This window comes from Curtobacterium sp. MCBD17_035, from assembly GCF_003234815.2.
GTDB lineage: Bacteria > Actinomycetota > Actinomycetes > Actinomycetales > Microbacteriaceae > Curtobacterium.
The window spans coordinates 341,013-568,587 of the sequence record NZ_CP126279.1; the positions used below are offsets into that span (position 1 = coordinate 341,013).

The 227,575-nt window shown below is 71.8% G+C and carries 217 protein-coding genes, 1 tRNA gene and 2 pseudogenes (2 of these 220 only partly in view); 143 read left to right on the forward strand and 77 right to left on the reverse strand.

Annotated elements, in window-relative coordinates; genetic code table 11:
• Positions 1–209, forward strand: the 3' end of a protein-coding gene (locus DEI93_RS01660) for an alpha/beta fold hydrolase (protein ID WP_146244439.1). 883 nt of this gene lie to the left of the window's left edge; the window shows 209 of its 1,092 coding nt (coding positions 884–1,092); its start codon lies off the left edge, out of view; the stop codon is at positions 207–209.
• Positions 210–237: 28 nt separating this feature from the next.
• Here the strand turns inward: DEI93_RS01660 and DEI93_RS01665 are convergent, their stop codons facing one another.
• The 4 genes from DEI93_RS01665 to DEI93_RS01680 form a co-directional block, all read right to left on the reverse strand.
• Positions 238–1,431, reverse strand: a complete 1,194-nt coding sequence (locus tag DEI93_RS01665; RefSeq protein WP_111120104.1) for an NAD(P)/FAD-dependent oxidoreductase — start codon at positions 1,429–1,431, stop codon at positions 238–240.
• 14 nt (positions 1,432–1,445) lie between these two features.
• Positions 1,446–2,246: an SDR family NAD(P)-dependent oxidoreductase gene (locus tag DEI93_RS01670; protein ID WP_111009788.1), complete on the reverse strand. Its 801-nt coding sequence runs from the start codon at positions 2,244–2,246 to the stop codon at positions 1,446–1,448.
• A 159-nt stretch (positions 2,247–2,405) separates the two neighbouring features.
• Entirely contained in the window at positions 2,406–2,930 is a 525-nt protein-coding gene (locus tag DEI93_RS01675; protein ID WP_111009787.1) for a Dps family protein, read from the reverse strand.
• A gap of 110 nt (positions 2,931–3,040) precedes the next feature.
• Positions 3,041–3,550, reverse strand: coding sequence for a MarR family winged helix-turn-helix transcriptional regulator (locus DEI93_RS01680; RefSeq protein ID WP_111009786.1), 510 nt, complete (start codon positions 3,548–3,550; stop codon positions 3,041–3,043).
• 211 nt (positions 3,551–3,761) lie between these two features.
• Here DEI93_RS01680 and DEI93_RS01685 point away from each other — a divergent pair, with 211 nt between their 5' ends.
• The 5 genes from DEI93_RS01685 (at position 3,762) to DEI93_RS01705 (ending at position 10,036) form a co-directional block, all read left to right on the forward strand.
• Complete coding sequence (locus DEI93_RS01685) at positions 3,762–5,414, forward strand: glycoside hydrolase family 13 protein (RefSeq protein ID WP_111120105.1); 1,653 nt, start codon at positions 3,762–3,764, stop codon at positions 5,412–5,414.
• Positions 5,415–5,567: 153 nt separating this feature from the next.
• Positions 5,568–7,511 carry an L-type lectin family protein gene (locus DEI93_RS01690; protein ID WP_146244440.1) on the forward strand — a complete coding sequence of 648 codons (1,944 nt, stop codon included), beginning with the start codon at positions 5,568–5,570 and terminating at the stop codon, positions 7,509–7,511.
• Positions 7,512–7,663: 152 nt separating this feature from the next.
• A complete protein-coding gene (locus DEI93_RS01695) occupies positions 7,664–8,305 on the forward strand; it encodes a DUF308 domain-containing protein (RefSeq protein WP_258372278.1) in 642 nt (213 codons plus the stop codon).
• Positions 8,302–8,556 (forward strand): ABC transporter permease, encoded by a 255-nt coding sequence (locus DEI93_RS01700; RefSeq protein ID WP_111009783.1) that lies wholly within the window; start codon positions 8,302–8,304, stop codon positions 8,554–8,556. The genes DEI93_RS01695 and DEI93_RS01700 overlap by 4 nt, the downstream gene beginning before the upstream one ends.
• 82 nt (positions 8,557–8,638) lie before the next feature.
• Entirely contained in the window at positions 8,639–10,036 is a 1,398-nt protein-coding gene (locus tag DEI93_RS01705; protein WP_146244441.1) for an MFS transporter, read from the forward strand.
• Here the strand turns inward: DEI93_RS01705 and DEI93_RS01710 are convergent.
• Entirely contained in the window at positions 10,006–10,953 is a 948-nt protein-coding gene (locus DEI93_RS01710; protein WP_111120107.1) for a LysR family transcriptional regulator, read from the reverse strand. The genes DEI93_RS01705 and DEI93_RS01710 overlap by 31 nt on opposite strands.
• Positions 10,954–11,034: 81 nt before the next feature.
• Between DEI93_RS01710 and DEI93_RS01715 the strand changes: the two genes are divergently transcribed.
• Entirely contained in the window at positions 11,035–12,312 is a 1,278-nt protein-coding gene (locus DEI93_RS01715; protein ID WP_111120136.1) for an MFS transporter, read from the forward strand.
• A 15-nt stretch (positions 12,313–12,327) separates the two neighbouring features.
• Here the strand turns inward: DEI93_RS01715 and DEI93_RS01720 are convergent, their stop codons facing one another.
• A complete protein-coding gene (locus tag DEI93_RS01720) occupies positions 12,328–13,242 on the reverse strand; it encodes a cation diffusion facilitator family transporter (RefSeq protein ID WP_111012167.1) in 915 nt (304 codons plus the stop codon).
• 57 nt (positions 13,243–13,299) lie between these two features.
• Between DEI93_RS01720 and DEI93_RS01725 the strand changes: the two genes are divergently transcribed.
• Positions 13,300–13,974, forward strand: a complete 675-nt coding sequence (locus tag DEI93_RS01725; RefSeq protein WP_111036873.1) for a DUF4166 domain-containing protein — start codon at positions 13,300–13,302, stop codon at positions 13,972–13,974.
• A 74-nt stretch (positions 13,975–14,048) separates the two neighbouring features.
• Positions 14,049–15,059: an epimerase gene (locus tag DEI93_RS01730; protein WP_111120137.1), complete on the forward strand. Its 1,011-nt coding sequence runs from the start codon at positions 14,049–14,051 to the stop codon at positions 15,057–15,059.
• Here DEI93_RS01730 and purB read toward each other — a convergent pair.
• The gene (gene purB / locus DEI93_RS01735) at positions 15,014–16,399 is read right to left on the reverse strand and encodes an adenylosuccinate lyase (protein WP_111026984.1); all 1,386 of its coding nucleotides are present in this window, start codon (positions 16,397–16,399) and stop codon (positions 15,014–15,016) included. The two genes, DEI93_RS01730 and purB, sit on opposite strands and share 46 nt — an antisense overlap.
• The gene (locus DEI93_RS01740) at positions 16,396–16,920 is read right to left on the reverse strand and encodes a low molecular weight protein-tyrosine-phosphatase (RefSeq protein WP_111009897.1); all 525 of its coding nucleotides are present in this window, start codon (positions 16,918–16,920) and stop codon (positions 16,396–16,398) included. Before DEI93_RS01740 ends, purB begins: the two co-directional genes overlap by 4 nt.
• Positions 16,921–17,217: 297 nt before the next feature.
• Here DEI93_RS01740 and DEI93_RS01745 point away from each other — a divergent pair, with 297 nt between their 5' ends.
• The gene (locus DEI93_RS01745) at positions 17,218–19,896 is read left to right on the forward strand and encodes a LuxR C-terminal-related transcriptional regulator (protein ID WP_146244442.1); all 2,679 of its coding nucleotides are present in this window, start codon (positions 17,218–17,220) and stop codon (positions 19,894–19,896) included.
• A gap of 118 nt (positions 19,897–20,014) precedes the next feature.
• Here DEI93_RS01745 and guaB read toward each other — a convergent pair whose 3' ends face one another.
• Positions 20,015–21,517, reverse strand: a complete 1,503-nt coding sequence (gene guaB, locus DEI93_RS01750; RefSeq protein ID WP_111009777.1) for an IMP dehydrogenase — start codon at positions 21,515–21,517, stop codon at positions 20,015–20,017.
• Positions 21,518–21,949: 432 nt separating this feature from the next.
• On the opposite strand from guaB, the gene DEI93_RS01755 reads away from it, so the two are divergent.
• The 12 genes from DEI93_RS01755 (at position 21,950) to guaA (ending at position 34,460) form a co-directional block, all read left to right on the forward strand.
• On the forward strand, positions 21,950–23,260 hold the full coding sequence (locus DEI93_RS01755) for a branched-chain amino acid ABC transporter permease (protein WP_181435199.1): 1,311 nt from the start codon (positions 21,950–21,952) through the stop codon (positions 23,258–23,260).
• 10 nt (positions 23,261–23,270) lie between these two features.
• Positions 23,271–24,257, forward strand: coding sequence for a branched-chain amino acid ABC transporter permease (locus DEI93_RS01760; protein ID WP_111009776.1), 987 nt, complete (start codon positions 23,271–23,273; stop codon positions 24,255–24,257).
• On the forward strand, positions 24,250–25,257 hold the full coding sequence (locus DEI93_RS01765) for an ABC transporter ATP-binding protein (RefSeq protein WP_111009775.1): 1,008 nt from the start codon (positions 24,250–24,252) through the stop codon (positions 25,255–25,257). The genes DEI93_RS01760 and DEI93_RS01765 overlap by 8 nt, the downstream gene beginning before the upstream one ends.
• Positions 25,254–26,006: an ABC transporter ATP-binding protein gene (locus DEI93_RS01770; RefSeq protein ID WP_111120110.1), complete on the forward strand. Its 753-nt coding sequence runs from the start codon at positions 25,254–25,256 to the stop codon at positions 26,004–26,006. The genes DEI93_RS01765 and DEI93_RS01770 overlap by 4 nt, the downstream gene beginning before the upstream one ends.
• Positions 26,007–26,151: 145 nt before the next feature.
• Complete coding sequence (locus tag DEI93_RS01775; RefSeq protein ID WP_111012172.1) at positions 26,152–26,346, forward strand: hypothetical protein; 195 nt, start codon at positions 26,152–26,154, stop codon at positions 26,344–26,346.
• A 116-nt stretch (positions 26,347–26,462) separates the two neighbouring features.
• The gene (locus tag DEI93_RS01780) at positions 26,463–27,581 is read left to right on the forward strand and encodes a GuaB3 family IMP dehydrogenase-related protein (protein WP_111009773.1); all 1,119 of its coding nucleotides are present in this window, start codon (positions 26,463–26,465) and stop codon (positions 27,579–27,581) included.
• A gap of 82 nt (positions 27,582–27,663) precedes the next feature.
• Positions 27,664–29,487, forward strand: a complete 1,824-nt coding sequence (locus tag DEI93_RS01785; protein WP_111120111.1) for a glycerol-3-phosphate dehydrogenase/oxidase — start codon at positions 27,664–27,666, stop codon at positions 29,485–29,487.
• Between the two features lie 131 nt (positions 29,488–29,618).
• Positions 29,619–30,149, forward strand: coding sequence for a cation:proton antiporter regulatory subunit (locus DEI93_RS01790; RefSeq protein ID WP_111009771.1), 531 nt, complete (start codon positions 29,619–29,621; stop codon positions 30,147–30,149).
• A 4-nt stretch (positions 30,150–30,153) separates the two neighbouring features.
• Positions 30,154–31,569: a cation:proton antiporter gene (locus tag DEI93_RS01795; RefSeq protein WP_111120112.1), complete on the forward strand. Its 1,416-nt coding sequence runs from the start codon at positions 30,154–30,156 to the stop codon at positions 31,567–31,569.
• A 12-nt stretch (positions 31,570–31,581) separates the two neighbouring features.
• On the forward strand, positions 31,582–32,421 hold the full coding sequence (locus tag DEI93_RS01800; protein ID WP_181436077.1) for an SURF1 family cytochrome oxidase biogenesis protein: 840 nt from the start codon (positions 31,582–31,584) through the stop codon (positions 32,419–32,421).
• 9 nt (positions 32,422–32,430) lie between these two features.
• Positions 32,431–32,883 (forward strand): DUF3817 domain-containing protein, encoded by a 453-nt coding sequence (locus tag DEI93_RS01805; protein WP_111009768.1) that lies wholly within the window; start codon positions 32,431–32,433, stop codon positions 32,881–32,883.
• Positions 32,880–34,460, forward strand: a complete 1,581-nt coding sequence (guaA, locus tag DEI93_RS01810) for a glutamine-hydrolyzing GMP synthase (protein ID WP_111009767.1) — start codon at positions 32,880–32,882, stop codon at positions 34,458–34,460. Before DEI93_RS01805 ends, guaA begins: the two co-directional genes overlap by 4 nt.
• Before the next feature lie 198 nt (positions 34,461–34,658).
• Here guaA and DEI93_RS01815 read toward each other — a convergent pair whose 3' ends face one another.
• Entirely contained in the window at positions 34,659–35,531 is an 873-nt protein-coding gene (locus DEI93_RS01815) for a Bax inhibitor-1/YccA family protein (RefSeq protein ID WP_111120114.1), read from the reverse strand.
• A 235-nt stretch (positions 35,532–35,766) separates the two neighbouring features.
• On the opposite strand from DEI93_RS01815, the gene DEI93_RS01820 reads away from it, so the two are divergent.
• Positions 35,767–36,801, forward strand: a complete 1,035-nt coding sequence (locus DEI93_RS01820) for a glycerophosphodiester phosphodiesterase family protein (protein WP_111120138.1) — start codon at positions 35,767–35,769, stop codon at positions 36,799–36,801.
• Between the two features lie 10 nt (positions 36,802–36,811).
• On the opposite strand, the gene DEI93_RS01825 is transcribed toward DEI93_RS01820, so the two are convergent.
• On the reverse strand, positions 36,812–38,278 hold the full coding sequence (locus tag DEI93_RS01825; protein WP_111120139.1) for an MFS transporter: 1,467 nt from the start codon (positions 38,276–38,278) through the stop codon (positions 36,812–36,814).
• 51 nt (positions 38,279–38,329) lie between these two features.
• On the opposite strand from DEI93_RS01825, the gene DEI93_RS01830 reads away from it, so the two are divergent.
• Both DEI93_RS01830 and DEI93_RS01835 read left to right on the forward strand, forming a co-directional pair.
• Positions 38,330–38,938: a TetR/AcrR family transcriptional regulator gene (locus tag DEI93_RS01830; protein WP_111009764.1), complete on the forward strand. Its 609-nt coding sequence runs from the start codon at positions 38,330–38,332 to the stop codon at positions 38,936–38,938.
• 91 nt (positions 38,939–39,029) lie between these two features.
• Positions 39,030–41,498: an ATP-dependent helicase gene (locus tag DEI93_RS01835; protein WP_111120115.1), complete on the forward strand. Its 2,469-nt coding sequence runs from the start codon at positions 39,030–39,032 to the stop codon at positions 41,496–41,498.
• 36 nt (positions 41,499–41,534) lie between these two features.
• Here the strand turns inward: DEI93_RS01835 and DEI93_RS01840 are convergent, their stop codons facing one another.
• The 7 genes from DEI93_RS01840 to DEI93_RS01870 form a co-directional block, all read right to left on the reverse strand.
• On the reverse strand, positions 41,535–42,080 hold the full coding sequence (locus tag DEI93_RS01840) for a GNAT family N-acetyltransferase (RefSeq protein WP_111120116.1): 546 nt from the start codon (positions 42,078–42,080) through the stop codon (positions 41,535–41,537).
• A 19-nt stretch (positions 42,081–42,099) separates the two neighbouring features.
• A complete protein-coding gene (locus DEI93_RS01845; RefSeq protein ID WP_181436078.1) occupies positions 42,100–42,762 on the reverse strand; it encodes a pyridoxal 5'-phosphate synthase in 663 nt (220 codons plus the stop codon).
• A gap of 187 nt (positions 42,763–42,949) precedes the next feature.
• A complete protein-coding gene (locus tag DEI93_RS01850; RefSeq protein ID WP_181435243.1) occupies positions 42,950–43,642 on the reverse strand; it encodes a hypothetical protein in 693 nt (230 codons plus the stop codon).
• Positions 43,643–43,803: 161 nt separating this feature from the next.
• Positions 43,804–44,601: a hypothetical protein gene (locus DEI93_RS01855; RefSeq protein WP_111120118.1), complete on the reverse strand. Its 798-nt coding sequence runs from the start codon at positions 44,599–44,601 to the stop codon at positions 43,804–43,806.
• On the reverse strand, positions 44,598–46,394 hold the full coding sequence (locus DEI93_RS01860; protein WP_111120119.1) for a WXG100 family type VII secretion target: 1,797 nt from the start codon (positions 46,392–46,394) through the stop codon (positions 44,598–44,600). Before DEI93_RS01860 ends, DEI93_RS01855 begins: the two co-directional genes overlap by 4 nt.
• A 2-nt stretch (positions 46,395–46,396) precedes the next feature.
• Entirely contained in the window at positions 46,397–46,723 is a 327-nt protein-coding gene (locus tag DEI93_RS01865; protein ID WP_111026972.1) for a hypothetical protein, read from the reverse strand.
• Between the two features lie 76 nt (positions 46,724–46,799).
• Complete coding sequence (locus tag DEI93_RS01870; RefSeq protein ID WP_111009757.1) at positions 46,800–47,096, reverse strand: WXG100 family type VII secretion target; 297 nt, start codon at positions 47,094–47,096, stop codon at positions 46,800–46,802.
• 180 nt (positions 47,097–47,276) lie between these two features.
• Between DEI93_RS01870 and DEI93_RS01875 the strand changes: the two genes are divergently transcribed.
• Entirely contained in the window at positions 47,277–51,719 is a 4,443-nt protein-coding gene (locus tag DEI93_RS01875; protein WP_111120120.1) for an FtsK/SpoIIIE domain-containing protein, read from the forward strand.
• A gap of 14 nt (positions 51,720–51,733) precedes the next feature.
• Here the strand turns inward: DEI93_RS01875 and DEI93_RS01880 are convergent, their stop codons facing one another.
• The 6 genes from DEI93_RS01880 to DEI93_RS01905 form a co-directional block, all read right to left on the reverse strand.
• Positions 51,734–52,339 carry an FHA domain-containing protein gene (locus DEI93_RS01880; protein WP_111120121.1) on the reverse strand — a complete coding sequence of 202 codons (606 nt, stop codon included), beginning with the start codon at positions 52,337–52,339 and terminating at the stop codon, positions 51,734–51,736.
• Entirely contained in the window at positions 52,339–52,974 is a 636-nt protein-coding gene (locus DEI93_RS01885) for a hypothetical protein (protein WP_111120122.1), read from the reverse strand. The genes DEI93_RS01880 and DEI93_RS01885 overlap by 1 nt, the downstream gene beginning before the upstream one ends.
• A gap of 94 nt (positions 52,975–53,068) precedes the next feature.
• Entirely contained in the window at positions 53,069–53,923 is an 855-nt protein-coding gene (locus DEI93_RS01890; protein ID WP_349815074.1) for an oxygenase MpaB family protein, read from the reverse strand.
• Entirely contained in the window at positions 53,848–54,147 is a 300-nt protein-coding gene (locus DEI93_RS01895; protein WP_111009752.1) for a hypothetical protein, read from the reverse strand. Before DEI93_RS01895 ends, DEI93_RS01890 begins: the two co-directional genes overlap by 76 nt.
• Before the next feature lie 138 nt (positions 54,148–54,285).
• Complete coding sequence (locus tag DEI93_RS01900; protein WP_111120123.1) at positions 54,286–54,720, reverse strand: ester cyclase; 435 nt, start codon at positions 54,718–54,720, stop codon at positions 54,286–54,288.
• 303 nt (positions 54,721–55,023) lie between these two features.
• The gene (locus DEI93_RS01905) at positions 55,024–56,679 is read right to left on the reverse strand and encodes a RecQ family ATP-dependent DNA helicase (RefSeq protein ID WP_111120124.1); all 1,656 of its coding nucleotides are present in this window, start codon (positions 56,677–56,679) and stop codon (positions 55,024–55,026) included.
• Between the two features lie 214 nt (positions 56,680–56,893).
• Between DEI93_RS01905 and sucC the strand changes: the two genes are divergently transcribed.
• From sucC to DEI93_RS01945, 8 genes are all read left to right on the forward strand, one after another.
• Positions 56,894–58,063, forward strand: coding sequence for an ADP-forming succinate--CoA ligase subunit beta (sucC, locus tag DEI93_RS01910; protein WP_111120125.1), 1,170 nt, complete (start codon positions 56,894–56,896; stop codon positions 58,061–58,063).
• A 14-nt stretch (positions 58,064–58,077) separates the two neighbouring features.
• Positions 58,078–58,968 (forward strand): succinate--CoA ligase subunit alpha, encoded by an 891-nt coding sequence (gene sucD / locus DEI93_RS01915; protein WP_111009748.1) that lies wholly within the window; start codon positions 58,078–58,080, stop codon positions 58,966–58,968.
• Between the two features lie 64 nt (positions 58,969–59,032).
• The gene (locus DEI93_RS01920) at positions 59,033–60,757 is read left to right on the forward strand and encodes a cell division protein PerM (protein ID WP_111120126.1); all 1,725 of its coding nucleotides are present in this window, start codon (positions 59,033–59,035) and stop codon (positions 60,755–60,757) included.
• A 53-nt stretch (positions 60,758–60,810) separates the two neighbouring features.
• Positions 60,811–61,404 carry a phosphoribosylglycinamide formyltransferase gene (purN, locus tag DEI93_RS01925; RefSeq protein ID WP_111009746.1) on the forward strand — a complete coding sequence of 198 codons (594 nt, stop codon included), beginning with the start codon at positions 60,811–60,813 and terminating at the stop codon, positions 61,402–61,404.
• Entirely contained in the window at positions 61,401–63,065 is a 1,665-nt protein-coding gene (gene purH / locus DEI93_RS01930) for a bifunctional phosphoribosylaminoimidazolecarboxamide formyltransferase/IMP cyclohydrolase (protein ID WP_111120127.1), read from the forward strand. Before purN ends, purH begins: the two co-directional genes overlap by 4 nt.
• 456 nt (positions 63,066–63,521) lie before the next feature.
• A complete protein-coding gene (locus DEI93_RS01935; RefSeq protein WP_111026964.1) occupies positions 63,522–65,333 on the forward strand; it encodes an ABC transporter ATP-binding protein in 1,812 nt (603 codons plus the stop codon).
• Positions 65,334–65,500: 167 nt separating this feature from the next.
• Positions 65,501–67,309, forward strand: coding sequence for an ABC transporter ATP-binding protein (locus DEI93_RS01940; protein WP_111035599.1), 1,809 nt, complete (start codon positions 65,501–65,503; stop codon positions 67,307–67,309).
• Positions 67,310–67,475: 166 nt separating this feature from the next.
• Positions 67,476–68,000 carry a DUF805 domain-containing protein gene (locus DEI93_RS01945; RefSeq protein WP_111009742.1) on the forward strand — a complete coding sequence of 175 codons (525 nt, stop codon included), beginning with the start codon at positions 67,476–67,478 and terminating at the stop codon, positions 67,998–68,000.
• A 21-nt stretch (positions 68,001–68,021) separates the two neighbouring features.
• Here DEI93_RS01945 and DEI93_RS01950 read toward each other — a convergent pair whose 3' ends face one another.
• The 3 genes from DEI93_RS01950 to DEI93_RS01960 all read right to left on the reverse strand — a co-directional run bounded on the left by DEI93_RS01950 (position 68,022) and on the right by DEI93_RS01960 (position 70,056).
• Positions 68,022–69,170, reverse strand: a complete 1,149-nt coding sequence (locus tag DEI93_RS01950; RefSeq protein WP_111119654.1) for a glutathione-independent formaldehyde dehydrogenase — start codon at positions 69,168–69,170, stop codon at positions 68,022–68,024.
• A 104-nt stretch (positions 69,171–69,274) separates the two neighbouring features.
• Positions 69,275–69,595 carry an MGMT family protein gene (locus DEI93_RS01955; RefSeq protein WP_181434597.1) on the reverse strand — a complete coding sequence of 107 codons (321 nt, stop codon included), beginning with the start codon at positions 69,593–69,595 and terminating at the stop codon, positions 69,275–69,277.
• A gap of 8 nt (positions 69,596–69,603) precedes the next feature.
• Positions 69,604–70,056 carry a GNAT family N-acetyltransferase gene (locus DEI93_RS01960; protein WP_111009740.1) on the reverse strand — a complete coding sequence of 151 codons (453 nt, stop codon included), beginning with the start codon at positions 70,054–70,056 and terminating at the stop codon, positions 69,604–69,606.
• Between the two features lie 124 nt (positions 70,057–70,180).
• On the opposite strand from DEI93_RS01960, the gene DEI93_RS01965 reads away from it, so the two are divergent.
• The 6 genes from DEI93_RS01965 to DEI93_RS01990 all read left to right on the forward strand — a co-directional run bounded on the left by DEI93_RS01965 (position 70,181) and on the right by DEI93_RS01990 (position 79,012).
• Positions 70,181–71,521 carry an ROK family transcriptional regulator gene (locus DEI93_RS01965; RefSeq protein ID WP_111119655.1) on the forward strand — a complete coding sequence of 447 codons (1,341 nt, stop codon included), beginning with the start codon at positions 70,181–70,183 and terminating at the stop codon, positions 71,519–71,521.
• A 215-nt stretch (positions 71,522–71,736) separates the two neighbouring features.
• A complete protein-coding gene (locus tag DEI93_RS01970; RefSeq protein ID WP_111009738.1) occupies positions 71,737–73,095 on the forward strand; it encodes an extracellular solute-binding protein in 1,359 nt (452 codons plus the stop codon).
• A gap of 103 nt (positions 73,096–73,198) precedes the next feature.
• Positions 73,199–74,146, forward strand: a complete 948-nt coding sequence (locus DEI93_RS01975; protein ID WP_111119656.1) for a carbohydrate ABC transporter permease — start codon at positions 73,199–73,201, stop codon at positions 74,144–74,146.
• A gap of 86 nt (positions 74,147–74,232) precedes the next feature.
• The gene (locus DEI93_RS01980; RefSeq protein ID WP_375334763.1) at positions 74,233–75,063 is read left to right on the forward strand and encodes a carbohydrate ABC transporter permease; all 831 of its coding nucleotides are present in this window, start codon (positions 74,233–74,235) and stop codon (positions 75,061–75,063) included.
• 142 nt (positions 75,064–75,205) lie between these two features.
• Positions 75,206–78,343, forward strand: coding sequence for an alpha-mannosidase (locus DEI93_RS01985; protein WP_111119657.1), 3,138 nt, complete (start codon positions 75,206–75,208; stop codon positions 78,341–78,343).
• A 210-nt stretch (positions 78,344–78,553) separates the two neighbouring features.
• Positions 78,554–79,012, forward strand: a complete 459-nt coding sequence (locus DEI93_RS01990; protein ID WP_111012406.1) for an Hsp20/alpha crystallin family protein — start codon at positions 78,554–78,556, stop codon at positions 79,010–79,012.
• A gap of 150 nt (positions 79,013–79,162) precedes the next feature.
• On the opposite strand, the gene DEI93_RS01995 is transcribed toward DEI93_RS01990, so the two are convergent.
• On the reverse strand, positions 79,163–79,561 hold the full coding sequence (locus tag DEI93_RS01995) for a phage holin family protein (RefSeq protein WP_111009734.1): 399 nt from the start codon (positions 79,559–79,561) through the stop codon (positions 79,163–79,165).
• Between the two features lie 69 nt (positions 79,562–79,630).
• Between DEI93_RS01995 and DEI93_RS02000 the strand changes: the two genes are divergently transcribed.
• The 5 genes from DEI93_RS02000 (at position 79,631) to DEI93_RS02020 (ending at position 85,444) form a co-directional block, all read left to right on the forward strand.
• Positions 79,631–80,704, forward strand: coding sequence for a histidinol-phosphate transaminase (locus tag DEI93_RS02000; RefSeq protein WP_111012200.1), 1,074 nt, complete (start codon positions 79,631–79,633; stop codon positions 80,702–80,704).
• 29 nt (positions 80,705–80,733) lie between these two features.
• Entirely contained in the window at positions 80,734–81,876 is a 1,143-nt protein-coding gene (locus DEI93_RS02005) for a thiamine pyrophosphate-dependent enzyme (RefSeq protein WP_111026962.1), read from the forward strand.
• 86 nt (positions 81,877–81,962) lie between these two features.
• Complete coding sequence (locus DEI93_RS02010) at positions 81,963–82,922, forward strand: alpha-ketoacid dehydrogenase subunit beta (protein WP_111012407.1); 960 nt, start codon at positions 81,963–81,965, stop codon at positions 82,920–82,922.
• Positions 82,923–82,977: 55 nt separating this feature from the next.
• Positions 82,978–84,477 carry a dihydrolipoamide acetyltransferase family protein gene (locus DEI93_RS02015; protein WP_111119658.1) on the forward strand — a complete coding sequence of 500 codons (1,500 nt, stop codon included), beginning with the start codon at positions 82,978–82,980 and terminating at the stop codon, positions 84,475–84,477.
• Positions 84,478–84,595: 118 nt separating this feature from the next.
• The gene (locus DEI93_RS02020) at positions 84,596–85,444 is read left to right on the forward strand and encodes a CPBP family intramembrane glutamic endopeptidase (protein WP_111119659.1); all 849 of its coding nucleotides are present in this window, start codon (positions 84,596–84,598) and stop codon (positions 85,442–85,444) included.
• Positions 85,445–85,456: 12 nt separating this feature from the next.
• On the opposite strand, the gene DEI93_RS02025 is transcribed toward DEI93_RS02020, so the two are convergent.
• Positions 85,457–85,861, reverse strand: a complete 405-nt coding sequence (locus DEI93_RS02025) for a hypothetical protein (protein ID WP_111119660.1) — start codon at positions 85,859–85,861, stop codon at positions 85,457–85,459.
• Positions 85,862–85,975: 114 nt separating this feature from the next.
• On the opposite strand from DEI93_RS02025, the gene glgX reads away from it, so the two are divergent.
• Positions 85,976–87,994, forward strand: a complete 2,019-nt coding sequence (glgX, locus tag DEI93_RS02030) for a glycogen debranching protein GlgX (RefSeq protein ID WP_111072523.1) — start codon at positions 85,976–85,978, stop codon at positions 87,992–87,994.
• A gap of 36 nt (positions 87,995–88,030) precedes the next feature.
• On the opposite strand, the gene DEI93_RS02035 is transcribed toward glgX, so the two are convergent.
• Complete coding sequence (locus tag DEI93_RS02035; protein ID WP_146244393.1) at positions 88,031–89,551, reverse strand: glycosyltransferase family 39 protein; 1,521 nt, start codon at positions 89,549–89,551, stop codon at positions 88,031–88,033.
• Positions 89,548–90,846 (reverse strand): glycosyltransferase family 2 protein, encoded by a 1,299-nt coding sequence (locus tag DEI93_RS02040; RefSeq protein ID WP_220037874.1) that lies wholly within the window; start codon positions 90,844–90,846, stop codon positions 89,548–89,550. The genes DEI93_RS02035 and DEI93_RS02040 overlap by 4 nt, the downstream gene beginning before the upstream one ends.
• Before the next feature lie 286 nt (positions 90,847–91,132).
• Here DEI93_RS02040 and DEI93_RS02045 point away from each other — a divergent pair, with 286 nt between their 5' ends.
• Complete coding sequence (locus tag DEI93_RS02045) at positions 91,133–91,903, forward strand: GntR family transcriptional regulator (protein ID WP_258372226.1); 771 nt, start codon at positions 91,133–91,135, stop codon at positions 91,901–91,903.
• Here DEI93_RS02045 and DEI93_RS02050 read toward each other — a convergent pair.
• Both DEI93_RS02050 and DEI93_RS16525 read right to left on the reverse strand, forming a co-directional pair.
• Positions 91,900–92,352, reverse strand: a complete 453-nt coding sequence (locus tag DEI93_RS02050; RefSeq protein WP_111119663.1) for a PTS sugar transporter subunit IIA — start codon at positions 92,350–92,352, stop codon at positions 91,900–91,902. The two genes, DEI93_RS02045 and DEI93_RS02050, sit on opposite strands and share 4 nt — an antisense overlap.
• Complete coding sequence (locus DEI93_RS16525; protein WP_502868536.1) at positions 92,349–92,807, reverse strand: PTS sugar transporter subunit IIB; 459 nt, start codon at positions 92,805–92,807, stop codon at positions 92,349–92,351. Before DEI93_RS16525 ends, DEI93_RS02050 begins: the two co-directional genes overlap by 4 nt.
• On the opposite strand from DEI93_RS16525, the gene DEI93_RS02060 reads away from it, so the two are divergent.
• From DEI93_RS02060 to DEI93_RS02115, 12 genes are all read left to right on the forward strand, one after another.
• On the forward strand, positions 92,771–94,018 hold the full coding sequence (locus DEI93_RS02060; protein ID WP_111119664.1) for a PTS transporter subunit EIIC: 1,248 nt from the start codon (positions 92,771–92,773) through the stop codon (positions 94,016–94,018). The two genes, DEI93_RS16525 and DEI93_RS02060, sit on opposite strands and share 37 nt — an antisense overlap.
• Positions 94,019–94,151: 133 nt before the next feature.
• Positions 94,152–95,036 (forward strand): metal ABC transporter ATP-binding protein, encoded by an 885-nt coding sequence (locus tag DEI93_RS02065; RefSeq protein WP_111119665.1) that lies wholly within the window; start codon positions 94,152–94,154, stop codon positions 95,034–95,036.
• Complete coding sequence (locus DEI93_RS02070; RefSeq protein WP_111119666.1) at positions 95,033–95,965, forward strand: metal ABC transporter permease; 933 nt, start codon at positions 95,033–95,035, stop codon at positions 95,963–95,965. Before DEI93_RS02065 ends, DEI93_RS02070 begins: the two co-directional genes overlap by 4 nt.
• The gene (locus DEI93_RS02075) at positions 95,962–96,417 is read left to right on the forward strand and encodes a Fur family transcriptional regulator (protein WP_111119667.1); all 456 of its coding nucleotides are present in this window, start codon (positions 95,962–95,964) and stop codon (positions 96,415–96,417) included. Before DEI93_RS02070 ends, DEI93_RS02075 begins: the two co-directional genes overlap by 4 nt.
• Positions 96,418–96,516: 99 nt before the next feature.
• Positions 96,517–97,248, forward strand: coding sequence for an alpha/beta hydrolase (locus DEI93_RS02080; protein ID WP_111119668.1), 732 nt, complete (start codon positions 96,517–96,519; stop codon positions 97,246–97,248).
• A 113-nt stretch (positions 97,249–97,361) separates the two neighbouring features.
• Complete coding sequence (locus DEI93_RS02085; protein ID WP_111012210.1) at positions 97,362–98,816, forward strand: lipase maturation factor family protein; 1,455 nt, start codon at positions 97,362–97,364, stop codon at positions 98,814–98,816.
• A gap of 448 nt (positions 98,817–99,264) precedes the next feature.
• Positions 99,265–99,501 (forward strand): 50S ribosomal protein L28, encoded by a 237-nt coding sequence (gene rpmB / locus DEI93_RS02090; protein WP_111009717.1) that lies wholly within the window; start codon positions 99,265–99,267, stop codon positions 99,499–99,501.
• The gene (gene rpmG / locus DEI93_RS02095; RefSeq protein ID WP_110823153.1) at positions 99,501–99,671 is read left to right on the forward strand and encodes a 50S ribosomal protein L33; all 171 of its coding nucleotides are present in this window, start codon (positions 99,501–99,503) and stop codon (positions 99,669–99,671) included. The genes rpmB and rpmG overlap by 1 nt, the downstream gene beginning before the upstream one ends.
• 2 nt (positions 99,672–99,673) lie before the next feature.
• Positions 99,674–99,979 carry a 30S ribosomal protein S14 gene (gene rpsN, locus DEI93_RS02100; RefSeq protein WP_111009716.1) on the forward strand — a complete coding sequence of 102 codons (306 nt, stop codon included), beginning with the start codon at positions 99,674–99,676 and terminating at the stop codon, positions 99,977–99,979.
• Between the two features lie 327 nt (positions 99,980–100,306).
• A complete protein-coding gene (locus DEI93_RS02105; protein WP_111009715.1) occupies positions 100,307–100,594 on the forward strand; it encodes an HU family DNA-binding protein in 288 nt (95 codons plus the stop codon).
• 128 nt (positions 100,595–100,722) lie between these two features.
• The gene (locus DEI93_RS02110) at positions 100,723–102,687 is read left to right on the forward strand and encodes a bifunctional copper resistance protein CopD/cytochrome c oxidase assembly protein (protein WP_111119669.1); all 1,965 of its coding nucleotides are present in this window, start codon (positions 100,723–100,725) and stop codon (positions 102,685–102,687) included.
• A complete protein-coding gene (locus tag DEI93_RS02115) occupies positions 102,684–103,979 on the forward strand; it encodes an ATP-dependent DNA helicase (RefSeq protein ID WP_111119670.1) in 1,296 nt (431 codons plus the stop codon). The genes DEI93_RS02110 and DEI93_RS02115 overlap by 4 nt, the downstream gene beginning before the upstream one ends.
• 110 nt (positions 103,980–104,089) lie before the next feature.
• On the opposite strand, the gene DEI93_RS02120 is transcribed toward DEI93_RS02115, so the two are convergent.
• On the reverse strand, positions 104,090–104,545 hold the full coding sequence (locus DEI93_RS02120; protein WP_111012409.1) for a DUF4383 domain-containing protein: 456 nt from the start codon (positions 104,543–104,545) through the stop codon (positions 104,090–104,092).
• Positions 104,546–104,756: 211 nt separating this feature from the next.
• On the opposite strand from DEI93_RS02120, the gene DEI93_RS02125 reads away from it, so the two are divergent.
• Positions 104,757–105,617, forward strand: a complete 861-nt coding sequence (locus DEI93_RS02125; protein ID WP_181435041.1) for a phosphatase PAP2 family protein — start codon at positions 104,757–104,759, stop codon at positions 105,615–105,617.
• 40 nt (positions 105,618–105,657) lie between these two features.
• Here the strand turns inward: DEI93_RS02125 and DEI93_RS02130 are convergent, their stop codons facing one another.
• A complete protein-coding gene (locus tag DEI93_RS02130; RefSeq protein ID WP_111035421.1) occupies positions 105,658–106,383 on the reverse strand; it encodes an SDR family oxidoreductase in 726 nt (241 codons plus the stop codon).
• A gap of 62 nt (positions 106,384–106,445) precedes the next feature.
• Between DEI93_RS02130 and DEI93_RS02135 the strand changes: the two genes are divergently transcribed.
• Positions 106,446–107,237 carry an SDR family NAD(P)-dependent oxidoreductase gene (locus DEI93_RS02135; protein ID WP_111012215.1) on the forward strand — a complete coding sequence of 264 codons (792 nt, stop codon included), beginning with the start codon at positions 106,446–106,448 and terminating at the stop codon, positions 107,235–107,237.
• 58 nt (positions 107,238–107,295) lie between these two features.
• On the opposite strand, the gene DEI93_RS02140 is transcribed toward DEI93_RS02135, so the two are convergent.
• From DEI93_RS02140 to DEI93_RS02160, 5 genes are all read right to left on the reverse strand, one after another.
• A complete protein-coding gene (locus DEI93_RS02140) occupies positions 107,296–107,505 on the reverse strand; it encodes a hypothetical protein (protein WP_111012216.1) in 210 nt (69 codons plus the stop codon).
• A gap of 73 nt (positions 107,506–107,578) precedes the next feature.
• Entirely contained in the window at positions 107,579–108,031 is a 453-nt protein-coding gene (locus tag DEI93_RS02145; protein WP_111119671.1) for a MarR family winged helix-turn-helix transcriptional regulator, read from the reverse strand.
• Positions 108,032–108,528: 497 nt separating this feature from the next.
• A complete protein-coding gene (locus DEI93_RS02150) occupies positions 108,529–109,512 on the reverse strand; it encodes a zinc-ribbon domain-containing protein (RefSeq protein ID WP_181436026.1) in 984 nt (327 codons plus the stop codon).
• 59 nt (positions 109,513–109,571) lie between these two features.
• The gene (locus DEI93_RS02155; RefSeq protein ID WP_146244394.1) at positions 109,572–109,892 is read right to left on the reverse strand and encodes a hypothetical protein; all 321 of its coding nucleotides are present in this window, start codon (positions 109,890–109,892) and stop codon (positions 109,572–109,574) included.
• Positions 109,893–109,932: 40 nt separating this feature from the next.
• On the reverse strand, positions 109,933–110,241 hold the full coding sequence (locus DEI93_RS02160) for a hypothetical protein (protein WP_111119674.1): 309 nt from the start codon (positions 110,239–110,241) through the stop codon (positions 109,933–109,935).
• 167 nt (positions 110,242–110,408) lie between these two features.
• Between DEI93_RS02160 and DEI93_RS02165 the strand changes: the two are divergent.
• The 6 genes and pseudogenes from DEI93_RS02165 (at position 110,409) to DEI93_RS02190 (ending at position 113,622) form a co-directional block, all read left to right on the forward strand.
• A pseudogene (locus DEI93_RS02165) lies at positions 110,409–110,797 on the forward strand (LexA family protein).
• Positions 110,798–110,819: 22 nt separating this feature from the next.
• Positions 110,820–111,014: a Y-family DNA polymerase gene (locus tag DEI93_RS02170; protein WP_258372234.1), complete on the forward strand. Its 195-nt coding sequence runs from the start codon at positions 110,820–110,822 to the stop codon at positions 111,012–111,014.
• On the forward strand, positions 110,980–111,693 hold the full coding sequence (locus tag DEI93_RS02175; protein WP_349815075.1) for a Y-family DNA polymerase: 714 nt from the start codon (positions 110,980–110,982) through the stop codon (positions 111,691–111,693). The genes DEI93_RS02170 and DEI93_RS02175 overlap by 35 nt, the downstream gene beginning before the upstream one ends.
• A gap of 114 nt (positions 111,694–111,807) precedes the next feature.
• Positions 111,808–112,335, forward strand: coding sequence for a hypothetical protein (locus DEI93_RS02180; protein ID WP_111119676.1), 528 nt, complete (start codon positions 111,808–111,810; stop codon positions 112,333–112,335).
• A gap of 57 nt (positions 112,336–112,392) precedes the next feature.
• Complete coding sequence (locus DEI93_RS02185; protein ID WP_146244395.1) at positions 112,393–112,791, forward strand: hypothetical protein; 399 nt, start codon at positions 112,393–112,395, stop codon at positions 112,789–112,791.
• 240 nt (positions 112,792–113,031) lie between these two features.
• Complete coding sequence (locus tag DEI93_RS02190) at positions 113,032–113,622, forward strand: hypothetical protein (RefSeq protein ID WP_111119678.1); 591 nt, start codon at positions 113,032–113,034, stop codon at positions 113,620–113,622.
• A gap of 141 nt (positions 113,623–113,763) precedes the next feature.
• On the opposite strand, the gene DEI93_RS02195 is transcribed toward DEI93_RS02190, so the two are convergent.
• Positions 113,764–114,267, reverse strand: a complete 504-nt coding sequence (locus tag DEI93_RS02195) for a TetR/AcrR family transcriptional regulator (RefSeq protein WP_258372228.1) — start codon at positions 114,265–114,267, stop codon at positions 113,764–113,766.
• Positions 114,268–114,495: 228 nt separating this feature from the next.
• Positions 114,496–114,569 (reverse strand) — tRNA-Gly (locus tag DEI93_RS02200).
• Positions 114,570–114,848: 279 nt separating this feature from the next.
• Here DEI93_RS02200 and DEI93_RS02205 point away from each other — a divergent pair.
• The gene (locus tag DEI93_RS02205; RefSeq protein WP_111027619.1) at positions 114,849–115,901 is read left to right on the forward strand and encodes a DUF6177 family protein; all 1,053 of its coding nucleotides are present in this window, start codon (positions 114,849–114,851) and stop codon (positions 115,899–115,901) included.
• Positions 115,891–116,238 carry a hypothetical protein gene (locus DEI93_RS02210; RefSeq protein ID WP_146242778.1) on the forward strand — a complete coding sequence of 116 codons (348 nt, stop codon included), beginning with the start codon at positions 115,891–115,893 and terminating at the stop codon, positions 116,236–116,238. The genes DEI93_RS02205 and DEI93_RS02210 overlap by 11 nt, the downstream gene beginning before the upstream one ends.
• Positions 116,239–116,291: 53 nt before the next feature.
• On the opposite strand, the gene DEI93_RS02215 is transcribed toward DEI93_RS02210, so the two are convergent.
• A complete protein-coding gene (locus tag DEI93_RS02215) occupies positions 116,292–118,433 on the reverse strand; it encodes a bifunctional copper resistance protein CopD/cytochrome c oxidase assembly protein (protein ID WP_111119679.1) in 2,142 nt (713 codons plus the stop codon).
• A gap of 203 nt (positions 118,434–118,636) precedes the next feature.
• Between DEI93_RS02215 and dcd the strand changes: the two genes are divergently transcribed.
• Positions 118,637–119,224, forward strand: coding sequence for a dCTP deaminase (gene dcd / locus DEI93_RS02220; protein WP_111009702.1), 588 nt, complete (start codon positions 118,637–118,639; stop codon positions 119,222–119,224).
• Positions 119,225–119,368: 144 nt separating this feature from the next.
• On the opposite strand, the gene DEI93_RS02225 is transcribed toward dcd, so the two are convergent.
• The 5 genes from DEI93_RS02225 to idi all read right to left on the reverse strand — a co-directional run bounded on the left by DEI93_RS02225 (position 119,369) and on the right by idi (position 125,483).
• Positions 119,369–120,466 carry a substrate-binding domain-containing protein gene (locus DEI93_RS02225; protein WP_111119680.1) on the reverse strand — a complete coding sequence of 366 codons (1,098 nt, stop codon included), beginning with the start codon at positions 120,464–120,466 and terminating at the stop codon, positions 119,369–119,371.
• A gap of 133 nt (positions 120,467–120,599) precedes the next feature.
• Positions 120,600–121,892, reverse strand: coding sequence for a multiple monosaccharide ABC transporter permease (gene mmsB, locus DEI93_RS02230; protein WP_111119681.1), 1,293 nt, complete (start codon positions 121,890–121,892; stop codon positions 120,600–120,602).
• The gene (mmsA, locus tag DEI93_RS02235) at positions 121,889–123,412 is read right to left on the reverse strand and encodes a multiple monosaccharide ABC transporter ATP-binding protein (RefSeq protein WP_111119762.1); all 1,524 of its coding nucleotides are present in this window, start codon (positions 123,410–123,412) and stop codon (positions 121,889–121,891) included. Before mmsA ends, mmsB begins: the two co-directional genes overlap by 4 nt.
• A 323-nt stretch (positions 123,413–123,735) precedes the next feature.
• A complete protein-coding gene (locus DEI93_RS02240) occupies positions 123,736–124,755 on the reverse strand; it encodes a LacI family DNA-binding transcriptional regulator (protein ID WP_111119682.1) in 1,020 nt (339 codons plus the stop codon).
• 194 nt (positions 124,756–124,949) lie between these two features.
• Positions 124,950–125,483 carry an isopentenyl-diphosphate Delta-isomerase gene (gene idi / locus DEI93_RS02245; protein WP_111119683.1) on the reverse strand — a complete coding sequence of 178 codons (534 nt, stop codon included), beginning with the start codon at positions 125,481–125,483 and terminating at the stop codon, positions 124,950–124,952.
• A gap of 21 nt (positions 125,484–125,504) precedes the next feature.
• On the opposite strand from idi, the gene DEI93_RS02250 reads away from it, so the two are divergent.
• The 6 genes from DEI93_RS02250 (at position 125,505) to DEI93_RS02275 (ending at position 130,859) form a co-directional block, all read left to right on the forward strand.
• Complete coding sequence (locus DEI93_RS02250; protein WP_111119684.1) at positions 125,505–126,563, forward strand: polyprenyl synthetase family protein; 1,059 nt, start codon at positions 125,505–125,507, stop codon at positions 126,561–126,563.
• The gene (locus DEI93_RS02255) at positions 126,560–127,501 is read left to right on the forward strand and encodes a phytoene/squalene synthase family protein (RefSeq protein WP_258372229.1); all 942 of its coding nucleotides are present in this window, start codon (positions 126,560–126,562) and stop codon (positions 127,499–127,501) included. The genes DEI93_RS02250 and DEI93_RS02255 overlap by 4 nt, the downstream gene beginning before the upstream one ends.
• Positions 127,498–129,126 (forward strand): phytoene desaturase family protein, encoded by a 1,629-nt coding sequence (crtI, locus tag DEI93_RS02260; protein ID WP_111119685.1) that lies wholly within the window; start codon positions 127,498–127,500, stop codon positions 129,124–129,126. The genes DEI93_RS02255 and crtI overlap by 4 nt, the downstream gene beginning before the upstream one ends.
• Positions 129,126–129,491: a lycopene cyclase domain-containing protein gene (locus tag DEI93_RS02265; protein ID WP_111009695.1), complete on the forward strand. Its 366-nt coding sequence runs from the start codon at positions 129,126–129,128 to the stop codon at positions 129,489–129,491. The genes crtI and DEI93_RS02265 overlap by 1 nt, the downstream gene beginning before the upstream one ends.
• A 73-nt stretch (positions 129,492–129,564) precedes the next feature.
• Complete coding sequence (locus DEI93_RS02270) at positions 129,565–129,936, forward strand: lycopene cyclase domain-containing protein (RefSeq protein ID WP_111119686.1); 372 nt, start codon at positions 129,565–129,567, stop codon at positions 129,934–129,936.
• Positions 129,933–130,859 (forward strand): prenyltransferase, encoded by a 927-nt coding sequence (locus DEI93_RS02275; protein ID WP_111119687.1) that lies wholly within the window; start codon positions 129,933–129,935, stop codon positions 130,857–130,859. The genes DEI93_RS02270 and DEI93_RS02275 overlap by 4 nt, the downstream gene beginning before the upstream one ends.
• A gap of 63 nt (positions 130,860–130,922) precedes the next feature.
• On the opposite strand, the gene DEI93_RS02280 is transcribed toward DEI93_RS02275, so the two are convergent.
• On the reverse strand, positions 130,923–131,660 hold the full coding sequence (locus DEI93_RS02280; RefSeq protein WP_111012242.1) for an MBL fold metallo-hydrolase: 738 nt from the start codon (positions 131,658–131,660) through the stop codon (positions 130,923–130,925).
• A gap of 168 nt (positions 131,661–131,828) precedes the next feature.
• On the opposite strand from DEI93_RS02280, the gene DEI93_RS02285 reads away from it, so the two are divergent.
• From DEI93_RS02285 to DEI93_RS02305, 5 genes are all read left to right on the forward strand, one after another.
• Positions 131,829–132,233, forward strand: a complete 405-nt coding sequence (locus DEI93_RS02285) for a YtxH domain-containing protein (protein ID WP_146244396.1) — start codon at positions 131,829–131,831, stop codon at positions 132,231–132,233.
• Positions 132,234–132,240: 7 nt separating this feature from the next.
• Positions 132,241–132,645 carry a hypothetical protein gene (locus DEI93_RS02290; RefSeq protein WP_111009690.1) on the forward strand — a complete coding sequence of 135 codons (405 nt, stop codon included), beginning with the start codon at positions 132,241–132,243 and terminating at the stop codon, positions 132,643–132,645.
• Between the two features lie 50 nt (positions 132,646–132,695).
• Positions 132,696–133,730, forward strand: a complete 1,035-nt coding sequence (locus DEI93_RS02295; RefSeq protein WP_111009689.1) for a YihY/virulence factor BrkB family protein — start codon at positions 132,696–132,698, stop codon at positions 133,728–133,730.
• Between the two features lie 91 nt (positions 133,731–133,821).
• The gene (locus tag DEI93_RS02300) at positions 133,822–134,517 is read left to right on the forward strand and encodes an SDR family oxidoreductase (protein WP_111035428.1); all 696 of its coding nucleotides are present in this window, start codon (positions 133,822–133,824) and stop codon (positions 134,515–134,517) included.
• A gap of 56 nt (positions 134,518–134,573) precedes the next feature.
• Positions 134,574–134,906: a DUF3140 domain-containing protein gene (locus DEI93_RS02305; RefSeq protein WP_111119689.1), complete on the forward strand. Its 333-nt coding sequence runs from the start codon at positions 134,574–134,576 to the stop codon at positions 134,904–134,906.
• Positions 134,907–134,918: 12 nt separating this feature from the next.
• Here the strand turns inward: DEI93_RS02305 and DEI93_RS02310 are convergent, their stop codons facing one another.
• Complete coding sequence (locus DEI93_RS02310) at positions 134,919–136,049, reverse strand: L-dopachrome tautomerase-related protein (RefSeq protein ID WP_111119690.1); 1,131 nt, start codon at positions 136,047–136,049, stop codon at positions 134,919–134,921.
• Positions 136,050–136,177: 128 nt separating this feature from the next.
• Between DEI93_RS02310 and DEI93_RS02315 the strand changes: the two genes are divergently transcribed.
• Positions 136,178–136,594, forward strand: a complete 417-nt coding sequence (locus tag DEI93_RS02315; RefSeq protein WP_181435042.1) for a DUF3151 domain-containing protein — start codon at positions 136,178–136,180, stop codon at positions 136,592–136,594.
• A 107-nt stretch (positions 136,595–136,701) separates the two neighbouring features.
• On the opposite strand, the gene DEI93_RS02320 is transcribed toward DEI93_RS02315, so the two are convergent.
• Positions 136,702–139,827 carry a glycoside hydrolase family 2 TIM barrel-domain containing protein gene (locus tag DEI93_RS02320; RefSeq protein WP_111119691.1) on the reverse strand — a complete coding sequence of 1,042 codons (3,126 nt, stop codon included), beginning with the start codon at positions 139,825–139,827 and terminating at the stop codon, positions 136,702–136,704.
• Positions 139,828–140,064: 237 nt separating this feature from the next.
• Here DEI93_RS02320 and DEI93_RS02325 point away from each other — a divergent pair, with 237 nt between their 5' ends.
• Both DEI93_RS02325 and DEI93_RS02330 read left to right on the forward strand, forming a co-directional pair.
• On the forward strand, positions 140,065–140,376 hold the full coding sequence (locus DEI93_RS02325) for a hypothetical protein (protein ID WP_111119692.1): 312 nt from the start codon (positions 140,065–140,067) through the stop codon (positions 140,374–140,376).
• On the forward strand, positions 140,357–141,574 hold the full coding sequence (locus tag DEI93_RS02330) for a baeRF2 domain-containing protein (protein ID WP_111119693.1): 1,218 nt from the start codon (positions 140,357–140,359) through the stop codon (positions 141,572–141,574). Before DEI93_RS02325 ends, DEI93_RS02330 begins: the two co-directional genes overlap by 20 nt.
• 121 nt (positions 141,575–141,695) lie before the next feature.
• On the opposite strand, the gene DEI93_RS02335 is transcribed toward DEI93_RS02330, so the two are convergent.
• Positions 141,696–142,883: an MFS transporter gene (locus tag DEI93_RS02335; RefSeq protein ID WP_111119694.1), complete on the reverse strand. Its 1,188-nt coding sequence runs from the start codon at positions 142,881–142,883 to the stop codon at positions 141,696–141,698.
• A 75-nt stretch (positions 142,884–142,958) separates the two neighbouring features.
• Here DEI93_RS02335 and DEI93_RS02340 point away from each other — a divergent pair, with 75 nt between their 5' ends.
• From DEI93_RS02340 to DEI93_RS02380, 9 genes are all read left to right on the forward strand, one after another.
• Positions 142,959–143,663 carry a GntR family transcriptional regulator gene (locus DEI93_RS02340; protein WP_111009680.1) on the forward strand — a complete coding sequence of 235 codons (705 nt, stop codon included), beginning with the start codon at positions 142,959–142,961 and terminating at the stop codon, positions 143,661–143,663.
• A 77-nt stretch (positions 143,664–143,740) separates the two neighbouring features.
• Positions 143,741–144,607 (forward strand): alpha/beta fold hydrolase, encoded by an 867-nt coding sequence (locus DEI93_RS02345; RefSeq protein ID WP_284158539.1) that lies wholly within the window; start codon positions 143,741–143,743, stop codon positions 144,605–144,607.
• Between the two features lie 67 nt (positions 144,608–144,674).
• Complete coding sequence (locus DEI93_RS02350; protein ID WP_258368529.1) at positions 144,675–145,622, forward strand: ABC transporter ATP-binding protein; 948 nt, start codon at positions 144,675–144,677, stop codon at positions 145,620–145,622.
• Complete coding sequence (locus DEI93_RS02355; protein WP_111119696.1) at positions 145,619–146,878, forward strand: ABC transporter permease; 1,260 nt, start codon at positions 145,619–145,621, stop codon at positions 146,876–146,878. Before DEI93_RS02350 ends, DEI93_RS02355 begins: the two co-directional genes overlap by 4 nt.
• 166 nt (positions 146,879–147,044) lie before the next feature.
• Positions 147,045–148,904: a molecular chaperone DnaK gene (dnaK, locus tag DEI93_RS02360; protein WP_111009677.1), complete on the forward strand. Its 1,860-nt coding sequence runs from the start codon at positions 147,045–147,047 to the stop codon at positions 148,902–148,904.
• A gap of 3 nt (positions 148,905–148,907) precedes the next feature.
• Positions 148,908–149,615 (forward strand): nucleotide exchange factor GrpE, encoded by a 708-nt coding sequence (locus DEI93_RS02365; RefSeq protein ID WP_111009676.1) that lies wholly within the window; start codon positions 148,908–148,910, stop codon positions 149,613–149,615.
• Positions 149,616–149,719: 104 nt separating this feature from the next.
• Positions 149,720–150,718, forward strand: coding sequence for a DnaJ C-terminal domain-containing protein (locus tag DEI93_RS02370; protein ID WP_111009675.1), 999 nt, complete (start codon positions 149,720–149,722; stop codon positions 150,716–150,718).
• 4 nt (positions 150,719–150,722) lie between these two features.
• A complete protein-coding gene (locus tag DEI93_RS02375; protein ID WP_111009674.1) occupies positions 150,723–151,136 on the forward strand; it encodes a heat shock protein transcriptional repressor HspR in 414 nt (137 codons plus the stop codon).
• A 39-nt stretch (positions 151,137–151,175) separates the two neighbouring features.
• Complete coding sequence (locus DEI93_RS02380; RefSeq protein ID WP_111012250.1) at positions 151,176–152,324, forward strand: class I SAM-dependent methyltransferase; 1,149 nt, start codon at positions 151,176–151,178, stop codon at positions 152,322–152,324.
• Positions 152,325–152,474: 150 nt separating this feature from the next.
• Here the strand turns inward: DEI93_RS02380 and DEI93_RS02385 are convergent, their stop codons facing one another.
• The 3 genes from DEI93_RS02385 to DEI93_RS02395 form a co-directional block, all read right to left on the reverse strand.
• Positions 152,475–153,422 (reverse strand): hypothetical protein, encoded by a 948-nt coding sequence (locus DEI93_RS02385; protein ID WP_111119697.1) that lies wholly within the window; start codon positions 153,420–153,422, stop codon positions 152,475–152,477.
• Positions 153,423–153,575: 153 nt separating this feature from the next.
• The gene (locus tag DEI93_RS02390; protein WP_111119698.1) at positions 153,576–154,442 is read right to left on the reverse strand and encodes an aldo/keto reductase; all 867 of its coding nucleotides are present in this window, start codon (positions 154,440–154,442) and stop codon (positions 153,576–153,578) included.
• Between the two features lie 195 nt (positions 154,443–154,637).
• Complete coding sequence (locus tag DEI93_RS02395) at positions 154,638–155,063, reverse strand: pilus assembly protein CpaE (protein ID WP_111012416.1); 426 nt, start codon at positions 155,061–155,063, stop codon at positions 154,638–154,640.
• 247 nt (positions 155,064–155,310) lie between these two features.
• Between DEI93_RS02395 and DEI93_RS02400 the strand changes: the two genes are divergently transcribed.
• The 14 genes from DEI93_RS02400 to DEI93_RS02465 all read left to right on the forward strand — a co-directional run bounded on the left by DEI93_RS02400 (position 155,311) and on the right by DEI93_RS02465 (position 171,370).
• The gene (locus DEI93_RS02400; protein WP_181436027.1) at positions 155,311–158,127 is read left to right on the forward strand and encodes a glycoside hydrolase family 2 protein; all 2,817 of its coding nucleotides are present in this window, start codon (positions 155,311–155,313) and stop codon (positions 158,125–158,127) included.
• A 147-nt stretch (positions 158,128–158,274) separates the two neighbouring features.
• Positions 158,275–158,550: a twin-arginine translocase TatA/TatE family subunit gene (tatA, locus tag DEI93_RS02405; protein WP_111119763.1), complete on the forward strand. Its 276-nt coding sequence runs from the start codon at positions 158,275–158,277 to the stop codon at positions 158,548–158,550.
• A gap of 177 nt (positions 158,551–158,727) precedes the next feature.
• Positions 158,728–159,579: an SDR family oxidoreductase gene (locus DEI93_RS02410; protein ID WP_111119700.1), complete on the forward strand. Its 852-nt coding sequence runs from the start codon at positions 158,728–158,730 to the stop codon at positions 159,577–159,579.
• Positions 159,576–161,087 carry an MFS transporter gene (locus DEI93_RS02415; RefSeq protein ID WP_111119764.1) on the forward strand — a complete coding sequence of 504 codons (1,512 nt, stop codon included), beginning with the start codon at positions 159,576–159,578 and terminating at the stop codon, positions 161,085–161,087. The genes DEI93_RS02410 and DEI93_RS02415 overlap by 4 nt, the downstream gene beginning before the upstream one ends.
• A 73-nt stretch (positions 161,088–161,160) precedes the next feature.
• Entirely contained in the window at positions 161,161–163,329 is a 2,169-nt protein-coding gene (locus tag DEI93_RS02420) for an ATP-dependent Clp protease ATP-binding subunit (protein WP_111009667.1), read from the forward strand.
• A gap of 182 nt (positions 163,330–163,511) precedes the next feature.
• Positions 163,512–164,165 carry a response regulator transcription factor gene (locus DEI93_RS02425; RefSeq protein WP_111009666.1) on the forward strand — a complete coding sequence of 218 codons (654 nt, stop codon included), beginning with the start codon at positions 163,512–163,514 and terminating at the stop codon, positions 164,163–164,165.
• 50 nt (positions 164,166–164,215) lie between these two features.
• The gene (locus DEI93_RS02430; protein ID WP_111012253.1) at positions 164,216–165,424 is read left to right on the forward strand and encodes a sensor histidine kinase; all 1,209 of its coding nucleotides are present in this window, start codon (positions 164,216–164,218) and stop codon (positions 165,422–165,424) included.
• 47 nt (positions 165,425–165,471) lie between these two features.
• Positions 165,472–166,005: a hypothetical protein gene (locus tag DEI93_RS02435; RefSeq protein ID WP_146244397.1), complete on the forward strand. Its 534-nt coding sequence runs from the start codon at positions 165,472–165,474 to the stop codon at positions 166,003–166,005.
• A 68-nt stretch (positions 166,006–166,073) separates the two neighbouring features.
• On the forward strand, positions 166,074–166,634 hold the full coding sequence (locus DEI93_RS02440; protein ID WP_111119702.1) for a hypothetical protein: 561 nt from the start codon (positions 166,074–166,076) through the stop codon (positions 166,632–166,634).
• Positions 166,631–167,770 carry a peptidoglycan-binding protein gene (locus DEI93_RS02445; protein WP_111119703.1) on the forward strand — a complete coding sequence of 380 codons (1,140 nt, stop codon included), beginning with the start codon at positions 166,631–166,633 and terminating at the stop codon, positions 167,768–167,770. The genes DEI93_RS02440 and DEI93_RS02445 overlap by 4 nt, the downstream gene beginning before the upstream one ends.
• Positions 167,767–168,585, forward strand: a complete 819-nt coding sequence (locus DEI93_RS02450) for an ABC transporter ATP-binding protein (protein ID WP_111119704.1) — start codon at positions 167,767–167,769, stop codon at positions 168,583–168,585. The genes DEI93_RS02445 and DEI93_RS02450 overlap by 4 nt, the downstream gene beginning before the upstream one ends.
• Positions 168,582–169,775, forward strand: a complete 1,194-nt coding sequence (locus tag DEI93_RS02455) for an ABC transporter permease (protein ID WP_111119705.1) — start codon at positions 168,582–168,584, stop codon at positions 169,773–169,775. Before DEI93_RS02450 ends, DEI93_RS02455 begins: the two co-directional genes overlap by 4 nt.
• A 148-nt stretch (positions 169,776–169,923) precedes the next feature.
• A complete protein-coding gene (locus tag DEI93_RS02460) occupies positions 169,924–170,487 on the forward strand; it encodes a DUF2231 domain-containing protein (RefSeq protein WP_111009659.1) in 564 nt (187 codons plus the stop codon).
• 217 nt (positions 170,488–170,704) lie between these two features.
• A complete protein-coding gene (locus DEI93_RS02465; protein WP_111012258.1) occupies positions 170,705–171,370 on the forward strand; it encodes a DedA family protein in 666 nt (221 codons plus the stop codon).
• Between the two features lie 153 nt (positions 171,371–171,523).
• Here the strand turns inward: DEI93_RS02465 and DEI93_RS02470 are convergent, their stop codons facing one another.
• Entirely contained in the window at positions 171,524–171,724 is a 201-nt protein-coding gene (locus DEI93_RS02470; RefSeq protein WP_111009884.1) for a hypervirulence associated TUDOR domain-containing protein, read from the reverse strand.
• A gap of 176 nt (positions 171,725–171,900) precedes the next feature.
• On the opposite strand from DEI93_RS02470, the gene DEI93_RS02475 reads away from it, so the two are divergent.
• Positions 171,901–172,968 (forward strand): serine/threonine-protein kinase, encoded by a 1,068-nt coding sequence (locus tag DEI93_RS02475; RefSeq protein ID WP_111119706.1) that lies wholly within the window; start codon positions 171,901–171,903, stop codon positions 172,966–172,968.
• A gap of 147 nt (positions 172,969–173,115) precedes the next feature.
• Positions 173,116–173,742 carry a phosphoribosylanthranilate isomerase gene (locus DEI93_RS02480; protein ID WP_111009656.1) on the forward strand — a complete coding sequence of 209 codons (627 nt, stop codon included), beginning with the start codon at positions 173,116–173,118 and terminating at the stop codon, positions 173,740–173,742.
• 188 nt (positions 173,743–173,930) lie between these two features.
• Here the strand turns inward: DEI93_RS02480 and DEI93_RS02485 are convergent, their stop codons facing one another.
• A complete protein-coding gene (locus tag DEI93_RS02485) occupies positions 173,931–174,701 on the reverse strand; it encodes an HAD-IIB family hydrolase (protein WP_111119707.1) in 771 nt (256 codons plus the stop codon).
• 101 nt (positions 174,702–174,802) lie between these two features.
• Between DEI93_RS02485 and DEI93_RS02490 the strand changes: the two genes are divergently transcribed.
• Entirely contained in the window at positions 174,803–175,333 is a 531-nt protein-coding gene (locus DEI93_RS02490) for a P-loop nucleotide/nucleoside kinase family protein (protein WP_111119708.1), read from the forward strand.
• A gap of 126 nt (positions 175,334–175,459) precedes the next feature.
• Here DEI93_RS02490 and DEI93_RS02495 read toward each other — a convergent pair whose 3' ends face one another.
• Positions 175,460–176,059, reverse strand: coding sequence for a nitroreductase family protein (locus DEI93_RS02495; protein WP_111119709.1), 600 nt, complete (start codon positions 176,057–176,059; stop codon positions 175,460–175,462).
• 122 nt (positions 176,060–176,181) lie between these two features.
• Between DEI93_RS02495 and DEI93_RS02500 the strand changes: the two genes are divergently transcribed.
• Positions 176,182–177,102 carry an AEC family transporter gene (locus DEI93_RS02500; RefSeq protein WP_111009652.1) on the forward strand — a complete coding sequence of 307 codons (921 nt, stop codon included), beginning with the start codon at positions 176,182–176,184 and terminating at the stop codon, positions 177,100–177,102.
• 64 nt (positions 177,103–177,166) lie between these two features.
• Here the strand turns inward: DEI93_RS02500 and DEI93_RS02505 are convergent, their stop codons facing one another.
• Positions 177,167–178,003: an exodeoxyribonuclease III gene (locus DEI93_RS02505; protein ID WP_111119710.1), complete on the reverse strand. Its 837-nt coding sequence runs from the start codon at positions 178,001–178,003 to the stop codon at positions 177,167–177,169.
• 162 nt (positions 178,004–178,165) lie between these two features.
• Between DEI93_RS02505 and DEI93_RS02510 the strand changes: the two genes are divergently transcribed.
• The 5 genes from DEI93_RS02510 to DEI93_RS02530 are packed head-to-tail and all read left to right on the forward strand — an operon-like array spanning position 178,166 to position 180,666.
• The gene (locus tag DEI93_RS02510) at positions 178,166–178,711 is read left to right on the forward strand and encodes an Asp23/Gls24 family envelope stress response protein (RefSeq protein ID WP_111009650.1); all 546 of its coding nucleotides are present in this window, start codon (positions 178,166–178,168) and stop codon (positions 178,709–178,711) included.
• Entirely contained in the window at positions 178,708–178,899 is a 192-nt protein-coding gene (locus DEI93_RS02515; protein WP_111119711.1) for a DUF2273 domain-containing protein, read from the forward strand. Before DEI93_RS02510 ends, DEI93_RS02515 begins: the two co-directional genes overlap by 4 nt.
• On the forward strand, positions 178,896–179,339 hold the full coding sequence (locus DEI93_RS02520) for a hypothetical protein (protein ID WP_181436028.1): 444 nt from the start codon (positions 178,896–178,898) through the stop codon (positions 179,337–179,339). The genes DEI93_RS02515 and DEI93_RS02520 overlap by 4 nt, the downstream gene beginning before the upstream one ends.
• Complete coding sequence (locus DEI93_RS02525) at positions 179,336–180,076, forward strand: hypothetical protein (protein WP_146244398.1); 741 nt, start codon at positions 179,336–179,338, stop codon at positions 180,074–180,076. Before DEI93_RS02520 ends, DEI93_RS02525 begins: the two co-directional genes overlap by 4 nt.
• On the forward strand, positions 180,073–180,666 hold the full coding sequence (locus DEI93_RS02530) for a hypothetical protein (RefSeq protein WP_111119714.1): 594 nt from the start codon (positions 180,073–180,075) through the stop codon (positions 180,664–180,666). The genes DEI93_RS02525 and DEI93_RS02530 overlap by 4 nt, the downstream gene beginning before the upstream one ends.
• A 119-nt stretch (positions 180,667–180,785) precedes the next feature.
• On the opposite strand, the gene DEI93_RS02535 is transcribed toward DEI93_RS02530, so the two are convergent.
• Both DEI93_RS02535 and DEI93_RS02540 read right to left on the reverse strand, forming a co-directional pair.
• Entirely contained in the window at positions 180,786–181,550 is a 765-nt protein-coding gene (locus tag DEI93_RS02535; RefSeq protein WP_258372230.1) for an aminoglycoside 3'-phosphotransferase, read from the reverse strand.
• Between the two features lie 51 nt (positions 181,551–181,601).
• Positions 181,602–183,251 carry a hypothetical protein gene (locus DEI93_RS02540; RefSeq protein ID WP_111119715.1) on the reverse strand — a complete coding sequence of 550 codons (1,650 nt, stop codon included), beginning with the start codon at positions 183,249–183,251 and terminating at the stop codon, positions 181,602–181,604.
• Positions 183,252–183,352: 101 nt separating this feature from the next.
• Between DEI93_RS02540 and pyrE the strand changes: the two genes are divergently transcribed.
• Both pyrE and DEI93_RS02550 read left to right on the forward strand, forming a co-directional pair.
• On the forward strand, positions 183,353–183,904 hold the full coding sequence (pyrE, locus tag DEI93_RS02545) for an orotate phosphoribosyltransferase (protein WP_111011661.1): 552 nt from the start codon (positions 183,353–183,355) through the stop codon (positions 183,902–183,904).
• Between the two features lie 437 nt (positions 183,905–184,341).
• On the forward strand, positions 184,342–186,408 hold the full coding sequence (locus DEI93_RS02550; RefSeq protein ID WP_111119716.1) for a septum formation family protein: 2,067 nt from the start codon (positions 184,342–184,344) through the stop codon (positions 186,406–186,408).
• 253 nt (positions 186,409–186,661) lie between these two features.
• On the opposite strand, the gene DEI93_RS02555 is transcribed toward DEI93_RS02550, so the two are convergent.
• Together DEI93_RS02555 and DEI93_RS02560 are read right to left on the reverse strand one after the other, a co-directional pair.
• A complete protein-coding gene (locus DEI93_RS02555) occupies positions 186,662–187,609 on the reverse strand; it encodes an aldo/keto reductase (protein ID WP_111119717.1) in 948 nt (315 codons plus the stop codon).
• Positions 187,610–187,662: 53 nt separating this feature from the next.
• A complete protein-coding gene (locus DEI93_RS02560; protein ID WP_111119718.1) occupies positions 187,663–188,724 on the reverse strand; it encodes a sodium:calcium antiporter in 1,062 nt (353 codons plus the stop codon).
• 95 nt (positions 188,725–188,819) lie between these two features.
• Here DEI93_RS02560 and DEI93_RS02565 point away from each other — a divergent pair, with 95 nt between their 5' ends.
• Positions 188,820–189,767, forward strand: coding sequence for a CPBP family intramembrane glutamic endopeptidase (locus tag DEI93_RS02565; protein WP_181436029.1), 948 nt, complete (start codon positions 188,820–188,822; stop codon positions 189,765–189,767).
• Positions 189,768–189,822: 55 nt separating this feature from the next.
• On the opposite strand, the gene DEI93_RS02570 is transcribed toward DEI93_RS02565, so the two are convergent.
• The gene (locus DEI93_RS02570; RefSeq protein WP_111012270.1) at positions 189,823–190,620 is read right to left on the reverse strand and encodes an HAD-IIA family hydrolase; all 798 of its coding nucleotides are present in this window, start codon (positions 190,618–190,620) and stop codon (positions 189,823–189,825) included.
• A gap of 319 nt (positions 190,621–190,939) precedes the next feature.
• Here DEI93_RS02570 and DEI93_RS02575 point away from each other — a divergent pair.
• Both DEI93_RS02575 and DEI93_RS02580 read left to right on the forward strand, forming a co-directional pair.
• Positions 190,940–191,584, forward strand: a pseudogene (locus tag DEI93_RS02575) (TrmH family RNA methyltransferase); the annotation flags it as partial.
• A 220-nt stretch (positions 191,585–191,804) separates the two neighbouring features.
• Complete coding sequence (locus DEI93_RS02580) at positions 191,805–192,611, forward strand: NAD-dependent epimerase/dehydratase family protein (RefSeq protein ID WP_111119720.1); 807 nt, start codon at positions 191,805–191,807, stop codon at positions 192,609–192,611.
• 44 nt (positions 192,612–192,655) lie between these two features.
• Here DEI93_RS02580 and DEI93_RS02585 read toward each other — a convergent pair whose 3' ends face one another.
• From DEI93_RS02585 to DEI93_RS02595, 3 genes are read right to left on the reverse strand one after another with little or no spacing between them, the layout of a single operon-like run.
• A complete protein-coding gene (locus DEI93_RS02585; protein WP_146244399.1) occupies positions 192,656–194,764 on the reverse strand; it encodes a YhgE/Pip domain-containing protein in 2,109 nt (702 codons plus the stop codon).
• Entirely contained in the window at positions 194,761–195,480 is a 720-nt protein-coding gene (locus tag DEI93_RS02590; RefSeq protein WP_146244400.1) for a P-loop NTPase family protein, read from the reverse strand. The genes DEI93_RS02585 and DEI93_RS02590 overlap by 4 nt, the downstream gene beginning before the upstream one ends.
• Entirely contained in the window at positions 195,477–196,193 is a 717-nt protein-coding gene (locus DEI93_RS02595; protein WP_111119722.1) for a TetR/AcrR family transcriptional regulator, read from the reverse strand. The genes DEI93_RS02590 and DEI93_RS02595 overlap by 4 nt, the downstream gene beginning before the upstream one ends.
• A 300-nt stretch (positions 196,194–196,493) precedes the next feature.
• Between DEI93_RS02595 and DEI93_RS02600 the strand changes: the two genes are divergently transcribed.
• Together DEI93_RS02600 and DEI93_RS02605 are read left to right on the forward strand one after the other, a co-directional pair.
• Positions 196,494–196,664 (forward strand): hypothetical protein, encoded by a 171-nt coding sequence (locus DEI93_RS02600; protein ID WP_181434603.1) that lies wholly within the window; start codon positions 196,494–196,496, stop codon positions 196,662–196,664.
• A 175-nt stretch (positions 196,665–196,839) separates the two neighbouring features.
• Positions 196,840–197,181, forward strand: coding sequence for a hypothetical protein (locus DEI93_RS02605; protein ID WP_111119723.1), 342 nt, complete (start codon positions 196,840–196,842; stop codon positions 197,179–197,181).
• 159 nt (positions 197,182–197,340) lie between these two features.
• Here DEI93_RS02605 and DEI93_RS02610 read toward each other — a convergent pair whose 3' ends face one another.
• Positions 197,341–197,514: an Rv0909 family putative TA system antitoxin gene (locus DEI93_RS02610; RefSeq protein WP_111011321.1), complete on the reverse strand. Its 174-nt coding sequence runs from the start codon at positions 197,512–197,514 to the stop codon at positions 197,341–197,343.
• A 126-nt stretch (positions 197,515–197,640) separates the two neighbouring features.
• Between DEI93_RS02610 and DEI93_RS02615 the strand changes: the two genes are divergently transcribed.
• Both DEI93_RS02615 and DEI93_RS02620 read left to right on the forward strand, forming a co-directional pair.
• Positions 197,641–198,372: a triose-phosphate isomerase family protein gene (locus DEI93_RS02615; protein WP_220037875.1), complete on the forward strand. Its 732-nt coding sequence runs from the start codon at positions 197,641–197,643 to the stop codon at positions 198,370–198,372.
• A 227-nt stretch (positions 198,373–198,599) separates the two neighbouring features.
• Positions 198,600–199,892, forward strand: a complete 1,293-nt coding sequence (locus DEI93_RS02620) for an adenylosuccinate synthase (RefSeq protein WP_111119724.1) — start codon at positions 198,600–198,602, stop codon at positions 199,890–199,892.
• Positions 199,893–200,059: 167 nt separating this feature from the next.
• On the opposite strand, the gene DEI93_RS02625 is transcribed toward DEI93_RS02620, so the two are convergent.
• Positions 200,060–200,425, reverse strand: coding sequence for a hypothetical protein (locus DEI93_RS02625; RefSeq protein WP_111119725.1), 366 nt, complete (start codon positions 200,423–200,425; stop codon positions 200,060–200,062).
• A gap of 296 nt (positions 200,426–200,721) precedes the next feature.
• Between DEI93_RS02625 and DEI93_RS02630 the strand changes: the two genes are divergently transcribed.
• The gene (locus DEI93_RS02630) at positions 200,722–201,042 is read left to right on the forward strand and encodes a hypothetical protein (RefSeq protein ID WP_111011314.1); all 321 of its coding nucleotides are present in this window, start codon (positions 200,722–200,724) and stop codon (positions 201,040–201,042) included.
• A 159-nt stretch (positions 201,043–201,201) separates the two neighbouring features.
• Here DEI93_RS02630 and DEI93_RS02635 read toward each other — a convergent pair whose 3' ends face one another.
• Complete coding sequence (locus tag DEI93_RS02635; protein WP_181434605.1) at positions 201,202–201,870, reverse strand: TetR family transcriptional regulator; 669 nt, start codon at positions 201,868–201,870, stop codon at positions 201,202–201,204.
• A gap of 286 nt (positions 201,871–202,156) precedes the next feature.
• Between DEI93_RS02635 and DEI93_RS02640 the strand changes: the two genes are divergently transcribed.
• Both DEI93_RS02640 and DEI93_RS02645 read left to right on the forward strand, forming a co-directional pair.
• Entirely contained in the window at positions 202,157–202,363 is a 207-nt protein-coding gene (locus tag DEI93_RS02640; protein ID WP_111011312.1) for a hypothetical protein, read from the forward strand.
• Between the two features lie 69 nt (positions 202,364–202,432).
• Positions 202,433–202,630 (forward strand): hypothetical protein, encoded by a 198-nt coding sequence (locus tag DEI93_RS02645; protein ID WP_111011311.1) that lies wholly within the window; start codon positions 202,433–202,435, stop codon positions 202,628–202,630.
• 34 nt (positions 202,631–202,664) lie between these two features.
• Here DEI93_RS02645 and DEI93_RS02650 read toward each other — a convergent pair whose 3' ends face one another.
• Positions 202,665–203,408, reverse strand: a complete 744-nt coding sequence (locus tag DEI93_RS02650) for a CPBP family intramembrane glutamic endopeptidase (protein ID WP_181436030.1) — start codon at positions 203,406–203,408, stop codon at positions 202,665–202,667.
• 143 nt (positions 203,409–203,551) lie between these two features.
• Here DEI93_RS02650 and DEI93_RS02655 point away from each other — a divergent pair, with 143 nt between their 5' ends.
• The 7 genes from DEI93_RS02655 to DEI93_RS02685 all read left to right on the forward strand — a co-directional run bounded on the left by DEI93_RS02655 (position 203,552) and on the right by DEI93_RS02685 (position 211,382).
• Positions 203,552–204,985: a tyrosine-protein kinase domain-containing protein gene (locus tag DEI93_RS02655; RefSeq protein ID WP_111119727.1), complete on the forward strand. Its 1,434-nt coding sequence runs from the start codon at positions 203,552–203,554 to the stop codon at positions 204,983–204,985.
• Positions 204,985–205,587: an arsenate reductase/protein-tyrosine-phosphatase family protein gene (locus DEI93_RS02660; protein WP_111119728.1), complete on the forward strand. Its 603-nt coding sequence runs from the start codon at positions 204,985–204,987 to the stop codon at positions 205,585–205,587. The genes DEI93_RS02655 and DEI93_RS02660 overlap by 1 nt, the downstream gene beginning before the upstream one ends.
• The gene (locus DEI93_RS02665) at positions 205,584–206,582 is read left to right on the forward strand and encodes a hypothetical protein (RefSeq protein ID WP_111119729.1); all 999 of its coding nucleotides are present in this window, start codon (positions 205,584–205,586) and stop codon (positions 206,580–206,582) included. Before DEI93_RS02660 ends, DEI93_RS02665 begins: the two co-directional genes overlap by 4 nt.
• 19 nt (positions 206,583–206,601) lie before the next feature.
• Positions 206,602–208,068 carry a sugar transferase gene (locus DEI93_RS02670; protein WP_258372231.1) on the forward strand — a complete coding sequence of 489 codons (1,467 nt, stop codon included), beginning with the start codon at positions 206,602–206,604 and terminating at the stop codon, positions 208,066–208,068.
• Positions 208,069–208,336: 268 nt separating this feature from the next.
• Entirely contained in the window at positions 208,337–209,380 is a 1,044-nt protein-coding gene (locus DEI93_RS02675; RefSeq protein WP_111119731.1) for a glycosyltransferase family protein, read from the forward strand.
• A gap of 17 nt (positions 209,381–209,397) precedes the next feature.
• Positions 209,398–210,636, forward strand: coding sequence for a lipopolysaccharide biosynthesis protein (locus DEI93_RS02680; RefSeq protein WP_111119732.1), 1,239 nt, complete (start codon positions 209,398–209,400; stop codon positions 210,634–210,636).
• An 11-nt stretch (positions 210,637–210,647) separates the two neighbouring features.
• The gene (locus DEI93_RS02685; protein WP_146244401.1) at positions 210,648–211,382 is read left to right on the forward strand and encodes a hypothetical protein; all 735 of its coding nucleotides are present in this window, start codon (positions 210,648–210,650) and stop codon (positions 211,380–211,382) included.
• On the opposite strand, the gene DEI93_RS02690 is transcribed toward DEI93_RS02685, so the two are convergent.
• Positions 211,326–212,831, reverse strand: coding sequence for an O-antigen ligase family protein (locus DEI93_RS02690; RefSeq protein ID WP_146244402.1), 1,506 nt, complete (start codon positions 212,829–212,831; stop codon positions 211,326–211,328). The two genes, DEI93_RS02685 and DEI93_RS02690, sit on opposite strands and share 57 nt — an antisense overlap.
• Before the next feature lie 529 nt (positions 212,832–213,360).
• On the opposite strand from DEI93_RS02690, the gene DEI93_RS02695 reads away from it, so the two are divergent.
• Both DEI93_RS02695 and DEI93_RS02700 read left to right on the forward strand, forming a co-directional pair.
• Entirely contained in the window at positions 213,361–214,401 is a 1,041-nt protein-coding gene (locus tag DEI93_RS02695; RefSeq protein ID WP_111119734.1) for a glycosyltransferase family 4 protein, read from the forward strand.
• Between the two features lie 59 nt (positions 214,402–214,460).
• Positions 214,461–215,660: an acyltransferase family protein gene (locus tag DEI93_RS02700; protein WP_111119735.1), complete on the forward strand. Its 1,200-nt coding sequence runs from the start codon at positions 214,461–214,463 to the stop codon at positions 215,658–215,660.
• Positions 215,661–215,714: 54 nt separating this feature from the next.
• Here the strand turns inward: DEI93_RS02700 and DEI93_RS02705 are convergent, their stop codons facing one another.
• From DEI93_RS02705 to DEI93_RS02715, 3 genes are all read right to left on the reverse strand, one after another.
• A complete protein-coding gene (locus tag DEI93_RS02705) occupies positions 215,715–217,925 on the reverse strand; it encodes a glycosyltransferase (protein WP_111119736.1) in 2,211 nt (736 codons plus the stop codon).
• Positions 217,922–218,485 carry an LbetaH domain-containing protein gene (locus tag DEI93_RS02710; RefSeq protein WP_258372232.1) on the reverse strand — a complete coding sequence of 188 codons (564 nt, stop codon included), beginning with the start codon at positions 218,483–218,485 and terminating at the stop codon, positions 217,922–217,924. Before DEI93_RS02710 ends, DEI93_RS02705 begins: the two co-directional genes overlap by 4 nt.
• Before the next feature lie 120 nt (positions 218,486–218,605).
• Entirely contained in the window at positions 218,606–219,754 is a 1,149-nt protein-coding gene (locus DEI93_RS02715; RefSeq protein ID WP_181436031.1) for a glycosyltransferase family 4 protein, read from the reverse strand.
• 149 nt (positions 219,755–219,903) lie between these two features.
• Between DEI93_RS02715 and DEI93_RS02720 the strand changes: the two genes are divergently transcribed.
• The 5 genes from DEI93_RS02720 to DEI93_RS02740 all read left to right on the forward strand — a co-directional run bounded on the left by DEI93_RS02720 (position 219,904) and on the right by DEI93_RS02740 (position 225,627).
• The gene (locus DEI93_RS02720) at positions 219,904–221,145 is read left to right on the forward strand and encodes a glycosyltransferase family 4 protein (protein WP_258372233.1); all 1,242 of its coding nucleotides are present in this window, start codon (positions 219,904–219,906) and stop codon (positions 221,143–221,145) included.
• A gap of 25 nt (positions 221,146–221,170) precedes the next feature.
• A complete protein-coding gene (gmd, locus tag DEI93_RS02725) occupies positions 221,171–222,205 on the forward strand; it encodes a GDP-mannose 4,6-dehydratase (RefSeq protein WP_111011294.1) in 1,035 nt (344 codons plus the stop codon).
• Positions 222,202–223,200 (forward strand): GDP-L-fucose synthase family protein, encoded by a 999-nt coding sequence (locus DEI93_RS02730; RefSeq protein ID WP_111119739.1) that lies wholly within the window; start codon positions 222,202–222,204, stop codon positions 223,198–223,200. The genes gmd and DEI93_RS02730 overlap by 4 nt, the downstream gene beginning before the upstream one ends.
• A 34-nt stretch (positions 223,201–223,234) precedes the next feature.
• Complete coding sequence (locus tag DEI93_RS02735) at positions 223,235–225,001, forward strand: DUF4012 domain-containing protein (RefSeq protein ID WP_146244403.1); 1,767 nt, start codon at positions 223,235–223,237, stop codon at positions 224,999–225,001.
• 74 nt (positions 225,002–225,075) lie between these two features.
• Complete coding sequence (locus DEI93_RS02740) at positions 225,076–225,627, forward strand: sortase (RefSeq protein ID WP_111011291.1); 552 nt, start codon at positions 225,076–225,078, stop codon at positions 225,625–225,627.
• A 108-nt stretch (positions 225,628–225,735) separates the two neighbouring features.
• On the opposite strand, the gene DEI93_RS02745 is transcribed toward DEI93_RS02740, so the two are convergent.
• Complete coding sequence (locus DEI93_RS02745) at positions 225,736–226,632, reverse strand: VanZ family protein (protein ID WP_111119741.1); 897 nt, start codon at positions 226,630–226,632, stop codon at positions 225,736–225,738.
• 117 nt (positions 226,633–226,749) lie between these two features.
• Here DEI93_RS02745 and DEI93_RS02750 point away from each other — a divergent pair, with 117 nt between their 5' ends.
• Positions 226,750–226,899: a hypothetical protein gene (locus DEI93_RS02750; protein WP_181435049.1), complete on the forward strand. Its 150-nt coding sequence runs from the start codon at positions 226,750–226,752 to the stop codon at positions 226,897–226,899.
• Between the two features lie 7 nt (positions 226,900–226,906).
• Here DEI93_RS02750 and DEI93_RS02755 read toward each other — a convergent pair whose 3' ends face one another.
• On the reverse strand, positions 226,907–227,575 hold the 3' portion of the coding sequence (locus DEI93_RS02755) for an SOS response-associated peptidase (RefSeq protein ID WP_111012291.1). It continues 63 nt past the right edge of the window; only the last 669 of its 732 coding nucleotides appear in the window; the start codon falls outside the window, past its right edge; it ends in the stop codon at positions 226,907–226,909.

Genomic DNA, 227,575 nt, shown 5'->3' on the forward strand with positions numbered 1-227,575 from the left:
TGGTCCGCGGGGACGACCTGCTCGCGGCCGGGAAGACCGAGCACGCTCGCGCCACCGCCCACGACGACGAACCGGTCGGCGACGCCGAGCAGGTGATCGCGGACGGCGAGCTCGCCGCGGGGTCGGAGGACGGCGCCGAGCGCCGCGCCGACGGCGACGAGCGGTCGACACCGGTCCGTGGGCCCGAACGCGTCGAGGACGCGGCCTGAGCGACGGACGGAGGCTGGGCCTCCCGGCTCAGCCCCCGGTGGGGATCCGGCCCGGCAGCATGTCGGGGGTGAGCGCTTCCGCCTCGGCGAGCACCTGGCGCGCCGCGTCGCGCTGCCCCTGCACGTTCCACAGGAGCACGCCGCGGGTCACGTCCCCGTCGAGGTAGTACACGACGCCCTGTTCGAGCGGGGCCGCCCAGTCCTCGACCGTGCGGAGCGTCGCCTGGACGCGGCCGACGGCCTCGTACCCGATGTCGAACACGTTCGAGTAGTAGTAGGGGGTGTGGGTGTACGGCTCGTCGGCACCCGCGAGGTTCCGGCCCGCCTGCCGGCCCTGTTCCTGCGCGTTGTCGACGTGCTCGACGCGGCGGCGGCCGAGGACCAGGTCCGGGTACTCGGCCACGTCGCCCGCGGCGAAGACGTCCGGGTCCTCCGTCACGAGCGTCGCCGAGACGACGACGCCGTCATCGACCGGGAGGCCCGCATCCCGTGCCAGGTCGACGTTCGGCGAGATCCCGAGCCCGGAGACGACCGCGTCGGCGCGGAGCTCGCGGCCGTCGTCGAGCGTGACGATCACGCCGTCGTCGGTCCCGCGCCCGTCGGTGACCTTGCGGCCGCCGACGAGATCGACACCGGCGTCGCGGTACCGGCGCTCGAACGCCGCCGCCAGGTCCGCCGGGAACATGGAGCCGCCGAGCACGTCGTCGGGGTGCACGAGCGTCACGGTCGCGCCGTTCTGCACGAGCGCCGCGGCGAGTTCCGTGCCGATGTACGAGCCGCCGACGACGATGACGTGGGCGTGCTGGTCCGCGAACCCCCGCAGTCGTCGGTAGTCCTCGGCGCTCCGGTAGTCGATCACGCGGTCGTCGTGCTCGATCGGCAGCGGCGTGGGTGTTCCGCCGGTCGCGATGAGCAGCCGCTCGTACCCGAACCGCTGTCCGTCATCGGTCGTCACCGACTTCGCCGTACGGTCGATCGCGACCACCGTCGTGCGCAGGTGGATCTCGGCGCCGGTCGCGTCGGCCGTGTGCAGGTCGACCTTGTCCCAGCTGAAGTCCGGATCGGTCCAGAGTTTCTTCGACAGCGCGGGGCGGGCGTAGGGGGTGTCCACGTCGGTGCTGAGGATGCCGATCGAGCCCTGCTCGTCGATCTCGCGGATGCCCTTGGCGGCGGCGTCGGCGACCATGCCCCCGCCGATCACGAGGTAGCGGTGGTCGGTCATCGTGTGTCTCCCGGTCAGATGGTGGCGACCGAGCCGGCGTCGACCCGGTAGTTGGACCCGTTCACGAACGAGGCGCGGTCGCTGCAGAGGAACGCGATGACGCTCGCGACCTCGTCGGGCTCGCCGCGGCGGTGCAGCTCGAGGTAGGGGCGCTCCTCGTCGAGGAACGACTCGATGGCCTCGTCGAAGCCCTGGCCCGTCTGCTCGGCCCGCTTCGTCATCATGGCGTCCGTCATCGGGGTGTGGATGAAGGCGGGGGAGACCGTGTTGACGAGCAGCCCCTCCTTCGCGTAGCTCCGGGACAGTCCCTTGGCGAACGAGAGCACGCCGGCCTTCGCCGCGCAGTACGGCAGCTCGTCGTCGTAGGGCTGGAGGGCGTCCTCGCTCGTCACGTAGACGATCCGGCCCCAGCCACCGTCGCGCAGGTCACCGATGAACTCGCGCGTGATCCGCACCGGGCCCATGAGATCGATGTCGATGGTCGACAGCCAACCCTGCTCGTCGATCTCGTGGAACATGCCCTGGGCGCCCGTGACCCCCGAGGACTGCACGAGGATGTCGATCACGCCGACGGACTCGCGGACCTGGTCGTGGAGGCGGGTGAGGCTCGCGCTGTCGGTGACGTCCGCGGCGAACGCGAAGAGCCGGCCCGGGTGGGCCTCGAGCTTCGCGGCCGAGTCGTCGAGGGCGGCTTGGTCGAGGTCGGTGATCACGACGGTGGCGCCCTCGCTGAGCAGGAGCTTGGCCGTCTGCCAGCCGATGCCGGAGTCCGCGCCGAAGACGAGCGCGATGCGGCCCGAGATGCCGAGGTCCATGGGGTGGTGCTCCTGTCTGTCGTTCTGCGTGCGCGCACGACGACGGCCGCGTCGGCGGATGCCGCCGCGGCCGGTCGCCGGTGCGCCGTGGCCCGGATGGGCGGGTGGCCCGGATGGGCGGGTGGCCCGGATGCGCGGGTGACCCGGAGAGGGGTCGGCTCAGCTCAGGCTGGTCGACTGCGCGCTCTCGACGCTCTCGGCGTTCGGAGCGGTCGTCGCCGCCGACAGCGTCTGCTTCGGCGTGCGGTTCTCGGCGCTGACCATCCAGGCGAGCTGCTCGAGGCGGTCGATGATCGCGTGCAGGATGTCCGCGGTCGACGGGTCTTCCTCGTCGACCTCGTCGTGCACGTCGCGCATGGTCCCCACGGCCTGGTAGAGGCGCAGGGTGATCATGTCGACGACGTCGTGGGTCGAGACCTCGCCTTCCGGGAACTCGTCGAGGCTCGAGGTGGCGCCGACGGTCTTCGAGCGACCGTCGGGCGTGGCGTAGAGGGCGCGCATGCGCTCCGCCACGGTGTCGGAGAACTCACGTGCCTCCGTGACGATCTCGTCGAGCTGGAGGTGGAGGTCCCGGAAGTTGTGTCCGAGCACGTTCCAGTGGGCCTGCTTGCCCTGGACGTGCAGGTCGATGAGGTCCACGAGGACCTTCTGGAGATTGCCGGCGAGCTTGTCCGATGCGTGCATGATGGCTCCGTTCCGAGGTTCGGTGACGGTTCCCGGTCTACCCGGTGCGGCATGGTCGACGCTCAGCCGACGTCCGGACAAGCGTCCCCCGTGACCGGTCGGCCGGGCGGTCAGTCCTCGTGCGGGTCGACCATGTCGACCGCCGCACGGACGTCCTCGAGGAAGGTCATGACGACCCGGGCCTCGTCCGCCGTGAGGGACTCCGCGATGTGCATCATCCGCCGGTGCATGCGACCGAGCGTCGCGCGGACCTCGGTGTCCGTGTTGGTCGTCGGGACGATGACGAGTGCACGACGGTCGGTCGGGTGCGGCTCACGCCGGACGTGGCCGCTCCTGACGAGGCGGTCGACCAGGATCGTCGTCGATGCCGACGAGATCTTGAGGTAGGCGGCGAGGTCCTTCGGGCTGATGGTGCGGTCCGCCCGCTGCGCCTGCAGCAGGAACCGGACGGCCAGGAGGTCCGTCTCACCCATGCCCATCGCGTCACGGGTCCGGCGACGCATCGCCGTCTCGGCCCCGCGGTAGCGGCGCAGGGCGTTCAGCACGTCGACGCCCCGCTGGGTCGCATCGTCGTCGGGGTACCAGTACCCGGACGGCTCGGTGACCTCCTGCGTGCTCATGCACACCACCCTAACCTGCCTACTTGCTAGACCGGCTAGCGAACGCCGGGACGTACAGGAACCACTCGGGCGGTGGTGCGCGCAGTGGCTGGGCGTGGCGGGCAACGGCCAGCTCGGGATGCGGGCCTCCCTCGGGTCCGCGATCCCTCCGAGCCACCGCCGCGTACCGTGACGGACGCACCGAACCCGCCGCGAGAGGAACGACGCTTCCGTGTCCACCCAGCCACCGGTCCCCGGGACCGACCAGCCGACCCCGTCCCTCCACGACCCGGACTGGTGGCGCCAAGCCGTCGTCTACCAGGTGTACCCACGGAGCTTCGCCGACGTCGACGGCGACGGCGTCGGTGACATCGCCGGGGTGACCGACCGGGTGCCGTACCTGCGGGAGCTCGGCGTCGACGCGATCTGGCTCAGCCCGTTCTACCCGTCCGCCCTCGCCGACGGCGGCTACGACGTGGCCGACTACCGCGACGTCGACCCGAAGCTCGGGACGCTCGCCGACTTCGACGCCCTGGTCGCGGCCGCGCACGCCGCCGGGATCCGGATCATCGTCGACGTCGTCCCGAACCACACCTCCGACCTGCACGTGTGGTTCCAGGAGGCACTCGAGTCCCCGCGGGGCTCCGCCGCCCGGGCCCGCTACGTGTTCCGCGACGGCTCCGGTCCCGACGGCGCGGAGCCGGCGTCCGACTGGGTCTCGAACTTCGGCGGCTCCGCGTGGACGCGGATCGCCGACGGCCAGTGGTACCTGCACCTGTTCGCGCGGGAGCAGCCCGACCTCGACTGGTCGAACCCGGAGGTCCGCGCCGACTTCGAGCAGACGCTCCGCTTCTGGTCGGACCGCGGCGTCGACGGCTTCCGGGTCGACGTCGCGCACGGCATGGCCAAGGACCTGTCGGAGCCGTTCCGGCCGAGCGACCAGGACCACCTGCCCCTCGACGGCAGCGACCCGCTCTACGACCGCGACGAGGTGCACGAGATCCTCGGGTCCTGGCGACGGGTGCTCGACGAGTACGACCCGCCGCGGAGCGCGATCGCCGAGGCGTGGGTACCCGCCCGCCGTCGTGTGCTCTACGCCCGACCGACGGAACTCGGGCAGGCGTTCAACTTCGACCTGCTCGAGGCCCCGTTCGACCCCGAGGCCTTCCGCGCGATCATCGACGAGAACCTCGCGCAGGCGAGCCAGTCCGGGGCCTCGAGCACCTGGGTGCTGTCGAACCACGACGTCGTGCGGCACGCCACGCGGTACGGGCTCCCGGACGGGGCGGACTCGGGCGCCTGGCTCATGAGCGACGGCAGGGAGCCGGTGCTCGACCGCGACCGCGGGCTCCGTCGTGCCCGTGCCGCGTCCCTCCTCGTGCTCGCGCTGCCCGGGTCCGCGTACGTGTACCAGGGCGAGGAGCTCGGCCTCCACGAGGTCGCGGACATCCCGCACGACCGCCTGCAGGACCCGAAGTGGGCGCGCTCGGAGCACACGGACAAGGGCCGTGACGGCTGCCGCGTGCCGATCCCGTGGACCCGGTCCGGCTCCTCGTTCGGGTTCGGGTCGGACGGGGCCCACCTGCCGCAGCCCGCCGACTTCGGGACGTGGAGCGTCGAGGCCGAGGACGGCGTCGACGGCAGCACGTTGGAGCTGTACCGCGCGGCGCTCGCGTTCCGTCGGACGCACCGCGGCGGCGAGGACCTGACGTGGCTCGAGACACCGGACCGGGTGGTCGGGTTCGCGCGCGCCGACGGATGGCGCTCGGTCACGAACTTCGGCACCGATCCCGTGCCGCTGCCCGAGGGCGCCGTCGCCGTGGCGTCGTGCCCGATCGAGGACGGGCTGTTGCCTGGCGAGAGCACGGTGTGGCTCACCGCGTGAGCTGACGGCGGACCGTCCACTGCGTGCGGTGGGCGGCCCGTCAGTCCGTCGGTCCGTCGGTCCGCCGTCCACAGCCGGGAGGCCCGGGCGCGGCCTCCACAACCGTGCCGCTCCTGCCTCGGGGGAGCGACTCCGGTCCCCAGCATGGGCGGCATGACATCAGCACCACGAGCACATCCACCGACACCAGCACGACCCGGGACGCCGGGCGCCGCACCCCGCGCCGCGGCGCTGCGGCGACTGCGGCGCATCGCCTGCGGAGCCCTGGCGCTCTCCGCGCTGAGCGCCGGGGCCATGGTCCCCGTGACGACCGCCCACGCAGCCGAGCTCGCGTTCCCGTTCCACACCGACTTCGACTCGGCCGACGGCGGGACGCTGTCCGGCGACGCCGAGGTCGGGGACGGCTGGCTGCGACTGACGGACGCCGCGCGGAGCGAGGCCGGCTCCTGGGCCACCGACGACGTGTTCGCGTCGGACCTCGGGCTCGAGATCGAGTTCCGGTACGCGATGCACGGCGGCACCGGGGCGGACGGCCTGCTCATGTCGCTGTCGGACGGTGCCGTCGCGCCGGGGGTCGGGCGACCCGGCGCGGCGCTCGGGTACAGCTGCTACGACGACTCGGGCCACTACGGCACCTGCGACGTCGCCGGCATGCCCGGGGCGTTCGTCGGCGTCGGGTTCGACCTGCGCGGCAACTTCTCACGCCCGTTCAACGGGTCCGGTCCCGGTCCCCAGCCCGACCACGTCGTGCTCCGCGGCTCGGGGAACGGCACGGACGGCTACCGGTTCCTCCGCGGCGCGGTCGGCCCCGACGGTGGAGTGGGGACGCAGTCCCGGTCCGACGAACGGACGGTGCACGTCACGTTGCTGCCGGCCGCCGACGGGGTCCTCGCACTCACGGTGCGGTCCGACTCCGGACCGGGTACCCGGATGCGGACCGTGATCGACCAGGTGGCGCTCGAGGGTGACGGACAGGCGCCGCTCCCGGACACGTTGCGCCTGGGGTTCACCGCCTCGACCGGGAACTCGACCAACGCCCACGAGGTCGACGACCTGACCGTGTCCATCCCGACCGACGTCGGCATCACGCAGGAGATGCCGGAGCGCGTCGTCGCGGGCACGCACGTCCGGTACACGGCGACCGCGACGAACCGGGGGCGGAACGGCTCCGCGCGCAACGACGTGGTGATCGCGACGCCGACCGAACTGCACGACGTCCGCTGGACGTGCGCCGCCACGGCCGGTGCCGCGTGCGGTGCGGGGTCCGGCGCCGGTCCGGAGATCGCGACGACGGCCGACATCGACCCGGGGGCCACGGTCACCTGGACGATCGAGGGCGACCTCGCTGCGGACGCCACGGGGCAGATCGCGAGCGCGGCACGGATCACCACGCCACCATCGCGCGCCGACACGAACACGGCGAACAACGCGTCGACGGTCCGGGCCGCGATCGGGACCGACGCCGCGCTGCGCACCGAGAAGGCCGCCGACCTCCTGCCCGGGGACGTCGAGCTGCTGCCCGGGGGCGTGTTCCGGTACACGATCACCGCGGTCAACGGCGGACCGTCCGACGCGCGCCGGGTCGGTGCGGTCGACGACCTGCCGGAGCCCGTGCGCTTCGTGGGGTCCGAGGACGGCTGTCGCGCCGACGGTCAGCACGTGACGTGCTCCTCGGCGGTCACGATCGCACCGGGCGAACGGCACCGGTTCCGCTTCGACGCCCAACTCGACGCCGCGTACCGCGGCGACGGCGCCGACGTCCTCAACGTCGCGATCGCCACCTCGCCCGACGACCCGGACGACGGCGACCCGTCGGACCCCGTGCCGCTGCCCGGACCGATCGGCACGATCGAACCGCCCGTCGTGACACCGACCACCCCGCCCCACGGCGGTGAGCACCCGACCGCGACGCCACGACCCTCGGCCTCTGCGACACCGGTCGCCGTCGGAGCGCACCCGGCCCGGCTCGCCTTCACCGGAACCGTGGGCACGGCTGCTGCGGTCCTGGTCGCGGCGATCGCGGTCGTCACCGGCCTGGGCGTCCGCTCGGTCCGTCGCCGACGTGAGCTCGAGCGACAGGAGGACCCCACGGCCTGACCGGTCCGTGTCGCGCGCCGTCGGCCCGGGGGGTCGGCGGCGCGCGTTCGCGGTTCGAGCATCCTCAGCCGCGACGCCGCCGGCCGGACGGGCCCGCATCGGCCCGGCGGTACCATTGACCGTACGATCAGCCTGCCCAAGAGAGGGATTCCGTGTCCGACACCGTGGACGACGCCGCGCAGCGTGCCCGGTACTGGACGGTCCCGTTGTCCCGGGCACTGCCCGCCGCGGTCGTGGCGATGGTGATCACGTTCTCGTCGAACCACGCCACCTCGCTCGGGCTGGTGCTGTTCGGCGCCTTCGCGATCGTCGAGGGCGCCCTGCTCGGCGTCGGCAGCCTGCGCCGACTCGACGACCCCCGGTCCCGTCGCCTCGCCGTCGTGCAGGCTGCGGTGACCGTCGCCGCCGGCGTCGTCGCGCTGTTCCTCCCGTCTGCGGGACTCCCGGCGTTCCTCGCGGTCGTCACCGCGTTCGCGGTCGTCACCGGGGGCATCGAACTCCTGCAGGGCGTCCTCGCGCGGCGTACGTCGCCCTTCGCCCGCGACTGGATGACCGTCGGGGGCCTCACGGTCCTGCTGGCGATCGCGTTCCTGCTGACGCCTCCGGACTACTCCAAGGACCTCGGCGGCATCGAGCACGTCAGCGGCACGCTCGACTCGTCGATCATCCTCGTCGGCCTGCTCGGCGCGTACCTGGCCCTGACGGCGGTCTTCCACGTGATCGCCGCCCTCTCGCACAAGTGGGGGACCTCGGCACCCGCGCCGTCGGCCCCGAACGGAGCACCACACGCATGACCACCCCAAGCCGCCGCGACCGGCTCCGCCCGGTCGAACTCCTCGCGATCTCGGCGATCGTCGCGGTGTTCGTCGGACTCGTCGTCCTGATGTCCACCCGTCAGCCCGAACTCGCGGCGGTGTTCCTCTGCATCGCGTTCATCGTCGTCATCGTCGTGCTGGCGATGTTGCAGCTGGCGGCCACGAGTGAGCAGGACGACAACGACATGCTCGGCGGACACCGGAAGGACGAGGGCGACGACCACCACTGACCACGACCGACGCGAGTCCGTCCACGCGCGCAGCCCCCAGCAGGGCGACCCGGACCTCCCGTCGCGGTACCGCCACCGGTACGTGATCCTGACGGTCTGCTGCCTCAGCCTCTTCATCGTCTCGTTGGACGCCACCGTCGTGAACGTGGCGCTGCCGTCGATCGGCCGTGAGCTCCACAGCACGATCTCCGGGCTCCAGTGGACGATCGACGCCTACACGCTGGTCCTCGCGAGTCTGCTCATGCTGTCGGGGTCCACCGCGGATCGCATCGGCCGACGCAGGACGTTCCAGGTCGGGCTCGTCCTGTTCACCGTCGGCTCGCTCCTCTGTTCGTTGGCGCCGAGCGTCGGCTGGCTGGTCGTGTTCCGGATGGTCCAGGCCGTCGGCGGCTCGATGATGAACCCGGTCGCGATGTCCATCATCACGGCGACCTTCGACGACGCCAAGGAGCGTGCTCGCGCGGTCGGCGTCTGGGGGGCGGTGGTCGGCGTCTCGATGGGGGTCGGTCCGCTCGTCGGTGGAGCCCTGACGGACACGATCGGTTGGCGGGCGATCTTCTGGATCAACGTGCCGATCGGCATCGCGGCCGTCGTGCTGACGTTCGCGTTCGTCCCCGAGTCCCGCGCGGCTCGCCCCCGGCGCTTCGACGCCCCGGGTCAGGCACTCGTGGTCGTGTTGCTCGCGGCGCTCGTCGGCGGACTCATCGAGGGTCCACGGCTCGGGTGGGGCTCGGTCGCGGCGATCGCCCTGTTCGCCGCCGCAGCGCTCGCGCTCGTCCTCATCGTCGTGGTGGAACGGCGGCGCCGGGAGCCGCTCGTCGACGTCCGGTTCTTCCGGAGCATCCCGTTCTCGACGGCCGTGCTCACGGCGGTCGGTGCCTTCGGCGCGAACGGTGCGTTCCTGTTCCTCAACGCGCTGTACCTCCAGGAGGTCCGGCACATGTCACCGTTCCAGGCCGGACTCTGGACGCTCCCCGCCGCGGTGGCGACCATGGTCGTGTCGCCGTTCTCCGGTCGCCTCGTCGCCTCGGTCGGCACCCGGATCCCACTCGTGCTCGCCGGCGTCGGCATCGGAGCGGGCGCGGCGGTCCTCACGACGGTCGGCGCGCACACGCCGATGTGGATGCTCGTCGTCGCCTTCGCGCTGTTCGGGTTCGGCTTCGGGATGGTGAACGCGCCGATCACGAACACGGCGGTGTCCGGCATGCCCCGTGCCCAGGCGGGATCGGCTGCGGGGGTCGCGTCGACGAGTCGCCAGACCGGGGTCTCCCTCGGCGTGGCGCTCGCCGGGACGGTCACGGGAGCGAGCGGAGCGGCGGCGGTCCACGCGAGTTTCGCGGTCGCGACGCACGCCATGTGGTGGATCGTCGTCGGCATCGCCGTGGGCGTCGTCGTGATCGGCTTCGTGTCGACGACGGCGCGCGCCCGGCGTTCGGTGCAGGCGATCGGTCACCTGCTCGAGGAGCCGTCCGCGGCCTGATCCGAGCCGGCGCTCCGCTCGACGCCGCCGCCGCCGGTGCCACCGTCGGTACCGCCCACGACCGCTCGGGCGAGGGCGCGTGTGGCGCGGTTCAGAGCGGCGCCGGCAGCGGTGGCGAGTCCGACTCGCAGCGGCTCGACCGGGTCCGCGAGTTCGAGGACGACGGCGTCCCCAGCGGTGCCGGGATCGGGGACGACCGCGACGCCGAGCCCGGTCGCCGCGAACCGGACGACCGACGGCAGGTCGTTCATCTCGGCCACGATGCGGCGCCGGATGCCCCGGTCGCGGAGCGCCGCGTCGAGGATGATGCGGTTCCCGAACCCGCGCGCGGTGTCGACGAACGGCTCGTCCGCGAGTTCGGCGAGGGACACGACACCGCGGTCCGCGAGTCGATGCGGTGGTGCGACGTACACCCGGAACGGCAGGGCGCGGAGCGGAGCCACCGCGATCCCCGGCGGGTCCTGCGGCAGTGCGGTGAAGGCCAGGTCGAGCCGGCCGGCCCGGAGGTCCTCCGCCAGGCCGGTGGTCCCCGCCGCGGAGGCACTGAGGTGCACGTCGACGAGCGGGTGCCGCGCGTGGAAGGTCGTGATGATCCGCGGCAGGTCGACGATGTCCATGTTCGCGAAGATCCCGACGCGCACGCGGCCGCGGAGCTGCGCGTCGGCGGTGACGGCGCCGTCCCGGAGGCGCTCGACCGCGCCGAGCGCCGCCCGGGCGTCCGGCAGGAGCGCCTCGCCGAGGGGGCTCAGGGTCAGACGGCGACCGACCCGGTCGAACAAGGCCCCGCCGAGCTCGCGCTCGAGGCTCTGCAGACCGGCGGACACGGTCGATTGCGCAGCGAAGAGCCGGGCGGCGGCGCGGGTGACGTTGCCCTCGTCGGCGACGGCGACGAACTGTTCGAGCAGGCGGGTCTCCATGCGTCCATCATCGTCCACGTCGATGGACGTCAGCGGTCCTGTCCGTTGGACACGATCGGCGCAGTCCTGCACGCTCGAACCATGACCACCACCGCTCCCCGGACCGCACCCGTGCCGCTGCCCGATCCCGTCGCTGGTGCTGGACGCCCGGAGCGGCCCGCTCGACCGACCCCGAGCCGTCAGCGCCACGCGGCCGGGTTCTGGATCGTCGCGGGGAGCTTCCTCAGCGTCATGGCGTTCGCCGCCGTCCCCGCACCGCTGTACGCGCTGTACCAGGCACGCGACGGCTTCCCGACCTTCACCGTGACACTCGTGTTCGCGGCGTACGCCGTGGGGGTCATGATCGCGCTCTGGCTCGCCGGGCACCTTAGCGACGTCCACGGACGCCGACGGCTCATCCTCGTGTCGGTCGCGCTCGAGCTCGTCGCCGCCGTGCTGTTCCTCGTCTGGAACGACGTCCCGGGCCTCCTCGTCGCGCGGTTCATCAGCGGACTCGGTGTCGGCACCCTGACGGCCTCGGCCACGGCCCACCTCGGTGAACTCCGGGTCCGAGCGCGCCGGGACGGGGGCGCGGGCGGGAACGCGAGCGTCGTCGCCGGAGCGGTCAACCTCGGCGGCATCGGGGGCGGTGCCCTCGTCGGCGGTGTGCTGGCGGAGTTCGTCCGGCACCCCCTCGTCGTGCCGTACGCCGTGTTCGTCGTGGTCCTCGCGGTCGCCTTCGTCGCCATGCTCGTCGTCCCGGAGACCATCGACGCCGGGCGGGGACGCCCGGCCTACCGACCCCAGCCGATCACCGCGCCGTCCGGGGCGGCGGGACCCTTCTGGGCGGCGGGTGCCGGGGCGTTCAGCACCTTCGCCGTGCTCGGCCTGTTCACGTCGATCGCGCCGACGTTCCTCGCGACCACCTTCCACGTCACGGACCGGCTCGCCGCCGGTGCGACGAGCTTCGGGGTCTTCGCGGGCGCTGCGGTCGCGCAGATCGCCCTCGCCCGCCTCGCGATGCGTGCGCAGGTCCGCTGGGGCATGCTGCTCGTCACCGTCGGGCTCGCCGGGGTCGCGGTCGGCGCGCTCGTCCTCGTCGTCGCGGTGTTCGTCGTGGGCAGCGTGCTCGCCGGTGCCGGCGTCGGACTGCTCTTCCGGGCCTCCATCGCCGGTGCGGGCGGTCTGGTCGGGCCGGAGCGACGCGGCGGTGTCCTGGCGGCGACGTTCCTCATCGGCTACGCGGGGATGGTCGTCCCGGTGGTCCTCGCCGGCGCGGTGCTGCTCGTGGTCGCGCCGCTGCCCGTGCTCCTCGGGTTCGTGGTCGTCGTCATCGCACTCGCGCTCTGGGCCGGCAGCCGTCTCGCAGCCCGGGCCTGAGCCGCGCCGCCGGGGTCAGGCGTGGACGTCGTGCTCGTGCCGCTGGTGTGACGCGGGCTCGAGCTGGAAGGTCGAGTGCTCGACCGGCACGTCGAAGTGCTCGGCGACGCACTGCTGCAGCTCGTCGAGGATCGTCGGGGCGTGCGCGGAGGTGAAGCAGTGGTCGTCGATCACGACGTGCGCGGTGAGGGTCGGCACCCCGGTGGCGACGAGTGACGCGTGCAGGTCGTGCACGGCGCGCACGTGGTCGAGCCGGAGGATGTGCCCCCGCACGGCGTCGAGGTCGAGCCCGGGCGGGGTGGCCTCGAGCAGGACGTCGGTGGTCTCGCGGAGCAGCCGGAGTGCGCGCGGCAGGATGAGCGCACCGATGAGGATCGCGGCGACGGAGTCCGCGCGCTCCCAGCCGGTCAGTGCGACGACGATCGCCGCGGCGACGACCGCGAGGGACCCCAGCGAGTCGTTCAGCACCTCGAGCCGCGCCGCCCGCGCGGTGAACGTCCCGCCTCCGGAGCGTGTGAGCGCCGCCAGCGCGACCGCGTTGCCGACCACGCCGAGGACACCGAACACCAGGAGCGGCACCGCGGGGACGGGGACCGGCGTGACCAGGCGCTGCACGGCCGTCACGAGGACGACGATCCCGACCCCGAGCAGGACCGCGGCCTGCGCGACGGCGCCGAGGACCTCGGCGCGTTGGAAGCCCCAGGTCCGTCTGGCCGTCGGTGAGCGCTGCGCGAGCCGCACCGCGACGAGCCCGATCGCGAGACCGCCCGTGTCGACGACCATGTGCCCGGCGTCGACGAGGAGCGCCAGGGAGCCGGTCACGACGGCGCCGACGACCTCGGCGACGAGGATCGCGGCGGACACGCAGAACGCCACGGTCAACGCCCGAGCGCTGGCCGACCGCGCGCCGTGCTCGTGGTGGTGGCCCATGCCGCCATCGTAGGCATCTGCACCGACCGGGCACCGGGGACGTGACAGGATCCGACCGTGACCCCGAGCGCACGATCGCCCTACGAGGCGAGCACCCGTCCCGGCACCCTCGACGCGCTGCACCCCCGCTTGCGTGGCTACTTCGGCGCGATCCCCGCGGGGCACGTCGGACGGGGCACCGGCGTCTTCGACGTCGTCGGGACGCCACGACGCTGGATGTGGCCGCTGCTCGCCTGGTTCGCCCGCGACGCGGTCATGGCGCCGGTGTGGGAACGCGACGTGCCGTTCACGGTCGAGAACCGGCCGGCCGTCGACCGGGAGGGACGCATCGCCGTCCTCGCTCGCCGGACGTTCCACTTCCGGTCCGGGCCCTGGGTGATGCAGGACGCGATCACGGCGGACGCCGATGGGCTCGCCGACCACCTGGGGCGCCGCGGCCGGCTCGTGGCCGCGCTCGACGTCGCGGTCGCCGACGGCGCGCTCCGCCTGGTCTCGACCCGCGTGTCGTTCCGGGTGCTGGGACGGATGCTGCGCCTCCCGGCCGCCGTGGCACCGCGGGTGGTCCTGACCGAGCGGTACGACCCGGGCATCGACCGCCAACGCGTGTCGCTGACGCTGTCGGCGCCGCTCGTCGGCACGCTGTACCGGTACGAGGGGTCGTTCGTCCACGGTGTCGTGCCCGACGATGCGGACGCCCCCGGGGGAACCGGCGGACCGGGGAGGCGTCCATGAGCGACAGCGGGAGCGACAGCGGGAGCGAGCACGGTGCTGCCGGCGGCGGCGGCACCGGCGGTGGTGGCGACGCGGTGCGGCCACGCGTCGTGGTGGCCGGCGCGTCCGGGTTCATCGGCCGGTACCTCGTCGACGCGTTCCGCGCCGAGGGCGCCGACGTCACGACCGTGGGACGGACCGGCGACGCGGTGTGGGGCGACACCCGCCGGATCACCGAGCTCGTCGACGGCGCCGACCTGGTCGTCAACCTCGCGGGCAAGAGCGTGGACTGCCGGTACGGCGCCCGCAACCGTGCCGAGATCCTCCGCTCTCGGGTCGAGACCACGCGCGAGCTCCGGGACGCCATCCGCGCGGCGCGACGGCCGCCGCGGGTCTGGTGCAACGCGTCGACCGCGACCATCTACCGGCACGCGGAGGACCGCCCGCAGACCGAGTCCGACGGCGAGATCGGCACCGGGTTCTCCGTGTCGGTCGCCCGGGCATGGGAGGCGGCGTTCTTCGACGGGGACCTGCCGGGCACCCGTCGGGTCGCGCTCCGCATCGCCATCGTGCTCGGCGACGGCAGCGCCCTCGTGCCGCTCATCCGGTTGGCGCGGCTCGGACTCGGCGGTCCGCACCTGGACGGACCGTGGTTCGCGACGCGCCGCCGTCGCGCCGCCGGGACGTTCCACGAGGACCGGCACACGCACGGGAGGCAGCGCTTCAGCTGGGTGCACATCGCCGACGTGCTCGGTGCCATCCGGTTCGTGCGCGACCATCCGGAGATCGACGGGGTCGTCAACGTCTGCGCCCCCCACCCCACGGACGACCGCACCATGATGCGGACCCTCCGCGAGATCGTCGGGCGGCGTTTCGGGGTCCCGCTCCCGCGCTGGATGCTCGAACTCGGGTCGATCGCGATCCGGACCGAGACGGAGCTCGTGCTGAAGAGCCGGTGGGTCGTCCCCGCGCGCCTGGAGGGAGCGGGCTACCGCTTCGTGCACCCGGAACTCCGCGGAGCGCTCGCGAGCGCCGTGGCGGAGCACCGGCAGCGCGGTCGTCAGGAGTCGAGGAACCCGACGAGCTCGTCGGCGAGGCCGGTGTAGGTCGCCGGGGTCAACGCGGCGAGCCGCGCCTTCGCTCCGTCGGAGATGTCGAGTCCGTTCACGAACGCGACGAGGTCCTCGCGGCCGACGCGGCGGCCCCGGGTGAGCTCCTTGAGCAGCGCGTACGGGTCCTCGATCTCGGAGCGGCCCGCGGTCACCTCGGCGCGGATGACGGTCTGGATCGCCTCGGCGAGGACCTCCCAGTTGCCGTCGAGGTCGGCGGCGAGGCGGCCCTCGGCCACGGCGATCTCACCGAGCCCGCGGCGCAGGTTGTCGAGGGCGAGCAGGGAGTGCGCGAAGGCGACCCCGATGTTCCGCTGCGTCGTCGAGTCGGTGAGGTCGCGCTGCATGCGGCTCGTCACCAGTGTCTCGGACAGCGTCGAGAACACCGCCGTCGAGAGCTCGAGGTTCGCCTCGGCGTTCTCGAAGCGGATCGGGTTGATCTTGTGCGGCATCGTCGACGACCCGGTGGCACCGGCGACCGGGATCTGCGTGAAGTACCCCATCGAGATGTAGGTCCAGACGTCCGTCGCCAGGTTGTGCAGGATGCGGTTCGCGTGCCGGACCCGGTCGTACAGCTCGGCCTGCCAGTCGTGCGACTCGATCTGCGTGGTGAGCGGGTTCCACACGAGCCCGAGCGACTCGACGAACGCCCGGGAGAGTGCTGGCCAGTCGGCCTCGGGATCGGCGGCCAGGTGCGCGGAGAACGTGCCGGTCGCGCCGGAGAACTTGCCGAGGTACTCGGTGTCCTCGACCTGCGCGAGCACCCGCTCGAGGCGGTGGACGACGACGGCGAGCTCCTTGCCGAGCGTCGTCGGCGTGGCCGGCTGTCCGTGCGTGTGGGCGAGCATGGGGACCGCGCGGAGCTCGACCGCCCGGGTGCGGAGCGCGTCGGTGACGGCTCGGGCGGCGGGCAGCCAGACGTCCTGCACGGTGTCGCGGATGGTGAGCGCGTAGGCCAGGTTGTTGACGTCCTCGCTCGTGCAGGCGAAGTGCGTCAGCTCGGCGATGGCGTCGAGCCCGAGTTCGGACAGCCGGGCGCGGACGAAGTACTCGACGGCCTTGACGTCGTGTCGGGTGGTGGCCTCGAGCCCGGCGAGCTCGTCGATCGCCGCCTGCCCGAAGTCGTCCGCGACGGCGCGCAGCGCTGCTCGGTCGTCGATCGACAGCGGCGACGTCGCGAACATCGCGTGGTCCGTCAGGAACACGAGCCACTCGACCTCGATCCGGACGCGGGCCCGGTTGAGACCCGCCTCGGAGAGGTGTTCCCCCACCGTGTGCACGACCGGGAAGTACCGCCCGTCGAGCGGGCTGATCGGCTGCGGGGGAAGGGGTGTCATGGGGCTCCCTGACGGACTGCCGGTTCGATCTGGTGGAAGAGGGCCCGCGACGCGCGTTCGATGGTCGCGAGGACCCGGTCGAACTCGTGCCGATCCGCGTAGTACGGGTCGGGCACGTCGGCGTGCTGCGGCCAGGCCTCGTCGTACCGCAGCATGAGCGTCACCTTCGCGGCGTCGTCCATCGTGGGGGCCCACGATCGCAGGATGCGCTCGTGGGAGCGGTCGAGTGCGACCACCAGGTCGAACTCCGGGAACCGGTCCGGGTCGAACTGACGGGCGCGATGCCTGGACCCATCGTATCCGCGTGCCGCGAGGGCGGCGATCGTCCGCTCGTCGGCCGGTTCGCCCACGTGCCAGTCGCCCGTGCCGGCGGACGAGACGGCGAAGCGGTCGGCGACCCCGGCCTCCTCGACGATGCGGCGGAAGACGACCTCGGCCATCGGGGACCGGCAGATGTTGCCGCTGCAGACGAAGGAGATGCGGAACGGCGACGAGGTCGGGACGTCGGCGGCCGAGGGCATCTGCACATCATGGCGCACCGTCGGCCACGACGCGAGGGCACCCCCGTCCACCGGACGGTCCGTCGTCGGTCGTGCTCGACCCGCGAGCGGTGTCGAGATACCCTCAGGGCGGGAGGGTCTTGCCCTTCACCTCTGGGTACCGGGTGAAGTGGAACGACCCGGTGTTGTTCCGGAATGTCACCCGTGGGCGAGATAACGGCGATGTACGAAGTTTCGCCGTCGCGTCCGCCTGATCACGCACCTAGCCTCCTCGTACCCAGTCAGGGGTACGTGATGTGGTCATCGGAGCGAACGCGTATGGAAGAGATGCTGACCTCGGTCGGGACGGAACAGGCGGCGGACGTCGCTCGGGCGCGAGGCGGAGGTGGTCGGACACCGCGGCCGGGCTACCCGCGACCGCGCCGGTTCCAGCTGCGTCGGCCGCGGTGGCTCGAGGCGCTCGACGACGCCGCTCGCGCGCAGATCGTGTGCGTCCGTGGTCCGGCCGGGACCGGGAAGACCACCGTGGTGGCCGACTGGGTCGACCGCGAGGTCACCGACGGCGGACGACGCGTCGCGTGGCACGGTGCCCGCGAGACCGACACACGGTGCGGGTTGTGGTGGAGCGTGGTCGCCCAGCTCCGACGGGAAGCGGACGGACCGCAGCCCGAGCACCCCGACCGCGATGACGCGCCGGACGAGGAGGTCGTGGCGGCGTTGCTCACCCGACTCGACGGCGACGAGGTCATCGTGCTCGACGAGTTCGACCGGCTCCGCGACGCCGGGATCGCGGCAGCGGTGGAGGACGACGTCGCCTGGCTGCTCGAACGCACCCGCTGCACGGTCGTGGTCGTGTCGCGGCGCAGCACGGCGTTCGAGGGGAGTGCGGTCGCGGCCCGGTTCGACGTCGAGGTCCTCGACACGTCCGGCCTGCTCTTCACCCAGCAGGAGACCGCGGCGGTCCTGACGCTCCGCGGTGTCGCGTTCGACAGCCCCGCCATCGCGATGGTGCACGAGCGGCTGTCCGGCTGGCCGACCGCGGTGCAACGGCTGACGAACCAGCTCGCGCTCGAACCGCACCGGGTGTGGCACCGCGACGAGCTCGAGCCCGTCGTCCGCCGCATCGCCGTCGAGATCGTCGACGAGTTGACGTCGGGGCTGCGGGGGACGGCGTCGTGGCCGGCGATCGTCACCGGCGCGGTCCTCCCGTTCATGAACAAGGACATGCTCGTCCGCGACGAGGGCGACGCGGCGCAGGTCGCGCAGCTCCTCGACGTGGCGGAACGAGCCGGGCTCGGCGCGTGGACCCGCGTGCGCGGCCGCTCCCGCTTCACGCTCACCCCCGTCGTCAAGCGCGTCCTCACGGAGCAGCTGGCCCTGCAGGAGGACCGTTCCATGCCCGACATCGCGGCCGCCGGAGCGCGTCTGCTCGAGGGGGAGGGCGAGATCCGGGAGGCCGTTGGCCTCGCCGCCGCCGCGCAGGACTGGCCGTACCTGGCCGCGCTGACGCGACAGCACTACGCGGTGCTGTGCCGCGACCACCACGCCGAACTCGTGGCGATCCTCGCCGTCGTGCCGCGTGACCACATGGAGACGGACCCCTGGCTCCTCCACCTGCAGGCGGCCATGCACTTCGCCGACGACGGCGGGCGGACGGCGGTGCCGGCCGCGGCCTTCGCCCGGGCCGACGCCGCGGCGCGCGAGCGGTTGAAGTCCGACGTCGGAGCGGAGAGCGTCCGCGACTCGGTCCTCCGCGTCGCGTCCCTCCGCCGCGCCGGGAGCTTCGGACGGGCCCTCGCGGTCGCCCGGTCCCTGCCGGACCTGCTCACGGCGATGCGCACCACGCCGGCCGCGGGCGTGCGCCTGAGCGCGGACGGCCACATGCAGGTCGGCATCACGCACCTGCACGACGGCAGCCACGAGGAGGCCCTGCAGCACTTCGCGCCGCTCGCCCGCTCGAACGAGGACCCGCACCTGCGCATCCAGGCGATGGGCTACTCCGCCTACCTGCACGTCCTGCGCGGGGACGTCCGGCGTGGTCGGGAACTCGTGACCCTCGCGATGCGCGACGGCAGCTGGTTCCCATGGCGGCACAGCGTGTGGGCGGTCCCCGTCCACGTCGCCGCCGCCCTCGCCGCACTCGAGACCTGGGACCTCCCGACGGTCGACCGGCACATGCGGGTGCTCGACACCCTGCCGTACGACCTCGAGGACTGGCCGCTCGTCGTGCACCTCCGCGCCTTCCGACTGTTGCTCCAGGGCGACGGCCTCGGAGGGTTCGGGGTGATCCGCGACGCCGAGGGCCACTACGGCCGTGACGCCCTGAGCAACCACCACCAGGGCCTCATGCACGTCCTCAAGTCCGACCTGCTGCTGCTCGCGCGGCAGGCGAAGGCCGCGCTCGCCGGCCTCCGCCCGTTCCTCGACGGGCGCGAGAGCGTCGCCGGCGCCCAGGCGCGCGCGCTGCTCCTCGCGGGCAACGCGCCACATGCCCGTCTCTTCGCCGACCGGCTCATGTGGCGGAGCAACCCGAGCCCCCGGACCCGGACCGAGCTCCACGTCGTCCGCGCGGTCGCGTCCTGCCGGCTCGGCGACCTCGACGCCGCGCGGACGTCGCTCGACGAGGCGGCGACGGTGAGCAGCGCGCGGGGCCTGTCCACCCCGTGGTGGCTCGTCCCACGCGACGAACTCGAGGGGTTGTTCGACCAGGTGGCCCCGCACCTCCGGCCGGTGCTCGCGGACGCCCCGTCGGTGTACTCGAGCGACCTCACGGTGCCGCGGCTGACCCGCCGCGAGGGGGTCGTGCTCACGCGGCTCCGGGCACAGGGCTCGATCGAGGACATCGCCACCGACCTGGGGGTGTCGCCGAACACCGTGAAGACGCAGGTGCGGAGCATCTACCGCAAGCTCGGCGTCGGCTCCCGTGCGGAGGCCGTGCGGGTCGCGTACGAGTGGCACCTCATGGGAGCGCCGGAGGGGCAACGGGCCGACGTCTAGGGCCGGGCCACCGTCCCCGCACCAGCGACCGCGCGTGGCCGCGGAACGGCGGCGGGCCCGCGGAACGGCGGCGGGCCCGCCGACCGGAGTCGACGGGCCCGTCCACGGGGAAGCCGTGTCAGCCGCGGTAGTTCGGCGCCTCGACGACCATCTGGACGTCGTGCGGGTGCGACTCCTTGAGCCCCGCCGCGGTGATCCGGACGAACTTGCCGCGGGCCTTGAGCTCGGGCACCGTGCGACCGCCGACGTAGAACATGGACTGCCGGAGGCCGCCCACGAGCTGGTAGACAACGTTGCCGAGGGCGCCGCGGTAGGGCACCTGGCCCTCGATCCCCTCGGGGATGAGCTTGTCGTCCGAGGGGACGTCCGCCTGGAAGTAGCGGTCCTTCGAGTACGAGGTCTTCTTGCCGCGGGTCTGCAGCGCGCCGAGCGACCCCATGCCGCGGTACGTCTTGAACTGCTTGCCGCCCACGAACACGAGGTCCCCGGGGGACTCGTCGCAGCCGGCGAGCAGCGAACCGAGCATGACCGTGTCGGCACCCGCGACGAGCGCCTTGGCGATGTCGCCCGAGTACTGCAGGCCGCCGTCCGCGATCACCGGCACTCCGGCCTCGCGCGCGGCCAGTGAGGCCTCGTACACGGCCGTGACCTGGGGCACCCCCACGCCCGCGACGACGCGCGTCGTGCAGATGGAGCCCGGACCGACGCCGACCTTGACCGCGTCGACACCGGCGTCGATGAGCGCCTGCGCGCCCGCGCGGGTCGCGACGTTGCCGCCGATCACGTCGACCCCCGCGAACGCCGGGTCCGCCTTGAGCCGGCGCACCATGTCGAGGACGCCCTCGCTCTCGCCGTTCGCGGTGTCGACGACGAGCACGTCGACGCCCGCCTCGAGCAGGGCCGTCGCCCGTTGCCAGGCATCGCCGAAGAAGCCGATCGCGGCACCGACGCGCAGGCGGCCCTCGGCGTCCTTCGTGGCGTCCGGGTACTTCTCGCTCTTGTCGAAGTCCTTGACCGTGATGAGCCCGCGGAGCCGGCCGGACGCGTCGACGAGCGGGAGCTTCTCGATCTTGTGCTGGGCGAAGATCGCGACCGCCGCCTCGGGGTCGATGCCCTCGGGCGCGGTGATGAGGGGCGCCTTCGTCATGACGTCGCGGACGAGTGTCGTGCTCTGCTCGAACGGCGCGACGAAGCGCATGTCGCGGTTGGTGATGATGCCGACGAGCGTGCCGTCGGACTCCACGACCGGGAGTCCCGAGACGCGGAACTGCCCGCAGAGTGCGTCGACCTCGGCGACGGTGGCGTCGGGCCGCGTGGTCACCGGGTTCGTGATCATGCCCGACTCGCTCCGCTTGACCTTGTCGACGGCGGCCGCCTGGTCGGCGATCGACAGGTTGCGGTGCAGGATGCCGATCCCGCCCTGGCGGGCCATCGCGATCGCCATGCGCTCCTCGGTCACGGTGTCCATGGCCGCCGACAGGAGCGGCACCGCCACCTCGATCCGCTTGGTGAGGCGCGAGCGGGTCGACGCCTCGCTCGGGATGACGTCGGTGTGCCCGGGGAGCAGCATGACGTCGTCGTAGGTGAGTCCGATGAATCCGAACGGATCCGGCTGGTCCATGGGTCCCTCTCGTCGTTCCGGGCTGGCTGCAGGTGCTCCGGCCACGACGTCGGGTACCGGATGGGACATGGTAACGCGGGCGCGTGGGCCCGCCATTCCCGCAGCCGGGCGCCGTCCGACCGGGTGGGAGGCAGGACCTGAGCGGTCCGCCCGGGTTCGGCTGAGCGGACGCTGGGTCACCACTCGCGCTCCTGTGCATCATCACGGTTCCGTGACGAAGCACGCAGGGAACCTGATGGAAACACAGGTGACACAAACGCTCCGTACTGTCGGCGCAACCGCACGGACCGCCCGATCGGACGGAGGTCGTGCCGGAACCGTCGACGTCCGACGGTCCGAGAGGGAGGCTCAGTGGGTTCCACGACGTCGACGGGCACGGCGCCGCACAGGCCCCGTCCCCGCACCCGGGCGGGCCGGCACCGCCCGGTGGTCCTGCTCCTCGCCGCACTGCTGTCGCTCGCCGCGGTCGTGGGCCTCCAGTGGGCGTCCGCGCCGCGCGCGGTCGCGGCCACGGCGGCGACCTGCACGGTGAGCGACGCGAACGGCTGCATCCAGGGCACGATCCTCGACTCGGACCGCGAGCCGGTCCGGGGAGCGGAGGTCCGGGTCACGGGACCGGGTGGGTTCGCCGAGACCTCCACGACGGAGGACGACGGTCGCTGGTCCGTCCGCATCACGACGTCGGGCCGGTACCGGGTCTCCCTCGACCAGACGACCCTGCCCCAGGGGCAGTACCTGGCCGACGCGCAGCAGGACGCGCGCCCCGTGCAGGCCACGGTCGGGTCGAACGCCGGCACGATCTTCCAGCTGACCACCGTCAAGGGCGCGACGAGCGCGAGCCTCGACGACGGTTCGGGCGTCACCTGGGGTCGGACCTGGCAGCAGCTCGCATCCGGCATCCGCCTCGGGCTGCTCATCGCGCTCGCGTCGGTCGGCCTCTCGCTCATCTACGGCACCACCGGGCTCTCGAGCTTCTCGCACGGCGAGCAGGTCACGCTCGGCGGGCTCCTCGCCTACCTGTTCGCGAACGTCCTGGGGTTCGACATCTGGCTCGCCGGGATCATCGTGGTCGTGCTCTGCGCGGCGACCGGGTACCTGCAGGACGCCGTGATCTGGCGCCCCCTCCGACGGCGGCGGATCAGCCTGACGCAGCTCATGATCGTGACGATCGGACTGTCGATCGCGCTCCAGTACGCGTTCCAGTACTTCTTCGGGGCGGCGACGGTGCGGATCCAGCAGGGCAACCCGCGCACGGTCGACTTCGCCGGCGTGACGCTGACCGTGCAGTCGTACGTCGCGATGGGCATCGCGGTGCTCGTGCTGGTCGGGACCGGCCTGTTCCTCGTCCGGACCCGCCTCGGCCGGGCCACCCGCGCGGTGTCCGACAACCCCGCACTCGCGGCGGCGTCCGGCATCGACGTGGACCGGGTGATCCGGTTCGTGTGGACCCTCGCCGCGGGCCTCGCCGGCCTCTCGGGCGTCATGCTCGGGCTCGTCCTCAACGGGGTGAACTGGCAGACCGGGCTGCAGCTGCTGCTCCTCATGTTCGCGGCGGTCACGCTCGGCGGCCTCGGCACGGCGTACGGCGCGCTCGTCGGCTCGATGGTGATCGGCATCGTCGTGGAACTCACGAACCTCGTGCTGCCCGGCGACTTCAAGTACGCCACCGCGCTCGTCATCCTCATCCTCGTGCTGCTGCTCCGGCCGCAGGGCATCTTCGGACGCGCCGAACGGATCGGTTAGGGAACGGACCATGGACTACCTCGTCAGCCTGCTCACGTCGCTCTCGGCCGAGGCGATCGCGCCCACCACGGCGGCGTTCGCCATCGCCGCGATCGGCCTCAACATCCACTTCGGGCTCACCGGACTGGTCAACATGGGACAGGCCGCGTTCCTGTTGCTCGGCGCGTACGGGTACGCGATCGCGGTCATCCACGGCGTGCCCGTGGGACTGGCGATCGTCATCGCACTGCTCACGGCGATCGTGTTCGCGGTCGTCCTCGGCATCCCGACGCTCCGGTTGCGGGGGGACTACCTCGCGATCGTCACGATCTCGGGCGCCGAGATCATCCGGATGGTGGGGCGTTCCAGCCTCCTGACGACGGTCACGGGCGGGTCGAACGGCCTCACCGGGTCGAGCTACCGCGACTCGTTCAACGCGCTGTCGTTCCTGCCCGAGGGCAGCACGCGGATCCTCTGGTTCGACTTCACGAACAACGGCGTCAACGGCTGGTGGATCCGCATCGTCGGTTGGGGCCTCGTCGCCCTGTTGTCCCTGATGTTGTTCGCGCTCACGCGGAGTCCGTGGGGGCGCGTCCTCAAGGCGATCCGCGAGGACGAGGACGCCGTCCGCTCCCTCGGCAAGAACGTGTACTCGTACAAGATGCAGGCGCTCGTGCTCGGCGGGGTGATCGGTGCGCTCGCCGGCATCGTGTACGTCCTGCCGTCGTCCGTGCAGCCGGACGCGATGGGCCGCTCGATGACCTTCTTCATCTGGACCGCACTCATCCTCGGCGGGGCGGCGACGGTCTTCGGCCCCGTGCTCGGCTCGGTCCTGTTCTTCGTCGTCCGGCTCGCCATCCGCACGCTCGCGAGCGACGTCATCCCGAACTCGATCATGAACACGCAGCAGGCCGAGCAGTTCTCGTACGTCCTCGTCGGGGTCGCGCTCATGCTGCTCATCGTGTTCCGCCCGCAGGGACTCCTCGGGAACAAGAAGGAGCTGACGTTCAGTGTCTGACCCCACGACCGCGGCCGTCGCCCTCCGGGACGTCCCGCACGCGCCCGGTTCCGCCAAGCCCGACCCCGTGCTCCGCGTCGATCGCATCACGCGCCGGTTCGGTGGGATGACGGCGGTGGACGTCGACCACCTCGAGGTGCAGCGCGGCGCGATCACGGCCCTCATCGGACCGAACGGCGCCGGCAAGACCACCTTCTTCAACCTGCTCACGGGCTTCGACAAGCCGAGCTCCGCGCCGCGGGCCCTCGCCCGGCGGCGCCCGGAGGACGCGGCGTGGGAGTTCGACGGCCGTCCGCTCGGCTCGGTCGGCGCGGCCGCGGTGGCCCGCGCCGGCATGGTGCGGACGTTCCAGCTCACGAAGGCGCTGTCCCGGCTCACGGTGCTGCAGAACATGCTGCTCGGCGCCACGGACCAGCCCGGTGAGCGGTTCTTCACGGCCCTCGTCAAGCCGCTGTGGGCCAAGCGGGAGGCCGAGATCACCGAGAAGGCGCGCGAGCTGCTCGCCCGCTTCTCGCTCCTCGACAAGCAGGACGACTACGCCGGGTCGTTGTCCGGTGGGCAGCGGAAGCTGCTCGAGATGGCGCGGGCGCTCATGTCCGATCCGACGATGATCATGCTCGACGAGCCGATGGCGGGCGTGAACCCCGCGCTCACCCAGAGTCTGCTCGGGCACATCCAGGGCCTCCGCGACGACGGCATGACCGTTCTGTTCGTCGAGCACGACATGCACATGGTCCGGCACATCTCGGACTGGGTCGTCGTGATGGCCGAGGGGCGCGTGGTCGCCGAGGGGCCCGCGGCCAGCGTGATGGAGGACCAGGCCGTGATCGACGCCTACCTCGGCGCGCACCACGACACGGACCTCGGTGACGACGCGCTCCTCAGCGACGAGACGCTCGACGAGCTCGAGCAGGAGGTCGCGGCCGAGGACGCCGCCCACGACCAGGACCACCCGGCGCCGCCGACGGCGAGCGATCACATCGGAGGAACCACGCGATGACCGCCACCATCGGGGAGCCCGTGCTGCGGGCCCAGAACGTCGTGGCCGGCTACCTGCCGGGCGTCGACATCCTGAACGGTTGCGACCTCGTGTGCGCGCCGGGGGAGCTCATCGGCATCATCGGCCCGAACGGCGCCGGCAAGTCGACGCTCCTCAAGGCGCTGTTCGGGCTCGTGACGGTCCGGAGCGGCAGCGTGACCCTCGAGGGCGAGGACATCACGAACCACCGGGCCGACAAGCTCGTGCGGGCCGGGATCGGGTTCGTCCCGCAGACGAACAACGTGTTCCCGTCACTGTCGATCCAGGAGAACCTGCAGATGGGGATGTACCTGCGGCCACGGAAGTTCGCCGAACGGCTCGAGGTCGTCTACGACCTGTTCCCCGTCCTCGGCCAGCGACGGGGGCAGCGGGCCGGATCGCTGTCCGGCGGCGAGCGACAGTCGGTGGCCATGGCCCGCGCCCTCATGATGGACCCGAAGGTGCTCCTGCTCGACGAACCGAGCGCCGGGCTGTCGCCGGTGCGGCAGGACGAGACGTTCATCCGCACCCGACGGATCAACAAGGCGGGCGTCTCGATCGTCATGGTCGAGCAGAACGCCCGCCGCTGCCTGCAGATCTGCGACCGGGCGTACGTCCTCGACCAGGGACGCAACGCCTACTCGGGCACCGGCCGTGCGCTCGCGGACGACCCGAAGGTGATCGAGCTGTACCTCGGTACCCTCGCGAAGGACGTCGACGCCGCCGGGTAGGCCGCGCCGACCGCGGGTGCCGCCGTGGGGGCGGCATCCGCCGGGAGGGCCGGACGAGGTCGCGCGAGCGCCGTGCGGTCCTCCCGCCCCCGCACCACGCCCGGGAGGCCCGGACCGCGCCCGCCCCGCTGCTAGCGTCGGGTCCGTGCCCACGTCCGGCCGCCGCCCCGCTCCCGAACACCGCCCCGTCCTCGACGGCGTGGTGTGGGTCGTGTTCGCCCTGCTCTTCGTCGGCGCGGCCCTCGTGCTCAAGGTGTTCGCGGTGCTCGTCGTCGTGCTCCTCGTCCTCGCCGTCGGACTCGGGCTGACGCTCCGGCTGCTCCGCCGCTCGCGTCGGTGACGCGCGCGGCGCACGGTGCCGTGCCTCCCGGCCGTGCCCGACGCGTCGCTCGCGGACCGGTGCGCACCGTCCGGCCGGCCCGTTCCCGGGTCGGCCCGGCCCGCTAGTCTGACCCGGTGACTGAAGTCGAGATCGGGGCCGGCAAGCGCGGACGACGGGCGTACGCCTTCGACGACATCGCGGTGGTGCCCTCGCGGCGCACGCGCGACCCGCGCGACGTGTCCGTGCAGTGGTCGATCGACGCCTTCACCTTCGACGCGCCGATCATCGCAGCGCCCATGGACTCGGTGGTCTCGCCCGCGACCGCGGTGCACATGGGCCGCCTCGGCATGCTCGGTGTCCTCGACCTCGAGGGCCTCTGGACCCGGTACGAGGACCCGGAGCCGTACCTCGCCGAGATCCGCGAGCTCGCCGACGGCGACGTCACGGCCCGCATGCAGCAGATCTACGCCGAGCCGATCAAGCCCGAGCTCGTGACCGCCCGCCTCGCCGAGATCCGCGCCGCGGGCGTGCCGGTCGCCGGCGCGCTGAGCCCGCAGCGTACGCAGGAGCTGTACCAGACCGTCGTGGACGCCGGTGTCGACCTCTTCGTGATCCGGGGCACCACCGTGTCGGCGGAGCACGTGTCCCAGAACCAGGAGCCGCTGAACCTCAAGGAGTTCATCTACGAGCTCGACGTGCCCGTGATCGTGGGCGGCGCGTCGACATACACGGCCGCGTTGCACCTCATGCGGACGGGCGCCGCGGGGGTCCTCGTCGGCTTCGGCGGCGGTGCGGCATCGACGACACGCGCGGCGCTCGGCATCCACGCGCCCATGGCCACCGCGGTGGCGGACGTCGCCGGTGCCCGGCGCGACTACCTCGACGAGTCCGGCGGCCGCTACGTGCACGTCATCGCCGACGGTGGGCTCGACACCTCGGGCGACATCGTCAAGGCGATCGCGGTCGGTGCCGACGCCGTCATGCTCGGCACGGCGCTCGCGCGTGCCACGGACGCCCCGGGCGGCGGCTACCACTGGGGCGCCGAGGCGCACCACCCCGAGCTCCCGCGCGGACGCCGGATGCACGTCGGCTCGATCGCGCCGCTCGAGGACGTCCTCGCCGGCCCGACCCCGACGAGCGAGGGCCGGGCGAACCTGGTCGGCGCACTCCGCCGGTCGATGGCCACCACCGGATACTCCGACGTCAAGGAGTTCCAGCGAGTAGAAGTGGTCGTGGCGCCGTACCACGCCTGACCCGCCCGCTCGGCGGTCGTCCGGAGCCCGGCGCCGCGGGCTGCGTCGCCGGCGTGGCCGACCACGCGGTACGGAGGCGGACATGGCCAGGACGACGGTCTCGAACTCGAACAAGATCGGTCCGGAGGAACGTGCGGCGGCCATCCAGGCCCTGAAGTCACGCGAACTCGACGTGCTCGTCATCGGGGGCGGCATCGTCGGCACGGGGAGCGCGCTCGACGCCGTCACGCGCGGGCTGAGTGTCGGCATCGTCGAGGCCCGGGACTGGGGATCGGGGACCTCCAGCCGCTCGTCGAAGCTCGTGCACGGCGGGATCCGGTACCTGGAGCAGCTCAACTTCGCGCTCGTCCGCGAGGCCCTCATCGAGCGCGGCCTGCTCCTGCAGCGACTCGCCCCACACCTCGTCAAGCCCGTGAAGTTCCTCTACCCGCTCAACCACCGGGTCTGGGAGCGGTTCTACATCGGGATCGGCATGGCGATGTACGACGCGTTCAGCTGGAGTGGCGGGCGACCCCCGGGCGTCCCGCACCACCGGCACCTGTCGAAGCGCCAGGTGATGCGTGCGATCCCGAGCCTCGCGAAGGACGCCCTCGTCGGCGGGATGACCTACTACGACGCCCAGGTCGACGACGCGCGGTACGTCGCGTCCCTCGCCCGCACCGCAGCGGCGTACGGCGCCCACGCCGCCAGTCGGGTGCGGATCGAGGGCTTCGTCAAGGTCGGCGAGCGCGTCGTGGGGGCGAAGGCGCACGACATCCAGACCGGTGAGCGGTTCGACATCCGCGCGAAGCAGGTCGTCAACGCGACGGGCGTGTGGACGGACGACACCCAGGCGATGGTGGGGGAGCGGGGCCAGTTCAAGGTCCGCGCGTCGAAGGGCGTGCACCTCGTGATCCCGCGCGACCGGTTCCAGTCGACCATGGGCATGATCCTGCGCACCGAGAAGAGTGTGCTGTTCGTGATCCCGTGGGGCCGGCACTGGCTCGTGGGCACGACGGACACCGACTGGGACCTCGACAAGGCGCACCCCGCCGCGACCGCCGCGGACATCGACTACATCCTCGAGCACGTCAACCAGGTCCTCGCGGTGCCGTTGACGCGCGAGGACGTCGAGGGCGTCTACGCCGGACTCCGCCCGTTGCTCGCGGGCGAGTCCGACCAGACGTCGAAGCTGTCCCGCGAGCACATCGTCGCGCACACCGTGCCCGGGCTCGTCGTCGTCGCGGGCGGCAAGTGGACGACCTACCGAGTGATGGCGAAGGACGCGATCGACGAGGCCGTCGCCGCGCTCGACGGCCGGATCCCGGAGTCGATCACGGACGAGATCCCGCTGCTCGGCGCCGAGGGCTACCCGGCCGCGTGGAACCGGCGCGGCAGGACGGCCCGGGCGTACGGGCTGCACAAGGTCCGGCTCGAGCACCTGCTCAACCGGTACGGCACCCTCGCCGACGAGGTCCTCCGGCTCGTCGGCGAGGACCCGACGCTCGCCGAGCCGCTGCCGGGGGCCGACGACTACATCGGCGCCGAGGTCGTCTACGCGGCGAGCCACGAGAGCGCCCTGCACCTCGAGGACGTCCTCGCCCGGCGGACGCGCATCTCGATCGAGGCGTGGGACCGCGGCGAGTCGGCCGCACCCGTGGCCGCGCGGCTCATGGCGGGCGTGCTGGGCTGGGACCGCGAGCGCACCGAGGAGGAAGTGGGCAACTACCTCAAGCGCGTCGCGGCGGAGCGGGCGAGCCAGCTCGAGCCGGACGACGCCTCCGCCGACCGCGTGCGGCTCGAGGCGCCCGACATCGCGTTCGGCTTCGAGGAGGACGACGTCAAGGTCGGCGGCCCGGGTCGCCAGGACGGCGGCCGCGCCGAGGACGAGCAGGTGATCGGCGAGAAGACGACCGAGCCGCGCTGACCGCGGCGGACCCGACCGGACGGCGGACGGGAGGGACGGTGCGGGCGCGCCCCGCTCCTCCCGGTCCGCGGCGGCGGGAATCGCGCGAGCGCGTGCGCGGTTAACATGGGCGACAACAAAGGGAGTCATCCATGGTCGACGTTCATCGCGTCAAGCTCCCCGGCGTCGGCGTACTGCACAGCTTCTACACCGACGACGGTGGCAAGTGCGGGGTCATCACGCACCGGTCGGGGCACTCCGACCTCATCTCCTTCGCCGACGTGTCGGACGGCGCCGACCGTGCGCAGAAGGTCTCGCTCCGCCTCAGTGAGGACGAGGCCCACACGCTCGCCGAACTGCTCGGCGGCACCCGGATCACCGAGGGCCTGTCGAAGCTCGACGAGATCCCCGGGCTGTCGATCGACTGGTTCAGCGTCGACTACGAGGACGCCATCGCCGGCAAGCCGCTCGGCGACCTGGCGGCCGCGGGCATCATCGGCCTCACCGTCGTCGCGGTCGTCCGTGGCGACTCGGCGAACCCGGCGCCCTCCGGCGACTTCGTCGTGTTCCCGGGCGACACCATCGTCGTCGCGGGTTCCCCGGAGAAGGTCGCGCGCGCCTTCGCCTACTACCGCAGCGGTGTACTGACGGCGGCGTCCGTCGAGGCCCCGCCCGGAGGATAGGGCGATGCACCTGGGTGGTGAGCTGCTGACCATCGGCGGCCTGTTCCTCATCGCCTACGTCCTCGGACGCCTCGGCAAGCTCATCGGCCTGCCGGCCATCCCGATCTATATGGTGGTCGGACTCATCGCGAGTCCGCACTCCACGTGGATCGGGCTGAGCATCGAGTCGCACACGATCGAGCTCATCGCGACGTTCGGGCTCGTGCTGCTGCTGTTCAACCTCGGGCTCGAGTTCGACCAAGAGGAGTTCTACGGCAACGCGGGCAAGTTGCTCGTGTCCGGCGGCACCTACGTCGCGATCAACATGGGCGTCGGGTTCGCGTTCGGCTTCTCGCTCGGCTGGGGCACGCGCGAGGCCCTCGTCGTCGCGGGGATGACGGCGACGAGTTCGAGCGCGATCGTCACGAAGCTCCTCATCGAGCTCCGGCGCCTCGCGAACGACGAGACGCCGATGATCCTCGGCGTCACGGTCATCGAGGACGTCTTCATCGCCATCTACCTGGCGATCGTGTCCGTCGTGCTCAGCGGCGACACGAACATCTGGGCGGTCGTCGGCAAGCTGGCGCTGTCGTTCGGGTTCCTCATCGTCATGTTCTCGCTCGCGCGCTGGGGCGGCAGGTTCGTCTCGCGTGCCTTCAACACCCGTGACGACGAGCTGTTCACGGTGCTGTTCTTCGGGCTCGCGGTGCTGTTCGGGGGGCTCGGTGACCTGCTCGGCGTGACGGACGCCATCGGCGCGTTCGTCATCGGCCTGCTCTGCGGTGCCACGCGGTACCGCGACCGCATCGAACAGCTCGCGCTCCCGATGCGGGACGTCTTCGGCGCGTTCTTCTTCGTCAACTTCGGTCTGGGCCTCGACGTCTCGACGTTCGGCGTCGTCGTGTGGCCGGTGCTCGGCGCCGTGCTCATGACCGTCGTCCTCAACGCGATCGCCGGCCAGGTCGTGGCGCGGATGAACGGGTTCGGCGCCCAGGCGGGCATCAACACCGCCGTGATCCTCGTCAACCGCGGCGAGTTCGCGCTCATCCTCGCGACGCTGTCGGCGGCCGCGGGCCTCGAGGCGCGGATCACGGCGTTCGCGGGGCTGTACGTCCTCGTGATGGCGATCCTCGGTCCGCTCCTGGCCGTGAACGCCGACCGGATCGGCCTCCTCGTGCTCCGTCCGGAGCGGCGGCGTGAGCGTGCTCGGACGGCGGCGGAGCAAGCGCGGCGAGCTGAGCGTGATCGCATGTTCGCCGAGGAGATCGCCCTCGTGGAGGCAGCGGGCAGCGAAGCGCGCGAGAATGGTGCACCGGAGGAGGCACCGGTGCTCGTGGAGGACCGCGAACCCGTACCGGCGTCGCCGATCGACCTCCACGCGGAGCAGGCCGGGCAGCAGTCCGACGTCCGCGCCGAACGACAGCGGGATCCGGAGTACTGACACATGTGGGCTGTGGCGCGTCGACCGCGGTGGATCGGTCTCCTGGTCCTGGCGCTCGCCCTCGCGGCGCTGTTCGCGTTCCTCGGGCGGTGGCAGCTCGAACGGGCGATCGCGACGGCGAAGGTCGGTCCCGCCTCCACCGAGAACCGGCAGGTGCTCGACCGCGTCACGAAGCCGCAGCGCTCCATGCCGGAGGACCTCGCCGGTCAGCGGGTCTCCGTGCGGGGGCACTTCGTCGCGGGCGACACGGTGGTGCTCAGCGGGCGCAGCGGCGGTGGCCGCTTCCAGACGGTCGGGCACTTCGTCGACAGCAGCTCGGGCGCCAGCCTCCCGGTCGTCATCGGGTACGCGGACGCGCGGCGGGCGGCCCTCGCGGGTGGTGCCCGGGCCGCCACGGGTCGTACCGTCACGGTCGAGGGCCGCTACTACCCGTCGGAGTCACCCGACCAGGACGCGTTCCAGAAGGGCGAGCACAGTGCCGTGGCCGCGGCGTCGCTCGTCAACGAGTGGCACGACTTCGACGGCGAGATCTACGGCGGGTACGTGGTCGCCACCCATCCGACGGCGGCCCAGGCGCACCTCGGCACGATCGCCGACCGGGCGCCCACCCGGAACGTCCAGTTCAACTGGCTCAACCTCTTCTACGCGGTCGAGTGGGTCGTCTTCGCGGGCTTCGCGGTGTTCCTCTGGTACCGCTTCGTCAAGGACGCCTGGGAGCGTGAGCAGGACGAGGCGGCCGGTGACGACGACGGGCCGGACGACGACCGCGATCCCGACCCGGACCTCCCGGTCGGCTCTGCGGGTGCTCAGGACTCCCAGCTGCTCGCCGGGGCCCACGCGGGCCACCGGTAGGATCGGTCCATGGCCCTGACCGTCCGCACGCGTGACATCCGCAAGATCCCGGGGGCGGTCCGCCTGTACCGGGTCTCCGCGTACATCACGGGTGTCATGCTCCTGCTGCTCGTGCTCGAGATGGTCCTCAAGTACACGCCGATGCACACCGAGATGCAGCTGGGCGGCAACGGCTTCTTCGTGCCCGAGGGCACCTCGGGCAAGGCCCCCGGCACGTTCGACCTGTCGATCGGGATCCTCATCGCGCACGGCTGGCTGTACGTGCTCTACCTCTTCGCCGACTTCCGCCTGTGGAGCATCATGCGCTGGAAGCCGCTGCGCTTCCTGCTCATCGCCCTCGGCGGTGTCGTCCCGTTCCTGTCGTTCTTCGTGGAGCACCGCATGGCGGGCATCGCGCTGGCGACCCACCACGAACTCGTCGCGCAGCACCAGCAGGCGCGCCAGAAGGAGGCCGCTCGGTGAGCGAGACCGACCAGCGTCCCGTCCTCGTCGTCGACTTCGGCGCCCAGTACGCGCAGCTCATCGCCCGTCGCGTGCGTGAGGCGAACGTCTACAGCGAGATCGTGCCGCACACCGTCACGGCCGACGAGATCAAGGCGAAGGACCCCGCCGCGATCGTCCTGTCGGGAGGGCCGTCCAGCGTCTACGAGGCCGGCTCGCCCGACCTCGACGAGGGCATCCTCGAGCTCGGTGTACCCGTCCTCGGCATCTGCTACGGCTTCCAGGTGATGGCGAAGTCACTCGGCGGTGAGGTCGCGAACACCGGCCTCCGCGAGTACGGGGCCACCGACGTCGAGCTCGTCGGCGACGGCGGCACGCTGCTCGGCGGCCAGCCCGCGGCGCAGACCGCCTGGATGAGCCACGGCGACTCCGTGCGCACCGCGCCCGAGGGCTTCGAGGTCCTCGCGTCGAGCTCCTCGACCCCGGTCGCGGCGTTCGGGTCCGACGAGCGCAAGCTCTACGGCGTGCAGTGGCACCCCGAGGTCAAGCACTCCGCCGAGGGCCAGCGGGTCATCGAGAACTTCCTGCACAAGGCGGCGGGCCTGCCGGGTGACTGGAACGCCGGCAACGTCATCGCGGAGCAGGTCGAGCGGATCCGCGAGCAGGTCGGCTCGGCGCGGGTCATCGCCGGTCTGTCGGGCGGTGTCGACTCCGCCGTCGCCGCCGCGCTCGTGCAGAAGGCCGTGGGCGATCAGCTCACCTGCGTCTTCGTCGACCACGGCTTGCTGCGCGCCGACGAGCGGAAGCAGGTGGAAGAGGACTACGTCGCCTCGACCGGCGTCCGGCTCGTCACGATCGACGCCGAGCAGCAGTTCCTCGACGCACTCGCCGGTGTGTCCGACCCGGAGCAGAAGCGCAAGATCATCGGGCGCGAGTTCATCCGGACGTTCGAGTCCGCGGCCGAGGCCCTGGTGCTCGAGGCGAAGGCGGACGACGACGCGGGCGAGGTCAGGTTCCTCGTGCAGGGCACGCTCTACCCCGACGTCGTCGAGTCCGGCGGCGGGACGGGCACCGCGAACATCAAGTCGCACCACAACGTCGGCGGCCTGCCCGAGGACATGACGTTCGCGCTCGTCGAGCCGCTCCGGACCCTGTTCAAGGACGAGGTCCGGGCGATCGGCCGCGAACTCGGCCTGCCCGAGGTCATCGTCGGGCGGCAGCCGTTCCCCGGCCCGGGCCTCGGCATCCGCATCGTCGGCGAGGTCACGAAGGACCGCCTCGACCTGCTCCGTGCGGCGGACGCGATCGTCCGCGCCGAACTCACCGCGGCGGGCCTCGACCAGGAGATCTGGCAGTGCCCCGTGGTGCTGCTCGCCGACGTCCGGTCGGTCGGCGTGCAGGGCGACGGGCGGACCTACGGGCACCCGATCGTGCTGCGCCCCGTCTCCTCGGAGGACGCCATGACGGCGGACTGGACGCGTCTGCCGTACGACGTCCTCGCGCGGATCTCGAACCGGATCACGAACGAGGTGCGTGACGTCAACCGCGTCGTGCTCGACGTCACGTCGAAGCCGCCGGGCACCATCGAGTGGGAGTAGGGGCCGCCGGGCCAGGGGCCCCGGGCCCGGGGCCGTTCTGCTCACGCTGACGACAAGTGCGCATGCGCCCGCATGCGCACTTGTCGTCTGTGCGCGCACTTCCCGCTCCGCCACGGCGCCCGGACACGGAAGAGCCCCGCCGACGGGGACGCGTCGGCGGGGCTCGGTCCGGGGTGCGGGGACGAGGTCCGGGAGGGCCTAGTTGTTCCGCAGGATGGCGAGGATGCGCAGGATCTCGAGGTACAGCCAGACCAACGTGACGATGAGTCCGAACGCTGCGGTCCAGCCGTAGATGCGCGGGGCGCCACGCTCGACGCCGGTCTTGATCTGGTCGAAGTCGAGCACGAGCGAGTACGCGGCCATGAGCACCACGAGGATGCCGATGAGCACACCGAGCGGGATGCCGAACAGCGTCACGTTCAGCAGACCGAACGCGCTGTGCGTGACACCCGTCCACATGAGGACGAGGTTCACGAGCGAGAACGCGAGGTACCCGAGCATCGCGACGAGGAAGAACCGCGTGGCCTTCGGGGTCGCACGGACCTTGCCGGACGTGAAGAGCAGGAGCGTCACGGCGAAGACGCCGAGCGTGCCGAACACCGCCTGGGCGACGATGCCGTCCCACTGGGTGTTGAAGACCTGCGAGATCCCGCCGACGAAGAGGCCTTCGAGCCCCGCGTAGGTGAGGACGAGGGCGGGTGAGGGCCTGCGCTTGAACGTGTTGACGAGCGCGAGCACGAAGCCCCCGATGACGCCGACGATCATGAGCGCCGGGACCATCCACCCGATGACCGCGCCGACGACGAGCACACCGAAGGCCACGAGCGTCTTGACGATCGTGTCCTCGTAGCTCATGCGGTCGGTCTCGACCGGGCCGGCCGCCGGGCGGTCGTACATGTACTGGAGCTGCTCGGGCGTGAGCGGCTGGCCGCCGGCCCGGCCGTAGGGGGCCTGCTGTCCGTACGGGGCCTGGCCGTAGGGGGCGCCGGCGCCGTAGGCACCGTTGCCCCATGCGTTGCGGCCCGCGTCGTTGAAGGCGGGGGACTGGTCGAAACCGGGCTTGAACGCCATGGTGTCCTCGTTGTTCCTGTTCTCTGGGTGCTCTGCGGCCGGGTGTGGTCCGGCTGTCGGGGAGCGTCGCGGGTGCGAACATCCGTGTTCTCTCAGCCTAGGGTCGTTCGACGGCGCCTGGCTGGGGATTCGCGATGAGCGGACTGCGGGCCTCCTGGTGGTGACGGGCTGCCATCACCGGTGTGCTCGCGATCCTGTCGCCGTCCTCTGGGAGAACGCCCGTACGCTCGTGCGCATGCCCGACGAGCACGCGCACACGGCGTCTCCACAGCCCCGCGTCATCGCCCACCGGGGCGCCTCCGGGCATCGTCCCGAGCACTCCCGCGCGGCGTACGAGCTGGCGGTGACGCTCGGCGCGGACGCGATCGAGCCGGATCTCGTCGTGAGCCGGGACGGTGTGCTCGTCCTGCGTCACGAGAACGAGATCTCGGGCACGACGGACATCGCGTCCCGACCGGAGTTCCGCGACCGGCGCACCACGAAGCGCGTCGACGGTCAGCGCGTCACCGGCTGGTTCACCGAGGACCTCACGTGGGAGGAGCTGCGCACCCTCCGCGTGCGTGAGCGCCTCCCCGCCCTGCGGCCGGCGAGCGCGGCGTACGACGGCAGCGGGGGGATCCTCCGCTTCGAGGACCTCCTCGCACTGCTCGACGCCGCACCGCGCCCGGTCGGGCTCGTGGCCGAGGTCAAGCACGCCACGTTCTTCGCCGAGCAGGGGTTGCCCCTCGACGAGCTCGTCGACGCCGTCCTCGGCGAGGCCGGCTGGCGCTCCGATCCGCGCCTCACGTTCGAGAGCTTCGAGAAGCAGGTGCTCCTCGACCTGAGGGCCCGGGGAACGGGCGGTCGCTCCGTCTACCTCATGGAGCGGCGGGGCGCGGCGGCCGACGAGCGCGCCCGGCAGGGCTCCGCCGCCCCGACGTACGCCGCGGAGCGCACCGACGCCGGCCTGGCCGGGCTCGCGTCGCGCTTCGACGGCATCAGCGTGGACCTGTCGACCCTGATGGCGGGTGTCGACTCGGTCGCCGTGGGCGACGACCGGGAGGTCCGCAGCGGCCTGGTCGATCGGGCCCACGCCGCCGGGTTGACGGTGTTCACCTGGACGCTCCGCGCGGAGAACCGGTTCCTCCCCGCGCCACTCCGGCGCGACGGCGACCTCGCGGCGCGCGGGGACTGGGCCCGTTGGTTCACCTCGGTGATGCGCACGGGCGTCGACGGCGTGTTCGCGGACCAGCCGGACCTCGCGCTCGCCGCACGGTCGATGCTCCGCTGAGCGCCCCCGCTCAACCGAGCGGCACGGCACGTCGGCCGCGGGCGATCCCCCAGGCGACGAGTGCCGCGGCGACGACGGTGAGGACGAGGGCCCCGGTGGTCACGGCCTCCCGGAACCCCGCGGTCTGTGCGGCGGTCCACCCGCCCGCGGTGAGCCGACCGACGGCGGACGCGGCGAGGACGGTCCCCGTGACGGCGAGACCGATGCCGGACGCGACCTCGGTGGCCGTGTCGACGAGCGCGGCACCGATCGTCGTGCGCGCCGCAGGCAGGCCGCGGAGGACGTTCACGCCCGCGACGACCCCGACGACGCGCATGCCGGCCGCCTCGAGCACGAGCGCGGCGGCGACCCAGGGGTAGCCGAAGCGCCCGAGCACTCCGTACACGGCGAGACCGGCCACCACCGCGGCGGCGCTGGACCACGCCGCGTGGTCGATCCCGACGCGGTCGACGAACCGGCCGACGAACGGGCCGCCCGCGACGAGGACGGCGACCTGCGGGAGCATGCCGACGGCGGCCAGTGCCGGTGCCCAACCCCAGTCCAGCTGGAACTGCAGGGTCACGAGGTACCCGAGCCCGGCGGTGGCGAGTCCGGCGGCGGCCTTGAACGCGAGTCCGCTCGAGACGCGGGGCAGGGCGACCAGGGCGAGGTCGAGCAGGGGGTGCCGCGCGGTGCGTTCGCGGAGCACGAAGAGCGCCGCGGCCACGAGGGCGGCGAGGCTCGCGGCCCACGGCGCGCCGTCCTGCGCACCACGGTCGACGAAGAGCGTCGGCGCGACGAGGCCGAGAACGATCGTCGCCGTGCCGAGCGCCGCGCCGAGGACGTCGATCGGCGCGGGGTGGAGCTCCTCGGGCTCGTCGAGGGCCACGCCCCGGCTGACCCCGATGATCGCCAGCACCGCGATCGGGGCGTTCACGAGCAGGAGGACCTGCCACGGCGCGACCGCGAGGACGAACCCGCCGACGGTCGGTCCGATCGCGAGCCCCACGAGTCCGACCGTCGAGATCAGGGTGGTCGCGCGGACGCGGAGGTCGTTGCGGTCGAAGAGCCGGAACGCCAGCGCCATCGAGCCCGGCGTGGTCATCGCGGCGGCGACCCCCATCGCGACCCGGACCGCGATGAGCTCGCCGGTCGAGCCGACGCCTGCGGTCGCGAGACTCGTCACGGCGAGCAGGACGAGCCCGACGAGCATGACGCGCCGCCGCCCGAACCGGTCGGCGATCGCCCCGAACACGAGCATCGACCCGCCGAACACGACGGCGTAGGAGCCGGTCACCCACTGCAGCCCCGTCGTCGTCGTGTGCAGATCCCGGCCGATCGTGGGGAGTGCGACGTTGAGGATCGCGTTGTCGAGCATCTCGAACAGGAACACGGCCGACAGGCCGAGCAGGGCGGGCCACGCCTGTCGGAGCGAGGTGGGCGCGCGCCGGGTGGATCGCGCGCCTGGGACGATGGCGCTGGTGGTCGGGTCGGACATGATCATGACCTTATGTGAGTAAGTGTAGTTACACAAGCAAGTGGAGGAACGATGCCACGGACCACAGCGCGCGGTGGACCCGAGACGCGAGCCAGGATCGCCGCGATCGCGTCCGGCCTGTTCCACGAACGCGGTTTCGACGCCGTGACCGTCGCGGAGGTCGCGCGGGCCGCCGGCGTGTCCAGCGTCACCGTCTTCAACCACTTCCCGCGGAAGGAGGACCTGTTCCTCGACCGCTCGCTCGACGCCGCCGAGCTGCTCCGTGCGGCGGTGCGGTCGCGTCCCGCCGGCACCGACGTCCTGGCTGCACTGCACGCCGTGGCCCTGCGGCTCGTCGACGAACGGCATCCCCTGTCTGGGCTCGACGACCGGTCCGGTCCGTTCTTCCGGACCGTGGCGGAGTCCTCGGCCCTCGTCGCCCGGGCGCGCGAGATCGGCGCGGAACTGCAGCGGACCCTCGAGGACGCGGTCCGGGAGGACGGGTCGTCCGACGGTGATCCGACCCTGCTCGCGGCCTTCGTCGTGGCGGGCTACGCCACCGTCCTCGTGGTCACCGCGCGTCACGTGATCGCGGGGACCCCGGCCGACGCCCTCGTCGACGACCACCGGGCGCGGTTGGGGCGGCTGTTCGACGCGCTCCGGGACGGTCTCGCCCGCTGAGCTCCCGGCGCCGCGGGAGGCCCGGATGCGGGCCGCGGTCGGGCGTCGGTCCGGTGGCGGTGTCCGTGGTCGCGCCTAGACTGACCCGGTCATGACGATCGTGCTCGACCCCTTCGACTCCGCTCCCGACGACGGGGCGGGTCGACCCGCGCGCAGCGGCACCGCCACCTACGACGACCCCTTCACCGCCGGCCTCAACCCGCAGCAGAAGGCCGCGGTCGAGTACCGCGGCGAGTCCCTCCTCATCGTGGCGGGCGCGGGATCCGGCAAGACGAGTGTGCTCACCCGGCGCATCGCGCTCCTCCTGGCCAACCGCGAGGCCTGGCCGAGTCAGATCCTGGCGATCACGTTCACGAACAAGGCCGCGGCCGAGATGCGCGAGCGTGTCCAGGCGCTCGTCGGCGGGGCGGCCGAGGGCATGTGGATCTCGACGTTCCACTCGGCGTGCGTGCGCATCCTCCGACGCGAGTCCGAGCGGTTCGGGTTCACGTCGTCGTTCACGATCTACGACTCCGCGGACTCGCGTGCACTGCTCAAGCGGATCCTCAAGGACCTCGAGGCCGACGCGCTCGGGCTGACGGTCGGCGCCGCCGCCAACAAGATCTCGAAGCTCAAGAACGAGCTGCAGGACGTCGAGTCCTACGCCCGCGACATCAACACGAACGACCCGCAAGAGGTCATGTTCCTCGAGGTGTTCCGGCAGTACTCACGCGAGCTCCGGCGGGCGAACGCGTTCGACTTCGACGACCTCATCGGGCAGACGGTGTTCCTGTTCCGGGCGTTCCCCGACGTCGCCGCGCTCTACCAGCGGCGCTTCCGGCACGTGCTCGTCGACGAGTACCAGGACACGAACCACGCCCAGTACGCCCTGATCCGCGAGCTCACACGGCCGGTCGCACCCGAGCAGGTCGACGCGCTCGAGGCATCGGGGCAGCACGTCGACCGCATGCGGGAGCCCGACGGGTCGATCGCGCCGGCGTCGCTCACCGTGGTCGGCGACTCCGACCAGTCGATCTACGCCTTCCGCGGGGCGGACATCCGGAACATCGTCGAGTTCGAGCGGGACTTCCCGAACAGCCGGGTGATCCTGCTCGAGCAGAACTACCGGTCGACGCAGAACATCCTCGACGCCGCCAACGCCGTGATCGCGAACAACTTCGACCGGCAGGCCAAGAACCTGTTCACGGACGTCGGGGCCGGCGAGAAGATCACGGGCTTCACGGGCTACACCGGGCACGACGAGGCCCAGTTCGTCGCGGACGAGATCCAGCGGCTGCACGACGACGAGTACATGGACTACCGGGACATGGCCGTGTTCTACCGGACGAACTCCCAGACCCGTGCCCTCGAGGAGATCTTCATCCGCGCGGCGATCCCGTACCGGGTGCTCGGCGGCACGAAGTTCTACGAGCGTGCCGAGATCAAGGACGCCATGGCGTACCTGATCACCGTCGCGAACCCCGCGGACCCGCTCTCGCTGCGCCGGATCCTCAACGTGCCGAAGCGCGGCATCGGCGCCGTCACCGAGACCGCCCTGCAGCGGTACGCCGACCAGAACGAGGTCTCCCTGCGCGAGGCCCTCCGGCACGCCGACGAACTCGGGTTCGGGCCGAAGGTCCGCACGGCGATCACCGACTTCGCGGCGCTGCTCGACGCCGTCGCCGAGAAGGCCCCGACGCAGCCCGTGGTCGACACCCTGACGCAGCTGCTCGACGGCTCGAAGCTGCTCGAGGTGCTCCGGATGTCGCCGGACGCCCAGGACGCCGCCCGCGCCGACAACATCGACGAGCTCGTGGCGGTCACGCGGGAGTTCCAGAAGAACAACCCCGAGGGCACGCTCTCGGACTTCCTGACCGAGGTCTCCCTGGTCGCCGCGGCCGACGAGCTCGACGACTCCTCGGGCACCGTCTCGCTCATGACGCTGCACACCGCGAAGGGGCTCGAGTACGACGCGGTGTTCCTCACCGGCATCGAGGAGGACCTGCTTCCGCACCGCATGTCCGCCGGCGAGCCCGGTGGCCCGGCCGAGGAACGCCGTCTGTTCTACGTGGGCATCACCCGCGCTCGGAAGCACCTGTTCCTCTCGCTCGCGATGACGCGCGCGCAGTTCGGTGACGTCAACGTGGCCATGCCCTCGCGGTTCCTCCAGGAGATCCCGGACGGGCTCATCGAGTGGAAGCAGTCACCGGGCATGGCGAACAGCCGTGGTGGCACGCAACCCCGCGCCCTGAACGCCCGGCGCGAGGGCGGCGTCGGACCGGGCGGCGGCGCGGGCTGGCGCGGACGGGGCGGCGGGTTCGCGGGCGGCAGCTTCGACCGGGCCACGGCCGCGGCGAAGACCCGCCCGAAGACCGAGTGGTCGAACAGCGTCTCGGGGCAGGTGCGCGACAACGGCGACATGGAGCTCGCGCCGGGGGACCGGATCTCGCACGTCGACTTCGGCGAGGGACGCGTCACCGCGGTCACGGGCAGCGGGGCCAAGCGGATCGCCGAGGTCCAGTTCGACACGGCCGGGCGCAAGAAGCTCCTCATCAAGATCGCGCCGATCGAGAAGCTCTGACGGTCCGCGGGAGCCGGGTCGGGCCTCCCGTCTTGCTCAGCGCACCATGCGCACGGTCGCGCCGATCGGCGGGAACGCGCCGGTGGTGCCGTCGGTCCTGAACCCGTTGCGCCGGTAGAAGGCCTGCGCCCGCGGGTTGTCGGCCGCGACCCACAGCGACGCCGGCCGGTCCGCGAGCGCCGCGTCGAGGAGTGCCTGGCCGATCCCGGTGCCGTGCGCGGCGGCGAGGACGTAGAGCATGGTCAGTTCGGTGGGGCGGTGCGCGGCCGACGGATGCGCGGTGGTCGCCTCGGTCCGCTGTTCGGCGGGCTGATCGTGTTCGGCGGGCTGATCGGGGGCGCCGAGGTCGGCCGTCGTGGCGAACCCGACGACCGCACCGTCGACGACCGCGACCACCGTGCCGAAGGACCCGGAGGCGAGGTTCTGTTCCCACCGCGCGACGCGCGGCTCGATCTGGAAGGCGGGATGTTCCTCCCCGTCGACGAGGTGCGCGTACGTCTCGCGCCACGACACGGCGTGGACCGTCGCGATGCCGCGGGCGTCCGCGGCGGTGGCGGTGCGGACGACGGCGCGGTGTGCCATGTCCTCAGGGTAGGACCGGTCAGGGCTGCAGTCGGTCGACCCGCCAGGAGCCCTCCGCGCTCCGGTAGCGGAGGCGTCGGTACACGCGGTCGCGGGCGCTGAGCCAGAACTCCACGACGTCCGGCACGAGGCGGAACGCCGCCCAGGCGGGAGGACGCGGGACGGCGTCACCATGCTCGTCGAGCAGGGCGTTCGCCTGCGCGATCAGGTCGTCGACGACCGACCGTGGGTCGTGTTCGGCGGGGAAGGCCGCGGACTGGTGGGACGCGGCGGTGGCGGCCCGGGACTTCGGGGACCGCGCCGCGAACAGGGCGTCGGCCGCGGCGTCGTCGAGGCGCACGACGTGCCCCTCGAACCGGAGCTGCTGCCCCGTCTCGCGCCAGTAGGCGTGCAGGGCGGCGTTCGGGTTCGCCGTGAGCTCGACGCCCGTGGGGGTGTCCGTGCCCGTGCCGAACAGCAGCCCCTCGTCGGCGAGCTCCTTGACGTCGACGGTCCGGGCGCTGAGCACACCCGTGAGGCTCGCGGTGGCGAGGGTCATCGCGAGCGGTTCGCGGACCTCCCGGGCGGTCGCGGCGTCGAGCCAGCGTCGCGCGAGCGTCATCGGGTGGTCGGGGTGGGCGGTCAGGCCGTCGAACTCCGGGAAGCTGGCGGTGTCGTCGCGGGTGATGCGGTCCGTGGTCACGAGCCCACGATGCTCCTGCGGGCGCGCGAGCGCATCACGACCACGGGCCTTCGAGCGCGTGCTGGGCCGGACTCCGTCTCTTCTGCCAGCGGGTCCGACGGTGATCCGCGATGGGTACGACGGGTCCTCGGGGCGCCCGCGGATCGATCCGCGCGGGCTGTCCGTGGGCGTCACCACCGTCGTGCGCTCACGTCGTCGTCGGATCCGTCGCACCGAGCGCGGTCGACACGGGGTCCTGCGTCCTGACCCACATCGCGTGCTCGACGGGCAGTTCGTCGATCCACGTCGTGGTGACCGGATCGGGCACGCCCAGCGACGACGACACGTCGTACACCGCCTCGGCGTACCGCAGCGCGGCGTCCTGATCGCGAGCGGTGACGACCACGAGCAGGTCTTCCGGAAGGGACTCGACCGCATGTCGGAAGACCCACACGCGCGGTGTCTCTGCGGTGGCGGGAGCGTGCGCTTGGAGTGCCTCGATGAACCGCCGATCCCGACGCGTCACCCGATCGAGCGCGACCTGCGCGCCGACGGGAAACGGCCCACTGGCGCTCACCAGCGCCGCCTTCTCATCGGGCTGCACGACCTGCGGGAAAGGGCGGTCGATGTCGACCACGAGACCCCACTCGTCGGGGATCCGACGGAGGAGCTCGTGCACCGGGATCGACAGCATCCGGGCAGGGGTCCCCGCAGGGATGCGAGCGAGGGCGTCCTCGGGCACGGTGAACCCCAACACCAGTGCGACACCCGCTGGCGTGCTGACCGCCAACGGAACACCCTGCTCTTCGTGTCGGAGGACGATGACCTGTGCCTCGGCGAACCCGTACTTCGAGCGAAGCATCATGTCGCGGTGCGCGTTCCGCGGAGGCGTCAGGGGCATGGGGTCATCCCGTCGTCGTCGGTGGTCGAGGGAGGCGGTACCGGGCTCCCGGCTCCCGGGCTCCCCGTCGAACTCCATCATGGCCGCGATGCGCTGCCCGTTTCGACTGCGGTCACCGGTTCCGGCCGCAAGGGATTCCGCGTGTGACGTCGGCGTCCGGTTCACGGTTCGAGGACCAACGCGAATCGGGGTCGCTCCGCGCGGAACGGTTGGGGGAAGTCGCGCACGATGCCGTGGCCGTCGCCGAAGTCCTCGACGAGGACACCGGCCGGCAGTGCCGCCGTCGCGAGCAGCTCCGACCAGACGTGGTGGCCCGACACCCGGGCGCCCGCCGAGTGCTCGACCAGTCCGGACAAGCGCCGGTAGCGGCCGAAGGCGGAGTGCACGCCCGCGCCCGCACCGCGGAGCTGAGCCACCAGTGCGGGGAGACGGCCCCATCCGCCCTGCGGGTCAGCGGGGTCGCGGAGCGCGTCACGGAGCGGGATCGGACGCCGCATCACCGGATCGGCGGTGTCGGTCGCGACCGTCTCCGTGCCCGGACGAGCGAAGCGGAGGTCCACGGCGTACCGCGAGCCGCCGGCCTCGAGCCCGTCGCGGACCCGCAGTCCGTCACCGTCGTGCCCGAGGGCCGGTACGGCCTCGTACGTGGTCCCCGGCGGCAGCACCCACCGCGCCGCGAACTCGGCGGGCGTCGGCACGGGACCGAGCAGCGTCATCCGTCGGTCGGTGATGATCTCGTTCCCTCGCTCCATCGCGGGCCCTCGGTGTTCGAGGAGTTCGTACCCGGACGCCTGGTACCAGTTGACGAGGCCGAGCAGCCGCCCGTACTCGGGCCACATCGGGACGGGCGACGGCGGCACGACGAGCCGACCCGTGCCGTCGCCGGCGGGCTGGGTCGCCCAACTCGCCGAGCGCGGCAGGATCTCTTCGCCGCCCCGCGTGATTCCGCGGGGGCTCACTGCGCAGCGACGACGTGATGCCGGAGGTCGTCGGCGTAGTCCCAGGGCGTCGCCACGACGAGGCCGCGAGCACCGACACCCATGGAACGGAGTGCGGAGCCGTACTCCTCCATCCGGAGCGTGCCGGGGAGGGGATGGACACTGGCAGGATCCATGAGAGGCCGGTCGATCGACTGGAACGCCGTGCCCCACGACGAGCGGTCACCTGGGATGAAGACCTCGCTCGCGCCGCCTGCGCCGTACTGCGGATTGGCCACTGCCGATCCGACGGCGTGTGGCAGGGGCTGGGTGACCAGGTAGGTCTCGCCCTGCGGCCGGAAGGTCTGGAACGGGCCGCTCGCGTCGTGCACTCCGACCTGCACGCTGGCCGCGTACTGCGCGGCGTCACCACCAGTCGTGATGAGATCGTGTGCGGGTCCCTCGCTCATCACGTAGAACTCGCCGTTCCCGACCACCTGCAGGCGTTGACCGACGATGGACGTCGGCCGACCCGAGCGCCACGGGTCGACCCCCGGGTAGCCGCTCTTCCAACCGCTCGTTGTGCCCTGCCAGTGCCGGGCGCGAGCGGCGACCGAGGGGAGGTCGGACCGCCAGTACGCCTCCACGCCATCGCGGAAGGCGCCGCGCGCGTTCCGCACGTCCCGCACCCCGGCCGGGAGCCCCGCGACGACGAACGCGCGGAGCGACTCCACCGACCGGAGCGCCGTCCCGTGCCGCACGTTGGCGACGAGGTGCGGGAGCGCGGTGAACGACCGCGCCGTGTTCACCACTTCGGAACCGACGTGCCTGCCTGCGGAGGCGATCCCGCCCGCGAGTCCCGCGCCCTTGGCGAACTCCTCGCCGACCCGGGCCGCGGTGGTGATCCCCTTGCCCATCGGGATGCAGTCGAGGGCCGCGAACGCGAGGTCCCACCCGTCCGCCTGGCCCTTGGTCATCTTGTAGACGGTGTCGGCGAGCACGAGGAGCGCGACACCCGCGACGATCCAGGCGATCGGACCGCCGACGATGAGCGCGATGACGCCCCCCACGGCCACGACGACCTTGGCCACGGAGACGATGTCGCTCCAGACCTCGGACTGGAACACCTCGTCCCAGACGGACTGCTTGCCGAGACCGGCGTCGGCCGCGTGGCCGATCGCGGTCGCCGTGCGACGTTCGCCGTCCTCCCAGTCGCCACGGGCCTCGGCGACCAGACGCTTCGCCGCGTCGATCCGGGACTGCGCGGCGGTGATGGAGCTCTGTGCGGCGTCCACCCCGTCGGATGCCACGGCGGCGTTGTCGGACGCGGCGCGCAGCTGCGCCGGGGTCGGGACCTCCGCGCCGGCGGGCGGCGGCGAGCCGGCGGGGTGCGCGGCGGCGAGCGCGGTGAGACGGGAGGCCGTCGCCGCGTAGTGCGCCGCGGTCGCCTGGGCGTCGTCGAGCCGGTGACGGGCGGCGTCGAGGTCGCCGGCTGCGTCCTTGGCGTCGGCGAGGGCACCGTCGGCGCGGTACTGCGTGTGGTCGACGACGTCGGCCCACCCGAGGAGCGCAGTGGCGACGTCGGCGTACGAGTGCACGAGCTTCGCGAGGTCGGTGGGGGTGTCCTCGATCGCGCGGACGAAGACGTCGGCGGCTTCACCCTGCCAATCGGTGAGCCAGCCCGAGCCGCGGACGGACCGGAGGCGCGTGGTCGCGTCGTCGGCGGCCTCCGAGATGCGCTGGTACTCACGGGCCATCATGCGGACGACGGTGGGGTCGCCGGCGACCGGGTCGAACCCCTGGTCCACGACCGCCCAGCCCGTGGGACGGGACACGGCTACCGTGCCGATCCGGCGTCGGTGGACCCACCGGCCTGGTCGTCGACCCGCAGGGCGGAGGCGAGGTGGGCGTCGGTCTCGCGGTAGGCGCGCTCGGACGTCGAGAGCATGGCAGCGAGGGCCGCGGTCGAGTCCGTGATCTTCCTGCGCTTGTCCTCCCACCGGTGGTCGAAGTCGTGCAGCGCGCCCTGGACGACCCGCGACCCGATCTCGTCGTCGGATGCGTCGACCTGCTTGTGCGCACGCTCCAGCGTGCGGTGCACGGTCGTCAGGTCCCGTTCCAGTTCGCCGAGACCCATGAGGTCGACGAGCAGTCGGTCTGCCATGGCGATGTCCCTCCCCGTCGCGCGGATACCCCGACGACCTGTACGCCGCGGACGGCGCACGGGTCGTGGAGCGATGTCAGCCCTTGAGGCCCGATGCGAGCGACTCGTCGGTCTCGGACAGGGTCTGCGACGCCTTCGTCAGGAAGGACGAGAGCCCGTCGAGGCCCTGCACCGTCTGCGTGACGCCCCGGTTGAACTCGTCGTAGGACTCACCGAACGCCACGGACGACTTGTCGGTGACGTAGCCGTCGGAGATGAGCTGCTGGATCTTGCGCTGCAGCGCGGACAGACGGTCCTCGATGTCGGCTTGCCCCGCCTTGAGGTCGGATGCCGCTGCCTCGAGGTCCGCGTAGGACACGTTGATGTTCGCCACTGGTGCTCCCTTTCCCCGGAGTCATGCTGTATTTCCCCCCGTTCGGGGCGTTCCACGGCGCGACACTACCATCGACGCGTCGGCCGCACAGCGGTTCTCCACAGTTCATGCAATCGCATGTGCTAGGGGGTCCCGCTGTCAGAGGTGCCCGCCACGATGGCGGGGCGAGGGGGGAGCAGGATGACGTTCACGTTCACGATGGTGGACCGCGACAGCGGGCAGACGGCCAACGTCCACGTCGACGGCGACACCGGGCGGGCGGTGCGCGAGGTCGTGGCCGAGGCCGAGCGGCTGCTCGCGACCGATGTCACGTCCGCCGCCGGCCCGGCGACCTACTTCGTGGGCGAGCGCCCGTTGGACCTCGACGCGTCGATCGCCGCCTCCGGTGTCCGTGACGGCGTGGTGGTGAGCCGGAGCGCCGAGGCCGTCCCACCGCCTCCCGTCCGTGCGCTGTCCCTCGGCGAGGTCCGGATCGTGTCCGGACCGCACGCGGGCACCGTCGTCCGGGCCGACGCGGGGATCGTCACGATCGGCTCGGGGGCGGCGGCCCAGCTCCGCGTGGAGGCCGCCACTCAGACCGACGGCCTGGCGGACGCCGCCGCGGCGCTCGGCGGCCAGGGCGTGCCCGACATCGCGCTCCTGGTCTCCGTCGGTCCGGACGGCGCGACCGTGCGCCCGGTCAACGGGTACGCGGGTGCCGCGCTCGACGGCGAACCCGTCGTGACGGAGACCACATGGGACGAGGACGCGCAGCTCACGATCGGGTCGGCCTTGCTCGCGTACGGACGCCCGCGGAGCCGCGGAGCGCACCTCGCGCTCGCCGAGGACGGCATGGCCCTGGAGTACAACCGGCCACCCCGCATCCTGCCGCCGGACGACCACGCGCGGTACCAGTTGCCGGTGCCACCGGTCGAGCCGCCGGCCAGGGCGCTGCCGATCCTCATGGCCCTGGCCCCGATGGGCATGGCCGTCATGTTCGTGTCGACGACGGGCCGCTGGATCTACCTGCTCGTCGCCCTGCTCTCGCCCCTCGTCATGGTGATCACCGGGTTGCAGGGCCGACGGCAGGGCAAGAAGACCCACCGGCAGCGGGTGGCCGAGTACGAGGACACCCGGGCGCGGATCGAGGCGGACGCGACCGAGTCCCTCCGACGTGAGCGTGAGCGGTGGATCGCCAGCGCTCCCGATCCAGCGGACGTGTACGAGACCGCCGTCGGGCCGCTCCCGCGCCTCTGGGAACGCCGCCCGACCGACCCCGACCACCTGCTCGTCCGCGTCGGCACCGCGACGCAGCGGTCCGACGTGACGCTCGAGGACCCGGAACAGCTCTCGCACAAGCGGACGGTCACCTGGGACGCCCGCGACGTCCCGGTGCGGATCGAGCTCGCCGAGCGGGGCGTGCTCGGGATCGCGGGCCCGGGGGACGACGCGCGCCGGATCGCGAACTGGGTGGTCGCGCAACTGGCGACGCTGCAGAGCCCGAAGGACCTGACGTTCGCGCTGCTCACCGACTCGACCAGGACGGGCCTGTGGGAGTGGATGTCGTGGCTCCCACACGTCCGCCGCGACGGCGCCGACCAGCCGGTAACGAGCATCGCGTCCACCGCGGCCGGTACCGCACGGCTCATCGCGGAGCTGTCCGCCACCATCGACGCCCGGAAGGAGGCCGGTGTCCGGGCCGGTCGGCAGGCGCAGCACGCCGGCCAGATCGTGGTCGTCATGGACGGCGCGCGTCGGCTCCGTGCCATGCCGTCGCTCGTCCAGGTGCTCAAGGAGGGCCCGGCGGTCGGCGTCTTCAGCATCTGCCTCGACCTCGACGAGCGCCTGCTCCCGGAGGAGTGCGACGCCGTGGTCGTCGTCCGCGACGGCCGCCTCCGCGTCCGCCAGCAGCGGAGCGAGCGGATCGACGACGCCCGCCCGGACCTGGTGGACCAGGACTGGCTCGAGTGGGTGGCGCGGTCGTTGTCGCCGATCGTCGACGCGAGCCCCGACGTCGAGGACGGCGCGGTGCCGTCGTCGTCCCGCCTGCTGGACGTGCTCGCGCTCGAACCGCCGACGTCCGAGGCCGTCCAGGCGCGCTGGACGCTCGGCGGGCGCAGCACGACGGCCGTGATCGGGGAGTCCATCGACGGGGCGTTCGCGATCGACCTGCACCGCGACGGGCCGCACGGGCTCGTCGCCGGCACGACGGGGTCCGGCAAGTCCGAACTGCTGCAGTCGCTGGTGGCGTCGCTCGCGGTGGCGAACCGCCCGGACGAGATGGTGTTCGTCCTCGTCGACTACAAGGGCGGCGCGGCGTTCAAGGACTGCGTCGACCTGCCGCACACGGTCGGGATGGTGACCGACCTCGACACCCACCAGGTCGAGCGCGCGCTGGAGTCGCTCGGGGCGGAGCTCCGCCGCCGCGAGCACGCCCTGGCCGCGGTGGGCGCCAAGGACCTCGAGGACCACCAGGACCTCCGCGCCAAGCGGGCGGCGGCGGGTGACACGTCGGTCCCGTCCTTGCCCCGTCTGGTCATCGTGATCGACGAGTTCGCGTCGCTCGCCCGCGAACTCCCGGACTTCGTGAAGGGCCTGGTGAACGTGGCGCAGCGGGGCCGCTCGCTCGGCATCCACCTGGTGCTCGCGACCCAGCGGCCGGGCGGCGTCGTGTCGCCCGAGATCCGGGCGAACACGAACATCCGCATCGCGCTGCGGGTGACCGACCAGTCCGAGAGCCAGGACGTGATCGGGGCGAACGACGCGGCGCGGATCGCGAAGACCACGCCCGGACGCGCCTACGTCCGGCTCGGCGCGGCGTCGCTCCTGCCGTTCCAGACCGGTCGCGTCGGGGGTCGCCGTCCGGGGGGCGTCGGCGAGGACGCGGACGTCGCTCCGCTCGTGCGCGAGCGGAACTTCGCGGACCTCAGCGAACCGGCACCGCGCCGCGCTGCGACGGCTTCCGACCTGGCCGACGTCGAGGTCACGGACCTCAGCGTGCTGGTCCGGGCCGTCGGCGACGCGGCCATGGCGATCGGCGTCCCCGAGCAGCGCAAGCCGTGGCTCCCACCGTTGCCGTCGCTCGTGACCCTGGCCGACGTGGAGGCCGTGTCCGCGGCGACGGCGCCGCTCGCGGTGGCCTGGGGGCTCGAGGACCACCCGGACCGGCAGGAGCAGCGGCCCCTGGTGTTCGACCTCGACCAGGACGGCCACCTGTTCGTCATCGGCTCGCCGCGGAGCGGACGCAGTCAGGCGCTGCGGACCCTCGCCGGCGCGATGGCCCTGCGGCTCGGTGTCGGCGACGTGCACCTCTACGGCATCGACTGCGGCAACGGTGCCCTCCTGCCGATCGGCGCGCTCCCGCACTGCGGTGCAGTGGTGCAGCGACACGAGCCGGAACGTGTCGCGCGACTGTTGACCACCCTGCTCGGTCTCGTCCGGACGCGGCAGACGGCGTTCGCCCGCGACGGGTACGGGTCCATCGCGGAGCAGCGCGAGGCCGCGCCCGCAGCCGACGAGGTCCCCATGCCCCACGTCGTGGTCCTGCTCGACCAGTGGGAGGGCTTCATGTCCTCGCTGGCCGAGGTCGAGAACGGCGCACTGCACGACGCCGTCCAGACGCTCCTGCGCGAGGGCGTCGGCGTCGGCGTGCACCTCGTCGTCACCGGGGATCGGACGCTCACCGCCGGGCGCATGTCGAGCCAGGTCGAGCGGAAGCTCCTGCTCGCCCTGGCGGACCGCGGCGACTACGCGTACGAGGGCGTGAACGGCAAGAAGCTGCCCGAGATCATCCCGCCCGGCCGGGGGTTCCGCAACGCCACGGCCACCGAGACCCAGATCGCCGTGCTCCCCGGTGGCGCCACCGGGCGGGCGCAGGCCGACGCCCTCCGCGGGATCGGTGACGAGGTCCGAGCGTTGGTGGCCGCGGACGCGCCCCGGCCGGTCCGGGTCGACGCACTCCCGCGGGGGATCACGCGCTCCGAGGCGGTCCGGTACCTGCCGGTCGCCGATGCGCGCGCCGGGAGGATCGGGGTCGGTGTGGGCGGCGACGAGCTCCGCTTCCACACCCACGACTTCGTCGACGACACCGCGGTGTTCGTCGTCGCGGGGAGCGCTCGCTCAGGCAAGAGCACGACGTTGGTCGCGATGGCCCGACACGCCCTGGACACGGGCGGGAGCGTCGTCGCGGTCGTGCCGCGCGACTCACCGCTGCGCGCACTCGCGGCCGAGCACGCACGGTGCACCGTGTTCACCGATCCGGGACTCAGCGCGGACGACCTCGCCGCGGCGGTCGAAGGGGCGGAGGGCTTCACCCTCGTGCTCGTCGACGACGCGGAGCTGCTCAAGGAGACCGATGCCGAGCCGGTGTTCCGCGCGATCATGGCGTCGGAGCGGGGGCGCCGCGTCGGCCTCGTGCTCGGCGGTGACGTCGAGGGCGTGGCGAGCGGGTTCCGCGGCTGGCAGGTGGACGCCAAGAAGGCACGACGAGGCCTGCTCCTCGCCCCGCTGAGCACCGTCGACGGCGACCTGATCGGTGCCCGCCTGACCAAGAGCGCGATCGGTCAGGACCGCACGCCCGGGCGGGGGTTGCTGCACGACGCGGACGGCGTCCTCCGGGTCGTGCAGGTGCCGGAGGGCGACTGATCGGGTGCGCGCCGTCAGTCGAGCGGTGTCTCGGGCACGAGCGCGGTCGCCGGTTCGGTGCGGAGCACGTGACCCCCGAAGACGACGACGTCGTCCGGGCGGATCGTGGTGCGCTGGCCGCGCGAGAGCATCGTGGAGGGGAACCCCGGGCGGTGCAGCTCGGCGCCGTTGGCGGAGTCGGCGTCGAGGACCCAGAACGAGCCCTCGGCCCCGAACCCGAATGCCAGGTGGGTCCGGCTGAGCAACCGATCCGGGTCGTCGAGCGTGATCCGGTGCGCGGTGTCGTCGTCGATCCCGGCGGCACGGAGCGACGGGTCGCGTCCGAGGACCCCGGGGCCACGCACGAGCACGCGTCGGTCGTCGTCGAGCACGAGGACGACGGCAGCGGCGGGCCGCGCCGGCGCCGTGGCGTCGGTGGCCGCGGTGTGCCCGAGCGGCCGCTCCGGGAGCACCGCGAGGAGGTCCCGCACCCGTCCCGCACTCGCCCGCGGCGCGGGCGGTGGCGTCGTCACGACCCGTGCGAGTCGGCCGTCCGCGGCCATGCGCGTGACGTCGTCGGGCGCGACCCGTTCGGGCACGACGGTGACCTGACGACGACGGCGACGGAACCGGAGGCGCATCACCGCGCCTCCCGATCCGTGGCACCGCTCGCGCCCGCGTCGATGAGCTCGAACGTGTCCGTCACCGCCTCGAAGAGGTCGAACAGCGCCTCGGCGAGGTCCACCGCGGGTGAGGCGACGCTGACGAGTGCCACCTGGTCGTCCATCGGCACGAACGTCTGCATCGTCGCGACGGGGAACGACCGCTGCCCGGACGGATCGACGATCCGGCTGATGCCCCAGGTCCGCGGGACCCGGCCGACGCGGGGGAGGTCGTGGAGGTCGACGTGCGCGCGCGCAGCCTCGTCGTCACCGCTGTCCCGATCGGCCAGCATGGCGACCCGGTCGGTCAGCGCCGTGAGCGGATCGTCGTCCCCGCCGGGCGCCGGGAGCATGCTGACCGTCAGCGCACCGGACACGATCCCGTCGTCGCTCGGTTCCGCGAACGCGGCGCAGTACCGCGCGCCGGAGTCCCAGGCGGACCGGGCGAACCGTCGGAGGATCCGGACGATCTCGGTGCGGTGCTCCCGCAGGGTCGGCTGGTCCCCGACCCGTTCCTGCACGAGGGCGCTGATCGCGTCGTCGCGGTGCTCGGGTCGGACCGGCAGCTCGAACCAGGTCCGCGGCACGGTGATGGCGAAGTGGTCGGCCCCCATGCCGACCACCGTAGCGGCTGACGCTCAGCGCCTGGCGCTCAGCGGCCGAGGCTCAGCGCCTGACGCTCAGCGGCCGAGGCTCAGCGCCTGGCGCTCAGCGGCCGACGACGGTGGTGCGGCGTGCGGCCGCCCGTCGGAGCGACCGCAGGAGCACCCGGAACGGGAGGCGCCGCACCGGTCCCGGGACCGCCGCCACGACCCGGCGCAGCACGGCGACGGTGCGGTCGTACCGGCGTTGCTCGGAGCCTCCCCACGCGAACCCGTACGCCGTCCGCAGGTCGGGGGGCAGCATCCCGACGGTGACGATCCGCGCGATCGGCATGAGCGCGCGGATCCAGACGGGCGCGAAGCGCGGGTGGAGCAGGTCGCGGACCACCCCGCGTGCTTCGTCGGTCACGCGGAGCGCCGCGGAGGTCCGGCGCCAGTACGCGTCGAAGGCCGCGGGCGTCGAGGGCCACCGGCCCGCGGGGACCCGGAGCGCGCCGCCGAGCGGCTCGTACGCGGTGAGCACGGCGGCGGCCAGCGCCGGGTCGACCGGACCGCGGAGCAGCTCGTGCATGCGGAGCGCCGACTCGTACAGGGTCGCGGCGACCCAGAGCTGGTGGTCCGGGTCGTCGGCGCCCTGCACGGGTCGGTGGGCGTGCTCGACGAACGCGGCTGCGGCGCGGGCGTCGGCGGGCGAACCGAGCACGACCGCGTAGACGTACTGCAGCGTGTGCACGAGCCGCTGCTGCGGTCGGTGCGCGAAGTCACTGTGCCGGGCGACACCGGCCGCGACGACCGGGTCCGCGATCTGCAGCAGGATCGCCCGGCCGCCCGCCATGACGAGCGAGCCGTCCGCCGCGAACCGGCGGACGGCGGGGGAGACGGTCGTCAGAGCGACCGGTACTCGTCGTTGCCGAAGTCGACGCCCTGGGACTCGGGCTCGTCCTCGCCGTCGTTCTCCCAGAGGATCGGTTCGCCCTCGCGCGGGGCACCGCCGGTCGGTCCGTTCGCCGTGCCGTCGCCCGGTTCCGGATCAACGGTCTCGCCGGCGACGGCGTCGTTCGTGACGGTCTCGATGGACTCCTGGATCGCGTCCGGGTCCTCGTCGAACGCGACCTGGTCGTCGGTCGTCGTCTGCTCGCGGAGCTCGGTGGCGTCGTCGTCCGGTCCGATGGCGGGGTCGCTCATGGGGTCCTCCCGTGGTGCTGATGGCGGGGACGGCCGTGGTGCCGTCCCCGTTCGTTCGTACTCGGTCCGGCCGGGGTGTGCCTCCGGACGGTGGCCGGCGTCGCTCCGCGCCGGGTGTCCGGAGCGGGGTGGTCGGCGTCAGGCCGTGACGAAGTGCGTCTCGCCGCCGGTCAGGTGCAGCTGCTCGGCGAGGCCCTTCTCGTCGGTCGCGCCCCAGCGCTCGACGATCTTGCAGTCCTCGAACCGCGCGGTCTGCAGCCCCCGGACGCGGAAGGTCCGGCCGGTGGGCGCGTGGCCCTGGAACTCGCCGCTGTGCGTGCCGGTGATCGTGAACACGACCGAGACGGAGTCGTCGTCCGCGACGAGCGTCTCGGGCTGCAGGGCGACGTCCGGGAACGCGGTCGTGAACTCCTGCCAGAAGGCGACGATGCCCGCCAGGCCCGGAGCGGCGCCCGGCGCCGGGTCGTGGTCGACGACGTCCTCGGCCCACACCTCGCCGAACCGGTCGAACGCACGCTGCTGGAGCAGTTCGCCGAGGTGCTGCTGGGCCTTCGTGTTGACGTCCTTGCTCATGGTGACTCCTGTCGTCGGGTCGGCGCGGGCGCGCCGCTGGGCCACCGCGTCGGGTGACGATTCCTGGGTACCCGCACCGGGCCTCCCGGCCCCGGCATCCGGAGGTGCCGCACAGGCAACGCCGTGGCGACGCGTCGGACCGCGACCCGCCACGCGGTGTTCACCGGGCGGTCACCTGCGCGACGCCCGCGTGGGCCACGCTGCTCTGGCTCGGGGGAGTGGAGCGCGGCCGCCGACGGGTGGTCGAGCGGCCGCGCCTTCCCCCGACCGAGCGGGACGTCGGGACCGGGACGGGGGCAGGCGTCAGACGGTCCGCAGGAGGCCCCGCTCGCGCACCGCGTCGATCGACAGCACGCGGTACCCGACCGACTCGAAGAACACGGTGATCCGGTCCTCCTCGGTGCTCATGACGGTCCCGTGACCCCACTCGTCGTGCTCGACCTCGGAGTCCGGCGGGTACGCGGCGTCGTTCGAGCCGTCCGCCGCGTGGGCGTCCTGCGCGTACGCCGAGCCGGAGGTGCACGTGTCGCAGTTGCCGCAGGGCTGGGGCAGCTCGTCGCCGAAGTAGCCGAGCAGGAACTGGCGTCGGCAACCGAGGGTCTCGGCGTACTGCCGCATCATCGCGATGCGGGACTCCTCGATCCGTTCACGGTCCTCGGCGCGGGCGACCGCGGCGTCGGCGGCGGCGTCGGCGTCCCGCGCGGCGTCGTCGTCGGTGCGGACGAGGCCGTCCTCGGTCTCCTCGAGTGCCCCGCCCTCGACGAGCGCGTTCGCGTAGCGGCCGAGGGACCGCGTCGGCACCTCCGCCGCCTCGGCGAGTTCGGGACGACGGATCGCACCGTCGTCGGGCACGGCGTCGAACACCGTGCGGAGCGTCGCCTTGGCGGGCGTCCCGGACGCGAAGAACCGGCGTAGCCCGAGGTCCTCGGCCCGGTAGTGGAGGGTCGTGGTCGCCGGGTCACCGTCGCGTCCGGCCCGACCGATCTCCTGGTAGTACGCATCGATGGACTCCGGCACGTCGGCGTGCACGACGAACCGGACGTTCGGGTTGTCGATGCCCATGCCGAACGCGTTGGTCGCGACGACGACGTCGAGCGTGCCGGCGTGGAACGCCTCGTGCACCTCCTGCCGCTCCGACGCGCGCATGCCCGCGTGGTACGCCCGGGCCGTGCGCCCGCGGCGCGCGAGCTCGTCGGCGTACCACGCGGTCTCCTTGCGGGTCGCCACGTACAGCAGGCCGGGGACCGGGAGGGACACCACCTGCTCCACGACGGCGGCCCGCTTGCCGTCGTCGTCGCTGTGGCGCACGACCTCGAGGCGGATGTTGGGCCGGTCGAACCCGCGGCTCAGCTCGAGCGGGTCGCGCATGGCGAGACGCTCGACGATCTCGGCGCGGACGGGACCCGAGCCGGTCGCGGTCATCGCGAGGACCGTCGGGTGGCCGAGCCGCTCGACGACCTCGCCGAGCACGAGGTAGTCGGGGCGGAAGTCGTGGCCCCAGCTCGAGACGCAGTGGGCCTCGTCGACGACGAACAGGCCCACGCCCAGGCCGACCAGCCGCTCGATGGTCTCGTCCTTCGCGAGCTGCTCGGGCGCGAGGAACACGTACTCGGCGTCCCCGCTCGCCAGGTCGGCCCACGCCTGCTCGACCTCGTGCGCCGGCTTCGTCGAGTTGATGGCCACCGCACGGGGCACGCCGAACTGCTCCCGTGCCTCCAGGCTGGCGACCTGGTCGTCCTGGAGCGCGATGAGCGGCGACACGACGACGGTCGGGCCGGGCACGAGGACGCCGGCGATCTGGTAGATGCCGGACTTGCCGTAGCCGGTCGGCATGACGACGAGCGTGTCACGCCCCCGCACCACGGCCTCGATCGCCTCGTCCTGCCCGGTGCGGAGGCTGGGCCAGCCGAACACGTCACGCGCTGCCGTGCTGGCGCGTCCGCGGATGTCCTCGTCCATGACGGACAACGATGTCCGGACCCTGCTCGGAGGGACCCCAGTGGTCGGGGTACGTCGATGCGCCGACGGGGTACATCCACCCCTGAGCGCTAGGCTGGCCGCGGCCGTTGTCTCGACATCGAGCGACCTCGACGTCGAGTGCGACCGTCCGACCAGCGCCGACGCACGACGACGGCGCTGCCCGAAGACGCACATCGCGGTGAGGAAGAACAGCGTGGATCTTTTCGAGTACCAAGCCAGGGACCTCTTCGAGTCCTCCGGCGTCCCCGTCCTGCAGGGCATCATCGCCGACACCCCCGACGAGGCCCGCGCGGCGGCCGAGCGCATCGGTGGGGTCGTCGTGGTGAAGGCGCAGGTCAAGGTCGGCGGGCGTGGCAAGGCCGGTGGGGTCAAGGTCGCGAAGACCCCCGACGAGGCGTACGAGGCCGCGCAGGCCATCCTCGGGCTCGACATCAAGGGCCACACCGTGCACCGCGTCATGGTGGCGCAGGGCGCGCAGATCGCCGAGGAGTTCTACTTCTCCGTGCTGCTCGACCGCGCGAACCGCTCGTACCTGTCGCTCGTCAGCGTCGAGGGCGGCATGGAGATCGAGCAGCTCGCGGTCGAGAAGCCCGAGGCACTCGCCCGCGTCGAGGTCAACCCGCTCACCGGGATCAACGACGCCGAGGCCGAGCAGATCGCACGCCAGGCCGGGTTCCCCGAGGGCCTGATCCCCGCGGTCGTGCCCGTGTTCGTCGCGCTCTACGGCGTGTTCCAGGGCGAGGACGCGACGCTCGTCGAGGTCAACCCGCTCGTCCGCACCGAGGACGGCCAGATCCTCGCGCTCGACGGCAAGGTGTCGCTCGACGACAACGCGGACTTCCGGCACGAGGGTCACGCCGCGCTCGAGGACAGCGCCTCGGCCGACCCGCTCGAGGCGAAGGCCGGGGCGCACGGCCTCAACTACGTCAAGCTCGACGGCGAGGTCGGCGTGATCGGCAACGGAGCCGGGCTCGTCATGTCGACGCTCGACGTCGTCGCGTACGCGGGGGAGCGCCACGGCGGCGTCAAGCCCGCGAACTTCCTCGACATCGGCGGCGGCGCCTCGGCGGAGGTCATGGCCAACGGCCTCGACGTGATCCTCGGGGACCCGCAGGTGAAGAGCGTCTTCGTCAACGTCTTCGGCGGGATCACCGCGTGCGACGCCGTCGCGAACGGCATCGTCGCCGCGCTCGGGATCCTCGGCGACGCGGCCACGAAGCCGATCGTCGTGCGGCTCGACGGCAACAACGTGGACGAGGGCCGGCGCATCCTCGCCGAGGCGGCACACCCGCTCGTCACCGTCGTGGCGACCATGGACGACGCGGCCGAGAAGGCCGCCGAACTCGCCGCGGCCGCGGCCTAGAAGGGACCAGCACCATGTCCATCTTCCTCGACAAGGACTCGAAGGTCATCGTCCAGGGCATCACCGGCGGCGAGGGCACGAAGCACACCGCGCTCATGCTCAAGGCCGGGACGAAGGTCGTCGGCGGCGTGAACGCGCGCAAGGCCGGCACGACGGTCACACACGGCGACGTCACCCTGCCCGTGTTCGGCTCGGTGACCGAGGCCATCCAGGAGACCGGAGCGGACACGTCGATCGTGTTCGTCCCGCCGGCCTTCGCGAAGGACGCCGTGATGGAGGCCATCGACGCCGAGATCCCCCTCGTCGTCGTCATCACCGAGGGCATCCCGGTGCAGGACGCGGCGGAGTTCTGGGCACACGCGAAGGCGCTCGGCGGGAAGACCCGGATCATCGGGCCGAACTGCCCCGGCATCATCACGCCGGGCGAGTCCCTCGTCGGCATCACCCCCGCGAACATCACGGGCAAGGGGCCGATCGGCCTCGTGTCGAAGTCGGGCACGCTGACCTACCAGATGATGTACGAGCTCCGGGACCTGGGGTTCTCCACCGCGATCGGCATCGGCGGCGACCCGGTCATCGGCACGACGCACATCGACGCGCTCGCCGCGTTCGAGGCCGACCCCGAGACGACCGCGATCGTCATGATCGGCGAGATCGGCGGCGACGCCGAGGAACGCGCGGCCGACTTCATCAAGGCCAACGTCACGAAGCCGGTGGTGGGCTATGTCGCCGGGTTCACGGCGCCGGAGGGCAAGACCATGGGGCACGCGGGGGCGATCGTGTCCGGCTCGGCCGGCACGGCCGAGGCGAAGAAGGCGGCGCTCGAGGCCGCCGGGGTCCGCGTCGGCAAGACCCCGAGCGAGACCGCGGCCCTGCTGCGGGAGGCAGTCGCCGCACTCGGCTGAGTGTCGCCCGGCCCGCCGCGCGCCGACCCGGTGTGCGGCGGGCCCTCCCGTATCCTCGTCCGCGATGAACCGCCCGGGCACCGCTCTCTTCGCCGCCGTCGAGGCCGTCGTGACGGTCGCCGTCGGCGTCGGGATCGCCCTCGTGCCGCTGACGCTCCTCTGGGGCATCGAGTACGGCCTGCAGGTCCCGTGGCTCGCGTTCTGGCGGGCGGCGGGGAGCGTCTGGCTGATCGGCCACGGCGTCGACGTCACCTTCGTGCTCGACGCCGCCACCGCCAAGGCGACCGGCCTCAGCGGCGCCGACGCGCCCATCGTCCTGACGATCGCGGCGCTCGGGTTCGCGGTGATCACCGCGTGGCTCGGCGCACGCGCCGGTCGACGCCTCGCCGAGACCGAACACCGCGTGACCGGCAGCATCGCCGGCATCGTCGTCGTCGCCGCGTTGGCGCTCGCCGTCGCGCTGTCGACCGTCAGCGTCGCGGCTCGTCCCTCGATCTGGCAGTCGGTCCTGCTGCCGACCCTCTGGTACGCCGTGCCGCTGCTCGTGGCGGCCGAGGTCGCCCGACGCCGCCGGGGCGCCGATCCCGACCCCGCGACCGCCGCGGTGCTCGACGCCGTCGACCGGATCCCGGGCCCGTGGCGTTCCGTGACCGACGTGGCGCTGCGCGGCGGTCTCGGCGTCGTGGCGGTGCTCGTGACCGCGGCGGCCCTGCTCGTCGCCCTGCTCGTGCTCGGGTCGTACGCCCAGGTCATCACGCTCTACGAGCAGTCGCACGCGGGACTCGTCGGCGGCCTCGCGATCACGGTCGGTGAACTCGCGTTCCTGCCCGACCTCGTCGGCTGGGCGATGGCGTGGATCGTCGGCCCCGGGTTCGCGATCGGCACCGGGTCGGACGTCTCGCCGATCGGCACGACCCTCGGCCCGATCCCGGGCATCCCCGTCCTCGGCGCGCTGCCCACCGGAGGACACACGTTCGGCCTGCTGTCCGTGCTGGTGCCCGCCGTCGGGGCGTTCCTCGTCGCCGCGCTGCTCCGCCCGCGGCTCGTCCGCGCCCTCGCGGAGGGGAACACGGCCGGACGTCGCGCCATCGCCGGCGTCGGCATCGGCGTGGTGGCGGGGCTGGCGACGGGACTCGCCGCGTGGCTGACCGCCGGGTCCCTCGGCCCCGGACGACTCGTCACCGTCGGGCCGTCCCCCGTCGCCGTCGGGGCACTCGCCGCGCTCGAGGCCGGTGTGCCGGCGGTCCTCGCGCTCGCGGTCGGCAGCGACCTGGTGCGGTGGCCGGAGCGCGACTCCTGGCTGCCCCGCCGTGAACGCTGGCGCGACGACGATGCGGAGGCGGCCGCCCCGCTCCCCGTGGACACCATCACCGAGGACGACGACGGCGGGTTCCTCGGCGCGCTCGACCGGGCCGGGGCGGCGGACACGACGACGGTGGGCGGCCGCACCGGTGGCCACTCCCGGTTCCGCCTGACGGGACGCAGCGGTGCGACGATCGCGCACCCCGAGCAGCCGACCGAGCCGGTGTCCGACGGGGACCCGGAGGTCGTCCGCGAGCTCGAGCGCGAGCGCGAGCGGGAACGCGAGGCCGCGCTGCCCCAGCTCCCGCTCGGATGGGCGGCCCGGCCGTCCGGGCACGCTGAGACGAGAGGGTCCGACGGCGCCGAGTCGACGTCCCCCGAAGCGGTCGGCGGCGAGGCCGACCAGTGGGACACCGACGTCGTCGACGAGATCCCCGAGCACGAGCTCCCGTGGTGGCGTCGGCCCAAGGGCGACGCCGGCCGCTGAACGACACCCGCGGCGACGCCGCCCGCTGAACGACACCCGGTAGGCTGGCGACCGTGCTCGAACTGGTGGTGCTGATCTCCGGTGCCGGATCGAACCTCCGCGCGCTGCTCGACGCCGCACGGGACGCCGAGTACCCCGCACGGGTCGTCGCGATCGGTGCGGATCGTGACGCCGAGGGGCTCGACCTCGGCGAGGAGTACGGCATCCCGACCTTCACGGTCCCCTTCACGGCGTTCGCGACCCGGCAGGAGTGGGGCGCCGCCCTGGCCGAGCAGATCCGCCCGTGGACGCCCGACCTGCTCGTGCTCTCGGGGTTCATGCGGCTGCTCCCGCACGACGTCGTCGCCGAGTTCAGCCCCGCGATCGTCAACACCCACCCCGCCCACCTGCCCGAGTTCCCCGGCGCGCACGCCGTGCGGGACGCCCTCGTCGCGGGCGTGCGGGAGACGGGCGCGAGCGTCATCCTCGTCGACGACGGCGTCGACAGCGGCCCGATCATCGTCCAGGAGCGGATCCCCGTGGAGCCGGACGACTCCGAGTCCACGCTGCACGACCGCATCAAGCACGTGGAGCGACGGCTGCTCATCCAGACCGTCCTCGACATCGCCAACGGAACCGTCGACCTGAAGGAACTCGCCCGCGCATGAGCGTCCACGCCGCCGATCCCAGCCTCTACCGCGAGCGCGACCGTGTCGCCGTCCGCCGCGCGCTCATCTCGGTGAGCGACAAGTCCGGCCTCCTCGACCTCGCCGCGGCCCTCGACGCCGCCGGTGTCGAGATCGTGTCCACGGGGTCGACGGCGAAGACCATCGCCGACTCGGGCATCGGCGTCACCGAGGTCGCCGCGATCACCGGGTTCCCCGAGTCCCTCGACGGCCGCGTGAAGACCCTGCACGCGGCCGTGCACGCGGGTCTGCTCGCCGATCTGCGGCTCGAGTCGCACGAGCAGCAGCTCGCCGACCTCGGGATCGCGCCGTTCGAGCTCGTCGTCGTGAACCTCTACCCCTTCGTCGAGACCGTGGCGTCGGGTGCGGACACGGCGACGGTCGTCGAGAACGTCGACATCGGCGGCCCCGCGATGGTGCGCGCATCCGCGAAGAACCACGCCAACGTGGCCGTCGTGGTCTCGCCGTCGTCGTACGCCGAGGTCATCGCCGCGGTCCGGTCGGGAGGCACGGACCTCGCCCTCCGCCGTCGGCTCGCCACCGCGGCCTTCGCCCACACCGCGGCGTACGACACCGCCGTGGCCGCGTACTTCACCGAGCACGTCGCGGGCGGCCCGACGGTCCATGGCGACGTCGCGCAGCCGGGAGGCCCGGGGCACGGATCAGCGGACGGGTCCGGCGCCAGCGGCTTCGCACCGACGATCCAGCTCGAGGGCTCGCTCGCGGCGGGTCTCCGCTACGGCGAGAACGCGCACCAGGCCGCCGCGCTCTACACCGCCGCCGACGGCCACGGCATCGCGCAGGCGACCCAGCTGCACGGCAAGGAGATGTCCTACAACAACTACGTCGACGCCGACGCAGCGCTCCGTGCCGCGTACGACTTCACGGAGCCGGCGGTCGCGATCATCAAGCACGCGAACCCCTGCGGCATCGCGGTCGCGGCACCCGACGCGGCCGACCCGATCGCCGACGCCCACGCCCGTGCCCACGCGTGCGATCCCCTGTCCGCGTTCGGCGGGGTCATCGCGGCGAACCGCCCCGTGTCGCGCGGCATGGCCGAGGCCGTGGCGGACATCTTCACCGAGGTCGTGATCGCACCCGCGTTCGACCCCGAGGCCGTCGAGATCCTGTCCGGCAAGAAGAACATCCGGCTGCTCACCCTGCCGGCCGACTTCGCCCCGGCGCCCCGCGAGGTCAAGCAGATCTCGGGCGGGTTCCTCGTGCAGGACGCCGACCGGTTCACGACGTTCGACCAGGCGACGTGGGACCTCGTGTCCGGGGACGCCGCGGACGACGCCACCCTCGCGGACCTCGCGTTCGCGTGGAAGGCCTGCCGGGCCGTCAAGTCGAACGCGATCCTCCTGGCGAACGCCGGGGCGAGCGTCGGCGTCGGCATGGGCCAGGTGAACCGGGTCGACTCCTGCCACCTCGCCGTGACCCGGGCGGGCGACCGCGCGGCGGGGTCGGTGGCCGCCTCCGACGCCTTCTTCCCGTTCGCCGACGGGCTGCAGGTCCTCATCGACGCGGGCGTCCGGGCGGTGGTCCAGCCCGGCGGGTCCGTGCGCGACGCCGAGGTGATCGCCGCGGCGAACGCGGCCGGCGTGACGATGTACTTCACGGGCGAACGCCACTTCTTCCACTGACGCCCGCCGCGCCGCCCCGGGCGACACGCCGTACCGCATTGCATCGTGCGACCGCCTGCGAATAGTCTGTGAGGCTCCGACCGGCCTCGACACGCCCCACCAGCGCGGCCCGGTGGTCGGCGTGACGATGACGACGACTGGAGTGACGATGAACGCGATGACCAGCAACCTGGCTCCCGCCGGCCTGGACGCCTTCGGAGTCGTCGCCCCGTCCGTCGGGGGACCGACGTTCCGCTAGTCGCCCCCGCGGGGACCAGCACGCCGCCGACGGGCCACCGGTCCGCCGCTCGCGGCGCGTGACGCCTCGGCCTCCGCCCCCGCCCGCCCGCCCCACCAGGCCACGCCCGTCGTCACCATGACGTCGGGCGGAGGTCCCGCCTCCCGGCCCGCCCGACGGGTCGGAGGTCGCATCAATCCGCACTCCGGTCCCGACCGGTTCGACGATGAGGTCTCCCCATGTCGAGAACGCCCGCTGCAGCAGCGCGTCCGTCCACCTTCCGCGCCATCGCGCGGATCTACCCCTACGTCCAGCCCGCGATCGGGCGCATCGTGCTCGGCATGGTCGCCGCGATGGTCGCGTCGCTCGTCGCGCTCGCGATCCCGTTCGTCCTGCAGGCCCTGGTCGACGGGCCGCTGAAGTCCGGCGACCGTGGCCAGATCGTCCCCGCGGGCCTGGCGGTGCTCGGCCTCGGGGTGCTCGAGGCCCTCATGATCGCCGCGCGCCGTCGCCTGGTGCTCCGGCCGGGCACGTACGTCGAGTCGCGCATGCGCAACGCCCTCTACGCCAAGCTCCAGGACCTGCCGGTCGCGTTCCACGACCGGTGGCAGTCGGGTCAGCTGCTGTCGCGGTCGGTGTCGGACCTCAGCCTGATCCGACGCTGGTTGGCGTTCGGCATCGTGCTGCTCGTCGTCAACATCGTCACGATCATCGTCGGCTTCGGCGTGCTGTTCACGTGGAGCTGGCTGCTCGCGCTCATCTTCATGGTCGCGTCGATCCCGATCTGGATCAACGGCCTCGTGTTCGAGCGCAAGTACTCGGTCGTCGCCCGGCGCAGCCAGGACCAGGTCGGTGACCTCGCGACGAGTGTGGAGCAGTCGGTGCACGGCATCCGCGTGCTCAAGGCGTTCGGCCGCGGCCGGTACAAGCTCGACGAGTTCAGCGAACAGGCCGAGCAGCTCCGGGGCACCGAGATCGAGAAGGCCCGGGCCATCGCCGGCATCTGGCTGTGGCTCCTGCTCGTGCCCGACGTCGCGTTCGCACTGTGCCTGCTCGCCGGGATCTGGCTGGCGTCGCAGGGCCACCTGACGGTCGGGGAGCTGTTCGCGTTCTTCTCGGCAGCGGCGGTCCTCCGGTTCCCGATCGAGTCCATCGGCTTCCTGCTGTCGATGACGTTCGACACCCGGACCGCGGTCGACCGGTTCTTCGAGGTCATGGACTCCGAGAACACGATCCAGGACCCGGAGCACCCGCGCACGATCGCCGACCCCCGTGGTGCGTTGACGTTCACCGACGTGCACTTCCACTACCAGGACGCGCCCGCGGGCACGCCGGACCTCGTCGACGGGGTGGACCTCGTCCTGCAGCCGGGCGAGACGATGGCGCTCGTCGGGCTCACCGGGTCGGGCAAGACGACGTTGCTCGCCCTGGTGCCGCGTCTGTACGACGTCACGGGCGGCTCGATCACGATCGACGGTGTCGACGTCCGCGAGCTCACGCGCGAGGAACTGCGGCACCGGGTCGGCGTCGCGTTCGAGGACGCCACGCTCTTCAGCGCCTCGGTGCGGGACAACGTGCTCCTCGGCCGCCCGGACGTCTCGGGGGACGAGGCCGAGGCCCTGCTCCGCGAGGCGCTCGACGTCGCGCAGGCGGAGTTCGTCGACCGGCTCCCGGACGGCGTCGACACCCGCGTCGGCGAGGAGGGCCTGAGCCTGTCCGGCGGGCAACGGCAGCGGCTCGCACTGGCCCGGGCGATCGCCGCCCGACCGAGCGTGCTCGTGCTCGACGACCCGTTGTCGGCGCTCGACGTCGACACCGAGGCCCGGGTCGAGGCGGGACTCCGACGCGTCCTCGCCGAGACGACCTCGCTCATCGTCGCGCACCGCCCCTCCACCGTGACGTTGGCCGACCGGGTCGCGCTCATGCAGGACGGGCGCATCACCGCCGTCGGGACGCACCACGACCTGATGGCCACGAACGACCACTACCGCTACGTCATCTCCTCGCTCGACGAGGACGACGCGACCGCGCGAGAGGAGGCACTGGCATGAGCGACCCCCAGCGGACGTCGGCCAGGCCGGACGCCCCCGGCGAGCCCGAGGACGAGTACCAGACCGAGTTCGAGGAGCGGGCCCAGCCCGCCACGGACACCGCACAGCCGGGAGGCCCGGCCGCCGCCGTCACCGCGGCCGACGACGGGCAGCCGGTCACCGCCTCCATCACCGTGCGCGGTGTGCGCGGCGAGGAGCGGGAGCACTTCACGAAGGCCGAGAGCCGACGGCTCCGGCGTCGGTCGCTCGCGCTCATGCGCTCGCTGCTCGGACCGCTCCGGCGCGACCTGTGGACGATCGCGATCGTCGTGGTGGTGTCGACCGGCGCGCAGGTGGCCGGTCCGACCCTCATCGCGTACGGCATCGACAGCGCGCTGCCGTCGGTGCTCCACCGACAGGACTGGCTCCCCGCGTACCTCGTGGTGGCCGGCTACATCGTCGTCGCCGTCGCGGGCGCGCTGCTCACCGCCTGGTACACGGTGCTCGCGGCGAAGATCAGCCAGAAGATCCTGCTCGACCTGCGCAAGCGCGTGTTCCTGCACACCCAGCGTCTGAGCCTCGAGTTCCACGAGACCTACACGTCGGGGCGGATCATCTCGCGCCAGACGAGCGACCTCGACTCGATCCGCGAACTCCTGGACTCCGGGCTGAACCAGCTCATCCAGGGCGTGCTCTACATGGTGTTCACGGCCATCGCGCTCGTGTCGCTCGACCCGACGTCCGGCCTCGTGCTCGCGATCGCCCTCGTGCCGCTGTGGTTCCTGACCCGGTGGTTCCAGAAGCGCTCGCAGCAGCTGTTCCGGGCGACGCGTGTCACGAGCGCCCGGGTGATCGTGCACTTCGTCGAGACCATGACGGGCATCCGGGCGGTGCAGGCGTTCCGCAAGGAGTCCCGCAACCGCGACGAGTACGCCGGGTACGTCGAGGACTACCGCGCCGCGAACGCCAAGGTGTTCAACCTGTTCGGGACGTTCGACCCGGGCCTCGTGCTCATCGGCAACGCGACGCTCGCGGCGGTCGTCATCATCGGCGCGTTCCGCGTCGTCGGTGGCTCGCTCGAGATCGGCGCCCTGCTCGCCGTCGCCCTGTACGCCCGGCGGTTCTTCGACCCGGCCGAACAGCTCGCGATGTTCTACAACGGGTACCAGTCGGCGTCCGCTGCGATGGAGAAGATCTCGGGCGTGCTCGAGGAGGAGCCGAGCGTGCCGGACCCGGTCCGGCCGCAGCACCTCGCGCAGGCGAAGGGTCGCGTCGACTTCGACGACGTCGTGTTCGCGTACAACGCCGAGACGGTCGTGCTCCCCGAGTTCGACCTGCACATCCCGGCCGGTCAGACGATCGCGCTCGTGGGGTCGACGGGCGCGGGCAAGTCGACGCTCGCGAAGCTCATGGCGCGGTTCTACGACCCGTCACAGGGCTCCGTGCGGCTCGACGGCATCGACCTGCGCGACCTCGACCCGCGGGACATGCGGCGCGCGATCGTCATGGTCACGCAAGAGGCGTACCTGTTCTCGGGGTCCGTCGCGGACAACATCGCGCTCGGCAAGCCGGGGGCGTCACGCGCCGAGATCGAGCGGGCGGCGAAGGCCGTCGGCGCCCACACGTTCATCGAGGCGCTGCCCGACGGGTACGACACCGACGTCAACAAGCGCGGTGGCCGGGTGTCGGCGGGCCAGCGGCAGCTGCTGTCGTTCGCCCGGGCGTTCCTGGCGGACCCGCGCGTGCTCATCCTCGACGAGGCCACGGCGTCGCTCGACATCCCGAGCGAGCGGCTCGTGCAGGAGGGTCTCGAGACCCTGCTCGCCGACCGCACCGCCGTGATCATCGCGCACCGGTTGTCGACGGTCGCGATCGCCCACCGGGTGCTCGTCATGGAACACGGGCAGATCGTCGAGGACGGCACGCCGGACGACCTCATCGCGGGCACCGGCCGGTTCGCCCAGCTCCACGCGGCCTGGCGGGACAGCTTGGTCTGAGCCGCCGGCCCCGGTCGGGCCGGTCCGGTCCGGCCGGCCCGTCCCGGTCCTCCCGCCGAGATCGCAGAACACGCCGCTCACGTCCTCACGTGAGCGGCGTGTTCTGCGATCTCGGCGATTGCGGGGGCGGCGCGGGGGCGTCCCCGGACAGGGCAGGATGGTCCCCATGAGCGACGGTGCCCGACCGACCACGACCCGACCGGACCGGACGGGAGGCCCGGCTGCGGCCCTCCCGATCGGCGTGCCCTGGTACGGCGCCCCGCTGCCCGTTGCCGTCCGCCGGTTCTGGCGCGGCTACGTGGTGCTGCGGGGCCGCGCGAGCCGCAGCGAGTGCTGGTGGTGGCTGCTCGTCGCGGCGCTGGTGGGTCTCGTGTTCGGCATCGTGGCCGGGATCGTCTTCGGGGTCACCGTGGCCACGCTGCCCTCGGGCACGACCACGAGCGGCGTCCCGGACGGGCCCGTCATCGCGATCGTCGTCGTCGTGGCCGTCAGCGCGGTCTGGGGCCTCGCCACGCTCCTGCCGACGATCGCGCTCGGGGTCCGACGCCTGCACGACACGGGACGCAGCGGGTGGTGGCTGCTGCTCGACCTCGTCCCGGTCGTCAACCTCGTGCTGCTCGTGCTGCTCGCCCTGCCGACCGCCCCGCGGGGCGACCGCTACGACCTGGAGGCCGGGCGCGCGACCGCCTGACGGCCGCGGCCCGGCGACCGGTCAGGCCGAGGCGGGGTGCAGCACGACCTTCGTCCAGCCCTCGTCGCGGGCGTCGAAGTGCCGGTACGCGTCCGGTGCCTGGTCGAGCGGCAGGTCGTGGCTCACGATGAAGGACGGTTCCGCCTTGCCCGCGGCGATGAGGTCGCGGAGCTGCCGGTTGTACCGCTTGACCGGCGCCTGCCCGGTGCCCATGTGCTGGCCCTTGAAGAAGAACGTGCCGTAGTCGAGCGCGATCTGCCCGTTCTTGGCGAGCTCGTCCGAGGCGCCCGGGTCCTGCGGCAGGTAGACACCGACGACGCCGATGCCGCCCGTGAACCGCACGGACGCGATGAGGCGGTTCAGCACGAGGTTCGGCTGCTCGTTGCCCTCGGGGTCGTGTGCCTGGTACCCGACGGCCTCCACGCCGGCGTCCGCCCCGAGCCCCATGGTCTGGTCGAGGACCGCCTGGACGGGGTCGACCTCGGCGTCGTTGATCGGGATCGCACCGATCGACTCCACCAGACGCAGGCGGTCCGGCTGCCGGTCGACGACCATGACCTTCGCGGCACCCTTGATCGTGGCCGACAGTGCCGCCATCAACCCGACCGGGCCGGCGCCGTACACGACGACCGAGTCGCCCGGCTTCACCCCCGCGAGCTGGGTGCCGTGCCATCCGGTGGGGAAGATGTCCGACAGCATCGCGTAGTCGTTCTCCTTCTCGACCGAGTCCTCGCCGAGACGGAGTGCGTTGTAGTCACCGAACGGCACGCGGAGGAGCTCCGCCTGCCCGCCGCGGTACGGACCCATGTCCGCGTAGCCGTACGCCGCACCGGCCGTCTCCGGGTTCGGCTGCGTCGTCAGGCAGAAGCTCGACCAGCCGCGCTCGCAGTTCTTGCAGAAGCCGCAGGCGATGTTGAAGGGGAGGACGACGCGCTCGCCGACCGAGACCTTCTCGACCCCGGAGCCGACCTCGATCACCTCGCCGAGGTTCTCGTGACCGAAGACGCTACCCGGCTCGATGTCCGTCCGGCCGTCGTACATGTGCAGGTCCGACCCGCAGATGTTCGTGGCGGTCACCCGGATGAGGATGTCGGTCGGCTTCTCGATCCGGGCGTCGGGGACGTCCTGGACGCTGACGTCGCGCGGTCCGTTGTAGACGACTGCTCGCATGGTGCTCCTCCTGTTCGTCGCCGGACGACGGGAACGCCCGGCCCCCCGGGACGGTACGCGCGGTGCAGGTCGAATCCGGTCAGGGTGTGTCCCCCGCGAGCGGTTCAGGAGGGCGACCAACGCGCCCGACGCATGTCGACCCTCCAGGTCGGGGTGCCCGGCCGGAGCGGGGTCCCCTCGGTACGCCAGTGCTCGAGGGCCCGGGCCTCGTGCTCGACGGGCGGCAGACCCCCGGCGCGGACGACGCGCCACCACGGCAGACCGTGGCCCTCGTGCGCCATCACCCGGCCGACCTGCCGCGACGCCCGAGAACCGAGCACCGCCGCGACGTCACCGTACGTCATCACCCGTCCGGGCGGGATGCCGCGGACCACATCGGCCACCGCGGCGCCGAAGTCCGTGCCGGGGTCTCCGGGCTCGTCCACCACCGGGTTCAGAGTGTCAGGGCGGCGAAGTGCTCCCCGTACTGGGTCTCGCCGATGACCTGGAACCCGATCGCGCGGAAGAACGGCTCGGGGCCGTCGTCGCCGGGCTCGAACATGACGGTCAGCCGGTCGAACCCGCGCGAGCGAGCTTCCTCTGCCAGGCCGTGCACGGCGAACCGGCCGACTCCGCGGCCCTGGGCCGAAGCGGCGACGTTGAGCCGCCAGATGCAGCTGCGGAGCTCCTCCTGGCTGTTCTCGGCGTCGAAGTTCCCCATGATGAACCCGACGACCTCGTCGCCGTCGAGCACCACGCGCGGCCAGGCCGTCGTCGGTCGGACGTAGGCCTCGGCGATGGAGTGCGACACCGGCTGGACGTACTGCTCCTGCCCTGGCTTGAGCGTGAGCGAGTTCGCCGCGACGATCGTCGCGGCGGAGAGGGGCTCGAGGCGGAGGTCCGTCATGCCGGTCAGGGTAGCGGTGCTCCTGCGAGCGGACCAGAGGGGCTGCCACGAGCTTCCGGAGAACCAGGACGCCCGGGCGTGGCGGGTCGGGCGATAGGGTCGGCCCCGGACGAACGGAGGAGCGATGGCCGAGCATCGACGCGGTGCCAACCTCCCGGCCATCGGCGGGTTCAACCGCACCGTGGTCCTCGACGCGATCCGCCGGAGCACCGACGGGCTGAGTCGCGTCGAGCTCGCCGACCGCACGGGGCTCAGCCCCCAGACCGTGTCCAACGTCACCCGGCACCTCATCGACGCGGGCATGGTCGTCGAGTCGGGCACCGTGGTCGCGGGCCGCGGCAAACCCCGCACGATCCTCCGACTCGAGCCCACCAGTCGGTACGCCGTCGGTGTCCACGTCGACCCTGCGGTCGTCACGAGCGTGCTCCTCGACCTCACGGGGGCGGTCGTCGCCGGGGCGAGCGTCCCGACGCCCTCCGCGGCGAACCCGGACGACGTCGTGTCGACGATGGCCGACGCGGTCGAGCGACTCGTCACCGACGCGGGCGTGGACCGCGCGGCGGTGCTCGGCGTCGGGGTGGCCTCGCCCGGACCGATCGACCCGGAACGGGGCGTCGTCCTCGACCCGCCGTTCCTGCCCCGGTGGCGGGACGTCCCGGTGCGCGACGCGCTCGCCGCGGCCACGGGCCTCCCGGTCCTGCTCGAGAAGGACGTGACGGCCGCCGCCGTCGGCGAGATGTGGCTGACCGACGAGGCGTCGGCCCGGAACTTCGCCTTCGTGTACTACGGCACCGGGTTCGGCGTCGGGCTCGTGATCGACCACGAGCCGCTCCGCGGAGCGGGCGGGAACGCCGGCGACGCCGGCCACATCATGATCGACCAGGGCCTGCTGGCCGAACTGCCCGAGGGACCGGCCGCGCGCCGGATGTCGGACCGTGGCAGCCGGGGGGTCGGCACCGCGCCGGTGACGACCCGGGCCACCCGGTCGGGGGAGGGCCGGGCCGAGGTCGGCGACACCGTGACGCCCGAGCGCCTGGTCCGCTTCGGCGCCGCGGCCGGACTGGACATCGGCGCGCCCTGGGCGACCGGGGACGGCCCCACCGAGGTGGCCGCGGTCGACGCCGCGTTCTCCGAGCTGTCGGCCCTGGTCGCGGAGGGCGACCCGATCGCGCGGGCGATCGCCGCGGCGGCCGGCACCGCGATGGGCCGTGCGGTCGTGGTCATCGTCAACCTGCTCGACGTGGACCGCGTCGTGTTCGGCGGACCCTTCTGGTCGCGCATCGCCGTGGAGGCCCTGCCCGCGGCCGCGCAGGCGATCGCGTCGTCGCCGGTCCTCGTGGCGAAGCACCCCGTCGTGGTCGAGCAGAGCGAGATCGACGAGGACGTCACCGCCGTGGGAGCGGCGTGTCTGGTGCTCGACACGACGTTGTCGCCCCGGGCCTCCACCCTGCTCATCGACCGCTGAGCGCCGCCCCGGCCGCCGGTCGGCCAGGCAGCCCCCTCTCCGCGAAATCGCACTCGTTGTCGCTCTGAGCGCGTGCTGAACGGCACCGAGTGCGATCTCGCGGGATCGGGGCGAAACGCACCCCCGTGGTGCTTGACAAGCATTAAGTCCATACGGTGGACTAATCGCGGACCGGGCAAGGGAGCCCGAAGCGTCCTGTGGAGCAAAGGAGCACCATGAAACGCCCTCGTCTCATCGCCGCGGTCGCAGCAGCAGCGGTCGCAGCCCTGGCCCTGGCCGGGTGCAGCAGCTCGGGATCCTCGAGCAGCGACACCATCAAGATCGCGTACCAGAAGTTCGGCAGCTTCCAGCAGCTCGACCACCACATGAAGGACGTCAAGGCGGCGTTCGAGAAGAAGTACCCGAACATGACCGTCGACCTGGTGCCGATCCAGGCGCAGGAGAACGACTACTACACGAAGCTCGCGCTCATGAACAAGGCGTCGGCCACCGCGCCCGACGTCATGTACGAGGACACCTTCCTCGTCAAGGCGGACGCGCAGGCCGGGTACCTCCTGCCGCTCGACAAGTACACGGCCAAGTGGAGCGACTGGAGCAAGTTCTACACGAACGCCAAGCAGGCGGGGCAGGGCGTCGACGGCAAGACCTACGGCGTCCCGATGGGCACCGACACCCGGGCCCTCTGGTACAACAAGGACATCTTCAAGAAGGTCGGGCTGCCCGTCCCGTGGCAGCCGAAGACCTGGCAGGACGTCCTCGACGCGGCGAAGACGATCAAGGCCAAGGACCCGAGCGTCATCCCGTTCCACATGTACTCGGGCAAGCCGCAGGGCGAGGCCTCGACCATGCAGGGCTTCGAGATGCTCCTGTACGGGGCGGACGGCAAGGGCAACACCCTCTACCAGAACAAGAAGTGGGTGACGGGCTCGAAGCAGTTCGTCGACGCGCTCCAGTTCGTCAAGGACGTCTACCAGGGCGGCCTCGGCCCGACACCGCAGCAGGAACTCGACCCGAACGTCGGCACGACCGTCGCGAACACGTGGCTGCCGAAGGGCCAGCTGGCGATCGACCTCGACGGTTCGTGGCAGTCCGGCACGTGGCTGAAGACCGGGACGGCCCCGTGGTCGCAGTGGTCGAGCGTGCTCGGTCAGGCGCCGATGCCGACGCAGAACGGCCAGGCCCCGGGCTACAACAGCATGTCCGGTGGCTGGACGCTCGCGGTCGGGGCGCATTCCGGGAACCCGCAGGCCGCGTTCAACTTCATCACGATGGCGTTGGACAAGCAGGGGTCGCTCAAGTACGACATCCAGAACAGCCAGATCGCGGTGCGCAGTGACGTCGCCGAGGACCCGACCTACGACGCGTCCAACCCGACGTTCAAGTTCTTCTCCGGACTCGTGGAACACACGAACTTCCGCCCGGCGACGAGCGACTACAGCCAGATCTCGAACGCCATCCAGGTGGCCATGGAATCCGTGATGACCGGGCAGCAGACGCCGAAACAGGCGGCTGCGACCTACGACAAGGCGGTGATCGGGGTGGTCGGTCAGGACCACACCGTCCAGATCAAGTAGGTAGGCCGGCCGGGAGGTGCGGTGCCAGCCCGCACCGCGCCTCCCGGCCCGACCCGGTCACCCCACCCCACCGGCCACGACCCAGCGAAGAGGCGGTATCCCGATGGCAACCCAGATCGCGCCGGCCCTGCCCGGCACCCGCGGACCCCGACGAACGGACCCGCCCCGGCGGCGGAGTGGACACGGCCTGCGCACGGCCGCACGGGCGACGCCGCTCGTGCCGGCGATGGTCCTCATCGTCGTGTTCCTGGTCGGGCCGATCATCTCGTCGTTCTACGGCTCGTTCACGAACTCCGCGCTCACCGGCGCGGCCGCGTCGAGCCAGCAGTTCGTCGGACTCAAGAACTACGTCGACCTGTTCCAGGACAAGGACTTCCCGAAGTCCGTGCTGCTGACGCTCGTGTTCCTCATCGGCTCCGCGGTGATCGGGCAGAACGTGCTCGGCCTCGGCCTGGCACTGCTCATGCGGGAGGCGAACCGGGTGATCCGGGCACTCGTCGGCACCTTCGTGGTGGCCGCGTGGGTGCTCCCCGAGATCGTCGCGTCGTTGGCGGCCTACGCGTTCTTCAACGACAAGGGCACGCTCAACACGTTCCTGTCGATGATCGGGATCACCGGCGCGAACTGGCTCTACACGTACCCGATGATCGCGATCATCCTGGCGAACATCTGGCGCGGGACCGCGTTCTCGATGCTCGTCTACTCGGCGGCCGTGCAGGAGGTCCCGGACGAGATCACCGAGAGCGCCGAGGTCGACGGTGCCACCGGCTGGCAGCGGCTCGCGTACATCACCCTGCCGGTCATCCGGCGGAGCATCTCGACGAACCTCATGCTCACCACCCTGCAGACCCTGTCGGTGTTCACCCTCATCTACGTGATGACCGGTGGCGGCCCCGGCACGAACAGCTCGACCCTGCCGATCCTGGCGTACCAGGAGGCGTTCAAGTTCTCGCAGCTCGGGTTCGGGACGGCCATCGCGACGATCCTCCTCATCGTCGGCGCGGTCTTCTCGATCGTGTACATCCGGGCGCTGAAGCCGGAGGTGGACTGACCATGGCCATCACGATCGACCAACCCACGGCCACCGTGCCGGGGAACGCGCGCACGGGTGCCCGCGACCACGCCCGGTCGCTGCACATGACGAGCCCGGGGCACCGGACGATGCGCTGGGTGGCGAACGTCGTCCTGGCGATCGTCGCGATCTGCTTCGCCGTGCCGCTCGTCTGGCTCGTCCTCGCATCGTTCGACGCGAGCGCGACCCTGAGCGTCAAGCTGCCGACGCACTTCACCCTCGACAACTTCACGAAGGTCCTCACGCCGCAGCTCGCGTTCGTGCCGTTGCTCAACAGCCTCATCCTGTCGGGCGGATGCGCGATCGTCACGGTCGTCATCGCGATCCTCGCCGCGTACCCGTTGTCGCGCTACCGGATGCGGGTCAACAAGCCGTTCCTGTACGGGATCCTGTTCGGGACGGGCCTGCCGATCACCGCGATGATGGTGCCGGTCTACAGCCTGTTCGTGTCGCTCAACCTCATCGACAACGTCGCCGGGACCGTGTTCTTCCTCGCCGCGACGAGCCTGCCGATGGCGATCTGGATGGCGAAGAACTTCATGGACTCCGTGCCCGTGCAGCTCGAGGAGGCCGCCTGGACCGACGGCGCCTCCATGATGGCGACGCTGACCCGGATCGTCGTGCCGCTCATGCGTCCGGGCATCGCCGTCGTGTTCATCTTCGTGTTCATCCAGGCGTGGGGGAACTTCTTCGTCCCGTTCGTCCTGCTGCTCTCGCCCGACAAGCAACCCGCCGCGGTCAGCATCTTCAACTTCTTCGGGCAGTACGGATCGGTGGCGTACGGGCAGCTCGCCGCCTTCTCGATCCTCTACTCCGTCCCGGTGATCGCCCTCTACGTGATCGTCTCCCGCGGCCTCGGCGGCGGGAACGCGCTGGCGGGCGGCATCAAGGGCTGACGCCCGGGAGGCCCGACCGCGATCCGTCACGGACCGCAGCCCCGCCACGCCCCGGCCCGTCCACCAGCGCCGGTCCCGCCACGACCGGATCCGTCACCACCGACCCCTCCACACGCACGCCCGTCACCAGGAAGGCATCCCCGTGCACCACGACGAACCCCTCGTCCAGAGCCGCATCGCCCGGCTCGTCCGCGACCGCATCGACCCCCACGTGCACCGCCGGACCGCTCCCGTCACCATCACGGCCTGGCAGGTGCCGGACGAACCCGTGCCGTTCACCGAGGCCGTCGCGCAGACGTACGAGCCGTTCGCGATCGGCGACCCGTGGGGTGGGAAGCCCTGGGGCACGACCTGGTTCCACGTGACGGGCACCGTGCCCGACGACTTCGGCACCGGCGAGGGCACGAGCGTCGACCTCGTCGTCGACCTGGGCTTCAGTGCGCGCCAGGCCGGGTTCCAGGCCGAGGGGCTCGTGTTCCGGCCGGACGGCAGCACCGTCAAGGCGATCGAGCCCCGCAACACCGCGGTGCCGATCACGGCCGGGCCGGGTGGCACGGTGGACCTCTGGATCGAGGCGGCCGCGAACCCCGACGTCGGCGGGCACTTCGCGTACGACGCGACGCCGCTCGGATCGAAGCGCACGGCGGGGCACGAGCCCATCTACCGGCTCCGGGAGCTCGCACTCGCGGAGCGGGACGACGTCGTCTGGGAGCTGCAGCAGGACCTCTCGGTGCTCCGCGGCCTCCTCACCGAACTCCCCACCGACTCCACCCGTGGGGCGGACGTCCTGCGGACCCTCGAGCGCGCCGCGGACGCCCTGGACCCCGACGACGTCGCCGGGTCCGCCGCCGACGTCCGCGCCGTGCTCCGTGCCGTGCTCGACGTGCCCGCCTCGGTCGCGTCGCACCGTGCGATCGCGGTCGGGCACGCCCACATCGACTCGGCGTGGTTGTGGCCCGTGCGCGAGACCATCCGCAAGTGTGCCCGGACGTTCTCGAACGTCCTCGAGCTCATGGACCGCGACCCCGAGTTCACCTTCGCCTGCTCGAGCGCGCAGCAGTACGCGTGGATGCGGGACCACTACCCGGAGGTCTTCGCCCGCATCAAGGAGCGGGTCGCCGAGGGCCGTTGGATCCCGGTCGGCGGCATGTGGGTCGAGTCGGACACGAACCTCCCCGGCGGTGAGGCCCTCGCTCGGCAGTTCGTCGCCGGCAAGCGGTTCTTCATCGACGAGCTCGGGTTCGAACCCCGCGAGGCCTGGCTGCCCGACTCGTTCGGCTACACCGGCGCCCTCCCGCAGATCATCCGCGCGGCCGGCTCCCGGTGGTTCCTGACGCAGAAGCCGTCGTGGAACGAGACGAACGTCATGCCGCACACGTCGTTCCACTGGGAGGGCATCGACGGCTCGAGGGTGCTCACGCACTTCCCGCCCGCGGACACGTACAACTCCGAGCTGTCCCCGGCGGACCTGCACCGCGGCGAACGGCAGAACAAGGAGCGCGGCACCGCCGACGTCTCGATGCTCCTGTACGGGTTCGGCGACGGCGGTGGCGGCCCCACGCCCGAGATGCTCGCCGCGGCGCACCGCCAGCACGACCTGGAGGGCTCGCCGCGCGTCGAGCTCGGCACCCCGGCCGACGTGTACGAGGAGCTCGAGCGTCTGCTGCCGTCGCCGTCGGTGTGGTCGGGGGAGATGTACCTCGAGTTCCACCGCGGCACCTACACGTCGCAGATCCGGACCAAGCAGGGGAACCGGCGGTCGGAGCACCTGCTCCGCGAGGCCGAGCTCTGGGCGACGACCGCGGCCGTGCGACTCGGCCTCGACTACCCGTACGCGGCGCTCGAGGACGCCTGGCACACCGTGCTCCTCCAGCAGTTCCACGACATCCTGCCCGGCTCGAGCATCGCCTGGGTGTACGAGATCGCGGAGGAGCACTACGCGGCCGTCGCGGCGACGCTCGAGGGGCTCATCGGCACGTCGACGTCCGCGCTCGCCAACGGGGGAGCCGCCGCGCTCGCCGGGGTCGCCGCCTCCTCGACCGCGATCGCCGCCGCTGCGGGCCCGCTCGACGCACCGACCACCGCGGACGCCCTCGGCGTCGGCGGTGACGGGACGACCGGCGCGGTCGTGCGCTTCAACGCGGCGCCGGTCCGCGCGGAGGGGGTGACCGCGCTGGCTGGCGAGGTCGTCCCGGAGCCGGAAGCCGTTCCTCCCGTCCGGCGGGGCGACGCGTGGGTGTTCGACACCGGCGTCGTGGTGGCGACCGTCGACGACGACGGGCTCGTGGCGTCCGTCGTCGACGCCGCGTCGGGGCGCGAGGCGATCGCCCCCGGCACCCGGGGCGCGCTGTACACGGTGTTCCGCGACACCCCGAACCAGTGGGACGCCTGGGACATCGACCGGTCGTACCAGCGGCACGCGACCGAGCTCGCGACGGCCGACACGATCGCGGTCGAGGGGGACCGGCTCGTCGTGACCCGTGCGTTCCACGACTCCACCGTCACCACCCGGTTCTCGGCCCTCCGCGGCGAGCCGGAACTCCACGTCGAGACCGAGGTCGACTGGCACGAGCAGCAGAAGTTGCTCAAGCTCGGGTTCCCGATCGACGTCAAGGCCGACCAGGCGTCGTCGGAGATCCAGTTCGGTCACATCGACCGCCCGACCCACCAGAACACCTCGTGGGACTTCGCGCGGTTCGAGACGAGCGCGCACCGCTGGGTGCACGTGGCCGAGCCGGGGTTCGGCGTCGCGGTGGCGAACGACTCGACGTACGGGCACGACATCACCCGCGTGACGCGGCCCGACGGCGGGACCACGACGCTCGTGCGTGAATCGCTCGTGCGCGGGCCGAAGTTCCCGGACCCGTCGGCGGACCAGGGCCGGCACGTGTTCCGCACGGTCCTCCGGGTGGGAGCGACGGTGCTCGACGCCGCCGACAGTGGGTACCGGCTCAACCTGCCGGTGCGCGCGGTCGCGGGGGACACCCCGGTCGCACCGATCGTCACCGTGTCGGACCCGGCGGTGTTCGTGGAGGCCGTCAAGCTCGCGGAGGACCGCTCCGGCGACGTCGTCGTCCGCCTGTACGAGGCACGCGGCGGGCGGGCGACGGACGTGCTCGTCGACCTCGGGTTCCCCGTGGCCTCGGTCACGCGGACCGACCTGCTCGAGCGTGACCTCGCCGCTGGCGAGCCGGGCTCGGGTGCCTGGGGTGCGGACGAGCCCGTGACGCTGACGCTCCGTCCGTTCGAGATCGCGACGCTGCGGGTGCGGCGGGCCTGACGGCGGTCCCGGCCAGCCGGTCGGCCGGACCGGTCGGCCGGACCGGTCGGCCGGACCGTTCGGCCGGACCGGCCGACCGGGATCTCGGCGACGACTCGGCGACCTCTCGGCATCCTTCTAGCACTCGACCTGCCCGAGTGCTAATCTGGTCGCAGCTTGAGTCGATGCGACTCAAGTCCTCAATCACTCGACACGAAGGAGCTGATGACGATGGCCAACTTCGACCCGTTCCGTGAGCTCGACCGCATGGCGAGCAGCCTGTTCGAGAGCCGCGGTCCCCGTGTGATGCCGATGGACCTCTACCGCGACGGTGACCACTACGTCCTGAGCGCGGACCTGCCGGGCATCGACCCGGGCTCGGTGGACATCGACGTCGACGGTCAGCTCCTGACGATCCGCGCCGAGCGGACCGTCGGGGCCCCGGACGGCGCCAAGTGGATCACCCGCGAGCGCCAGTCGGGCTCGTTCCTGCGCCAGCTGACGCTCGGGCAGGGGCTGGACACGGCGCGCATCGCGGCGAGCTACGACAACGGCGTGCTCAGCGTCACGATCCCGGTCAGCGAGGCCGCCAAGCCCCGCCGGATCGAGGTCACGACCGGCAACCCGAGCGGCCAGACCCTCCGCGTCGGTGCCGGCGCCGAGGCCGGTCCCGCGGAACTGCAGTCCTGACGCACGCGAAGGGCCCCGACCATCGGTCGGGGCCCTTCGTCGTGCCCACCGCTCCGACGAGATCGCACTCGTTGCCGCTTTGGACCCGTGCCAAGCGGCAACGAGTGCGATCTCGCGGGTGAGAGGGGGAGGAGAGGGCGCAGGGCGGGGTCAGGCCCGGGCGTGCCGGATGACGGGGCGGGCCAGGAGGCCGATGAGCCAGGCGAAGACGGCGAGCACGAACGCGCCGACGATGCCCCACCCGAAGCTGTCGACCCGCAGACCGAAGCCGATCGAGGTCGAGATCCCGGCGACGACGAGCAGCAGGACGGCGTTCACGATGAACGACACGAGCCCGAGCGTCAGGATGTAGATCGGGAACGCGACGATGCGGATCAGCGTCCCGATGATCCCGTTCACGAGCCCGAACACGAACGCGACGAGCAGGTAGGTCAGGACGGTGGCGACGAGCCCCTGATCGCCGAAGGCGTCGACGTGCACGCCGGGGACGATGAGCGTCGTGAGCCAGAGGGCCACGGCGTTGACGACGAGTCGGACGAGGAATCGCATGCCCCCATACTGCCCGCGGTGACCGTCCTGCGCCGAGGGCCGGACGGTGTGCGTCGCTAGGCTGACCGGGTGACCCAGCAGCCCGTCCGCCTCCGTCCCGAGATCGCGGCGCTCCCGGCCTACCGGCAGGGCCGTCAGGCGCCCGGCGACGCCTTCAAGCTCTCGAGCAACGAGAACCCGTTCGACCCGCTGCCCGGCGTGGTCGAGGCCGTCCAGCGCCAGACCGCGTACAACCGGTACCCAGACGCCTCGGCGATCGCGGTGCGGGCGGTCCTCGCCGCCCGGTTCGGACTGACGGTGGACGAGGTCCACGTCGCGTCCGGCAGCGTCGCGATCCTGCACGAGCTCGCCAAGGCCGCGGCGGGCCCGGGTGACGAGGTCGTCTACGCCTGGCGGTCGTTCGAGGCCTACCCCGGACTCGTCACGGTCGCGGGGGCCGAGAGCGTGCAGGTCCCGAACCGGCCGGACGGTGGCCACGACCTGCCGGCGATGGCGGCCGCGGTCACGGAGCGGACCCGCATGGTGATCGTCTGCTCGCCGAACAACCCGACCGGGCCGATCGTCACGGGCGCCGAGTTCGCCGCGTTCATGGAGTCGGTGCCGACCGACCTGCTCGTGGTCCTCGACGAGGCCTACGCCGAGTTCGTGACGGACCCGGACGCCGTCCGCGGCGCCGGGCTGCTCGAGCGCTACCCGAACCTCGTCGTGCTCCGGACGTTCTCGAAGGCGTACGGGCTCGCGGGCCTCCGCATCGGCTACGCGCTCGGCCCGGCGTCCGTGCTCGACGCCGCCCGGTCGACCGCGATCCCGCTGTCGGTCACGGCGCAGGCCCAGGCGGCCGCGCTCGTGAGCCTGGAGCGCGAGCCGGAACTCCTCGAGCGGGTCGACCGCATCGCGGCGCTCCGGGACCGCGTGCGCGACGCCCTGCTCGACCAGGGCTGGCGCGTCCCGGTCGCGCAGGGCAACTTCGTCTGGCTGCCGACGGGTGAGCGCACCGCCGCCGCCGCCGAGGCGTTCGAGCGGGCCGGGATAATGGTGCGCGCGTTCGCTCCCGAGGGCATCCGGGTGTCGATCGGGGAGTCGGAGGCGGTCGACACGCTCTTGCGGACCGCCCAGCACGTTGTCGGGAGTCTCACGGAGTAGGGCCTCGCGCGGCCAGTAGGTTGGTCCGCATGCCTTCCCCCGCCGCGGGTCCCGCGACGACCACGATCCGCATCCTCGACCCCGACGGGCGGTTCGTCGAGGACGACACGAACGCCGAGTACGCCGCCGTCGCGCGGAACATCCCCGACGACGTCCTGCTCGGTCTGCACCGCGACATGGTCGTCACCCGACGCTTCGACCACACTGCGGCGAACCTGCAGCGACAGGGCCAGCTCGGCTTGTGGGCACCGAGCCACGGGCAAGAGGCCGCCCAGGTCGGGTCCGCGCACGCCCTGCGTCCGCAGGACCACGTGTTCCCCTCGTACCGGGAGCACGCCGTCGCCCTGACCCGCGGTGTCGACCCCATGGAGATCATCGGCGTGTTCCGCGGCAACGCCCACGGCGGGTGGGACCCGGACGCCCGGGGCAACACCCACATCTACACGCTCGTCATCGGCTCCCAGGCCCTGCACGCCACCGGCTACGCGATGGGGCAGCGGCTCGACGGCGTGGTCGGCACGGGCGACCCGGGGGTCGACGCCTGCACGATCGTCTACTACGGCGACGGTGCGACGAGCCAGGGCGACGTCAGCGAGGCGTACGTCTTCGCCGCGAGCACCGGTGCGCCCGTGGTGTTCTTCCTGCAGAACAACCACTGGGCGATCTCGGTGCCGGTGTCGGTGCAGTCGCCGACGCCGCTCGTCGACCGGACCCGCGGGTTCGGGATCCCCAGTGTGCACATCGACGGCAACGACGTCCTCGCGGCCTACACGACGACCCTCGCGGCCGCCGACGACGCCCGCGCCGGTCGCGGCCCCCGCTTCATCGAGGCCGAGACCTACCGGGTCGGCGCACACACCTCCTCGGACGACCCGACGCGGTACCGCGGCGACGACGAACTCGCCGCGTGGGTCGCGCGCGACCCGATCGTCCGGTCCGAGCGTCACCTGCGGGCGCGCGGCGTGGACGAGTCGTGGCTCGCCGCGATCGAGGAGGAGGCCGAGGACGTCGCGGCCGACGTGCGACGCCGGACCACGGCCCTCCAGGTCCCGCCGATGGAGGCCATGTTCGACCACGTGTACCGCGAGGCGCACCCACGCGTCGCCGAGCAGCGCGCGTGGTTGCGCGCGTACGAGGCGGCTCACGACACCGCAGGAGGCGATGCCGCGTGAGCGGGACCGAGGAGCTCGTCGACTACACCCTGCGCACCCACCCGGGTGCGGGGGCGGTCCCGTCGGATCCGGCCCCGGTCCTCCCGATGGCGAAGGCGCTGAACGCCGGGCTCGCCGCCGCGATGGAGCAGGACCCGCGGGTGCTGCTGATGGGCGAGGACATCGGCACGCTCGGTGGCGTGTTCCGGATCACCGAGGGGTTGCAGGAGCGGTTCGGGTCGCAGCGCGTCATGGACACCCCGCTCGCCGAGTCGGGGATCATCGGCACCGCGATCGGCCTGGCGCTCCGCGGGTACCGGCCCGTCGTCGAGATCCAGTTCGACGGCTTCGTGTGGCCCGGGTTCGACCAGATCACGTCGCAGCTCGCGAAGATGGCGAACCGCCTGCCGGCCCACATGTCGGTGCCCGTCGTGATCCGGATCCCCTACGGCGGCCACATCGGCGCGGTCGAGCACCACCAGGAGAGCCCCGAGACGTACTTCGCGCACACCCCGGGCCTCCGCGTGGTGAGCCCGAGCACCCCGAACGACGCCTACTGGATGATCCAGGAGGCGATCCGGTCGGCGGATCCGGTCGTGTTCCTCGAGCCGAAGAGCCGGTACTGGCCGAAGGGGCAGGTCGACCTGGTCGACGGCGGCGTCCCGATGCACACGACGCGCATCGCCCGGACGGGGTCCGACGTCACGGTGGTCGGGCACGGCGCGATGGTGTCGACGCTGCTCCAGGCGGCCGAGATCGCCGAGACCGAGGGCACGAGCCTCGAGGTCGTCGACCTCCGATCGCTGTCGCCCATCGACTGGGAGCCCCTGCTCGAGTCCGCTCGTCGGACCGGCCGTGTCGTGATCGCGCAAGAGGCCTCCGGCTTCGTCAGTCTCGGCAGCGAGATCGCGGCGACCATCGCCGAGAAGACCTTCTACACGCTCCAGGCACCGCCCCTGCGGGTCTCGGGGTTCGACATCCCGTTCCCGCAGTCGAAGTTGGAGCACCTGCACCTGCCCGACGCCGACCGCGTGCTCGAGGCCGTGGACCGCGCACTCGCCTACTGATCCTGTCCGAGCGCGGTTCCCTGGCCGCGCCGGCCCGACCGAGAACGGAGTCACCATGCCCGTCGCAGAATTCCCGCTCCCCGATGTGGGAGAAGGCCTCACCGAAGCCGAGATCGTGCAGTGGCGCGTCGCGCTCGGGGACGAGGTCAGTGTCGACCAGGTCCTCGTCGAGATCGAGACCGCCAAGTCGCTCGTCGAGCTCCCCTCGCCGTTCGCGGGGACGGTGACGCGGCTGCTCGTGGACGAGGGCGCCACGGTGGAGGTCGGCGTGCCGATCATCCAGGTCGACTGCCCGGTCGAGGTCGCCTCCGGCGAGGTCGGCTCCGGCGAGGGCGGCCCCGCCGGGGCCCGCTCGGGTGCCGGAGCGGCCGACTCCGCCTCCGCCGGCATCGCGGCGGGTGCTGCGGGCCCCGACCGGTCGGGAGGCACGACCGCGGTCCTCGACGCACCGACCGTCACGACGACCCCGCAGATCGCCGACACCGCGATGCCGCTCGGCACCGACGAGGCGTCGGGCGCGGTCCTCGTCGGCTACGGGTCCGCCGCCGGTGCGCCGTCGCGCCGCCGGCCCGGTGCCCGTCGCGCTGCCGCCGTGGCCGTCGAGGCGGGGCGGGCGACCGCTCGGGCCGACCAGGAGGCCGCGCACGAGGCGGCTGCAGCACGTCGCCCCACCAGCGTGCCGGCCGCGTCGGCGCTGCCGGTCGTCGCCAAGCCGCCGATCCGCAAGCTCGCGAAGGACCTCGGTGTCGACCTGACCGCCGTCGTCGCGACCGGGCTCGCGGGCGAGGTCACGCGCGACGACGTCATCCGCTCCGCGACCCAGGCCACGGTGTTCCGCAACCTCGAGACCCCCGAGTGGGGCGACGTGCGCGAAGAGCGGATCCCGGTCAAGGGGGTGCGCAAGGCGATCGCGACCGCGATGACGTCGAGCGCGTTCACCGCGCCGCACGTCAGCCTGTTCGTCGACGTCGACGCGAGCCGTGCGATGGAGTTCGTCGCACGGCTCAAGACCTCGCCCACGTTCGCCGGGGTCAAGGTGTCGCCGTTGCTCATCATGGCGAAGGCGGTGATCTGGGCGGTGCGGCGGAACCCCACCGTGAACTCGACGTGGACCGACCGCGAGATCATCGTGCACCACTTCGTGAACCTCGGGATCGCCGCGGCGACCCCGCGCGGTCTCATCGTGCCGAACGTCAAGGACGCCCAGGACATGTCGCTGTTCGAGCTCGCGCAGGCGCTCGAACGGCTCACGCTGACGGCGAGGGACGGCAAGACGACGCCCGAGGACATGGCGGCGGGCACGGTCACGATCACGAACATCGGCGTGTTCGGCATGGACACGGGAACCCCGATCCTCAACCCGGGCGAGGTCGGGATCGTCGCGATGGGCACGATCAAGCCGAAGCCGTGGGTCGTCGACGGCGAGGTCCGATCGCGCATGGTCACCACGATCGGCGCGAGCTTCGACCATCGTGTGGTGGACGGCGACGTCGCCAGCCGCTTCGTGCAGGACGTCGCGTCCGTCATGGAGGAGCCGGCGCTCCTGCTCGACTGACGGACGACGCCCGGAGCGGCGACGTCCCGGGCGGCGGGGCCCGCGCCTCGGCGTCCTCGATCACGCCTAGGCTTGGACCACGACCGATATACCAGGTTTCGTCCTCGAGGAGTCGCCCATGTCCGCTTCGCCCGTGCCCTCGCCCGGACCCCGATCGGGTCCCGACCGCTCCGGCCGACCACGACCCTTCCCGGCGCGCATCGAGCGTCCGTGGCTGGCCGTCGCGGTCACGATCGTGGTGGTGCTGGTGCTCCCGTTCGCCGTCCTCGCCGGGCAGGCGGTCAGCACCGGGTCGGGCGTGAACCCGCTGTCGTCGTCGCAGGCGCTCCTGCACCAGTCGGCGGGCGAGGGCGTGCTGCTGGTCGTGTTCGCGGTGATCGTGACCGTGTTCGGCGGGTGGCGTCGGGTGCTCGCCGAGAGCGCGTCCGCTCGCCCGTGGTGGGCGGTGGCGGCACTCGTCGCGTACGTCGTGGTGGCGGTCCTGACGTTCCTCGCTCCGGTCCGCTCCGGCGCCGCCGGGTACCTCGGGGCACTCGTCGTCGCCGTGGTCGCGGTCGCGGTGGTCGAAGAGCTCGTCTTCCGTGGGATCCTCGTGTCGGGGCTCCGCCGGGCGACACCGGAATGGGTGGTCTGGCTGGTGTCGACCGCGGTGTTCGCCCTCATGCACCTGCTCAACCAGGGTGAGGCCGGGGGTGGTCTCTACCAGGTCGTGACGACCTTCGTGCTCGGCTCGGCCTGCTACCTGGCCCGACGCGTGGCGGGGGCGCTCTGGGGTGCCGTGCTGCTGCACGCGCTCTCCAACGGGATCCTCGGGTTCCGCGGGCACGCCGCCGTGGGCGTTCCGCCGCTGCTCGTGGTCGCCGCGACGGCGGTCATCGTGGTCGCCGCGGTCATGGGGATGGTCGTCGCGCTCCGTCGCGCTCCGCAGGACCGGGTCCACACCAGCGGCGGGGCGACCCCGCGCTGAGCGCGTGGTGGCTCAGCGGTCCTCGACGTCGTCGACGTCCTGTTCGACGTCGGCGAGTCGCTGCTGCCGCACGATGCTCGCGGCCGCACCGCCGAGCACCTCCGTGGGCTCACGGTCCTGCTCCTGCGCGAGCGCGCTCCCGAGGCCGGCCGTGAGGCTGCCGCCCATGGCCCCGAGGGTCTCGACGACCTGTTCCTGTCGCGGCGTGAGTGGTTCGTCGACGAGTTCGGCGACGACCTCGCGGAGGTTCTCCTCGCTCGCGCGGAAGGCGTCCTCGTCGCCGGTCGTCATCGCGGTCGCCTCGCCCACCATGGCGAGCCCGAGACGCGCTGCGTCGTCCTGGATCCGTGTCACCCGTTCCGTCTGTGTCGTCTCGGGGTCGTCCTGGTCGATCCGTCCGTGCTCCTGATCCGTCATGCCGGGGACGGTACGCGCTCTCCATGGACGCGCGTCGGGTACCCGGCTGTCCCCGGAACGTGGCCGTCACGTCGGTTGCGGACACGCGCGGCCCTCGCCCGGTTGGATGGACGGATGAGCCGATCCTCCCGTCATCCCCTCGGTGTCACCCTCGTCGAGGATGGTGCCAACGTCGCCGTGTTCTCCGCCACCGCCGACCGCGTCGAGTTCTGCCGGTTCGACGAGGACGGGACAGAGCACCGCACCGAACTCACGAACCGCACCGGGTACGTGTTCCACGACATCGTCCCGGACGTCGCCGTCGGCACCCGGTACGGCGTCCGCGTGCACGGTGCGTGGGACCCGGCGAACGGGCTCCGCCACAACGCCGCGAAGCTCCTGCTCGACCCGTACGCCACCGCGATCGACGGCGACTACGAGTGGGGCCAGGCGCTCTTCGGGCACAAGATGGACGCCCCGGACGAGATCGACGACACCGACTCCGCCAGCGCCATGCCGAAGTGCGTCGTGGCCGATCGGGCGTTCGACTGGGACGACGACGCCCCGCTCCGCACCCCGCTGTCCGACACGATCGTGTACGAGACGCACGTCAAGGGGTTCACGAAGCAGCACCCCGACGTGCCCGAGGAGATCCGGGGCACCTACGCCGGCATGGGGCACCCCGCCGCGATCCAGCACCTCGTCGACCTCGGCGTCACCGCGGTCGAGCTCCTGCCGACCCACCAGTTCGTCCAGGAGGCGACGCTCACCGACAAGGGTCTGCGGAACTACTGGGGCTACAACACCATCGGCTTCCTCGCACCGCACAACGAGTACTCGTCGTCGGGCACCGCCGGGCAGCAGGTGCGCGAGTTCAAGGAGATGGTGAAGGCCCTGCACGCCGCCGGGCTCGAGGTCTTCATGGACGTCGTGTACAACCACACTGCCGAGGGCAACCACATGGGGCCGACCCTGTCGTTCAAGGGCATCGACAACACGTCGTACTACCGGCTCGTCGAGGGCGACGAGGAGCACTACTTCGACACGACCGGCACCGGCAACAGCCTCAACGTGGCCCACCCGGCCGCCCTCGCGCTCATCATGGACTCGCTGCGCTACTGGGTCGAGGAGATGCACGTCGACGGCTTCCGGTTCGACCTCGCGACGACGCTCACCCGCCAGGGCGGCGAAGCCGAGAAGTTCTCCGCGTTCCTCGACATCATCCACCAGGACCCGGTGCTGCGTGAGGTCAAGATGATCGCCGAGCCGTGGGACACCGCCGGGTACCAGGTCGGCGGGTTCCCCGCGGACTGGTCCGAGTGGAACGGGAAGTACCGGGACGACCTCCGCGACTTCTGGCGCGGCACCCCGGGTTCGCTCGGCGCCGCCGTCCAGCGCGTGCTCGGCAGCCCCGACGTCTACGAGGCGTCCCGCCGCTCCCCGCTGTGCAGCGTCGACTTCGTCACGGCGCACGACGGGTTCACGCTCGCCGACCTGACGATGTACGCCGAGAAGCACAACGAGGCCAACGGCGAGGACAACAACGACGGCGAGAGCGACAACCGCTCGTTCAACGGCGGCATCGAGGGACCGACCGACGACAGCTCCGTGAACGACTACCGGAACCTGCAGCGCCGGAACTTCCTCGGGACGCTGCTGCTGTCGACGGGCGTGCCGATGATCCTCGGGGGCGACGAGATCGCCCGGAGCCAGGGCGGCAACAACAACGCCTACTGCCAGGACGACGAGATCTCGTGGTACGACTGGGCCGCCGCCGACCGCGAGCTGCAGGCGTTCACCGCCTCGGCGATCGCGTTCCGCAAGGCGCACCCGGCCCTGACCCCCGAGTGGTACCGCGTCGCGCCGGAGTACGGCGTCGAGACCGTGCAGATCCTCCGCGCCGACGGTGAGCCGTTCGGCGACGACGACTGGGAGGACCCGCTCAACATGGCGGTGACGCTGCTGCTCACCGACGGCGAGGACGTCGTCGCGGTGCTGCTCAACGCGTCCGAGACCGTCGTCGAGTTCACGCTGCCGGAGCGCCCGGGCGGCGGCGACTGGTCCCTCGGGCTGTCGAGCGACGCGGAGCAGCAGGTCGAGGAGGGCGCGACGACGCTCCTGGTGCGCGACGCGTCCTTCACCGCGCTCGTCTGAGCACTGCGCGCGGGACCACGGACGGGTGGTCGGGCGTCACGCCCGGCCACCCGTCCGTCGTGCCACCCGCCACACGTCGACGCGGTCCTCGCCCGAGCCGAACCGTCGTTCGAGCACGGCCCGTCGCACCGCCGCGTGGACGAGGGGCAGGTGTGCCAGGTCCTCGCGCACGGACACGGTCGTGACCACGTAGTCGACCGTGCGGCCGTCGTCGGTGCGGCGTCGGACCTCGGGATCGCTGTCGAGCTTGTGGAACCACACGACGTCGTCGGGGTCACGGCCGGCGCGCACGAGGTCGAGCCACATGGCGTCGTCGACCACCACGACCGCGTGTCGACCGACGTGGGCGGCGAGCCACCGTTCGGCGGATCGCATCGGACGGTCGGCATCGGCGGTCGTCAGCCAGCGGAGGCCCTGCGTGGCGCTCGGCACCCAGAACGCGCCGACGGCGACCACCGCGAGCACGGTGCCGGCCGCCATGGCACGCGTCAACGACCGGGGGAACCGGCGGTCGTGTCGCAGCCATGCGCGGAGGCCGCCCTCCACGACGAGCGCCACGAGGACGGCACCGAACGGCAGGAGCACGACGACGAACGGGACGGGCAGGTACCCGCCGGGCCGGAGCGCCACGGCGACGTGTCCGAGCACGAGGACGGCGATCGGGCGGAGCCGCTGCCGGGCCGTGGCGAGCACCGCGGCGGCGAGCCCGGCGACGACGAAGGGGGCGTCGAGGGACCACCACGACGCCAGCGTGCGCGCGGTGTCGCTCGTCGCGTCGAGGACGGAACCCCCGGCCTCCCGACCGGCGACCTGGAACCACGCCGACCCCAGGAGGCTCACGTGACCCGCGCCGGGGAGGAGTTCGTCCTTGATGGCGGCCGACACCGGGTACACGGCGACGAGCAGGACGAAGAGCGGCACCGCGACACCGGCGGCGGTGCGGCGGACGGCCGGGTGCCCGCGCTGCGCGGCGACCCACGCCAGGGACGGGACGACGAGCACCGTCGTCTCCTTGGTGAGGACCGCGACCGCGCACGCGGCGGCCGCGCCGGCCCAGGCCGGCAGCTGACGGTGTCGCGCCGTGACCAGGACCGCCGCGAGCAGGACCCACGGCACGGCGAGGTCGTCGAGGTAGACCATCCGGTGGAACGCGACCGCCAGCGGCGAGATCGCGAAGACCGCCGCCGCGACGGTGGCCGCGACCGGGGAGCCGCCGAGGCGTCGGGTCAACAGCCAGGTCAGGACGGTGGCCGCGAGGGTGGCGGTGACCACGGCCTCCCGGCCGGCGAGCACCGCGGACTGGTGCCGTGCCAGCGCACCCGTCGCGCCGAACCACAGGGCGAGTTGCATCCACCCCGCCGGGGGATGGTCGTACCAGTAGGTGTAGTGGGCGAGCGCGCCCGAGTGCAGTGAGGACCAGGCCTGCGCGACGTACGTGCCCTCGTCGTCGGCGCGCTGGGGCCTGCGGCCGAGGCCGACGCACAGTGCCACGATCTCGACCACGAGCACGGGTCCGCACCAGACCACTCCCCGCAGGACCGCGGTGCGGCTGCTCACGCCGGGGCCCGGCCCGGCGTGGGGGCACCGCGCCGCTGACGCCGGTGCAGGCCGGTGTGCATCGTCTTCTGCCACGAGTGGTCGCCGCGCACCTCGCGCCACACCGCGACGACGGCCGCGACCGACAGGACGACCTGGAACGGGATCGCCCCGAGCACGAGTCGGACGTGGTCCCCCGGCCGGACCCGACGGCCGAAGGCGCGACCGAACTGGTCGAGTGCGAGGCACTCGACCACGAGCATGAGCGCGGACGGCGCCACGGGCGCGAGCGTCACGAGCGTCACGGGGACCGGGAGGCGCACCGCCAGCGTCTCGACGACGGCCACCGGGACCGACATGCCGATGAGCACCTGCGCGAACGGCATGCCGAGCACGACGCGGGCGAGCGTGCGCCGCCGCCACGACGGGAGGCCCTTCCAGGCGCCGCCACGCAGCACCTGGAGGAACCCCTGGTTCCAGCGCACCCGCTGGCGGAGGAGCCCCCGGAGGTCCGGCGGGGTCTCCTCGCGGGTCGAGTACGTCGGGTCCGTGACGACGTCGATCCGGGCGCCCGCTGCGGAGAGCCGGATGCCGAGCTCGCAGTCCTCGGCGAGGCAGTCGTCCTGCCAGCCGCCGATCCGCTCGAGCACCCGACGGCGGACGAACACGGTGTTCCCCGCGAGGGGCACGACCCCCGCCGCCGCGTGCGCGTGCAGCCGTGACCCGAACCAGAGCGCGTACTCGACCACGTTCCGGACGCGCCACCACGACCGCGCGTGGTTCATCAGCTGCACCCCGCCCTGCACCACGTCCGCGCCCGTCTCCGCGAACCGCGCGTCCACCCGCTCGAGGAGTCGCTCGTGCACGTCGTCCTCGGCGTCGAACACCCCGATGACGCTGCCCGTGGCGACCGCGAGCCCACGGTTCAGGGCGCGCGGCTTCGTCTTCACCCGCCCCCGGTCGACCACCACGCGGACGTGGTCCGGGTGCCGGGCCGCCGCGGCCTCGGCGATCCGGGCCGTCGCGCGGTCGTCGTGCCCGACGATGACGATCACCTCGAACCGCGGGTGCGTCTGGGCGGCGAGCAGGTCGAGCGTGTCCGCGAGGACCCCCTCCTCGTGCCGGGCCGGCACGAGGAGTGAGAACGACCGCGTGCACGGCCTCGGCTTCCGGTCGAACCGGCTCCGCGCCACCCGCTCCGGTGATGCCTGCGTGTGCAGGGACCACAGGAGCGTGAGGACCGCGAAGGCCGTCAGGGCAGCGGCGAGGGCGAGCTGCGTGGCGATCGCGGCGGCGAGGAGTGGCGCGTCGAGCACGGGGTCCCTCCACATCACGGGGCGTCGGGGGTCGGCGTCCCGAGACCGCATGGTGTGCGGGTCCGGAACGTGTCGAGGACGTCGAACCGCACCGATCCGCCCGTCGGCGTCGCTCCTTTACGGCTGGCACTCACCCGGGCGGGGATCCGCTGTCACCCGAGGTCCCGTCCCGCCGGATGACCCTGGCGCTCCCAGCGCTGTTCGCTACTGTGTGCTCGACTGGTCATGTCCGCACAGGACCAGCCCCCGGTCGCCGGGCCTCCACTGCGGGCGAGGAGTACGACGCGTGGCACGACGCAGCGACGAGGGTGCGGCACGACGGATCACCGAGAGCGCGATCCCGAAGCACGCGCAGCTCCGGCGGATCCTGCTCGAACTCGTGACCGAGCGACTGCAGCCGGGCGCCGCGATTCCCTCGGAGCGGCAGCTCATCACCGAGTACGGCGTCAGCCGCATCACCGTGCGCGAGGCCCTCGGCCAACTCGTCAACGAGGGCTACCTGACGCGTGTCCGTGGCAAGGGCACGTTCGTCGCGCACCGACCCGTGCAGTCGACGCTCCACCTCGCCTCGTTCACCGAGGAGATGCGTGCGCTCGGACACACGCCGACCACGGTCGTGCTCCTCCGGGAGGAACGGGTCGCGCCCGCGGACACCGCGGCCGCCCTGCACCTCGAGTCCGACGACGTCGCCGTCCACCTGAAGCGCCTGCGGCTCGCCGACGGCGTGCCCGTGTCGATCGACGACGCCTGGTTCTCGCGCGCCGCGTACCCGGGGCTCCTGGAGCACGACCTCAGCGGCTCGGTGTACTCGCTGGTGGCCGATCGGTACGGGCTGCCGATCGTCCGCGCGGTGCAGACGGTCGCGGCGGACCCGGCGAGCGACGACGTGGCGACACTCCTCGGCACGCGGACCGGGGCGCCCGTACTAGTGTTCGACCGCGTGTCGTTCGCCGAACCCGGCCCGGTGGAGCACACCCGGAGCTGGTACCGGAGCGACCGGTACCGGGTCCAGATGGAGGTCTCGGCCGAGGCGCCGCGGACGATCGCGCTGATCTAGGTCGTGTAGAGCGTCGCGCCCTCGGGCAGGGAGCTGCCCACGGCGTCCTGGGGGACCGAGTCGGGCGTCGAACCGAGGACGACGACCGGGCACACCGGGGCGTAGCCGGCCGCCACGATCGACGCCGGGTCGAACCGCACGACGGGGTCGCCTGCCGCGACGGTGTCCCCCTCGGCGGCGAGGAGCTCGAACCCCGCACCGCCGAGCTTGACCGTGTCGATGCCGACGTGCACGAGGACGTCCGTGCCCTCGGCGCCCTCGATCGCGAACGCGTGCGGGTGGAGCTTGACGATCGTGCCCGCCACGGGCGCCACCGCCGTCACGGACCGGGCGTGCTCGTCCGGGCGCACGGCGACGCCCGCCCCGACGAGCTGGCCCGCGAACACCGGATCCGGCACGTCGGCGAGCCCGACGACCGGTCCGGCGAACGGCGTGCGGACGTCCGTCACAGGATGTCCTCGATGTCCTGCGCCAGGTTGTCGGCCTCGGGGCCGACGATCACCTGCACGCCGGTGCCCATGGCGACGACGGCGATCGCACCCGCCTGCTTGAGCGCGGCCTCGTCGACGAGCGACGGGTCGACCACCTCGGTGCGGAGGCGCGTGATGCAGCCCTCGACCTCCTCGATGTTGTCGGCGCCGCCGAGTGCTGCCACGATCGCTTCTGCCTTCGACATGGGTCCTCCTCCAGGGGATGAACTGCGGTCTCGACGGGGCCGGGACCGGGTTGTTGACACGGACCACGCTGATGTGGAGACTACAGCGAACTGGTCATGACCGGACAGGACCGGCACTGTTCTCGAACAGTACCGACGCGGGATCCGGGCATCAACCACCCATGCTGCACCCGATGACGAGAGGATCCACCATGACCACGGCCGAAGCCGTCCCGGTGTCCACCCCACCGGCCAAGAAGCCCAGTCGCGCGTTCGCCAACCTGCAGCGGCTCGGCCGGAGCCTCATGCTCCCGATCGCGGTGCTCCCGGCCGCCGGCATCCTGCTCCGCCTCGGGCAGGCCGACCTGCTCGGCGCCATCCCCGGGTTCGGGCAGTGGGCCGCGGTCATCTCCGCCGCCGGCAACGGCGTCTTCACGTGGCTGCCGCTCATCTTCGCCGTCGGCATCGCGATCGGTTGGGCCAAGAAGTCCGACGGGTCGACCGCCCTCGCCGCGGTCGTCGGCTACATGGTGCTCTCGAGCGTGTTCACCGCGATGTCGCCCATCGTGCTCGGCACCCACAAGAACGCCGCCGGCACCGTGCCCACGATCAACTACGGGGTCCTCGGCGGCATCGTGATGGGGCTCGTGTCCGCGGTGCTCTGGCAGCGGTTCCACCGGACGAAGCTGCCCGACTTCATCGGGTTCTTCTCCGGCCGACGCCTGGTCCCGATCCTCAGCGCGTTCGCCGGGCTGTTCATCGGCGTGGCGATGGCGTTCCTCTACATCCCGTTCGACGCCGTGATCACCTGGATCGGCAACGCGGTCGCGTCCAACTCGGTCGTCGGCGGCGGGATCTACGGCGCGGCGAACCGCCTGCTCATCCCGACGGGCCTCCACCAGATCCTCAACTCGGTCGTCTGGTTCATCATCGGCGACTACCACGGCGCGCACGGCGACCTCAACCGCTTCTTCGCGGGCGACCCGCACGCCGGCATCTTCATGACCGGGTTCTTCCCGATCATGATGTTCGGTCTCCCGGGCGCGGCCCTGGCGATCTGGCGTCACGCGAAGCCGCAGAACCGCAAGGTCGTCGGCGGCATCATGCTCTCGGCCGCGCTCACCTCGTTCGTCACGGGCATCACCGAGCCGCTCGAGTACTCCTTCATGTTCGTGGCCTGGCCGCTCTACGTCGTGCACGCGGTCCTGACCGGCACGTCGCTCGCGATCGTCAACGCGCTCGGGATCCACGACGGCTTCACGTTCTCCGCGGGCGCGATCGACTACGTGCTCAACTTCGGCAAGGCGCAGGGCGCGATCTGGCTCATCCCGATCGGCATCGCCTACGGCGTCATCTACTACTTCGTCTTCAGCTTCGTCATCAAACGCTGGAACCTCCGGACCCCGGGGCGCGAGGACGACGCGGCGGCCGAGTCGGTCGAGGCGGCCACGACGCCCTGACGTGGCGCGACGGACGGGAGGCGCGGTGCCGGTCGGTACCGCGCCTCCCGTCCGTGGTTTTGACGATCATTCTCAACAGGTCTAGCGTCGAGGGGCGGCAGCGCACGGGCGTTCGCCGCGAGGAAGGACCGCCGTGACCCCGCGCGCACCCCACGAGGACGAGCAGGACGCCGTCCTGTCCCTGCGTGGCGCCGGGCTCGCGTACGGGTCACGGCACCTCTGGCACGACCTCGACCTCGACGTCCGGCCGGGGGAGTTCCTCGCGGTCCTCGGACCGAACGGCGCCGGCAAGACGAGCCTGCTGCGCACCGTGCTCGGGCAGCAGACGCTCACGACCGGCTCGATCCGGTTCCTCGGCGAACCCGTCACCCGCGGACACCGGCGCATGGGGTACGTCCCCCAGCAGCGGCTCATGGAGTCGGGCACGCCGCTGCGGACCCGGGACCTGGTGGCGCTCGGGGTGACCGGGCACCGGTGGGGCCTCCGCCCGGCCCGTGCGGTGGAACGCGCCCGCATCGACGCGATCCTCGACGAGGTCGGCGCCGCCGCGTTCGCCGACGCCCCGGTCGCCGAGCTGTCCGGCGGCGAGCAGCAGCGCGCCCGGGTCGGCCAGGCGATCGCCGCGGATCCCGCGCTCCTGCTCTGCGACGAACCCCTCATCTCGCTGGACCTCCGGCACCAGCGCGAGGTGACCGCGCTCATCGACCGGCAGCGTCGCCAGCGGGACGCCGCCGTGCTGTTCGTGACGCACGACGTCAACCCGATCCTCGACGTCGTCGACCGCGTCCTCTACATCGCGGGCGGCCGCTTCCGGATCGGCGCGCCCGACGAGGTCCTCCGCGCCGACGTCCTGTCCGACCTGTACGGCACGCCGGTCGACGTCGTCCGGACCATGGGGCGCATCGTCATCGTCGGTTCGAACGACCCGCACGACCACCTCGGTGAGCACCACCACCACGAGGGCGATCACGACCTCCGGATCGCCGACGACGCGACGGAAGGACCGGCGCGCCGATGATCCTCGCCACCGACCTGCACCAGCTGCTCTCGACCGTGTTCTCGTTCCAGGACTTCGGCGCGCTGCTCGGCCTCGTGCGGAACTCGATCCTCGCCGGCGCGGTACTCGGGATCGTCGGGGGGCTCATCGGGCCGTTCGTCGTGGCCCGCAACCTGCCGTTCGCCGTGCACGGCATCAGCGAGCTGTCGTTCGCCGGGGCGTCCGCCGCACTGCTCATGGGCGTCGACGTCGTCGCGGGGTCGCTCGTCGGGTCCGTGCTCGCCGCGATCGTCATCGGCCTGCTCGGCTCCCGGGCCCGCGAGCGCAACTCGATCATCGCGGTGCTCATGCCGTTCGGCCTCGGCCTCGGGATCCTGTGCCTCGCGCTGTACCGGGGCCGCGCGGCGAACAAGTTCGGGCTGCTCACCGGGCAGATCGTGGCCGTCGACGACCCCCAGCTCGGGATCCTGCTCGTCGTCGCGGCGATCGTCGTCGTGACGCTCCTCGTCATCTGGCGACCGTTGCACTTCGCCAGCGTCGACCCCGACGTGGCCGCGGCCGCGGGACTGCCGGTCCGGACCCTCGCCCTCCTGTTCATGCTCGTCCTCGGGCTGGCGACCGCGGTGTCCGTGCAGGTCGTCGGGGCCCTGCTCGTGCTCTCGCTGCTCGTCACCCCCGCCGCGGCGGCGCTCCGCGTGACCGTGCACCCCGTGCTCGTGCCCGTCCTGTCGATGGTGTTCGCGGTGACGAGTGTCGTCGGCGGCATCCTGCTCGCCCTCGGCGGAGGCCTGCCGATCAGTCCGTACGTGACCACGATCTCGTTCGCGATCTGGGTCGTCTGTCGGATCGTCGGTGGTCGGCGGGACGCTCGGGGGCGGGACCGCATCGCCCGCCGAGCGGCACGCGAGGACCCAGTGACCACGACGACCCCAGCGGAGGTGGGTGCATGACCCCGACGGACGCGACGGACGCGACGGACGCCCTGCCCGCGGCGGACACCGCCGACGCGACCCCGCACAAGCGCACGACCCGGCAGCGCGGGGCGGTGCGCGAGGCCCTCGACGCCACCGAGGGCTTCGTGAGCGCCCAGGGTCTGCACGCCCGGCTCCGTGACACCGGGTCGACGATCGGCCTCGCGACCGTCTACCGCGCGCTCGGCGGTCTGGCCGACGAGGGCGCCGCGGACGTCCTGCAGCAGGACGGCGAGACCCTGTACCGCGCCTGCACGCCGGGCACGCACCACCACCACCTCATCTGCCGCACGTGCGGCACCACCGTCGAGATCGAGGCGGACGAGGTCGAGTCGTGGGCGCAGCGCGTCGCCGCGGAGCACGGGTTCACCCGCGCGAACCACGTCGTCGACGTGTTCGGCGAGTGCGCGGCCTGCAGCGCGCGGCGCTGACACGGGGCGGCGCACCGCACCACGGGCCGGCCGGGAGGCACCACGCGGGTCCGGCACACGCCTCCCCGTCCGTCCCGGGTCGGCGTTAGGCTGCGGCGCATGTACGTGATCCTGGTGCCGGGGATGTGGCTCGACGCGAGCGCGTGGGACGACGTCGCCCCGGTCCTCCGCGCCGCCGGGCACGAGGTCGAGGCCCTGACGCTCCCCGGGATGCACCCGGGCGACGACCCCGCGTCGGTCGGGTTCGAGGACCAGGTCCAGGCCGTCGTGGACCGCGTTGACGCGGCGAGCCGCACGACCTCGGGTGCCGAGTCGATCGCCCTCGTCGGGCACTCGGCCTCGGGCGCCGTGGTCGGCGTCGCGGTCGACCGCCGGGCGGCGCGGATCCGTGCCGCGGTGTACGTCGACGCGATCCCGTTCCCCGAGGGCGACTGGGACAACGACGAGTTCCCGGTGGTCGACGGCGTCGTGCCGTTCCCGGAGCGCTCGGCGTTCGGCGAGGCCATGGTCCGCGACACCACCGACGAGCAGTGGGCGGCGCTGCATGCGCGGGCGATCCCCGTGCCCGCGGGGGCGACCCGACAGCACTTCCGGCTGACGGACGAGGCACGCCGCCGGGTCCCGACGACGGTCATCACGAGCGAGATGAGCCCGGACGAGCTCACCGCGGGGATCACGGCGCACGCGGACTGGGCGACCGAGCTCGCGGCGACCGAGGACCTCCGCATCGTCGGCCTCGACACCGGGCACTGGGCGATGTCCACCCGGCCGGCGGAGCTCGGGGCGCTCATCGTCGAGGCGCTCGCGCCGCGGCCGACGCAGGGGGTCTGACCCCGCGCTCGCCGGCGCGGCATTCGCCGGCCCTGCGCTCGCCCGGCCCGGTGCCCACCTGCCCTGCGCCCGGCCGGACCGGTCCCGACCCGGACGCGCGTAGCCTCCCGGCCATGGACGTGAGCACGCTGACCACGTGGGCCGGCGCGACCGACTACGACCTGGCGCGCCAGGTGCTGCAGCGTGGTGTCGCGGCGGTCTACGCCATCGCGTTCCTGTCCACGCTCGCGCAGTTCCCGGCGTTGCTCGGTGAGCACGGCCTCCTGCCCGTGCCCCGGTACATGCGGCTCCGGTACGCGCAGCAGCAGCCGATCGTGTGGCGGTGGATCCCGTACACCGACCGGCGGCTGCGGATGCTCGCGGGAGCGGGCGTCGTGCTCGCGCTGTCGGTCGTCGCCGGGTTGCCGCAGCTCGGGCCCGCCTGGGTGCCCGCGGTCGTGTTCCTGCTCATGTGGCTCGGGTACATGTCGATCGTCGACGTCGGCCAGACGTTCTACGGCTTCGGATGGGAGTCGTTGCTCCTCGAGGCCGGGTTCACGGTCGCGTTCCTCGGCTCGGACGACGTCGCCCCGTCGGTGATCGTCCTGTTCGCGATCCGTTGGCTCGTGTTCCGGCTCGAGTTCGGTGCGGGGATGATCAAGATGCGGGGCGACGCGTCGTGGCGGGACCTGACCGCGCTGTACTACCACCACGAGACGCAGCCGATGCCGAACCCCATGAGCCGCACCGCGCACCTGCTGCCGAAGCCCGTGCACCGGTTCGAGACGCTCGGCAGTCACGTCGTGCAGCTCGTCGTGCCGTTCTTCCTGTTCGCACCCCAGCCGGTCGCGAGCATCGCCGCGGCGCTCGTCGTCATCACGCAGCTCTGGCTCGTGGTGAGCGGCAACTTCGCGTGGCTCAACGTCCTCACGATGCTGCTGGCGTTCGCCGCCATCGACGACCGGGCGTTCGGCGCGGTGATCCCCGCAGTGGACGCTGCCGCGGGGCCGACCGCGACGCCGGTGTGGTTCGTCGTGCTCACCGTGCTCGTCGGGCTGCTCCTGCTCTGGCTGTCGTGGCCGCCCGCGAAGAACCTGGTGTCGAAGCGGCAGCTCATGAACGCGAGCTTCAACCGCTGGCACCTCGTCAACGCGTACGGCGCGTTCGGCAGCGTGACGCAGCAGCGGTCCGAGGTCATCGTCGAGGGCACCGAGGCCGAGGTCCCGCAGGAGGGCGACTGGGTCCCGTACGAGTTCAAGGGGAAACCGGGGGACCCGCGCCGGCGCCCGCGGCAGTTCGCGCCTTACCACCTGCGGCTCGACTGGCTCATGTGGTTCCTGGCACTCGGCGCCGACGACGGCTGGTTCCGGGTGTTCGTCGTGCGCCTGCTCGAGGCGGATCGGCCGACGCTCCGCCTGCTCCGGGTGGACCCCTTCGACGGACGGCGTCCCCGGTGGATCCGTGCGCGGATGTTCCTGTACCGGTTCGCGACGCGTGAGGAGCGCCGTGCGACGGGCCTGTACTGGGTGCGGCAGGAGCAGTTCACCCTCGTGCGTCCGACGGGGATGGCGCCCCAGCGCGAGCGGTGACCCCGGGTGCGGTCCGGCCCCGCCTCCGGCCCCGGTCGGGCCTCGGCTCCGCCGGCCCCGGCTCACGAGCGTGCAAGACGGGCCGCTCACGTTCCTCCCGTACGGCGAGTCGTGCTCTCTCGGCGGACGCGAGCGGCGGGTCGGGCGGTCTCGGCGCGGACGCGAGCGGTGGCCGCGTGCGGCCGGCCGGGAGGCGCGGCTTGCGACGCGCCCGGGCCTCACGTAGGCTTGTCGCTTGGTCCGTCGCGTCCGCGCGGCGAACTGTTGTTCTGCCCTCCGACCATCGCAGCAGCCGTGGTCGCGCGGATCCGCTCCCTCGGGAACGGACGGGGCGGTGCGCACAGCCCCCTCGCTCCTGTCGATCGGTCGACTCGAGCGCGTGCGCGCCAGGCAAGTGACCTTGGGTGTGGCCGATCCGGCCGCACGGTAACCATCTCAGGAGGAGACCATGGCAGCAGTCTGCCAGGTGACCGGCGCCGTTCCCGGCTTCGGGCACAACATCTCACACTCGCACCGCCGGACGAAGCGCCGCTTCGACCCGAACGTGCAGAAGAAGACGTACTTCGTGCCGTCGCTCCGGCGCAACGTCACGCTCACCGTCAGCGCGAAGGGCATCAAGGTGATCGACGCCCGCGGCATCGAGTCCGTGGTCAAGGACATCCTGGCCCGTGGGGAGAAGATCTGATGGCCAAGCGCGGTCAGGACATCCGTCCGATCATCAAGCTCCGTTCCACGGCGGGCACCGGGTTCACCTACGTGACCAAGAAGAACCGCCGGAACAACCCCGACCGCCTCGTGCTCAAGAAGTACGACCCGGTCATCCGCAAGCACGTCGACTTCCGCGAGGAGCGCTAAGCATGGCCAAGAAGAGCAAGATCGCCAAGAACGACCAGCGCGCGGTCATCATCGAGCGCTACGCCGAGCGTCGTCTCGAGCTGAAGAAGGCCCTCGTGGACCCGAACGGCACCGACGAGAGCCGCGAGGCCGCCCGCGTCGGCCTGCAGAAGCTCCCGCGCGACGCCTCGCCGGTCCGCTACCGCAACCGCGACGCCATCGACGGTCGCCCCCGCGGCAACATCCGCGAGTTCGGCATCAGCCGTGTCCGCTTCCGCTCCATGGCGCACCGCGGCGAGCTCCCCGGCATCACCAAGTCGTCCTGGTGACGCCGACCCGCTGACACCGCGGGTCACCACGAACGAACGCTCCTCGTCCCTCGGGTCGGGGAGCGTTCGTCGTTCCCTGGGTGATGCGGTCGACCCTGGGTGATGCGGTCGACCGCGGGTGATGCGATGGGCCGTGCGCTCGGTCACATGGGTCACAGCAGCCCCAGCAGTCCCGAGGAACCGCGAGAATCCGGGCGAGTTGGCCGGGATGCGCCCGGGTGGCTGGTAGGTTCGCCTACGGTTCCACGGGCCCTCGGCCTCGTGGTCACCCCGCTCGGGTGCGGCATGCGCCCGGTCTGTACCGCTGAGAGTCCGAGGAGGACATCCATGGCTGACAAGTCCCTCAACCGCACCGAGCTCGTCGCCGCGATCGCGACCGAGTCGGGCCAGAGCCAGGCCGCCGTCAACGGCGTCGTCGACGCGCTCTTCTCCGTCGTGTCGAAGTCGCTCAGCGAGGGCGCCAAGATCTCGATCCCCGGGTGGATCGCGTTCGAGAAGACCCACCGCGCCGCCCGCACGGGCCGCAACCCGCAGACGGGCGAGGCGCTCGAGATCGCCGCGAGCGACAGCGTCAAGGTGAGCGCGGGCAGCAAGCTCAAGGCCGCCGTCAAGTAACGACGGCGAATTGACGACGGGGACGGCGCGTTGCGCCGTCCCCGTCGTCGTTCCCGGCCTGTCGTGCGTTCCACGACCGCGATCCACAGTCGGTCGGGGTCGCCGGGGCATCGCCGTAGGCTGGACGGGTGACTCGTCTCGCCCGGATCGCCGCGCCCGCGGTGCTGCTCCTCATGGCGTTCGTGTCCGTGCTCGTGGCACTCGTCATCGGTGGTGCGGCGGACGCCCCGCTCGTGTCGGATCCCGGTGCCGCCGTCCGGTTCGGTCTGCCGATCGCCAAGACCGTGGTGGACCTGGCGGCCGCCGCGACCATCGGCGGCCTCGGGCTCGCCACCGTCGCGCTGTCCCGCACGGCACCGGAGTGGAACCGAGCACTCGACGTCGCCGCCGCCTCCGCCGGCGTGTGGACGGTCGCCGCCGCGGTCACCACGTTCTTCTCGTTCCTCAGCGTCGTGGACGTCCCGGTCACGCTCGACCAGCAGTTCGGCCAGTCCCTCAGCGTGTTCCTGACCGGCACGGATCTCGGGTTGGCGTGGATCGTCACGGTCCTCGTCGCCGCCGTGGTCACGGTCCTCTGCTTCGCGGTCCGCTCCCGCGGGCTCGTGGCCCTCGTCGCCGGCGTCGCGATGGTCGGCCTGGTCCCGATGGCCGAGCAGGGGCACGCCGCGGGCACGGCCAGCCACGACGCAGCCGTCACGGCACTCGGACTGCACCTCGTCGGCGCGGCGCTCTGGGTCGGCGGGCTGCTCTCCCTGGCGCTCCTCCGCGGCGTCCTCCCCGCCGAGCGGCTGCCGCTCGTCACCGCGCGGTACTCGAGCATCGCGCTCGGGTGCTTCGTGCTCGTGGCCGCCTCGGGGTACGCCTCCGCATCGATCCGCGTCGGGAGCTGGGGGGCGTTGCTCACCCCGTACGGCGTCCTCGTGCTCGTCAAGACCGCGGCGCTCCTGGGCATCGGTGTGCTCGGCGCACTGCAGCGTCGTCGGACCGTCGTCGCGCTCGCGGCCGACCCCGCCCGGCGGCGCCCCTTCTGGACGCTCGTGGTCGCCGAGCTCGCGGTGATGGGCGTCGCGTCGGGCTTCGCGGCGGCGCTCGCCCGCACTGCGCCCCCGGTCGACCAGGTCGCCCTGAGCACGACCAGCGACCCCACGCCCGCCGAACTGCTCACCGACGATCGTCTGCCCGCCGCGCCCGGCGGGTGGACGTGGCTCACCGGCGGCTCGCTCGACCTGTTCTGGGTCATGGCCGTCGTGCTGCTCGCCGCGGTGTACGCGGCCGGGGTCATCCGCCTCCGGCGTCAGGGTCGGCGGTGGCCGGTGCTGCGGACCGTGTCGGCGATCGCGACGGTGCTCGTGCTGCTCGCTGCGACGAACGGCGCGCTGCACCGGTACGACCGGTTCCTCGTGTCGTCGGCGCTCGCCGAGCACGTCCTCCTCGGGCTCCTCGTGCCGGTGCTCGCCTGGGGTGCCGGTCCGGTCCTCCTGATCCGGGCCGCGGTGCACCCGCGGCAGGACGGCAGCACCGGCGTCCGCGAGTGGACCGGGATCCTCGTCGACAACGTGGTCGTCCGCTACCTGGCGCAGCCGTTCCCCGCGGCCGTGCTCCTCGGCGCGCTCTGGTGGGCGTACGTCGACACCGACGTCCTGCGGTGGGCGGCCGACGACGGCATCACCCGCACGGTGACCGACGTCGTGTTCCTCGCGGTGGGGCTCGTCGCCGTGCCGACGCTCCTGACGCCGGTGGCGGTCGGGGCTCGACGCCCGAGCACCGGCGCGGCACTGGTCCGGATCGGCAGTGGGGCGCTCGTCGCGGCGTCGATGGTGGTGCTCGGCTCGGTGCTCCGAGGCCCGCTCGGCCTGGTCCAGGCGTCCTGGTTCGGCGCGATGGGCCGGACCTGGGGCCCCGATCCCGTGGTCGACCAGGCGCGCGGCGGACTCGTGCTCGTCGTGGCCGGCATCGCCTTCCTCGTGCTCGTCGTCGTGGTGGTCCTCGTGCGGTCCCGACGCTCCTCGTCCGAGGGTGAGCCGACCGTCCGGTCCACGGGTCCGACGGCCCGGGTCGACGCCGGTGTGACGACGGCGGTGGGCCGGTCATGAGTCCCGAGCTGACGCCGGAGCAGCGGGCGGTCTTCGAGTACATCGAGTCCACCCGTGACCACGTCTTCATCACCGGCCGGGCGGGCACCGGCAAGTCGACCCTCCTGCACCACCTGTCGTGGAACACCGCCAAGCAGGTGGTCATCTGCGCGCCCACCGGTGTCGCGGCGCTCAACGTCGGCGGTCAGACGATCCACTCGCTGTTCCGGCTGCCGATCGGACTCATCGCGGACGCCGACCTCGAGCAGAACAGCGAGGTCCGCAAGCTGCTCAACACGATCGACACCGTCGTCATCGACGAGATCTCGATGGTCAACGCAGACCTGCTCGACGCCATCGACCGCTCCCTCCGCAAGGCACGCCAGCGCTCCCACGAGCCCTTCGGCGGCGTGCAGGTCGTCATGTTCGGAGACCCCTACCAGTTGCCACCGGTGCCGGGGGACGCCGACGAGCGGGCGTACTTCGCCGACCACTACCGGTCGATGTGGTTCTTCGACGCCAAGGTGTGGCTCGAGACCGAGCTGCACATCGTCGAGCTGGCCCGCATCCACCGGCAGCGTGACGACGCGTTCGCGGCGATGCTCACGGCCGTGCGCCACGGACGGGTCACGGCGGACGTCGCGAACGCGCTCAACACCGCGGGAGCGCGACCGGCTCCGGACGGCGTGATCACCCTCGCGACCCGGAACGACACCGTCGCGCGGATCAACAAGACCGCGCTCGACCGACTACCCGGCCGCGTGAAAACCGCCAAGGCCGAGGTGAGCGGGGACTTCGGCGGCCGGAACCACCCCGCCGACGAGGCGCTCGAGCTGAAGCCCGGCGCACACGTCATGTTCCTGCGGAACGACGCCGACCAGCGGTGGGTGAACGGGACGATCGGCGTCGTCACGAAGATCCGCGACACCGTCTGGGTCGAGGTCGACGACGAGGAGTTCGAGGTCCAGCCGAGCGTGTGGGAGAAGGTCAAGTACTCGTACTCGGCGGCGACGAAGGAGCTCAAGAAGGACGTCGTCGGCGAGTTCCAGCAGTTCCCGCTCCGCCTCGCCTGGGCCGTCACGATCCACAAGTCGCAGGGCAAGACGTACGACCGCGCCGTCGTCGACCTCGGCACCCGGGTGTTCAGCGCGGGGCAGGCGTACGTCGCGTTGAGCCGGATCACCTCGCTCGACGGGCTCTACATGACACGGGACCTCCGGCCCCGCGACATCATCGTCGACAACGACGTCCGGCGGTTCATGTCCGAGGCGCCGCGGATCATCGCGACCGCGCTGCCGGCGCCGCCCCGGTGAGCTCCTGCGTCCGCTGACCCGGTGAGCGCCTCCCGTGCGGCGCGCCGCCCGGACACGACGACGCCCCCGGGGTGTCCCGGGGGCGTCGTCGGTGTCGTGGTGCGGGGCGGTCAGGCGCCGGCGCGGTTGAGGCCGCGGATCGCCCGCAGGTTCTGCTTGTCGGCACCGATCGCGGTGAGCACGAGGATCGCGCCGACGATGACGTGGAAGACGTTGTCGGTCGTGTTCGCCGCCAGGACGTTCGCGCTCGTGTTCATGAACACGAACCCGTAGACGCCGATCACGAGGACGATGACGCCGACGAGGAGGTTCATGCCCCGCGCGGACGGGAGCGTGCCCATGCCGGCGATGAGGAGGGCCGCCGCGAGCGCCGTCCAGATGAACGCCAGGGCGGGGTTCACGAGGAACGCGCCCCAGAGGTAGCCGCCTTCGTTGCCGAGGAAGTGGTGACCGCCGTTGCCCGCGAAGAAGAAGCCGAGGACGCCCCAGATGGCGAACATCGAGCCCGCCGTCATGGCGAGCGCCCGGTTCGGTGAGGACGCGAAGCTCGGCTGGACGATGGACATCTCGTTCTCCTCTCCTCGGACGTCGTGGTCGTCCTCGGGATCGTGGGTCAGTGCCGCCCAGATGCGCGCCGAGCGCGACGGTCGATGGTCGCTCTCAGCCTCCGGCGGGCGGGGAAACGGTATCGTGTCCCGCCCCGACCGGCCCAATCGGAGCGCCGCCACGATGCGGATGCCCACGCCGACGACCACCGCCCCGATCAAGAGGAGTCCCGTGACCTTCACGCCCGACCGCACCGGCGAGGTGTCACGTCGGGGACGGTGGTTCCTGCTCGCTGCCGTGGGTTTCGTGGTCGTGCCTCTCGTCTACGCGGCCGCCGTGCTGACCCCGATCGGTCAGCGCCTCGAGGACGCTGCGTTGAGCGGGGTCCGTGACACGGACCTGTTCGGGTCCGACACCGCGCTCAACGTCATCTCGGTCCCGGTGATCCTGCTGCTCGTCGTCGTGATCGTCGCCGTCGGTCTGGGCCGACGGCGGCTCGGCGTGGGCATCGGAGCCGGGGTCGTGGTGCTCGCGTCCGCGGGGACGTCGACCTTGCTCAAGCGTATCGCCGCGCGCCCTGAGATCGCCGGGTCGACGACCCCGAACTCGTTCCCGTCGGGTCACGCCACGATCGCGCTCGCGGCGTCGTTCGCGGTGCTCATGGTGACCCCCCGGCGGTTCCGGCCCGTGGTGCTGCTCGTCGGCGCCGCCTACGCGGTGATCGTGGCGAACCAGACCGTCGTCTACGGCTGGCACCGCATGAGCGACATCGTCGGCGCGTGTGGGGTCGCGCTCTTCTGGCTCGGGATCGTCCGGGCGGTCGGACCGCGGGTCGACCTCGGCCTGCGGGGCGACCGCGACGCTCCGCGGGGGCCGCGCGTCCTCGTCACCGGAGCGCTCCTGGCGGCCCTCGGCATCGCCGTGCTCATCGGCGCCGTCGCCGCGGTCGTGTTCGTGGTGAGCGACGCGGCGGACGGTCCGTCCCTGCTGGTCGCGGGTCGGATGGCGGCGTCGGGGAGCGTCGTGCTCACGATGCTCGCGGTGTGGCTCGCCGACGGCATGCACCACGCCGGTGGGGGTGGTCGGCGCTGACGAGCGGTCTGGCCGGAGTGCGTGAGGCGGTCGCCGCGGTTCAGCGCTGCGAGACGGGCGAGATGACGAGCTCGTCGACGCGGACGTGTCCGGGAGCGTCGAGGACGAACTGCACGGCTGCGGCGACGTCCTCGGGGGTGAGCATCACCGCGCGGGCGTCGGCGTCCGGCACGACCGGACGCATCGCCAGGAAGTCCGAGTCGACGTCTCCCGGGCACAGGTGGCAGGCCCGGACGCCGTGCTCGGCCTCCTGGTCGTTCAACGTCCGGACGACGGATCCCAGGGCGGTCTTGCTCGCGCTGTAGGCCACGCCGGCCCCGGGCGAGAACTGCCATCCCGAGTACGACGACACCACGACCACGACGCCGGCCGCCCGCCGCAGCTCCGGCAGCGCGAGGTCGACCGCCGCCACCACCGCCGTGAGGTTCGTGTCGACGATCTGTGTGAAGCGGGCGAGGTCCTGGTCTGCCCATCGTCGGGCTGGGTCGTTGAGACCGGCGGCGAGGACGAGACCGTCGATGCGGCCCAGACGATCGACGAGCTCGGCGTGGGCGGCGGCCAGGGCCCGCCGGTCCGTCACGTCGACCGGCAGGGCGATCGCGTCCCCACCGTCGGACCGGACCTCGGCCACCACCGCGTCCAGGGCCTCCCGGCGACGGCCGCTCACCGCGACGCGCCACCCTGCGGCCGCAGCCATCCGCGCCGCCGCGCGCCCCATCCCGGTCCCGCCGCCCGTGATCCACAGCACCCGTGCGTCATCGCTCATCGTCCGTCCTCCTGTCGTCAGTATGCTCGGCGGCACGACGCGGACGGGTGGAGGCAGCGAGGATGCTGATCGAGTTCAACGACCAGGTGGTCGTGGTGAGCGGTGCGGGCCGGGGGATCGGACGCACCATCGCGGAGCGGTTCCTCGCCGAGGGTGCGACGGTGTTCGCGCTCGACCTGGCGTTCGGTGCGGCGGGCGACGGAGCTGCTCCGACGCCGGCCGACCGGTTCGTCGAGCTCGTGTGCGACGTCAGCGATCCGGCCTCGGTCCGCTCCGCGGTCGCGACGATCGTCGAGCGCGCCGGACGGATCGACGTGCTCGTGAACAACGCCGGCATCAACGTCGAGGGCACCATCGACACGCTCGACCCCGACCGCTGGCGGCGGTGCTTCGACGTCAACGTGGGCGGGGTGTTCCTGATGAGCCAAGCGGTGATCCCGACCATGCGGGCGCAGCGGTCCGGACGCATCGTCAACGCGGCGTCGTTCGCGGCGATCGTGCCGAGCGTCGGGAGCGCTGCCTACGCGGCCTCGAAGGCGGCGGTCGTGCAGTTCACGCGGGTCCTGGCGGGTGAACTCGGGCCGTGGGGCGTCACGGTGAACGCCTACGCCCCGGGCATGGTGCCGACGGCGATGAACGGCTTCGCCGACATGGACCACGCGGCGCAGGCGCGACTGCTCGACACGCTGTCGCTCCGCCGCTGGGAGACCGCCGACGACGTGGCCGACGTGGTCTGCTTCCTCGCGAGTCGAGCTGCCGGGTACGTCACCGGCGCGCTCATCGACGTGAGCGGCGGCAAGTTCGCCACGCAGATCCCGGCGAAGGCCTACGAGATCGCGGCGCTGCCGGACTGACGCGCTCCCTGCCCGGGCGACGGCGCTGTCCCGCTCCGCGCGGTGGGCTCGCTCCGGGTCAGGGGCAGTGCAGCGTCGACGAGGCCCGCTGCCCTTCGCGGCGTTCGACACGGTGCTGTGAGAGGGGCGCGCCGCAGAGCGGGCACGCGCGGTCCACCGTGCGGTCGTCGGGGCCCTCGGGACGCCCGGCGCCGATCTGCGACGGCCCCATCTTCTCGATGAGCGTCGTGTTCCAGCGCGTGTACCAGCGTCCGAATCGACCCGCCATCGCTCCTCCAGTTCGTTCGTACCCTAATGATCAGTGTACGACGCTGTTCTGCCTCCTGACCACAAGCGACGGGTCAGGAGGCGTCGTCGACGACCGACAGGAGGGCCGTCAGGTCGTCCTTCAGGGCCTCCAGACGGGCGACCGGCCACCCCAGTCGGGCGGCGACGGCGAGCGGCACCGCCCGCGCCCGCTCGCGCAGGGCGCGACCCGCGGTCGTCAACGACACCTGCAGCTGGCGCTCGTCGCTCGGGCTGCGGTCACGACGGACGTAGCCGGATGCCTCGAGCCGCTTGAGGAGGGGGCTGAGCGTCGCCGAGTCGAGGTGCAGCTCGCGCGCGATCGCCCGGACCGACCTGGGGGAGTCCTCCCACAGCGCGAGCATCACGAGGTACTGCGGATGCGTGAGACCCATCGGCTCGAGGAGCGGCCGGTACAGCCCGATCACGGCCCGGGACGTCGCCGCGAGCGCGAAGCAGAGCTGACGGTCGAGGGCGAGCGGGTCCACGGTCTCCGGCGCAGCGGTCATGGCTCGATCCTACGTTCGTGCCCTCATGGTTCGTGCGCTGCCGCCCTCGAACTGGGGCGCGCTGCGACGTTGTCCGCCGTCCGGACGACACCTACGCTCGGAGGAGTACCCGCTGCACCCGGACGGACCGGACCGCGCCCGTGCCCGGTCCGAGCGGTGTATCCCTCCCGGTCCCTGCTCCTGTCGACGCGCTACCCGTCCCGTCGAGCGGACGCAGTGGACCGGGACCCCGAAGGCGTCGTGTTCCACGCGTGTCGCCGCCTCCACCATGCCGGTGCCAGCGACGCGGACGCATCGCGGAACGTGCAGTCGATGTCGCTTCTCAACTCAGGTGAGACCGCCTCTCAGCTCTGATCCCATGCGCGACTTGAGCGGCCTGGTTCAGGTGGGCGCGTTCCTCTCTCAGGGCAACTGAGACCTGTCTCGCCCCTCACGGGACTGGCAAACGCAGAAGGGCGGTGGAGCTATTACAGCTCCACCGCCCTGGGCGAGTGAGTTTAGACGGTGGCGAGGATTCGTTCCTCCGGAAGACATTCGGTGCAGCCCCGGGACTTGCGTCGGTTGGGCACGCTCTGCTTCTTCACGTGTCCGGCCGACGCGCACTTCCACCAGTAGAGGTCGGTTCCGGCGAACATGAGGTCTGGGCGCTTCGACCCGTTGAGGTAGGTGTGGAACTCGGTGACGAGGAGCGGGTCGGTGGTCGCGAGGTCGTTGACCCGTGGCACGAGTCTCCGCCGGGAGCAGATGCTGCAGCCATATCCGGCGACCTTGCGGTCGATGCGCTCGGGGTACCAGCGGGCCGCGGGCGTTGTGCACAGCCAGTAGACCGTGTCGTTGGAGCCGTGCGTGTAGTCGTGGGGCTGCTTGCCGTTGTTGCGGCTGGGGTGCCACTGGGCAGCGATGTCCGGGTGGGTGTCGGCGAGGCTGTTGGCGTTGGCTCGGAGTCGTGCGCGACGGCACGGGTCGCATCCCGCGCCTTGGCTGCGGTTGTAGAGCGACATCTTGTACTGGTGGCCGCAGTCGGGGCGCAGCCACTCGGCCTTGTCGCCGCTTCCCGCGCTCATCTTGGTTGCCGGGTGGGTGCGGGCGTAGTCGGGGTGCAGTTCCGCCGCGAGCCGCGGATGTGTGGTGGTGAGGTCGTTGATGCCGGCGACGATGGTCCGGTTGCTGCAGATGCCGCAGTTCATGCGCGTCTGGGTGCGGTTGGAGGGCGTGGCCCAGTAGACGTGCCCGGCGCGGGGGCAGCGCCAGGCGAGGCTTCGGTGGGAGGCGGCGGCGATGTTGCGCGCCGTTGTCTGGCCGTTCATGACCGGGTCGAGCTCGTCGGCGAGGAGCGGGTGCGTGGTGGCGAGGTCGTTGTACCCGGTCGCAACCGCGGTGTGGCTGCAGATGGGGCACTTCCCGCGCGTCCTGTGCTGGTGGCCGTCGTCGCAGATGAGAAGCCCGTCGCGGGGAACGACGGCGAAGTGCCCCGACGTCATCGAGCGTCCTCGAGCCAGGCTGCTCATCTACGGCAGGCGCGTCGGGGTGGGGCGCTGAGTTAGATCCACGGCCCATCGTGATCGACACAGTCGCTGCACCGCGACGTCGCGACGAGGTCGCGGCGGAATCCGCCCGTCGAGGGGTACTGCTCGCCGTTGCCAAGACCCGTCCAGGCGCCGGGCGTCGACACCTCGCCCCACTGACTCATGTCAGGGTCGTCGCCCTTGTGGTGGCAGCCGACGAAATGTGCCATGCCTCGAGGTGAGACCTGCAGCAACGCGGTCGCAACGCGCTGCCTTCGCTCGGCTCGCTCGGCCTGCTGACGCTCGCCGTGCTCGCAGAACCGGTCGTCCATGTCGTCGAGCTCGCACCAGGCCATGAAGTCATCCTCCACCCGCTCTCGGACGTCGCGCCGGCGGTCAGCCGCGCCGCCGGAACTCTTCGATGATCCCCGGGAGCTCGCCCGACGTCGTGATCACGTGCCGGCGCCGCCCGGGAGCGTTCGGGCCGATGACCTCGCAGTGCTCGAGCTTCGCCAGCAGATCGTCGGCGATCTCCGGCGCGACGTAGAGGTGCCGCGTCAGCGACGCCCGCGTCGCGATCCTCGTCGTCACCACCTGGCGCGCCGCCTCGATCACGAGGGCCGTGTCGACGCTGACGTCGCGCACGTGCACGCTGTGCTCGTCGTTCGTGCGGGCGCTCCGCCCCAGAGCCGCCGCACGTTCCACTTCCCCATGCGCCGAGCATACGAACACGGCGTTCCGAGAACGAGTCCGCGTTCGGGTGGCGCCCTTTCGGGCAGCGTCCCCTGCGGGCCTGCTCAATTCGGCCGCGGGCCTGATCCTGGCGCATACCTGTAGTCGAACATGTGTACCGTTTGAGTGGAGGTCAGATCATGCACGCACTGGACCCGCGGCCTGTCGCTACGGCGTCGATACCGGCGCTCCTGCAGGCCGCACCGGTCGCCGTGGCTTGCGGATCCCGTCACCGGCTCAGGACTACTACGACGGTCCGATCGACCTGACCGCGATGCTCGTCGAGGACCAGGCAGCGACGTTCATCGTTCGAGCCTCCGGGCACTCCATGATCGGCGCCGGAATCAACGACGGCGACGTCGTCGTCACCGTCCTCGACGGCGAGCTCACCGTGAAACGGCTCGAGATCGAAGCCACCGGCGTGATCCTCCGAGCCGAGAACACGGCCCACCCCGACATCACGGTCCCCGAGCTGTCAGACCTGCGCATCTGGGGCGTCGTGACCTACTGCCTGCACCACCGCAGGTAGTCCCGTGCTCGGGCACGTCGACGTGGACTCGGCCTACGCCTCGTTCGAGCGCGTCTTCAGCCCGTCGCTCGAGAGTCGACCACTGGTCGTCCTGAGCAATAACGACGGGATGGTCGTCGCGGCCCCCAAGGAGGCGAGGCCCTCGGTCTCGACCTCGGGAGCCCTGGTTCGAGCTCCGGCCCCTGGCCGAGCGGCTCAACGTCGCAGCGGTCTCTAGCAAATACGAGCTCTACGGCGACATGAGCCGCCGCGTCATGGAAGTGCTCGACCGCTTCACGCACGAGGTCGACGTCTACTCGATCGACGAGGCCTTCCTCAACGTGGACAAGCGCACCGCGGCTGATCCTGAGGCGATGACCGAGCTCGGCCGGACGATCAAGGACGCCCTGTGGCGGCTCATCGGTGTCCCCGTCTGCGGTGTCCCCGTCTGCGTCGGCATCGCGCCGACCAGGACGCTCGCGAAGCTGGCTAACAAGACCGCGAAGAAGCTTCCTGTGTTCGACGGGGTCTGCGTGTGGCCCGCGACCCGACCCGCCTGGCGCGAGCAGCTGATGCGACGCCTGGAAGGACGCCGCACCATGTTCAAGACCATCGCTCGCATCATGAATTCCGTCGTCCGCGCTCCGTTCCAGGACGCCGTTGCCGTGATCGCGGCTGCGCCGCAGCCGTTCAAGCCGGCGCTCGTCGCGCGCCCGGCGGCGGGCATGCGCGTCCAGCCGCGCGACGAGATCCTCCTCGGCGACTTCAGCATGATCTGCCGCGGCACGACCGGCGTCGTGCTCGTGGCGCCCGAAGACTTCCTCGCCGCCGACGAGGTCGTCGTGCTCTGGTCCGACGCCGGCTCGATCGTTTACAAGCTCGACACCCTCGCGCACGCCGCGCTGACGCCCGTCTGAATCGATGAGCCAGTGTCCCCCAAAATGAGTACATGCGCGGAACCTGAGGATGGCTTAGACATCTCATAGGGGGAAGGGAACGGCCGTTCCCTCGTGAGAGATATGGAGATTGCAATGAACATCTCGCGCAAAGCCTGGCGGTTGGGGTCCGCCATCGTCGCCGTCATCGGCCTGACGCTCGTCGCGGCGCCGGCCCACGCCGACACGTCGTCTCCGAACGACGTCATCTACGTCAACAAGTGGAAGGTGACGAGCGTCGGCAGCGCCTACACGACCACCGGATCGTGGCACAACTGCCAGGCCGTGACGAAGTCGTCGGTGGCGGGCTCCGTGACGTGCTCCCTTTCGACGTCCATCTCGAACACGCTGACGGGATCCGTTTCGGCGTCGGTTGCGGACATCAACGCATCGGTCGGCTACAGCACGTCGGCGACGACGACCGTCAGCACGTCCCGTTCCTTTAACATCGCCGCCGGTAAGTCTGGCGAGCTCCAGTGGCAGGCGCAGTACACGTCGAAGAAGGTGACGCAGACGGAGTACCAGTGCCTCGCGAACGGGAACGGCTGCACCAGCCTCGGCAAGACTGCCGTGGCGGTCGCGAGCAAGTACAACCAGCCGAACTTCCGCTTCGTGGCCTCCTAGGCCCTGGCCGCGATCTGCGCTAGACAGTTGACGACAGAGCTTGAATCGAGGATCACCATGAAGCATCGCCACCTGGTCGCTGCGGTCACCATTGCCGTTGCGGCTGCATCTCTGACGGGGTGCTCTTCGACGTCTCAGGCACTGCCGTCGCTGACCGCGCAGGGCGCGTATATCGTGCCGCCCAGCACGGGCACCGGGTCCAAGTCGCTCGGTACGTTCGATGCGGCCACGGACACCGTCTACGTGGCCATCACCTGCCACGGCGGCGGTGACGTGGTCCTCACGCTTCCGCCGTCGACGGTCTCCGTCGACGCGGGATGCACGAGCCCGAGCAAGAAGGGCGGACAGATCGCAAGCAGGACCATCGCCCTCGACAGCACGACGGGCAAGGTGAAAGCCGTGGTCAAGGCGTCCAAGGACGACTCCTGGAGCCTGCTCGTGTCGAAGAGCAAGTGACCTCGGGCCTGGCGTCCTAGGAACACACGACAGACCCCCGCAGCCATCACGGCTGCGGGGGTCTTCCTTTTCGCGACCGCGCTCTCGTGAGAGTCGCCGCCCTCGGGTCGGCGGCGTCGGATCACATCATGCGCTGGCTGACGACCTCGCCGCCATCCCCCGCGCCTCACGAACGAAGCCCCCGTTGCAGCAGTCGCTGCGGCGGGGGGCCGGTCGCGGGGCGCGCAGTACATTGGCGCGATGGTGGCCGCCGCGTTTACGGAGTTCTTTGTCGCTGAAGTCGGTGCTGCGGCGGCGCTAATCGGGTTGCTTTTCGTCGCGATCTCGGTCGCGCCGGAGCGGATCAGCGGCCCAACCGCGTCCCTCGTCGAGCAAACCCGCGCCTCGAGCGCGCTGACTTGCTTTCTCCTGCCGCTCACTCTCGCCCTGTTACCAGGGGCGCACCTCGCCATCCCGGCCATCGTTCTCAGTTTCGGCGGCTTGCTCTTTGTTGCCGCAACCCTTCGCCGGTACCTCGCAACACCTCGCCGGCGAAAGGAGCACCGCGATGGCCTCCTCGGCCTCGTCGGCTTCACCGCCGTGCTCGGCGTCATCCTCGCCTACGGCATCGTTGCACTGGTCGCCCCCACGGGGTCCTCGGCGACCCCCGCCATCGCCAGTGCGACCATTGCTTCGATTCTCCTCGGCGTCGAACGCGCCTGGGCCCTGATCGGCGGGCGCCCCACGAGTAGGACGCAAGTCCTCCGGGACCATGTGCAAGGGCAGCCCCACGGCGCCACACCGCCGGCCACCCGCGAGTCTGACTCGTCTGACGCAACCCGCGAGGATTGACCGTCCGGGCGGAAGGAGGGCCGAGCACCCCTTACCCCGGTGTGCGCGAACGCGCGGATGGGCGAGGTCGCGCTCCGGGAGTGCTCGGACGGCTAGGGGTCTCCGTACGGCGGCGCACAGGATCGACGCGGAGAGGTCGCCTTACTTCTGGTACAGGACGCTGCGCACCAGCGCGGACTGCGCCCGGCGGATTTCGTCCGTGCTGCGCCCGGCGGCGATCAGCTCGTCCAGGATGTCCGCATGCATGGCAGCGAGCAGCGCGTGACTGACATGCACGGCGTCGGCGATCGGGCGCGTGCCGAGGATTTCGCGAACGAGGGGTTCAAGCCGCGCGAATTCGGCGAGGTAGCGGGCGCGGCGTAGGGCGCCGGGCCGCGCGATTTCGCGCGCGCGGGCCAGGTAGCGGTTCTCGAGCTTGAAGATGAGCAGCTGATCGAGTAGCAACACGATGCGCTCGGGCGCCGAGACGCCTGAGTCGGCGCGGTGAATGTCGAGCACCATGTGCACCGGGGCCAGTTTCGCCTCGATCAGCGCGTCGAGCAGCCCCTCACGGCTGCCGAATGCGCGAAAGAGGGTGCCCTTGCCCACGCCCGCCTCGCTCGCGATTGCGTCCATCGTGACGTCGCTCGGCGCCGAGACCGTCACCCTTTGATCCGACTCCGGCGCGCGGACGGCGTTCGTCCGCGCGCCGCTCGCATCCCACCAGGAGCCGCCATGTCACCACGCTGACCACCGATGATCGACGGAGGTTGCTGCGCCGCGGGCGAGCACTGGAGTGGTGCACTTGTGCGGATTCAAGGGGCTGGAGTCTCAACTAGTCCGAGAGAAGTCTCATCTGAGTTGAGAAACGACAGCGGTCGAAACGGGGTTCTGTGGAGCGAGTGACGGGAATCGAACCCGCGCTACCAGCTTGGGAAGCTGGAGTTCTACCATTGAACTACACTCGCGTCGCCCGGAGGCTCGAACCAGCTTAGCGGATGCGCGCGGCACCCGCGCGCACGAGGTGGGCGGGGCCTCCCGGTCGATCGCCGCACGTCGGCACGCGGAGCGGGGCGCCCGTTCCAGCCGGGAGGCCCGGGCCGCCTCCGGCACGTCCCTCCAGGATCCCTGGGAGCGGCCGTGCTCCACGGACACGCCGAGCGTCCGTGTGTACCGTCCACGGTGCCGAGCGATTCCCTGCGCTCGGTGCCCATCGGCCCGTGAGCAGCACTCGGGAGGCGAAGCGGATGGTCAGACACCCACTCATCGACGACGTCGTCGGACCGGCGATCGTGGTCGAGTCGAGTGCCCCGGTGGTCTGGCTCACCGACGCCCTCGCGTCGTTGCTCGCCCGAGCCGCGACGAGCGAACGCCTCGTCGTGCTCCGGACCGAGGCCGACGCCGCGATCACACCCGCGCTCCGGCACGCCCTCGGCGCCCACGGTGCGGCATGGGCCGTCACGGACCGCGACGGCTCCCTGCGCGACGGGCGCACCGGGGTCCGTGCGACCTCCATCGACGACTTCGTGCTCCGCGGCCCGGAACTGTCCGGGACACCGTCGCCCGAGCACCCGGTCGCCCCGCACGCCGTCCCGCAGGTGAGCATCGACCTGACGCTCCGACACCACCCCGACCGCGAGATCAACGTCGGCGGTGCGCTCGAGGCGCTCTGCGACGCGGCGGACAGCTGCCCGGAGCGATGGGGAACCGCCGAGCCGCTCACCGTGCCGTGGGACCGCTGGGTCGTCACCCAGTACGCCAAGCACCGCGCGCCGGACGTCAGCACCTCGTACGCGATCGGGGACGGCATGGCGGCCACCATGACCGCGCACATGACGAACGGCTTCGTGGTCGAGACGCTCTCGGCCATGGTCACCGAGCCGGACGGCGGAGTGGACGCCGTGCTCGACGCCGTCCGCGAGGTCGCGAACGACGTCGTCCCGGTGTTCGGCGTCGTCATGCGGCGCCACGGCGATGCTGACCACATGGTCCGCGCGGTGTCGTACGGCGAACCCGAGCCCGCCGCGGTCGTCGTCGGCCCGGAGGCGACGGCGTTCCTCGACCGCAGCGGCCACTGGCCTCCTGCCGACACCCGCATCGAGACCTTCGGCTCGGACGGCCACGAGGGTCTCCTCGTCCGGTTCGACTCCGGCTGGGATGCGCTCGAGGCGTTCCTCGACCGCATGGACGAGGACCGCTTCCTGACGCTCGTGGGCGGTGGCCCGCTCGAGCCCGCGCAGGCCGAGGGCGCCCTCGACGAGCACGATGCACGGACGCTCGGAGGCGCCGGTGCCCCGTGACGTCACCCTGCTCTCCCGCAAGCCCGTCGACCTGCGGGAGGTGGCGGAAGCGATCGTCGCGCACGCTGACGGTTGGGGCGTGCGCGCCCTCGACGACGGCTCCGTGCTCCAGGTCTGCCGTGACGCCGATCACCCCGTGATCAGCGTCCTCGGTGTGCACCGGGTCGACGCCGCGAGCGAGGTGGAGCGCATCCTGCCCGACGCGCCCCCGCTGCCCGTACCGCTGTGGTGGGTCGACGCCGTCGCGCCCTACGGGCCGGACGGGGAGGCCGGGGTCGCCGCCGCCGAGGAGGCAGCCCGAGCGCTCGACGCGGTCTGCATCGTCCACGGGAGCTGACGACCCCCGGCCGCCGGTTCCCCCGCTCGGGGCAGCGGAAGGCGGCCGGGGTGCTACCGCTGGTCCCCAGCGCCGGGAGCCCGACGGCCGTTCATCGCCGCGAGCCGCTCGTTGTACGCGTTGAGCTCGGCGTCGCCGTCACGGTCCGCCTGCCGGTCGAGGCGCTTGGCGGTTCGCTCGTCCGACTGGATCCAGCCCCGGACGACGAGCAGCGCGACGAGCACCATCGGGATCTCGGAGGCGCCCCAGGCGATCCCCCCGCCGGTGTGCTGGTCGGCGAGGAGCGCGGCGTCGTTCGTCTGCCCGAGCGCGTGGTACCAGTCGAGCGCGTAGACGTCGGAGCTCGTCATGACCGCGACCCCGAAGAACGCGTGGAAGGCGAGCGTGGCCAGCAGCGCGATGATGAGGATCGGGTACGGCGGACGCTTCGGCCCCGGGTCGACCCCGATGAAGACCCAGAAGAACAGGTACCCGCTCAGGATGAAGTGCACGACCATCACGACGTGCCACTCGTGGGACTGCATGGCGTACTGGAACGCGGGCGTGAAGTAGAAGACGATGAGCGAGCCCGCGAAGAGGGTCCCCGCCACGGCGGGCTGCCCGAGGAAGTGCATGTAGCGGGAGTGCACGAACAGCATGAGCCACTCGCGCGAGCCCCGGCTGCCGTCGTTCCGCACGGGCAGGGTCCGCAGCGCCAGGAGCACGGGGCCGCCGAGCACGAGCGGGAGCGGCACGAACATCATGAGACCCATGTGCTGGATCATGTGGCTCGAGAAGTGGATCATCCCGTAGACCGCGGGCCCACCGCTCGTGAACCAGATGAACAGGACACATCCGAGCAGCCACGCCACCGTCCGGTGTACTGGCCACTTGTCGCCGCGACGTCGGAGCTTGCGGACCGCGAGCAGGTACCAGACGCCCATCGTCACCGCGACGGCGAGCCACGCCCAGTCGATCTGCCACTGGGTCAGGAACGTGTGCAGGGTCTGTGCGGGCGGGTACGGGAACCCGATCAGGCCGCTCCGCGCGTCGTCGCCCACCACCGGCGTCTGCGGCACCGGCGGCTGGCTCCGCGACAGACCGACCGAGACGCCCATGGCGATCGCCATGAACACGATCTCGGCCAGGGCGAACCGCACGAACAGGCGGCGGTCGGACGGGTCCCGCAGGAGGCCCGGCACCAGTCGGCGACGCTGCACCACGCCCGCGATCCCGAGCAGGACGAGGATCGTCGCCTTGATCGTGATGAGCCAGCCGTAGGGCGTGGTCACGAGGTCGCCGGGGCCGGTGATCCGGAGCGACGCGTTGATGATCCCCGAGAACGCGACGGCACCGAAGCACCAGCCCGCGAGCGTCGAGTAGCGGGCGACGACCCGGCCCGTCGCGCCCTTCGTGCCCGTGCGCAGGAGCACCACCGCGACCAGACCGCCGACCCAGACGCACACGCCGACCAGGTGGATCGCGAGCGAGTTGACCGCGTTCGCGTGCTGCAACGACCCCGCCGAGTGCCCGGAGAGCGCGAGCGGCAGCAAGGCGAACAGCGCGACGCACGTGGCGACGGCGAGCGTCGTGACGCGGGTGGCGAACGCGGCGATCGCCGTGGCGATGAGGACCGCCGCCGCCGAGACCACGAGGGACTCGCCGATCTCGACCTGGAACGCGAACACCAGGAAGTTCCGCGCGTACACGGGGCTCGTCAACGGCACGCTGAGGGTGGTCGCGGCCGTGAGGAGCACCCCGACGACCGCGGCGAGGAACCAGACGGACCCCGACACGGCGGCCCACCGTGCGGCGCGGTGCTGGATCCGCGACATCTGCTTCGGGTCCTTGCGCTGGGCCGGCAGCGCGAACGCGGCGACGATGAGCAGCCCGACGGTGAGCGCGGCCATGCCGTCGTGCACGGCGCGGGCGATCGGCAGGCTGACGGCGACGAAGTTCCCGGCGTCGACCAGTGACCGGTCGCCCGTCAGCGCCCCCGTGAACGCCATCGAACCGACCGCACAGGCCACCGCGAGCGGCACCGCGATGGCGAGGACCGTCGCGACGGTGGACGCGCGGGCCGGAGCGGGCTCGGTGTCCGGTGCTGGGCCTCCCGGCAGTGCGCCGTCGGTGTCGGAACCGGCGCTGCGCGAGGGGTCGACGCGGTCGTCGGCAGCGGTGGGGGCACCCTCGGTGGGGGAGGAGGTGACGGTCATGCCTGGTCTCGACGGCCTGTTCTCATCAGCGGATGCGCAGCGGGGCCGGGAGGGCCGGGGTGCGCGGACGGTCAATCGTACGTCCGCCTCCCGACACGCCCGCTGAGTCTCCACAGGCCGGGCGCTGCGGCCCCACTCAGTGCACGACGGTCGCGGGCGGAGGCGGCTGGCACCGTCCGGACCGCGCGCAATACGATCGACCCGTGCTGCTCTCCGACCGCGACATCACCGCTCAGCTCGACGCCGGACGGATCGGCCTCGACCCGTACGACCCGTCGCTCGTGCAGCCCTCGAGCATCGACGTCCGGCTCGACAAGTTCTTCCGGCTCTTCGACAACCACAAGTACCCGCACATCGACCCGTCGGTCGACCAGCCGGACCTGACGCGGCTCGTCGAGACCACCGGGGACGACCCCTTCGTCCTGCACCCGGGCGAGTTCGTGCTCGGGTCGACGTTCGAGGTCGTGACGCTGCCCGACGACATCGCGGCGCGACTCGAGGGGAAGAGCTCGCTCGGACGCCTCGGGCTGCTGACGCACTCGACCGCGGGGTTCATCGATCCCGGGTTCTCCGGGCACGTCACGCTCGAGCTGAGCAACGTCGCGACGCTGCCGATCATGCTGTGGCCGGGGATGAAGATCGGGCAGCTCTGCTTCTTCCAGCTCTCCAGCCCGGCGGAGAAGCCCTACGGCTCGGCTGAGTACCAGTCGCGGTACCAGGGGCAGCGAGGGCCGACGGCGTCCCGCTCGGCGCTCAACTTCCACCGGACGGACGTGTCGGGGGAGCGGTAGCGCGCCGGGTCATCGCCCCCGCCGCTCCCGCAGACGCGCGGGTCGTGCCCACCGCCGGGAGGCCCATCCCGGCCCGGAACGACGAGGACCCCGCCCGCGACTGGGTCGCGGACGGGGTCCTGGGTGCGTCGGTGACGCGGCGGGTCAGCCCTGCTTGGCGAGCTGCTCGAGCGTCGGGTTGTTCTTGTACGCCTGGACCGCGTTCTCCTTGGTCACGAGGACCGGGGTGAGCTCGATCGCGGGCACCGTCTTGACGCCGTTGTTGTTGTTGGCCTTGTCGAGGACCGTCTTGGGCTTCTTGCCCTGGCTGAGGGTCTTGACCAGGTCGACGGCCGTGTTGGCCTCGAGCGTCGTGTCCTTGTAGATCGTCGAGTACTGCGTGCCGTTCATGATGAGCGGGATCGACGCGGTCTCCGAGTCCTGGCCCGTGACGATCGGGTTCGGCATACCGGCGGCCTTGGTGGCCGTCAGGATCGCGCGGCCCAGGGTGTCGTTCGGCGACAGGACGCCGTCGAGCTTGGTGCCGCCCGAGTAGTAGTGCGTGATCAGGTTCGTCATGCGGGACTGGGCGTTCTGGGCGAGCCAGCCGTCCGTCTCGACGTTCTGGAACTTGGTCTGACCCGAGACGACCTTGAGCGTGCCGTCCTTGATCTTCGGGGTGAGGACGCTCATCGCACCGTTGTAGAACACCGTCGCGTTGGCGTCGGTGGACGCACCGGCGAAGATCTCGACGTTGTACGGGCCGTTGCCCTTGCTCTTCTTCAGGCCGTCGAGCAGGGCGTGCGCCTGCAGCTGACCGACCTTGAAGTTGTTGAACGCGACGTAGTAGTCGACGTTCTTCGTGTTGAGCAGGTTGCGGTCCCAGGCGATGACGGTCGCGCCGGAGGTCTTGGCGGCCTTGACCTGCGAGCCGAGCTGCGAGCCGTCCTGCGCGCCGATGATGACCGCCTTGTCGCCCTTGGTGACCATGCCGGAGACCTGGCTCTGCTGGTCGGACACGGTGTTCGTGGCGGCGGCGTACTGGATGTCGGCCTTGAAGCCGGCGGCCACGATCGCCTTCTTGAAGGCGGCGCCCGCGAGCACCCAGTTCTGCGACGTCTTGGCGGGGAGCGCGACGCCGATGGTGTCGCCCTTCTTGATGTCCGCACCGCTCGCGCTCGAGCCACCGCGGGCCGAGCAACCGGTGAGGGCGAGACCGGCGACGAGCACGACGCTCGCACCGATCATGAACTTCTTGCGCATGTGATTGCTTTCTCTTCGTTGAGGTACGGGAGGGACGGTGCCGACCCTCCCGGGTCGTGTCGACGGCGGAGGCCGTCGTCGGGTGCCGGCGGCGGTGGTGACCGCCGCCGGCGGGTTCAGGGGATGGGTGGGGTCAGTGGGAGAGGACCTTGTCCGGCTGGTCCTGGATCGACTGCGGCTGCTGGTCCGCGACGGTCGTCTCCTGGGTCTCCTGCCGCCGGAACTGGCGCATCATGCCGCCGATGAGCGACGGACGGCCCTGCGACTTGGAGTAGACGTCGAAGGCGACGGCCACCAGGAGCACGAGACCGCGGATGATCTGCGTCATGTTGGACTCGATGCCGAGCAGCGACAGGCCGTTCGTCAGGAGGGCCATGACCAGACCACCGACGATGGAGCCGGAGACGGTACCGATACCACCGGAGACCGCGGCACCACCGACGAACACGGCGGCGATGGCGTCGAGCTCCCAGCCGGTGCCGTCGTTCGGGCCCGAGGCGTTCGAGTAGGCGGTGAACACCATGCCGGCGACGGCCGCGAGGAGCGACATGTTCGCCATGACGAAGAAGTTCACCTTGCGGGCGCTCACGCCGGACAGGACCGCGGCGTTCGCGTTGCCACCGACGGCGTAGACCTGACGACCGAAGATCGTGTTGCGGGTGATGAAGCCGTAGATGATGACCAGCACGCCGAGGATGATCGCGACGACCGGGACCGAGGTGCCGACGTTGCCGGACGCGAACAGGTAGGTCGCGAACAGGGTCACGGCCACGAGCACGCCGGTCCGGACGAACGACACCCACACCGGGGGGACCTCGGCCTGCATCTTCTTGCGACGCTGGCGACCGCGGACCTCCATGTAGATGAGCGCGAGCGCGGTCACGAGGCCGAGGATCAGGGTGCCGTTGCTGAAGCCGAAGTCCGGGCCGAAGTCCGGGATGAAGCCGGCGCCGATGGTCTGGAAGTCGTTCGGCACGGGGACCGACGTCGAGTTGCCGATGATCTGGTTCGCGCCACGGAAGATGAGCTGACCGGCGAGCGTCACGATGAACGCCGGGACGCGGACGAACGCGACCCAGAAGCCCTGCCACGCGCCGACCGCCGCACCCACGGCGAGACCGAGGATGATCGCGAGCCACCACGGGAAGTGCCAGACCGCCATGGACTGCGCCACGATGATGCCGACGAACGCCGCGACCGACCCGACGGACAGGTCGATGTGACCGGCGATGATCACCATGACCATGCCGAGCGCCAGGATCAGGATGTACGAGTACTGGAGGAAGACGTTGATGATGTTCGTCGGGTCCAGCGTCAGGCCGCCGGTGGCGATCTCGAAGATGATCACGATCGCGACGAGCGCGATGATCATGCCGTACTGGCCGACGCTGTTGCCCTTGCCGAAGAGCAGTCTGAGGTTGTTCATTTCGTGAGTGCGCCCTTCCGCGCGGAGGTCATGCTTCGCATGAGGGTTTCGGGGTCCGCCTCACCGGCGGGGAGGTCGTTGGTGATCGCGCCCTCGAAGATCGTGTAGATGCGGTCCGAGAGGCCGAGGAGCTCCGGGAGCTCCGAGGAGATGAGGATGATGCCCTTCCCCTCGGCCGCGAGCTGCTGGATGATCCCGTAGATCTCGAACTTCGCGCCGACGTCGATGCCGCGGGTGGGCTCGTCGAGGATGAGCAGGTCGGGGTCGGTGAACATCCACTTCGACAGGACGACCTTCTGCTGGTTCCCACCGGAGAGCTTGCCGACGCCCTCCTCGACCGTGGGCACCTTGGTGCGGAGCATCTTGCGGTACTTCTCGGCGACGTCGTACTCCTCGAGGGAGTCGACGACGCCGCCCTTCGAGATCTTCTTGAGGTCGGCCGCGACGGTCGAGCGCTTGACCGTGTCGAGCAGGTTGAGCCCGAGCGCCTTGCGGTCCTCGGACACGTAGCCGATGCCGTTGTCGATCGCCTGCTGGACGTTGTTGACCTTGACCTCGCGGCCGTCCTTGATGATCTGGCCGCTGACGAAGGTGCCGTACGAGTGGCCGAAGATGCTCATCGCCAGCTCCGTGCGGCCCGCGCCCATGAGGCCCGCGAAGCCGACGATCTCGCCGCGGCGCACGTGGAAGTTCGAGCCCTTGCAGACGAGGCGCGTGGGGTCGACCGGGTGCTGGACCGTCCAGTCGCGGACCTCGAAGAAGACGTCGCCGATCTTCGGGGTGCGGTCCGGGAACCGGCTCTCGAGCGAGCGGCCCACCATCCCGCGGATGATGCGGTCCTCGTTGACGCCGTCCGCCTGGACGTCGAGCGTCTCGATGGACTTGCCGTCACGGATGATCGTGATGCTGTCCGCGATCTGCTCGATCTCGTTGAGCTTGTGGCTGATGATGATCGAGCTGACGCCGCGGGACTTGAGGCCGACGATGAGGTCGAGCAGGTGCTGCGAGTCGTTCTCGTTCAGGGCCGCCGTCGGCTCGTCGAGGATGAGGAGTTTGACGTTCTTGTGCAGCGCCTTGGCGATCTCGACGAGCTGCTGCTTGCCGACACCGAGGTTCTTGATCTGCGTGTCCGGGTTGTCGTCGAGGCCGACGCGGGCCAGGAGCTCCTCGGCGCGGAGCTGCGCCGCGGTCCAGTCGATGACGCCGAAGCGGCTCGGCTCGCTGCCGAGGAACAGGTTCTCGGTGATCGACAGCTCCGGGATGAGCGCGAGCTCCTGGTGGATGATGACGATGCCGGCCTGCTCGGACTGCTTGATGTTCGCGAACCGGACCTCCTCGCCTTCGTAGACGATGTCGCCGGTGTAGGTCCCGTAGGGATACACGCCGGACAGGACCTTCATCAGGGTCGACTTGCCCGCGCCGTTCTCGCCGCAGATCGCGTGGATCTCGCCGGCCCGCACGGTCAAGCTGACCTCGGAGAGGGCCTTGACGCCGGGGAACTCCTTGGTGATGGACCGCATCTCGAGGATCGTCTCGTTCGCGGTGATCGACCGGGTCTCGGTGCCGGTTTCGAACTGGCCGGAGCCGGTTCCGATCGGGTGTGACGCCACAGTGCATCTCCTTCTGCCGAGGTGTCGGCAGTCCTTCTGGTGATCGCGCCAGCGGAGGTCACAGCAGCACTGTGTCGGACTCCGTTGTCGCGTCCGGGTCGTCCGCCATGTGAACGGTCACATCGAGCGGAACGGGGGCAATATTACGCACAGGTTCCGGGCGGCTGTCAATTCCCCGGGGTCGCGGTTTGGTAACGCGGTCCGGAGGCCCCTGGAACGGGGGTCAGGGGCGGTCACGACCGGCTCCGGGGCGAGCCGGTCGAGCCGCGGACGACGAGTCGGGGCACGATGTCGACGGGCCGGAGGTCGCCCTCGACCGGGAGCAGGAGGTCGACGCAACGGCGCCCGAGCTCGGCGAAGTCGACGGACACCGTGGTGAGCGGCGGCCAGAAGTGCTGGGCTTCGGGGATGTCGTCGTAGCCGACCACGGACAGGTCGCCGGGGACGTCGAGCCCGTAGGAGCGGGCGGCGTGCATGACGCCGAGGGCCATGGCGTCGTTCGAGCAGAAGATCGCCGTGCAGTCGCGCCAGCGCAGGAGTTCGCGGCCCGCGTGGTACCCGAAGTCGGCGGTCCAGTCCCCGAGGATCGGCGGCTGCACGGGCATGTCGCGGTCGGACATCTCGCGCAGGAACCCCTGCATGCGCGCGTCCGCCTCGATCCAGTCCCGTGGGCCGGCGATGTGCCGCACGTACTGGTGCCCGAGGTCGAGCAGGTGCGCCGTGGCGAGCCGCGCCCCCGTCATCTGGTCCACCCAGAGCGCGGTCGGGTCCTCGCCGATGCTCGATCGCAGCGTGACGTACGGCGTCTGCATGCCGGACTCGGCGATCACGTCGAACACCCGCGTCTGCGGCGCGATGACGACGATGCCCTCGACGTCCTGGTCGAGGAGGTGACCGAGGCCCTGGCGGATCGACGCGTCGTCCGGCGCCGCGATGTTCGCGGTCGTCACGAAGTACCCGCGTCGGACCGCGGCGTCCTCGATCGCCTGGAGGGTCAGCGTCGGCCCGTAGTGGGAGCGCTGCGAGGTGAGGACCCCGATGGTGCGGGAGCGACTGGTGACCAGGGCGCGGGCGGCCCGGTTCGGCCGGTACTGCAGCTGCTCCATGGCGGCGACGACTCTGTCCCGGGTCGCCTCGCGGATCGCGTCGGAGTTGTTGAGGACGCGGGAGACCGTCTGGTGCGACACCCCAGCGACCCGAGCGACGTCCCGGATGCTGGGCGCACGCGACTTCTCTGTCTTCGCCGACGCCATTGCCTTCTCATTCCACCCCGATGTGCACGTTCACATCGCGAGCCACATCATTATGCACGTTCCGCTGGCGGTCGCCGCATCGAGTTCGCGCAGGCACCCGGGAGGCGGCCCAGCCGCAGGGTCCCGCAGTGGAGGGGACGCCTCCCGGGCCGCCGTCCGGACCACCCGGGGACGGGGTCCACCAGGCGTCCGCCTCAGTCGAGCGCGCGCGCCGGGAGCACCGCGAGCTGCCACCCGAGCCACGGGCTGAACGCGAACGGAGCCGCGGCGACCGCGGCCCGCAGCTCGTCCTCCGAGACCCAGACCCACTCGGCGACCTCGTCCGCCGCGGGTCGTGGCACGTCGGTCGTCGTGGCACGGAACACCGGGCAGACCTCGTTCTCGACGATGCCGGACGCGTCGACGGCGCGGTACCGGAAGTCGGGGAGGACCGGGGTCACGTCCGCCACGGTGATCCCGAGTTCGCGCGCGGCACGTCGGGCGATCGCGTCCTCGAAGGACTCGTCCGGCCCGGGATGTCCACAGAACGTGTTCGTCCACACCCCGGGCCAGGTGGCCTTCGTCAGGGCCCGGCGTGTGACCAGGATGTTCCCCTCGGGATCCGACACGTGGCACGAGAACGCCAGGTGCAGCGGCGTCGCGTCGGTGTGCACTGCGAACTTGTCGGCCACACCGATGGGGGCGCCGTCGTCGTCCAGCAGGACGACGGTTTCCGGGAAAGTGCTCATCGCGATGGATAGGTTAGGCCAATGAACGACGACGCGACCGCCGTCGCCCGGGACGGACTCACGCTCGTCGACGAGTGCCTCGAGCGGTTCTTCGCACTCGCCGCGCGTCGGGCCAGCACCTACGGCCGTGCGTCCGAGGACCTCTGGCGTGTGCTCAAGCGCGCCAGCACCGGCGGCAAGCAGTTCCGCCCGCGGATGGTGCTCACCGCCTACACCGGGCTCGGCGGGCGGGACCTCCATGCGGCGGCCCACGTCGGCGCGGCATACGAGCTGCTGCACACCGCGCTCGTGGTGCACGACGACGTCATCGACCGCGACTGGTCCCGGCGGGGCGTGCCGAACGTCGCCGGCAGCTACCGGGACGAGGCCACGACGGGCGGGATCCCGACGCCGGTGGCCGAGCACCGCGGCACGAGCGCGGCCGTCATCGCCGGGGACCTGGCCCTGGCGGGCGCGCCGCGGCTCATCGAGTCGAGCGGCGTCGACGGCGAGCGACGCACGCGACTGCTCGACCTGTTGGACGAGGCCGTGTTCGCGAGCGCCGCGGGCGAGATGACCGACGTCGACCTGTCGATCGGGGTCATGCCGAGCGTGGACGAGATCCTCGCCATGGAGCGCGCGAAGACCTCCGTGTACTCGTTCGAGGCACCGCTGCAGTCCGGCGCGGTGCTCGCGGGGGCGTCGGACGCGGTGGTCGCCGCGCTCGGGGTGTTCGGGCGCGAGATCGGGGTCGCGTACCAGGTGGTCGACGACATCCTCGGGGTCTTCGGGGACGAGGCGACGACGGGCAAGACCGCGGTGGGCGACCTGCGCGAGGGCAAGCGCACCGTGCTCGTGGCCCACGCGGCGACGACCGAGCACTGGGCCGCCATCGAGCCGTTCCTCGGGAACCGGGACCTCACCGACGACCAAGCGGAGCACCTGCGGTTCCGTCTCCTGTGCAGTGGCGCACGCGACGTCGCGCAGGAGCGGGTCGAGCGCCACGCGAGCCTCGCGACGGCCGCGCTGGCGGGCCTCCCGGACGACCTGCGGTGCCAGCTGGCGGCGCTCGCCACCGAGCTCGTGGACCGGGTCCGGTGAGCCGGGGCGACGTGGCGGGCGCGGCCCCGACCGTGACCACGGGGCTCGGCCTGTACGACGCGACCGCGGCGGCCGCCTCGTCGGTCGTCATCCGCCGGTACTCGACGTCGTTCGGGCTCGCATCGCGCCTGCTGCCAGCGCACGTCCGCGAGCACATCGAACACGTGTACGCACTCGTCCGGGTGGCCGACGAGATCGTCGACGGCCCCGCGACCGAGGCCGGTCTGGACCCGACACTCGCGGGCCGCCTGCTCGACGAGCTGGAACAGGACACCGAGCGTGCGATGACGATCGGGTTCTCCGTCAACCCGGTCGTGCACGCCTTCGCCCGGACCGCCCGGACCACCGGGTTCGGAGCCGAGCTGACGCAACCGTTCTTCCGGTCCATGCGGGCCGACCTCACGCGCAGCGAACACGACGACGCTTCGTTCGTCGACTACGTGTACGGCTCCGCCGAGGTCGTCGGACTCATGTGCCTCCGCGCATTCGTGTACCGGGCGGGACGGCCGACCTTCGACGAGGCGGTGCTCGTCACGGGGGCTCGTCGGCTCGGGGCCGCGTTCCAGAAGGTCAACTTCCTGCGCGACCTGCGGGCGGACTTCCTCGAGCTCGGCCGGTCGTACTTCCCCGGGGTCGACGTCCGGTCCTTCGACGAGGCGACGAAGGCGCGGCTCGTGGCCGACGTGCAGGACGACCTCGACGCCGCCGCGCGTGCGCTCCCGCTCCTGCCCGGCCGGGCACGTCCTGCGGTGACCCTCGCGCACGCCCTGTTCCAGGAACTCAACGACCGGATCGCCGCGACCCCGGCCGAGCGGCTCGTCACGACGCGTGTCCGGGTCCCCGACCCGGTCAAGGCCGCTCTGGCCGCCCGGGTGCTCGTCGGCCGCGCCCCCGTCCCTCGCGTTCGACGCGGCAACCGGCCGGGAGGCACGGCATGAGCACCGAGACCACCGCGGCCGACCAGGCCGCCGACACCGCACCGTCCGGCCGCCGCGTCCCCGCCCGTCGCGTCGTCGTCGTGGGTGGCGGCATCAGCGGGCTCGCCGCCGCCGCACTGCTCGCGCGCGACGGCTACGCCGTGACCGTGCTCGAGCAGCGGTCCGAGCTCGGGGGGCGCGCCGGGACCTGGTCGGCCGGTGGCTTCCGGTTCGACACCGGGCCGAGCTGGTACCTGATGCCCGAGGTGTTCGACCACTTCTTCCGGCTGCTCGGGACGTCCGCGGCCGAGCAGCTCGACCTCGTCCGACTCGACCCCGGGTACCGCGTGTACAGCGAGGGCCACGACGAACCCATCGACCTCGCCGCGACCCGCGAGGCCAACGTCGCGCTCTTCGAGTCGATCGAGCCGGGATCGGGCCGTCGGCTCGAGCGCTACCTCGACTCGGCGGCCGAGACCTACGCGATGGCCGTGCGCCGGTTCCTCTACACGAGCTTCCAGGACCTGCGGCGGCTCGCGACACCCGACGTGCTCCGTCGCGCCGGGCGGCTGCTCCGCCTGCTCACCCGGCCGTTGTCGTCCTTCGTCGAGGCCACCGTGCAGGACCGACGCCTGCAGCAGGTGCTGGGGTACCCCGCCGTGTTCCTCGGCACGAGCCCGTATGCCGCGCCGAGCATGTACCACCTGATGAGCCACCTCGACCTCGCCGACGGCGTCCTGTACCCGCAGGGCGGCATCAGCACGGTGATCGACGCGGTCGAGCGGATGGCATCGGCCGAGGGCGCGAGGATCGTGACCGGGGCCACGGTCGACCGGATCGTCGTCGAGCACGGCGCGGTGACGGGCGTGCACCACACGACGTCCGACGGCGACGCGGTCACGACCCCGGCCGACCTCGTCGTCAGTGCGGCCGACCTGCACCACACCGAGACCGACCTGCTGCCGCCGCGGTACCGATCGCACGGCGACGCCTACTGGGAACGTGGCGATCCGGGTCCGAGTGCGGTGCTCGTCTACCTCGGCATCAACGGACCCGTCCCCGGCCTGCTGCACCACACCCTCGTCTTCACGGCGGACTGGCACGCGAACTTCGGCGCGATCTTCGGCAAGGAACGCCACGTGCCCGACCCCGCGTCGATCTACGTGTCCGCGACCTCGGAGACCGACCCCACCGCCGCGCCGGCGGGGTCGAGCAACGTGTTCGTGCTCGTCCCGTTGCCGGCCGACGTCGGGATCGGACGTGGCGGGATCGACGGTGCGGGGGATCCCGAGGTCGAGCGCATCGCGGACCGGGCGATCGCGGCGCTCGCCGAGCGTGCGGGTGTCCCCGATCTCGTCGACCGCATCCGGGTGCGCCGCACCGTGGGGCCGAGGGACTTCGCCGACGACTACAACGCGTGGAGCGGGAGCATGCTCGGGCCGGCCCACACCCTGCGGCAGAGCGCCTTCTTCCGGGCGCGGAACGCGTCGACCCGGGTCGACGGGCTCTACCACGTCGGGGCGTCGACGATCCCCGGCATCGGGCTGCCGATGTGCCTCATCAGTGCCGAGGTGCTGCTCAAACGGATCCACGGCGACACCTCGACCGAGCCGCTCCCGGAGCCGCTCGAGCGACGGCGGCCCTGATGCCCGGGCTCTACCTGGCGGGTCTCGTGGTCGCGCTCGTCGGCATGACGGTGCTCGACGCCCGGTTCCGCCTGTTCTTCTGGCGGGGCCCACGGCGGGCTGCCGCCGTCATGGCCGTCGGGATCGCGTACTTCCTCGTGTGGGACCTCGCGGGGATCGGGCTCGGTGTCTTCCACCGCGGACCGTCCTCGTGGCTCATCGGTGTCCAGGTGGCGCCGGAGGTCCCGGTCGAGGAGTTGTTCTTCCTCGCGCTGCTCTGCTACGTGACGATGGACCTCATCGGCTTCGTCCGACCCGTCGTCGAGCGCACGGCCCCGCCGCGCGTCGAACCTCCCGCCCGCCGGACGAACGGGGTGGCGCGGTGAGCGGGGTGCCGCCGCGGGTGGCCCGCGTGCTCTCGGTGCTCTCGGTGCTCCCGGCCGCCGGGGTGGTGCTCCGATGACCGCGGGCGCGGCGACCTACGCCCTCCTCGACCTCGCGTTCCTCGCCGTCGTGGTCCTCGTGGCCGTGGCCGCCGCGGTCGTCGCGGTGCGTCGGGTGGCGGCCCGGCGCGGACCGGAGGCCGTCGTGCGGTGGCGTCGCACGGTCCTCCTGACCGGCCTGGTGGCGGGCGTCGTCCTGGTCGTGGCGACGGTCGTGTTCGACAACGTGATCGTCGGCACCGGCATCGTGGCGTACGACGCGCAGCGGATCAGCGGCATCCGTCTCGGCGTCGTCCCGGTCGAGGACCTGGCGTACGCGATCGCGGCGGTCCTGCTGCTGCCGTCGCTCGTCGTGTTGTTCGGGCCCCGATCGAGGTCGGAACAGTGAGCGCCGCGAGGCCGACGGCCCGACCGCGCCGCGCGGGGTCGACACTCCGGGCGCTGTTCGTGTCGTCCCGGCCGGTGAGCTGGGTGAACACCGCGTACCCGTTCGCGGCCGCGTACGTGCTCGGCACCGGGGTCGGGACGCACGAGGCGGACGGCTTCCACCTCGCGGTCCTCGTGCTCGGGGTCGTGTACTTCCTCGTCCCCTACAACCTCGCGATGTACGGGATCAACGACGTGTTCGACTACGAGTCGGACCTGCGGAACCCGCGCAAGGGCGGCGTCGAGGGCGCCCTGCTCGACCGCAGTGTGCATCGGACGACCCTCGTCGCCGTCGTCGTGACGAACGTGCCGTTCCTCGTCGCACTCGTGTTGCTCGGCGGCCCGTGGAGCTGGCTCGTGCTCGCCGTCAGCGTGTTCGCCGTCGTCGCGTACTCCGCGCCGGGGTTGCGGTTCAAGGAGCGGCCGTTCCTCGACTCCCTGACCTCGAGCACGCACTTCGTGTCCCCGGCGGTGTACGGCCTGACGCTCGCGGGGGCGCACTGGACGGGCTCGCTCCTGGCCGTGTGCGTGTCGTTCTTCCTCTGGGGCGTCGCGAGCCACGCGTTCGGTGCGGTCCAGGACGTCGAGGCCGACCGCGCCGGGGGCATCGGGTCCGTCGCGACGGTCATCGGCGCCCGGGCCACGGTGCGCCTGGCGTTCGTGGCCTACGTCGTCGCGGGGCTCGTCGTGCTCGCGACGCCGTTCCCGGGGCCGTTCGCGGCGATCGTCGTCGTGCCCTACGCGCTGAACGTCCTGCCGTGGTGGTCGGTCGCCGACGCCGACGCCGACGCGGCGAACGCCGGGTGGCGCCGGTTCCTGCTCGTGAACTACCTGGCGGGGTTCCTCGTCACCATGGTGCTCATCGGCTACGCCGCGACCCGCTGAGTCGCGGCGGCGCCCGCGCCCGACCTCAGGCGACCCGCTGGGTCACGTCGGCGAACCCCGACCTCAGTGCGCGGAGCGGCGCTTGGCCTGCTCGACCGCGCTCCGGATGCCCCGGCGCCACTGGGGGCCGTGTCCGGGGAGCACGATCCGTGCCTCGGTGTCGACGAGCCGGTCGAGCGACTCCAGGGCGGCGCCGCTGTCCGCGGTGGCCGACCCGGCGACGATCTGCGGGCCGATCCCGCCGGTGTACGGGTCGAGCGTGACGATCGCGTCGCCGGCGATGAGGGCGTCGCGGTCGGCGAAGTACAGCGCGACGTGGCCGTCGGTGTGCCCGGGCGTCTCGATGATCCACGGGGAGGCCTGCACGGCGTCCCGCTCGTCGAGCGGCTTCGTGTCGGTCACACCCTCGACCATGAGCGCTCCCGCGACCACCATCCGCGCGAGCTTCGGGAGGCCGGCGGGGTGTGTCAGCGGGTACACGAGCCGGTTCCGCTCCGTCCGGTACCGGTAGGGGTGAGCGGCCAGCTCCGCGTCCCGCGGGTGCACGAGCACCGGCACGTCCCACTCCCGACGCGCACGGGCCGCGGTGCCGACGTGGTCGAAGTGCCCGTGCGTGAGCGCGATGCCCTCGACGGCGTCGGGGGTGTACCCGAGCTCGGCGATCGCGACGAGCAGGTGCGGCCACGCGGCGGGCAGACCGCTGTCGACGACGAGCAGTTGGTCGCCGGTCTCGACGAGGTAGAGGTTCGTGTGGGCGATCTCGAGGCGGTGGATCCCCTCGGCGACGTCTCGGAACAGCATGGCCGCAGGCTACTCGTCGGCGCCCGCGCGGGCCGTCGGGCGGCACGACGGTGTGCGCGACCGGGGGACGGCCGACGTCGGCGCCTGGGAGACCGGTGCGAGCCGCATGAGCGTCCACTCGACTCCGAGTAGGCACGGCGGTGGACGACTCCACACGAGAGGACCACCATGAAGAGATTGCTGTTCATCGCCGGCATCGCGCTGGGGTACGTGCTCGGAGCCCGAGCCGGACGCTCCTCGTACGAGCGCATCCGCACCCGGGCGCAGGGCGTGTGGTCGGACCCGAAGGTGCAGAAGGGCCTCCACGACGCCGAGGGCTTCGTCAAGGACAAGGCACCGGTCGTCGCGAGCAAGGTCAAGGACGCGGCGACGAGTGCCGCCGGCGCCGTGCAGAGCAAGGTGAAGTCGTCGGGCGACACCGACACCGACGCCTCGAGCACCGACACCGTGGCCGGCGGACCCGGCACCGCGGGTCCGAGCGCTGCGGGCAAGCCGGAGGCGACGAGCGCCGCCACGTCGAGCGAGACCGACACGACCGGTACGGCAGGCACGCCGTCGCCGGACGCGGTGTAGGCCCGGTATGGCCGACAGCGGATCGCGCGACAGCATCCCGCAACTCGAACTCCAGAACGTGCGGACGCGCGAGGACCTGCGCCACACCGTGAACGAGGTCGTGCGGCGCTCGGACGTCCCCGCACAGTGGCGCTTGGCGGTCGCGAAGGCGCGTCAGCAGTTGCACCGGGACCCGACGCCCCTCGTGGCCATGGCCGTCACGGCCGGTGCGGGACTCGTGGCGATCGTCGGCGGCGTGGTCATCGGTCGGACGGACGCGGGGCGCCTCGACGCCGCGCGGGAGCCGATGCTGCTGCCCGTCTACAAGCCCGGCAAGACCAAGAAGAGCGGCAAGCGGAAGAAGGCCGCCTTCGCCCGCAAGCCCGACAAGCTGAACCCCGTCCAGAAGCGTCGCGACGCCGACGACCGGTGAGTCGCCACGCCGCGACCCGCTGACGACGTCGACCACAGGAGGAGCCACCGATGGCAAGGAACACCGCACCGGACCCGGACGACCCCCGCAAGCCGGACGACCCGACCGACCTGACGAAGCCCTCGTGGCAGTACACGCTCAAGAAGACGCTCCGCGAGTTCTCGAGTGACCAGTGCACCGACCTGGCAGCCGGCCTGACGTACCACGCCGTCCTGGCGGTGTTCCCGGCGATCCTCGCGATCGTCTCGATCCTCGGCCTGTTCGGCGAGGGGCAGGCGACGGTCGACCAGGTCATGAAGGTGCTCGGCAACGTCGGTTCGAACCAGGTCGTCGACCTGCTCAAGGGCCCGATCAACGGTCTCGTCCGGTCGCCCGCGGCCCCGCTCGCGTTCATCGTGGGTGTGCTCGGCGCGCTGTGGTCCGCGTCCGGGTACGTCGGGTCGTTCGGCCGTGCGATGAACCGCATCTACGGCATCCGTGAGGGGCGTCCGATCTGGAAGCTCCGCCCGACGATGCTCGGTGTGACGGTGTTCACGGTCGTCCTGCTCGTCATCGGCGCGCTCATGCTCGTGCTCTCCGGCCCGGTGGCCGAGGCGGTCGGCAACGCGATCGGACTCGGTTCCGTCGCGGTGACCGTGTGGGACTACGCCAAGCTCCCGATCCTCGCGGCGATCGCGGTCGTGATCATCGCGATCCTCTACTACTGGTCACCGAACGTCCGGCAGCCGAAGTTCCGCTGGATGAGCCTGGGCGCGCTCCTGGCGCTCCTCATCTGGATCATCGCCTCGATCGCGTTCGCGTTCTACGTCGCGAACTTCTCGCACTACAACAAGACGTACGGGTCGCTCGGCGGCGTGATCGTGTTCCTCCTGTGGATCTGGATCACGAACTGCGCTCTGCTGTTCGGCGCCGAGTTCGACGCCGAGGTCGAGCGCGGCCGCGAACTCCAGGCCGGCATCCACGCCGAGGAGGACATCCAGCTCCCCGAGCGCGACACCCGCCAGATCGACAAGCAGGACGAGAAGCACGCGAAGGACGTCCTCTCCGGCATCGAGATCCGCGAGAGCGCCGGTCGAGAGAAGTGAGCAGGGGCCTCCCGTCCGTCGCGCCGCGCGCGTCGCGGCCGGGAGGCCCGACTCGGCCCGGCACCGCAGCGGCGTTCCGTAGGCTGACACGGTGACCGACACCGTGCCTCCCGTCCGACCGACCGCACTCGTGACCGGGGCGACCCGGGGGATCGGACGCGCGATCGCGGCCGACCTCGGCCGCACGCACCACGTGCTCGTCGGTGGGCGGTCCGCCGCTGCCGTCGCCGCCGTCGTCGACGCGCTGCCGTCCGCCGAGCCGTTCGTGGCCGACCTCGTCGCGGGCCCGCTGCCACCGCTGCCGGACCGGCTCGACGTGCTCGTGCACTCCGCCGGCATCGAGGAGGGCGGCCGCGTCGCCGACACCCCCCGCGACGTGTGGGAGCGCGTCCTCGCCACGAACGTCGTCGCGGTCGCGGAACTCACCCGGCTGGCGCTGCCCGCGCTCCGGTCCGTCCGCGGCCTCGTCGTCACGATCAACAGCGGCTCGGGGTTCGTGAGCGGGCCCGGCGGCGGCGTCTACGGTGCGTCGAAGTTCGCCCTGCGGGCCTTCGCCGACGCCCTCCGCGAGGAGGAGCGCGAGCACGGGGTCCGCGTGTCCGGCGTCCACCCGGGACGCGTCGACACCGACATGCAGGTCGCCCTCGCCACCAAGCTCGGCGAGGACTACGACACCCGCTACTACCTGGCGCCCGAGGACGTCGCCGCCGCGGTGCGGACCGTGGTCGACCTGCCGGAGCGCGGCACCGTCGAGCTGCTCAGCGTGCGGCCCACCCGCAAGCGCTGACCCCGGGGTACACCGCGGAGCGCCAGGCACGGAGGTGCGCGGCGCAGGATCGGGACATGGCCGACGACGAGCAGCAGACCCGCGAGGACTTCCACCGTGCCGTGAACATGACGGCGACCGAGCTGCGCCACTGGCTCGACACCGACGACTCGAAGGCCGTGGGGCAGAAGCCCGACGGCGGCGGCGAGTCGACCGGGCACGAGAGCGGCCGGCACATCGTCCGGATCCTGGAGAAGCGGCAGGGCGAGTACACCGACGACGACTACGCGCACATGCGCAAGGTGGTCGGCTACGTCGCCCGGCACTCCGCCCAGCGTCCCTCGGGCGACGACACGCACACGCGCTGGCGGTACTCCCTCATGAACTGGGGCCACGACCCCGAGAAGTGACCGGGCGCCTGCTCAGCGCAGGAGCACGGGACCCGCGTCGATCCGGAAGCGGAACAGCGAGTACGGGTACACGCGGAGGTCCTCGCCGCCCTGGTAGTCCGCCTGACGGTGCAGCTGGTTCGCGGTGACGTAGAGGTAGCCGTCCGTCGCGACGGACATCGTGTCGGTCCACAGCAGGCGCGGGTCGTGCACGAGGGTCTGGATCTCGCCGGTCGGCAGCCGCCGGGTGATCGACTCGTGCTCCCAGTTCGTGGCGTACAGGCGGCCCTGGTCGTCGGACTCCAGGCCGTCCGCGCCCCCGCCCTTGTCGCCCTCGTCGACGACGGTCCCAGCGACGGTCTCCTCCGAGATCGCCCGGTCGACGAGCGCCCCCACCGACACGCTGTACCAGCGGCGGCTGATGAGCGGGCAGTACCAGAGCCGCTCGCCGTCCGCCGAGATCGCGATGCCGTCCGCGCCCATCGTCACCGGCTTCGGGGCCTCCCCCGGGGCGCGCTGTGCGAGCACCCGTCCCTCGGCCATCGGGACCATGTCCTGCGGCGGGCAGGCCTTGGTGGACGGATGGTCCTCGAGCCGCCGCCACGCCTCACCGGTGGCGAGGTCCACGACGATGATCGCGTTCGGGCCCTCGGACGCCGAGTCCGTGACGAACGCGAACCCGGCCTCGCCGCGGCGGAGGTCGAACCGCACGTCGTTGAGGTACGTCGTCTCGTACGCGACGCTGCGCGGGAGGACGATCGTCTGCACGACGCGGTCCGTGCCGAGGTCGACGCACACGAGCTTCGGGCCGCCCTCCTTGGTCGGACCCATCATCGGGCTGCCCGTGTCGAGGATCCACAGGCGGTCGTCCGGCGCGACGACGATGCTCTGCACGCTGACGAGCCGCTCGGCGTCGTCGATGGACCGCGCCTGGTTGATCTCGACCGACGGGTAGGGCACCGCCTGCCCGTCCACGAGTTCGACGACCGTGGCCGGGACGTCGTCGCCCCACTTCGGGAAGTTCACGAACACCCGGCCGCCGTGGGAGACGCTCACGCCCGTGGGCATCGGGCCGTCGGTGAACTCGTGGACCACCTCGAGGTCGCCGCGTGGTTCGTCTTCGGGGGCGGTCGGGGCGGCGTGGTCGGCGTCGAAGTCGCTCATGCGGTGCACGGTAGGCGCGGGGCCTGGGGGTCGCCGGTGCGCGTCCCCCGGCGTCTGGCCGCGCATGTCGTCGTCGCGCGGACCGCGTCGGCCGTGCTGTCACGGTGCGCCGTGCGAGGCTGGTGCGTATGACCGACAACCTCCTCGGCGTGCCCGAGACCCGCCTGCCCGATGACCCGGACGTCACCGCCGCGCTCGCCGCGGGCACTCCCGTGGCCGACGTCGCGACGGCGCACCCGTCATCGAGCCTGGCGTGGGCGCTCCTCGCCGACGAGGCCTGGGACCGCGGCGCCGCGCTCGAGTCGTACGCCTACGCCCGCGTGGGGTACCACCGTGGCCTCGATGCCCTCCGGAAGGCCGGCTGGCGCGGGCAGGGCCCGATCCCGTGGGCGCACGAGCCGAACCGGGGCGTGCTCCGCTCGCTGTTCGCGCTGCGCCGGGCGGCCGACGGCATCGGCGAGGAGCCGGAGGTCGAGCGCCTGTCGACGTTCCTCCACGACGCCGACCCCGCCGCCGCGGACGCGATCGCCGCCGAGCAGCGCTGACGCCGCCGGGGGCCCGTCGCGAGGTGCACCGCCTCCGTCCCGTCGAACACCCGGATCGCGGGGTTCGAACGGAAGGGACCGGTGCGACGCCGGCAGGCCCGGGTGCCCTACCCGAGCAGCACCTCCCACGCCCGCGCCGCCGGCCACAGCTGGTGCTCCGGCAGGACGTCGAGCCCGCACGCGCGCGACCCGAGCCCGTGCTGCGCCTCGTCGAGGTACAGGTACAGCGCGTCCGAGGCCGGCAGCTCGTGCGGGTGCCCGGCCGCGGTGATCTGCTGCGCGGTCCAGCGCGACAGCGTGAACCCCGCGCGGTGACCCGCGTGCGCGCCGTGCCCGGATCCCGCCGCGGGCACGGTCGTCACGCGGAGCGGCCCGAGCTCGAGCCACCGCAGGTCCGGCCGGTGCCCGGTCTCCTGGGGCCGTGAGTACCGGACGGACAGGTCGTCGACCTCGGCGGTGAACCGACCGACGCGGACGGCGTGTGACGAGTCGGCGTAGGACTCGTCGGGCCCCGTCCCGAGCCAGGTCACGTCCGAGTCGGCCAGCGAACCGGGCAGGTCGAACCGGACGCCGATCCGCGGCCAGGTGCAGTCCCACGCGCCGAAGGGGACGGCCTCGGTGCGGAGCAGCACGCCCTCGGCGGTCGCGGTCCACCGGTGCACGACGTCGACCCCGGCGCCGCTGTTCGCCGCGGACACCCGGACCCGCTGGACGAGCCCGTGCTCGGTGCGCTCGACGGCGACCAGCCGGTGCGTCAGGCGGTGCAGCCCGTGGGCCTCCCACCGCACGGCCGAGGCGGGAGCGATGCCGCCGACGCCCAGGGTGAGCGCGGGGTCGGCGACCTCGTACGACCCCTGGGACGCGCCGCGGTCGTTGTCGGTGGGCGCGCGCCAGAGCTCGAGGCGCGGCCCGGCGACGGGCAGGCCGTGCCACGTCGCCAGGTCGCCTCGGGCGTCGAACGTCGCGATCCCCAGGGCGTCGCCCTGCCACGACGGCCGGGAGGCCCGGTGCGTGCCCACCCCGCGAGCGTCGGTCGCCGGGCCGGTGGCGTCCGCCACGACGGGGACGGGCACCTGCGTGCGGGCGATGACGTGCCCGGTGTCGGCCCACGCGGTCGGCCCGGCGAGTTCGGCCGTCACGTCGAGGAACAACTCGCCCTCGACGCCCTCGGCGGCGACCGCGAGGACCTCGGGCGGGACCGGAACCGTGGCGGAGGCGCCGGCCGCGACCAGGCCCGGAGCGAGCCTCCCGGCCGCGACCGCGACGCCGTCGCGCTCGAGCGTCCAACAGAAGCGCAGTCCCGCGGTCGACGCGGAGTGGTACCGGTTCTCGACGAGCACCGTGCCCCCGGCGACTGTCGTGGAGACGCTGATCCGGATCGGCGCGACGACCGCGGCGAACTCGGCGAGGCCCGGCGTCGGGGTGTCGTCGGGCAGGACCAGACCGTCCATCACGAAGTTGCCGTCGTGCACGACCTCGCGGAAGTCGCCGCCGTACGCGTGGTAGGGGGTGCCGTCGGCCGTGTGGCTGAGCAGGCCGTGGTCGCGCCACTCCCACACGAACCCGCCGTGGAGGCGCGGGTACCGGTCCACGAGGGCCTCGTACTCCGCGATCTGGCCCGGTCCGTTGCCCATCGCGTGCACGTACTCGCAGTGCAGGAACGGCTTCGACCGCTGGCGTGCCGCCTCGGCCGGACCGCACCCGAGGAGCGGGGTCACGACGGGGCCGCCGCCGATCGACTCGGTCTCGACGAGCGAGGGGTACATGCGCGAGTAGACGTCCGTGTAGGAGCCCGTGTAGTCGCCCTCGTAGTGGACCGGGCGCGAGCGGTCACGGCGGTGGACCCAGTGCGACATCGCCGCGAGGTTCCGGCCCGTGCCGGACTCGTTGCCGAGGGACCACAGGACGATCGACGGGTGGTTCTTGTCCCGCTCCACCGTCCGGGCGATGCGGTCGAGGTAGGCGTCCTGCCACGCCGGGTCGTCCGACGGGTTGCCGGCCCAGCCCAGGTGCTCGAACCCGTGCGTCTCGAGGTCGCACTCGAGGACCACCCAGAACCCGAGCTCGTCGGCGAGGTCGAGCACGCGGGGGTGCGGCGGGTAGTGCGAGGTTCGGATGGCGTTGACGTTCGCGCGCTTCATCATCGCCATGTCCGCGCGCGCGTGGGCCTCGTCGAACACGCGGCCCCGCTCCGGGTGCGTCTCGTGCCGGTTGACACCGTGGAACACGACGCGCTCGCCGTTGACGAGGAACCGGTCGCCGCGGATCTCGACCGTGCGGAACCCGAGTTGCAGCGTCACGGTCTCGCCAGCGCCCGTCCCGCCCGCGGCCGTCCCCGACGTCAGGGTCGCCTCGTACCGGCGGGGGACCTCGGCGCTCCAGGGCTCGACGGCCGGCAGCGTGACGGGCTGGACGTCCGCGGCGGTCGCCCACCGTTCCTCCAGGCCGAGCTCCGGGATCCGGAACACCACCGGGAACACGGCGTCGAGCTCGACCGTGACGGTACCGACGCCGGTGGCGGGGGCGCCGGACGCAGCGGTGCCGGCGGCGGCGGCCGACGCGAGCAGCGGAGCCCAGTCGGCGCGGACGAAGGCGTCCTCGATCGCGGCGACCGGGCGCGCGAGCAGCGTGACGTCGCGGAAGACCCCGGGCAACCACCACTGGTCCTGGTCCTCGAGGTAACTCGCGGCGGACCACTGGTGCACCCGGACCGCGACCGTGTTCGCGCCCGGGCGGAGCAGCGCCGTGACGTCGAACTCGGTCACGAGGCGCGACCCCGTCGACCAGCCGACCTCGACGCCGTTGAGCCAGACGCGGAAGTGCGACTCGACCCCGTCGAACCGCAGGACGACCCGGTCGGCGTCCGCGAACGACGCCGGGAGCTCGAACGTGCGGCGGTGGTCGCCCGTCGGGTTCTCCTCCGGCGGGTGCGGTGCGTCGATCGGGAACGGGTACTGCACGTTCGTGTAGATCGGCGCGCCGTGCCCGTGCAGCACCCAGTGCGACGGGACGGGCAGGGTCTGCCAGTCGGCGTCGTCGAACGTGTCGGCCGCGAAGTCCTCGGCGACCTCGGCGACGGGCGACCAGCGGAACCGCCAGTCCCCGTCGAGCGACAGCGACGGTGCGTCGGTGTGCAGGTGGGCGCGGGGGCGACGGCGCGAGGCCGAGCCGGGAGCGGTCGAGTGGAGGTCCGAGATCGCCCGGGGAGCGGGCGCGGTGGCGATGTCCGTCATTGGGTGCTGTCCTCGACCGCGAGGGTCGTCGTCGATCCTGGTCCGCCGGCCGGCGGGTGCTCCAACCCTAGCGAGCGTCCCCTGCGGCCGGGGCGTCCCGTCCGTACGGGGCGCCCGCCGGACGGGAGGCGCGGGACCGGCCCGCCCCGGCCCTCCCGACCTCGACGTCCGCCGTGAGCTGCGGACACACGCAGGCGCGGCCGCCGACCATGGCGGGACCGACGGAAGGAGATCGACATGATCGAACGGGGCAACACCACCCACAGCCCGGAGGTCGACGAGCAGATGGCGCACGAGGCGCAGAGCATCGTCCAGGGGCACGGCAGTTCCTCCCACGTGGAGGAGTTCCGGCAATCGGAACCCGTCACCGACGACACCGACGCCCCCGAGACCCTCGCGGCGTCCGGCTACGACGGCGAGTTCGTCGACGACGCGACGCACGCGCTGCCCGAGGACGACGCCGACGGCATCGACACGACCGTGTACACGACCGAGACGGACCGAGTCTCGGAGGGGAAGGTGGTGGACCATGGCGCCGACGACCGCTGAGCAGGTCTCGGAGGAACACCGGGGGCTCGCTGCCCTCCTCGCGCAGCCCGGCACCTGGTCGTGGGCGTACGTCGACGTCTCGGGCGACCGGGAGGACCCGCAGCACCTCGCCGCGCTCCAGGTCCGCGCCGCCCGCGACCAGCTCATGGCGCAGGGGGCACCGTCCGCCGACGTCGAGGCGATCGAACGCGAACTCGGTGAGGCACCCGGCGTGCCGGCCCCGGTCGCTCGGTTCGTCCTGGCGCGCGACGGCGAGCTCGTCGTCAGCGAGGTCCTGCCCGGGCACATGCACGGACCCGAGAGCGTCGGGTACGGCGCCGTCCCGGACCTCGTGCCGCTGCTCGCCCACCGGCCGCTCGACGTGCCGTTCCTCGTGGTCGAGGTCGGACGCGAGGGCGGCGGCTACCGCGCCTACCGGCTCGGGCACGCCGAGCCGAGCGGGCAGCAGGAGGAGGAGTACGTCGAGGGGCGGACGGACACGCTCCACAAGTTCCAGGGCGGCGGCTGGGCGCACCTGCGCTGGCAGCACCACACCGAGGAGATCTGGCGCGAGAACGAGGCACAGGTCGTCGAGGCCGTCGAACAGGCGGTCGACCGGCTGCGGCCGCGGCTCGTCGTCGTCGCCGGGGACATCCGCGCGCGCCAGCTGTTCATCGACCAGCTGAGCACCGCGACCCGGCCGCTCGTGTCCGAGGTGCCGGTCGACACCCGGGCACCGGATGCGTCCGAGAACGCCCTCGTCGAGCACGTCGAGATCGCCCTCGCGCGGGTCGTCGCCCAGCGCCGCCACGACGTGGAGGACCTGCTCCGTACGCACGTCGGCCGTGGCGACCGCGAGGCCGTCACCGGTGTCGGACCCGTCGTGTCGGCGCTCCAGCAGGCGCAGGCGTCGATCGTCGTCGTCGACCCGGCCGCGTTCGAGGACCGCACGGTGCTCGCGCTCGACGCCGCGCCGTGGATCGCGACCGCGCCCGAGGAGGCCCTCGGCACCGCCGTGCTCGGGTCCGTCCCGGCCGCGGTCGGCATCACCCGTGCGGCGCTCGTGACCGACGCGGAGGTCGTGCTCGTGAACGCGGCGTCCGTGCCGTCCGGGGCGCCGGTCGCCGCGTTGCTCCGCTGGCACGTCGGGCCGGACGTGCCCGGGGCGGGGCCCGCGGCCGGTGCGACCGGGCGGGGCGAGAGCCCCGACCGGGGCTGACCTCCCCCTCCCCGCGAGATCGCAGGAGATGCCGTTCCGCGTGCCTCCAGAGCGGCAAATACTGCGATCTCGCGGAGGGAGGCGGACGGAGGCGGCGGGAGGCGGAGGGTGAAGCGGGCGGTCAGGCCGGGCGGTGCTCCCGGTCCCTCCGCGGGACGAGGGCCAGGGCGACGACGGGCAACGCCGCGACGACGAGGAAGCTCCCGGCGAACCCCACCGCGCCGACCAGGGCGCCGACCCCGGGTCCGACCGCCGACGCCGCCACGAACTGCCCCGTGTTCTGCGCCCCGAGCGCCCGACCCGACCAGTGCGGCCCCGCGGCCTCGGCGACGGACGTGAACGCGAGCCCGTTGTCCGCCACGGTCACGGCGGTCGCCACGACGAGGAACACGGCGGCGGCGGCCAAGTGCGTCGCGTCGACGGCCGCGAGGACGCCCATCACGACGGCGGCGGACACGGCCACGACGCGCAGGGGTCCGACGCGGGACCCGGCACGGTCGCTCCACAGCCCGACGACGATCCGCCCGAGCGCACCGACGAACTGCGACGCGCCGACGAGCACCCCGGCGGCGAGCGCGCTCCAGCCGAGGTCCCGCGTCAGCCACACGAGGCCGTACGTCGAGAGCGTGAACTGGGGCACGACGAGCAACACGGACACGGCGTGGATGCGCCAGAGGAACGCGGACTCGCGGTAGGGGTTCGTCACGACCTCCGCGGCGTCCCGGGTCGGACGCGGCGGATCCACCACGGCGAGCGCACAGCAGACGGCGAGCACGGCGGTGAGCGCGATCGGCAGCACGAGCGCCGCCCGGACTCCCGCGCTCCCGGCGATGGTCGGGACGGTCAGCGCCGCGAGCGTGACCCCGAGCGGCTGCGACATCTGACGGATCCCCATCGCGAGTCCGCGCCGGTGCTTCGGGAACCAGCCGACGACCACGCGGCCGCTGGCGGCGTTCGTCGAGGCGCTCGTCATCCCCGCGGCGAGGAACGCGACGCCGAGGAGGACCGGGTTCCCCGCGGCGAGCAGGGCGCCGGTCGTGGCGAGGGCGGTGAGCACCAGGCCCCCGGCGATGACGACGCGCTCGCCGTGTCGGTCGGTCACGGCGCCCCAGGCGATGAGGGTCAGGACCATGCCGAACGTCGGCGCGCCGGCCAGGAACCCCGCGGCCGTGAGCGGCATGCCCTGCCGGGTGAGGAGGGGGATGAGGAACGCGGGCGCCGAGACGACGAGCGTCCCCGCGGCCTGTGCGGCGACGCCGAGGGCGAGCATGACCCACGCCCTCGTCGTGGTGACCGTCGTCGTCGCCATGTCACCGCCTCCCGAGTCGTTGGTATACCAAGACGGTATACCATCGCGCGGGCCCCTCGGCTACGCTGACCGACCGTGACCGCACCGATCGACGCCGCGCCCGTGTCGCAGACCACCCTGCTCTACGACAACCTGCGGGCCGCGATCCTGTCGCTCGGCATCGCGCCCGGCGAGCGGATCTCGGAACGCGGTCTGGAGGCCCGGTTCCACGCCTCACGCACGCCCGTCCGGGCAGCGCTGTCCCGTCTCGAACGCGAGGGCCTCATCCTGCACGAGGGGCGGTCGTGGACCGTCACGCCGATCGACCTCGACGAGATCGCAGCGCTCGCCGAACTCCGCGTCGTGCTCGAGCCGGCCGCCGCCCGTCTGGCGGTGGAGCGCGCGACGGACGCGGCGCTCGCCGAGGTCCGGGCGCACCTCGAGACCCTCCGTCCGGCGCCCGACGAGGCCGCCGGTGTGCAGGCCGGCAGCACGTTCCACCTCGACCTCGCCACGCTCGGCGGCAACCGGTTCGTCACCGAGGCGATCGCCGACGCGATGACCCGCCTGGAACGGAGCCGGTGGCTCGAGGTGCGCACGCCCGAGGCCCGGGACGCCGCGTGGGACGAGCACAGCGCCATCCTCGACGCCGTGGCGAGGCGGGACGCGGACCGCGCCGCGGAGCTCCTCGCCGCCCACGTCTCCGGCACGAACGACCGCCTCATGGCGTTCATCGCGCAGGAGCGGCGCCGCCTGCGCGGCGCCGGCATGGCCGTGGTCGGGAGCAGCACGCTCGACTGACGCCGCGCCTCCCGGCCGACGCCGCGTCTCCGGGCCGACGCCGCGTCTCCGGGCCGACGTCGGACGGGAGGAGCAGCATGGGTCGCGTGCACCGCCTCCAGACCGTCCCGCCGTTCGGCGACCTGCCCACCCCCGACGGCGTCGACGTCGTCGGGGTCGACCTGCCCGTCGGTCGGCTGACCGCGTACCGCGGCCTGCCGGACGGCCCGAGCCGCGGCAGCGTCCTGCTCGTGCCCGGGTTCACCGGGTCGAAGGAGGACTTCCGCCCGCTCGTGCCGCTCCTGCGCGATGCGGGGTGGTCGGTGCTCGCGATGAGCAGGCGGGGGCAGGGGGACTCGGCGGCGCCCACCGACCCGGCTGCGTACACGCTCGACGAGGAAGCGGCCGACGTCGTCCGGGTCGCGGCCCTGGTCGACGACGGCGCGCCCGTGCACCTGCTCGGGCACTCGCTGGGCGGTGTGATCGCGCGGGCGGCGGCGATCGCGAGCCCGAGCGCGTTCCGGTCCGTGACGATGTTGTGCTCCGGGCCGCACGGGTGGCCGAACCGGATGTTCCTGGCTCGACGTCTGGCGGCGGAGCAGGGAAACCGGGCGCTGTTCGACGCCCAGAACCCGATCGCGATCGGCGTCGCGGACGCGGCCCTCGACCAGGCGACGCGGTTCGCCCGCATGCGGATGGACCGGTCGAGCACGGTCGGCATCACGACGACGGCCGCGATCCTCGAGCTGCCCGACGACACCACCGCGGCGCTCCGGGACACCGGGCTGCCGACCCTCGTCGCGCACGGCCAGGACGACGCAGCGTGGCCGCAGGTGTGGCAGCACGACATGGCCGAACGGCTCGGCGCGCGGTACGCGGTGATCCCGGACAGCGCGCACAGCCCGGCGGTCGAGGCTCCGGAGGCGACCGCGAGGCTGCTCGACGGGTTCCTCGCGGACGCCTGAGCGCCGGACGCACGGAGCGCCGGTCCTTCCGGGTAGGTTCGGCAGCGACCCCACCCGAGGAGGCCACGTGTCCGGTGCCGCGATCGCCGTCGACGACTTCGTGATGCGGTTCGGCGACCGCACGGTGGTGGACGGCCTGTCGTTCCAGGTGGGTGCGGGCGAGACCTTCGGACTGCTCGGCAGCAACGGTTCGGGCAAGACGACCACGATCCGGGCGCTCCTCGGCATCACCGAGCCGACGTCCGGGTCCCTGACGATCGACGGTGCCCGCTACCGGGCCACGGCAGGCGGCGGGGTCGGGTACCTGCCCGAGGACCGCGGGCTCTACCGCAAGGAGACCGTCCTCGACGTCATGACGTACTTCGCGCGGCTCAAGGGGATGACGTCGCGGCACGCGAGCGTGTGGTCGCAGGCGTACCTCGAGCGCGTCGGGCTCGCCGACAAGGGGCGGCTCCGCGTCGACAAGCTGTCCGGCGGTCAGCAGCAGAAGGTCCAGCTCGGCATCACGATCATGGACCGGCCCCGGCTGCTCATCCTCGACGAGCCGACCAAGGGCCTGGACCCGGTGAACCGGCGGTTGCTGCTCGACCTCGTCGACGAACGCCGGGCCGACGGCGCGACCGTCATCCTCGTGACGCACCACATGGACGAGGTCGAGCGGCTCTGCGACCGGATCCTGCTCCTCCGAGACGGCGTCGCGGCGGCGTACGGGTCGATCCCCGAGGTGCAGGACCTGTTCGGCGGGGCCGTCGCCCGCGTGCACGCCGAGCGCGAGGTCCCCGTGAGCCCGCGCTACCGCGTCATCCGGCGCGAGGGCCACGTGACCGACCTGGCGCCGACCGAGCCGACCGACGGCGCGGACCTCCTGGCCTCGCTCGTCGCGGCGGGCATCGGCGTGACCGGGTTCGAGATGCGGCGCATCCCGCTCGACGAGATCTTCGTGCAGGTCTACGGGCACGACGCCGGTGTCGAGACGCCCGTGCCCACCCCGGTCGCGGCGGAGGCCCGGGCGTGAGCGGGCGGTTCGGCAGCGGCCGGTTGGGCACCGTCGTCCGGTTCGAGTTCGTCCGCACCATCAAGAAGCCGTCGTTCTGGATCGGCACGCTGGCGCTCCCCGTGCTCATCGTCGTCGTCGGGCTGCTCGTGGGCGCGGGCAACGCGGCCGGAGCCGACTCCGTCACGAGCATCGGTGCGGCGACGAAGGTCCCGTTCACGTACGTCGACCACTCGGGTCTCGTCTCGGAACGGGTCGCGGCACGGTGGGGAGGCACGCCCACGTCCGACGCGCGGGCGGCGGTCGCCCGCGTCCGTGCCGGCACGCTCGACGCCTTCGTCGAGTTCCCGGCCGACCCGGCGACGGGCACGATCGAGGTCGCGGCACGCGACGCCGGACTCTTCGGCAACCAGAAGTACGCGAACACGGCGACGAAGGTCCTGCACGCGAGCGTCGCCGCACGCGTGCACGACCCGGAGGCCGTCCGGCTCCTGCGGGGGACTCCCGCCACGAACGTCACCGCCTACGCGCACGGACACGTCGCCCCCGGATGGGCGTCCGCGCTCCCGCCGATGGTGTTCGCGGCGGCGTTCTTCGCGCTCGTGCTGTTGCTGGCGGCGCGCATGGTCACGGTCGTGGTCGAGGAGAAGGAGAACCGCATCTCCGAGATGATCCTGACGACGCTCGACGCGACCGTGCTCGTCCGCGGCAAGGTGATCGCGATGCTGCTCGTCGTGCTCGTGCAGCTCGCCGTGTTCCTCGTGCCGTCGCTCGCGACGATCGGGGTCGTCCTGCCCGTGCTGGCGGCGCGGTTCGGGCCGATCCCCGTCGACCCGTGGCGGATGCTCGTCGGGGCGCTGCTGCTCGTCGGCGGCGTGCTCCTGGCGTCGAGCCTGTTCGTGACGGTCGGCGCCGCGGTACCGACCATCAAGGACGCCAGTGCGCTGCAGTCGGTGGCGCTGTTCTCGGTGCTCATCCCCGTGTACGCGGTCTTCTTCGTGCTGACGAACCCGACGTCCCCGGTGACGGCGGTGTTCACGTACTTCCCGACGTTCACGCCGGTCACCGCGATGCTCCGGAACGCGATGGGGACCCTGGACCCGGTCGCGTCGGTGGTGTGCGTCGTCGAGCTCTACGTGGCGGCGTTCCTCGTCCTCCGCTTCGCGGTGTTCCTCTTCCGGCACTCCGTCGCGCAGTACGGCAGCAAGGTGACGCTGCGGCAGGTGCGGTCCTGGCGGTCTGCGCGCCGACCGACGGACTCGTCCTCGGCCTCCTGACCGGCCACACATGGACTTGCGTCGGGTCGACGCAACTTCTGGCACGTGGACTTGACGTCCAGCTGGTGGTGAGTAAAGTTGAGTCCAGCAGGCGCAAGTCCTGCGACGACTTCCATCGGTCCCGCCGTGACGGCAGGGCCAGCACCAACAGAAGGAGACCCAACACATGGGACGTGCAGTAGGCATCGACCTCGGAACGACCAACTCGGTCGTCTCGGTCCTCGAGGGTGGTGAGCCCACCGTCATCGCGAACGCCGAGGGCATGCGCACCACGCCGTCGATCGTGGCGTTCACGAAGGACGGCGAGGTCCTCGTCGGCGAGACCGCCAAGCGGCAGGCCGTCACGAACGTCGACCGCACCATCGCCTCGGTCAAGCGCCACATGGGCACGAACTGGAAGGTCGACGTCGACGGCAAGGGGTACACCCCGCAGGAGATCTCGGCGCGCATCCTCGGCAAGCTCAAGCGCGACGCGGAGCAGTACCTGGGCGAGGACGTCACCGACGCCGTCATCACGGTGCCGGCGTACTTCAACGACGCCGAGCGGCAGGCCACGAAGGAGGCCGGTGAGATCTCCGGCCTCAACGTGCTCCGCATCATCAACGAGCCCACCGCCGCGGCGCTCGCGTACGGCCTCGACAAGGGCAAGGAGGACGAGCTCATCCTCGTCTTCGACCTCGGTGGCGGCACGTTCGACGTCTCCCTGCTCGAGGTGGGCAAGGACGACGACTTCTCCACCATCCAGGTCCGCGCCACCGCCGGTGACAACCGCCTCGGTGGTGACGACTGGGACGCCCGGATCGTCGACCACCTCGTCAAGAAGTTCAAGGACGCCCACGGTGTCGACCTGTCCACGGACAAGATCGCGCGCCAGCGCCTCAAGGAGGCCGCGGAGCAGGCGAAGAAGGAGCTCAGCTCCCAGATGAGCGCGAGCATCCAGCTCCCGTACCTCACGCTGACGAGCGACGGCCCCCTCAACCTCGACGAGACCATCTCGCGCGCGCAGTTCGAGCAGATGACCTCCGACCTGCTCGACCGCACCAAGAAGCCGTTCAACGACGTCATCCGCGAGGCCGGGGTCAAGGTCTCCGACATCGCGCACGTCGTGCTCGTCGGTGGCTCCACCCGCATGCCGGCCGTGGCCGACGTCGTGCGGCAGCTCACCGGTGGCAAGGAGCCGAACAAGGGCGTCAACCCGGACGAGGTCGTCGCCGTCGGCGCCGCGCTCCAGGCCGGTGTCCTCAAGGGCGAGCGCAAGGACGTCCTCCTCATCGACGTCACGCCGCTCTCGCTCGGCATCGAGACCAAGGGCGGCACGATGACCAAGCTCATCGACCGCAACACCGCGATCCCGACCAAGCGCAGCGAGACCTTCACGACCGCCGACGACAACCAGCCGTCGGTCGCGATCCAGGTGTTCCAGGGCGAGCGCGAGTTCACCCGCGACAACAAGGCGCTCGGCACGTTCGAGCTCACCGGCATCGCACCGGCCCCGCGCGGCATCCCGCAGATCGAGGTCACGTTCGACATCGACGCCAACGGCATCGTGCACGTGTCCGCGAAGGACAAGGGCACCGGCAAGGAGCAGTCGATGGTCATCTCGGGCGGCTCGTCGCTGTCCAAGGACGACATCGAGCGCATGGTCCGCGAGGCCGAGGAGCACGCGGCTGAGGACAAGGCGCGTCGTGAGGCCCAGGAGACCCGCAACTCGGCCGAGCAGCTCGCCTACTCGATCGAGAAGCTCATCAAGGAGAACGACGACAAGCTCCCGGCGGACGTCAAGTCCGAGGTCCAGGGTGACGTCGACGCGCTCAAGTCCGCGCTCAACGGCGACGACGACGCGGCGGTCAAGTCCGCGTTCGACAAGCTGAACGAGTCGCAGAGCAAGCTGGGCCAGGCGATCTACGCCCAGGGCCAGCAGGCCGACGCAGCCGGTGCCGCCGGTGCGACCGACGGTGCCGCGACCGGTGACGACGAGGACATCGTCGACGCCGAGGTCGTGGACGACGAGGACGACAAGAAGTAACCCATGGCAGACGAGAACCGCAACGAGAACGAACACGAGGAGCCGATCGTCCGCGACAAGCGGCGGATCGACCCCGAGACGGGCGAGCTGCGGTCGGAGTCGGCGGCGGGGGCGGACGACGCCCCCGCCGGCACCCCCGGCCAGACGTCCGAGGACGGCGGCACGGCAGACGTCGACGGCACCGAGGACCTGGTGGACGCCGAGGACGCCGACGTCGAGCTGAGCCCGGAGGACCAGGCACTGCTCGACGACGCGGCCCGCGGCCTCCGCGAGGACACACTCACCGTCGACGAGCGCGACCTGGTCGCCGAGATGCGCGCGGACATGCTCCGGGCACAGGCCGAGCTGGTGAACTTCCGGAAGCGCGTCGAGCGCGACCGCGAGGCCAACCGCGACGCCGTGATCGCCGAGGTCGTGCGCGCGCTGCTCCCAGCACTCGACGACCTCAACCGCGCCGAGGCCCACGGCGACCTCGCCGAGGGCCCGATGCAGGTCATCGCGTCGAAGCTCCGCGGCGGGTTCGACCGCTTCGGCCTCACCCCGATCGGCGAGAAGGGCGAGAAGTTCGACCCGCAGGTCCACGAGGCGATCGTGCAGCTCCCGACGCCGGGCGCGACGGAACAGACCGTCGCCGACGTCGTCGAGCCGGGCTACAAGCTCGGCGAGCGGGTGCTCCGCGCCGCCAAGGTCGCGGTGTCGGTGCCCGCCTGACGATCGACCCCGGCGAGCGGGAGCCCCTGTGGGCTCCCGCTCGCCCCGGTTCCGGGTGCGACCCGCCCCGGGACCCCGAGACGACATGACGAAGGAGGTGTCGGTTGGCCAGTCAGGACTGGTTCGACAAGGACTTCTACGCGGTCCTCGGCGTCTCCAAGGACGCGTCGGACGCGGACATCAAGAAGACCTACCGCAAGCTCGCGCGGCAGTACCACCCGGATTCGAACCCGGGCAACGCCTCGGCTGAGGCGAAGTTCAAGGAGATCTCCGAGGCCTACTCCGTGCTCTCCGACAAGGAGCAGCGCGCCGAGTACGACCAGATCCGCGCCATGGGCTCCGGTGCGCGCTTCACGGCGGGTGCGCCGGGCGGTGCCGGTGGCTTCGAGGACGTCTTCGGCGGCATGTTCGGTGGGGGCGGCGGCGGTCAGCGCGTCCGCTTCGGCCAGGGCGGCGGCGGTGGCTTCGAGGACATCCTCGGCGGCATGTTCGGCGGGGGCGGTGGCTTCGGCCAGTCCTCCGGCGGCTACCGCGGGTTCGGCGGTCCGACGAAGGGCCGCGACGTCACCGCGTCGACCACGCTCGACTTCACGACCGCCATCGCGGGCGACACGGTCAAGCTGACGCAGGGCTCCGGACGCCCCGTCAACGTCCGCATCCCCGCAGGCGTGGCCGACGGCCAGAAGATCCGGCTCAAGGGTCGAGGCGAGCCGAGCCCCGACGGTGGCGAGGCCGGCGACCTCGTCGTGACCGTCCAGGTCCGCAAGCACCCGGTGTTCGAGCGCGACGGGCTGAACCTCCGCGTCGACGTCCCCGTGACGTTCGTCGAGGCCGCGCTCGGCGCCACCATCGAGGTCCCGACGCTCGGCGGCGGCCCGGTCAAGCTCCGGGTGGCTCCGGGGACACCGTCCGGACGCGTCCTGCGCGTCAAGGGCCGCGGCGTGACGACGAAGAACGGGACGGGCGACCTGCTCGCGACCGTCCAGGTCGCCGTGCCGTCCCACCTGACCCCGTCGGCACGCGAGGCGGTGGAGGCACTCGCCACGGCCCTCCCGGCCGAGAACCCGCGCGACGACCTGATCGCGCGCGCCCGGGAGTCCTGAGGCCATGGACGAGTACTCGCCGGTCCTCGCGATCGCGATGGCGGCGGAACTGGCGGGGCTCCACCCGCAGACGCTGCGGCAGTACGACCGGCTCGGGCTGGTCGTGCCGCAGCGGACGCGGGGTGGGTCCCGCCGGTACTCCATGCGCGACGTCACGCAGCTGCGCGAGGTCGCCCGGCTCGGCGCCGAGGGCGTCAGCCTCGAGGGCATCCGCCGCGTGATCGACCTCGAGAACGAGAACACCGCGCTCCGCGCCCGGGTCCGCGAGCTCGAGAGCGCACTCGCCGACGAGCTCATCAGCCGTCCCGGCGCACGGATCTTCGCGGCCACCATGACCGGAGGCGCGGTGCCGCTCCGTGCGGGGTCCCGGCCGGAGCGCAACACGGCCGTCGTGCTCTGGCGTCCCCGGGGGGACTGAGGCCCCGGCGTTCCCAGCGCCGCCCGGTAGCCTCCCACGATGCCCTCGTTCGACTTCGTGGACCACTTCCGGCGTTTCCCGGAGGTCGAGGAGCCCGATCTCATGGCGATCGACGGCACCGACCGGTTCATGCTCGACGAGGCGCCGCTCATCCACGGCGACGCGCTCCGGCACCCCGGCGCCGTCACCGTCGTCGACGACCAGTTCGGGGTGCTCACCCTCGGTGTGATCGCTCTGCACGGCGCGAGCGAGGTCCGCGTCCTGCAGGACTCGCTCGTGGGGGAGCGGGCCCTCGCCGCCAACGCCGGCACGTTCGGCCGGGGCGGCTTCCAGCACCCGCAGAACGACGAGGAGGCCTTCGAGGACGCGCGCCTCGTGCTGTTCCGCCTGCCGAAGTCGCTCGACCGGCTCGACGAGATCGCCCGATCGGTGGCGCGGTTCGCCGCTCCCGACGTCGTGCTCCTGGCCGGGGGCCGGACGAAGTACATGACGCTGTCGCAGAACGACGTCCTCCGCCGCTCGTTCGGTGACGTCACGGCGAGCCGGGGGCGCCACCGTTCCCGCCTGCTCGTCGCGACGGACCCGCTCCGGGCCGCGGCGAACCGGGCCTCGATCACGGACCCGTGGCCCCGACGGGTGTTCTCGGACGAACTCGGGTTCACGGTCGCCGCGCACGGCGGGGTGTTCGCGGGCACCGCGCTCGACCAGGGCACGCGGGTGTTGCTCGACGTGGTCGACGAAGCGGTGCCCGGCGCCCGGGACGTGGTCGACCTGGGGTGCGGCAGCGGTGTGATCGCGACCGCGGTCGCGCGCCGTCGGCGTGGGGTGCACGTCGTCGCGACCGACGTCGCCACGTCGGCCGTGACCTCGGCGCGGCTGACGGCGGACCTCGCGGGGGTCGGCGACCGGGTGACGACGGTGCGGTCCGACGCCGGCGACGAGCTCGACGACGAGAGCGCCGACCTCGTGCTGTGCAACCCGCCGTTCCACGACGAGACCGCGGTGACCACGGACGTCGCGGTGGAGATGTTCCGGCACGCGGCCACGGTCCTCCGCCCGGGCGGCGAGCTCTGGGTCGTCTGGAACTCGCACCTGCGCTACCGCCCGATCCTGGAGCGGCTCGTGGGGCCGACCCGGCAGGTCACGCGCACCCCGAAGTTCACGGTGACGGCCTCGACGCGCCGCTGAGCTCGTCCGTCGCCTCGCTTGCGCGCCCCAGCGACAACTGCGCCGTCGTTGACGCGCGCACTCGTCGCGGGCGAGCGCACTCTCGCGCGCACTCGTCGCGGCGAGCGCACTCTCGCGCGCACTCGTCGCGGGCGAGCGCACTCTCGCCGGTCATGGTCGCAGCGGTAGCCCAGCACCGAGCAGTTTGCGCGCGAGGTCATGGCGCCGGAAGAGCTCCGCCCACCGAACGCGGCGGACGGCTCGGACCTCGGGCAGCGCCCGCACCCAGTCCTCCCGGTACTTCTCGTCAATGACGACCTGCTCGGCGCTCCGGCCGCCACGGAGTGCCGGATCGCGGTACTTCCCCTCGCCGTCGAACTCGAGCACGACGCCCTGGTCCGGGAACCAGAAGTCGACACGGGCGAGGCTGCCGCGCGGGGAACGGAACTCGTGCTGGAGCACGGGCGTCGGTGCGCCGAGTTCGTGCAGCACGACCCGCATCAGGCTCTCGCCGACGGACTCCGCTCGGGCATCGGCGAACGCGATCGCCCGAGTGGCTCGTGCCGCCCCGCGAGGCCCCGCGCAGTCGACCAGTGCGAGGACGGACCGACGGTCGAGGCCCCGCCGGAGCGCCTGGTCCAGCACGATCACCGACGAGCGGAAGGCCATGGTGCGGGCGAGGTCGGCGGCCGTGACGGTGGGGCTGCTCGCGCGCACCAGGTGGCCGAGCACCGTGACGGCGATGCTGTCGGTGGACGTGGTGGGGTGGAGCACGACGGAGCGGCGGCGGGTCTCGCTGCGGACCCGGTCCGGCTCGGTGAGTGCGACCCGGTCCGGCCACCCGCCGAGGACCGACCAGTCGTGGACCGCGGCGGCCGAGCAGTGCGCGACGATCCGGCGTTCCCCGAGTGTCGGCGCGACGGCCGCGATTCGGACGAGGTGCCGCCCACGCTCGTCGAGGCGCTCCCACGCGTCCCGGTGGACGTAGGTTCCGCGGAGGAGCCGGACCAGCGTCGGTTCCCGCGCCGTGCCTCCCGGCTGTGCCGGCAGGGCGGCGCGTTGCAGCGAGCGAGCGACGTCCGGCGGGGTGCGGACGTCGACGCGGATGAGTTCGAGCATCTGCCGATGCTCCCGGTCTCGGCGTCGTCGCACTGGCGCTCTCCACAGGGCGGGCGTGCAGTGCGCGCCGGAACGACGAAGTGCGCGGTCAGACGACCGCGCACTTGTCGTTGTCACGCGCACCCCGGCGAGCGGAGCCGCGCGCGCCGGCCCTCAGGCGGGCACGTAGTCGAACGTGTCGGGGTCCGGCCCGGTCCGCTGCCCCTTGTCGAGCGACGTGATGTCGGTCATGTCCTCGCCCGAGAGCTCGAAGTCGAACAGGGCGAAGTTCTCCTCGACGCGGGATCGGGTGACCGACTTCGGGAACACGATGTCGCCGCGCTGGATGTGCCAGCGGAGCACGACCTGCGCGGGCGTCTTGTCGAGGGCCGAGGCGATGCGGGTGATCGTCGGGTCGTCGAGCACGAGGCCCTGCGCGATCGGGGACCACGCCTCGGTGGCGATCCCGAGCTCGCTGTCGGCCGCACGCAGCGGGTCCTGCACGAGGTAGGGGTGTACCTCGATCTGGTTCACCGCGGGGGTGACCGTCGTCTCGTCGCGCAGACGGTGCAGGTGGTGCGCCTGGAAGTTCGAGACGCCGATCGAGCGGGACGTCCCCGCGTGGTAGAGCTCCTCGAGCGCCTTCCACGTCGGCACGAAGTCGATCACGGTCGCCAGCGGCCAGTGGATGAGGAACAGGTCCATGTAGCCACCGAGCAGCTCGGCCGACTTCTTGCCGTTCTCGAGCGCGGCGTCGGGAGCGTGGAACCCGTTGTTGAGCTTCGAGGTGATGAAGATCTCCTCACGGGGGATCCCCGATGCGGCGACGGCCTCGCCGACCTCCTTCTCGTTGCCGTACATCTCGGCCGTGTCGATGTGGCGGTAGCCGACCTCGAGGGCGGTGAGCACCGCCTCCTTGGTCTGCTCCGCGGGGATCTGGAACACCCCGAAGCCGAGCTGCGGAATGGTGCGGCCGTCGTTCAGGGTGATGTCGGGAACGGTGCTGGTCACGGTGCTCCTTGGTCTGGGTCGTGGTGCCATGCGGCACCCGTGCCGAACGGCACCCGTCGAGTCAACACCCCGCTCCGAGCGGACGCTCCGGGAACGTCCGGCTGGGATCGGCCGGGAGGCCCGGCACCGCCCGCGGCAGGTCCGGTCCGGCCGGGAGGCCCGGCACCGCCCGCGGCAGGTCCGGGCGGGAGGCCCGCCTCCCGCCCGGTGATCGGGCCCGGTCCCTCAGATGGCCAGCGAGGCCGTGATGTAGGAGCGCAGCGCCTCGCCGTAGGCCGTCGCGGCGTCCGGTGCGGCGAAGGTCCGCTCGACGTCGTCGATGCGGCAGGTCACGGTGTGCACGACGCCCCGGTCCGCGGTCTCGATGCGCGTGAGCCCCACGAACGCCGGCCCGAGCAGCGTCCGGAGCTGGTCCTCGCGCGGGATCCAGAGTGCGTCGTCGGCCGCCACGGAGTCGAGTGCCCACTCGGTCGTGCCGTTGAAGCCGAGGATCGTGCCGCTCGGGTACTCGTGCTTCTCGATCGTCATCTCGGACACGGTGTAGACGTCGTCGTCGACCCCGGGCTTGTCGATGACGAAGCGGTCCCCGGTCTCGGGGTGCCACCGGAGTCCCGCCTCGCGCAGGGTCCGGGCCAGGTCGACGCTGATCATGGCTCCACCATGCCACGCGGTGGTGGATCCGGACTCGGGTGCTGCCGACCGCCGGTACACGGAGTCTGACGGAGTGTCGTGGACGCAGGGACTAACATTCCGTCGCAGCTCAAGGCGGCGTCCCCGGGAGGTCCGGGGACCGCGCCGCAAGGTGACGACGACCGGAGCGGTGGGGGCCCGACGCGGCCGATGCCGCACCGTGTCCCGACCGCCGGCACCGCAGCGCGGGGCCGAGAGAAGGACCCAGATGACCCTCGAACGCGAGGAACTGCGAACCGACTGGACCGCCATGCTCGCGGAGGACGCCACGAGCGGGGTGCCCACGGGCCTCCCGGCAGGGGTCCGCGGCACGGCGATCCCGGCGACGGTGCCGGGGCAGATCCACACGGACCTGGAGCGTGTGGGCCTCGTGCCCGACCCGACGCGCAACCGCGACGAGGAGCTCGTGCGCTGGGTCGGCCAGGCCGACTGGGCGTACCGGCGGCGGATCGACGTCGACCCGCGCGGACACGACCGGGTCGACCTCGTCGCGGACGGTCTCGACACGGTGGCGTCGCTGTCCCTCGACGGCGTGTCGATCGGGTCGACACGGAACATGCACCGGCGCTACCGGTTCGACCTGCGGGACCGGACCGGGGGCACGAACGAACGCACGGACCGCGAGCTCGAGATCCTGTTCGAGTCGCCCTACCGCGAGACCGAGCGCATGGCGGACCGGTTCGGCAGCATGCCCGGCCCCTACGACGAGCCGTTCGCGTACGTGCGGAAGATGGCGTCGAACTTCGGCTGGGACTGGGGCCTGACGTGCGTGACGAGCGGACCCTGGCGGCCGATCGCGATCGAGCGCTGGTCGACCGCCCGGCTGCGCGACGTTCGTCCACTCGTCGACGTCGAGGCGGGCGAGGGCGTCCTCGACGCGCACATCGCGATCGAACGCTCCGGTCCGACGCCGGCCGGTGCGACGACGGCGGACCGCGACCACGACGGTGAGGACGACGACCTCGTGCTCGTCGTCACGGTGTCCGGGCACGACACGAAGCAGCGGTCGCGGGTGACGGTGACACCGAAGGAGGACGAGGCCGTCGTGACGGTCCGGATCCCCGACGCGCGGCTCTGGTGGCCCCGGGGGTACGGCGAGCAGGCGCTGTACGACGTCGAGGTGCAGGTGCAGACCACCGACGGCGAGGTCCTCGACCGCGACGTGTTCCGGACGGGCTTCCGGTCCCTCCGGGTCGACACCGAGCCCGACGCCACCGGCCGCCCGTTCACGATCGTGGTGAACGGCGTGCCGATCGACGTGCGCGGGGTGAACTGGATCCCCGACGACGTCATCGTGTCCCGGGTTGACCGTGCCCGGTACGCCGCGCGGCTCGCCCAGGCGACGGCGTGCAACGCGAACCTCGTGCGGGTGTGGGGCGGCGGCGTGTACGAGTCGCGGGACTTCTACGAGGAGTGCGACGCCCGGGGCCTGCTCGTGTGGCAGGACTTCCTGTTCGCCTGCTCCGCGTACCCCGAGGGCGAGCCCATGCGCTCCGAGGTCATCGCCGAGGCCCGGGACAACGTGGCGCGCCTGAGCCGGCACCCGAGCCTGGTCGTCTGGAACGGCAACAACGAGAACATCTGGCTCCACGACGACATGGGCTGGGCGGCGGAGCTCGGTGACCGACCGTGGGGCCTCGACTACTACCTGGACCTGCTGCCGACCATCGTCGACGCGGTGGACCCGTCGCGCTTCTACACGGCGGCGAGCCCCTGGTCCGGCGACGAGCGCGTGTACGCGAACGACGTCGACCACGAGACCCACCACTCGTGGCAGGTCTGGAACCAGATCGGCGACGAGCACTACCGCGACAGCGTGCCGCGGTTCGTCAGCGAGTTCGGCTGGCAGGCACCCCCGCAGTGGCGGACGATCCGGGAGGCCGTCGACGACGACCCGATGACCCCGACGTCGCCCGGCGTGGTGCACCACCAGAAGGCCGAGGACGGCATGGGCAAGCTCGCCCGTGGCCTCGCGCCGCGGTTCCCCGTGCCGCAGGGCGACACCGACGACGTGTTCGACCGCTGGCACTACCTGACGCAGCTGCAGCAGACCCGGGCCATCGCGACGGGTGTGGAGCACTGGCGCACGCACTGGCCGCACAACACGGGCGTCGTGGTGTGGCAGCTCAACGACCTGTGGCCGGTCGCGTCGTGGTCGGCCGTCGACGGCGCCGGACGTCCGAAGCCCCTGTTCCACGAGCTGCGCCGCCTGTACGACGACGTGCTCCTGGCGATCGTGCCGATCGAGCCACCCGCGGCGGGGGAGCGGGACCGGCCCCTCGACGGACGGGACCGTGCCGCCGACCCGGGAGGCGCGCACCCCGCGACCCTGTCCCTCCCCGTCCCCGGGGCGGCCGACCCCGCCACCGAGCCGGGCCGTCCGACGGTCGGCAGCGACGAGGAGGCCCTCGGGGACCTCGCGGACACCGCGGTCATCGACCCCGGGACCGTGCGCGGACGACGACGCGACCGGGAGGCGGACCGCCGCGTGCCCGTCGAGATCGCGATCCGGTCCTCCCGGCGGGGACTGACGACCACGGTGCGGGTGCGACGGATCGACATGTCCGGACGGATCCTGCAAGAGGTCGTCCTGCCGGTCGAGCTCGCCGGACCGGGCGTGCTGCGGCTCGCGGTGCCCGACCACGTCGGTGTCGTCGACGACCCCGCCGAGGAGCTCATCGTGGCGGACATGGACTGGCGCCGGGCGGTGTGGACGCCCCTGCCGGACCAGGAGATGCACTGGCGGCCGGCCGAGTACCGCGTGTGGGTCGAGGACGCCGCGTCGGGGTCGGTGCTCACGGTCGAGGCGCAGGGGCTCGTCCGCGACCTGCTCGTCCAGCCCGACCGGGTGAGTCCGACGGGCCGCGTCGACCGCGGGTTCATGACGCTGCTGCCGGGGGAGCGCGTGCCCTTCCGGCTCGACGGCGTCCGGGCCGACCGGAGCGCCGAGCTCGTGCGGGCGCCCGTGCTGCTCACGCTCGACCGGGTGCTCGCGGACGAGGCCGCGGCCGCCAGTACCCGCTAGCCCGGGCGGCACCGAGCCTGTCCTGAGAGCATCCCGGTGCCACTGGGCTTCCGGGCGAGGCGGCGTTACCATGGAGCATCACGGACTCCCCGGGGTCGCTTCGACGGCGATGCGCTCCCGACGAGTTCCAGACAAGGAGTGGACATCATGTTCCAGGGCCTCACCGGCATCCACCTGATCATCATCCTCGGCATCATCGTGCTGCTGTTCGGTGCGACGAAGCTGCCGGCCCTCGCCAAGGGTCTGGGGCAGTCGATCACCATCTTCAAGAAGGAGATGGAGACCAACCACGACGCTCCGACCACGACGACCACGACCGCGACGGCGGCGCCGCAGGCCGGCACCACGCAGCCGACCGTGCAGCAGGAGCCGGTCCTCAACCCGACCCCGTCGGTCCAGCCGCAGTCGGACCACCGCGTCTGAGACACCGCGTCCGGGTCGCCGCGCGCGGCCCGCTGCTCTGCCCCACCGGCACCGCCGGAGGACTCCCAGCCCCGGGACCGAGACCGCCGCAGCCTCTGTGAGGCGCGGCGGTCTCGTCGTTCCCGGGGATAGCGTCGGTGGCGGTGCCCGACGCGTGGGCGCCGAGAGGAGGCCCCCATGGGCAAGGTGTGGTTCATCACGGGCACGTCCCGCGGACTCGGCCGTGAGTTCGCCCTCGCCGCCCTGGGGCGCGGTGACCGGGTCGCGGCGACGGCGCGCGACGCGGCGACGCTCGACGACGTGGTGGCCGCCTACGGCGACGCGGTCCTGCCGCTGACGCTCGACGTCACCGACCGCGCACAGGTCGACGACGCGGTCCGCCGCGCGCACGAACGATTCGGACGCCTCGACGTGGTGGTCAACAACGCCGGGTACGGCCACTTCGGGTTCGTCGAGGAGCTCACCGACGCCGAGCTCCAGGACCAGCTCGACACGAACCTGTTCGGGGTGCTGCACGTGACACAGGCGGTGCTCCCGATCCTGCGGGCGCAGGGCTCCGGTCACATCGTGCAGATCTCGACGATCGGCGGCATCGCGGCGTTCCCGATGATCGGGGCGTACCACGCGTCGAAGTGGGCGCTCGAGGGGCTGACCGAGGCCCTCGCGCAGGAGGTGCGCGGCTTCGGCGTCGACGTGACGCTCGTCGAGCCCGGCGGGTTCTCGACGGACTGGGCCGGGTCGAGCGCCCGGCACTCCGCGCCCCTGCCGGCGTACGACGGGCTCCGTGAGCAGGTCCTCGCGGGGCGGACCGCCGCGAGTGCCGGCCGGGGTGACCCCACGGCGACCGGGGCGGCGCTGCTCCGCATCGTCGACGCCGACGACAAGCCCCTGCGGGTGCTGTTCGGGGAGCAGCCGACGCACCTCGTCAAGACGCTCTACGCCGACCGCCTGCGGACCTGGGTGGAGTGGGAGCCGGTGTCGCTCGCTGCGCAGGGCGGGACGCACGCCGGCGAGCCGGCCGCCGGATGACCGACGGGGCCGGCGGATCCGGCGCCTCCGACGCGTCCGACGCGTCCGACGGATCCGGCGCGTCCGGCGCGTCCGGCGCGTCCGGCAGCGTCGACGCCGATCGGCCGGGAGGCCCGGCACCGCTTCACCGCGATCGTCGCGTCGTGCTCGTGGTCGCGGTCCTCGCCACGTTCGTCGTCGGCCTCGACAGCAGCGTCGTGAACGTCGCCCTGCCGTCGATCGGCCGGGAGCTCGGCGGTGGGATCGTCGTGCAGCAGTGGACGGTCGACGCCTACCTCGTGACCCTCGGGGCGCTCATCCTGGTCGCGGGCTCGGTGTCCGACCTCGTCGGGCGGGTCCGGGTCGTCACCTGGGGACTCGTCCTGTTCGGGCTCGCGTCGGTCGCCTGTGCGATCGCCCCGACGGGCGGCGTGCTCGTGGGCGCGCGGGCCGTGCAGGGCGTCGGGGGCGCGCTCGTGACGCCGAGTTCGCTCGCGCTCGTCATCGCCGCGTACCGGGGTGCGGCACGGGCCCGGGCGATCGGCACGTGGACGGCGTGGTCGAGCGCGTCGGTCATCGCCGGGCCCGTGATCGGTGGGGTCGTGGTGGACTCGATCGGCTGGCGCTGGGTGTTCGTCCTCACGGCGGCGCCGATCGCGGTGACGATCCCGCTCGTCCGTCGGGTCACCGGGGACGTGCGCGCGACGGACCGGCCCGCGATCGACGTCGTGGGTGCCGGCCTCGCCGTGCTCGGGGTGGGGGCGCTCGTCCTCGGTCTCATCGAGCAGGAACGCCTCGGATGGGCGTCGCCGCTCGTGGTCGTCGCACTCGCCGTCGGGGTGGGGGCGCTCGCCGTGTTCGTGCCGTGGGAGCGCCGCGTGGCGGCCCCGTTGCTGCCCCTCGACCTGTTCCGTGCCCGGTCGTTCACGGTCGGGAACCTCACGACGCTCGCGGTCTACGGCGCGCTCGGCCTGTCCGGGTTCACGGTGACGCTGTTCCTGCAGGAGGTCTGGGGGCTCTCCGCCTGGCTGGCGGGCGTGGCCACCCTGCCCCCGACGCTCGTGCTGCTCGGGTTCTCCACGACGGTCGGGCGGTGGTCCGGCCGCACGGGGCCCCGGTGGTTCATGGCGGGCGGCCCGGTGCTCGCGGGGCTCGGCGTCCTGGTCATGCTCGGCGCCGGGGACCGCCCGCGGTACTTCGCGACCGTGTTCCCGGGCATGCTCCTCATGGGTGTCGGGTTGACCCTCATGGTGGCGCCGTTGACGAGCGCCGTGCTCGGGTCCGTCGCGGAGACGCGGGCGGGTGTCGGCTCGGCCGTGAACAACGCGGTCGCCCGGATCGCGAGCCTGGTGCTCGTGGCCCTGGCGGGGGTCGTGCTCGGCGCCGACGGCATGAGCGTGGCCGGCTTCCACCGCGCGGTCGTCGTCATGGCCGCGTTGCTCGTGGCGGGCGGCACCGTGTCGGCGATCGGCATCAGGAACCCGCGCCGCGATCGCCCGACGCTGGCGGACGCGGTGCCGTCGGAGTAAACTTGAGTCAACAGGACTCAAGGTGCCGGAACCACCGCACCAGGACATCAGGACCACAGGAAAGGACGCCCCCATGGCCAACCTGCAGGGCGCTCCCGCGTCGCAAGAGCAGCAGAAGACCGCACTCGAGCAGTACGGCGTCGACCTCACGGCGATCGCGCGGAGCGGCAAGCTCGACCCGGTGATCGGACGCGACTCGGAGATCCGCCGGATCTCGCAGGTGCTCACGCGCCGGACCAAGAACAACCCCGTGCTCATCGGCGAGCCCGGCGTCGGCAAGACCGCCGTCGTCGAGGGGCTCGCGCAGCGCATCGTCGCCGGTGACGTCGCCGACAGCCTCAAGGACAAGCGGCTCGTCTCGCTCGACCTCGCCGCGCTCGTCGCCGGGGCCAAGTACCGCGGCGAGTTCGAGGAGCGCCTCAAGGCCGTCCTCAAGGAGATCGACGACTCCGACGGCCAGGTCATCACGTTCATCGACGAACTCCACACGCTCATGGGCGCCGGCGGGGGCGAGGGCTCCGTGGCCGCCGCGAACATGCTGAAGCCGATGCTCGCCCGCGGTGAGCTCCGCCTGATCGGGGCGACCACGCTCGACGAGTACCGCGAGTACATCGAGAAGGACGCCGCGCTCGAACGCCGGTTCCAGCAGGTGTACGTCGGTGAGCCGAGCGTCGAGGACACCGTCGCGATCCTCCGTGGGCTCAAGGAGCGCTACGAGGCGCACCACAAGGTCACGATCGCCGACTCCGCCCTCGTCGCCGCCGCGGCCCTGAGCGACCGCTACATCACCGGTCGGCAGCTGCCCGACAAGGCCATCGACCTCATCGACGAGGCCGCGTCGCGCCTCCGGATGGAGATCGACTCGAGCCCCGTCGAGATCGACGAGCTGAAGCGGAGCGTCGACCGCCTCATGCTCGAGGAGTTCGCGCTCAAGAAGGAGAAGGACGACGCCTCGAAGGACCGCCTCGAGAAGCTCCGCGCCGACCTCGTGGAGCGGCAGGAGCGCCTGACAGAACTGCAGCAGCGCTGGGAGCTCGAGCGGGCCTCCCTGAACCGCGTCGGCGAACTGAAGACCCGGCTCGACGACCTCCGCATGCAGGCCGAGCGCGCCCAGCGCGAAGGCAACCTGGAGCGGGCCTCCCGGCTGCTCTACGGCGAGATCCCGGTGATCGAGCGGGAACTCGCGGAGGCCGAGCGCAACGAGCCGGCCGGTCCGCAGATGGTGAACGACCGTGTGACCGACGAGGACATCGCCGCCGTCATCGCCGCGTGGACCGGCATCCCCATGGGGCGGCTGCTCCAGGGCGAGACCGAGAAGCTCCTGCACCTCGAGACCGAACTCGGCAAGCGGATCATCGGTCAGCGCGAGGCCGTCACGGCCGTGTCCGAGGCCGTCCGGCGGTCCCGGGCGGGCATCTCCGACCCCGACCGCCCGACCGGGTCGTTCCTGTTCCTCGGCCCGACCGGCGTCGGCAAGACGGAGCTCGCGAAGGCGCTCGCCGACTTCCTGTTCGACGACGAGAAGGCCCTCGTCCGCATCGACATGAGCGAGTACGGCGAGAAGCACTCGGTCGCGCGACTCATCGGCGCCCCGCCCGGGTACGTCGGGTACGAGGCCGGCGGCCAGCTCACCGAGGCCGTCCGTCGCCGCCCGTACTCCGTGATCCTGCTCGACGAGGTCGAGAAGGCGCACGCCGAGGTCTTCGACGTCCTGCTCCAGGTGCTCGACGACGGCCGTCTGACCGATGGTCAGGGCCGCACGGTGGACTTCCGGAACACGATCCTCGTGCTCACGTCGAACCTCGGGTCGCAGTTCCTGACCGACCCGTCGCTCGGTGCCGCGGAGCGCGAGGAGTCCGTGCGCGCCATGGTGCAGCAGGCGTTCCGGCCGGAGTTCGTCAACCGCCTCGACGACATCGTCGTGTTCCAGGCGCTGACGACCGACGACCTCGGTCAGATCGTGTCGCTCTCGGTCGACCGGCTCGCGACGCGGCTCACGGACCGTCGGCTCGAGCTCGCGGTCACGCCCTCGGCCCGGACCTGGCTGGCGGAGCGCGGGTACGACCCGGTGTACGGCGCGCGGCCGCTGCGTCGCCTCATGCAGCGGCAGATCGACGACCAGCTCGCCCGGGCACTGCTGGCGGGCGACGTCCGCGACGGCGACACCGTCCGCGTCGACGTCGCCGACGACGGCGAGTCGCTGACGGTCGAGCCGTTCGTGGTGCCGGAGTTCGTCGAGTAGCGCTCGGCGGGACGGACGGGAGGCGCGGGGTGCGGAGGACGCACGCCGCGCCTCCCGTCCGTGGTGCGGGTGACCGACACTGTGCCTCCCGGCGATCCGGCGGGTGAGACATCGCGTGGGCAGCGCCATGTCGTGTACGCGGAAGGCGCGGATCCCGGACCCGGGGCCCTACCCTCCACGGGATGCGGGTGCTGGTGGTGGATGACGAGCAGTCCCTCGCCGAGTTGATCGCCCGTGGGTTGGAACGGCAGGGGATGACCGTCGACGTGGTGTTCCGCGGCGACGAGGCGGACGAACTCCTGGCGGTGAACGACTACGACGTCGTCGTCCTGGACCGCGACCTGCCCGGCCTCCACGGCGACGAGGTCGCTCGTCGGTGCACCGCCCGTGGTGGGTGCACGCGGGTGCTCATGCTGACCGCCGCGACGACCCTGGCGGACCGCGTGGCCGGGCTCGAGCTCGGCGCCGACGACTACCTGCCCAAGCCCTTCGAGTACCCGGAGCTCGTCGCGCGGGTGCGGGCGCTCGGCCGCCGGAGCGCCCCCGCTGCCCCGCCGGTGCTCGGGCACGACGGGATCGTGCTCGACACGAACCGGCTCATGGCCACCCGCGACGGGCGCCCGCTCGACCTGACGCCCAAGGAGTTCGGGCTGCTCGAGGTCCTCCTCCGGGCCGACGGCCGGTTGGTGAGCGCGGAGGAGCTGCTCGAGAAGGTGTGGGACGTCAACGTCGACCCGTTCACGTCCGCCGTGCGCGTGACGATGTCGAAGCTCCGCCGCAAGCTCGGTGAGCCCGATCCGATCAGGACGGTGCCGGGCAAGGGGTACGCGCTGTGACGACCGGGTCGGGGCGCGCCGACGGGTCGCGCCCGGGTCGAGGACCGCGGATGCGGTGGAGCATCCACACGCGCACCGCGGTGGCGTTCGGCGGCCTGTCGATGGTGCTCGCCGCGGCGGTCCTGGTGTTCGTGAACCTCATGACGCAGCGCGGGATCGTGACGGTGCTCGAACTCGACGACGGCGGAGCGTGTCCCCGCGCCGACGTCGCGGGGTGCGGCACGAGCGCGAGCCCGGTGTGGACCGTCCCCGAGGCGACCGCGTCGGCGCGCGCGGCGCTGCCGGGTGCGCCCCCTCCGGAGGGCCACACCGGCCCGAGCGGGTCCGTCGCCGGCGTCGCCCGTGTCGGGCAGCTGGTGGCGTCGCAGCAGTGGTTGTGGTCGGCGGTCGGCATCGGGACGGCCGGCCTGGTCGCCGCCGGTGCCGGCTGGCTGGTCGCCCGGGCCGTGCTCCGTCCGATCGGTGTGATCCGCGCGACCGCGGAGCGGATCTCGGCGACGACCCTGCACGAACGCATCGACCTCGGCGGCCCCGACGACGAGGTCCGACGGCTCGCGGACACGATCGACGCGTTGTTCGGACGGCTCGAGCAGGCGTTCGAGGGGCAACGCCGCTTCGTCGCCCAGGCCTCCCACGAGCTGCGGACGCCGCTCGCCCTGCAACGGGCCGCGATCCAGATCGGGCTCGAGGACGACGCCGACCCCGACACGATCCGCGCCGTCCGCCAGGAGCTCCTCGACGCGAACCGGCGGAACGAACAGTTGGTCGAGGGCCTGCTCGACCTGGCGGAGGCGGAACGGGGTGTCACCGGCCGGGCCCAGGAGGTCGACCTCGCGGACGTCGTCGAGGGCGCCGCGGACGCGTCCCGGACTCGTGCGCGGTCCGCGGGCCTGGACCTCCACGTCCAGCCGGGCGACGGCCTCCGGGTGGCGGGCGATCCGGTGCTCGTCCGGCACCTCGTCGAGAACCTCGTCGACAACGCGCTCGAGTACAACCGACCGGACGGGTTCGTGCGCATCGAGGTGACCCACGACGGGCTCGTCGTCGAGAACAGCGGGCCACTCGTGTCACCGGAGACCGCCCGCACCCTGACCGAGCCGTTCACGCGCGCGGAGCAGCAACACCCGGGCCGTCGACACAGCGGCATCGGGTTGTCGGTCGTCGACGCCGTCGTGCGGGCGCACGGGTGGCGCCTGGCGATCACGCCCCGGTCGGCGGGCGGCCTGGTGGTCCGCGTCCACGGTGTTTCGCCCGTGTGACCGTCGACCGGACGCCCGCGAAACGGCCCGCCCGCTGGACTGTCCGCATGGAACGAACCAGTGACACCGACCGGCCGCGGAGGAGGCCCCGTGCGGCGCTCCTCCTGTCCTCCACGATGGCGCTCGCGGTGAGCGCCGTCCTGTCCGGGTGCTCCGACGCGCCCGGATCCTCGTCCTCGCGCGGGGGCTCCAGCTCCGTCGGCGCCGCCGCGTGGGGCTCCTGCATGCGGGACGCGGGGTTCGACATCGAGGACCCGTCCGAGGCGGAGTGGTCCTCCGGAGTCGTCCGTGCTCCGTCTGGGGTGGACGGTGACGCGTTCCAGCGCGCGTCCGCGAGCTGCCGGGGGGACGACGCGCCCAGGGCGTCCGACGAGCAGAAGGCCATCTGGGACCAGGAGCTCCGCGACTTCTCGGCGTGCATGCGGGAGCACGGCCTCGACGACTTCCCGGAGCCGGAGCCGGAATCGGGGCTCGACTACGGCAAGTACGCCGAGGAACCGCTGCGCGACTCACCGACCGTCACGCAGGCCGACGAGGAGTGCAGCGATCGGTACCTCGCCGACTGGGGGACGACCGGATGACCCGGGAGACGCCGTCCACCGAACCCGGTCGCCGGGAGGCGGCGACCACGACGCACAGGAGGACCACCATGACCATGACCATGACCACGACCACGACCACGAGGTCGCTCCGCGATGACGGACGGCGCTCCGGACTCGGCGGGTCGGTACCGACCCACGGGGTCCGGGTGACGCTCGCCGTCGTCCTCGCCCTGCTCAGCGTGACCGGCGCGACCGGCTGCGCGGCTGAGAGCGGGCGGGACGAGGCGGGCCGCACCCGCTCGTCGGCACCGAGCGCGGACGCGAACGCGTTCTCGGCGTGCATGCGGGACCGGGGGATCCCCATGGAGGACAGCGACCCGACGCAGGGGGGCGAACGTGCAGCGGTACCGGAAGGCGTCGACCCCGACGCCTACCAGCGTGCACTCGTGTCGTGCACGGAGGAACGCGCCGGTGGTGCCGAGCCCGCGGAGGCGGTGGACGCCGATCCCGAGGTGTCCCGGTGCATGCGCGAGCACGGCATCACCGATTACCCCGACCCCGTGCACGGCCAGGTGGACTACGACCCCGGTGACCCGCCCTCGAGCGCGTTCCTCGCGGCCGAGGAGACGTGCTGGAAGCAGGTCCACGGCGCGGAGATCGCGAAGTGAGCCGCCGCGTACGGCCGGCGCGACGACCCACGCGGCCCACGCGGGTCCGCCGTGGGACGGCGGTCACCGTCGGCGCCGCGGTCGTGGTGGTGGTCGCGAGCGCGACGGTCGCGGTGACGACCGTCGTGCCCGAGGACGATCGCGCGGTCGCCGCGCCCGGCAAGGCCGCGTCCGCGAGCGCGACCCCGTCCTCCGGGGGCGGAGCCCCGAAGCACACCGCGGACGGACGCCCCACGGCACCCGTCGTCCGGGGTGACCTCACGGAACGCCGCACGTTCGCGGGCACGCTCGGCCACGGGACGCCGAAGGACCTGCTCGGGTCCGGGAGCGGCACCCTGACCGGCCTGCCCGACTACGGACAGGTCGTGCACCGGGACGAGGCGCTGTACTGGCGCGACGAACGGCCGGTCCGGGCGATGCACGGTGCGGTGCCACTGTGGCGTCCGCTCGAACGGGGCCTGCGCGGCACCGACGTGGCGCAGCTCAACCGGAACCTCGCTGCCCTCGGGTACGACGTCGCGCAGGACGACCGGTTCGGCACTCGGACGGCCGCGGCGGTGCGTCAGTGGCAGCGGGACCGCGGGTTCGCGGTGACCGGACGGCTCACGGCGGACGACATCGCCTTCGTGGACGGGGACGTCCGCGTCGCCGAGCCGAAGGCCACGGTCGGTTCCCCGGCGAGTGGACCGCTCTACGGGTACACGAGCACCACCCGCACCGTGACGGTCCCGATCGACGAACTCGCGGCCGGCTCGTTCCCGGTCGGGTCCACCGTCTCGGTCGGCTTCTCCGGATCGACCGAGCACGTCGACGGCACGGTGCGCTCGGTGGGCGCGGACCCGTCGTCGGACGACGGCGGCCTGGTCGTCGAGATCGACCTCCGTGCCGCGGTCCCGTCGGGCGTGGCCGAGGCGGCTGGCGTGGACGTCCAGGTGGAGGGCGAGACGCGGAAGGGGGTGCTCTCGGTCCCGGTCGGGGCACTGCTGGCCGCGCGCGGCGACGGGTACGCCGTGGATCGTGTCCGGGCGTCGGGCGAGACCGAGCGGGTACCGGTCGAGGTCGGGTTCGCGGCCGACGGGCGCGTCGAGGTCAGCGGCGGGGTCCACGAGGGCGACCGGGTGGTGGTGCCGTCATGACCGCGGTCGCGACCGTCCCCCGGAGGACGACGGCACCCGACGACCCGGAGGGCCGCGTCCTGGTCCTCGAGGGCGTCACGAAGCGGTACGGCGAGGTCGAGGCCCTGCGCGGGATCGACCTGCGGGTGTCGGCGGGCGAACTCGTCGCGGTCGTCGGGCCGAGTGGCTCCGGCAAGTCGACGATGCTCAACATCATCGGCACCCTCGACCTGCCGACCGAGGGCCGGGTCGTCATCGCCGGGCACGACGTCGGCACGATGTCCGACGACGCGGTGTCGCGGCTCCGCGCGGACCACATCGGGTTCGTGTTCCAGCACTTCCACCTGGCGCAGGGCGCCACCGCCGTCGAGAACGTCGCCGACGGCCTGCTCTACACGGGCACCGGCCGCCGCGAGCGCACCGAACGGGCCGCGGACGCGCTCCGCAGGGTCGGGCTCGGGCACCGGCTCGACCACCGTCCGCACGAACTCTCCGGCGGCGAGAAGCAGCGCGTCGCGATCGCCCGGGCCATCGTGGGCGACCCCACCGTGCTCCTCGCCGACGAGCCGACGGGCGCGCTCGACACCGCGTCGGGCGCAGCGGTGCTCGACCTGCTCCGTGAGCTCAACGCGGGGGGCACCACGGTGCTCGTGATCACCCACGACCTCGAGCTCGCGGCCTCGTTGCCGCGGCAGGTGCGCATGCGCGACGGCCGGATCGCCGACGAGACCCACGGCGGAGGCGACGGGCACGACGGACGCGGTGGGCGCATCGACGCCACGACGCTCGCCGACGCGATCCGGGCAGCGGGCACGGGGACGGAGGCGCAGGCATGACCGCGACCGGCCACGTCCACGCCGGCGACCTGGTGCGGCTCGGACTGTTCGGGCTGCGGACGCGTCCCACCCGGGTCGTCCTCTCGGCGCTCGGCATCGCGATCGGCATCGCCGCGATGGTCGCGGTGGTCGGCATCTCGAGCTCGAGCAAGGCGAAGCTCGACGCCCTGCTCGACGCGCTCGGGACGAACGTGCTCGCGGCACAGCAGGCCACCGGCTTCGGCGAGTCGGAACCGCTCCCCGTCGACGGGGTGTCGACGGCCGTCCGACAGTCCGACGTCCTCGACGCCGCCGGTGTCGGACGCGTCGAGGACGGACGGGTCTACCGGAGCGCTCGGGTCCCCGCGCTCGAGTCGAAGGGCATCGGCCTCGTGGCCGCGTTCGGCGACGTCCCGCGCGTGCTCGCCGGTCGGTTCGCCGCGGGGCACTGGCTCGTCGGCGCGGACGACGCATCCGCGCCGGAGCAGGCGGTCCTGGGCGCGGAAGCGGCGAAGCGCCTGGGGATCGACCGGGTCACGGACGACACCGCGATCTGGACGGACGGACATCGGCTGGCGGTCGTCGGGATCCTCGAGCCACTCGCCCTCGCGCCGCAGCTCGACACGCAGGTGTTCATCCCGCGCTCCACGGCCGCAGGGATGGGGTTCGACGGGCATCCGACGCAGATCCTCACGCGGGTGGACCCGGACGCGGTCGCCGAGGCCCGCGAACGGTTGCCCCGGTCGATCAGTCCCCTCCACCCGAAGGACGTCGCCGTGACCCGGCCCTCCGACGCGCTCGCCGCGAAGAACGCGTCGCAGGACTCGTTCACCGGCCTGCTCGTCGGTATCGGCGGTGTCGCGCTGCTCGTCGGCGGCATCGGCGTGGCGAACACCATGGTCATCACGGTGCTCGAGCGCCGCGCGGAGGTCGGGGTCCGCCGGTCGCTCGGGGCACGCCGACGGGACATCCGCGACCAGTTCCTCGTCGAGTCGCTGCTCCTGTCGCTCCTCGGCGGCGTGGCCGGCGTCACGATCGGGGTCGCCGTGACGGTCGGGTTCGCGCTCGCCCAGGGGTGGCCGGTCGCGATCCCGGCGTGGGCCGTCCTGGGCGGGGTCGGGGCGACCGTCCTCATCGGTGGCGTCTCGGGCATCTACCCAGCCGCGCGGGCGGCACGGATCCCGCCGACGTCGGCGCTCGCGGCCGCATGACCCGGGACGGACGGGAGGCGCGGCACCGGACGGTCGCCGCGCCTCCCGTTCCCGGCTTCCTGCGTACCGGCCGGGAGGTCCGGGACCGACCCGAGCGGGCCTGCCGTCCGCCGACTACGGTCTGGGGCAGCCGATCCGAGGGAGCGTCATGCGGGAGATCCGTGCACTGCAGAGTCTGACCAGCGCGATCGAGCACGCGAGCGTGCTCGACAAGCTCATCGACGTCGACGTGAAGGCCGTCAAGGCCCTCGTCCAGCCCGACGCCCTGAAGCAGCTGCTGCACGGGGTGCCGTTCGGGCACCCGCTGCATCCGCTCATGGTCCAGGTACCCCTCGGCGCGTGGCTGTCCTCGGCCCTGCTCGACCTGCTGCCGGGGACGCACCGGTCGTCCCGAACGCTCGTCGGCGTCGGCGTGGTGTCGGCCGGCGTCGCGACCACGGCCGGGCTCACCGACTGGTCGGAGCTCGACCGCGAGCAGCAGCGCACGGGGTACGTGCACGCCGTGGTGAACGGCACCGCGATGACGCTCTACGGGCTGTCGTGGTGGCAGCGGAAGCGCGGGAACCACCTGCGCGGCAAGGTCCTCGGCATGCTCGGACTCGTGGTCGTGTCCGGCGGCGGCTACCTCGGTGGGCACCTGTCCTACCGCCAGCGCGCAGGCGTGAGCGACCACGGCGAGGTGCCGTTCGAGCGTCCTCCCGTGGGCGCCTGAGACCGACGCCGGGTGCCACCGGCGGGACTGGTCGCACACGGCCGGACGCGGTAGTGTCCGGGGGTCTCCGGCGTCAGGGGTGGCGCCGGGGTGGAGATGCCGGGGTGGCATCGGCGGGAGGCGGGCGTCCGACTGGGCGCCGCCTCCCGTTCCCACTCCGAGGGGGTGTCCGGCCACACGGCACCGCGTGCCCAGGCGCCGTCGGTACCGTGCGGGCATGACGATGACCGCCACCGCCCGCACCGACGGTCCGAGCGGGGTCGGCGGCCTCACGGGGTTCGTGCTCGAGGTGGTCGACCGCCTGGGTGAGTGGGGCGTCGGACTCCTGCTGTTCGCGGAGACCGTGTTCCCGCCGATCCCGAGCGAGGTCATCCTGCCCCTCGCCGGGTTCCTCGCCGGCGCGGGAGCGATGGACCTGGCGCTCGTCCTCGTCGCGGCGACCATCGGCTCGTGGCTCGGGGCGCTCGCCCTCTACGCGCTCGGGGCCCGGGTTGGACTCGAGCGCTCGATCGGGTGGGCCGCGCGGTTGCCGCTCGTCGACGAGGACGACCTGCGTCGCGCCGCGCACTGGTTCGACCGGCACGGAGCGGCGGCGGTGTTCCTCGGGCGGCTCGTGCCCGGCGTGCGGAGCCTCGTCTCGCTACCGGCCGGCGCCGGGCGGATGCACCTCGTGACGTTCTCGGTGTGCACCGTGCTCGGCAGCGTCGTGTGGAACACGGCGCTCGTCCTCGCGGGTGCGGCGCTCGGCTCGCGGTGGGAGCTGCTCGAGGGCTGGTCCGCGTGGATCGACCGCGGTGTGTACGCCGCGCTCGTGGCCGTCGTCGCCGTGTTCGTCGTGCGGCGCGTCCGGCGTCGGGGGCGGGAGCGCCGCCAGCGGGGCTGAGCCCCTCGAGCCCGACTGCGCGGCTCGTCGTGCGCGCTCGTCGTGCGCGGGTCGTGCGCGCGCGGACGACAACTGCGCTCGCGCCAGCACGCGCAGTTGTCGTCGACGCGCGCAGGTGCCGCCGGGATCGCCGGTACGGCCGGGGAACTGCCCTCAGGACCGGAGCGCCGACTCCTTGTGCGCGGCCTTCTTGCCGGACTTGGCCGACTCGACGATCCAGTACGGGTCGTCGTCGGTGGGCTTGAAGTCCTGCCCGTCGAACGTGAAGTCCTTCGTCTTCTTCTCGCGCGCGGTGCCGGTCGTCTCGCCCTGCGAGGTGTTCCAGTGCACCTCGTCGCCCTCGTGGATCGCCATGCGCTGGACCGTACCCGGCGACCTGCGAGGACGTGCAGCGCTCGCGGTACATCCACCGGTCACAAGTGGATAACACGGCATGCGCGCCGAAGGTGCACGCGTAGCGTGGACAGTGCGTCGCCTACCCAGCGGCGCGCTGCGCACCCCCGGCGCCCCGAGAGGATCGACGAACCCGAATGAGTCTGGTCTCCAGCACGGTGACGGCCGACACCGTCCTCGCCGGGCGATACCGGCTGACGGAGGTGATCGGCACCGGCGGCATGGGGACCGTGTACCGCGCCCGTGACGAGCACACCTACCGCGACGTCGCCATCAAGCTGTTCGCGACGCCCCAGTCGATGACGCACGCGGACCGGGTCCGCCAGGAGCGCGAGATCCGGCTGCTGAGCATGTTGAGCCACCCCGGACTCATCCCGCTGTACGACGCCGGGACCCACGAACTCGTCGACGGGCCCCACCGGTTCATCGTCATGGAGCTCATCTCCGACCCGACGCTCCTGCGTCGCCTCGCCGACGGACCCCTGCACAACTACGAGGTCGCCTCGCTCGGGGCGCAGCTCGCCGACGCCCTGGCGTACGTGCACGCTCGCGGCATCGTCCACCGGGACGTCAAGCCGGCGAACATCCTCATCAACGACGAGGGGTCCGCCGGGTTCGCCCGCACCGTCAAGCTCACCGACTTCGGCGTCGCCCACTTCGTCGACGGCTCCCGCCTGACCGGCGACGGCACGATCATCGGTACCGCCGCGTACCTCAGCCCCGAGCAGGTCGCGGGCGAGTCCATCACCTTCGCGACCGACGTGTACTCCCTCGGCCTGGTGCTCCTCGAGGCCCTCACCGGCAAGCAGGAGTACTCGGGCACGGTCATCGAGGCCGCCCTCGCCCGGTTGCAGCACGACCCCGAGATCCCCGAGACGGTCGGCAGCGAGTGGCGTGACCTCCTCGTGGCGATGACGTCGCGTGAACCCGAGGAGCGGCCGAGCGCCGTCACCGTCGCCCGCGTCCTGCGTGGAGGCGCGTCCCGCGTCACGGGACCGGTCCCGCTCGGCCGGACCCGGTCCTCCCGTTCGTCGCACCGTGCCGAGCACCGGCTACACCGCGCCGCACACCGGCACACGCGCCGGGGCACGTTCGACGCGGTGCGGCGGTGGCGCCGCCGGAACACGATCGTCGGCAGCCTGGCCGGCATCGGCGTCGTCGCGGCCTGTTTCGGGTCGTACCTGCTCGGCGCCGCCGCGCACTAGACGATGCCGAGGGTGCACGACGCGTCGTGCACCCTCGCGCTGTGAGGTCGGCACGGGTCGAGCACCGAGGGTCACGGGAAACGCCCGGGGCGACGCCGACGGACCCGCGGCCGTGACAGCGCAGGTGCGGTCGGGCAGGATCGGAGCATGACCACCGACGCCCTCTGGATCAAGATCTGCGGACTGTCGACCCCCGAGACGGTGGACGCCGCGATCGACGCCGGAGCCGATGCGCTCGGCTTCGTGTTCGCGGCGGGGAGCCCCCGCACGGTCACGGCCGACCAGGCGAAGGAACTCGTCGAGCGGGTGCCGGAGGGCATCGACGCGGTCGGGGTGTTCCGCGACCAGGAGATCGACGAGATCGTCGGGGTCGCCTCGGCGGTGGGGCTCACGACGCTCCAGCTCCACGGCGACGAGACCCCCTCGGACTTCGCGCGCGCACGCGACGCCGGGTTCTTCACGATCCGGGCGGTGGCGGCCCAGGACTACCTCCGCGAGACGCCCGAGCAGCGCGCCGCGTACGACCACGACCTGCTCCTGCTCGACGCAGCGGAACCCGGGGCCGGCAAGCTCGTCGACCCGAGCACGATCGCCGGACGCGTCGACGAGGCCTGGATCCTCGCGGGTGGACTCACGCCGGCGAACGTCCGCGCCGCCGTGCAGCTGTTGGACCCGGACGGCGTGGACGTGTCGAGCGGCGTCGAGTCCTCGCGCGGCGTCAAGGACCCAGCGCGCATCCGGGCGTTCGTCGAGGCCGTCCGCAGCATCGCCTGACCTGCCGCGCGGAGGCGAGGGGCGGGCCGCGGTGTCGCGGGCGCGCGCCGACGACGACCGGGCGCGCGCCGACGACAACTGCGCCGTCGTCTGCAGGCGCACTCGTCGTCCACGCGCGCACCTGCGCGGCCGGACAGGAGGGACGGGGCCGGGCCGGGCCTCCCGGCCAGCGCATGCGCGAGGCGGCGTCAGACGACGGGCGCGCGGAAGCGGGGGATGAGCTCGTCGAGGTAGTCGGCGGTGTCCGGCCAGCCCGTGACCGCGTGGCAGGGGACGCCGAGCGCCTTGACGGGGTAGTCGTTGCCCTCCGGGTCGAGGCGGTCGCCGACGAACAGCATGTCGTCGAGCGCGATGCCCGTGATCTGCGCGAGTTTCGTCATCCCGTACGCCTTGTCGATGCCCTTGCGGGTGATGTCGATCGACGTGGAGCCGCCCGAGCGGACCTCGAGGTCGGGGAGCTGCGCCTGCACGAGCCGCTTGAGGTGGTCCTTCTTGCTGCCGTCGGGGTCCCACACCTTCTTCGCGTCGACCGGAGCGGCCTGTCCCAGCGCCGAGAACGTGATCTGCGAGCCGCGGTCCTCGATGATCGGCCCCCAGGTCTCGGTCTCCCACAGGCCGGCCTGCTTCGCCTGATCCTCGACGGCGGCGATCGCTCGGGTACGCTCGTCCTCGGTCAGGTCCTCGGCGTACTCCAGGTGCCAGTCGGCGTCGAGCCAGCGGTAGTAGCGGGTACCGCAGGTCGGCATGAGGTGCAGGTCGTCGAGGCGGAGGCCGTCACGGGCCCGGAGCGGAGCGACGAGCTGCTGGTCGAACTGGGCGAACTGGCCGCCGGAGATGACGGCGACGGGCACGGCGTCGAGCAGGCGGGCGAAGGTGTCGAGCATGCGGGGGTCGAGCGGGGACTTCGACGGGGCGAGGGTGTCGTCGAGGTCGAAGGCGACGAGACGGGGTACGGGCATGGCGACCATCCTGGCAGAGGCGCCGGGGCGGCAGGAGGGTCCGCGGGGACGAGGCCGGCCGCGCTGGCCAGGGGTCTCCCGAGCGTCGGTAGGGTGAGCGCGTGCTCATCGTCCTGGCGGGGCTGCCCGGTGTCGGCAAGTCGACGTTCGCCGCGGCGCTCGCGCCCCGGGTCGACGCGGTCGTGCTCGCCGTCGACCTCGTCGAGGACGCACTGCTCGCGGCCGGGCTGCCTGCCGGGTCCACCACGGGTGTCGCCGCCTACGGTGTGGTGGAACGCGTCGCGGAGGCGCAGCTCGCCGTGGGACGATCGGTCGTCGTCGACGCCGTGAACGACGACCCGCGCGCTCGCGAGCAGTGGATCGGGCTCGCCGAACGGTCGGGCGCCGAGACGCACTGGTTCGAGCTCCGGCTCGCGGACCCGGACCGGCACCGCGCCCGTCTGGAGGGCCGGGGTCAGCGCTTCACGCGCCTCCCGGAGCCGGGTTGGGACACCCTGGCGCCGCGTGCGGACGCCCTCGACGGATGGGCGGCGGAGCGCTGGGCGGCGGAGCGCACGGTGCTCGACGCGGCGGAGCCGGTCGAGGCCCTGGTGGCCGCGGCGCTCAGGGCCGTGCGGCCGCCGCGCCCCTGACGGGGCGCTGCCCGCCCTTGCCGGGGCGCGTCCCGCCCACCCCCTCGCCGAGATCGCAGAAGATGCCGCTCTGACAGGGGTCGAAGCGGCATCTTCTGCGATCTCGGCGGAACAGGGGCCCCGGGGTCAGTCGCGCGCGAGCACCAGCTCGTCGAGGGGCAGGCGCGTGCGGGGCGCGAGCTCGCGGGCGGCGGCCTGCTCGTCGAGCTGCGACGGGTCGGCGACCGTCCCGATCGCGGTCACCGTGACGGGCACGAAGCGCTCGGGCAACGCGAACGCGGTGCGGAGGCCGTCGACGTCGATACCGCCGAGCTGGTGCACGTGCAACCCCTCGGCGTGCGCCTGGACGGAGAGCGCGGCGATCGCCTGACCCAGGTCGTACTCCGCCCAGCGGCGGGGCTGACCGTCCTCGTCAGCGGTCTCGGCGATCGCGACGACGAGGGCGCTCGCACGGTGCGCCCACGCCTGGTTGAAGCCCATGAGGTGCTCCATGATCACGTCGAAGGTCGGGGTGCCGCGGCGGCCCACCACGAACCGGCGGGGCTGGGTGTTCGACGCGGACGGGGCCCAGCGCGCGGCCTCGAGCAGCGTGGTCACGGTGTCGTCGTCGATCGTCGCCGTCTCGTCGAACGAGCGGGGGCTCCAGCGCTCCTCGAGCAGCGGCACGAGCGGGCGGCTGGAGTCGGTGGAACGGGTCAGCGTGGTGGTGTCGGACGTCGCGGTCATGGTGCCTCCCAACGGTGTTCCATGCGAACGTATTCCCACGGGTGTCGTCGACTCCGACCGGCGACCGATGTCGGATCAGACGGCCGTCCCTCCGTCGACGAGCTCGATGCCAGGATGGACCCGTGAGCGGAGTGCTGATCGGGTTCGCGATCATCGGCGTCGTGATCGCCACGGGGTACCTCGTCGGACGGCTCGGGGTCCTCGGCCCGCACGCGCAGTTCGTCATGAGCCGGCTCGTGTTCTTCGTCCTGACCCCGTGCCTGCTGTTCCACACGATCGCGACGGCGGACATCCACGTGCTGCTGTCCGAGATGCTCGTGGTGTCGCTCGTGACCGCGCTCGTCGTCGCGCTCGGGACCGCCGCCGTGTTCCGGTTCGTGCTGCGCCGCGACCTCGCCCAGACCACGGTCGGGGCGCTCGCCGCCGGGTACGTCAACTCGAACAACATCGGCCTGCCCGTCGCCGTCTACGTGCTCGGCCATCCGGCGTACGTGGTGCCGGTCATCCTGCTGCAGCTCGTCGTGCTCGCGCCGATCGCGCTGACGATCCTCGACACGGCGACGTCCTCGGGCGGGGGCCTGCGGCGGCGGATCCTCGGACCGGTGAGCAACCCGCTCATCATCGCGTCCCTCCTCGGCCTGGTCGTGTCGCTGACCGGCGTGCGGATCCCCGACCCGGTGATGGAGCCGTTCTCGCTCGTCGGCGCGGCCGCGGTACCCGTCGTCCTGCTGTCGTTCGGGATGAGCCTGCACGGCAACGCGCCCTTCCGTGACCCGGACACCCGGGTGGACGTGGTCGTGGCGAGCGCGCTCAAGCTGTTCGTGATGCCGGTGCTCGCCTACGTCATCGCGCGCTTCGTGTTCCACGTGTCGCACGAGCACCTGTTCGTCCTGACGGTGCTCGCCGGGCTGCCGACCGCGCAGAACGTCTTCAACTACGCGCAGCGGTACGACGCGGCCGTGCCCGTCGCGCGGGACGTCGTGCTCGTGTCGACGATCGGCGCGGTGCCCGTCCTCGTCGTCGTGGCGGCGCTGCTGCACTGACGCCACCGCCGGCCGGGAGGCGCGGGACCGGCCGCCCCGGCCCTCCCGTCCGGCGGATGCCGCGTCAGAAGATCATCGGGCGGTCGTCGTCGAGACTCGTGTCGAGGTCGAGGTCGACGCTCACCGGCACGTGGTCGCTCGGGGCGTCGCCCTTGCGCTCGTTGCGGTGGATGGCGGCTGCCGTGACGACCTCGGCGAATGCGGGGGACCCCATGACGAAGTCGATGCGCATGCCCTCGTTCCGCGGGAACCGCAGCTGCTTGTAGTCCCAGTAGGTGTACCCGGCGGGCACGAGCGGGCGGACGACGTCGGTCAGCCCGATGCCCTCGAACGCGCGGAACGCGGCCCGCTCCGGCTCGGACACGTGCGTGTGGCCCTCGAACAGCGCGCGGTCCCAGACGTCCTCGTCGAAGGGGGCGACGTTCCAGTCGCCCATGAGCGCGAGCGGCTGGTCCGGAGCGGCGGCGATCCACTCCTCGGTGCGGGCCGCCAGCCGCGCGAGCCAGTCGAGCTTGTACGTGTAGTGGGGGTCGCCGACCGCGCGGCCGTTCGGCACGTACAGGCTCCACAGCCGCACGCCGTCGACCGTCACACCCATCGCGCGGGCCTCCACGGGGACGTCGTCGCCCTCGTGCCCCTTGAGGAACCCGGGCTGCGTCGGGAAGTCGCGCGTCACGTCCTCCATCGGCAGTCGGCTGGCGAACGCGACGCCGTTCCACTGGTTCAGGCCGTGGGCCTCGACGGTGTAGCCCGCGGCCTCGAACAGGTCGACCGGGAACTGCTCGGGCTTGCACTTGATCTCCTGCATGCCGAGCACGTCGACGTCCTCACGCACGAGCCAGTCGACCACACGGGAGGCGCGGGATCGGATCGAGTTGACGTTCCACGAGGCGACACGCATGGTGACGAACCTACCGGCCGCCCCCGACGCCCGGCGGTCCCTGGGGGTCTCCCGACCGGGGCGGTCGGCCCCGCACGGCAGGGTGTTGGTTGGACGGCAGACCCGGCGCCCGCGGCGCACGGTCGCAGGACCTCCATCACGACATCGACGACGGGAGCGGACATGGCAACCACCACGAACGGCGCGGGCGGAGCGGCGACCCCCGGCCGCGCGGGCACGACCGGCGCGAGCACGACGCGGGTGACGACAGCGCGCACGACGGCGGGCGGGTCCTCGCGCGTCGACGGTTCGAGCGCGGTCGTCGCGGACCCCACCACGACCACCGAGATCACGACGCACGGCCGGACCGTCATCGACGACGCGGTCGTCGCGAAGGTGGCCGGGATCGCGGCGCGCGAGGTCCCCGGCGTCTTCGCCCTCGGCGGCAACACCGCCCGCGCGTTCGGGGCCATCCGCGACGCCATCGGCTCGAGCGACCTCGGGCAGGGCGTCCGCGTCGAGGTCGGCGAGACCCAGGTCGCGGTGGACCTCACCATCGTGGTCGAGTACCCGATGCCGATGATGGAGGTCGCACAGGACGTCCGCTCGGCCGTCACCGCCGCCCTGACCACGCTCGTCGGCCTGGAGGTCACCGAGGTCAACGTCGCGATCAACGACGTCAACATCCCCGCACTGAACGGCGAACCGACCGAGGCGCGGGTCCAGTGAACGCCACGGTGGTCGGCATGGGCGCCGGCGCGGTCCTCGCGATCGTGGCCGTGACGCTCGGGTTCTGGGCGTTCGTCGTCGTCGCGGTGTTCATGGCCGTCGGTGCTCTGGTCGGACGGCTCGTCAGCGGCGAGATCGACGTCCGCCGGCTCGCCGACGTCCTGCGTGGACGCCGGAGTTCGTCGTGACGAGTGAGCCGAACGGGCCGGTGGGGTCGGTCGGGTCTGCCGGGTCCGTCGGGTCGGTCGCGTCGGCCGGGTCGGTCGCGTCGGCAGCCTCGGTCGGGTCGGCCGGGAGGCCCGTCCCCGGCTGGGACCGCATCGCCGCGCCCGCTCTCGTCCACACCGCGCAGGCCGCGGCCGCCGAGGCCCTGCACGTGCCCGTCCGCGAGGTCCGCGCGCGCGTCGCCGACGACGGCCGCGGTGCCCTGGCGATCGAGGTCCGCGGACCGCTCGCGCTGCCACAGCTCGGCTCGCACCGGGTGCCCGACGAGCCGGTCCTCGCCCGCACGCACCGTGCCCGCGGCGTCATCGCCGAACGGGTGCACACCGTGACCGGGCGCCACGTGTCCCGTGTGTCCGTGGTGTTCACGTCGTCGATCGTCGAGGTCCCGGGGCGGGTCCGATGAGCATGGAGACCGGCGACCGCGCCGGCTCGCCCGACGGTCCCGACGGTCCCCACGGTCCCGACGGTCCCCGCGCCTCCCACGGCCGCGGATCGCCGCACGGTCTCGCCGCCCCGCCCGGATTCGGCGACCCCCGCGACCGGTCCGCCGACGACCCCGCCGAGCACGACCGCGTGCACCGTCGGCTCCTGCGGCGCGAGACGCACGTCTCCCGGTCCGTCGCCGTCTCCGTCACCATGGTCTGCGTCGTCCTCGTGGCCGCCGCCGTGGCGCTCGCCGCGGTCCTCGTCCTGCTCCACGAACGCCTCGCGGGGTTCGAACCGCGCACCGTCGTCGACGCAGCCGTCGCCGCTCCGGCCGGGACGGTCCTCCCGGTCCTGGACGTGGTGGGCGGGCTCGTGGCGTTCCTCGGGCTCGTCCTCGTGCTGCTCGGTGTGCTGCCGAAGCGGCGCGCGCGGCACACGATGCCGTCACAGCGGCTCGCCGTCGTCGTCGACGACGAGGTGCTGGCCTCCGCCACCGCGCGCGCCGCCCGCAGCGTCACGCGCCTCAGCCCGGAGGGCGCGGTCGGCACCGTCGGGCGCCGAACCGCCGAGGTCGTGCTCCGGCCCGCCGCCGGCGTCGACGTCCCCGTCGTCGCCGTGACCGAGGCCGTGCGCGCCGAGGTCGACACGATCGACCCCACACCCGCGATCAGCGTGCGGGTGCGCGTGCAACCGGCGGGGAGGGTCGACGGATGACCGCGAGCAACCGCACCCTCGGCCGCGTGCTGCTCGTCCTCGTCGGCCTGGTGCTCCTGGCCGGTGGGCTCGCCGTGGTCGCGCTCGGCACCGTGCCGGGTGCCGCACGGACGTGGCACCGCATCGCGCCGGGCGCCCTCGCCGGGTTCGGGTCCGGCGCCGACCGTCCGACGTCGGTCACGGCGTGGTCCATCGCGCTCGGTGTGGCCCTGCTCGTCGCGGTCCTCGCGCTCGTGGTGCTCGCCACCCGCGGTGGCGGTCGGGTCGCCACGGTGATCGAGGACGAGGGCACCGCCGCCCCCGTCGACGGCCTCGTGACCATCGACTCCACCGCGGTGCAGCACGCGCTGTCCTCGGCCATCGGTGCGCTGCCCGAGGTCCACTCGCTCGCCGTGGACGTCTACCGCGTCCGGGGCGCCCGTGCCGTTCGGATCCGGGTCCGGCCCCGGCAGGGTTCGGCGCCGCGAGATCTCACGACGCGGATCGAGGACGTCGTCGGTGACCTCGACGCCGTGCTCGGGATGCGGCTGCCGGTCCTGCTGCACATCGCACGCGGGGGTGCGGCCGGGCAGCCGGTTCGGGTGCACTGAGGGGCGGCTGGCCGGGGGTGCGTCGGCCGGGGGTCGTGTCGCACCGGGTCCTTCCGGTCGAACCGCGGCATGTGGGTGTTCGAACGGAAGGACGCGGTTCGACGTGCGCTGGGCGCCGCTCAGTCGCGCGGCAGCGCCCCGTCGCCGAGGTTCCACAGCGCCCGGTACCACCGGGTGCGCTCGGGGTCGGGCGCGATGCCGTACGCGTCGAGGAACAGGGACTCCCAGCCGTCGCCGAAGTTCCATCCGAGGGCCATGGTCGCCACGGCGATGTCCGCCCACCGATCCGCGATGCCGAGGGTGTCGAGGTCGACGTGGCCGACCCACTGCCCGTCCTCGCCCACGATCGTGTTCGGGGTGCACGGGTCCCCGTGGCACACCACGATCCGGTCCGGCTCCGGACGGGGACCGAGCGCCGCCACCGTGTCGTCGTCGGCACCGGAGCGGGCGATGCGCTGCGTGACCGACCACTCGAACGGACAGTCGGCCACCGGGAGGGCGTCGTGCAGGGCGCGGAGTCCATGGCCGGCGGCGATCACCGCGGGCCGGGGATCGGCCTGGAACCGAGGGTCGACCGCACTCCGACCCGGGAGCGCGACCGTCCGGAGCCAGCGGCCGTCCGGGTCCTCGCCGTGGTCGACCACGCGCGGCACCGGCGTGTACGACCCCGCCCACGAGAGCCGCGCGATCTCGCCGAGCAGGTCGAGTCGCACACCGTGGGGTGCCCACTTGACGTACTCGGCCGCGGGTCCCTCGCCGAGCCGGAAGGTGCGGCCGTCGAGGTCGTTGCGCCACACCGCGGTGATCGTCCGTCCGGCGGCCAGGGCCGAGACGCACTCGGGGACGTCGACGTGGCCCTGGGGGAGTCCGGCGATCGGCAGCACGGACCGATCCTCGTCGCTCTGGGCGGGCGACGCCAGCGGACGGGTCGAGGTCTACCCGTCGAACCCGCGCTCCTCGATGAACTCCTGCGCGGTCGAGACGACGTCGTGACGTAACGTCGCGGCGCCCGACGTGCCGGCGTAGTCGTAGATGTCGTAGCCGGGGCAGTGCACGATCGCGGAGGGATCGCCGAGGGCGTCCTGCACCGGAGTGGTCCAGACGTCCTGCGACCCGATGACGACGTAGGTCGGACGGGCGTCGCGGTAGGCGGCGAGGTCCACGAGCCACGGGTAGGTCGTGAAGTCGTCGCGGACCTGGAGCAGTCGCACGCCCTCGTCCCCGTACGCGGCGAGCGGTCGGACCGTCCAGAACTGTCCGACGCCGACGACCCCGCGACCGCCGACCCACCGGTCCAGGCACGAGGCGGGCGCGTAGGAGGCGGTGACCACGGCCTCCACGGTCGACGGCGCGACCGCCCCGCCCACCGCGAGCAGCGCGACGGTGGCGGCCACGGCGATCAGACGGAGTCCGCGACCAGCGGTGTGGAGGCGCGTTCGCCGGATCGCCGTCCGGGCCAGCTCCGCGACCGCGACGAGCCCGATGAGCGGCGCGGTGACGATCGGCTCGAGGTAGCGCGGCGTGGACGAGCCCGCGAGCACGACGCCGACGGAGACGGCGACGACGGTCACCATGCCGAGCGCCGACGCCACGAGCACCGTCCGGGAGCTCCGGACGCGCCAGGCCCACACCGTGCCGCCGAGGGAGGCGAGGAACAGCACGAGCAGCAGCACGAGCTCGACCTCGCCGAGGCCCGCGCCGGCGCGCTCGTCCGTCAGCGCCGCGAAGTACGAGAGCGTCGTGCCCGCGCCACCCGGGTGGATGTACGTCGACGGGTCGAGCGACACGAACGGCGCGAGCGGGATCCGGAGCAGGTAGCCCAGCGCGGACCCACCGGCCAGCGCGACGCCGAGCCCCGACACCACACGCCAGGGCAGACGCCGGGCCAGGGCGAGCAACCCCACCGTCACGATCACGGGCGCCGCGGACCACGGCACGTACAGCGGGTCCGACGCCGTGCTGGACGCCGCCACGAGCGTCGTGACGGCCAACGCGGCCCACGACGTGCGCGGCACCGGCAGGGAGGCCGTGCGCACCACCCGCAACGCCAGCGCGGCCGTGCCGAGCATCGCGAGCACCGCGCCGTAGTAGTACGTCGTCGTCAGGAGGAGCGACGCGAGTTCGAGACTCGACGCCGTCCCGGAGGACTCCGTGAGGACGAGCAACGTCACGACGCCGAGGGCGCCGACCGCGACGGCGACGCGGACCGCACGGGGCGCCTCGGGCATCACCTGCGCGGCGACCGCCCGCACGAGGACGTACACCGCCACGACCACGAGCAGGCCGTTCAGCGCGAGTGCCTGTTGCGGCGTGGACGTCAACGCGGCGCACGCCAGGTACACCGGGATCTCGGGGAAGAAGAACAGCGTGGGCGACATCGCCCACTCGAACGACTGCCCCAGCCGGAGCGAGCGTTCGACCAGGGGGAGGAGCACCGAGTCGCCGTCGTACCAGAGCAGCCGGACGCGGTCGGTGGCGAGCACGTGCCGGAGTGCGGCGAGCGCGAGCGCGAGGGCCATCGCGGCACCGAGGGCCTCGGCCCCGAGCACACGCAGGAGCGCGCGGGGTCGGGTCGCCTGGGCCATGTCCGGAGCGTACCGGGAGGCGCTGACCCGCCAGGAGCGCTGTCCACAGGCCTCGTCGGGGGGCTGGGATCCCCGAGGGGGAGCGGATACTGTGGTGGATCGTGACCGACGCGCGTAGCCAGCTGATCGCCCACATCCGGGACGAGGCCGTGTTCCACGGCGACTTCACGTTGACCAGCGGCAAGAAGGCGACGTACTACATCGACCTGCGCAAGGTCAGCCTCGACCACCGGGTCGCGCCGCTCATCGGCCAGGTGATGACGGACCTCGTCGCCGAGGTCCCCGACGTCGTCGCGGTCGGCGGACTGACCATGGGCGCCGACCCGATCGCCACCGCGGTGCTGCACCAGGCCGCGGCCCGGGGCCAGGCCTACGACGCGTTCGTCGTCCGCAAGGAGCCGAAGGACCACGGCCGCGGCCGGCAGGTCGAGGGCCCCGACGTGCGGGGCAAGCGCGTCGTCGTGCTCGAGGACACCTCGACCACGGGTGGCTCCCCGCTCAAGGCCGCCGAGGCGCTCGAGCGCGAAGGCGCCATCATCGCCGCCGTCGCCGTCGTGGTCGACCGTGACACCGGCGCGAAGGAAGCCATCGAGCGTGCCGGGTACCCCTACTACGCGGCGATCGGACTGGCCGACCTCGGGCTGGCCCCGTGAGCGGACGTCCCACCGACGGCGAGCCCGAGGAACCCCGTCCGGACGATGCTGTCCGGTCGGATGACGACGCTCGCACCGCCGCGCGCCCCGTCCCACCGAGCGGTCTCCGCAGCGCGTCGTCGATCTTCGGCGAGGCGAAGCTCCCTGACAACTGGCCGACCCGCCGAGAGCGCCGAGCCGCCGAGCGTGCCGCCGAGTCGGGCGAGGTGACGCCATTGCCGCCGACCGCGCAGGTCCCGCCGGAGCTGCCGCCCGTGGACCCGTCTGCTGTGCCGGAGCCGCCTGCTGCCCCAGAGCCGTCTGCTGCGCCGGAGCCGCCTGCTGCGCCGGAGCCGCCTGCTGCCCCAGAGCCGCCTGCTGCGCCGGAGCCGCCTGCTGCGCCGGAGCCGCCTGCTGCCCCAGAACCGCCTGCTGCGCCGGAGCCCCCTGCCCGGGCGGTGTCCCATCCGAGCTCCCTGCAGCTGCCCACGGCACGGTCCACTCGGGATCAGCGCGCCGAGGAGATCCGCGCGATCGACGAGGAGCGCCGTCGGGTCGACCCGCACGGCACCGGCCGTGAGGACGTCGACTGGCTCGGTCGAGCGACGGGGGTGGCCCCGAGCCTCCCGTCGGAGCGCGACGACCTGATCCCGCCCGCGGCCGCACCGACGGAGCCGCCCGTCGCGGGCGTCCGCGCCCGGTTGCCCCGCGGCGAGGAGCGGCCGACCTTCACCGACCTGCTGCGCCTGCCGGGCGACGAGGCAGCGGGCGCCGGAACGTCCGACCACGACTCGCGCTTCGACTGGGCCGCGCTCGGTGGTGCCGACGACGAGGGCACGAACGCCGACCGCGACGCCGATGCCGGTGATGCCGACGGCGCTGACCGTGCTGGTGATGTCGACGCCGAGGCGAGCCGTGCCGCGGTCGTCGACGGACCTGCAGCTGCCCCTGCTGCCTCCGCTGCTCCCGTTCCTGCCGCTGCCGTCCCTGCCCCCGCAGCGGGCTCCCGGCCGACGCGTTGGTCCCTGTCGGACGACGATGCGGGATCGGACGCCGCCGAGGCGGGCTCCGCGCTGACCGCGCAGTCCGCGCACTCCGAGGTCACGGCGGCCATCCCGGCGCAGCACGACGCCCCCGAGGGCGTCCCTGCGGGATCCGACACCGCGGAGCCCGTCGTCGACACGGCAGACGCCGCCGAACGCGACACGGACGACTCCGGCGTCGACACCCCCACCGCTGCGCTGCCCTGGTGGGCGCAGCCCGAGACCGGCCCCGCAGTCGTGCCCGAGAGCCCCTCGCGCGCCGCCGATCCGCTTCCACCCACGGCCGCGCCGCCCCTGGTGTCGCCCGTGGACCCGGCCCACCCCGAGCAGGTCTACCCGGCCCACCTGCCTCCGGCCGTCGGCCAGGACCTCGACGCGTTGCTCGGCACCGACCGCTCGGCGCACGTGCCGGACGACGGCCGTCCCCGTCCCGAGCGACAGCCGGAGACGATCGCCTGGGCGCCCGAGACCGGCCCCGCGGACGTCCCCGAGACCGGCCCCGCGGACGTCGTCGACCAGACCGAGTGGGACGGCCGCGAGACCAGTGACACCCGGGCGATCAACGCGCTGTTCGGGACGGGCGCACTCCGTGCCGTCGACGGGGTCGAGGACGACGCTGCCCTCGGCGACGACCACGCCGACTCCGCCGCCGGGCGCGCGGGGGACACGGGCACGCGGATGATGCCCGTCGTCGGTGCTCCCGGTGCTCCTCCGACCGGCGCTCCTGGTGCCGCTCCGGCCGGCGCCGGTCCTTCCGCCGGCTCGGTGCTCCCGGGTCAGAGCGCTCGTGGTGCCGTGCCGGTCGGGCGTCGTGACGGCCGTGGCGACAACCTCCTCAACGAGGGCTTCGGGCGCCTCGCCGCGCAGGGTCGTCGGGGCAAGCAGCTGCTCGTGTACGGCGCGATCGCGATCATCATCGTGTTGCTCGTGCTCGTGTTCCTCGTCGTGCGGTGGATCCTCGGCGGCGACCCGCAGAACCAGCCGGCGCCGGCTCCGTCCTCCACGTCGTCGTCGAAGCCGTCACGGTCACCGGCAGCGGCGTCGTCCCGGACGGCGTCCTCGACGCCCGCGCCGGCTCCTTCGGCCGCGGCGGTGTTCGCCACCACGGCGGCGTCGGTGGGGCAGCACTCGTGGCGCGACCTCGCGGGCGGCGAGTGCTTGTCACCGTATGAGAACGCGTGGGCACAGACCTTCACGGTCGTCGACTGCTCGGCCGCCCACGCTGCGCAGATGACGTTCCGCGGCACGCTGACCCAGGCCGGCTACCCCGGGCCCGACGCATTACGCGGCCAGATGACCGAACTGTGCAGCGCGACCAGTGCGATCGACCTCGGCGCCGCGGCCGCCTACACGGACCTACAGGTCCAGGGCGCCTACCCGGCGGACCAGAGCGAGTGGAACGCGGGCGACCGCTACTACTACTGCTTCGCCTCGCGGTCGTCGGGACAGCCACTGACGAGTTCGCTCGCGCCCTCGGCCTGACCGCGGTCGCCGTCGCGCTGCCCCCGCGCGCCGGACGGGAGGCGCGGCACCCGCTCGCACCGACCCTCCGGACCTCCGACACGACGGACGGGAGGTGCGGCACCCGCTCGCACCGACCCTCCGGACGTTCGACACGACGGACGGGAGGTGCGGCACCCGCTCGCACCGACCCTCCGGACGTCCGACACGACGGACGGGAGGCGCGGCACCCGCTGGTACCGCGCCTCCCGTCCGTCGTCCGATCGGTCCCGGGTCAGGCGGGCACGGCGGCCGACGCGTCGGTGAGCGCGGCGATCTCGTCGGCCGTCAGCACGAGCTCGGCGGACCGGAGGAGCGCCGGCAGCTGCTCGAGATTCCGGGCGCTCGCGATCGGCGCGACGACGTCCGGTCGCGTCTGCAGCCAGGCGAGCGCGACCGACGCGATCGGGGCGTCGTGCGCCTCGGCGACCGAGGCGAGGGCGTCGACCACGCGCAACCCCTCGTCCGAGAAGTACCCCTCGAGCTGCCCCTGGCGGTCCTTGCCCGCGATGTCCTCGCGGGTGCGGTACTTGCCCGTCAGGAACCCGGCGGCGAGCGCGAAGTACGGCACGACGCCGAGGTGGGTCTCGTGCACGAACGGTGCGAGCTCGGCCTCGTACGGCTGCCGCTTGACGAGGTTGTAGTGCGGCTGGATCGCGACCGGCTCGGCGAGGCCGTTCTCCTGTGCGATCCGGATCCACTCGCGGGCGCGGTCGACGGAGTAGTTCGAGATCGCGGTGTAGCGGACGATGCCGTCCTTGACGAGCTGGTCGAACGCACGGACGGTCTCCTCGAGCGGGGTGTCCTGGTCGTCGAAGTGCGCGTAGTAGAGGTCGATGCGGTCGGTGCCGAGGCGCTGCAGCGAGGCACGGGCGGCCGCGGCGACGGTGTCCGCTGCGAGGCCCTGGTACTCCGGGTGCTGCGAGCCCTTCGTCGCGATCACGACGTCGTCGCGCTTGCCCGTCGCCGCGAGCCACGATCCGATGACGGTCTCGGACTCACCACCCGAGTTACCCGGGGCCCATGCCGAGTAGACGTCGGCGGTGTCGATGAAGTTCCCGCCGCCGTCGACGTACGCGCTGAGGACGTCGTGCGAGGTCTGCTCGTCCGCGGTCCAACCGAAGACGTTGCCGCCGAGGGCGAGGGGGAAGACGTGGAGGTCACTGGTGCCGATGCGGGTCATGCCGCGAGGCTATGCCTCGGGCCTCCGAGTCGCTCCGGGACCGGTACGGATCCTCAGCCGACGGAGATCGCGATGAGTCCGCCCACCCCGATCAGGTACAGCACGAGCACGACGAACGAGTCGATCCCCATGCCGATGATCCGCTTCTGCGGCCGGAACACGAGCCCGACCGCGTAGACGAGAGTGAGCAGCGCGGCGATCGCCGTCAGGTAGATGTCGCTCGCGTTCGCCTGCGGCAGCACCGCCTTGCCGCTGATCAGGGTCGCGACGAGGAACAGCACCGGCAGGAACGCGTTCCCGCCGAAGATGTCGCTGATCGCCAGGTTGTCATCGCCCTGCTTGACGGCCTGGAGGCCCGTGGAGATCTCCGGCAGGCTCGTCGCCAGGGCCAGGACGGTCGCGCCGAACAGCACGCCCGACAGGCCGATCTGCCCCGAGGCGGCATCGCCCGCCTGCTCCACCGCGACACCTGCGACGAGCGTCGCCGCGGCCGACACCGCGAAGACGATCGCGGCCTTCGCGGTGCTCATCGGCGGCGGCTTCGGCTTGGAGCGGCGGTGCCCGGTCGCGTGCGGCGAGCTGTCGGGGGCCGTGCCGTTGTCGTGCCACGGCAGGCTCTTGCTCGCCCGCTGAACGAGGAGCAGGCCGACGACCCAGATCGCGGCGATGAGGACCACGTCCGGGGTCAGCCGGGCGAACAGCAGGTTCGAGGGCAGCTGGCTCCCTGCGATGACGACCGCGAGCACGGCGACGACGACGATCGCCTCGAGCACGAGTCCGAGCGACGCGGCACGGTAGGTGATCGGCTTGACGCCCTTCCCGCGCTTGCCGAACGCGTCGATGATCATGATGACGACGGTCTGCAGCGCGATGCCGCCGAGGATGTTCCCGGCCGCGACCTCGATCGAGCCGGAGAACGCGGCGCTCACCGTGATCGCGATCTCGGGCAGGTTCGTCGCGAGGGCGAGCACGATGAGGCCCCCGAGCGCGCTCCCGAGGTGCAGGCGGTCGTCGAGCACGTCGGTGGTCTTCGACAGCTGGATGCCCGCCACCCAGATGACGGCGGACCCCGCCACGAACACGAGCACGAGCAGCCAGAACGGGAGGGACGCCATGGTCCCATCGAACCCTCCGGGAGCCGACGCGGTGCCGGAGCGGCGATGTACGCTCCCTGCAGGGCGCGCCCGGACGCCCGGAGCGGGGGAGCGGCGTGCGCGAACGGTCGACGGAGCGCAGGCGTCCGCGCGTCCCCCCGTCCCTCCTGGTCGGCATCGCGCCGGTCGTGGTGTTCGCGACGATCGAGGTCATCCGTGCCCGGCCCGGTGACGACTACGAGCGGGTCGGCCTGACGATCCCGAGCGTGGTCACCGCCCTGCTCGTGCCCGAGGCGATCGCCGCCGTCGCGCTCGCCCTCGTCGTGACCGGACTCGGTTGGTGGCGCATCGGCACGATCGACCTGCGTCGCGGAGCCCCCGGATGGGCGGCCGTCGCGCCGATCGTCATCCTCCTCATCGAGGCGGGGAGGCTCGCCACCGTCGCCTGGAACGGCCGCCCCCTCGCCTACTTCTTGCTGCTCGGACTGGCGACGCTGCTCGTCGGGTTCTTCGAGGAGACCATGGCCCGCGGCGTCCTGCTCGTCGGACTCCGTCGTCGCCTGCCGGAACTCTGGGTGTGGATGGTGTCCTCGGCGGTGTTCGGCTGCCTGCACCTGCTGAACGCCCTCGCCGGACAGGGCCTCGGGACCACGATCGAACAGGTGGTGTTCGCGGCCGCGTTCGGGTCCGTGCTGTACATCGCGCGGCGGCTCACCCGGACCCTGCTCGTGCCGATGCTGTTGCACGCGGTCTGGGACTTCGGCGTGATCGGTGCCGGAGCCGCGGGAACGAGTGTGCCGCTGCCCGTCGTCGGGTTCCTCGGGCTGCTGACCTTCGGGATCCTCGTGTTCGGCGTCGTCGCTGCCGCGTTCGTCGCGCTGCACACCGATCGGCCCCGGCGCCTCGCGCAGCGCTGGAAGCACGTTCCACCACGCTCGGCGTTCGAGGTCCCGGCGGCCGTCTCACCGCACGCCGCCGATGGGCCGCCGCCGTCGGGTCCGGTGTCCGAGGGGCCGCCGCCGTCGGGTCCCGCGTCCGACGCCGAGCCGGTGGTCCTGGGGTAGCTGTGACGGCCCTCCCCCGGGGCCGGGACGCGGAGGGAACCAACCCGAGCAGCCCCTACATCTCCACTTCGTACGGGGTCTGCGTCACGAGCTCGTGCACGCCCGACAGGATCTCGTTGGGACGGAACGGGTACCGCTCGACCTCGGACATGTCGCTGATGCCGCTCATCACCAGGATGGTGTGCAGCCCGGCCTCGATGCCCGCCACGATGTCGGTGTCCATCCGGTCGCCGATCATCCCCGTGTTCTCGGAGTGCGCCCCGATGCGGTTCATCGCCGAGCGGAACATCATCGGGTTCGGCTTGCCGACCACGTAGGGCTCCTTGCCCGTGGCCTTCGAGATCATCGCGGCGATGGCGCCCGTCGCGGGCAGGACGCCCTCGGCGCTCGGACCGGTGGCGTCCGGGTTCGTGACGATGAACCGGGCGCCGTCGCGGATGAGTCGCACGGCCTTCGTGATCGCCTCGAACGAGTAGTTCCGAGTCTCGCCGACGACGACGTAGTCGGGCGCGGTCTCGGTCATGATGAACCCGGCCTCGTGCAGGGCGGTCGTCATGCCGGCCTCACCGATCACGAACGCGGAACCGCCGGGCATCTGCGACGCGCAGAAGTCGGCCGTTGCCAGCGCCGAGGTCCAGATGCGGTCCTCCGGCACACTCAGACCGGACCGTCGGAGCCGCGCGCTGAGGTCACGCGGCGTGAAGATCGAGTTGTTCGTCAGCACGAGGAACGGCGTCCCGGTGTCGAGCCACTGCTGCACGAGTTCGGGCGCCCCGGGGAGCGCGTGGTTCTCGTGCACGAGCACGCCGTCCATGTCGGTGAGCCACGCCTCGACCTCGTCGCGCGATCCCATGCGTCCCTCTCGTCGGAGTCCGGTCCCGCCGCCCAGCGGGCCGCTTCACCATACCGTCGCAGCCTCGACCACCCGTCGGGCTCACGGCTGCCTGTGGGCGGAGTGCCAGCCCGGCCACGTGGTGAGGGATCGAGCACGCGGACCCGAGCCGCACCTCCCGGCCGCCCGCTCGGTGCGGGAACGCGCACGCGCACCGGACCCGTGCCTCCCGGCCGCCGTATCCTCGACTGGTGACCGACGACGCCCCGGCACCCGACGTCCCCGTCCGGCCGGGAGGCCCCGCTGCCGTCCCCGACGCAGTGCCGGCGCCCGCCCTCCCGCCGTCACACACGAGCACACCACCCACGGGGTCGGGCCCCACCCCCGACCGTGGCCCGACGACCCACGGCTCGACCCCGAGCTGCTGCAGCACGGCGACACCCGCAACGTCGTCGACCCCTACCGGTACTGGCGGATGGAGGCGATCGTCGCCGACCTCGACACCCGTCGGCACGGGTTCGACGTCGCGATCGAGAACTGGCAGCACGACCTCAACATCGGGTCGATCGTGCGGAGTGCGAACGCGTTCCTCGCCGGCACCGTGCACATCATCGGGCGGCGGCGCTGGAACCGACGAGGAGCGATGGTGACCGACCGGTACCAGCACGTGGTGCACCATCCCGACGTGGCGACGTTCCTCTCGGCGATGCGGGACGAGGGGCGACCGGTCGTCGCGATCGACAACCTGCCGGGCGCCGAGCCCATCGAGACCGCGGCCGTGCCCGAGCGGTGCGTGTTCCTGTTCGGGCAGGAGGGGTCGGGGCTCTCGCCCGAGGCCCTCGCCGGCGCGGACCGGTCCCTCGAGATCACGCAGTTCGGGTCGACCCGGAGCATCAACGCCTCGGCCGCGGCGGCGATCGTCATGCACGCGTGGATCGTGCAGCACGGGGTGTTGCCCGGCGCCGGGCGTCGACCGGCGGGCTGACCCGCGGCGCGGGGTTGCACCGCGCGAATGCACGTCGCACCGCTGAATGCCCCGGTTCAACGTCCCGCACCCGGTTCAACGTCCCGTACCCGGTTCAACGCCCCCCGTCCGCGGTTCGACACCGGGGGAGGGTGCAGCGGCGTCGGCGACAGCGCACCCGGCGATGACCGGCGCGTGCTCGCCTGGGCCGTGGTGGGCCTCCCGGCCGTAGTGTCGACGCATGGCGACGCTGCTCATCACCGGGGCCGCGGGACGCATCGGGTCGGCGCTGCGCCCGAGGCTCCTGGCGGCCGGACACTCCCTCGTGCTGTTCGACGCGCGCGAGCCCGACCCACCGGTGGGCGACGGGGAGCGCTTCGTGCCGGGGGAACTCGACGACCGCGCCGCGCTCGAGACCGCGATGATCGGCGTCGACACGGTCGTGCACCTCGCGGGCATCCCGACCGAGGCCGCCTGGGACGACATCGTCGCGACGAACATGACCGGGACCAAGGACGTGCTCGAGGTCGCCGCGGCGAACGGGGTGCTCCGCGTGCTGCTCGCGAGCTCGATCCACGCCGTCGGGTTCGTCGCCGAGGAGCACGACGCCCCGAGCAGTGTCCCCGGCGACCGGCTGCCCCGCCCGGACTCGTACTACGGGGTGTCGAAGGCCGTGATGGAACTCCTCGGGAGCCTGTTCGTCGACCGTTTCGAGATGTCGATCGTCTCGGCCCGGATCGCGGCGTTCGCGCCCGAGCGTCCGCACTCCCGACGGGCGCGGTGGGTGTGGACGTCCGCGGACGACCTCGCGCGCCTCGTCGAGGTCACCGTCGGGTTGACCGAGCCCGGGCACCACGTGGTGTGGGCGACCTCCCGGAACAGCGGCTCGCAGGTCGACCTGACGGCGGGGGAGCGGATCGGGTTCCGCCCGCTCGACGACGCGGCCGCGGTGCTGTCCGACGAGGAGTTCGCCGCGATGCCCGACGAGGAGATGCGGTGGCTCGGGGGGAGCATGGCGACGCAGCCCCTGGGCGAGCCGGCCCCCTGACCCGAGGCCCCGTGACCCGAGGCCCCGTCGCTCGGAGCCCCGGCCTACCCGATCAGGCTCGGCCGCAGGTCCCGCAGCGTCCGGAACCGACTCTGCCGCCCGGCCACGAGCGCGGTGACCACCAGTGCCCCGAGCAGCCAGCAAGCGAGCACGCCCGAGTCCGACCACGCAGCGGACACCGAGCCGCCGTACATGAGCTGCCGGATCGCGTCGACCGAGTAGCTCATCGGCAGGGCGAAGTGCAGTGCGGCGAGCGGCGCGGGCAGCGTCTGCCACGGGAAGGTCCCGCCCGCGGTGACGAGCTGGATGAGCATGAGCACGAGCCCGAGGAACTGCCCGACGGACCCGAGCAGCACGTTGAGCATCATGATGATCGCGGCGAAGGTGACCGACGCGAGGACCATCACGGCGATCGTGCCCGCGACGTGCTCCACGCCGAACCCCAGCGCGAACCGCACGATCGCGAACAGCGCGAGCATCTGCACGAGGCCGAGCAGCGCCGGGGTGAGCCAGGCGCCGAGCGTGATCGGCAGGGGCTTCCGGACGGCGGTGATCGCGCGGCGGGAGATCGGCCGCAGGATCAGGAACAGCGCGTACATGCCGATCCACGCCGCGAGCGAGATGAAGAACGGGGCGAGCCCCGCGCCGTACGTCCCGGCGTTGGCGATGTCCTGGTCGGCGACGCGCACCGGGTCCGAGATGACCGACGCCTGCGCGTTCCGGGTCGAGGCGTTCGATGCGGGGATGTCGTTCCGACCGGACTTGAGCGACGTGTGCAGCTCGACTGCGCCGGCGTGCAGGGTGTCGAGTCCGGACGCCAGGGACGTCGCGCCGGAATCGGCCGTGGCTGCCCCGGCGGCGAGGGACGACGCGCCCGAGGACAGGGTCGTGGCGCCCTTCGCCAGGGCCGATGCCCCGGAGGACACGGCCGCGGCGCCGCTGGAGACCTGGGCGGACCCGGAGGACAGCGTGCCGGCGCCGTCATCGAGCCGGGCGATGCCGTTCGTCAGCGTGGGGGTCGCGGTGGCGAGCGAGGCCGCGCCGGACGACACCTGGGCGGACCCGGAGGCGAGCTGGTCGAGCTGGGTGCGGAGCGTGGCGCTCTGCTGCTGCAGGCCGGTGATCTGCTGCTGCAGCGTGGAGTTCTGCAGCGCGGCGGCGATCGCGGCCTGCTGCGCGGGTGTCAGGGCGGCGTCGGCGGGCAGGGCGGCCTGGATCTGCGTCAGCAGGGTGGTGGGCGACAGCGCGGCCACGCCGTTCAACACGGGGTCGAACGTGGCGGCGAGCTGCTGGTTGCCGGCGGCGACCCGTGCGGCACCGGTCGCGAGTTGCTGCGTCGACGACGGCAGCGAGGCCGTCTGGGACCGGAGCTGGTCGAGCCCGGCGTCCAGGGACGCGGCGCCCGACGCGACCGAGGCCGAGCCGGAGGCCACCCGCGACGCGCCCGAGGCGAGCGCGGCGGTCTGCGACGGCAGGTCGGCGGTGCCCGACGCGAGTTGCGACGCCCCGGAGGAGAGCTTCCCCGTCCCCGCCGCGAGCTGCTGGGCGCCCGACTCGGCCGTCCCGAGACCGGACGCGAGTGACCCGCTGCCCCGGACGGCCGGCAGCAGGTTCGTCCGGATGTCCGCGAGCCCGACGAGCAGGGTCTTGGCGGCCCGCTTGCCGACCTGCTCGGAGACCGAGGTGCGCATGGTCTTGCCGGCCTGCTCCGCGATCGTCGACGCGAGGTACGAGTTGGCGTCGCTCGTCGTCATGACGAGCTCGGCGCGCTGCGGGTCGCTGTCCGAGGCGCTCGCGAGGTCCTGGGAGAACGCCGCGGGGATCGTGACCACGAAGTCGTAGCGGCCGGACTTGATGCCGGAGGTGGCGGCCGACGCCGACGTGACGGTCCAGTCGAACGAGCCGTCGCGGACGGTCTGCTTCGCCACCTGCTCGCCGTAGTCGACGTGGTGGCCGTCGACGGTCGCCCCGGTGTCGTTGACGACGAGCGCGGCGGGGACGTGGTCGAGCTTGGCGTACGGGTTCTGGTTCGCCCACAGGTACAGCCCGCCGTAGAGCAGCGGCACGATCATGAGCGCGATGAACGCGACGCGGGCGAGGGGGGTCGCGGTGAGCCGGCCGAGTTCGGCGCGGACGAGTGCTGGTGTGGTCACGAGCGGGTGCTCCCCTGGGTGGACGGTGCGGGTGCGGGTGCGGGTGCGGCTGGCGATGCGGCCGGGAGGGACGGTGCGCGTCCGTCGTGCGCCGTGCCTCCCGCTCGTGGCTGGCTCCGCTGCATGATGGCGGTGATGGTCTCGACGGCCGCCGCCGAGGCGATGACGAGGACGGCGATGCCGCGGTCGGCGACGTTCTGGAGGACCGCGAACCAGTCCGCCACGGACCCACCGTGGCGCTCGGGGGTGGTCACGACGAGTCCCTCGATGCCGTCGCGCAGCAGCGCGAGCTCGACGAGCAGGCGGATGCGCTGCGCGGTCGGGACGCGTTCGATCGGGGTGTCGGCCCACTCGGTCAGGTCGAGTTCGTCGAGCACGGTCGTGACGGCGTCGCGGCCGGCGTGGCGCCCGGCGAAGGCGAGTTCCTCGCGGACGATGCGCCGCACGGTCATGACGGCGAAGGGCTCGGCGACGGTCGGTGTGTCGACGAGGGCGACCGTCCGGCGGACGCGGTCCGGGTCCTCGACGCCGTCGACGAGCAGGCGGCCGGCGTCGGGCTGCATCCGGCCGCCGGCGACGAGCGACGCCACGACGGGGGTCTGCTCGGTCTCGACGGCGACGAGCCCCGGGCGACCGGGTTCGGCGACGGCGGACACCGGGGGCAGTGGGGCGCCGGGCCCGCTGCCGATCGCGAGGGCGTCGAGTTCGAGGATCATGCGGGCGGCTCCGGGGTGACGGGTCTGGATGCGGATGCGGATGCGGATGCGGGTGCGGGTGCGGGTGCGGGTGCGGCTGCGGCTGCGACAGTGGGTGTCCGCGGCGGGACGGTCTCGAGGACATGGAGGGAGGACCTCCAGTCCAGCCCTGCCATGCCGAGTGCGGACACGACGACCATGCGGTGCCCGTCGGCGGGACTCGTGCCGGCGCGTGTGGCCTCGTCGAGCACGGCGATGCAGGCGCCCTCGACCAGGCGCGCGAGCGACTCGACGGGCACGTCGTCGCGGAAGAGCCCGGCCCGGACGCCGTCGGCGCAGGCGTCGAGCACGGCGGCGCGGAGCGGGGCGAACACCGACGCGATGCGGTCGACCGAGGGTCCGTGCAGGGCGATCCGGGCCAGGGAGCGGACGTCGGCCACCTCGGCCCAGAGCGCGGCCGCGATGGTCGCGATGCGGACGTCGGGCAGGAGCGGTGCGAGCTCGGCCGCCGCGGGCATCGTGCCGAGGATCCGGCGCGCGCCGCCCGTGACGACCTCGTCGACCAGGTCATCACGGGTGGGGAAGTGTCCGTAGACCGCGCGGCGCGACAGGCCCGCCGCCGCGGCGATCGTCTCGATCGAACCGTCGGGGTCGGCCTGGAGGACCGTGCGGGCGGCGTCGACGAGCGCGGTCCGGTTCTCGGCTGCGTCGCGTCGCGGACTCCTCGAGGGCATGGGATCAGCCTACGAACGTGCACAGTGCTGTGCAACATCGGGGTGGCGGATCGCGATCGGCTGCGCGACGCGGCTCGGAGTTCGTTCTGCGACCCTCCGGAGACCTTGGCCCGCGTCTAGGGGATGCTCTGACGCAAAGGATGCGCAAGGTGGACAAGTAGTTAGACGGCCTAGTGTTTCGATGCGATGCTCGGCACATGACGAACCGGCGCAATCCCGAGGGGCCCCACGCGGTCGACGCGTTCCCCCCGACGCAACCCATCGACATGCGCCAACTCTTCCTCGACCAGGAGGCCATCAATGCTCGACCGTGAGACCCTCGCCAGCCTGCGCCAGAACCCCATCGAGTGGCGCCGCCGTGGCCTGACGCCGCCGGACGCCCTCGCCGCCATGGTCGAGGCCCGCGTCTCGGGCACGTCGAAGCTGCGCCGTCCGCTCGACCCGAGCTACGCGGACTTCTTCCAGGCCTGAGCGCCCCGCGGGTCCGTCCCGCGCTCGGCCCACGGCGGCACCCCTCCTGACCGGAGCGGGTGCCGTTGTCGTCCCGGGACCCGGCCGGGACGCGCGTTCGTCTCGTTCCCTGGACACGACGTGAACGCGCTCCGAGAGCCGGTGTTTCACTGGTCGGCAGGATGCAGGAGGAGCGATGAAGTACATCCACTACGACAGCACCTCGGTCATGACGGGGAGCGAGATCGCCGACGCCGTGATCGAGTACGCCGCGGCCCTCGGCGCGGCCGGTGGTACGGACACCGTGCACGTCCCGACCTTCGACGACCACGGATCGGTCGCGTACGCGACGCTGCTCATCGGACCCGCCAGCGAGATCGTCGTCGACGACGCCCCGGACGACGAGCTCGAGCCCGAAGACCCCGCGTTCGTCGAGCGGCTCCGTGAGGGTGCCCGGAAGCTGTCGGGCGCGACGCCGGTCCACGCCGACGGCACACCGGACTTCCGCGCTGGCGTCCCGCGCCCCGAGGGCGACTGAGGCACCGGCAGCAGGTCCGGACGGCGACGGAGCCACCGGCCCCGAGCCTCCCCGACGAGGCGGCACCCGTCCCCTGACGAGTCGGCACCCGGCCGCCCTGACGACGACGGCACCCGGTCCACAGGGAACGGGTGCCGTCGTCGTGTCGGTGGAGCGGAGTCAGTTGCCGATCTTGTCGTCGGCGGCCTGCTCGCCCTTCTCGATCTGGTCGGAGTGTCCGCCGCCCGTGGCCTTGTCGGCCGCGCCGGCCGCCTTGTCGAGGCCGGCGTCGGACGCCTTCTCGCCCTTGTCGCTGTCCGCGAAGTCCTTCGCCTTGTCGCCGAGGTCTGCCATGTCGTGCTCCTTCCGAGTGCTCCAGCCCGCCCGGGATCCACTGCCCCGGACGTCGGGTGCCCACGTTCCTCCCGGCTGCGGAGAGCGTTCCCAGCGTCTCCGCCGGTCATCGCGTTCACTGGGCTCGTGACCATCCACATCGGCATCAGCACGAAGCTCTACCTGTCGTACCGCCGGTCCCTCGACTGGCTCGGCCGCGTCACCGAGCTCGCTCGGGAGCACCCCGGCGTGGTCGACGGCCGCGTGGCGCTGTTCGTCGCGCCCTCCTCGCCGCTGCTCGAGTCCGCCGTCCGGCTCGCTGCGGGCACCCGGATCCGCGTCGCCGCGCAGGACGTCAGCCGCTACGCCGAGGGCGCCCACACCGGCGAGATCGGCGCGCCCCTGCTCGCCGAACTCGGGGTCACGATGGCCGAGATCGGGCATGCCGAGCGTCGCGCCGACGGTGAGACTGACGCGGTGGTCGCCGCCAAGGTCACCGTCGCCCAGGAGGCCGGGCTCACCCCGCTCCTGTGCGTCGGCGAGACGACGCGGTGCGACCCGCGGGAGGCCGCCGCGTGGTGCCTCGAGCAGGTCCGTGCCGCCACGACCGGACCGCTGATGATCGCGTACGAGCCGGTCTGGGCGATCGGTGCCGCGGAACCGGCCCCAGCGTCGCACGTCACGGCGACCGTCGACGCCCTGCGCGACGGACTGCCGGGAGCGCTCGCGGGCACGCCGGTCATCTACGGGGGGAGCGCGGGCCCGGGCTTGCTCGGACGGCTCCACCCGAGCGTGGACGGCCTGTTCCTCGGGCGCTTCGCCCACGATCCGGAGAACGTCCGCCGGGTCCTCGACGAGGCCGCGGCCCTCACCGCCTGAACCGCCGCTGCCCGATCCCGACGACCACGGCGATCAACCGCCTGCTCTCGACGACGCAGCTGTCGGACGACCCCTGGGACGTCGCTGCTCGCAGGTGTCCGCGCGGGGACGGTGCCGGAACGGCGCTGCCCGACACCCCGGGTAACGGGGACAGGAGGCCGATAGACTCGGGTGGACCACCGGCCGCTCGGTCGGGCCCGGTCCTCCGCAGACGTGAGGAGAACCACATGCCCGCAGTCGTGATCATCGGAGCCCAGTGGGGGGACGAGGGCAAGGGGAAGGCCACCGACCTCCTCGGCAGCCGCATCGACTACGTCGTCAAGTTCAACGGCGGCAACAACGCCGGCCACACGGTCGTGGTCGACGGACAGAAGTACGCCCTGCACCTGCTGCCCTCGGGCATCCTCACGCCGGGCGTCACGCCGGTCATCGGCAACGGCGTCGTCGTCGACCTCGAGGTCCTGTTCCAGGAGCTCGACGCGCTCCGGGCCCGCGGGGTCGACGTCTCGAAGCTGCGGGTGTCGGCGAACGCCCACGTCATCACGCACTACCACCGGACCATCGACAAGGTGACCGAGCGGTTCCTCGGCAAGCGGCAGATCGGCACGACCGGCCGGGGCATCGGGCCGACCTACGCCGACAAGATCAACCGCGTCGGCATCCGGATCCAGGACATCTTCGACGAGAACATCCTGCGGCAGAAGGTCGAGGCCGCGCTCGAGCAGAAGAACCACCTGCTGGTCAAGGTCTACAACCGCCGGGCGATCGAGGCGGAGGAGGTCGTCGAGTCGCTCCTGTCGTTCGCCGACCGGCTCCGCCCGATGGTGACCGACACGGCGCTCGAGATCCACCGGGCGCTCGAGCGCGGCGACACCGTCCTCTTCGAGGCGGGTCAGGCCACCATGCTCGATGTCGACCACGGCACGTACCCGTTCGTCACGTCGTCCTCCGCCACGGCGGGCGGCGCGGCCACTGGTTCCGGGATCGGTCCCGGCCGCATCGAACGCGTCATCGGCATCGTCAAGGCGTACACGACCCGGGTCGGCGCGGGCCCGTTCCCGACCGAGCTGTTCGACGAGTCGGGGGAGTTCCTCCGTGCGAACGGGTTCGAGTTCGGCACGACGACCGGACGGCCGCGCCGCTGCGGCTGGTACGACGCCCCGATCGCCCGGTACTCGGCCCGGATCAACGGCGTGACGGACTTCGTGCTCACGAAGCTCGACGTCCTGACGGGCCTCGAGACGATCCCGGTCTGTGTCGCGTACGAGGTCGACGGCAAGCGCATGGACGAGGTCCCGGTGTCGCAGTCGGACTTCCACCACGCCGTGCCCGTGTACCAGGAGTTCCCCGGCTGGTCCGAGGACATCTCGGGCGCGCGGAGCTTCGACGACCTGCCGAAGAACGCGCAGGACTACGTGCTCGCGGTCGAGGCGATGTCGGGCGCCCGCATCTCCGCGATCGGGGTCGGCCCCGGCCGTGACGCCATCGTCGTGCGCCACGACCTCCTCGGCACCGAGTAGCCGACGCCGCGGCGCCCCCTCCGGCCGGCGCCGGCGGCCGGGGCGCCGGCCGAGGCCGGTGGCGCCCCTTCTCTCCCGCGAGATCGCAGTCGTTGCCGGTACGACCCTGGTCGAAGCGGCAACGACTGCGATCTCGAGGTTCGGGGGAGCGGCCGGCCGCCCGGGCGTCAGCGGTAGCCAGCGGCGGCCGCGAACGCCGGCCATCGCGCGGGGGCGGCACCGGGGCGCCCGCGCTCCTGCGCGTCGATCTCGGCCGCCAGTGCTCGGATCGCCGTCACGTGCTCGGGCAGGATCAGGTCCCACGGGGCCGGGAGGCCCGGCTCGAGCAACGCGGACAGGCCCGCGTCCTCGGCGCGGTGCAGATCGCGGAGGACGGTGGCGAGGTGGACGTCACGGACGAGGCGGGCGGCACGGAGGTCCTCCAGGACGGCGTCGCACTCGGCTGCTGGGCGCGCGGTCCGGATCGCGCCGACGAGGCGTTCGAGCAGCGCGCGCTCGTTCCACAGCGCGGCTGACAGGTCTCCGGCGTGCACTCGTCCTCCTGACGGTCGGGGTGGGAGTCATTCGACCAGGTGTTCCCATCGATCACCAGGGGCCGGGGTGTCGGGAGTCGCAGGTGCCAGGGCCGCCTCGGTGTGACGCGTGTGTACCCCTGTACCCCAACGCGGGAGATAGCGGGAGTCATGCGTGACCCGTGAATCCGGGCCTCGCCTTGCCTGCTGCTCCGAGGATCCCGGGAGATCACGGGCTCGACTGGCGCGGTCGGACCCGTGGTTCGTACGGTGGAGGAGTACCGCAGACGTACCCCGAAGGAAAGCGAGGCCGCGACATGAGTATGACCATCTCCCACTCCGACGTCACCCTGGACACGGACACCGTGGACACCATCGCGATCCTCGAGGCGGAAGCCGCAGCCGCCGGCCAGGTGACCCGCGCGCAGATCACGTGGACCGAGGCGGACAAGGGCCTCTGGGTCGCGAGCTACGGCGGCTACTACGGCGGCACGGTCGACAAGCAGGGCGCCCACTACTTCGCGTCGGACACCTTCGGCCAGTACATCGGCGACTACGCCTCGCTCGAGGACGCCCAGGCCAAGCTCTCGGAGCACCTGCACCTCATGCTCCCGAACGTCATCCGTCCGATCCGCTGAGGTCCAGCGCGCCACGGTCGACGGCCCCGCGCCCCCGCTGCTCCGGCAGCGGGGGCGTTCGTCGTCCCGGCCGGTGGTGCGGTCGGCGGTCGCGCGGACGGGTGGTCCTGCGGTCGTGCGACCGCCCGTCCGCGGTCGGGCCGCAGTCGGATCGGCGCGTCAGGCGGGGGGCGCGGCGTCCACCGCGCCGACCTGCTCGAGCACGGCGTCGACGTCCGTCACGCCGACCCCGGCCAGGAGGTCCGCCCACAGCGCCCGGAGTGCCGCTTCGGTGTCGATGGCCTGGAGTCCGCGGCTCTCGGCGTCGAACACACCGAAGCTCGCGTTGAGCAGCCGTCGCGCGAGTTCCTCGGCGGGGCGGTCGGACGGGATCCGTCCGGCGTCGATGTCGATCTGGAACTGTTCAGCCACGTACGCCCGCCACGGCACCGTCGAGCGCGGCAGGGTGATCCCGTTCGCACGCTGGTCGGCCAGGAGGCGCACTGCGGCGAGTGCGCTCGGGTGCTCGCGCGCGTCGAGCGCCGCCGTCATGAGGAGGCGCAGCAACCGGCCGAGTCCGGGCGGCGTCGCCTGCTCGACCTCCGCCCGCATCGAGGCCCACGTCTCCTGCTGCTGCCGGACGATCGCCTCGGCGATCTGCTGCTTCGAAGCGAACTGGTGGTGCCCCACGGCTGACTTCGGCTTGCCCATGGCCGCTGCGATGCTCGCGATGCTCGTGCCGGCGTAGCCCCGGGTCGCGAACTCCGTCGCGGCGGCGCGCAGGATCGCGGCACGGGTGTTCGCCTTCTGCTCCTGACGGTGGTTGGTCGTCGATCGCTGGTCGTGCATCGCATCACCGTATCCGGATCGGGGAGCAGGGCGGCGAGCAGAGCGGCGAGGACCCTGCGGCACCGCCCGGCCGCCACCGGCCGGTTCGCCAGACGAACGACTTGTGGAACGTGTCCGAACCAGGCAACATGTGTCGCACCTCGCTCCGCGCCGGTTTCGGGTCTGCGCGCGGGGTAGAGGACACCCGTCCGGGGCGGTGGTCGAGGAGCGCTTCCCGGTTCCTCGTTGGAGTACCACGGTGTCGCCGCTCCGGACGAGGTGGTCGGGGACCAGGGGGAATCGATCCATGCCGGACGAGACACAGCCGACGAGCGATGGCGGGCAGCCGCGGCCCCACGTCGAGACGTTCCACCAGCTCCACGACGGCACGCCGATCCTGCTCGCCTGCTTCTGCGAGCGCGGCGAGGACCACGTGACGGTGCCGGCGGGTGATGGGCTGGTCCCGCAGCCGCACTGGCGGGCGCCGCGTCGCCCCGTCCGCACTAGCCCCTGAGCCCGTCTCGGGTTATTCTTCGGCTACCCGAAATCCCGAATCCGCTTGGTTCCTACCCGAAAGGCCACCATGCAACCCGTCTACAACCGCGCCCAGAATCGCTACTCCCGTACGCAGATCCGGCACATGCAGCACACCGCGCAGCGCGACCGCTACGGCCGCTTCCGCGCGACCTGGCACCAGTGGGCCACGCTCGGCGTCGTCACGGCGTCGTCGGTCTCACTCGTGTGGCTGGCGTACGAGCACGTGCACCCGGTCATCCACTGATCGAGCGCCCATGCTCACCGCATCGCGGTCGTGCTCACCGAGGCCAGGTGAGCGCGACCGCGATCGCGTTGAACAGGACGTGCGCCAGGATCGCGCCGCCGAGTCGCTTGGTGACGGCGACGAACGTCCCGAGCAGCAGCCCGAGGACGAACGTGCTCACGAAGGTGACGAACGCCCCCTCGACCGTGGTGTTCGCCACGAGGACGTGCATCGCGGCGAACAGCACCGCGGCACCCACGACGCCCAGGACGGTCGCGAGCCGGAGGTTGCTCCGTCGGTCGTCCTCGCCGCCGATCCGATCGGCGAGCAGTGGCTGCAGTGTGCCGCGGAAGAACAGCTCCTCGATCACGGGCGACAGGATGCACGGACCGAGCACCGTGAGCGTGAGCACCGCGACCTGGACCCCGCCGCCGAGCACCGGCTGCGGGCTGAGCCCCGTGCTGTCGAACATCGCCAGGTTGAGGAACCCGTCCACGGCCCGCGCCAGGCAGGCGATCGCGATGGCGGGGAAGACGTCGAACACGCTGATCCGGAGGCCCAGGCGATCGACGACCGAGGTCGCGCCGCGGTCGCGCAGGTACCAGAGCACCCCCAGAACGAGGGGCACCCACGACGCCAGGTCCGACAGCAGGAGCTGCACGGGAGCGCTCGGCACCGACCCCCGCTGCACGGCGCTGCTCACGATCCGCTCGAGCACGATCACGATGACCAGCGCGATCCCGAGGGGCAGGAGACTCCGGCGACGCGGCGGAGCGATCGTCGGTTCTTCGGCGCTCATGCACTCACCGTAGGGGTCAGCTCCAGCCCGATGTGCACGACGAACCCGATCCCTACTCATCGGTATGGCACTATTTCCTCACCGGTGGCTGTCACACGACGCATCAGGAGCATCGGTGACGTCAGTTCGGGGAAGGCTGGAGCGTGGAGCTTCGCGACTACATCACGGTGCTACGCAAGGGCTGGATGATGATCCTCATCCTCGCGCTCGTGGGGGTGGCAGCAGCGGCCGGGTTCTCGATCGCGAAGACGCCGCAGTACGCCGCGTCGGCGCAGGTGTTCGTGTCCACCGAGACGAGCGGCAGCGCGTCCGACCTGGCGCAGGGCAACACGTTCACGCAGCAGCGGGTCGTCACCTACTCGAACCTCGTGAGCACGCCGATCGTGCTCCTGCCGGTCATCGCCAAGCTCCACCTGCACATGACCGCGGAGCAGCTCGCGAGCATCGTCAGCGCGGACGCTCCGCTCAATACCACGCTCATCACGATCAATGTCACGGACCCGAACCCGGTTCAGGCGGCGAACATCGCGAACGTGACGTCTTCGAGCCTGACGAACGTCGTGCAGAACATCGAGGCGACGGACGCGAACGGTCAGAGCACGGTCAAGCTCACCCGCGTCAAGGAGGCCCAGGTTCCCTCGAAGCCGGTCAGCCCGAACGTGCCGGTCAACATCGTCCTCGGCCTGCTCGTCGGCCTGGCGCTCGGCGTCGGCGTGGCCGTGCTCCGCGAGACGCTCGACAACCGCGTCCGCACCGAGACCGACATCGAGCGCATCAGCACCAAGCCGATCATCGGCGGCATCGCCTTCGACAACAAGGCGGCGACGCGTCCGCTCATCGTGCAGGCCGACCCGCGCAGCCCGCGCGCCGAGTCGTTCCGCACCCTCCGCACGAACCTGCAGTTCCTCGACCTCGACGGCCCGGCGCGCACGTTCGTCATGACGTCGTCGGTCGAGTCCGAGGGCAAGAGCACCACCGTCGCGAACCTCGCGATCGCGCTCGACACCGCCGGGTACAAGGTCATCCTCATCGACGCCGACCTGCGCCGCCCGAAGGTCGCGCAGTACATGGACGTCGAGGGCGCCGCGGGTCTGACCGACGTGCTCATCGGCCGCGCCGACCTCGACGACGTCGCCCAGCCCTGGGGTCGTGGTGCGATGCGCGTCATGCCCGCCGGGCCGATCCCGCCGAACCCGTCGGAGCTCCTCGGCTCGCGGAACATGCAGCTGCTCATCGAGCGCCTCGAGCAGGAGTACGACTACATCCTGTTCGACGCGCCCCCGCTCCTCCCGGTCACCGACGCGGCCATCCTGTCGAAGAAGGCGAGCGGCGCGATCGTCGCCGTCGCCTCGGGCAAGACCCACAAGGCGCAGCTCGCCGGCGCCGCGTCGACGCTCGAGAACGTCGGGGCACCGATCGCCGGGTTCGTCCTGACGATGATGCCGACCAAGGGTCCGGGTGCCTACGGTTACGGCCGGTACGGCTACGCGTACGGCTACGGGCTGGACAACGAGGACGAGGCCGAGATCCCCCGCAAGCCCAGCGCCGGCGTCGGTCCGCTGCGGAAAGCGGACTGATGTCGACGGGGGAGGGGACCGCCCGTCCGTTCACGATCCTCACCGTCTGCACCGGCAACATCTGCCGGTCTCCGCTGGCGGCGCAGCTGCTCCGCGCGCAGCTCGCGGACGTCCCCGGCGTCGTCGTCGCCAGCGCCGGCACCATGGCCGATGACGGCGCGCCGATGGACGTCACCGCCGCCGTGCAGTCGGAACGACTGGGAGGCGATCCCGGCGACCACCGGTCGCGGTACCTCACGGAGCGCATCGTCGCCGACGCGGACCTGATCCTGACCGCCGAGCGCGCGCACCGCGCCGCGGTGGTGTCGCTGCTGCCGCGGGCGTCCCGGCGGACGTTCACGATCCTCCAGTTCGCGCGCGTGCTGCGCGGGCTCGAGCCCGCCGACCTGGAGGCCGTGACCGACCTGGCCTCGCTCGTCACCACCGTCGCGGCCGCGCGCGGCATGGTGCCGCCGCCGGCCGACCCGGCGGACGACGACGTCGAGGACCCGTACCGGCGGTCGCCCGAGGTCCACGAGCGCGTGGCCGACGTCCTCGCCGAGGCGGTGGGGACCATCACGACCGCGATCCACTCGACGACAGCAGGGGGCAGTCGGGCATGAGCTCGAACGGGGGGAAGGGGCGTCTGGGCTTCGCGGTGTCGCGACAGGCGCTGGTCTGGCTGGCCGCCGTGGTCGTGGTGCTCGTCGTGGTCGACGTGCTCCTGGTGACCGTGGCGCTCGGGCGGACCGCCCCCGGCGACAACGGTCGGGCCGCGCCGATCCCGACGTTCAGCAGCGTCCCGACCGCCACCCCGACGGCGACCCCCACCGCTCGCCCGTCCGCCTCCGCCAGCGCGACCGCCACCCCGACCCCGTCGGCCACCGGAACCCCGGCCGCCGCTGGTGGCGGGCAGCGCCGGTTCCTCTCCGCCGTCAGCGCCTCGGAGCTCTGGCGTGCCACGTCCGGGTCCTGCACCGGCGGGGACGCCGTCGTCGAGCGGTCGACCGACGGCGGGGCGACGTGGAAGCCCACCGCGACCGGCCAGTACGACGTCCACACCGTCGCCGGGATCGTGGCCGGCAGCGTCAAGACGAGCATCGTCGCCGGCACCGGCGCCGACTGCACCGAGACCGAGCTGTCGTCGTACACCGACGGTGCGTACTGGGCCGCGGACAGCGCCGCGTTGGTTTCCGACTACGTCACCAGCGACTCGCGCATCCACCTGTCGTCCGGCACGGCGCCCTCGCCATGTGCGGCACCGACGCAGATCCTGACCACCGGCTCCACCACCGCGGTCGTCTGCCCCGGGGTCCTCGCCGTCCGGCAGTCCGCCGCCGACGACTGGGTGCAGGTGCCCGTCTCCGGACTCGTGGCGGCCACCGACACCGGCAGTGGGTTCACGCTCGCCCGGACCGGCCGCTCGACGTGCGACGGTGTCGAGGTCGACACGCTCACGACCGCCGCGGCGGTGGCGGCATCGAAGCCGACCCACGTCGGTTGCGCGCCCGCGACGACCACGAGTGGGGCCGTGGCGATCGTGCAGACCGATGACCGGGTCGCCGTGTGGAGCGGGTCGCAGGTGCTCACGTCGACCGACGGGGGCACGACGTGGTGACCGGGACGCGGCGGCGACCATGACCGCGGAACGCGGGACGACCCTCCAGACCGACGCGTCGACGTTGGGGTGGAGCCGCGCGTTCGCGCGTCGCCTCGTGATCACGGACGTCCTCATCCTGGCCTGGGTCGTGTTCGGCGTGCAGATCGCGTGGCTCGGCCTGCGTTCGAACCTCGTGTCGAACGAGAACGACCTGAAGCTGAGCTACACCGGGATCTCGGTGTTCGTGATCGTGGTGTGGACGATCGCGCTCGGCATCTACGACACCCGGGGCGACCGCGTGATCGGCGTCGGCAGCACCGAGTACCGCCTGGTGGCGGACTCGAGCATCCGCGTGTTCGGGCTGTTCGCGATCGCCGCGTTCCTGCTGCACTTGGAGCTCGCCCGCGGTTACGTGCTCATCGCGTTCCCCATCGGGATCCTCGTGCTCCTGTTCTCGCGGTGGATGTGGCGGCAGTGGCTCATCCTGCAGCGCAAGCAGGGGCGGTACTCCGCCGGTGTGCTGCTCGTGGGATCGCCCGCCAGCGTCCGGCACATCGCCGGGCAGCTCGAGCGCCAGCCCGCCGCCGGCTACCGCGTGCTCGGAGCGGCCGTGTCCACCGGACTCGTCGGCGTCCTGCCGGGCACCGAGCTGCAGTCCTACGGCGGCTTCGACGACCTGCAGCACGCCCTCGACGCGACGCACGCGGACACCGTCGTGATCACCAGCGCGGACGACCTGCCGCCCGAGCGCGTCCGCGAGCTGAGCTGGGCGCTCGAGCCCGGCCAGCAGCACCTGGTCGTCGCGCCGAGTCTGACCGACATCGGCGGCCCCCGCATCCACACCCGCCCCGTGCAGGGGCTGCCCCTGATCCACGTCGAGACGCCCACGTACTCGGGCCGCAAGCTCTACACCAAGCGGGTCTTCGACCTGGTGATCACCGGCACGCTCGTCATCGTGCTGTCGCCCGTGTTCCTGCTGCTCGCGATCGCCGTCAAGGCGACATCGCCCGGCCCGGTGCTGTTCCTGCAGGAGCGCGTCGGCCTCAACGGCTCGACGTTCCGGATGATCAAGTTTCGGTCCATGGTCGTCGACGCCGAGAGCCGGATCCAGGAGGTCAGCAAGCTCGACCGCGCCGAGGGCAACGACGTGCTGTTCAAGATGCGGAATGACCCGCGGGTGACCCGTGTCGGCGCGTTCATGCGGCGGTTCAGCCTCGATGAGCTGCCGCAGCTGATCAACGTCCTGACTGGGAGCATGTCGCTCGTCGGACCGCGCCCTCCCCTTCGACGTGAAGTAGACCGCTACGATCCCCACGTGCACCGCCGATTCCTGGTGAAGCCGGGTCTTACCGGCTTGTGGCAGGTGAGCGGCAGGTCTGATCTGTCTTGGGCTGACTCCGTTCGCCTCGATCTCTACTACGTCGAGAACTGGTCGACCACCGGCGACCTCGTGATTCTGTGGCGCACGTTCCGCGCAGTGATCGCCACGAGGGGGGCGTATTGACCGGAGGTGGAATTGCGACACGGATGGTCTCGTGCGCGCGCTGTGGAGGAGCAATCCGAGATCTCGCCGTGTCCAGACGATCACAGTTCGGCGACCGCGTCGATCCGGGCCCGACGAGGAGCCGAGTCCTTCGATGCCCCGGAGCGACTGCGGAGACTCGCTTGGTTGCCACGGGCTCTCCTCGCGGAAAAGAAGGCCTGGCGTCACCAGGTGATACGGCCGAGTGATGGTGCAGGCAGCAGGTGCGAGTGAAGCGGGAGAAGTCCCCGTGGTCGTAATCGTCGAGCAGAACCGGACGGGACACCGGTCGTACTACGTCCGACTGCTCGCGGAAGCAGCGATCGCCAGGGGTGAGCAGGTCGTGGTCGTGACCTCGGCCGACGAGTCGATGGGCATCCGAGCGGACGACCTACCCGAGCAGGTGCGAATCGAGCATGCGGAGTTCTTCGACCCCGCGCACATCGCGCGCATGAGTCGCCGAGCAGCGGCGCAGCACGTAGTTGTGCCCGACGGCGACCGCTTCGCAATAGCTCTTGCCCGCGCGGGCAAATGGCAGAGCACGGCATCGATCACGGTCTTGGTGATGCGTGAGACGGCGCAGCCGGCCCCGCTGCCGTTCGTCCAGCTACTCAAGACCGCACTCAGGAGACGATTCTTCCGGCGAGCGGCACGCATCTCGGGGGTTCGGATCGGTGTCTTGAAATCTGCGGGTTGGGCAGGCCGGTCCGACTTCGTTCCAGTTGTCGACCCCGTGACGCTGATCGCTTCGCGGGAGGATGCGCAGCACCTACGCGACCAACTCGAGCTCAGCTCCGACCGCTACTGGTTTGCCGTGCTCGGGGCGGTGTCTGCCCGCAAGAACATCGGGCTCATCGGTGAGGCGCTCGAACGGGGGCTCGGAACACCAGTCGGGCTGCTGATCGCAGGCCGACTCGACGAGGACGTCCGGTCTCACGTGGAGGAGCTCGAACGGAGATCGCGCGGCTGGACCGATCCGGTGATCGTTGTCGACCGTCTCCTTTCGGATCGCGATCTCGACGCCGCCGTGCTGGCCGTCGACGCGCTCATCCTGGCACACTCGAACGAGGGCCCCAGTGGTTTGCTCGGGAAGGCAGCGGCGGCTGGCACGCGGGTCATCGCCGCTGGAGCGCAGAGTCTGCGCGTCGATCTGGCTGCGCTCGGGGATCTCGGCGAGTGGGTTCCGCTCAGCCCGGATCACCTCGAAGCTGCCATGCGCCGCGCGATCGATCTGCCCGCGCCGATGCCGGCACTCGCCCCTACCGTCGCGGGTTTCGCGGAGGCGTTGCTGTGAATACGTCAACTCAGCCGATGCGAGAGCCAGGACTCGGCAAGCAGGCGTTGTGGCTCGCCGGCGCGAGCGGTGCCGCGCAGGTTCTGGTTGCGCTCCTCTACCTGTTCGCCGCTCGCGGGTCAGAGCCGCACCAACTGGGTCTCATCGTCTCTGCAATCGGTCTCGCGACGTCCGCGGCTGGCTTCATCGACTTCGGGACGAATTCGCACTGGTTGCGAGAGGTCGCCAGCGGTCGGCTTCCATGGCGTGTCTTCGAACGCCGTCTCGCCACCAAACTCGTGGTGAGCCTGGCGCTGTCGGCTGTGTGGCTCGTCGTCGTGCTGCTCGTGGCACCAACCAGTGAGCTGTGGGTTGCCGGCCCTGTAACCATCGCTCTCCTGGCGAATCAGACGTTGCAGGTTCCTCTCCGTGCAGCGGCACGAGGCGACCTCGCGGCGCTTGTCGTGCTCGCCGATCGTCTGGGAGCGGGGGTGGCCTTCGCCGTGCTGATCGTTGTGCGCGTGCCACCCGTTGGCGCACTGTGGATTGCTCTGACACTTGGCTCACTTGGTGCAGCCGTGCTCGCGTGGGCCATTGCTCCACCTGCTCACCGACCGCGCCTGTTCGTCCGCGCGCTGGCCAACCCCTGGGAGGGATCGAGGTACTTCGGCCTTGCTGTGGTGGCGAACAGCGCTCAGGCGCTGGACCTCACCGTTCTCACCGGAGTTGCGGGTCCGACCGCTACGGGCGTCTATGGTGCGGTCAACCGTTGGACACAGCCCATGGCGCTGTTGGCGAGCGCTTTTGCGTCGGCCTCGGCGCCGTACGCAGCCCGCTCGCGGGACGTGTTCGACGCCTGGCGCCACCTCCGACGGGGCCTGTGGATGCCGTTGACCGCGATCGGTCTGTCGGTCGTCGTGTTCGCGCTGGCTCCGTGGGTGGTGGACTTCCTACTCGGAGCGGCATACCGCAACTCGGCCGCAGCGCTGCAGCTCCTCGCGCTGGCGGTGATCCCATCGATCATTTGTCAGCCGGTGACCGTAGCTCTGCAGGCGCTGGGGCGAGACCGATTCGTCGCGTTCGCCATGGTCGCGACCGCGCTTGTCCAGCTCGTCCTCGTCGTGGTCCTCGGACGGGCTTCAGGAGCCCTCGGTGCGGCCCAGGCTTCGTTGATCGTGCAAATGGTGCTGATCCTCGCGCTGGCCGGTGGCGTCCTGCATGAGGTCGGCAAGGCTCGTCGAAACGCCGTTGATCCGGCGTCACGGAGTGCAGGGTGAACGCGACGTCAATGGTGTTGCTGACCGCGACGGTGCATCCCAATGTGAGCGATGGCATCCACGTGGTCGATCCGGAGATCCGGTTGGCGCAGTATCGGACTGCGATAGCGGATTGGGAGAGTTGGTCGTCGCGGCTCGGCTTTCGACTCGCTCTTGTGGAGACGAGCGGAGCTCCGGCGGATCGTCTCCTGTCGGAAGTTCCGCCCGCCGGACGTCCTGCCATCGACGTCGTGCACTACGCGCCGTCCTCGGAGGAGGTTACGGCCGGAAAGGGGCGGATCGAATCGGCCGCTGTCATCCACGCCATCTCCGCGCTCGTCGCGGACGATGCCTTGACGGTGTTCAAGTGCACCGGACGACTCCGCATAGCGAACCCGCAAGCGGTGATCAGCGCGGTCGGCGCCGCTTCAGTACGCCTTCGGATGACGCTCGACCGGACTTTCGCTGACACCCGGCTCATTGGTGCCGCTGCCCATGTGTGGCGTGACGTGCTCCTAAAGGACCGTGAGGTGCTCGACGACACCGGTGGGATCTACCTCGAGCATCTCGTCGCCGCCGAGGTGGCACGCGCGTCAGCGTTGTCGCAGATCGCAATCGAGCGCTTCCCATCACGACCGCTGTTCATCGGACTGTCCGGAAGCACCGGACGCACCTACGTAGGTCGACGCTTTCCAGCGCTGGGGGCGCGTCTAATCGGTGGGTCGGAGCGCCTTCTGGGGTCGTTGGCCGCGCGGAAGCAGGTGTGAAGCGCCGCCTTGAGGAAATCGGCTTTTTCCCGGGCTCACGATCTGGGCGAAGCGACTCGCGTCACTTGCGAACTCAGCGGAGGCCACTTCGCCGAGCTGTGCGCGCTCAGCGCGGATGGCGCTACCCACGAGGATGAACGCGAGGCACATGGTGACCGAGAAGCCCTTGTCCTCGGTCGGGACCCCGAGGGGCAGGATCCCGATCAGGATGAAGAGTGCTCCCCGGACAGCGGTCTGTTCGACGACCGGCTTGACTCCGACACTGCGTCGAAGGAGGGCACAGTAGATGAGGACCAACGTGCCGAGGAGCGCCATACAACCGAGCAGGCCGAACTTCGCGAGGTAGGTCAGGGGTGTGTCGAGCTGGAAGGCAGTACCGGGTCCGCCCGTGCTCGGGTCGGGGAACGTCGCACCGAATCCCTGCCCGAGGAGCAGATGCGAGTGCCAGATCGTCGCAGCGTACTCATACGCCCGGGTGCGTACGGCCCCCGACTGGTCCGAGGCGAATCCGTTCTGAAGTGTCGTGACGATGCTGCGCAGTCTGGTCTCGACGAACGTTTGCGAGGAAAAGAGCGCGCCTGCCACGGGTAGGGCGAGCAACGATCCCGCTGCAGTGACGGCTATGGCCATCACCGCTTTGGGCAGTGGCACTGCGTGACTCGAACGCTTCCCGATGACGCCCACGAGCACCAGGATGTAGACGACGCCGGTACGTGTGCCCGTGACGAGGACCGACAGGAGAAGGGCGATGCCCAGCGCGAGCCACCAGATGCGGATGCCGCGGCCTACGAGCGCGAGCGCGAAGGCGAGTCCGACGGCGAGAGTCAGGCCAGCCAGCGACGAGAGCAGAGACGACCCGGAATTGCTATCTCCGGATCCGAAGCCTCGCGCCTGGATCCAGCGCGACGCAAAGCCGAAGGCCGCGATTAGCCCCAGTCCCACGGTCATGAACCGTGCAGCATAACGAGTTACTGATGACGCCGCTTCGGCCCCGATCACAACCCCGGCACTGATCAGCAGGTAGGTAGCGGCGTCGCGCAGCCAATTCGTTACAGGGATGCCCCTGACCGCGACGGAGTACGGCAACGTCACCATGATCATCCAGCCGAGGAACCCGAGGGCGGCAAGGACGCCGACGCGGAAGGTCTGGAGACCGCCATCTCGGAGTACGGGGCGGAGACGGACGAGACTCACAATGAATGCGAATGCGACCCCGACGAAGTAGACGAGCTTCGACGCACTGATACCGTCACTCGTCTGGAACACGATGAAGGCGCCCAGCATGAAGAACGCGGCGCGAGCCCATGGGTAGCGCAGCATCAGCCACACCGCGACGACGCCCGGGACCGCAGCGAGGGCGAGAGGGGCGGTCAGGGCCAATGCAACGAGCACGGCCGTCGCGAGCGATGCCAGAGCGATGACGCCCCCACTGATGCCTGTTCCCCTCACGTGCAGAGCGTAGCGCGCCCGTTGCGCTCCCACTCGTCGCCGACGCCGTGAGTCAAGCGGCGACGGGTCGTTGTATGGTCAACTACGGTGTAGCGCAGGCTGGAAAGCCGCAGTCGGGGGTGTCCATGATGCGGGGCCAGGCGAGCGACATCTTCCGCGCGAGGGCGAGCACCGCGGCTAGCGATGCTGCAGCGACGCTCGTGGTTGTGATTTCCTCCTTGCTCGCGGGCACTCAAGCTAGGGCCTCCGCGGTCCGATTACCGGACGCAGCGGAAACTCGGTGCCGACCCTTGCGTCCGATCCTCCGAGGTCACAGCGAAGCTGTCCCCGCTATGGCGGGGGCCCGTTGAACGAGGCGCCTCCGAAGCGTTTGGGTTCGTGGACCCTCGCTCTGCCCTATCCAGAGGGAGCTGCGGTCGAGCTCGCCCGGGCACTTGCGGTCCGAGGGCGTCTCCACGCGCTCTACGCGCCCTCGCGTGCTCCCGCCCGCTCGATCGCCAACGTCCTTGATGGGTTCGGAGGCTCAGCGGTGAGCGCGCGTCTCCGACGAGGTGCGCACGATCTCGCGCAGCTCGTAGAGATTGCCCCGGAACTCGAACTGCTCCGGCTGGTCCGGCGCCCCGCGATCCTGCGCCGCCTCGTACCTGACCTCACCTCTTGGAGCAAGGCTCGGTTCGACTCAGCGGTCGCGAAGAACGCGGAGTCGGATGCAGTAGTGCTCGGCATGCCCTCCGCGTGTCTGGAGCTCTTCGGGCGGTCCCATGGACTCCGAGTCTTCCATCAGGTCGACGGACATCCCGCGGTCCGGAACCAGGCGCTACTCGAGCACTACGGCGCGGCCGCCGCTGGCGAGGTCGTTCCAGCCCGCGATGTGGATCGGATCAACCGCGAGATGGATCGTGCCGACGCTGTCCTGACCCCTTCTGATGTGGTGGCGGCGGGAAACGTTATCCAGGGGGTCGACCCCGCCAAGCTCATCGTCGAGCCCTATGGAGTAGACCTCACCTCGTTCCGACCTGCAGGGCCTCCGACCTCGCGGCAGCGGCGGTCTCGGCGGCGGTTGCTGTTCCTCGGACAGATCAGCTACCGAAAGGGCATACCCACACTCCTGGCCGCGGCCGTCGGGGAGGACTTCGAGCTGAAGCTCGTCGGTCCGGTGGTGGAACCCCACCTGCTACGGGACCTCCCGCAGAACGTGACGCATACGGCCGCCTTGCCAGCTGAGCGGCTCGGGGCGCTGTTCGACCAGGTCGATGCGCTGGTCCTGCCGAGCGTCGAGGACGCCTTCGGCCTGGTCGTTCCAGAGGCGCTCGCCGCTGGTCTACCTGTCATCGCATCGACCGCCGTCGGCGCAGCGTCGGTGATCGGTGCCGGGCAGGGAACTGTTGTCCCAGCGGGCGACGCGCAGGCCCTCCGCGCAGCGATGCAGGCGGTCGTGGTCGTGTCCGCAGAGGACCGCCATCGCGTGTCGGATCTCGCCCGGGCTGCTCGCAGCACCCGGTCGTGGCAGGACTACTCCGACAGCGTCATCAAGCGCGTCGACGCCCGCATCGAGGGAGAGCAAGTGTGACAGGAATAGGGCTGACCAGACGACTTGTCGCGGATTGACCGTGCCCTACACTCCGTGACATGGGAAGCGCCGGTCGGGGGGAAGATCTCCGTGCATCGAGCTCTGCCGGTGAAGCTCGCGGCGAATTGACCAACCTGACGGGAATTCGTGCGGTTGCGGCTGGATGGGTCGTTGTCGAACACTTCCGCCTCGTGTTGATCGCGTTGCTGCCGGCGCTTGCTCCGGTCCGACCGTGGATCGGAGGCGGGTACTTGGGCGTCGAGGTGTTCTTCGTGCTCAGCGGATTCGTGATCTCCTACAATTACGCGGAACGACTGGGGCAGCCGGCCTGGGGGAGTTATCGCCGTTTCGTGATGCTTCGGATCGCGAGGCTCTATCCCACGCACCTCGTGACCTTGCTTGCGATGCTGGTCCTGGTGGTCGGAGCGACGAGAACCGGCATCCACCTCAGCGCAGGCGCGAATTACACGCTTCCCAGCTTCCTGGGGAACCTCGTCCTGCTTCAGGCGACACCGACGGTACCTGCGTGGAATCCACCTGCATGGTCAATCTCCGCGGAATTCGGTGCCTATATCTGCTTCCCACTGCTCGCGATGGCTCTAGGAAAACTCCGACGGCTGTCGACTGCGCTGGTCTTGACGGCCGTCATTGCGGTTGGTGGCGCCATCGGAATGGCAAGTGTTCAAGCCGCGGGTGCTTCGGTGACCGGGCCGGCTCTCGTGCCCATGCGGATAACGATCGAGTTCTCGCTGGGTGCGCTTCTCTACGTTGTCTGGCGCAAACTTCCCGGTATCTCGCGCGGAACCTGGAACTGGGTTGCGGTGGCGGGAGTGCTCGGGGCGGTCGTACTGATCGGCGTCCTTCCCGAGGACGCGTCGCTCGCGTCTCTGCCCTTTCTCGCACTCATGGTCCTTGCTTGCGCCAAAGCCGGGGGTGTGGTCGGAGCGATACTGTCCTCGCGGATCCTGATGTGGGGCGGCCGCGTCTCGTACTCCGTCTACATGACGCACTTCATTGTCCTGATGGTGATGGACCACCTCCTGCCGCGAGCTCACTTTGCCGGCAACGGGATCGTGATCCGTGTCGCGGTGGTAATCGTCTACATTGCAGTCGCGGTGGCCGTCGGTTGGCTCTGCTATCGGTTCATCGAGGAGCCGAGCCGCCTCTATCTGCGGAAAGCGCTCAGGCACCGATCCGCACCTGAATCAGTGACTGAGAGGATCACGGTGGGATCGCTCCCACCGGAAGCATCCGACTAGAGAACGGGCTTCGCCGTGCACACCGACAGTCTTGTGCGGGCTGGCTCGTTGGGGTCAGTCGGACAGGAGCGCCGATCGAAAGACCGCAGCGAAGCGCTCTGGCGTCTCCATGAGGATCGGAGGACGATCGACCACGGTCGGGCGTGCTTCCACAAGCGCCTTCCGGATTGCTTCTTCGGTAGGTCGGATGATCCTCACACCGACCATGTCCTCGATCGAGGGGGCGACCCCGGCACGATTGCTCACGATGACTGGAAGTCCCGCCGCGAGCGCTTCGTTGACCACTAGTCCCCAAACCTCCTCGAGTGCCGGGTGCAGGAGGAGATCGTGCGTGGCGAGAAGGCTGGGGAGCTCGGTGCCGGGAACGTAGCCGGCGAAGCGAACCCGATCGTTCAGACCGAGCCGTTTGACTTGATCCCGGAGGTCTCTCTCGGCTTTTCCGCCCCCGACGATGGTCAGCGTCACATGTTCGAGCTCGGGGGCAACGATGGCTCCGATAGCCGCGGCGACGTTCTTGCGGTCGATGAGCTGTCCGACAACGAGCGCCCGCAGGTGCTGCGGACCCTCAGGCGGAGGGAGGGCAGCGCGGACACGGTTGGCTTCCTCGTGGATGGTCTCGACATCGACGGCGTTGAACCCGACCACGATGCGGCGCGGGTCGACTCCCTCATGCAGGAGGGCATCGCGTGCAGCCACACCAGGAACGACCACGGCGTCCATCATGCGGTAGAAGCGTCGACGAGCCCATGCGATCGGCCCCCGTGCGAACCGTTGCGACAGGAGCGTGGATTCGTAGAAGCCCACACGGCGCAGACCAGCGCGACCCGCGCACCAGGCGGCGACCCAGTAGGCGGGCGAGTCCCATCCGCCGATGAGGATGGCGTCCCTCCCCGCGAAGTGTCGCGCCGACAACCAACCGCAGACGTAGTGTCGCGCCTCACCTCGTTTCACCACGGCGGTGTCCAAGAACCGGATCCGGTAGTTGCGAGACCCTCGACCGACCGCCCAATCGTCACCGCGGTTGTTCGAGTCCGACCGGAGCCGGTCGTCGGACTCGAGGAGCCAGACCTCGAGGTCTGTGTCGCGGGACAGGGCTTCCCACACTGGGAGCCGGTAGGGCGGCGCGCTGTTCGTCACCCAGATGACCGAGGGTTTCGTCGGGCCTGGAGCGACACGGGCATACAGCTGCGACAGGTCGGCGGCGACCGCGTCGATCCCGTATCGGGTTTCTATGGCTGCACGACCGGCTGCGGTTAGTTGCTCAGCCCGTTCCGCATCGGTCAGGACCGACAGCACGCCGTCTGCGAGCGCCCCTGGCTCCGGACTCGTGACCACCGCCGCGTCGTACTCGGCCAGTTCCCCAGCGATGCCGCACTCGTTCGTGATGACCGACGGTGTCCCAGCGGCAAGCGCCTCAAGGACCGTCATCGGGAAGACCTCCCCGACGCTCGGAAGGACATACACCGCTGCCTGGGACAGTCGCCTTGGTCCGTCGCCCGGAGGTACGTCTCCCTCGTACTGCAACGGGAGCTCCGGTCGTTCCGCGATGAACGCTCGGAGTGACGTGAGGTCACCCTCGTCCGGACCCACCACCGTGAAGTGCGCATCGATTCCTCGGCGATGCAGGAGGTCGGCCATCCGCGCGAAGGCGAGGACCCGTTTCCGCGGGTGCAGTCGGGCAAGGAAGAGGACCTCGGGCACCGTGGATGCGGTGCGTCGACCGGGTGGAGGCGCCGCGACACCGTTCCTCACCCTGTGGACACTTGCGGTCGGGAACAGCCTCTCCAGTCCGCCGTCCTCTTCCACCGTCAGACTGAGGAGCGCTCGCGCGCCAGCGACGACTCGTCGCGTGCGCCACCGGTCGAAGGCCCAGACGATGGGGCTGCTGCTCGGCATCACCATGCCGTGCGTCTGCAGGACGTATGGCAGACCCAGGTGGCTCGCCGCCAACGCGACGTCCATGTCGAGGAGGTGTCGACCGGCATGCACGTGAACGAGGTCGACCTCACTGCGGTGCTTCCGAAGCCATCGCACAGCCGCCGGCGACCAGGTCCCGATGAAGCCGGTGCCGGGCACCCGCTTCGTCCTGGCCAGGACGACCCGGACGCCCGGGATCCGGAGCTGCGCGTGCCCGTCCCATCCGGCGAGGAGCGTCACAGAATGTCCTTGCCGGGCGAGTTCCGCGCACTGCGCGATCGCGACCGACACCGGTCCGCCGAACGCTCCGTCCGATGCGACCATCGTGACGACCTGGACGATCCTCACAGCTGGCCGCCCTCGTCCTCGGCCGGGAAACGGGATCCGACGACCTGCGCCGGATTGCCCTCCACGATGGCGTTCGGCGGAACGAGACCGGCGACGAGTGACATCGGTCGAACGAGCGCGGAGCGCCCGATGTGGCTTCCGCCGAGCACCATGCATCGCGACGTGATCCAGACGCCAGGCTCCACGGTGATAGGTCGTGTCAGGAGGGCCATGTCGCGCCGATGCGCATGACTTCCGGTCGTGAGGAACGACTCCTGTGAGATGACGACGTCGTGCCCGATGTGGATGTGGTCCTGGTTGTGGAACCAGACGCCCTCACCGATCCAGCTGTCGTTGCCGATGTGCAGTTTCCAGGGGAAACGGACCCGCGTGCGTGGTCGGAACACCACCCCTCGGCCGATCTCCGCGCCGAACACGCGCAGCACGCGGACCCTGATCGCGGAACTGACCTGCCAGGGGTTGGTCACGAACAAGAGCTCCGCGATCCCCCAGAGGTAGACCATCGAGCGCGGTCGGTCCCAGGAGGTACGCTCGCCCGGCGCATCTGCGAGGCGGATCACCGGGATCGCCGTCCTGTCGGCTCGCCGTGTTCTCCCCACGCAGATCCCCCCGGTCGCAGCTGTTGCGGAAGCGGTACACAGGCGCGACGACGCCCCTGGTCCACATCTTATGCAGAGGCGTCAGTTCCGCCGACGTCCGACCCTGCTGTCCTCGACGAGTGCCAGGATCGAAGCGGTCATCCGATCCACCATCGTTTCGAGCGGGAAGTCTCCGCTGCGAGCGTCTATCGCGCTGGCGAGTCGCTTCGCGTACTCGGGTTCCTGCGCGAACCGCATGACCTCGTCCGCGATCGCCGATCCCGTCGGCGCGACGAGCGAACTGTCCACGCCCGGCGCGAGGTACTCGAACTCCGGCGCGTGCCGAGCGCCTGTCGTGGTGATGATCGGCAGCCCGAGTGCCATGCTCTCCACGGCCAACAGGCCCACGCGGCCGGGGTTCACGAGCGCTGATGCGACGCGTGCGATGCGGGCCTTCATGTGGTCGTCCGCGTACCCCAGGAGGCGGACCTGGCCGCGCTCCAGCGCACTCCGCAGGAGGTGCTCCTCGTCGCCGTGCCCGCCGATGACCAACTCGATGTCGGCGCCGCAGTGGTGCAGGACGTCGAGGGTGTCCGCCAACAGGTCGACCCGCTTGACGGCGTCGAGACCACCGAGGTAGGCGAACACCGCGGAGCGAGGCCGGAGGCCCAGTTGGCTTCGGATCTCCTCCGGGGACGTTCCACGTTCGGCCAGGACCTGTGTGCGGAGCGCCGCCGTGTCCACCGTGTTCTGCAGTGCCGTGACGCGCTCTGCTTTGGCTCCCCACGCCACGGCTGTCGCGGCACCGCTGTCGCTGTAGGCGAGGACGCGGTCTGCTTTCTGCACCTGCCACCGTTTGACTCGCGTCGTCGCGGTGCTGTCCACCTTGACGTAACCGCCCACGTGCCCCCACACGCCGACTGCTCGTGACGAACGGGAGAGGAGCGCCGCCATCGAATCGATGGAACCAGCGGCGAGCTCGACGACGACGACGTCGGCGTCGCGCCATGAGCCGCGACTGCCGACCGTCCGGACGACGAGGGGACCGAGGTCGAACGACCGTGTGGCACGTTGATCGTGCTGGACGTCCGACAGACGGAAGGCGTCACGGCGGTGCCGCTGCGCTCCGGTCGGCGCACCCGTTGCGATGACGAGGTCGTGCCCTGCGGCGGTCAGTCGACCTGCGAGTTCCGTGAAGAGGGGTGCTCGATAGCGGGCAACGTAGGGCTGAACAATCACGATCTTCGCCACGAGAAGACCCCCCATCCGTCGCGACCGACTCCGGGTTCGACCGTACCTCGGGGCTCCCGATCCCCGACTCGGTTGCCCGGAACCGGCATTTGTTGGACGGAGACCTCCTCATCACGGGCTTCAGCGTGAGCAACTGTTATGTTCCTGAGGTGCCCCATCGCATCGCCGTGCTCGTCGTCGGTGTCAACTACGCGCCGGAGATGACGGGCATCGCGCCGTACACAGCCGGCCTCGCTGAGGGGCTCGCGTCGCGCGGGCACCGCGTCCGGGTGATAACGGCGTTCCCCCACTACCCGGCCTGGCGCTTCGACTCAGCGGGTGTGCCGCTCCACCGGCGGGAGTCCCTCGAGGGCGTCCGCGTCGACCGGGTCCGCCACCTGTTGCCCAGGAGCCCGATCGGCGTGCAGCGGTTCCTGTCTGAACTGTCCTTCGGCGTGCGCGCGGCGGCCCGACGGTGGGGTCGACCCGACGTCGTCGTCCTCGTCTCGCCGGCGCTCTTCGCTTCAGTGGTCGCGCTCCTGCGCGCTCGGCTCGCGCGGCGACCGGTCGTCACCTGGGTACAGGACCTGTACGCGCTGGGCCTGCAGGAGCTGGGTGACGGGGGCAGTGGAACGGTCACGCGGGTCCTCGCCGCGGTCGAGTCCTGGGTGCTGCGGCACTCTGATCGCGTGGTCGTCATCCACGACCGATTCCGCGAGCACGTGGTGCGCTCCTTGTCCGTGCCGGAGGGGCGCGTCGACGTCGTCCGAAACTGGACGCACCTGCAGCCGGGCGTGAACACGGACCGCGCCGCGGTGCGCCGGTCCCTCGGGTGGGGCGAGGACGAGGTCGTCGTCCTGCACGTCGGCAACATGGGCGTGAAGCAGGGGCTCGGGAACGTGATCGAGGCGGCGAAGCTCGCCGAGCGTTCCGGGAGCGCAGTGCGCTTCGTGCTCCTGGGCGACGGCAACCAGCGCGCCGAGCTCGAGCGGCAGGGCGGCGACGCTACCCACGTCCAGTTCATCGCACCGCTGCCCGACCGCGAGTTCCGTCAGACCATGGAGAGCGCAGATGTCCTCCTGGTCAACGAGAAGCCGGGCGTCGGCGGGATGGCCGTGCCCAGCAAGCTGACCTCGTACTTCGCGGCCGGTCTGCCCGTGCTCGCCGCGAGCGACCCGGGCGGGGTGACCGAGAGCGAGGTCCGCGCGTCTGGCGGCGGTGTCGTCGTCCGGGCAGGTGACCCGGCCGCGCTCCTCGAGGCGGCCGTAGCACTCGGACGCGACCCTCGTCGTCGTGCGGAACTCGGTGCTGCCGGGCGCGAGTACCGCCACACGCACCTGTCCGTCGACGGTGCCATGCAAAGCTATGCGCGACTCCTCGCGGACGTCGTGCACCAACGCCGACGTCCGTAGGACGCGCTGATCGACAGGGGAACGAGTGACCAAACGCGCCTTCATCACTGGCATCACCGGGCAGGACGGGTCGTATCTCGCGGAGTTGCTGCTCCGGAAGGGGTATGAGGTGCACGGGTTGATTCGTCGAGCATCGACGTTCAACACGTCGCGAATCGACCACCTCTACGTCGATCCGCATGACCCGTCGGCCCGACTGTTCCTGCACTACGGGGATCTGAGTGACGGCGCTCGGCTCGTCAGTCTGCTCGGCGAGTTGCGGCCCGACGAGGTGTACAACCTCGCCGCGCAGTCGCACGTCCGCGTCTCGTTCGACGAGCCGGAGCACACCGGCGACACGACCGGCGTGGGTTCGATGCGCATGCTCGAGGCCGTGCGGATGTCGGGCATCCACACGCGCTTCTACCAGGCTTCCTCGTCGGAGATGTTCGGAGCGACACCACCGCCGCAGAACGAGGAGACACCGTTCTGGCCGCGGTCCCCGTACGGTGCCGCCAAGGTCTACAGCTACTGGGTGACCCGCAACTACCGCGAGGCGTACGGGATGTACGCGGTGAACGGGATCCTCTTCAACCACGAGTCGCCCCGACGAGGAGAGACCTTCGTGACCCGCAAGATCACCCGTGCCGTCGCCGCCATCAAGGCCGGTCGGCAGGAGCACGTGTACCTGGGGAACCTGGACGCGGTGCGAGACTGGGGATACGCCGCGGAGTACGTCGAGGGCATGTGGCGGATGCTGCAGGCGGACGAGCCCGACGACTACGTGCTGGCCACCGGTGGGAACTTCACGGTCCGCGACTTCCTGGTCACTGCGTTCGAACACGCTGGCCTCGACTGGGAGGAGCACGTCCGGTTCGACGAACGGTACCTGCGTCCCTCCGAAGTCGATGCCCTGGTGGGTGACGCCTCGAAAGCCAAGGCGAAGCTGGGGTGGGAGGCGACCGTCGACACGGCGCAGCTCGCGCGGATCATGGTGGATGCGGACATCGAAGCGCTGGAGTGCGCCGGGCGGCCGTGGATCGACTCCGTCCGGCTGGAGAGTTGGGGGACGGCGAAGTGACGAAGACCGCGGCGACGGGCGCGCACGACGAGGTCGAATTCTCGCCTGAAGCACTCGACCGCGACAGCACGTTCTACGTCGCCGGGCACCGGGGTTTGGTGGGCTCCGCGGTGTGGCGACAGCTCGAGGGTCAGGGTTTCACCGCGCTGGTCGGGCGCTCGTCGGGGGAGCTCGATCTGCGTGACCGGTCGGCGGTGTTCGATTTCTTCCGGAGCACCGAACCGAGGTACGTCGTACTCGCCGCGGCGAAGGTCGGTGGGATCATGGCGAACAACACCTACCCCGTCGACTTCCTGAGCGAGAATCTTCAGATCCAAGTCAACGTGATGGACGCGGCCCGTGAGGTCGGTGTGGAACGCCTGGCCTTCCTCGGTTCCTCCTGCATCTACCCGAAGTACGCGCCGCAGCCCATCACCGAGGACGCATTGCTCACCGGCTACCTCGAGCCGACGAACGACGCGTATGCGATCGCGAAGATCGCGGGCATCATGCAGGTGCAGGCCGTTCGACGACAGTACGGACTCCCGTGGATCTCCGCCATGCCGACGAATCTCTACGGACCCGGCGACAACTTCTCGCCGGCCGGCTCGCATGTGTTGCCCGCGCTCATCCGCCGATACGAGGAAGCAGCTCGGAGCGGCAGTCGGTCGGTCACCAACTGGGGGACTGGTTCCCCCCGTCGAGAGTTCCTGCACGTGGACGACATGGCCGCCGCCGTGCTCCACCTCATGGAGCACTACGACGGTCCCGAGCAGGTCAACGTCGGCACCGGGGCGGACGTCACCATTCGTGAGATCGCCGACACGATCGCACGCGTCGTCGGCTACGAGGGGGACACCGAGTGGGACACGACGAAGCCGGACGGGACCCCGCAGAAACTGCTCGACGTTTCGAAGCTCCGCGACGCCGGGTGGACCGCCCAGATCTCGCTCGAGGACGGTCTCCGGACGACTGTTGAGTGGTTCCGCGAGAACGAGTCGAACCTGCGGGAGTGATCACGTGACGGACAGCACGGTCGAAGCTCGGTCGATGACGCGCCGGCGAGTCGTGACGTGGATCGTCCTCACGGTGGTGGCGGTGATCGTCTTCGTCGTCGCTTGGGTCGGTATCCGTGGCTTGCTCGCCGTGCGGGACCTGCAGTCGTCGGTCACACACGTCGCAACGCTCCGAGCGCAGATCGCCGACGCCAACAGCGACGGTGCGCGCCGCACGGCGGGCGAGTTCCAGGACCGGGCAGACGGCGCCAGGTCGCTGACGTCGGACCCGATCTGGCGAACGGCCGAAGTCGTTCCGTTGGTGGGGCCGGACCTGCGTGCGGTTCGGCAGATATCGAATGTTGTCGCAACCGTCGCGGACGGTTCCGTCCGTCCCGCGATCAGGGCTCTCGGCAAGGTGAACACGACTGCGTTCCGGCCGAAGGACGGGCGGATCGACGTTGCGGCGATCGCGTCGGCGCGGCCGAGTGTCGACCGCGCGGCGGTGAATCTGCACCGAGCGCTCGAGGAGGCTCGTGCGATCGACACGACGGACACGCTGTCCGTAGTCGACAAACGCGTCGATCAGCTCGTCAACACCCTCGCTCCTGTCGACCACGAGGCGGACGTCGCGCGACGGGTGATCGACCTGGCGCCGTCGATGCTCGGGACCGACGGGGCGCGGAACTACCTGCTCCTCGTCGAGAACAACGCGGAGCTGCGTGCCGGTGGAGGCATCGCCGGGTCCGTCGTGCTGCTCCACGCGGACGACGGCAAGATCTCGCTGACGCAACAGGCGTCAGGTGCGAGCTTCCCGCGAGTGGACCAGCCGGTCCTGCCGTTGACGACCGAAACACAAGGGCTGTACGGCGCCATCACCGGGCAGTACATGCTCGACACCACGCTCACGCCCCGCTTCGCGACCACCGCGAAACTCGCCTCAGCGTTCTGGCAGCAGCGGTTCGGGCAGAAGGTCGACGGTGTCGTGTCCATCGACCCGGTCACGTTGGGCTACCTCTTGAACGCAACGGGCCCAGTGAAGCTCGCAACTGGTGACACGCTCACGTCGGACAACGCGGTCGCCGTCCTGCTGAGTCAGGTGTATGCGCGCTACTCGGACCCCGCGATGCAGGACGCGTTCTTCGCGTCCGCTGCCAGCTCGGTGTTCAACGCCGTGACCTCTGGCTCCGCAGATCCCGCCAAACTGGTGACTGCGCTGTCGAGAGGAGCAGCAGAGCGTCGCATCATGGTGTGGAGTTCGCGTGGGACCGAGCAGCGCAGGATCGTCGGCACGAGCGCAGCCGGGGGCCTTCCTGTGTCGACGCAGGCCAACGCTCGCTTCGGCGTCTACCTCAACGACGCCACCGGCGCGAAGATGGACTACTACCTCACGAAGCAGATCGCCGTGGGGAGCAAGGTCTGCCGCGCCGATGGTCGCCCGACCTGGACCGTGCAGGTCACCCTGAAGAACACGGCGCCAGCGGACGCCGCCACGAGCCTTCCCCGGTATGTGACCGGTGGTGGGGACTTCGGCGTGTCGCCGGGCAACGTCGGAACGAACGTCGCGATCTACGCCCCCAGAACGGGGGTGTTCCTGAGCGCGTCACAGGACGGCAAGGCGGCCAGCCCCCAGACTGCGCTCGACGGCAGGTACCCGGTCGTGCAGATCCCAACTCTGCTCTCACCAGGGCAAAGCACCACGCTGACGGTGCAGTTCCTCGGGCCGAAGGCGGCAGCGGGCCACACGGTCGCGGCGGAATCGACCCCGGGCGTTCACCAAACTGTTACACGACCCGTGGACGTCACCTGTGAAAGCCGATAGTTTGATGGAACTTCGCTAATCGAGCGTCCTGCGAGAGGTCAGGCCGCCGTCGCGTTCGAACTAGGGGATCATTCATGAAGAAGACAATCGCGGCGCTGGTGCTCGCCGGCGCAGCCGTCATGGCCGCTCCGATGGCCGCCAACGCCGAGGGCTACGTGCCCGCCAGCAACGTCAGTGTGTCGGGCTCTGTCGTCGCCGGTGGTACGACCATCATCAACTTCGCGCCGGGCTCCTTCGCCGACTCGGAGAACGTCACCATCTCCGTCACGGGTGCCGGTGCCGTCACGATCGGCGCGCTGCCGACGCAGACCGTCACCGCGGTCCGCCAGGCGTCCGCGACTGGTTCGCTCAACGCGCCGATCACGCTGCCCCGCGGTGCCTCGGGCACCTACGAGGTCACCGCGACCGGTGTCACGTCCGGCAACATCGCGACCACGGCCCTCACCGTCGTTCCGGCGGCCGCCACGGGCACGGGCGCCACGGTCACCGCGACCAGCACCGGCCTCGCCTTCACGGGTTCGACCGTCCCGACCCTCCTGGTCTGGAGCGCCGGTGGCGCGGTCGTCCTCGGTGGCGCGCTCGTCGGCGTCACGGCGGCCACGCGTCGTCAGCGCAAGAACGTCTGACACCCAGCACCACACCGAAGCCCCCGAGCCTGCTGGCTCGGGGGCTTCGTCGTTCGGGGACGGTGGACCGACGCCGTCGAACGCAGGCGGAGGCGCGCGCCCGGTGGTTCAGCCGAGCTGCCGCACGCCCGCCCGCCGCCGTAGCCGTGCCAGGACGACGATGCCCACCAGGGTCCCGAGCAACGCCCCGGCCGTGTTCGACAGGACGTCGTCGACGGAGCCGGTCCGCTCGGGCAGGAGCACCGACTGCACGACCTCGATGAACGCACTCGCCACGAACCCGATGGCCACCGGGAGCCACCAGCGCCGGACGCCGATGAGCAGGGCGACGAGGATCCCGAGCGGCACGAAGTACACGATGTTCGCCGTGAACTCGACGGCGGCGTAGCCGATCCACTGCGGTGTGCCGTGCCGGTGTGACCAGTCGAGCACCCGGAACAGGAACCCGTCACTGCCGGCGTCGACGGGGGAGCCGTGGAACGCGATGAGCATGACGGCCACGACGTACAGGACCATCAGGGCGAGGGCGATCCACCGGCTCCGACCCGTGGGCCCCTCGGTCTCGTGGCCGCGCAGGGCGGCGAGCGACCGCGCCGCCAGGTCCACGAGGACCCCGAACGCCAGGCCGACGACGCAGCCCAGCGCCACGGAGATCGCGTGGGTGCCGGACGGCAACCGGAACGCGGCACCCAGCAGCACGACGAGCAGGACGACCACGGCGGCCAGGGCCCACGCGGCGCGGGCACCCAGGCGGGGCAGGAGCACCCGGGCGGCGATCGGCAGCGGCGCCACGACGAGCGACACGGCCATCGCGGCGACGAACCCGCGGTCGAGCTGGAGCGTCCCGTGCCCGACCGACTGCACGGCGAGCAGGACGCGGACCGCGTCGGCTTCGAGCCGCTGCCGCGCGGCACCGCCGATGAGCACGAACGCGCCACTGGCGAGCACGTACACGACCAGGAGCACGGCGGCGGCCCCCACCACGAACGGGCGTCGTGCTGTCATGCCGAGCAACGCTACCGGGCGGCCGACGGCCGATCCTGGAGGCGCCCCCACCGCGGCCTGAACCGTTCCGTCTCCCTGGATCGGCGTGCGCACATGCACCGCGCCTAGGGTTCGCGCATGTCCGCCAGACCGCGCTCACGACCCAGCTCACCCATCCGCCCGCGCGGCTCGAACGGCCGCGCCAAGTTCCGCTGGTGGCAGTGGGTGCTCGTCGCCGCGCTCGCGGTGGTGGTCGTGGTGCTCGTGGTGGTGGCGCTCACCCGCTGACGGTGGGCTACGCGACCGGCTCGATGAGCTGCGGCCCGGCGTTCCGCACGCTGTTCACCGCGCGGGAGACCTCGTACTGCACCAGGTCGTGCGCGACCTCGTGCGATTCGCGGTCGAGCAGCGCCAGGAGCTGGTCGGGCGACAGCGTGTCGTCGAGCCAGGCGTCGTAGCTGTCCGGGGTCAGGAACGCGGGCATGCGGTCGTGGACCTCGCCGGGGGCGACGTGGGCGTCGCGGGTGATGATCGCCATCGACAGGCGCCACTTGTCCGGGTCGCCCTCGGGCTTGGTCGGGTCCGGCCAGGCGCTCACGACGCCGGCCATCGCCAGGGCGCCGTCGGGCTGGTGGATGTAGTGGGGCTCCTTGCCGGTCTCGGTCAGGACCCACTCGTAGTACCCCTGCGCCGGGACGATGCAGCGGTTGCCCGCGAACGCCCTGCGGAACATGCCCGAGGTCGCGACGGTCTCGATCCGGGCGTTGATCGGCTGGGGCCGCTGCTTCCGGAAGTCCTTGGCCCACGACGGCACGAACCCCCAGTGCACGTCGGGCATCGCCCGCTCGCCGCGGAACTGCCGGACCGCCTGCACGTCGTCCGTCGGGGCGATGTTGTAGTTCTCGACGAGTCCGGTGCTGACGACGCCCGTGTCCTCGTCGACGTGCTCGGTGCGGGACGCGAG

Bases quoted from the DNA above. Each gene is read 5' to 3' on its own strand.
- DEI93_RS01665 (WP_111120104.1), bottom strand. From the start codon at position 1,431: ATGACCGACCACCGCTACCTCGTGATCGGCGGGGGCATGGTCGCCGAC.
- DEI93_RS01670 (WP_111009788.1), bottom strand. From the start codon at position 2,246: ATGGACCTCGGCATCTCGGGCCGCATCGCGCTCGTCTTCGGCGCGGAC.
- DEI93_RS01675 (WP_111009787.1), bottom strand. From the start codon at position 2,930: ATGCACGCATCGGACAAGCTCGCCGGCAATCTCCAGAAGGTCCTCGTG.
- DEI93_RS01680 (WP_111009786.1), bottom strand. From the start codon at position 3,550: ATGAGCACGCAGGAGGTCACCGAGCCGTCCGGGTACTGGTACCCCGAC.
- DEI93_RS01690 (WP_146244440.1), top strand. From the start codon at position 5,568: ATGACATCAGCACCACGAGCACATCCACCGACACCAGCACGACCCGGG.
- DEI93_RS01700 (WP_111009783.1), top strand. From the start codon at position 8,302: ATGACCACCCCAAGCCGCCGCGACCGGCTCCGCCCGGTCGAACTCCTC.
- DEI93_RS01710 (WP_111120107.1), bottom strand. From the start codon at position 10,953: ATGGAGACCCGCCTGCTCGAACAGTTCGTCGCCGTCGCCGACGAGGGC.
- DEI93_RS01715 (WP_111120136.1), top strand. From the start codon at position 11,035: ATGACCACCACCGCTCCCCGGACCGCACCCGTGCCGCTGCCCGATCCC.
- DEI93_RS01720 (WP_111012167.1), bottom strand. From the start codon at position 13,242: ATGGGCCACCACCACGAGCACGGCGCGCGGTCGGCCAGCGCTCGGGCG.
- purB (WP_111026984.1), bottom strand. From the start codon at position 16,399: ATGACACCCCTTCCCCCGCAGCCGATCAGCCCGCTCGACGGGCGGTAC.
- DEI93_RS01740 (WP_111009897.1), bottom strand. From the start codon at position 16,920: ATGCCCTCGGCCGCCGACGTCCCGACCTCGTCGCCGTTCCGCATCTCC.
- DEI93_RS01745 (WP_146244442.1), top strand. From the start codon at position 17,218: ATGGAAGAGATGCTGACCTCGGTCGGGACGGAACAGGCGGCGGACGTC.
- guaB (WP_111009777.1), bottom strand. From the start codon at position 21,517: ATGGACCAGCCGGATCCGTTCGGATTCATCGGACTCACCTACGACGAC.
- DEI93_RS01760 (WP_111009776.1), top strand. From the start codon at position 23,271: ATGGACTACCTCGTCAGCCTGCTCACGTCGCTCTCGGCCGAGGCGATC.
- DEI93_RS01770 (WP_111120110.1), top strand. From the start codon at position 25,254: ATGACCGCCACCATCGGGGAGCCCGTGCTGCGGGCCCAGAACGTCGTG.
- DEI93_RS01785 (WP_111120111.1), top strand. From the start codon at position 27,664: ATGGCCAGGACGACGGTCTCGAACTCGAACAAGATCGGTCCGGAGGAA.
- DEI93_RS01790 (WP_111009771.1), top strand. From the start codon at position 29,619: ATGGTCGACGTTCATCGCGTCAAGCTCCCCGGCGTCGGCGTACTGCAC.
- DEI93_RS01795 (WP_111120112.1), top strand. From the start codon at position 30,154: ATGCACCTGGGTGGTGAGCTGCTGACCATCGGCGGCCTGTTCCTCATC.
- DEI93_RS01805 (WP_111009768.1), top strand. From the start codon at position 32,431: ATGGCCCTGACCGTCCGCACGCGTGACATCCGCAAGATCCCGGGGGCG.
- DEI93_RS01815 (WP_111120114.1), bottom strand. From the start codon at position 35,531: ATGGCGTTCAAGCCCGGTTTCGACCAGTCCCCCGCCTTCAACGACGCG.
- DEI93_RS01820 (WP_111120138.1), top strand. From the start codon at position 35,767: ATGCCCGACGAGCACGCGCACACGGCGTCTCCACAGCCCCGCGTCATC.
- DEI93_RS01825 (WP_111120139.1), bottom strand. From the start codon at position 38,278: ATGTCCGACCCGACCACCAGCGCCATCGTCCCAGGCGCGCGATCCACC.
- DEI93_RS01830 (WP_111009764.1), top strand. From the start codon at position 38,330: ATGCCACGGACCACAGCGCGCGGTGGACCCGAGACGCGAGCCAGGATC.
- DEI93_RS01835 (WP_111120115.1), top strand. From the start codon at position 39,030: ATGACGATCGTGCTCGACCCCTTCGACTCCGCTCCCGACGACGGGGCG.
- DEI93_RS01840 (WP_111120116.1), bottom strand. From the start codon at position 42,080: ATGGCACACCGCGCCGTCGTCCGCACCGCCACCGCCGCGGACGCCCGC.
- DEI93_RS01850 (WP_181435243.1), bottom strand. From the start codon at position 43,642: ATGCCCCTGACGCCTCCGCGGAACGCGCACCGCGACATGATGCTTCGC.
- DEI93_RS01865 (WP_111026972.1), bottom strand. From the start codon at position 46,723: ATGGCAGACCGACTGCTCGTCGACCTCATGGGTCTCGGCGAACTGGAA.
- DEI93_RS01875 (WP_111120120.1), top strand. From the start codon at position 47,277: ATGACGTTCACGTTCACGATGGTGGACCGCGACAGCGGGCAGACGGCC.
- DEI93_RS01880 (WP_111120121.1), bottom strand. From the start codon at position 52,339: ATGCGCCTCCGGTTCCGTCGCCGTCGTCGTCAGGTCACCGTCGTGCCC.
- DEI93_RS01885 (WP_111120122.1), bottom strand. From the start codon at position 52,974: ATGGGGGCCGACCACTTCGCCATCACCGTGCCGCGGACCTGGTTCGAG.
- DEI93_RS01895 (WP_111009752.1), bottom strand. From the start codon at position 54,147: ATGAGCGACCCCGCCATCGGACCGGACGACGACGCCACCGAGCTCCGC.
- DEI93_RS01900 (WP_111120123.1), bottom strand. From the start codon at position 54,720: ATGAGCAAGGACGTCAACACGAAGGCCCAGCAGCACCTCGGCGAACTG.
- DEI93_RS01905 (WP_111120124.1), bottom strand. From the start codon at position 56,679: ATGGACGAGGACATCCGCGGACGCGCCAGCACGGCAGCGCGTGACGTG.
- sucD (WP_111009748.1), top strand. From the start codon at position 58,078: ATGTCCATCTTCCTCGACAAGGACTCGAAGGTCATCGTCCAGGGCATC.
- DEI93_RS01920 (WP_111120126.1), top strand. From the start codon at position 59,033: ATGAACCGCCCGGGCACCGCTCTCTTCGCCGCCGTCGAGGCCGTCGTG.
- purH (WP_111120127.1), top strand. From the start codon at position 61,401: ATGAGCGTCCACGCCGCCGATCCCAGCCTCTACCGCGAGCGCGACCGT.
- DEI93_RS01935 (WP_111026964.1), top strand. From the start codon at position 63,522: ATGTCGAGAACGCCCGCTGCAGCAGCGCGTCCGTCCACCTTCCGCGCC.
- DEI93_RS01945 (WP_111009742.1), top strand. From the start codon at position 67,476: ATGAGCGACGGTGCCCGACCGACCACGACCCGACCGGACCGGACGGGA.
- DEI93_RS01950 (WP_111119654.1), bottom strand. From the start codon at position 69,170: ATGCGAGCAGTCGTCTACAACGGACCGCGCGACGTCAGCGTCCAGGAC.
- DEI93_RS01960 (WP_111009740.1), bottom strand. From the start codon at position 70,056: ATGACGGACCTCCGCCTCGAGCCCCTCTCCGCCGCGACGATCGTCGCG.
- DEI93_RS01965 (WP_111119655.1), top strand. From the start codon at position 70,181: ATGGCCGAGCATCGACGCGGTGCCAACCTCCCGGCCATCGGCGGGTTC.
- DEI93_RS01970 (WP_111009738.1), top strand. From the start codon at position 71,737: ATGAAACGCCCTCGTCTCATCGCCGCGGTCGCAGCAGCAGCGGTCGCA.
- DEI93_RS01975 (WP_111119656.1), top strand. From the start codon at position 73,199: ATGGCAACCCAGATCGCGCCGGCCCTGCCCGGCACCCGCGGACCCCGA.
- DEI93_RS01980 (WP_375334763.1), top strand. From the start codon at position 74,233: ATGACGAGCCCGGGGCACCGGACGATGCGCTGGGTGGCGAACGTCGTC.
- DEI93_RS01990 (WP_111012406.1), top strand. From the start codon at position 78,554: ATGGCCAACTTCGACCCGTTCCGTGAGCTCGACCGCATGGCGAGCAGC.
- DEI93_RS01995 (WP_111009734.1), bottom strand. From the start codon at position 79,561: ATGCGATTCCTCGTCCGACTCGTCGTCAACGCCGTGGCCCTCTGGCTC.
- DEI93_RS02005 (WP_111026962.1), top strand. From the start codon at position 80,734: ATGCCTTCCCCCGCCGCGGGTCCCGCGACGACCACGATCCGCATCCTC.
- DEI93_RS02010 (WP_111012407.1), top strand. From the start codon at position 81,963: ATGGCGAAGGCGCTGAACGCCGGGCTCGCCGCCGCGATGGAGCAGGAC.
- DEI93_RS02015 (WP_111119658.1), top strand. From the start codon at position 82,978: ATGCCCGTCGCAGAATTCCCGCTCCCCGATGTGGGAGAAGGCCTCACC.
- DEI93_RS02020 (WP_111119659.1), top strand. From the start codon at position 84,596: ATGTCCGCTTCGCCCGTGCCCTCGCCCGGACCCCGATCGGGTCCCGAC.
- DEI93_RS02025 (WP_111119660.1), bottom strand. From the start codon at position 85,861: ATGACGGATCAGGAGCACGGACGGATCGACCAGGACGACCCCGAGACG.
- glgX (WP_111072523.1), top strand. From the start codon at position 85,976: ATGAGCCGATCCTCCCGTCATCCCCTCGGTGTCACCCTCGTCGAGGAT.
- DEI93_RS02060 (WP_111119664.1), top strand. From the start codon at position 92,771: ATGACCACGGCCGAAGCCGTCCCGGTGTCCACCCCACCGGCCAAGAAG.
- DEI93_RS02070 (WP_111119666.1), top strand. From the start codon at position 95,033: ATGATCCTCGCCACCGACCTGCACCAGCTGCTCTCGACCGTGTTCTCG.
- DEI93_RS02075 (WP_111119667.1), top strand. From the start codon at position 95,962: ATGACCCCGACGGACGCGACGGACGCGACGGACGCCCTGCCCGCGGCG.
- DEI93_RS02080 (WP_111119668.1), top strand. From the start codon at position 96,517: ATGTACGTGATCCTGGTGCCGGGGATGTGGCTCGACGCGAGCGCGTGG.
- DEI93_RS02085 (WP_111012210.1), top strand. From the start codon at position 97,362: ATGGACGTGAGCACGCTGACCACGTGGGCCGGCGCGACCGACTACGAC.
- rpmB (WP_111009717.1), top strand. From the start codon at position 99,265: ATGGCAGCAGTCTGCCAGGTGACCGGCGCCGTTCCCGGCTTCGGGCAC.
- rpmG (WP_110823153.1), top strand. From the start codon at position 99,501: ATGGCCAAGCGCGGTCAGGACATCCGTCCGATCATCAAGCTCCGTTCC.
- rpsN (WP_111009716.1), top strand. From the start codon at position 99,674: ATGGCCAAGAAGAGCAAGATCGCCAAGAACGACCAGCGCGCGGTCATC.
- DEI93_RS02105 (WP_111009715.1), top strand. From the start codon at position 100,307: ATGGCTGACAAGTCCCTCAACCGCACCGAGCTCGTCGCCGCGATCGCG.
- DEI93_RS02115 (WP_111119670.1), top strand. From the start codon at position 102,684: ATGAGTCCCGAGCTGACGCCGGAGCAGCGGGCGGTCTTCGAGTACATC.
- DEI93_RS02120 (WP_111012409.1), bottom strand. From the start codon at position 104,545: ATGTCCATCGTCCAGCCGAGCTTCGCGTCCTCACCGAACCGGGCGCTC.
- DEI93_RS02130 (WP_111035421.1), bottom strand. From the start codon at position 106,383: ATGAGCGATGACGCACGGGTGCTGTGGATCACGGGCGGCGGGACCGGG.
- DEI93_RS02135 (WP_111012215.1), top strand. From the start codon at position 106,446: ATGCTGATCGAGTTCAACGACCAGGTGGTCGTGGTGAGCGGTGCGGGC.
- DEI93_RS02140 (WP_111012216.1), bottom strand. From the start codon at position 107,505: ATGGCGGGTCGATTCGGACGCTGGTACACGCGCTGGAACACGACGCTC.
- DEI93_RS02145 (WP_111119671.1), bottom strand. From the start codon at position 108,031: ATGACCGCTGCGCCGGAGACCGTGGACCCGCTCGCCCTCGACCGTCAG.
- DEI93_RS02150 (WP_181436026.1), bottom strand. From the start codon at position 109,512: ATGACGTCGGGGCACTTCGCCGTCGTTCCCCGCGACGGGCTTCTCATC.
- DEI93_RS02155 (WP_146244394.1), bottom strand. From the start codon at position 109,892: ATGGCCTGGTGCGAGCTCGACGACATGGACGACCGGTTCTGCGAGCAC.
- DEI93_RS02180 (WP_111119676.1), top strand. From the start codon at position 111,808: ATGAACATCTCGCGCAAAGCCTGGCGGTTGGGGTCCGCCATCGTCGCC.
- DEI93_RS02185 (WP_146244395.1), top strand. From the start codon at position 112,393: ATGAAGCATCGCCACCTGGTCGCTGCGGTCACCATTGCCGTTGCGGCT.
- DEI93_RS02190 (WP_111119678.1), top strand. From the start codon at position 113,032: ATGGTGGCCGCCGCGTTTACGGAGTTCTTTGTCGCTGAAGTCGGTGCT.
- DEI93_RS02205 (WP_111027619.1), top strand. From the start codon at position 114,849: ATGGTCAGACACCCACTCATCGACGACGTCGTCGGACCGGCGATCGTG.
- DEI93_RS02215 (WP_111119679.1), bottom strand. From the start codon at position 118,433: ATGACCGTCACCTCCTCCCCCACCGAGGGTGCCCCCACCGCTGCCGAC.
- DEI93_RS02225 (WP_111119680.1), bottom strand. From the start codon at position 120,466: ATGCGCAAGAAGTTCATGATCGGTGCGAGCGTCGTGCTCGTCGCCGGT.
- mmsB (WP_111119681.1), bottom strand. From the start codon at position 121,892: ATGAACAACCTCAGACTGCTCTTCGGCAAGGGCAACAGCGTCGGCCAG.
- mmsA (WP_111119762.1), bottom strand. From the start codon at position 123,412: ATGCGGTCCATCACCAAGGAGTTCCCCGGCGTCAAGGCCCTCTCCGAG.
- DEI93_RS02240 (WP_111119682.1), bottom strand. From the start codon at position 124,755: ATGGCGTCGGCGAAGACAGAGAAGTCGCGTGCGCCCAGCATCCGGGAC.
- idi (WP_111119683.1), bottom strand. From the start codon at position 125,483: ATGAGCACTTTCCCGGAAACCGTCGTCCTGCTGGACGACGACGGCGCC.
- DEI93_RS02250 (WP_111119684.1), top strand. From the start codon at position 125,505: ATGAACGACGACGCGACCGCCGTCGCCCGGGACGGACTCACGCTCGTC.
- crtI (WP_111119685.1), top strand. From the start codon at position 127,498: ATGAGCACCGAGACCACCGCGGCCGACCAGGCCGCCGACACCGCACCG.
- DEI93_RS02265 (WP_111009695.1), top strand. From the start codon at position 129,126: ATGCCCGGGCTCTACCTGGCGGGTCTCGTGGTCGCGCTCGTCGGCATG.
- DEI93_RS02270 (WP_111119686.1), top strand. From the start codon at position 129,565: ATGACCGCGGGCGCGGCGACCTACGCCCTCCTCGACCTCGCGTTCCTC.
- DEI93_RS02280 (WP_111012242.1), bottom strand. From the start codon at position 131,660: ATGCTGTTCCGAGACGTCGCCGAGGGGATCCACCGCCTCGAGATCGCC.
- DEI93_RS02285 (WP_146244396.1), top strand. From the start codon at position 131,829: ATGAAGAGATTGCTGTTCATCGCCGGCATCGCGCTGGGGTACGTGCTC.
- DEI93_RS02290 (WP_111009690.1), top strand. From the start codon at position 132,241: ATGGCCGACAGCGGATCGCGCGACAGCATCCCGCAACTCGAACTCCAG.
- DEI93_RS02295 (WP_111009689.1), top strand. From the start codon at position 132,696: ATGGCAAGGAACACCGCACCGGACCCGGACGACCCCCGCAAGCCGGAC.
- DEI93_RS02305 (WP_111119689.1), top strand. From the start codon at position 134,574: ATGGCCGACGACGAGCAGCAGACCCGCGAGGACTTCCACCGTGCCGTG.
- DEI93_RS02310 (WP_111119690.1), bottom strand. From the start codon at position 136,049: ATGAGCGACTTCGACGCCGACCACGCCGCCCCGACCGCCCCCGAAGAC.
- DEI93_RS02315 (WP_181435042.1), top strand. From the start codon at position 136,178: ATGACCGACAACCTCCTCGGCGTGCCCGAGACCCGCCTGCCCGATGAC.
- DEI93_RS02320 (WP_111119691.1), bottom strand. From the start codon at position 139,827: ATGACGGACATCGCCACCGCGCCCGCTCCCCGGGCGATCTCGGACCTC.
- DEI93_RS02325 (WP_111119692.1), top strand. From the start codon at position 140,065: ATGATCGAACGGGGCAACACCACCCACAGCCCGGAGGTCGACGAGCAG.
- DEI93_RS02330 (WP_111119693.1), top strand. From the start codon at position 140,357: ATGGCGCCGACGACCGCTGAGCAGGTCTCGGAGGAACACCGGGGGCTC.
- DEI93_RS02335 (WP_111119694.1), bottom strand. From the start codon at position 142,883: ATGGCGACGACGACGGTCACCACGACGAGGGCGTGGGTCATGCTCGCC.
- DEI93_RS02345 (WP_284158539.1), top strand. From the start codon at position 143,741: ATGGGTCGCGTGCACCGCCTCCAGACCGTCCCGCCGTTCGGCGACCTG.
- dnaK (WP_111009677.1), top strand. From the start codon at position 147,045: ATGGGACGTGCAGTAGGCATCGACCTCGGAACGACCAACTCGGTCGTC.
- DEI93_RS02365 (WP_111009676.1), top strand. From the start codon at position 148,908: ATGGCAGACGAGAACCGCAACGAGAACGAACACGAGGAGCCGATCGTC.
- DEI93_RS02375 (WP_111009674.1), top strand. From the start codon at position 150,723: ATGGACGAGTACTCGCCGGTCCTCGCGATCGCGATGGCGGCGGAACTG.
- DEI93_RS02380 (WP_111012250.1), top strand. From the start codon at position 151,176: ATGCCCTCGTTCGACTTCGTGGACCACTTCCGGCGTTTCCCGGAGGTC.
- DEI93_RS02385 (WP_111119697.1), bottom strand. From the start codon at position 153,422: ATGCTCGAACTCATCCGCGTCGACGTCCGCACCCCGCCGGACGTCGCT.
- DEI93_RS02390 (WP_111119698.1), bottom strand. From the start codon at position 154,442: ATGGCACCACGACCCAGACCAAGGAGCACCGTGACCAGCACCGTTCCC.
- DEI93_RS02395 (WP_111012416.1), bottom strand. From the start codon at position 155,063: ATGATCAGCGTCGACCTGGCCCGGACCCTGCGCGAGGCGGGACTCCGG.
- DEI93_RS02400 (WP_181436027.1), top strand. From the start codon at position 155,311: ATGACCCTCGAACGCGAGGAACTGCGAACCGACTGGACCGCCATGCTC.
- tatA (WP_111119763.1), top strand. From the start codon at position 158,275: ATGTTCCAGGGCCTCACCGGCATCCACCTGATCATCATCCTCGGCATC.
- DEI93_RS02410 (WP_111119700.1), top strand. From the start codon at position 158,728: ATGGGCAAGGTGTGGTTCATCACGGGCACGTCCCGCGGACTCGGCCGT.
- DEI93_RS02415 (WP_111119764.1), top strand. From the start codon at position 159,576: ATGACCGACGGGGCCGGCGGATCCGGCGCCTCCGACGCGTCCGACGCG.
- DEI93_RS02420 (WP_111009667.1), top strand. From the start codon at position 161,161: ATGGCCAACCTGCAGGGCGCTCCCGCGTCGCAAGAGCAGCAGAAGACC.
- DEI93_RS02425 (WP_111009666.1), top strand. From the start codon at position 163,512: ATGCGGGTGCTGGTGGTGGATGACGAGCAGTCCCTCGCCGAGTTGATC.
- DEI93_RS02430 (WP_111012253.1), top strand. From the start codon at position 164,216: ATGCGGTGGAGCATCCACACGCGCACCGCGGTGGCGTTCGGCGGCCTG.
- DEI93_RS02435 (WP_146244397.1), top strand. From the start codon at position 165,472: ATGGAACGAACCAGTGACACCGACCGGCCGCGGAGGAGGCCCCGTGCG.
- DEI93_RS02440 (WP_111119702.1), top strand. From the start codon at position 166,074: ATGACCATGACCATGACCACGACCACGACCACGAGGTCGCTCCGCGAT.
- DEI93_RS02450 (WP_111119704.1), top strand. From the start codon at position 167,767: ATGACCGCGGTCGCGACCGTCCCCCGGAGGACGACGGCACCCGACGAC.
- DEI93_RS02455 (WP_111119705.1), top strand. From the start codon at position 168,582: ATGACCGCGACCGGCCACGTCCACGCCGGCGACCTGGTGCGGCTCGGA.
- DEI93_RS02460 (WP_111009659.1), top strand. From the start codon at position 169,924: ATGCGGGAGATCCGTGCACTGCAGAGTCTGACCAGCGCGATCGAGCAC.
- DEI93_RS02465 (WP_111012258.1), top strand. From the start codon at position 170,705: ATGACGATGACCGCCACCGCCCGCACCGACGGTCCGAGCGGGGTCGGC.
- DEI93_RS02470 (WP_111009884.1), bottom strand. From the start codon at position 171,724: ATGGCGATCCACGAGGGCGACGAGGTGCACTGGAACACCTCGCAGGGC.
- DEI93_RS02475 (WP_111119706.1), top strand. From the start codon at position 171,901: ATGAGTCTGGTCTCCAGCACGGTGACGGCCGACACCGTCCTCGCCGGG.
- DEI93_RS02480 (WP_111009656.1), top strand. From the start codon at position 173,116: ATGACCACCGACGCCCTCTGGATCAAGATCTGCGGACTGTCGACCCCC.
- DEI93_RS02485 (WP_111119707.1), bottom strand. From the start codon at position 174,701: ATGCCCGTACCCCGTCTCGTCGCCTTCGACCTCGACGACACCCTCGCC.
- DEI93_RS02495 (WP_111119709.1), bottom strand. From the start codon at position 176,059: ATGACCGCGACGTCCGACACCACCACGCTGACCCGTTCCACCGACTCC.
- DEI93_RS02505 (WP_111119710.1), bottom strand. From the start codon at position 178,003: ATGCGTGTCGCCTCGTGGAACGTCAACTCGATCCGATCCCGCGCCTCC.
- DEI93_RS02510 (WP_111009650.1), top strand. From the start codon at position 178,166: ATGGCAACCACCACGAACGGCGCGGGCGGAGCGGCGACCCCCGGCCGC.
- DEI93_RS02525 (WP_146244398.1), top strand. From the start codon at position 179,336: ATGAGCATGGAGACCGGCGACCGCGCCGGCTCGCCCGACGGTCCCGAC.
- DEI93_RS02530 (WP_111119714.1), top strand. From the start codon at position 180,073: ATGACCGCGAGCAACCGCACCCTCGGCCGCGTGCTGCTCGTCCTCGTC.
- DEI93_RS02540 (WP_111119715.1), bottom strand. From the start codon at position 183,251: ATGGCCCAGGCGACCCGACCCCGCGCGCTCCTGCGTGTGCTCGGGGCC.
- DEI93_RS02555 (WP_111119717.1), bottom strand. From the start codon at position 187,609: ATGACCCGCATCGGCACCAGTGACCTCCACGTCTTCCCCCTCGCCCTC.
- DEI93_RS02560 (WP_111119718.1), bottom strand. From the start codon at position 188,724: ATGGCGTCCCTCCCGTTCTGGCTGCTCGTGCTCGTGTTCGTGGCGGGG.
- DEI93_RS02570 (WP_111012270.1), bottom strand. From the start codon at position 190,620: ATGGGATCGCGCGACGAGGTCGAGGCGTGGCTCACCGACATGGACGGC.
- DEI93_RS02580 (WP_111119720.1), top strand. From the start codon at position 191,805: ATGGCGACGCTGCTCATCACCGGGGCCGCGGGACGCATCGGGTCGGCG.
- DEI93_RS02590 (WP_146244400.1), bottom strand. From the start codon at position 195,480: ATGATCCTCGAACTCGACGCCCTCGCGATCGGCAGCGGGCCCGGCGCC.
- DEI93_RS02595 (WP_111119722.1), bottom strand. From the start codon at position 196,193: ATGCCCTCGAGGAGTCCGCGACGCGACGCAGCCGAGAACCGGACCGCG.
- DEI93_RS02600 (WP_181434603.1), top strand. From the start codon at position 196,494: ATGCTCGACCGTGAGACCCTCGCCAGCCTGCGCCAGAACCCCATCGAG.
- DEI93_RS02605 (WP_111119723.1), top strand. From the start codon at position 196,840: ATGAAGTACATCCACTACGACAGCACCTCGGTCATGACGGGGAGCGAG.
- DEI93_RS02610 (WP_111011321.1), bottom strand. From the start codon at position 197,514: ATGGCAGACCTCGGCGACAAGGCGAAGGACTTCGCGGACAGCGACAAG.
- DEI93_RS02620 (WP_111119724.1), top strand. From the start codon at position 198,600: ATGCCCGCAGTCGTGATCATCGGAGCCCAGTGGGGGGACGAGGGCAAG.
- DEI93_RS02630 (WP_111011314.1), top strand. From the start codon at position 200,722: ATGAGTATGACCATCTCCCACTCCGACGTCACCCTGGACACGGACACC.
- DEI93_RS02635 (WP_181434605.1), bottom strand. From the start codon at position 201,870: ATGCACGACCAGCGATCGACGACCAACCACCGTCAGGAGCAGAAGGCG.
- DEI93_RS02640 (WP_111011312.1), top strand. From the start codon at position 202,157: ATGCCGGACGAGACACAGCCGACGAGCGATGGCGGGCAGCCGCGGCCC.
- DEI93_RS02645 (WP_111011311.1), top strand. From the start codon at position 202,433: ATGCAACCCGTCTACAACCGCGCCCAGAATCGCTACTCCCGTACGCAG.
- DEI93_RS02650 (WP_181436030.1), bottom strand. From the start codon at position 203,408: ATGAGCGCCGAAGAACCGACGATCGCTCCGCCGCGTCGCCGGAGTCTC.
- DEI93_RS02660 (WP_111119728.1), top strand. From the start codon at position 204,985: ATGTCGACGGGGGAGGGGACCGCCCGTCCGTTCACGATCCTCACCGTC.
- DEI93_RS02665 (WP_111119729.1), top strand. From the start codon at position 205,584: ATGAGCTCGAACGGGGGGAAGGGGCGTCTGGGCTTCGCGGTGTCGCGA.
- DEI93_RS02670 (WP_258372231.1), top strand. From the start codon at position 206,602: ATGACCGCGGAACGCGGGACGACCCTCCAGACCGACGCGTCGACGTTG.
- DEI93_RS02680 (WP_111119732.1), top strand. From the start codon at position 209,398: ATGCGAGAGCCAGGACTCGGCAAGCAGGCGTTGTGGCTCGCCGGCGCG.
- DEI93_RS02685 (WP_146244401.1), top strand. From the start codon at position 210,648: ATGGTGTTGCTGACCGCGACGGTGCATCCCAATGTGAGCGATGGCATC.
- DEI93_RS02700 (WP_111119735.1), top strand. From the start codon at position 214,461: ATGGGAAGCGCCGGTCGGGGGGAAGATCTCCGTGCATCGAGCTCTGCC.
- DEI93_RS02735 (WP_146244403.1), top strand. From the start codon at position 223,235: ATGACGCGCCGGCGAGTCGTGACGTGGATCGTCCTCACGGTGGTGGCG.
- DEI93_RS02740 (WP_111011291.1), top strand. From the start codon at position 225,076: ATGAAGAAGACAATCGCGGCGCTGGTGCTCGCCGGCGCAGCCGTCATG.
- DEI93_RS02745 (WP_111119741.1), bottom strand. From the start codon at position 226,632: ATGACAGCACGACGCCCGTTCGTGGTGGGGGCCGCCGCCGTGCTCCTG.
- DEI93_RS02750 (WP_181435049.1), top strand. From the start codon at position 226,750: ATGTCCGCCAGACCGCGCTCACGACCCAGCTCACCCATCCGCCCGCGC.